This is a genomic window from Saccharibacillus sp. CPCC 101409, assembly GCF_030518235.1.
Classification (GTDB): domain Bacteria; phylum Bacillota; class Bacilli; order Paenibacillales; family Paenibacillaceae; genus Saccharibacillus.
Genome location: NZ_JAULSA010000001.1, coordinates 346,029 through 576,714 on the forward strand (window position 1 = coordinate 346,029; position 230,686 = coordinate 576,714).

195 protein-coding genes, 1 pseudogene and 2 riboswitches (2 of these 198 only partly in view) are annotated in these 230,686 nt (G+C 58.2%); of the genes and pseudogenes, 139 read left to right on the forward strand and 57 right to left on the reverse strand.

Going from position 1 to position 230,686, the window contains the following annotated elements; genetic code table 11:
* From QWJ34_RS01435 to QWJ34_RS01450, 4 genes are all read left to right on the forward strand, one after another.
* A protein-coding gene (locus tag QWJ34_RS01435; protein WP_302725268.1) for a cryptochrome/photolyase family protein crosses the window boundary here: on the forward strand, nucleotides 1-221 show its final stretch. The gene continues 1,138 nt to the left of window position 1, outside the view; 221 of the gene's 1,359 nt are visible here — the last part of the coding sequence; its start codon lies beyond the left edge, outside the window; the stop codon is at nucleotides 219-221.
* Nucleotides 221-1,177, forward strand: a complete 957-nt coding sequence (locus tag QWJ34_RS01440; RefSeq protein WP_302725818.1) for a dipeptidase — start codon at nucleotides 221-223, stop codon at nucleotides 1,175-1,177. Before QWJ34_RS01435 ends, QWJ34_RS01440 begins: the two co-directional genes overlap by 1 nt.
* A 150-nt stretch (nucleotides 1,178-1,327) precedes the next feature.
* A complete protein-coding gene (locus QWJ34_RS01445; protein ID WP_302725269.1) occupies nucleotides 1,328-2,680 on the forward strand; it encodes a stalk domain-containing protein in 1,353 nt (450 codons plus the stop codon).
* Between the two features lie 124 nt (nucleotides 2,681-2,804).
* Complete coding sequence (locus tag QWJ34_RS01450; RefSeq protein WP_302725270.1) at nucleotides 2,805-4,826, forward strand: DUF2357 domain-containing protein; 2,022 nt, start codon at nucleotides 2,805-2,807, stop codon at nucleotides 4,824-4,826.
* A gap of 162 nt (nucleotides 4,827-4,988) precedes the next feature.
* Here QWJ34_RS01450 and abnB read toward each other — a convergent pair whose 3' ends face one another.
* Entirely contained in the window at nucleotides 4,989-7,400 is a 2,412-nt protein-coding gene (abnB, locus tag QWJ34_RS01455) for an arabinan endo-1,5-alpha-L-arabinosidase AbnB (RefSeq protein ID WP_302725271.1), read from the reverse strand.
* 338 nt (nucleotides 7,401-7,738) lie between these two features.
* On the reverse strand, nucleotides 7,739-8,044 hold the full coding sequence (locus QWJ34_RS01460; protein ID WP_302725272.1) for a hypothetical protein: 306 nt from the start codon (nucleotides 8,042-8,044) through the stop codon (nucleotides 7,739-7,741).
* A 391-nt stretch (nucleotides 8,045-8,435) separates the two neighbouring features.
* Here QWJ34_RS01460 and QWJ34_RS01465 point away from each other — a divergent pair, with 391 nt between their 5' ends.
* The 4 genes and pseudogenes from QWJ34_RS01465 (at nucleotide 8,436) to thiD (ending at nucleotide 11,731) form a co-directional block, all read left to right on the forward strand.
* Nucleotides 8,436-8,735 carry a YesK family protein gene (locus tag QWJ34_RS01465; RefSeq protein ID WP_302725273.1) on the forward strand — a complete coding sequence of 100 codons (300 nt, stop codon included), beginning with the start codon at nucleotides 8,436-8,438 and terminating at the stop codon, nucleotides 8,733-8,735.
* A gap of 63 nt (nucleotides 8,736-8,798) precedes the next feature.
* Nucleotides 8,799-8,903: riboswitch (TPP riboswitch) on the forward strand.
* A gap of 134 nt (nucleotides 8,904-9,037) precedes the next feature.
* Nucleotides 9,038-9,703 (forward strand): thiaminase II, encoded by a 666-nt coding sequence (gene tenA, locus QWJ34_RS01470; RefSeq protein WP_302725274.1) that lies wholly within the window; start codon nucleotides 9,038-9,040, stop codon nucleotides 9,701-9,703.
* 82 nt (nucleotides 9,704-9,785) lie between these two features.
* Nucleotides 9,786-10,568: pseudogene (thiM, locus tag QWJ34_RS01475) on the forward strand (hydroxyethylthiazole kinase); the annotation flags it as partial.
* Between the two features lie 191 nt (nucleotides 10,569-10,759).
* A complete protein-coding gene (gene thiD / locus QWJ34_RS01480; protein ID WP_302725275.1) occupies nucleotides 10,760-11,731 on the forward strand; it encodes a bifunctional hydroxymethylpyrimidine kinase/phosphomethylpyrimidine kinase in 972 nt (323 codons plus the stop codon).
* Nucleotides 11,732-12,551: 820 nt separating this feature from the next.
* Here thiD and QWJ34_RS01485 read toward each other — a convergent pair.
* On the reverse strand, nucleotides 12,552-12,698 hold the full coding sequence (locus tag QWJ34_RS01485) for a hypothetical protein (protein WP_302725276.1): 147 nt from the start codon (nucleotides 12,696-12,698) through the stop codon (nucleotides 12,552-12,554).
* A gap of 155 nt (nucleotides 12,699-12,853) precedes the next feature.
* The gene (locus QWJ34_RS01490) at nucleotides 12,854-13,729 is read right to left on the reverse strand and encodes a sugar ABC transporter substrate-binding protein (RefSeq protein WP_302725277.1); all 876 of its coding nucleotides are present in this window, start codon (nucleotides 13,727-13,729) and stop codon (nucleotides 12,854-12,856) included.
* A 234-nt stretch (nucleotides 13,730-13,963) separates the two neighbouring features.
* Between QWJ34_RS01490 and QWJ34_RS01495 the strand changes: the two genes are divergently transcribed.
* The 7 genes from QWJ34_RS01495 (at nucleotide 13,964) to QWJ34_RS01525 (ending at nucleotide 22,840) form a co-directional block, all read left to right on the forward strand.
* Nucleotides 13,964-14,902 carry an ArsR/SmtB family transcription factor gene (locus tag QWJ34_RS01495; RefSeq protein ID WP_302725278.1) on the forward strand — a complete coding sequence of 313 codons (939 nt, stop codon included), beginning with the start codon at nucleotides 13,964-13,966 and terminating at the stop codon, nucleotides 14,900-14,902.
* 182 nt (nucleotides 14,903-15,084) lie between these two features.
* On the forward strand, nucleotides 15,085-16,383 hold the full coding sequence (locus QWJ34_RS01500) for an ABC transporter substrate-binding protein (protein WP_302725279.1): 1,299 nt from the start codon (nucleotides 15,085-15,087) through the stop codon (nucleotides 16,381-16,383).
* A gap of 87 nt (nucleotides 16,384-16,470) precedes the next feature.
* Nucleotides 16,471-17,361 (forward strand): carbohydrate ABC transporter permease, encoded by an 891-nt coding sequence (locus QWJ34_RS01505; RefSeq protein WP_302725280.1) that lies wholly within the window; start codon nucleotides 16,471-16,473, stop codon nucleotides 17,359-17,361.
* Nucleotides 17,361-18,167 carry a carbohydrate ABC transporter permease gene (locus QWJ34_RS01510; RefSeq protein WP_302725281.1) on the forward strand — a complete coding sequence of 269 codons (807 nt, stop codon included), beginning with the start codon at nucleotides 17,361-17,363 and terminating at the stop codon, nucleotides 18,165-18,167. The genes QWJ34_RS01505 and QWJ34_RS01510 overlap by 1 nt, the downstream gene beginning before the upstream one ends.
* Nucleotides 18,168-18,181: 14 nt before the next feature.
* On the forward strand, nucleotides 18,182-20,656 hold the full coding sequence (locus QWJ34_RS01515) for a family 43 glycosylhydrolase (RefSeq protein ID WP_302725282.1): 2,475 nt from the start codon (nucleotides 18,182-18,184) through the stop codon (nucleotides 20,654-20,656).
* Between the two features lie 65 nt (nucleotides 20,657-20,721).
* On the forward strand, nucleotides 20,722-22,479 hold the full coding sequence (locus QWJ34_RS01520) for a glycoside hydrolase family 2 protein (protein ID WP_302725283.1): 1,758 nt from the start codon (nucleotides 20,722-20,724) through the stop codon (nucleotides 22,477-22,479).
* A 97-nt stretch (nucleotides 22,480-22,576) separates the two neighbouring features.
* Nucleotides 22,577-22,840: a GntR family transcriptional regulator gene (locus tag QWJ34_RS01525; RefSeq protein ID WP_368046213.1), complete on the forward strand. Its 264-nt coding sequence runs from the start codon at nucleotides 22,577-22,579 to the stop codon at nucleotides 22,838-22,840.
* A gap of 101 nt (nucleotides 22,841-22,941) precedes the next feature.
* On the opposite strand, the gene QWJ34_RS01530 is transcribed toward QWJ34_RS01525, so the two are convergent.
* Nucleotides 22,942-25,431, reverse strand: a complete 2,490-nt coding sequence (locus tag QWJ34_RS01530; RefSeq protein ID WP_302725284.1) for a family 43 glycosylhydrolase — start codon at nucleotides 25,429-25,431, stop codon at nucleotides 22,942-22,944.
* Nucleotides 25,432-25,648: 217 nt separating this feature from the next.
* Between QWJ34_RS01530 and QWJ34_RS01535 the strand changes: the two genes are divergently transcribed.
* Nucleotides 25,649-26,383, forward strand: a complete 735-nt coding sequence (locus tag QWJ34_RS01535; protein WP_302725285.1) for a metallophosphoesterase — start codon at nucleotides 25,649-25,651, stop codon at nucleotides 26,381-26,383.
* Nucleotides 26,384-26,491: 108 nt separating this feature from the next.
* On the opposite strand, the gene QWJ34_RS01540 is transcribed toward QWJ34_RS01535, so the two are convergent.
* Nucleotides 26,492-27,241 carry a hypothetical protein gene (locus QWJ34_RS01540; RefSeq protein ID WP_302725286.1) on the reverse strand — a complete coding sequence of 250 codons (750 nt, stop codon included), beginning with the start codon at nucleotides 27,239-27,241 and terminating at the stop codon, nucleotides 26,492-26,494.
* A gap of 247 nt (nucleotides 27,242-27,488) precedes the next feature.
* Nucleotides 27,489-28,484 carry an ROK family protein gene (locus QWJ34_RS01545; protein ID WP_302725287.1) on the reverse strand — a complete coding sequence of 332 codons (996 nt, stop codon included), beginning with the start codon at nucleotides 28,482-28,484 and terminating at the stop codon, nucleotides 27,489-27,491.
* Between the two features lie 309 nt (nucleotides 28,485-28,793).
* Here QWJ34_RS01545 and QWJ34_RS01550 point away from each other — a divergent pair, with 309 nt between their 5' ends.
* From QWJ34_RS01550 to QWJ34_RS01570, 5 genes are all read left to right on the forward strand, one after another.
* On the forward strand, nucleotides 28,794-30,143 hold the full coding sequence (locus tag QWJ34_RS01550) for an FAD-dependent oxidoreductase (RefSeq protein WP_302725288.1): 1,350 nt from the start codon (nucleotides 28,794-28,796) through the stop codon (nucleotides 30,141-30,143).
* Between the two features lie 794 nt (nucleotides 30,144-30,937).
* Entirely contained in the window at nucleotides 30,938-32,233 is a 1,296-nt protein-coding gene (locus QWJ34_RS01555) for a citrate transporter (RefSeq protein WP_302725289.1), read from the forward strand.
* A gap of 45 nt (nucleotides 32,234-32,278) precedes the next feature.
* Complete coding sequence (locus QWJ34_RS01560) at nucleotides 32,279-34,432, forward strand: hydantoinase/oxoprolinase family protein (protein WP_302725290.1); 2,154 nt, start codon at nucleotides 32,279-32,281, stop codon at nucleotides 34,430-34,432.
* A 24-nt stretch (nucleotides 34,433-34,456) separates the two neighbouring features.
* Nucleotides 34,457-35,158 (forward strand): hypothetical protein, encoded by a 702-nt coding sequence (locus QWJ34_RS01565; RefSeq protein ID WP_302725291.1) that lies wholly within the window; start codon nucleotides 34,457-34,459, stop codon nucleotides 35,156-35,158.
* A 98-nt stretch (nucleotides 35,159-35,256) separates the two neighbouring features.
* Entirely contained in the window at nucleotides 35,257-36,114 is an 858-nt protein-coding gene (locus tag QWJ34_RS01570; protein ID WP_302725292.1) for a MurR/RpiR family transcriptional regulator, read from the forward strand.
* A 75-nt stretch (nucleotides 36,115-36,189) separates the two neighbouring features.
* On the opposite strand, the gene QWJ34_RS01575 is transcribed toward QWJ34_RS01570, so the two are convergent.
* The 4 genes from QWJ34_RS01575 to QWJ34_RS01590 form a co-directional block, all read right to left on the reverse strand.
* Nucleotides 36,190-37,383: an alpha/beta hydrolase gene (locus tag QWJ34_RS01575; RefSeq protein ID WP_302725293.1), complete on the reverse strand. Its 1,194-nt coding sequence runs from the start codon at nucleotides 37,381-37,383 to the stop codon at nucleotides 36,190-36,192.
* A 133-nt stretch (nucleotides 37,384-37,516) separates the two neighbouring features.
* Nucleotides 37,517-39,184, reverse strand: coding sequence for a methyl-accepting chemotaxis protein (locus tag QWJ34_RS01580; protein ID WP_302725294.1), 1,668 nt, complete (start codon nucleotides 39,182-39,184; stop codon nucleotides 37,517-37,519).
* A 288-nt stretch (nucleotides 39,185-39,472) separates the two neighbouring features.
* Nucleotides 39,473-39,760 (reverse strand): YkgJ family cysteine cluster protein, encoded by a 288-nt coding sequence (locus QWJ34_RS01585; protein ID WP_302725295.1) that lies wholly within the window; start codon nucleotides 39,758-39,760, stop codon nucleotides 39,473-39,475.
* A gap of 18 nt (nucleotides 39,761-39,778) precedes the next feature.
* The gene (locus QWJ34_RS01590) at nucleotides 39,779-40,471 is read right to left on the reverse strand and encodes a peptidylprolyl isomerase (RefSeq protein ID WP_302725296.1); all 693 of its coding nucleotides are present in this window, start codon (nucleotides 40,469-40,471) and stop codon (nucleotides 39,779-39,781) included.
* Nucleotides 40,472-40,594: 123 nt separating this feature from the next.
* Between QWJ34_RS01590 and QWJ34_RS01595 the strand changes: the two genes are divergently transcribed.
* The 5 genes from QWJ34_RS01595 (at nucleotide 40,595) to QWJ34_RS01615 (ending at nucleotide 55,170) form a co-directional block, all read left to right on the forward strand.
* The gene (locus tag QWJ34_RS01595; protein ID WP_302725297.1) at nucleotides 40,595-41,278 is read left to right on the forward strand and encodes a TIGR00266 family protein; all 684 of its coding nucleotides are present in this window, start codon (nucleotides 40,595-40,597) and stop codon (nucleotides 41,276-41,278) included.
* A gap of 699 nt (nucleotides 41,279-41,977) precedes the next feature.
* Nucleotides 41,978-44,272, forward strand: coding sequence for a YcdB/YcdC domain-containing protein (locus tag QWJ34_RS01600; protein ID WP_302725298.1), 2,295 nt, complete (start codon nucleotides 41,978-41,980; stop codon nucleotides 44,270-44,272).
* Nucleotides 44,273-44,900: 628 nt separating this feature from the next.
* Nucleotides 44,901-48,422, forward strand: a complete 3,522-nt coding sequence (locus QWJ34_RS01605) for a S8 family serine peptidase (protein WP_302725299.1) — start codon at nucleotides 44,901-44,903, stop codon at nucleotides 48,420-48,422.
* 361 nt (nucleotides 48,423-48,783) lie between these two features.
* The gene (locus QWJ34_RS01610; RefSeq protein WP_302725300.1) at nucleotides 48,784-53,892 is read left to right on the forward strand and encodes a S8 family serine peptidase; all 5,109 of its coding nucleotides are present in this window, start codon (nucleotides 48,784-48,786) and stop codon (nucleotides 53,890-53,892) included.
* Nucleotides 53,893-54,120: 228 nt separating this feature from the next.
* Nucleotides 54,121-55,170: a hypothetical protein gene (locus QWJ34_RS01615; RefSeq protein ID WP_302725301.1), complete on the forward strand. Its 1,050-nt coding sequence runs from the start codon at nucleotides 54,121-54,123 to the stop codon at nucleotides 55,168-55,170.
* A 416-nt stretch (nucleotides 55,171-55,586) separates the two neighbouring features.
* Here QWJ34_RS01615 and QWJ34_RS01620 read toward each other — a convergent pair whose 3' ends face one another.
* The 7 genes from QWJ34_RS01620 to QWJ34_RS01650 all read right to left on the reverse strand — a co-directional run bounded on the left by QWJ34_RS01620 (nucleotide 55,587) and on the right by QWJ34_RS01650 (nucleotide 63,859).
* Nucleotides 55,587-56,564, reverse strand: coding sequence for an NAD(P)-dependent alcohol dehydrogenase (locus tag QWJ34_RS01620; RefSeq protein WP_302725302.1), 978 nt, complete (start codon nucleotides 56,562-56,564; stop codon nucleotides 55,587-55,589).
* A gap of 206 nt (nucleotides 56,565-56,770) precedes the next feature.
* Nucleotides 56,771-57,760, reverse strand: a complete 990-nt coding sequence (gene nrdF, locus QWJ34_RS01625; protein WP_302725819.1) for a class 1b ribonucleoside-diphosphate reductase subunit beta — start codon at nucleotides 57,758-57,760, stop codon at nucleotides 56,771-56,773.
* 267 nt (nucleotides 57,761-58,027) lie between these two features.
* Nucleotides 58,028-60,112, reverse strand: a complete 2,085-nt coding sequence (nrdE, locus tag QWJ34_RS01630) for a class 1b ribonucleoside-diphosphate reductase subunit alpha (RefSeq protein ID WP_302725303.1) — start codon at nucleotides 60,110-60,112, stop codon at nucleotides 58,028-58,030.
* Complete coding sequence (gene nrdI / locus QWJ34_RS01635) at nucleotides 60,099-60,458, reverse strand: class Ib ribonucleoside-diphosphate reductase assembly flavoprotein NrdI (RefSeq protein ID WP_302725304.1); 360 nt, start codon at nucleotides 60,456-60,458, stop codon at nucleotides 60,099-60,101. The genes nrdE and nrdI overlap by 14 nt, the downstream gene beginning before the upstream one ends.
* 905 nt (nucleotides 60,459-61,363) lie before the next feature.
* Nucleotides 61,364-61,939 carry a GNAT family N-acetyltransferase gene (locus tag QWJ34_RS01640; protein WP_302725305.1) on the reverse strand — a complete coding sequence of 192 codons (576 nt, stop codon included), beginning with the start codon at nucleotides 61,937-61,939 and terminating at the stop codon, nucleotides 61,364-61,366.
* A gap of 310 nt (nucleotides 61,940-62,249) precedes the next feature.
* Nucleotides 62,250-62,999, reverse strand: a complete 750-nt coding sequence (gpmA, locus tag QWJ34_RS01645; protein WP_302725306.1) for a 2,3-diphosphoglycerate-dependent phosphoglycerate mutase — start codon at nucleotides 62,997-62,999, stop codon at nucleotides 62,250-62,252.
* Nucleotides 63,000-63,184: 185 nt separating this feature from the next.
* The gene (locus QWJ34_RS01650; RefSeq protein ID WP_302725307.1) at nucleotides 63,185-63,859 is read right to left on the reverse strand and encodes a hypothetical protein; all 675 of its coding nucleotides are present in this window, start codon (nucleotides 63,857-63,859) and stop codon (nucleotides 63,185-63,187) included.
* A 442-nt stretch (nucleotides 63,860-64,301) separates the two neighbouring features.
* Between QWJ34_RS01650 and QWJ34_RS01655 the strand changes: the two genes are divergently transcribed.
* The 3 genes from QWJ34_RS01655 to QWJ34_RS01665 all read left to right on the forward strand — a co-directional run bounded on the left by QWJ34_RS01655 (nucleotide 64,302) and on the right by QWJ34_RS01665 (nucleotide 66,483).
* A complete protein-coding gene (locus QWJ34_RS01655) occupies nucleotides 64,302-65,024 on the forward strand; it encodes a hypothetical protein (RefSeq protein ID WP_302725308.1) in 723 nt (240 codons plus the stop codon).
* A 21-nt stretch (nucleotides 65,025-65,045) separates the two neighbouring features.
* Entirely contained in the window at nucleotides 65,046-65,843 is a 798-nt protein-coding gene (locus QWJ34_RS01660; RefSeq protein WP_302725309.1) for a hypothetical protein, read from the forward strand.
* Between the two features lie 160 nt (nucleotides 65,844-66,003).
* Nucleotides 66,004-66,483: a hypothetical protein gene (locus QWJ34_RS01665; RefSeq protein ID WP_302725310.1), complete on the forward strand. Its 480-nt coding sequence runs from the start codon at nucleotides 66,004-66,006 to the stop codon at nucleotides 66,481-66,483.
* Between the two features lie 84 nt (nucleotides 66,484-66,567).
* Here QWJ34_RS01665 and QWJ34_RS01670 read toward each other — a convergent pair whose 3' ends face one another.
* Nucleotides 66,568-67,335, reverse strand: a complete 768-nt coding sequence (locus tag QWJ34_RS01670) for an MBL fold metallo-hydrolase (protein WP_302725311.1) — start codon at nucleotides 67,333-67,335, stop codon at nucleotides 66,568-66,570.
* 128 nt (nucleotides 67,336-67,463) lie between these two features.
* On the opposite strand from QWJ34_RS01670, the gene QWJ34_RS01675 reads away from it, so the two are divergent.
* On the forward strand, nucleotides 67,464-67,931 hold the full coding sequence (locus tag QWJ34_RS01675) for an Lrp/AsnC family transcriptional regulator (protein WP_302725312.1): 468 nt from the start codon (nucleotides 67,464-67,466) through the stop codon (nucleotides 67,929-67,931).
* A 115-nt stretch (nucleotides 67,932-68,046) separates the two neighbouring features.
* On the opposite strand, the gene QWJ34_RS01680 is transcribed toward QWJ34_RS01675, so the two are convergent.
* Nucleotides 68,047-69,873 (reverse strand): DUF4179 domain-containing protein, encoded by a 1,827-nt coding sequence (locus tag QWJ34_RS01680; protein ID WP_302725313.1) that lies wholly within the window; start codon nucleotides 69,871-69,873, stop codon nucleotides 68,047-68,049.
* Complete coding sequence (locus QWJ34_RS01685) at nucleotides 69,830-70,423, reverse strand: RNA polymerase sigma factor (RefSeq protein WP_302725314.1); 594 nt, start codon at nucleotides 70,421-70,423, stop codon at nucleotides 69,830-69,832. Before QWJ34_RS01685 ends, QWJ34_RS01680 begins: the two co-directional genes overlap by 44 nt.
* Before the next feature lie 195 nt (nucleotides 70,424-70,618).
* Here QWJ34_RS01685 and QWJ34_RS01690 point away from each other — a divergent pair, with 195 nt between their 5' ends.
* From QWJ34_RS01690 to QWJ34_RS01730, 9 genes are all read left to right on the forward strand, one after another.
* On the forward strand, nucleotides 70,619-72,745 hold the full coding sequence (locus QWJ34_RS01690; RefSeq protein ID WP_302725315.1) for a class I SAM-dependent methyltransferase: 2,127 nt from the start codon (nucleotides 70,619-70,621) through the stop codon (nucleotides 72,743-72,745).
* A gap of 82 nt (nucleotides 72,746-72,827) precedes the next feature.
* Entirely contained in the window at nucleotides 72,828-73,544 is a 717-nt protein-coding gene (locus tag QWJ34_RS01695; protein ID WP_302725316.1) for a M50 family metallopeptidase, read from the forward strand.
* 135 nt (nucleotides 73,545-73,679) lie between these two features.
* Nucleotides 73,680-74,258, forward strand: coding sequence for a YkvA family protein (locus QWJ34_RS01700; protein ID WP_483314228.1), 579 nt, complete (start codon nucleotides 73,680-73,682; stop codon nucleotides 74,256-74,258).
* A 370-nt stretch (nucleotides 74,259-74,628) separates the two neighbouring features.
* Nucleotides 74,629-75,561 carry a LysR family transcriptional regulator gene (locus tag QWJ34_RS01705; RefSeq protein WP_302725317.1) on the forward strand — a complete coding sequence of 311 codons (933 nt, stop codon included), beginning with the start codon at nucleotides 74,629-74,631 and terminating at the stop codon, nucleotides 75,559-75,561.
* A gap of 107 nt (nucleotides 75,562-75,668) precedes the next feature.
* On the forward strand, nucleotides 75,669-76,469 hold the full coding sequence (locus QWJ34_RS01710; RefSeq protein WP_302725318.1) for an ABC transporter ATP-binding protein: 801 nt from the start codon (nucleotides 75,669-75,671) through the stop codon (nucleotides 76,467-76,469).
* 38 nt (nucleotides 76,470-76,507) lie between these two features.
* A complete protein-coding gene (locus tag QWJ34_RS01715) occupies nucleotides 76,508-77,389 on the forward strand; it encodes an ABC transporter permease (protein ID WP_302725319.1) in 882 nt (293 codons plus the stop codon).
* Nucleotides 77,390-77,443: 54 nt separating this feature from the next.
* Entirely contained in the window at nucleotides 77,444-78,637 is a 1,194-nt protein-coding gene (locus QWJ34_RS01720; protein ID WP_302725320.1) for an ABC transporter substrate-binding protein, read from the forward strand.
* Between the two features lie 114 nt (nucleotides 78,638-78,751).
* Nucleotides 78,752-79,504: an isochorismatase family protein gene (locus QWJ34_RS01725; protein WP_302725321.1), complete on the forward strand. Its 753-nt coding sequence runs from the start codon at nucleotides 78,752-78,754 to the stop codon at nucleotides 79,502-79,504.
* A gap of 198 nt (nucleotides 79,505-79,702) precedes the next feature.
* Nucleotides 79,703-81,178: an MFS transporter gene (locus QWJ34_RS01730; protein WP_302725322.1), complete on the forward strand. Its 1,476-nt coding sequence runs from the start codon at nucleotides 79,703-79,705 to the stop codon at nucleotides 81,176-81,178.
* On the opposite strand, the gene QWJ34_RS01735 is transcribed toward QWJ34_RS01730, so the two are convergent.
* Complete coding sequence (locus QWJ34_RS01735) at nucleotides 81,094-81,969, reverse strand: ROK family protein (RefSeq protein WP_302725324.1); 876 nt, start codon at nucleotides 81,967-81,969, stop codon at nucleotides 81,094-81,096. The two genes, QWJ34_RS01730 and QWJ34_RS01735, sit on opposite strands and share 85 nt — an antisense overlap.
* A gap of 245 nt (nucleotides 81,970-82,214) precedes the next feature.
* Here QWJ34_RS01735 and QWJ34_RS01740 point away from each other — a divergent pair, with 245 nt between their 5' ends.
* Entirely contained in the window at nucleotides 82,215-85,145 is a 2,931-nt protein-coding gene (locus tag QWJ34_RS01740; RefSeq protein WP_483314238.1) for a beta-mannosidase, read from the forward strand.
* Nucleotides 85,146-85,422: 277 nt separating this feature from the next.
* Here the strand turns inward: QWJ34_RS01740 and QWJ34_RS01745 are convergent, their stop codons facing one another.
* Together QWJ34_RS01745 and QWJ34_RS01750 are read right to left on the reverse strand one after the other, a co-directional pair.
* Nucleotides 85,423-87,429 (reverse strand): endonuclease MutS2, encoded by a 2,007-nt coding sequence (locus QWJ34_RS01745; protein WP_302725821.1) that lies wholly within the window; start codon nucleotides 87,427-87,429, stop codon nucleotides 85,423-85,425.
* A gap of 995 nt (nucleotides 87,430-88,424) precedes the next feature.
* On the reverse strand, nucleotides 88,425-88,985 hold the full coding sequence (locus QWJ34_RS01750; RefSeq protein WP_302725326.1) for a hypothetical protein: 561 nt from the start codon (nucleotides 88,983-88,985) through the stop codon (nucleotides 88,425-88,427).
* A gap of 381 nt (nucleotides 88,986-89,366) precedes the next feature.
* Between QWJ34_RS01750 and QWJ34_RS01755 the strand changes: the two genes are divergently transcribed.
* Both QWJ34_RS01755 and pdxK read left to right on the forward strand, forming a co-directional pair.
* Complete coding sequence (locus QWJ34_RS01755; protein ID WP_302725327.1) at nucleotides 89,367-90,593, forward strand: MFS transporter; 1,227 nt, start codon at nucleotides 89,367-89,369, stop codon at nucleotides 90,591-90,593.
* Nucleotides 90,594-90,774: 181 nt separating this feature from the next.
* Nucleotides 90,775-91,584, forward strand: a complete 810-nt coding sequence (pdxK, locus tag QWJ34_RS01760; RefSeq protein ID WP_302725328.1) for a pyridoxine/pyridoxal/pyridoxamine kinase — start codon at nucleotides 90,775-90,777, stop codon at nucleotides 91,582-91,584.
* Nucleotides 91,585-91,695: 111 nt separating this feature from the next.
* Here the strand turns inward: pdxK and QWJ34_RS01765 are convergent, their stop codons facing one another.
* Nucleotides 91,696-91,857: a hypothetical protein gene (locus tag QWJ34_RS01765; RefSeq protein WP_302725329.1), complete on the reverse strand. Its 162-nt coding sequence runs from the start codon at nucleotides 91,855-91,857 to the stop codon at nucleotides 91,696-91,698.
* 252 nt (nucleotides 91,858-92,109) lie between these two features.
* Between QWJ34_RS01765 and QWJ34_RS01770 the strand changes: the two genes are divergently transcribed.
* Nucleotides 92,110-94,020 carry a sensor histidine kinase gene (locus tag QWJ34_RS01770; RefSeq protein ID WP_302725330.1) on the forward strand — a complete coding sequence of 637 codons (1,911 nt, stop codon included), beginning with the start codon at nucleotides 92,110-92,112 and terminating at the stop codon, nucleotides 94,018-94,020.
* A 77-nt stretch (nucleotides 94,021-94,097) separates the two neighbouring features.
* On the opposite strand, the gene QWJ34_RS01775 is transcribed toward QWJ34_RS01770, so the two are convergent.
* Both QWJ34_RS01775 and QWJ34_RS01780 read right to left on the reverse strand, forming a co-directional pair.
* Complete coding sequence (locus QWJ34_RS01775) at nucleotides 94,098-94,361, reverse strand: NHLP leader peptide family RiPP precursor (protein ID WP_302725331.1); 264 nt, start codon at nucleotides 94,359-94,361, stop codon at nucleotides 94,098-94,100.
* Nucleotides 94,362-94,505: 144 nt separating this feature from the next.
* Nucleotides 94,506-95,441: a hypothetical protein gene (locus tag QWJ34_RS01780; protein WP_302725332.1), complete on the reverse strand. Its 936-nt coding sequence runs from the start codon at nucleotides 95,439-95,441 to the stop codon at nucleotides 94,506-94,508.
* A gap of 215 nt (nucleotides 95,442-95,656) precedes the next feature.
* On the opposite strand from QWJ34_RS01780, the gene QWJ34_RS01785 reads away from it, so the two are divergent.
* Genes QWJ34_RS01785 through QWJ34_RS01795 form a run of 3 tightly spaced genes read left to right on the forward strand, consistent with a single transcriptional unit; the run spans nucleotide 95,657 to nucleotide 99,343 of the window.
* A complete protein-coding gene (locus tag QWJ34_RS01785; RefSeq protein WP_302725822.1) occupies nucleotides 95,657-96,118 on the forward strand; it encodes a cupin domain-containing protein in 462 nt (153 codons plus the stop codon).
* Nucleotides 96,115-96,426, forward strand: coding sequence for a hypothetical protein (locus QWJ34_RS01790; protein WP_302725333.1), 312 nt, complete (start codon nucleotides 96,115-96,117; stop codon nucleotides 96,424-96,426). The genes QWJ34_RS01785 and QWJ34_RS01790 overlap by 4 nt, the downstream gene beginning before the upstream one ends.
* A 25-nt stretch (nucleotides 96,427-96,451) precedes the next feature.
* The gene (locus QWJ34_RS01795; protein WP_302725334.1) at nucleotides 96,452-99,343 is read left to right on the forward strand and encodes a CHASE3 domain-containing protein; all 2,892 of its coding nucleotides are present in this window, start codon (nucleotides 96,452-96,454) and stop codon (nucleotides 99,341-99,343) included.
* 222 nt (nucleotides 99,344-99,565) lie between these two features.
* Here QWJ34_RS01795 and QWJ34_RS01800 read toward each other — a convergent pair whose 3' ends face one another.
* The 3 genes from QWJ34_RS01800 to QWJ34_RS01810 all read right to left on the reverse strand — a co-directional run bounded on the left by QWJ34_RS01800 (nucleotide 99,566) and on the right by QWJ34_RS01810 (nucleotide 104,779).
* Nucleotides 99,566-101,395 (reverse strand): ABC transporter ATP-binding protein, encoded by a 1,830-nt coding sequence (locus QWJ34_RS01800; RefSeq protein WP_483314229.1) that lies wholly within the window; start codon nucleotides 101,393-101,395, stop codon nucleotides 99,566-99,568.
* On the reverse strand, nucleotides 101,379-103,130 hold the full coding sequence (locus tag QWJ34_RS01805; protein WP_302725335.1) for an ABC transporter ATP-binding protein: 1,752 nt from the start codon (nucleotides 103,128-103,130) through the stop codon (nucleotides 101,379-101,381). Before QWJ34_RS01805 ends, QWJ34_RS01800 begins: the two co-directional genes overlap by 17 nt.
* A gap of 434 nt (nucleotides 103,131-103,564) precedes the next feature.
* Nucleotides 103,565-104,779: a GNAT family N-acetyltransferase gene (locus tag QWJ34_RS01810; RefSeq protein WP_302725336.1), complete on the reverse strand. Its 1,215-nt coding sequence runs from the start codon at nucleotides 104,777-104,779 to the stop codon at nucleotides 103,565-103,567.
* 869 nt (nucleotides 104,780-105,648) lie between these two features.
* Between QWJ34_RS01810 and QWJ34_RS01815 the strand changes: the two genes are divergently transcribed.
* The 6 genes from QWJ34_RS01815 to QWJ34_RS01840 all read left to right on the forward strand — a co-directional run bounded on the left by QWJ34_RS01815 (nucleotide 105,649) and on the right by QWJ34_RS01840 (nucleotide 110,720).
* A complete protein-coding gene (locus tag QWJ34_RS01815) occupies nucleotides 105,649-106,881 on the forward strand; it encodes an aminopeptidase (protein WP_302725337.1) in 1,233 nt (410 codons plus the stop codon).
* 83 nt (nucleotides 106,882-106,964) lie between these two features.
* Nucleotides 106,965-107,372, forward strand: a complete 408-nt coding sequence (locus QWJ34_RS01820) for a DivIVA domain-containing protein (protein ID WP_302725338.1) — start codon at nucleotides 106,965-106,967, stop codon at nucleotides 107,370-107,372.
* A gap of 82 nt (nucleotides 107,373-107,454) precedes the next feature.
* On the forward strand, nucleotides 107,455-107,775 hold the full coding sequence (locus QWJ34_RS01825) for a thioredoxin family protein (RefSeq protein WP_302725339.1): 321 nt from the start codon (nucleotides 107,455-107,457) through the stop codon (nucleotides 107,773-107,775).
* Nucleotides 107,776-107,953: 178 nt separating this feature from the next.
* Nucleotides 107,954-108,487: an RNA polymerase sigma factor gene (locus QWJ34_RS01830; protein ID WP_302725340.1), complete on the forward strand. Its 534-nt coding sequence runs from the start codon at nucleotides 107,954-107,956 to the stop codon at nucleotides 108,485-108,487.
* Nucleotides 108,471-110,294: a hypothetical protein gene (locus QWJ34_RS01835; RefSeq protein WP_302725341.1), complete on the forward strand. Its 1,824-nt coding sequence runs from the start codon at nucleotides 108,471-108,473 to the stop codon at nucleotides 110,292-110,294. The genes QWJ34_RS01830 and QWJ34_RS01835 overlap by 17 nt, the downstream gene beginning before the upstream one ends.
* Before the next feature lie 87 nt (nucleotides 110,295-110,381).
* A complete protein-coding gene (locus QWJ34_RS01840) occupies nucleotides 110,382-110,720 on the forward strand; it encodes a DUF4181 domain-containing protein (protein WP_302725342.1) in 339 nt (112 codons plus the stop codon).
* Nucleotides 110,721-110,944: 224 nt separating this feature from the next.
* Here the strand turns inward: QWJ34_RS01840 and QWJ34_RS01845 are convergent, their stop codons facing one another.
* The gene (locus QWJ34_RS01845; RefSeq protein WP_302725343.1) at nucleotides 110,945-112,231 is read right to left on the reverse strand and encodes an MFS transporter; all 1,287 of its coding nucleotides are present in this window, start codon (nucleotides 112,229-112,231) and stop codon (nucleotides 110,945-110,947) included.
* 319 nt (nucleotides 112,232-112,550) lie between these two features.
* Here QWJ34_RS01845 and licT point away from each other — a divergent pair, with 319 nt between their 5' ends.
* The 5 genes from licT (at nucleotide 112,551) to QWJ34_RS01870 (ending at nucleotide 118,868) form a co-directional block, all read left to right on the forward strand.
* Entirely contained in the window at nucleotides 112,551-113,390 is an 840-nt protein-coding gene (licT, locus tag QWJ34_RS01850) for a BglG family transcription antiterminator LicT (RefSeq protein WP_302725345.1), read from the forward strand.
* 156 nt (nucleotides 113,391-113,546) lie between these two features.
* Entirely contained in the window at nucleotides 113,547-115,493 is a 1,947-nt protein-coding gene (locus QWJ34_RS01855) for a beta-glucoside-specific PTS transporter subunit IIABC (protein ID WP_302725346.1), read from the forward strand.
* Between the two features lie 90 nt (nucleotides 115,494-115,583).
* Nucleotides 115,584-117,050, forward strand: coding sequence for a glycoside hydrolase family 1 protein (locus tag QWJ34_RS01860; RefSeq protein ID WP_302725824.1), 1,467 nt, complete (start codon nucleotides 115,584-115,586; stop codon nucleotides 117,048-117,050).
* Between the two features lie 143 nt (nucleotides 117,051-117,193).
* A complete protein-coding gene (locus tag QWJ34_RS01865) occupies nucleotides 117,194-118,468 on the forward strand; it encodes an AAA family ATPase (protein ID WP_302725348.1) in 1,275 nt (424 codons plus the stop codon).
* Nucleotides 118,458-118,868, forward strand: a complete 411-nt coding sequence (locus QWJ34_RS01870) for an RloB family protein (protein WP_302725349.1) — start codon at nucleotides 118,458-118,460, stop codon at nucleotides 118,866-118,868. Before QWJ34_RS01865 ends, QWJ34_RS01870 begins: the two co-directional genes overlap by 11 nt.
* A 177-nt stretch (nucleotides 118,869-119,045) precedes the next feature.
* Here QWJ34_RS01870 and QWJ34_RS01875 read toward each other — a convergent pair whose 3' ends face one another.
* The 5 genes from QWJ34_RS01875 to queC form a co-directional block, all read right to left on the reverse strand.
* Nucleotides 119,046-119,441 carry a rhodanese-like domain-containing protein gene (locus QWJ34_RS01875; RefSeq protein ID WP_302725350.1) on the reverse strand — a complete coding sequence of 132 codons (396 nt, stop codon included), beginning with the start codon at nucleotides 119,439-119,441 and terminating at the stop codon, nucleotides 119,046-119,048.
* Nucleotides 119,442-119,565: 124 nt separating this feature from the next.
* The gene (queF, locus tag QWJ34_RS01880; protein ID WP_302725351.1) at nucleotides 119,566-120,081 is read right to left on the reverse strand and encodes a preQ(1) synthase; all 516 of its coding nucleotides are present in this window, start codon (nucleotides 120,079-120,081) and stop codon (nucleotides 119,566-119,568) included.
* 56 nt (nucleotides 120,082-120,137) lie between these two features.
* On the reverse strand, nucleotides 120,138-120,884 hold the full coding sequence (gene queE, locus QWJ34_RS01885) for a 7-carboxy-7-deazaguanine synthase QueE (protein WP_302725352.1): 747 nt from the start codon (nucleotides 120,882-120,884) through the stop codon (nucleotides 120,138-120,140).
* Nucleotides 120,881-121,381 carry a 6-carboxytetrahydropterin synthase QueD gene (gene queD / locus QWJ34_RS01890; protein ID WP_302725353.1) on the reverse strand — a complete coding sequence of 167 codons (501 nt, stop codon included), beginning with the start codon at nucleotides 121,379-121,381 and terminating at the stop codon, nucleotides 120,881-120,883. The genes queE and queD overlap by 4 nt, the downstream gene beginning before the upstream one ends.
* Nucleotides 121,378-122,040 (reverse strand): 7-cyano-7-deazaguanine synthase QueC, encoded by a 663-nt coding sequence (gene queC / locus QWJ34_RS01895; RefSeq protein WP_302725354.1) that lies wholly within the window; start codon nucleotides 122,038-122,040, stop codon nucleotides 121,378-121,380. The genes queD and queC overlap by 4 nt, the downstream gene beginning before the upstream one ends.
* Nucleotides 122,041-122,351: 311 nt before the next feature.
* Nucleotides 122,352-122,389: riboswitch (PreQ1 riboswitch) on the reverse strand.
* A gap of 370 nt (nucleotides 122,390-122,759) precedes the next feature.
* On the opposite strand from queC, the gene QWJ34_RS01900 reads away from it, so the two are divergent.
* From QWJ34_RS01900 to QWJ34_RS01985, 18 genes are all read left to right on the forward strand, one after another.
* Nucleotides 122,760-123,506, forward strand: a complete 747-nt coding sequence (locus tag QWJ34_RS01900) for a metal-dependent hydrolase (protein WP_302725355.1) — start codon at nucleotides 122,760-122,762, stop codon at nucleotides 123,504-123,506.
* Nucleotides 123,507-123,558: 52 nt separating this feature from the next.
* The gene (locus QWJ34_RS01905) at nucleotides 123,559-124,818 is read left to right on the forward strand and encodes an MFS transporter (protein ID WP_302725356.1); all 1,260 of its coding nucleotides are present in this window, start codon (nucleotides 123,559-123,561) and stop codon (nucleotides 124,816-124,818) included.
* 67 nt (nucleotides 124,819-124,885) lie between these two features.
* Nucleotides 124,886-125,641, forward strand: coding sequence for a VWA domain-containing protein (locus QWJ34_RS01910; RefSeq protein WP_302725357.1), 756 nt, complete (start codon nucleotides 124,886-124,888; stop codon nucleotides 125,639-125,641).
* A 99-nt stretch (nucleotides 125,642-125,740) separates the two neighbouring features.
* Complete coding sequence (locus QWJ34_RS01915) at nucleotides 125,741-126,187, forward strand: tellurite resistance TerB family protein (RefSeq protein ID WP_302725358.1); 447 nt, start codon at nucleotides 125,741-125,743, stop codon at nucleotides 126,185-126,187.
* Between the two features lie 213 nt (nucleotides 126,188-126,400).
* Nucleotides 126,401-127,000 (forward strand): TerD family protein, encoded by a 600-nt coding sequence (locus QWJ34_RS01920; RefSeq protein ID WP_302725359.1) that lies wholly within the window; start codon nucleotides 126,401-126,403, stop codon nucleotides 126,998-127,000.
* Nucleotides 127,001-127,077: 77 nt separating this feature from the next.
* Nucleotides 127,078-127,662 carry a TerD family protein gene (locus QWJ34_RS01925; protein WP_302725825.1) on the forward strand — a complete coding sequence of 195 codons (585 nt, stop codon included), beginning with the start codon at nucleotides 127,078-127,080 and terminating at the stop codon, nucleotides 127,660-127,662.
* A 124-nt stretch (nucleotides 127,663-127,786) separates the two neighbouring features.
* The gene (locus QWJ34_RS01930; protein ID WP_302725360.1) at nucleotides 127,787-128,368 is read left to right on the forward strand and encodes a TerD family protein; all 582 of its coding nucleotides are present in this window, start codon (nucleotides 127,787-127,789) and stop codon (nucleotides 128,366-128,368) included.
* Between the two features lie 58 nt (nucleotides 128,369-128,426).
* Nucleotides 128,427-129,977: a TerD family protein gene (locus tag QWJ34_RS01935; protein ID WP_302725361.1), complete on the forward strand. Its 1,551-nt coding sequence runs from the start codon at nucleotides 128,427-128,429 to the stop codon at nucleotides 129,975-129,977.
* A gap of 162 nt (nucleotides 129,978-130,139) precedes the next feature.
* The gene (locus tag QWJ34_RS01940; RefSeq protein WP_302725362.1) at nucleotides 130,140-130,937 is read left to right on the forward strand and encodes a TerC family protein; all 798 of its coding nucleotides are present in this window, start codon (nucleotides 130,140-130,142) and stop codon (nucleotides 130,935-130,937) included.
* 281 nt (nucleotides 130,938-131,218) lie between these two features.
* On the forward strand, nucleotides 131,219-132,403 hold the full coding sequence (locus QWJ34_RS01945) for an HpcH/HpaI aldolase/citrate lyase family protein (RefSeq protein ID WP_302725363.1): 1,185 nt from the start codon (nucleotides 131,219-131,221) through the stop codon (nucleotides 132,401-132,403).
* Nucleotides 132,366-133,931, forward strand: coding sequence for a phosphoribosyltransferase domain-containing protein (locus QWJ34_RS01950; RefSeq protein ID WP_368046215.1), 1,566 nt, complete (start codon nucleotides 132,366-132,368; stop codon nucleotides 133,929-133,931). Before QWJ34_RS01945 ends, QWJ34_RS01950 begins: the two co-directional genes overlap by 38 nt.
* Nucleotides 133,918-135,063: a cysteine protease StiP family protein gene (locus tag QWJ34_RS01955; protein ID WP_302725364.1), complete on the forward strand. Its 1,146-nt coding sequence runs from the start codon at nucleotides 133,918-133,920 to the stop codon at nucleotides 135,061-135,063. Before QWJ34_RS01950 ends, QWJ34_RS01955 begins: the two co-directional genes overlap by 14 nt.
* Nucleotides 135,060-135,884: an HAD family hydrolase gene (locus QWJ34_RS01960; RefSeq protein ID WP_302725365.1), complete on the forward strand. Its 825-nt coding sequence runs from the start codon at nucleotides 135,060-135,062 to the stop codon at nucleotides 135,882-135,884. The genes QWJ34_RS01955 and QWJ34_RS01960 overlap by 4 nt, the downstream gene beginning before the upstream one ends.
* A gap of 104 nt (nucleotides 135,885-135,988) precedes the next feature.
* Nucleotides 135,989-137,038: an ATP-grasp domain-containing protein gene (locus tag QWJ34_RS01965; RefSeq protein ID WP_302725366.1), complete on the forward strand. Its 1,050-nt coding sequence runs from the start codon at nucleotides 135,989-135,991 to the stop codon at nucleotides 137,036-137,038.
* Nucleotides 137,039-137,094: 56 nt separating this feature from the next.
* Nucleotides 137,095-137,850 carry a hypothetical protein gene (locus QWJ34_RS01970; protein WP_302725367.1) on the forward strand — a complete coding sequence of 252 codons (756 nt, stop codon included), beginning with the start codon at nucleotides 137,095-137,097 and terminating at the stop codon, nucleotides 137,848-137,850.
* Between the two features lie 13 nt (nucleotides 137,851-137,863).
* On the forward strand, nucleotides 137,864-138,988 hold the full coding sequence (locus QWJ34_RS01975) for a toxic anion resistance protein (RefSeq protein ID WP_302725368.1): 1,125 nt from the start codon (nucleotides 137,864-137,866) through the stop codon (nucleotides 138,986-138,988).
* A 45-nt stretch (nucleotides 138,989-139,033) separates the two neighbouring features.
* Nucleotides 139,034-139,354 carry a hypothetical protein gene (locus tag QWJ34_RS01980; RefSeq protein WP_302725369.1) on the forward strand — a complete coding sequence of 107 codons (321 nt, stop codon included), beginning with the start codon at nucleotides 139,034-139,036 and terminating at the stop codon, nucleotides 139,352-139,354.
* 4 nt (nucleotides 139,355-139,358) lie between these two features.
* Entirely contained in the window at nucleotides 139,359-139,526 is a 168-nt protein-coding gene (locus QWJ34_RS01985; protein WP_302725370.1) for a hypothetical protein, read from the forward strand.
* A gap of 62 nt (nucleotides 139,527-139,588) precedes the next feature.
* Here QWJ34_RS01985 and QWJ34_RS01990 read toward each other — a convergent pair whose 3' ends face one another.
* Nucleotides 139,589-140,296 (reverse strand): AIM24 family protein, encoded by a 708-nt coding sequence (locus QWJ34_RS01990; protein WP_302725371.1) that lies wholly within the window; start codon nucleotides 140,294-140,296, stop codon nucleotides 139,589-139,591.
* Nucleotides 140,297-140,308: 12 nt separating this feature from the next.
* Nucleotides 140,309-140,779, reverse strand: a complete 471-nt coding sequence (locus QWJ34_RS01995) for a coiled-coil domain-containing protein (protein ID WP_302725372.1) — start codon at nucleotides 140,777-140,779, stop codon at nucleotides 140,309-140,311.
* A gap of 301 nt (nucleotides 140,780-141,080) precedes the next feature.
* On the opposite strand from QWJ34_RS01995, the gene QWJ34_RS02000 reads away from it, so the two are divergent.
* Nucleotides 141,081-141,236 (forward strand): hypothetical protein, encoded by a 156-nt coding sequence (locus tag QWJ34_RS02000; RefSeq protein WP_302725373.1) that lies wholly within the window; start codon nucleotides 141,081-141,083, stop codon nucleotides 141,234-141,236.
* A 142-nt stretch (nucleotides 141,237-141,378) separates the two neighbouring features.
* Here QWJ34_RS02000 and QWJ34_RS02005 read toward each other — a convergent pair whose 3' ends face one another.
* From QWJ34_RS02005 to QWJ34_RS02020, 4 genes are all read right to left on the reverse strand, one after another.
* Entirely contained in the window at nucleotides 141,379-143,064 is a 1,686-nt protein-coding gene (locus QWJ34_RS02005) for a methyl-accepting chemotaxis protein (protein WP_302725374.1), read from the reverse strand.
* Nucleotides 143,065-143,411: 347 nt separating this feature from the next.
* Nucleotides 143,412-145,637, reverse strand: coding sequence for an Ig-like domain-containing protein (locus QWJ34_RS02010; protein WP_302725375.1), 2,226 nt, complete (start codon nucleotides 145,635-145,637; stop codon nucleotides 143,412-143,414).
* Nucleotides 145,638-145,846: 209 nt separating this feature from the next.
* On the reverse strand, nucleotides 145,847-146,260 hold the full coding sequence (locus QWJ34_RS02015; protein WP_302725827.1) for an ImmA/IrrE family metallo-endopeptidase: 414 nt from the start codon (nucleotides 146,258-146,260) through the stop codon (nucleotides 145,847-145,849).
* 50 nt (nucleotides 146,261-146,310) lie between these two features.
* Complete coding sequence (locus tag QWJ34_RS02020) at nucleotides 146,311-146,715, reverse strand: helix-turn-helix domain-containing protein (RefSeq protein ID WP_302725376.1); 405 nt, start codon at nucleotides 146,713-146,715, stop codon at nucleotides 146,311-146,313.
* A gap of 302 nt (nucleotides 146,716-147,017) precedes the next feature.
* Here QWJ34_RS02020 and QWJ34_RS02025 point away from each other — a divergent pair, with 302 nt between their 5' ends.
* The 3 genes from QWJ34_RS02025 to QWJ34_RS02035 all read left to right on the forward strand — a co-directional run bounded on the left by QWJ34_RS02025 (nucleotide 147,018) and on the right by QWJ34_RS02035 (nucleotide 150,128).
* Entirely contained in the window at nucleotides 147,018-147,521 is a 504-nt protein-coding gene (locus QWJ34_RS02025; RefSeq protein WP_302725377.1) for an ArpU family phage packaging/lysis transcriptional regulator, read from the forward strand.
* 175 nt (nucleotides 147,522-147,696) lie between these two features.
* Entirely contained in the window at nucleotides 147,697-148,233 is a 537-nt protein-coding gene (locus QWJ34_RS02030) for an RNA polymerase sigma factor (protein WP_302725378.1), read from the forward strand.
* On the forward strand, nucleotides 148,230-150,128 hold the full coding sequence (locus QWJ34_RS02035; protein ID WP_302725379.1) for a WD40/YVTN/BNR-like repeat-containing protein: 1,899 nt from the start codon (nucleotides 148,230-148,232) through the stop codon (nucleotides 150,126-150,128). The genes QWJ34_RS02030 and QWJ34_RS02035 overlap by 4 nt, the downstream gene beginning before the upstream one ends.
* A gap of 187 nt (nucleotides 150,129-150,315) precedes the next feature.
* On the opposite strand, the gene QWJ34_RS02040 is transcribed toward QWJ34_RS02035, so the two are convergent.
* A complete protein-coding gene (locus QWJ34_RS02040) occupies nucleotides 150,316-150,558 on the reverse strand; it encodes a type B 50S ribosomal protein L31 (protein WP_302725380.1) in 243 nt (80 codons plus the stop codon).
* 301 nt (nucleotides 150,559-150,859) lie between these two features.
* Here QWJ34_RS02040 and QWJ34_RS02045 point away from each other — a divergent pair, with 301 nt between their 5' ends.
* The 23 genes from QWJ34_RS02045 to QWJ34_RS02155 all read left to right on the forward strand — a co-directional run bounded on the left by QWJ34_RS02045 (nucleotide 150,860) and on the right by QWJ34_RS02155 (nucleotide 170,573).
* Nucleotides 150,860-151,702 carry an RlpA-like double-psi beta-barrel domain-containing protein gene (locus QWJ34_RS02045; RefSeq protein ID WP_302725381.1) on the forward strand — a complete coding sequence of 281 codons (843 nt, stop codon included), beginning with the start codon at nucleotides 150,860-150,862 and terminating at the stop codon, nucleotides 151,700-151,702.
* Nucleotides 151,703-151,918: 216 nt separating this feature from the next.
* On the forward strand, nucleotides 151,919-152,656 hold the full coding sequence (locus QWJ34_RS02050; RefSeq protein ID WP_302725382.1) for a hypothetical protein: 738 nt from the start codon (nucleotides 151,919-151,921) through the stop codon (nucleotides 152,654-152,656).
* Between the two features lie 390 nt (nucleotides 152,657-153,046).
* Nucleotides 153,047-154,045 carry a hypothetical protein gene (locus QWJ34_RS02055; protein ID WP_302725383.1) on the forward strand — a complete coding sequence of 333 codons (999 nt, stop codon included), beginning with the start codon at nucleotides 153,047-153,049 and terminating at the stop codon, nucleotides 154,043-154,045.
* 51 nt (nucleotides 154,046-154,096) lie between these two features.
* The gene (locus QWJ34_RS02060) at nucleotides 154,097-154,285 is read left to right on the forward strand and encodes a YqzN/YkzM domain-containing protein (protein ID WP_302725384.1); all 189 of its coding nucleotides are present in this window, start codon (nucleotides 154,097-154,099) and stop codon (nucleotides 154,283-154,285) included.
* A 1-nt stretch (nucleotide 154,286) separates the two neighbouring features.
* Entirely contained in the window at nucleotides 154,287-155,744 is a 1,458-nt protein-coding gene (locus tag QWJ34_RS02065; RefSeq protein ID WP_302725385.1) for a phage tail sheath family protein, read from the forward strand.
* Between the two features lie 145 nt (nucleotides 155,745-155,889).
* Nucleotides 155,890-156,297, forward strand: a complete 408-nt coding sequence (locus tag QWJ34_RS02070; protein WP_302725386.1) for a phage tail tube protein — start codon at nucleotides 155,890-155,892, stop codon at nucleotides 156,295-156,297.
* Nucleotides 156,298-156,442: 145 nt separating this feature from the next.
* Nucleotides 156,443-156,877 carry a phage tail assembly chaperone gene (locus QWJ34_RS02075; RefSeq protein WP_302725387.1) on the forward strand — a complete coding sequence of 145 codons (435 nt, stop codon included), beginning with the start codon at nucleotides 156,443-156,445 and terminating at the stop codon, nucleotides 156,875-156,877.
* Between the two features lie 23 nt (nucleotides 156,878-156,900).
* On the forward strand, nucleotides 156,901-157,029 hold the full coding sequence (locus tag QWJ34_RS02080; RefSeq protein WP_302725388.1) for a hypothetical protein: 129 nt from the start codon (nucleotides 156,901-156,903) through the stop codon (nucleotides 157,027-157,029).
* Nucleotides 157,030-157,058: 29 nt separating this feature from the next.
* Entirely contained in the window at nucleotides 157,059-159,056 is a 1,998-nt protein-coding gene (locus QWJ34_RS02085; RefSeq protein WP_302725389.1) for a DUF456 domain-containing protein, read from the forward strand.
* A 51-nt stretch (nucleotides 159,057-159,107) separates the two neighbouring features.
* A complete protein-coding gene (locus tag QWJ34_RS02090) occupies nucleotides 159,108-159,740 on the forward strand; it encodes a LysM peptidoglycan-binding domain-containing protein (protein ID WP_302725390.1) in 633 nt (210 codons plus the stop codon).
* Nucleotides 159,737-160,723 (forward strand): XkdQ/YqbQ family protein, encoded by a 987-nt coding sequence (locus QWJ34_RS02095; RefSeq protein ID WP_302725391.1) that lies wholly within the window; start codon nucleotides 159,737-159,739, stop codon nucleotides 160,721-160,723. The genes QWJ34_RS02090 and QWJ34_RS02095 overlap by 4 nt, the downstream gene beginning before the upstream one ends.
* Entirely contained in the window at nucleotides 160,716-161,000 is a 285-nt protein-coding gene (locus tag QWJ34_RS02100; protein WP_483314230.1) for a hypothetical protein, read from the forward strand. Before QWJ34_RS02095 ends, QWJ34_RS02100 begins: the two co-directional genes overlap by 8 nt.
* Complete coding sequence (locus tag QWJ34_RS02105; RefSeq protein WP_302725392.1) at nucleotides 160,993-161,451, forward strand: DUF2634 domain-containing protein; 459 nt, start codon at nucleotides 160,993-160,995, stop codon at nucleotides 161,449-161,451. Before QWJ34_RS02100 ends, QWJ34_RS02105 begins: the two co-directional genes overlap by 8 nt.
* A gap of 1 nt (nucleotide 161,452) precedes the next feature.
* Complete coding sequence (locus QWJ34_RS02110) at nucleotides 161,453-162,592, forward strand: baseplate J/gp47 family protein (RefSeq protein WP_302725393.1); 1,140 nt, start codon at nucleotides 161,453-161,455, stop codon at nucleotides 162,590-162,592.
* Nucleotides 162,585-163,178: a putative phage tail protein gene (locus tag QWJ34_RS02115; RefSeq protein WP_302725394.1), complete on the forward strand. Its 594-nt coding sequence runs from the start codon at nucleotides 162,585-162,587 to the stop codon at nucleotides 163,176-163,178. Before QWJ34_RS02110 ends, QWJ34_RS02115 begins: the two co-directional genes overlap by 8 nt.
* Nucleotides 163,179-163,192: 14 nt before the next feature.
* Nucleotides 163,193-164,800, forward strand: a complete 1,608-nt coding sequence (locus QWJ34_RS02120) for a phage tail protein (RefSeq protein WP_302725395.1) — start codon at nucleotides 163,193-163,195, stop codon at nucleotides 164,798-164,800.
* Between the two features lie 122 nt (nucleotides 164,801-164,922).
* Complete coding sequence (locus QWJ34_RS02125) at nucleotides 164,923-165,156, forward strand: hypothetical protein (protein ID WP_302725396.1); 234 nt, start codon at nucleotides 164,923-164,925, stop codon at nucleotides 165,154-165,156.
* Nucleotides 165,157-165,229: 73 nt separating this feature from the next.
* On the forward strand, nucleotides 165,230-165,370 hold the full coding sequence (locus QWJ34_RS02130) for a hypothetical protein (protein ID WP_302725397.1): 141 nt from the start codon (nucleotides 165,230-165,232) through the stop codon (nucleotides 165,368-165,370).
* A gap of 83 nt (nucleotides 165,371-165,453) precedes the next feature.
* Nucleotides 165,454-165,966, forward strand: coding sequence for a phage holin family protein (locus QWJ34_RS02135; RefSeq protein ID WP_302725398.1), 513 nt, complete (start codon nucleotides 165,454-165,456; stop codon nucleotides 165,964-165,966).
* 24 nt (nucleotides 165,967-165,990) lie between these two features.
* Nucleotides 165,991-167,004: a peptidoglycan recognition protein family protein gene (locus tag QWJ34_RS02140; protein WP_302725399.1), complete on the forward strand. Its 1,014-nt coding sequence runs from the start codon at nucleotides 165,991-165,993 to the stop codon at nucleotides 167,002-167,004.
* A gap of 287 nt (nucleotides 167,005-167,291) precedes the next feature.
* Nucleotides 167,292-167,870, forward strand: a complete 579-nt coding sequence (locus QWJ34_RS02145; RefSeq protein WP_302725400.1) for a hypothetical protein — start codon at nucleotides 167,292-167,294, stop codon at nucleotides 167,868-167,870.
* Between the two features lie 246 nt (nucleotides 167,871-168,116).
* Nucleotides 168,117-169,523, forward strand: coding sequence for a deoxyguanosinetriphosphate triphosphohydrolase family protein (locus tag QWJ34_RS02150; protein ID WP_302725401.1), 1,407 nt, complete (start codon nucleotides 168,117-168,119; stop codon nucleotides 169,521-169,523).
* A 99-nt stretch (nucleotides 169,524-169,622) separates the two neighbouring features.
* A complete protein-coding gene (locus tag QWJ34_RS02155; protein WP_302725402.1) occupies nucleotides 169,623-170,573 on the forward strand; it encodes an LLM class flavin-dependent oxidoreductase in 951 nt (316 codons plus the stop codon).
* 170 nt (nucleotides 170,574-170,743) lie between these two features.
* Here the strand turns inward: QWJ34_RS02155 and QWJ34_RS02160 are convergent, their stop codons facing one another.
* Nucleotides 170,744-172,279 (reverse strand): aminotransferase-like domain-containing protein, encoded by a 1,536-nt coding sequence (locus QWJ34_RS02160; protein WP_302725403.1) that lies wholly within the window; start codon nucleotides 172,277-172,279, stop codon nucleotides 170,744-170,746.
* 143 nt (nucleotides 172,280-172,422) lie between these two features.
* Between QWJ34_RS02160 and QWJ34_RS02165 the strand changes: the two genes are divergently transcribed.
* Nucleotides 172,423-173,349, forward strand: coding sequence for a DMT family transporter (locus tag QWJ34_RS02165; RefSeq protein ID WP_302725404.1), 927 nt, complete (start codon nucleotides 172,423-172,425; stop codon nucleotides 173,347-173,349).
* 161 nt (nucleotides 173,350-173,510) lie between these two features.
* Here QWJ34_RS02165 and QWJ34_RS02170 read toward each other — a convergent pair whose 3' ends face one another.
* Nucleotides 173,511-174,461, reverse strand: coding sequence for a D-2-hydroxyacid dehydrogenase (locus QWJ34_RS02170; protein ID WP_302725405.1), 951 nt, complete (start codon nucleotides 174,459-174,461; stop codon nucleotides 173,511-173,513).
* Between the two features lie 205 nt (nucleotides 174,462-174,666).
* Between QWJ34_RS02170 and QWJ34_RS02175 the strand changes: the two genes are divergently transcribed.
* Nucleotides 174,667-175,515 carry a YihY/virulence factor BrkB family protein gene (locus tag QWJ34_RS02175; RefSeq protein WP_302725406.1) on the forward strand — a complete coding sequence of 283 codons (849 nt, stop codon included), beginning with the start codon at nucleotides 174,667-174,669 and terminating at the stop codon, nucleotides 175,513-175,515.
* Between the two features lie 54 nt (nucleotides 175,516-175,569).
* Nucleotides 175,570-176,505 (forward strand): RNA 2',3'-cyclic phosphodiesterase, encoded by a 936-nt coding sequence (gene thpR / locus QWJ34_RS02180; RefSeq protein ID WP_302725407.1) that lies wholly within the window; start codon nucleotides 175,570-175,572, stop codon nucleotides 176,503-176,505.
* A 196-nt stretch (nucleotides 176,506-176,701) separates the two neighbouring features.
* Here thpR and QWJ34_RS02185 read toward each other — a convergent pair whose 3' ends face one another.
* The 3 genes from QWJ34_RS02185 to QWJ34_RS02195 form a co-directional block, all read right to left on the reverse strand.
* On the reverse strand, nucleotides 176,702-177,157 hold the full coding sequence (locus QWJ34_RS02185) for an AraC family transcriptional regulator (protein WP_302725408.1): 456 nt from the start codon (nucleotides 177,155-177,157) through the stop codon (nucleotides 176,702-176,704).
* Between the two features lie 523 nt (nucleotides 177,158-177,680).
* Nucleotides 177,681-179,042, reverse strand: a complete 1,362-nt coding sequence (locus tag QWJ34_RS02190; protein ID WP_302725409.1) for an anti-sigma factor — start codon at nucleotides 179,040-179,042, stop codon at nucleotides 177,681-177,683.
* Complete coding sequence (locus tag QWJ34_RS02195) at nucleotides 179,039-179,617, reverse strand: RNA polymerase sigma factor (protein WP_302725410.1); 579 nt, start codon at nucleotides 179,615-179,617, stop codon at nucleotides 179,039-179,041. Before QWJ34_RS02195 ends, QWJ34_RS02190 begins: the two co-directional genes overlap by 4 nt.
* A gap of 305 nt (nucleotides 179,618-179,922) precedes the next feature.
* Here QWJ34_RS02195 and QWJ34_RS02200 point away from each other — a divergent pair, with 305 nt between their 5' ends.
* The 3 genes from QWJ34_RS02200 (at nucleotide 179,923) to QWJ34_RS02210 (ending at nucleotide 183,770) form a co-directional block, all read left to right on the forward strand.
* Nucleotides 179,923-181,524 (forward strand): copper amine oxidase N-terminal domain-containing protein, encoded by a 1,602-nt coding sequence (locus QWJ34_RS02200; RefSeq protein WP_302725411.1) that lies wholly within the window; start codon nucleotides 179,923-179,925, stop codon nucleotides 181,522-181,524.
* Between the two features lie 383 nt (nucleotides 181,525-181,907).
* Nucleotides 181,908-182,918, forward strand: coding sequence for a cell wall hydrolase (locus tag QWJ34_RS02205; RefSeq protein ID WP_302725412.1), 1,011 nt, complete (start codon nucleotides 181,908-181,910; stop codon nucleotides 182,916-182,918).
* A gap of 168 nt (nucleotides 182,919-183,086) precedes the next feature.
* Nucleotides 183,087-183,770, forward strand: coding sequence for a metal-dependent hydrolase (locus QWJ34_RS02210; protein WP_302725413.1), 684 nt, complete (start codon nucleotides 183,087-183,089; stop codon nucleotides 183,768-183,770).
* Here the strand turns inward: QWJ34_RS02210 and QWJ34_RS02215 are convergent.
* On the reverse strand, nucleotides 183,767-184,129 hold the full coding sequence (locus QWJ34_RS02215) for a hypothetical protein (protein ID WP_302725414.1): 363 nt from the start codon (nucleotides 184,127-184,129) through the stop codon (nucleotides 183,767-183,769). The two genes, QWJ34_RS02210 and QWJ34_RS02215, sit on opposite strands and share 4 nt — an antisense overlap.
* A gap of 277 nt (nucleotides 184,130-184,406) precedes the next feature.
* Here QWJ34_RS02215 and QWJ34_RS02220 point away from each other — a divergent pair, with 277 nt between their 5' ends.
* The 4 genes from QWJ34_RS02220 to QWJ34_RS02235 all read left to right on the forward strand — a co-directional run bounded on the left by QWJ34_RS02220 (nucleotide 184,407) and on the right by QWJ34_RS02235 (nucleotide 191,971).
* Nucleotides 184,407-184,988 carry a TetR/AcrR family transcriptional regulator gene (locus tag QWJ34_RS02220; RefSeq protein WP_302725415.1) on the forward strand — a complete coding sequence of 194 codons (582 nt, stop codon included), beginning with the start codon at nucleotides 184,407-184,409 and terminating at the stop codon, nucleotides 184,986-184,988.
* Between the two features lie 494 nt (nucleotides 184,989-185,482).
* A complete protein-coding gene (gltB, locus tag QWJ34_RS02225; RefSeq protein ID WP_302725416.1) occupies nucleotides 185,483-190,075 on the forward strand; it encodes a glutamate synthase large subunit in 4,593 nt (1,530 codons plus the stop codon).
* A 164-nt stretch (nucleotides 190,076-190,239) separates the two neighbouring features.
* A complete protein-coding gene (locus QWJ34_RS02230) occupies nucleotides 190,240-191,193 on the forward strand; it encodes an ABC transporter ATP-binding protein (RefSeq protein WP_302725417.1) in 954 nt (317 codons plus the stop codon).
* The gene (locus QWJ34_RS02235) at nucleotides 191,186-191,971 is read left to right on the forward strand and encodes an ABC transporter permease (protein ID WP_302725418.1); all 786 of its coding nucleotides are present in this window, start codon (nucleotides 191,186-191,188) and stop codon (nucleotides 191,969-191,971) included. Before QWJ34_RS02230 ends, QWJ34_RS02235 begins: the two co-directional genes overlap by 8 nt.
* Before the next feature lie 120 nt (nucleotides 191,972-192,091).
* Here the strand turns inward: QWJ34_RS02235 and QWJ34_RS02240 are convergent, their stop codons facing one another.
* A complete protein-coding gene (locus QWJ34_RS02240) occupies nucleotides 192,092-193,321 on the reverse strand; it encodes an MFS transporter (RefSeq protein WP_302725419.1) in 1,230 nt (409 codons plus the stop codon).
* A gap of 190 nt (nucleotides 193,322-193,511) precedes the next feature.
* On the opposite strand from QWJ34_RS02240, the gene tsaE reads away from it, so the two are divergent.
* From tsaE to tsaD, 4 genes are read left to right on the forward strand one after another with little or no spacing between them, the layout of a single operon-like run.
* Complete coding sequence (tsaE, locus tag QWJ34_RS02245; RefSeq protein WP_302725829.1) at nucleotides 193,512-193,967, forward strand: tRNA (adenosine(37)-N6)-threonylcarbamoyltransferase complex ATPase subunit type 1 TsaE; 456 nt, start codon at nucleotides 193,512-193,514, stop codon at nucleotides 193,965-193,967.
* 22 nt (nucleotides 193,968-193,989) lie between these two features.
* Nucleotides 193,990-194,784, forward strand: coding sequence for a tRNA (adenosine(37)-N6)-threonylcarbamoyltransferase complex dimerization subunit type 1 TsaB (tsaB, locus tag QWJ34_RS02250; protein WP_302725420.1), 795 nt, complete (start codon nucleotides 193,990-193,992; stop codon nucleotides 194,782-194,784).
* A gap of 36 nt (nucleotides 194,785-194,820) precedes the next feature.
* A complete protein-coding gene (rimI, locus tag QWJ34_RS02255; protein ID WP_302725421.1) occupies nucleotides 194,821-195,348 on the forward strand; it encodes a ribosomal protein S18-alanine N-acetyltransferase in 528 nt (175 codons plus the stop codon).
* Between the two features lie 5 nt (nucleotides 195,349-195,353).
* Nucleotides 195,354-196,433 carry a tRNA (adenosine(37)-N6)-threonylcarbamoyltransferase complex transferase subunit TsaD gene (gene tsaD / locus QWJ34_RS02260; RefSeq protein WP_302725422.1) on the forward strand — a complete coding sequence of 360 codons (1,080 nt, stop codon included), beginning with the start codon at nucleotides 195,354-195,356 and terminating at the stop codon, nucleotides 196,431-196,433.
* Nucleotides 196,434-197,127: 694 nt separating this feature from the next.
* Here the strand turns inward: tsaD and QWJ34_RS02265 are convergent.
* A complete protein-coding gene (locus QWJ34_RS02265; protein ID WP_302725423.1) occupies nucleotides 197,128-199,092 on the reverse strand; it encodes an ABC-F family ATP-binding cassette domain-containing protein in 1,965 nt (654 codons plus the stop codon).
* 168 nt (nucleotides 199,093-199,260) lie between these two features.
* On the opposite strand from QWJ34_RS02265, the gene QWJ34_RS02270 reads away from it, so the two are divergent.
* From QWJ34_RS02270 to QWJ34_RS02290, 5 genes are all read left to right on the forward strand, one after another.
* Entirely contained in the window at nucleotides 199,261-199,929 is a 669-nt protein-coding gene (locus QWJ34_RS02270; RefSeq protein WP_302725424.1) for a 5-formyltetrahydrofolate cyclo-ligase, read from the forward strand.
* Between the two features lie 170 nt (nucleotides 199,930-200,099).
* Nucleotides 200,100-200,585: a MogA/MoaB family molybdenum cofactor biosynthesis protein gene (locus QWJ34_RS02275; RefSeq protein ID WP_302725425.1), complete on the forward strand. Its 486-nt coding sequence runs from the start codon at nucleotides 200,100-200,102 to the stop codon at nucleotides 200,583-200,585.
* 277 nt (nucleotides 200,586-200,862) lie between these two features.
* Nucleotides 200,863-201,144, forward strand: coding sequence for a co-chaperone GroES (gene groES / locus QWJ34_RS02280; RefSeq protein WP_302725426.1), 282 nt, complete (start codon nucleotides 200,863-200,865; stop codon nucleotides 201,142-201,144).
* 74 nt (nucleotides 201,145-201,218) lie between these two features.
* Nucleotides 201,219-202,847, forward strand: coding sequence for a chaperonin GroEL (groL, locus tag QWJ34_RS02285; RefSeq protein WP_302725427.1), 1,629 nt, complete (start codon nucleotides 201,219-201,221; stop codon nucleotides 202,845-202,847).
* Nucleotides 202,848-203,349: 502 nt separating this feature from the next.
* Nucleotides 203,350-204,270, forward strand: coding sequence for a hypothetical protein (locus QWJ34_RS02290; RefSeq protein WP_302725428.1), 921 nt, complete (start codon nucleotides 203,350-203,352; stop codon nucleotides 204,268-204,270).
* Nucleotides 204,271-204,387: 117 nt separating this feature from the next.
* On the opposite strand, the gene QWJ34_RS02295 is transcribed toward QWJ34_RS02290, so the two are convergent.
* A complete protein-coding gene (locus tag QWJ34_RS02295; RefSeq protein WP_302725429.1) occupies nucleotides 204,388-205,080 on the reverse strand; it encodes an HAD family hydrolase in 693 nt (230 codons plus the stop codon).
* A 15-nt stretch (nucleotides 205,081-205,095) separates the two neighbouring features.
* A complete protein-coding gene (locus tag QWJ34_RS02300) occupies nucleotides 205,096-206,046 on the reverse strand; it encodes a LacI family DNA-binding transcriptional regulator (RefSeq protein WP_302725430.1) in 951 nt (316 codons plus the stop codon).
* A 165-nt stretch (nucleotides 206,047-206,211) separates the two neighbouring features.
* Between QWJ34_RS02300 and QWJ34_RS02305 the strand changes: the two genes are divergently transcribed.
* The 4 genes from QWJ34_RS02305 to QWJ34_RS02320 all read left to right on the forward strand — a co-directional run bounded on the left by QWJ34_RS02305 (nucleotide 206,212) and on the right by QWJ34_RS02320 (nucleotide 211,434).
* Nucleotides 206,212-207,156 (forward strand): AraC family transcriptional regulator, encoded by a 945-nt coding sequence (locus QWJ34_RS02305; RefSeq protein WP_302725431.1) that lies wholly within the window; start codon nucleotides 206,212-206,214, stop codon nucleotides 207,154-207,156.
* Nucleotides 207,157-207,416: 260 nt separating this feature from the next.
* The gene (locus QWJ34_RS02310; protein WP_302725432.1) at nucleotides 207,417-208,382 is read left to right on the forward strand and encodes an SDR family oxidoreductase; all 966 of its coding nucleotides are present in this window, start codon (nucleotides 207,417-207,419) and stop codon (nucleotides 208,380-208,382) included.
* A 187-nt stretch (nucleotides 208,383-208,569) separates the two neighbouring features.
* Nucleotides 208,570-210,657, forward strand: a complete 2,088-nt coding sequence (locus tag QWJ34_RS02315) for a beta-galactosidase (protein WP_302725433.1) — start codon at nucleotides 208,570-208,572, stop codon at nucleotides 210,655-210,657.
* Nucleotides 210,658-210,810: 153 nt separating this feature from the next.
* On the forward strand, nucleotides 210,811-211,434 hold the full coding sequence (locus tag QWJ34_RS02320) for a restriction endonuclease (protein WP_302725434.1): 624 nt from the start codon (nucleotides 210,811-210,813) through the stop codon (nucleotides 211,432-211,434).
* 103 nt (nucleotides 211,435-211,537) lie between these two features.
* On the opposite strand, the gene QWJ34_RS02325 is transcribed toward QWJ34_RS02320, so the two are convergent.
* Nucleotides 211,538-212,080: a CGNR zinc finger domain-containing protein gene (locus QWJ34_RS02325; protein WP_302725435.1), complete on the reverse strand. Its 543-nt coding sequence runs from the start codon at nucleotides 212,078-212,080 to the stop codon at nucleotides 211,538-211,540.
* Between the two features lie 170 nt (nucleotides 212,081-212,250).
* Here QWJ34_RS02325 and QWJ34_RS02330 point away from each other — a divergent pair, with 170 nt between their 5' ends.
* From QWJ34_RS02330 to QWJ34_RS02355, 6 genes are all read left to right on the forward strand, one after another.
* Complete coding sequence (locus QWJ34_RS02330; protein ID WP_302725436.1) at nucleotides 212,251-213,552, forward strand: MFS transporter; 1,302 nt, start codon at nucleotides 212,251-212,253, stop codon at nucleotides 213,550-213,552.
* Nucleotides 213,553-213,662: 110 nt separating this feature from the next.
* A complete protein-coding gene (locus QWJ34_RS02335; RefSeq protein ID WP_302725437.1) occupies nucleotides 213,663-214,730 on the forward strand; it encodes a Gfo/Idh/MocA family protein in 1,068 nt (355 codons plus the stop codon).
* A gap of 168 nt (nucleotides 214,731-214,898) precedes the next feature.
* A complete protein-coding gene (locus QWJ34_RS02340) occupies nucleotides 214,899-217,271 on the forward strand; it encodes a glycoside hydrolase family 31 protein (RefSeq protein ID WP_302725438.1) in 2,373 nt (790 codons plus the stop codon).
* 153 nt (nucleotides 217,272-217,424) lie between these two features.
* Complete coding sequence (locus tag QWJ34_RS02345; protein ID WP_302725439.1) at nucleotides 217,425-217,664, forward strand: YkuS family protein; 240 nt, start codon at nucleotides 217,425-217,427, stop codon at nucleotides 217,662-217,664.
* 175 nt (nucleotides 217,665-217,839) lie between these two features.
* Nucleotides 217,840-218,823 (forward strand): 3'-5' exoribonuclease YhaM family protein, encoded by a 984-nt coding sequence (locus QWJ34_RS02350; RefSeq protein ID WP_302725440.1) that lies wholly within the window; start codon nucleotides 217,840-217,842, stop codon nucleotides 218,821-218,823.
* A 203-nt stretch (nucleotides 218,824-219,026) separates the two neighbouring features.
* Nucleotides 219,027-219,668 carry an NAD(P)-dependent oxidoreductase gene (locus QWJ34_RS02355; RefSeq protein ID WP_302725441.1) on the forward strand — a complete coding sequence of 214 codons (642 nt, stop codon included), beginning with the start codon at nucleotides 219,027-219,029 and terminating at the stop codon, nucleotides 219,666-219,668.
* 543 nt (nucleotides 219,669-220,211) lie between these two features.
* Here the strand turns inward: QWJ34_RS02355 and QWJ34_RS02360 are convergent.
* Genes QWJ34_RS02360 through QWJ34_RS02370 form a run of 3 tightly spaced genes read right to left on the reverse strand, consistent with a single transcriptional unit; the run spans nucleotide 220,212 to nucleotide 223,190 of the window.
* Complete coding sequence (locus QWJ34_RS02360; RefSeq protein WP_302725442.1) at nucleotides 220,212-221,129, reverse strand: glycine betaine ABC transporter substrate-binding protein; 918 nt, start codon at nucleotides 221,127-221,129, stop codon at nucleotides 220,212-220,214.
* Nucleotides 221,129-221,995, reverse strand: a complete 867-nt coding sequence (locus tag QWJ34_RS02365; protein ID WP_302725443.1) for an ABC transporter permease — start codon at nucleotides 221,993-221,995, stop codon at nucleotides 221,129-221,131. The genes QWJ34_RS02360 and QWJ34_RS02365 overlap by 1 nt, the downstream gene beginning before the upstream one ends.
* A complete protein-coding gene (locus QWJ34_RS02370) occupies nucleotides 221,970-223,190 on the reverse strand; it encodes a quaternary amine ABC transporter ATP-binding protein (protein WP_302725444.1) in 1,221 nt (406 codons plus the stop codon). The genes QWJ34_RS02365 and QWJ34_RS02370 overlap by 26 nt, the downstream gene beginning before the upstream one ends.
* 337 nt (nucleotides 223,191-223,527) lie before the next feature.
* Between QWJ34_RS02370 and QWJ34_RS02375 the strand changes: the two genes are divergently transcribed.
* From QWJ34_RS02375 to QWJ34_RS02410, 8 genes are all read left to right on the forward strand, one after another.
* Entirely contained in the window at nucleotides 223,528-224,088 is a 561-nt protein-coding gene (locus QWJ34_RS02375; RefSeq protein WP_302725445.1) for a GbsR/MarR family transcriptional regulator, read from the forward strand.
* Between the two features lie 265 nt (nucleotides 224,089-224,353).
* Nucleotides 224,354-225,568, forward strand: coding sequence for an alanine racemase (gene alr / locus QWJ34_RS02380; RefSeq protein ID WP_302725446.1), 1,215 nt, complete (start codon nucleotides 224,354-224,356; stop codon nucleotides 225,566-225,568).
* Nucleotides 225,569-225,721: 153 nt separating this feature from the next.
* Complete coding sequence (locus QWJ34_RS02385) at nucleotides 225,722-226,003, forward strand: CopG family ribbon-helix-helix protein (protein WP_018975910.1); 282 nt, start codon at nucleotides 225,722-225,724, stop codon at nucleotides 226,001-226,003.
* 3 nt (nucleotides 226,004-226,006) lie between these two features.
* Complete coding sequence (locus QWJ34_RS02390; protein WP_018975909.1) at nucleotides 226,007-226,357, forward strand: type II toxin-antitoxin system PemK/MazF family toxin; 351 nt, start codon at nucleotides 226,007-226,009, stop codon at nucleotides 226,355-226,357.
* Between the two features lie 406 nt (nucleotides 226,358-226,763).
* Nucleotides 226,764-227,453: an L-serine ammonia-lyase, iron-sulfur-dependent subunit beta gene (sdaAB, locus tag QWJ34_RS02395; protein WP_302725447.1), complete on the forward strand. Its 690-nt coding sequence runs from the start codon at nucleotides 226,764-226,766 to the stop codon at nucleotides 227,451-227,453.
* The gene (gene sdaAA, locus QWJ34_RS02400; RefSeq protein ID WP_302725448.1) at nucleotides 227,450-228,385 is read left to right on the forward strand and encodes an L-serine ammonia-lyase, iron-sulfur-dependent, subunit alpha; all 936 of its coding nucleotides are present in this window, start codon (nucleotides 227,450-227,452) and stop codon (nucleotides 228,383-228,385) included. The genes sdaAB and sdaAA overlap by 4 nt, the downstream gene beginning before the upstream one ends.
* A gap of 211 nt (nucleotides 228,386-228,596) precedes the next feature.
* On the forward strand, nucleotides 228,597-229,526 hold the full coding sequence (locus tag QWJ34_RS02405; RefSeq protein WP_368046216.1) for a TRM11 family methyltransferase: 930 nt from the start codon (nucleotides 228,597-228,599) through the stop codon (nucleotides 229,524-229,526).
* Nucleotides 229,527-229,737: 211 nt separating this feature from the next.
* On the forward strand, nucleotides 229,738-230,686 hold the beginning of the coding sequence (locus tag QWJ34_RS02410) for a Tex family protein (protein ID WP_302725830.1). The gene runs 1,214 nt beyond the window's last position; the window shows 949 of its 2,163 coding nt (coding positions 1-949); its start codon is at nucleotides 229,738-229,740; its stop codon lies off the right edge, out of view.

Consider the following 230,686-nt stretch of genomic DNA (forward strand, 5'->3'; position numbering starts at 1 on the left):
CCGCCCCGTATTTCCGCGTTGTGAATCCCGTGACCCAATCCGAGAAATACGATCCGAACGGCGAGCATATCCGGCAATGGCTGCCGGAGCTGAAAGACGAGGATGTCAAAACGGTGCATAAGCCGCGCGAAAACGCCGTCGTCGATCTGAAAGTTTCGCGGGCGGATGCGATCGAAACGTACAAGAGTATCGTAAACGGCGGAAAAGGAGACGCGAAATGATGCGCATTATCGATCTGCACTGCGACGCGCTGGCGAAAATCGAGCAGTCCGGCGGCGCTTTTTCCTATACGGACGAGCCGGAACTGGCGAGCAGCCGCAATCGGCTGAGGGAAGGCGGAATCGCGATCCAGGGATTTGCCGTGTTCGTCGATCCGGCGCTGCCGGGAACGGCCCGCTTCCAGTCGTGCCTGAACCAGATCCATTACTTTTACACGGAAGTACTGGACAAGCACGACGACCTGATGCCTATCACCGAATGGTCGCAGATCGCGGAGCTGGAGGAAGGGAAGATCGGGGCGCTGCTGACGCTCGAAGGCGTGGACCCGATCGAGAACGACCTGAAAAAGCTGCACCTGCTGTACCGCCTCGGCGTGCGTTCGGTCGGCCTGACGTGGAATTATTCCAATCGCGCCGCCGACGGCGTGCTGGAACCGCGCGGCGCGGGACTGAGCGCATTCGGGCGGGAAATCGTCGCGCTGAACAACAAATACCGCATGCTCACCGACGTCAGCCATCTGAGCGAACGCGGCTTCTGGGACGTGATGGAGACAGCCGATTACCCGATCGCCAGCCACTCCAACGCCCGGGCGCTGTGCGACCATCCGCGCAATCTGACGGACGAGCAGGCTCGGGCGATGTTTGCGCGGGGCGCGCAGGTGCATATCGTGTACTGTCCGGAATTTACGCGCGGCGACTATGCGGAGCGCAAAGTCGAGGCCGGCGATCTGGTGCGGCATATCGACCATCTCTGCTCGCTCGGCGGCGAGCGGCATATAGGTCTCGGTTCCGACTTCGACGGCATTTCCCGCATGATCCGGGGACTGGAGCACGCGGGCCGGACGCAGAATCTGGTGAACGAGCTGCTGAAGCATTACAGCGAAGAGCAGGTGCGGGGATTCGCGTTCGATAATTTTGCGCGGAGCCTGCCGGGTTCAGAGGCCAAAGTCCCGGTTTGATGAAACGGAAATCCAAACACTTAGAAGGAATTTTGAATTTTTTAAGGGGAATTCTCTCTGTAAATTAAATTTATCGCGCTGTCGTGTTAAACTGTTTATAAGCTCAAACCTTTGCTTGATTAATCCCTTATCGAAGGAAGGAGAGATTAAATGAACGGAATGACGACACACGGCAGCGGGGTGGACAGGCGGCGCGCGCCATGGACGGGCGGGGACTTGCGCGGAGAAGCGGGGACCGTGCGGGGCGGCGGGAAACTGCTGCTTCGGATCGCGTTTCTGGCGGCGCTGATCGCGGCGCTTGCGGGCGGGGGCCTGCGGACCGAAGCGGCGGAAGCGCCGATCCGGGTCATGCTCAACGAAGAAAGCACGCCGCTGGCGTTCTCGGTAGACCCGGTCAGCCGGCAGGACACGACACTGGTGCAAATGCGGCCGCTGTTCGAGAAGCTGGGCATGGAACTGACCTGGAACCAGGCCTCGGGCACGGTAAAAGCGGTGAAGCCCGGCACGGAGCTGAGTCTCAAGCTCGGTTCCAAAACGGCGACCGTCAACGGCCGCCAGGTCGCGCTGGATTACCCGGCGACCAGCATCGGGGGCAATACGCTCGTGCCGCTGCGGTTCGTCGGCGAAGCGACCGGAGCCATTGTGCACTGGAACGGGCCGGGGCGTCAGATCATTGTCGTGACGACGGAATGGATGCAGTCCAAAGGCGTCACGGCCGCCCGGGTCAAAGCGGAACTCGCCAAGCAGCAGGCGGAAGCCGACGCCAAATACGCGGAAGCCAAAGCGGCGGAGAAAGCCGAAGCCGAGCGCAAGAAAGCGGAGCAGGACCGGGCGAGCGGAAATTCCGGCACGGCCAAAGTCGACCTGAACAAGCTGTCGGGCATGTACTACGGCGCGGAATACGACTACGCCGGATACGAATGCGGCGGAATCTGCTGGAAGTTCTATACGTTCCTGCCGGGCAGTAAAGTCGTGGTCGGCGAGCCGGCCGGCGGCGGACCGGAGAATGTCGACTGCAAGACCGACAAATGCCGGAACTATTCGATCAAGAACGGGAAGCTGGTTATCCAGGGCGGCGAAACGCTGCCGATCTCGGTCAGCGGCGAAGGCAACCTGGTCATTAACGATGTACACCTCGGTCGGTTGACGCCGGCGAAAGCCGGAACGAAGCTGAGCGGCGAATATATTTCGCAGGGGTATTACGGACTGGTCGGCATCACGCCGTTTACTACATCGTGGACGGACTTTATGACCTTCACCGCAGACGGAAAGTTCACGAGCGATACGCTGTCGATCGCGGCTCTGGATACCGGAGCGGCACGCACCGAGAGCAGTTCTTCCGCCAAAACGGTGACCGGAACGTATACGATCTCCAAAAATACGATCACGCTGAAATACACAGGCGGCAAAACGGAGCGCTACGTGTTCGACATCCAGCCTCCGGACAAAGACGGCGTGGTCTATGTTCAGATCGGCAGCCGCGACTTCCATATCGAAAATTGAACCGGTAAGGACCGGGGAATCCGAACGAAGACCGGCAAAACGGCACTAACCGCCGGGGATGATACAATGAGCTTGCGCTATCTATAAGATTCACCAATACGAACAATCAAAGGGCGGACTGTTTATGCCATTATCGCATACGGCTTCGAATTTCGATTCAAGCACCGAACTGCTGCGGATCGAGACGGATTTGTTCGAGCTGACGATCGCCGGGAAACCGTTTCATGCGACGGTCGAGCGGCTGTCGCTGCATCGCGGCGGAGAAGAAGCGGCCGGATCGGCCGGCGGTGCTTCCGACGAAGGGCGGATTCCGGCGGCGTTCTCGGCCGCTGCGCGTTCGCTGCGCTTGACGCTCCGCCGGGTCGAACTGTTCTCGCCGCAGACCGGCCGTCTGGAAGTCTGGGAGCAGGGAACTCCGGCTTATCCGTGCTTCTACGAGACCGGCGCGTATGAATTTACGCTGGTCAAGACCGATCCCGTATCGGAGCTTGCGTTCTATCACGAGAACGTCAATCTGCGCCGGCGGATCAAGCCGCGGGGCCGGTCGGTGCTGTCCGGCACGCTGGACTTCGGCAGCGAGATCGGCGAATCCGAGCTGGAAATCCGGCTTGACGGCCGGCCGCTGCTTGCGATCGGGATCGAAGTGTTCCCGGCGAAGCTGGATTACCGGCGCGATTATGCGCGGCTGATCGGGGAAGTGGACGACGAGGCGTACGACCTGTCGTTCGACTTCCTGCGCCGGACGTACCGGCCGGCGGAATCGGCCGAGCGTCCGCGCCAGAGCCTGGCGGAGTTCCAGGCGATTCTTCGCGCCGTCTTCGGGCGCATGGAAGACGCCGTGCGGCGGATCGGCGCGCATCCGCATTACCGGCTGGAAGCCGAGCGCCGGCTGCGCGAGAGCGTTCGCGCGAAGCGGACGGACCGGCGCAGCCTGGAAGATCTGCGCCGCCATCCGCAGCGGCTGCGGCGCGAGGAAGGCGGCTGGCTGGAGATCCGGCCGCGGTCCGGGGCGGAGCCGGAAGCGCCTGGCGCGCGGCGGGAAGCGGAGCCGCGGCGCGGGCGCGAAGCCGAAGCGGCGCGCTACACGCCGACGCATCTGCTGGAGGCGAGGCGGACGGTCTCGTACGATACGGACGAGAACCGCTTTCTGCGCTGGATGCTGGAGCGCACGGCCGGGCGGATCGACCGGCTGCAGCGGGAGCTGCGGGAAGGTTCGGCGCGGCGCGATCCGCTGCTGGACCGGGAGCTTGAGCGGATCAAGCGGCGGATCGGCCGGATGCTGGACGCCGATTACCTGCGCGCGGCCGGGCCGATGCGCGGCGGCGGAGCAAGCCTGGTGCTCCAGATGGCGCCCGGCTACCGGGAGATGTACAAGCTGCATCTGCTTCTGCTGCGCGGACTCGCGATCCGCGAAGGGCTGCTGCGCTTATCGGTCAAAGACATGGCGCAGCTGTACGAATACTGGTGCTTCCTCAAGCTGCACCGGCTGCTGGCCGACCGCTGCCGCGTCGTTCGCCGGGAAGGCTCCGGCATCCGCCGGGGCGGGCTGTTCCCGACGCTGATTCGCGGCCGCGGCTCGCGCATCGAATACGAACTGCCGCATTCCGGCGCGCGGCTGGCGCTGCTGTACAATCCGTCGCTGCTCGGCCGCAGCCGGCCGACGACGGAGCAGAAGCCCGATCTGCTGCTGACGCTGTACACGCCGGACGGCGGCGCAAGCGGCGAGCGGAGCGTTAACGGCGGCGAAACCGGCCGAACAACCGGCGCAGGCGGCCGGATTCCGGCGCGCGAAACGTCGTTCGTGCTGGACGCCAAGTACCGGCTGGACCCGGCCGAACCGGGTACGTCTTACGAACGGGCCTATGCGTCGCCCGGTCCGCTGGAAGAAGATATCAACGTGATGCACCGCTATCGCGACGCCATCGTCCGACGCGGCGCGGATACGGGCGAATACGAGCGCCGCGTGGAGCAGGCGTGCGTGCTGTTTCCGTACGGAAACGAATCCGAGTATGCGGAACATCATTTCTATCGCAGCATCGGCCGCGTCGGCGTGGGCGCGCTGCCTTTTCTGCCGGGCTCGACGGCTCTGGCCGAGCGCTGGCTGGACGGGGTGCTGGGACTTCCCGGCGCCGAGGCAAACGGGTAAAGGCCGGTATACAGGGAGAATCCCTCGTATACCGGCCTTTATTTCGCTTTTTCTTTTGCTGTATTTGTTTCTGTTTCTGTTCGAACGCTGCTTGTTCGACGGCGTTTTAACCGGCAATTTGACCGGTCCGGCCGCGTCGATATTCCGGCCGAGCGTCCTGTTTTACTTCGCCAGCTCCCCGATCTCCGCCGGGCTCAGCGCTTTGTCGTAGATGCGCACTTCGTCGAGGCTGCCTTTGAAATAAGCGTCCGCCGCGAAGCGGCTTTTGCCCAGCCAGGCTTCGCTTGTTTGCAGATCGCGCGGGTCGTAGGTCATCTGCTCGTTCCTGCCCGCTTCTTTGCCGTTCAGGTACAGCGTGCCGGTGCCGCCCGAGATCGTTACGGCGACATGCGTCCACTTGCCGGTCGGCAGCGGGGAAGACGTCAGGATGCTCTGGTCTTTGCCTTCGCGGTGAATCGTAAACTGCACGCCCGCGCCCTGCGACGGAGTCAGGAACATAAATCCGTTCATGCCGTTTCCGAAGTCCAGAATCCGCTGCCAGGGTGCGCCGCCTTCCCATTTGACCCAGCCGGCGAACGTGAAGTCCCGCGCGTCCGTTACGGCGCCCGGCAGCTTCACGTAGCCGTCTTTGCCGTCCAGCGCGACCGCTTTGCCGTTTTTGCCGGATTTGGTATAGGAAGCGCCGTTTTCGAGCGTGCCGTTGTATCGGTTCGGCGAAGCGTCGGTCAGCCGGTTTTTCGACGCGTCCCCGAAGCCGTAGGAGGCGATCAGCGGACCCTGCGCCTGCTGCGCCACGGTGACTTTGAACGATTTGGTTTTCTTGGCGGTTCCGTGCGAGATGGTCGCGGTCAGCGTGACTCCGGCGTCGCCTTTGCCGGCGGCGGGACGGGTCACTTTGCCGGTGCCTGCCACGACCGACGGATTGGACGACGTCCAGGCTATCGCCGCTCCCCGCGTGCCGGAGACCGGCAGGTTCAGGTCGTAGTACACGTCGCCGGACGAAGGCGCATCGAGCGCTTTGGCGACGGCGGATACGATGTCTTTATCGGGAAGCGCGGCGACTTTTACGCCCCATACGCCGACGCCCCGGCCGGACATCGCGGTCAGCGTAAGCGTGCGTTCGCCGGAGACCGGATGGGTTTCGTGCAGGAAAACGCCCGTATAAGTCCCGTCCGCCGTCGTCAGCACGACATCGTGCTCGCCCTGAAGCTTCCACGTGCCCGTAACCGCGCCGCCGAGCGTGCCGTCCGCTTTGAGCGTGACGGAAACGTCCGTATGAAGATCCGCGTCGATTTCTTTATCCTGCGCAATCCAGCTGTAGTCGCCCGGGATCTCCGCCGCGGTTACTTTCGACAGCGTATCGCTCTCGCCCGCATAACGGTACGGCGCCACGACCGGCCAGCCGTCCGCGTTCATGACCATCTCGTGCACCCGGATCTCGTGCTCTTCGCCGCGGCCCGGGAACCGGGAGTGGAAGATCAGGAAGTGCTTGCCCGTCTGCTCGTCGTAATACGCGGAGTTGTGTCCCGGCGATACGGCGCCGATGCCCGCGCCTTCGCCCGGATCGCCAAGCCTGCGTTCGAACAAATAATTGCCGATCAGCTTCACGCCGTAAGGCTCGATCGAGTCGTCGTCGAACAGCGGCTTGCCCGGATCGGCTTTGACGTTCGCCATATCGGTTCCCTGCGCGTCGAGGAACGGGCCGTCCGGACTTTTCGAGCGGGCGACCCGCACATTGTAGCCGCCGGCCGCGTCGAGTCCCCCGAAGGAAAGAAACAGATAATAGTAGTCCGTTTCCGGGCTGTACAGCATATACGGGCCTTCGATGCGGCTGTGGTTGCCTCCGGTGAGTTTCTTGCCGTAACCCTGGTCCGGGAGCGGTTTGCCGGTCTTGGGGTCCATCTCCAGGATAAAGATTCCGCCCGAGTACGAACCGTACACCATCCAAAGCTTGCCGTTTTTATCGAAAAAGACGTCCGGGTCCACCGCGTTCGGATGTTTCGTCGCGTCGTAGATCGTGCCGTCTTCGCTTGCCTGGTCCCACATGCCGGATTTCAAAATGATCCCGGTGTCCTTGTACGGACCTTCCGCTTTGTCGGCGACGGCGATGCCCAGCGCGGAACGCGGCGAATCGCCTTTGCACGCATTGTAGTACATATAGAATTTGCCGTCCGCAAGCTGGATAACGTCGGCGGCCCACAGCGTATCCGACTGCGCCCAATCGAGCGTTTCTTTCAGCTCCGTCTTCACGTTCGGGATCAGCGGATTGTCGTTCGTCACGCCGGAAGCGATCAGGTTCCAATTCATCAGGTCTTTCGATTTGGCGGCCGCGAGATGCGAACCGAACACGTAGAATGTGTCGCCGACCTTGATGACGGACGGATCGTGCACGGACGCTTCGCGGAACGTCGGGGCTTTGGCGTTGAACGTCGGCAGCTCGACCGATTTCTGCACGGCGGCCGGGGGGGCGGAAGCGGAAACGGCGGCGGACGAAACCGCGCCTGCGGAAAGAGGCAGCAGCAGTGCGGCCGTCACGGCGGTCAGTCCGGTTTTTTGCAAAAGTTTGTGTTTCATGGGATCTTCCTTTCGTGAAATAAATTTAGTGAACAATAAAGTTAATTTTATTGCGTTGCAATTAAGCGAAAATTAATAATGGTATCGCTTACAAATGGAATAATAACTGCATTTGTCCTGAAAACACAAGTTAAATTTACTTTATAGTGAATTTTATTCGGCTAAGTTAATGTTATGATTAATTGTATGGGAGTTGGTATAAAGATCGGCGAGAGAAAAAAGCTTGCGGGTTTTCCAAAAAAAGCCCCGCGCGGCCGGAATAACCGGCAGCCGGAGCTTGAGGGCTTGGAGGGGATAGAGACGTTTCCGCCGAATCGGACAGCGACGCTTTGAGGCGGTCAGCCGACAGCCGGAAAAGGATTGTGCTTCAAACAGACAAGCGTAACGTATCCGTCGTGTACGGAAACCACCGCGCGCGTTGTGCGAACGCCGTACAAAATATAGGAGCAGCCGTTGTCGCGGCGTCCGGCATATTTGTCGATACGTTTCGGGGCACGAAGAAACTCACCCAGCATCTCCTCGTCGAAATGGGCCTGCTCCATGTCCCGTTCGGCGCGTTCGGTCAGCAGCAGCCGATGGTGTTCGACCGCTTCTTTGAGCGTCGCCGCAATGCCTTCCGTTTCCACTTCGTTTGATTTGATCATCAGTAAGCCTCCTTCTGCTTTTTTGCTTTTTAGCGTTTTCGCTTTAATGAGTGAATGGATTTTGCTTAGCTTCTATTGTCCACAAAAAAGCTTGTTTCGTAAAGAACTATTAATAGACCGCTGTATAAATAATACTTCCACTATTAACCATGAAGATAGGATGAAGGTCATTGATCTTTTTGAAAGCGCTATATTTTAAGGGGTGAACAGCAGGAGCCGGAGGAGAAAAAAGATAGGCGGCCGGCGCCGAAAAAAATGCCTGTCCGCTTGTTGACGAAAGGGTCTTTTTTGGATTAAGATTTAAAACGTTGTGTATCCGGAAACTATGCTATATAAAACCCTAAAAATTAACATTTTCTTTACTTCTTCGGCGTACGATTGTGCTATCCTCATGGGCAGGGAGGTGTTCAAGCTGAGCGGCATCGTTGTTTTGTCATCCATAACGTTTATCATCCTGATGGGCGCTTCGTACTTGATCTATAAAAAATATCCTTATCGGCAGCAGCTGACGTATCTTCCGTCGGGAATGGTACTGCTTGCAAGCTTTCTGATGATTTTTGTAAGCTTCGATCTCAGCCGTTTCGACGGCATGAATGCAAGCGCCATGGCGGTTGCGGTAGGACTTGCCAGTCTGCTGGCGTTTATGTGTTCTCCGCTGATCGATTATTTTCTGCGTTACAAGCAGCATTGACAATCGCGGCGTCCCGGGCTAAAGTAAACACGTAAACCGCCCGCCGGGCGCCAATCGAATAGCGCAATCCACTGGGGGAGCCGCGGCGCGGCTGAGACAAGAACAGTTCTTGGACCCTTCGAACCTGATCCGGCTCGTACCGGCGTAGGGAAGTGGAGACGGTCCTTTCCTTCGCATATCCACGACTGCATATAACGGGAACCGCTCCATTTCGGAGCGGTTTTTTTGTTGTTCCGGGGGAGTGAATTGCGGCGATCGGGGCGAATCCGGGCGGGGAAAATATCTGGAGGTGACGGCGCAGCATGTCTTTTACCGAGGAACTCCGCCGCGGAGCGGACCCTATTTTCGAAGCGATCTTCAAGCATCCTTTCGTGCGCGGCATCGCAGGCGGCAGCCTGGATAACCAGCAATTGATCCACTATGTCAAACAAGATTTCGAGTATCTGAACGCTTATATGCGCATTTACGGGATCGCGATCTCGCGCTGCGCGCAGCGGGAACATATCCGGCTGTTCAACGAGCAGATCGCATTCATCCTGAACAGCGAGATCCATCCTCACCAAAATTTTTGCGACCGCGCGGGCGTGACGTACGAGGAACTACAGGGCTATCCGCTTGCGCCGTCGGCGCATCATTACACGCGGCATATGCTGAACGCGGCTTATGAAGGCACGCTGGAAGACATTCTGGCCGCGCTGCTGCCGTGTCCGTGGACGTATGCGGAGATCGGACAGCGGCTGCTGGAAGAAGTGAAGCCGGGGCCGGAGCATCCTTTTTACGAGTGGATGCACTTCTACGGCAGCCGGGAAGGCGGCGTGACGAACCGTATGCGCGTCCTGCTCGACGAATGGGCGGAAGTTCTGACGCCGGAGCGCAGAGCGCGGCTCAAAGAACAGTTCGACGCCAGCTGCCGCCTGGAGTATATGTTCTGGGACATGGCGTACAAGCTGGAAGAATGGCCGGTGTAACGGAAAGCAAGAGGCGCGCGGGGCGTAAAGGGAAAGAAGCGTTTCGCAAAAAGAAGCGGTAATCGAAGGAGGCGAAGCAGGGATGAACAAGGAATGGGGCGCGCTGCTGGACAGGGTGCGGGAGCGGCGGCCGCTGGTCCATAATATTACGAATACGGTCGTGACCAACTTCACGGCCAACGGGCTGCTGGCGCTGGGCGCGTCGCCGGTTATGGCGTACGCCCGCGAGGAAGTCGCGGACATGGCGCGCGTATCGGGCGCGCTGGTATTGAATATCGGGACGCTGACGGCGGAAGTCGTCGAAGCGTGCATCCTGGCCGGCCGGGCGGCCAACGAAGCCGGCGTGCCGGTGCTGCTCGATCCGGTCGGCGCGGGCGCGACGCCTTACCGGACGGAGTCCGCGCTGCGGATTCTGCGCGAGGTGCAGATCGCGATCGTGCGCGGCAACGCGGCGGAGATCGCGAATCTCGCGGGGGAAGACCGCGAGATCAAAGGCGTGGACGCCGAAGGCGCCGGCGGGGACGCGCAGGTGGAACTGGCGGCGCGCGCAGCCGCGAAGCTCGGCACGGTGGTGGCCGTGACGGGCCGCGAAGACGTGATTACGGACGGAGCGAAAGGGTACGTGGTCAGCGGCGGAGACGAGCTGCTGGCGCGGGTGACCGGCGCCGGCTGCCTGCTGACGTCGGTGCTGGGCGCTTTTGCGGCGGTGGAACCGGACCGGCTTCAGGCCGGCGCCGCGGCTCTGGCCCTGTACGGCGCCGCGGCCGAAGCGGCGGCTTCCGCGGCGGGCGGGCGCGGCCCGGGCAGCTTCCAGATCGCGTTTCTGGACGCGCTGGCCGCGCTGAACGCGGACAGCCTGGCGAAGCGGGCGGACAGCGCGGGAAAGGCAGAAAAAGAGGAGAGGGTGGCAGAGCGGCCCGAGCGGGCAGGTGCCCCGGGAAAAGCGGAGAACGCGGATGCCGAGAACGGGCAGAGCGTTGAAGCCGGCTTCCCAGCCGCAGCCGGCAAAGCGGCCGTCCGCTTCTTCCGCGTGTCTCCGGTCGAAGGAGGAGAGCGATGAGCATTCCCAGAGCGCTGACCATCGCCGGCTCGGACAGCGGCGGCGGAGCCGGCATCCAGGCCGACCTCAAAACGTTCCAGGAACTGGACGTGTTCGGCATGTCGGCAATCACCGCGGTCACGGTGCAGAACACGCTCGGCGTCGGCGGGGTGTACCCGCTGCCCGCCCGCGCGGTGGCGGAGCAGATCGACGCGGTCGGCTCGGATCTCGGCGCGGACGCGCTGAAGACCGGCATGCTGTTCGACGCGGACATTATCGAAGCGGCGGCGGCGCGTATCGCCGCGTTCGGCTGGACCAACGTCGTGGTCGACCCGGTCATGATCGCCAAAGGCGGCGCGGAGCTGCTGCGCGCGGAAGCGGTGGAAGCGATGAAGCGGCATCTGCTGCCGCTGGCGCGCGTGGCGACGCCGAATATCCCCGAAGCCGAAGTGTTGGCCGGTATGAGTATCCGCACGATGGCGGACCGCCGGGAAGCCGCCGTGCGCATCGCCGGATACGGAGCGAAGATCGTCGTGATCAAGGGCGGCCACGCCGCGGAGGACGAGCAAGCGGAAACGGCGGCCGGAAGCGGCGGGCACGGACGGGGAACGGCTTCCGGCGAAGCGTCCGGAAGGTTCGAAGCGGAACGCGCCGAACCGGCATCCGCTGCCGGCAAGCAAGAGCCGGCGGAAGCGGCGCGGGCGCTGCCGGCCGCGCCGGGAAGCGTGGTCGATCTGGTGTACGACGGCAGCTCGTTCACGGAGCTGAGGGGAACGCGCATTCCGACGCGGCACACGCACGGCACGGGCTGCACGTTCTCCGCCGCGATCGCGGCCCGGCTCGCCGCCGGAGCCGGCGCGCACGAAGCCGTGCGCACCGCGCGCGCCTTTATCCAGGCGGCGATCGAAGGCGCGCCGGCGCTCGGACTCGGCGGCGGCCACGGACCGACCGACCACTGGGCGTACCGCCGCGGTCTGACGAACCGCTGAACCTGCCGCCTCCGCTGCGCTCCGGCGAACAGCCGACCTGCCGCCTCCAAGGAGGTCCGGCAAATAGCAGCTGAACCTGCCGCCGCCGCTGTGCCCCGGCGAACCGCCGGCTTTGCCGCTCCTGCCGCCGCCAGGGCGGAACCCCGGCAGGCCCGCGCGGCTTTTGCGTCCGACTGCGGCAGCACAGCCGCTATCGCAAAACGCGCAAAGCCCGCCGGACCCGCCCAAGGATCAGGTCCCATCTTTGAATGCTGACTTTAGATCAGCATTTATCGGGAAAATTCGAAGCATGCGCCAAAATGTTGACTGGATGCGCGCATTTTCAGGCATCCTGCTTTAACTCATATTCCGAACTCACCCCGCGTCCCGTCATAAGCTGCAAAAATCCACTTCATTCCCGGAAAAAGCCGCTTGTTCGCTTTATGGGCTGCAAATATCCACTTTATTCTTCCGGAAGGAGACTGTCCCGGCCTAAATCCCGCTTTTAAGTGGATATTCGCACTTCATGGCCGAATACCGCGCGCCGCTTCGCCGATTAAGTGGATATTTGCATTTCATCGGCTGACCAGCCTCTGTGCATGTCCCGGCCCCCGAGCGCAGCGCAAAAACACAAAAACGCCCGCGCGCGGCGGCGCGGACGTCGGGCGTACGGCGCAGATTGCAGCCGGTGCGGCGGAACGGGAAAGCGGGGAAGGTTAAGCGGACACGAGGCGAAGAGCCTCGATAGAAAACCCGTATGTAGAAGCGGCGATTGGATATGCGGATAAAAGCGAGCGTGCCAAAAACGGGCAGTCCGGCTTAAGCGCCGATGCCGATTCGATTAATCGCGGAAAGTCAGGAACGACGAATGCGTGGGCGCTCCGGTAACGGCCAGCGAAGTGGCTTCGTGACTCCAAGTCCAGACGCTCGTCAGCAGCAGTCCGGCGGCCAGCGCGACCAGCCATTTATTCTTGTTGCGGTTCGGCATGGGAACCTCCTTGTCGATAAAATGGGCGATGCGAATATCTCTAATTTTTTCTATTCTAAAACAGGTTCGCGTTTAAAGCTATGATTTCCTTCTCTTTCAGCGATTGAAGAACGAAGTTTTTGCAGCAAAAAACAACCCGGCGGCGGTCCGTACACTCACACATAGTAAACCGCGTTTTCTTTCATCACCAGTTCCAGCCGGGTAATATTTTCGCGTATACCGGGCAGGCGCCGGGAAGACAGATAGTCGAACATCGATTTGACGATCAAATAACCCTGTCTGAACGGGTCCTGGCAGATCGTCGCCGTTACGACGTCGCGCTGCAGGAAATCGTAGACTTCCGCGTGCATATCGTGTCCGATCAGCGCGACCCGTCCGGCCAGTCCCGCGGCTTCGAGGTGGCGGGCGACGATATGCAGTTTGGCGCCGGCCGCGTACACGCCGTCCAGACCTTCGAAGTAACCGGCGAACGTCTCGGCCGGCGTGTCTTCTTCCCGCTGCACTTTCAGCGGGGCGCGCAGATCGACATCGTGATACCGGCCGACGACCTCGCGGAAGCCGGTTACTTTTTGCTGCATCTGTAGATTGGTGTACGACATGATCAGACCGACGCGTCCGCGGCGGCCGACCAGTCTGCACAGCGTATCGGCGGCCAGCCTGCCCGCGATGCGGTAATCGCAGCCGACGTAGAACAGGCGCGAGCTGAGCGGGGAATCGCTGTTGAACGTGCCCACGGGGATGCCTTTTTGCACGGCATAGTCGATCACGTCGGTCATTTCCTGCGGATCGTTCGGCGAGATGGCGATCGCGTCGTATTCGCCGGAATCGACCAGTTCGAGCATTGTATTCGTCTGCTCGGTCAGGTCGTAATCTTTGGCGCGAATCATGCGGACGCTCAGGCCGGAATCGCGGAATTCCCGCACGGCCGCATCGACGCCCAGTTCGACCCGGCTCCAGAAATGCTCCGGCAGCTGTGGAAAAGCCACGGCGAGCGAAATTTTGCGTCCCGTGGACGCTTCTTTGGTATTCATGGCATCCGGTCCTTTGCTTGGGATTTAACGCTCCGGCATGCTTCTTTTCTTTTTGGTAGCGCTTACTTGATTATGGCACCGATGATAGACTATTCGTCCGGGGGTGTCAACGGAAAAATAAACGGGCCGATCGGCGGGGCAGAAGCGGATTCAATACAAGGAAGTTGATTTATTTATACGTTATAAGTAAGATTGTTGTAATAATAATCGCTTTTTTTAGAGGAGTGCGAATTCGTGCTGGAGCTTAGTTTTAACGACCCCGAGAAACTGGTTAAAGTCGCGCATGCTTTGTCCACGCAGTCGCGAGTCGATATTCTGCAGCTGCTGATTTCCCGGAAGCTGAACGTGATCGAAATTGCGGCTCTGCTGGAGCTTCCCGTATCGACGGTCGCCAACAATATCAAAGTGCTGGAAGCGGCGAAGCTGATCAATACGGAGCTGGTTCCCGCTTCGCGCGGCGCGATGAAAGTATGCAGCCGGAATTACGACGATATCCATTTTGCTTTAAATATCGAGAAGGCCGTATACAAAGAAGATTTTCAGGTGTACGAAGTGGAAATGCCGATCGGTCATTACAGCGACTGCGAAGTTGCGCCGACCTGCGGAATGGCGAATGCCGAAGGCATGGTGATCCGCGAAGACCAACCGGCGAGCTTTTATCATCCCAAGCATGTCGGCGCGCAGCTCATCTGGTTCCGCAAAGGATATGTAGAGTATCTGCTGCCGCTGGAGATTCCCGCCGGGTCGCGGATCGATTCGTTCGAATTGTCGATGGAAATGTGTTCCGAAGCGCCGAATTACGATAACAATTGGCCGTCCGATATCTCGGTATGGGTCAACGGCATCGAGCTTGGCATGTGGACGAGTCCCGGAGATTTCGGAGATCGCAGAGGCAAGCTGAATCCGGCCTGGTGGTACGACTGGTCGACCCAGTACGGGCTGCTGAAGACCTGGCGGGTGGATCGCGAGAAAACGACGCTCGATATGGTCAAAGTATCGGACGTCAACCTGGAGCGCCTGAATCTGATGGAAGGTCAGAAAGTGCGGCTGCGCATCGGGATCGATCCGGAAGCCGTGCATCAGGGCGGCGTCAATTTGTTCGGCCGGCAGTTCGGGGATTACCAGCAGGATATCGTGATGAAAGTGAATTTTACGCCTATCGAAGAAAAATAAAGAGGTTCATTACAATCTTGATGTAATGAACCTCTTTATTTTATTAATATTACAATTATTTTGTTTGAAAACGTTGACAATAGACAGCCTCAATCCTATAATTCGGTTGAAAGATACATAATTTACGTAACAAAACGAAAATTATGTTTATATCTTTTAATTTATTTAAAGGGGAGAAGTATGTGAAAAAGAGAAGTGTCGGAATGACGGTCGCGGCGCTGCTGATGGCGTTCTCGCTGGCGTTGAGCGCGTGCGGAGGCGGGAGTGGAGGAGAAAGCTCGTCCGGAAGCGCGGACGGCGGCAAAGTCAGCCTGTCTTTCTGGACCTTGTTCGACGGCGGAGACGGAGCCAATATGCAGGCGCTGGTCGATGAATTCAACAAAACGCATCCCGATATCGAAGTGAAAAATACCAAGCTGGTCTGGGCGGAGTATTACACCAAACTGATTACCGCAGTCGGCAACGGCAACGGACCGGATATCGGCATTTCCCATACTTCGCGCCTGCCGGACCTGATCAATCAGGGCGTGGTCACGGACCTCGACGCGGTGGCGGAGACAGCGGGCGTGGACTGGAGCAGCTTCAACCAGAACCTGCTGGACGCCACGGTCGTGGACGGCAAGCATTATGCGGTGCCGATCGATACGCATCCTTTTATCATGTACTACAATGTCAAGCTGTTGAAAGAAGCCGGCCTGCTCGGCGAAGACGGCAAACCGGTCATGGAACAGTCTGCCGAAGGCTTCGTCGATTTCCTGCAAACGCTTAAAGAAAAACTGCCGGCCAAAGTCACGCCTTTTGCGCTGTCCAATACGAACGACGACCCTTATCGTCTCTGGTGGTCGCTGTACTCGCAGCTTGGAGGCAACGACCTGATCTCGGACGATTTGACCACCGCGCAGATCGATACGGACAAAGGCGTGGAAGCCGCGGACTATATCCAGAAACTGTTCAAGGCGGGCTATATCAAGAAAAACGATCCGGACTTCTATAAAAACTTCCAGAGCGGAACCGCGGCGATCATGATGACGGGCGTCTGGGCGACAGGCACCTGGGAATCGACCAAAGATCTGGAATTCGGAGCGATGCCGATCCCGAAAATCTTCGATCAGGAAGCGACCTGGGGCGATTCGCATACGATTATCCTGCCGACCACGCAAAAAGACGACGAAGCCAAACGCGAAGCGGCGATCACTTTTGCGAACTGGGTCGCCGACAACGGACAGGTGTGGGCCAAAGCGGGCCATATCCCGTCGAAGCCGTCGGTGCTGGAGAAACCGGAATTCAAAGAAATGCCTTACCGCAGCGATTACGCTTCCGTAGCGAGCACGGTCAAATTCAACAAACCGTCCGTCAAAACGGCGCAAATTCGCGACAACGTTTCTTTCAAGATTCTGAACGAGGTCTGGGCGGATAAGATGACCCCGGCCGCGGCGATGGAAAATATGCAAAAAGGCGTCCAAAAAACGCTGGATGAATAATTAACGAATAAAGTCTAAACACTCTGCGCGCAGGTCTGCGGTCGATCCGGAGGCTTGTGCGCGGCTTACGGAGAAGGTGGAATCCGAATGAAGATCAAGAAAATAAGAGCGGACGCGCAGGCGCTGCTGTTCCTGCTGCCTTTTTTGCTGGTGTACGGCTTGTTTACCGTCTGGCCGATGATCAAAGGCGTCGAGATGACTTTTTACAAATGGACGCTGATCAAAAAAATGGACTTTATCGGGCTGGATCATTACCGTCAGGTGCTGCGGGATCGGGAAGTATGGGAAGCTTTGTGGCACTCGGCTATTTTTGTCGTACTGACGACGCCGACCATGGTCGCGCTGTCTATCTCGCTGGCGCTGATCGCCAATCGCAAATCGCTGCTTCAGAAGTTCTATCGCAGCCTCTTTTTTATTCCCAGCGTTCTGTCCGTGGCGGTCGCTTCCTATCTGGGCCTGTTCGTGTTCCAGCCGTATACCGGTCTCGTGAATTCGATCCTGCATCTGGTCCGGCTTCTGCCCGAAGGCGCGGAAATCTTCTGGCTGACCGAGAAAAGTCTGGCATGGATCGTGATTACTCTCGTAACGCTGTGGTGGACGGTCGGTTTTAACTTTATTTTGCATCTGTCGGCGATCCAGGAGATCCCGGACGAGATTTACGAAGCGGCGCGCCTGGACGGCGCGAGCGACAACCAGATTTTCTGGAAAATCACGCTTCCGTACCTGGCCCCGATCACCCGGATCATCACCATGCTGCAAATTATCGCTTCGTTCAAGGTCTTTATGCAGATCTATATCATTACCGGCGGCGGGCCGCTGGATCAGACCCGGCCGATTATCCAGTTGATCTACGAGACGGGCTTCCGGAAAAACGATCTGGGTTATGCGGCGACGATGTCGTATCTGCTGTTCGTGATCCTGCTCGTCCTTTCGGCGCTGCAATATTGGATGAATAATCGGAAAGGAGCGGGAATGTGATGAAATGGCTGTATCGGATCGTTGCGTTGTTGATGTCTTTTCTGTTCGCGGCGCCGCTGGTCTGGATGCTGGTGGTCTCGGTCAAGGAAGAAGGGATGAAAGTCATTACCGTCCTGGACTGGTTCAAGCCTCCGTATTCGCTGGCCGTCTACAAAGAAGTGCTGACCGGAACGAAGCTGGTCGCCTGGATCGGCAACAGCCTGCTGGTGGCCGTGCTGGTTATGGTGCTGACCGTGGCGGTGGCGGCCCTGGCCGGCTTCGCGCTGTCGAAGATTCCGTTCCGGTATCGCACGCTTACTTTCTTCGTTGTGCTGTCCGGCCTGCTGATTCCCGGAGAAGCGACGATTATTCCGCTGTACCAGGTGGCGAAGGAAATGGGACTGCTGAACTCCTACCAGGGTTTGATTATTCCCGCGCTTGCGTCTCCTGTTGCGGTGATTGTGCTGAAAAGTTTTTTTGACGGAATCCCGAACGATCTGCTGGAAAGCGTCCAGATCGACGGCGGGGGAACGTGGCGGATTTTTAGCCGGATCATGCTGCCGCTTACGCGTCCGGCGATGGCTTCGATGGCGATCCTGACGTTTATCGGCTCGTGGAACAACTTTCTGTGGCCGTTTCTTTCGATCACGGACGACAATTTGTTTACGCTGCCGATGGGCATCCCCACGCTGATGAGCCAGTATTCGGAAGATTACGTCAAACCGATGGTGATCAACGCCGTGGCTTCGATCCCGGTTATTATTTTGTTTGTGGCGTTCGAACGGCAGATCGTCAAAGGGATCAGCATGTCGGGCATCAAAGGCTGAACGGGAGGACTGGAATGGGCGGAAAATGGCGAACGGGTATCCTGCTGTCTTTGTTGGCGCTCGGCGCGGCCGGATGCGGCCCCGGCATTCGGGAAACGCCCGAGCGCGAAGCGCAGATGTATACCAATCCTGTTACTCTGGAAGACGAATGGGGCGATTACGGGCTGGGCGACCCGTTTGTGTTTGCGTACAACGGACAATATTATCTGTATGTCAGCACAAGGGATACCGATGCGGGCGTAAAAGTATGGCGCTCGGACAATCTGACGGACTGGTCGTATGAAGGATTGTGTACGGAAGATCCCGCGACCCTGGGCGCTTATGCGCCTGAAGTCAGGTATTGGAACGGCAAATTCTATATGTACACTTCCCCGGCCGGTCAGGGCCATTACGTGCTGGAGAGCGACAGTCCGACAGGACCGTTCGAGGTGGCGACCGGCAACTTCGGACGCACGATCGACGGCACTACTTTCGTGGACGACGACGGCAGATGGTACTTTTATTACGCGGGAGACAAAGGGATTCAGGCGGCCGGGATGACCGATCCGCTGACCTTGAAGCAAGAAGAAGTTCAAACCGGGGCTTATATGGGCGGCTGGACCGAAGGGGCGACGGTATTCAAACGCGGGGACCGCTATTATATGACGTATACCGGCAATCATGTGTTCAGCGCCGGCTACCGGGTGGACGCGGCCGTAAGCGATTCGCCGCTCGGAACGTTTGGCGGGTTCGCGAACAATCCGCTGCTGCTGCGCACCGAAGGCGCCGAAGCGGGAGCCACTGTAGGCGTCGGCCACAATTCGGTCGTCCGCGGCCCCGATCTGGATACGCAGTATATGATTTATCACAATCTGGAAGGGCGCGGGATTGTCGGACCGCTGCGCCATATGAATATGGACCGGATCGTCTGGAACGGGGAGCGATTCAGCGTCTGGGGACCTTTATCGGCTCCACAACCCAAACCCGCTCTGCCGGACTTCGCCGAACGGTTCGCCGACAAGAAAGCTTTGAAGGAATGGGAGTCCGTCGGAAACGGGACCTGGTCCGCGAGTCCGGACAGCGGTCTGGCTGCGAAGGCGGGCAGCGGAAACTCGGCAGCCGTCCTGCTGCTGGCCAAACCGCAGACGGAAGCCGATTATACGGCCGAGTTCCATGTCCGGGTCGAAAACGGCGAATCGGCGGGCGCGGTGTTTGCTTACAAGGACCCGGACAATTACGCCGTCGCTTTGCTGGACCGGCAGGCGGGGGAAGTCCGGGTCGAGAATCATCGCGGCGGCGGGATCGAAACGGCGAAATCGGCGCCGCTGCCGGAAAACCTGGATATCGGACAGCTGCAAAATGTACGGCTTGAAGTCGAAGGAGCGGAAGTGGTCGTCTACGTGCAGGAGATGCGTCTTCTTCAATTGGAGCTTCCGTCGGCCGCGGGAGGCGGCCGAATCGGTTATGCCGCTGTAAACGCCGATGCCCGCTTCGGCTATGCGGCGTTCGGCAACGAAGTGCACGGCAGCGGCGTGCGGAAAGCTTACGCGCCGCTGCCCGGCGAGATCGATGCCGTTCATTATGCGCAGGCGGAGAATCGGCGCGGCGCTGCGGTCCCGGCGCTGAAACCGGACGGCGAAGGCGGTTATACGCTCGCGGATCTGGACACGGGCGCGGCGCTCGGCTATCGGGTCAACGTTGCGGAAGACGGCCGCTACAATCTGAGCCTGCGCCTTTCTCCGGGGAAGAACGGCGCCAAAAGCAGACTGCTGGACGGCCGCAAAGAAATCGCCGTTTTCGAAGCGAAAGCTTCCGGCGGCGAGAGCGGCGGCTGGCAGACCGTTTCGGTTCACGGAGTCGATCTCGAACGGGGGCTGCATCAATGGAAGCTGGAGATTACGGAAGGTTCGATGGAACTGGACTGGATCGAAGCGGGATTGCATACTTCGCCGGAACCGTCTTCGGACGACTTTGAAGACGGAAACGTGTTCGGCTGGACCCGTTACGAAGGCGACTGGTCGGTGAAGGACGGACAGCTCCGCGCTTCGTCGCTGCAGCCCGGCAAAATATTGTACGGGGACTACGGCTGGACGGATTATTCGGCGGAAGCCGACCTGAGCGTGCCGGAAGAAGGCGGCCAATCCGGCGTGCTGGTAAGGGCGACCGAACCGGCAAACGGACTGGAGCAGAACCAGAACCGGGACGATTTCCTGCGCGGCTATTCTGTGTTCCTTCGAGACGGGCGTATTCATCTGGTCAAGCATGATTACAATACGCAGCCGTTGGCGGACGTTCCTTACGAACTGCCGCCGGCGGGCGAATGGGTGCATATGCGGGTAGCGGTCGAAGGAACCGTGATCGCGGTCTATATGCAAAGCGAAGACGAGCCGGTGCTGACTTTCGACGACCGGAGCGAACAGCCGTGGCTGCAGGGGAAAGCGGGCTTCAAAACCGCGGGAACCGCCGCGCGATTCGACGACTTCGCGATCGAGCCGACGGCAGCGAACTGACGGCAAAGCCCGACGGAAGCAAATCGCGATGCAAAACCAGGATGAGAAAGGACAAGTGCATACTTATGGCAGTAGGGGCTTACAGAAAAAATTATCCGCGTCCGCAGTTCGTGCGGGAAGAATGGCTGGATCTGAACGGAGAATGGGATTTTTGTTTCGACGACGGACACCTGGGAGAACGGGAGCGTTGGCATTCGAATTTCCCGGCGGGATTGAAAATCGAAGTCCCGTTTACTTACGAAACCGCGGCGAGCGGAATCGGCATTCCGGAATTTCATTCCCGGGTATGGTACCGCAGAAAAGTGGCCGTTCCCCGGCAGCCCGCCGGAAAAAGAACGATTTTGCATTTTCAGGGCGTCGATTACAAAGCGAAATGCTGGGTGAACGGAACGTTCGTCGGCGAGCACGAAGGCGCTTATGCGGCGTTCTCGTTCGATATTACGCCGTACCTGGCGTACGGCGAAGAAAACGACCTGGTGCTGGAAGTCGAAGACAGCCAAAGTTGTACGCAGCCCCGGGGCAAACAGCGCTGGGTGGACGACAACTTCGAATGCTTTTACGTGCAAACCACCGGCATCTGGCAGAGCGTATGGCTGGAATACGTACATGAAGTCCGGATCGATTCGGTAAAAATGACCCCGGATATCGATCGTCATACGATCCGGTTCGACTTTCAGCTGACAGGCGCGGAACGGCGGGAAGGTCTGACGCTGGACACCCGGATTACGCTAAACGGACGGCAGGTGGCGCAGCTCAATTTGTCCGCCGACAGGGCGTGGGTCACGGTCGAAGTCAATGTGTTCCACGAAGCGGGCGGCCCGTGGAAACAGTCGCTGTGGTCGCCGCAGCATCCGAATTTGTTCGATGTGGAATTTGGGCTGCTGCAAAGCGGGGAAGAGCTGGACCGGGTGTATTCGTACTTCGGCATGCGCAAGATATCGATCGAAAACGGGCAGATTCTGCTCAATAACGCGCCGCTTTATCAAAAACTGATTCTGGATCAGGGCTATTGGCCCGACAGTCATCTGACCCCGCCGTCCGAAGAAGCGCTGATCGAAGATATCGACAGTGCATTCGCCCTCGGCTACAACGGCGTGCGCAAGCATATGAAGATCGAAGACGCGCGGTTTCTGTACTGGTGCGATGTGAAAGGCATGCTGGTCTGGTCGGAAATGGGAGCCGCGTTCGAGTTCAACGATCGGGCGGCGGCTTCTTTTACCCGGGAATGGCTGGAGATCCTGCCGCAGCAGTACAACCATCCCTGCATCGTGACCTGGGTTCCGTTCAACGAATCCTGGGGAATCTCCACGATCGCCCGCGACGTCAGACAGCAGCGCTTCACGGAATCGATCTATCATTTGACCAAGGCATTCGACCCTTACCGTCCGGTGATAACGAACGACGGCTGGGAGCATACGGTTTCGGATATTCTGACACTGCACGATTATGTGGAGAGCGGAGAAGAATTCCTCGAACGGTATCGGGACAAAGACGCGATCGTCAACAACGAGATTTCGTTCAATAATTCGAGATACGCTTTTGCGGAAGGCTACCGTTATACGGGGCAGCCGATTATCGTCAGCGAGTTCGGCGGTATCGCGTTCCGGAGCGCAAGCGGCTGGGGATACGGCAATCAGGTGGGTTCGGAGCAAGACTTCATCGAACGCTTCCGCGGCATCACCCGGGCGATCCGTTCGATTCCTTATCTGGCCGGATACTGCTATACCCAGCTTGCCGACGTGCAGCAGGAAGTAAACGGGCTGCTGACGGAAGACCGCCGGCCCAAGATCCCGGCCGAAGTCGTCCGCGAGATTAACGGGTAGCCAACGGACAGCCGCCGAGCGATTCAGGACCGGCAGCCGGCTGCCGTAAACCGCAGGCGTATCGCTTTATAATCCCATCGAAAACAGGTGATCGAGGATGAAGAAAAAGGGACTTCCGCTGTATCGCGAAATACAGAATCAAATCAGACGGCAGATCGAACTGGGAAACTTCAGACCCGGAGACCGGATTCCGTCGGAGAAAGAATTGGCCGAGCGGTTTTATGTCAGTTTGATTACCGTCAAGAACGCGCTGGCCGGCCTGGCCGACGAAGGAACGCTGGTCCGGGTGCAGGGAAAAGGGACTTTTGTCGCCGGCGAGCCGCTGATCCGTTTTTTGGCCGGCGGGGAAATGCGGAAGTAATCGTGAAAGTAAAAGCAGCCTTTTCCCGCTGACGGGTCAAGGCTGCTTTTCTTGATGGGCCGAGATGTTCGAACAGCGGGGCAAGGGGGCGTCAACGATTGTTACGGACGCACCTGGAACTGATCGAACTGGCTGTTGTTGTTCATCGCGCGCAGCCCGGCTTTGCCGTGGGTAAACGCGTTGGCGCTGTTATCGTTGTAATCGATCTTGGGAACGTTCATGTCGCCGACGTAAATCTTGATATTCGTTCCGTTTACGACAACTTTCATATGATGCGTCGTATTCGCCGGCAGCGATACCGGCGTATTGGCGAGCGCCGTGTAGCCGTAGTTCATTTTGCCGAGATAAACGCCGTCGGGCTTGATAAAAGCGTAATAACCCTGCACATAATCGGGATTGTTGACGCGGTCTTTGCCGTTCGACGGGTTGTTGACGCGTACCAGCACGCCCGAATCGCCGGTGGCCGTCAGCTGACGGATATCCGTCTCGACCGTGTAGTCCGCCCAGCGGTCGCTGCCGATCGTCGTCTTGGCGAAGGAATTGGCGGCGGTGGCGGTATACTGGCCTCCGGTCACCGACCAGTCGCCTTCAAACCGCGTCCAGCCGTTATCGTTGCCGTCGTCGAAGTTATCGGTCACGGCCGCGACCGGCTCGCTGCGGGTCAGGGTCATGCTGCTGAAATCGAACTCGCCTTCCGCAATTTCGAACCGCAGTTCGTGATTGCCGGCGGTCAGGTAAATGCCTTTCTTGCTTGTGGTCTGCCAGTTCTCCCAATCGCCGGTGTTCTTCACGCCGACCGCTCCGGTCAGGTCCTGCGTTCCGTCCCATACCCGGAACTTGGCGTTGGCGAACGTAGTTGCGGCCCGGACGTCCAGATCGTACGTGCCGGACTCCGCGACGTTGACTCTGTATTTCATCCATTCGCCGGTCTGGTTCCAGCCGACCACGTTCTTGCCTTCGGCCGCCGACAGCCGGATATCCACGTCGCCGGAGCGGTAAGCGCCGCCCGTGTTGCCGCTGCTGAGATCGTGATAGGCCGTTCCTTCGGCGCCGCTCACATAATGCACGGCTTCGATCGTTCCGGGCGCCGGTTTATACGCGTTCCAGGCGCTGCTGCCGCCGACTTTGCCGCTGTAAGCGACGTAGCCGAAGTCGGCATGGGCATCGGACGTCGTGTAGCCGACTTTGCCGCCGCCCAGTCCCTGGATATTCCGGGTCTGTTTGTTCATGCCGTCGACGTACACGGTGAACGCGGTCCCGGATTTCTCCACCCGGATCTGATGCCATTTCGTATAGTCGAATCCGCTCGGCAGCGAAGCATACTGCCAGCCCTGGCTTACTCCGCCGACCACATACTGCGTTTCCAGCCGGTTCAAGCTGCGGTTCAGCACGGCCACGCCGTAGTTGGACTCGTTCGTGTACGAAAAGACCGCGCCGTACAGCGGATTGGCGGTCGTGCCCTGCTTGATCTGCTTGGTGTTGAACTCCGCCGTATAATCCGCAGCCGTCGTACCCGAAGTAACCTGCCGGTACCAGGCGGCGCTGCCGATCGTATCCTGCCACATCAGCTCCTGGTTATAGATGCCCCAGGTTCCGCCGCCCACGTTGGTCCACGAGCTTCCGATGGACGTCCGGTTGAACCGGTCGGAGAAGTCGGGCAGTTCGGGATTGACCTGATTGGAGGTGGTCGGTCCCAGCACCGTCATCCGGTCGCCGTTCCAGACGATCCGGTCCAGATTGATCTTGCGGCCGGGATAGGTGATGTTTCCGTCGTGCGCGTGGCTGTGGTACACCATGAAATCCGAATCGAGATCGGGACCGCGCACGATGCTGTTGTGGCCGAGCCCGACGTTGGGACCTTCCGTATTGATCAGCACGGGATTCTGGCCGGAAGCGGGAACGTAATTGGCCGCGGGCGAACTGCTGACCGCGTAATCGACCCGGTAAGCCGAGTTCCAGACATGGTTGCCGGTGTAGGTCATGAAGTATTTGCCGTTGCGCTTAATCACCGTCGGCCCTTCCGTCCACCCGTTCATCGACAGTCCGCTTGCGGCCGCCGGTCCGAATTGGGTCGGGCTGCTCATCGGGCGAATCGCGATCTGGTCGGCGCCCGTCGAGTAGAAATACCACTGGCCGTTGTCGTCGACAAACACGGAACCGTCGATGCCCATGCCCACATTGCCCGTCGCCGGAACGAAAGGTCCCAGCGGGCTGGCGCTTTTCAATACGTAATGGCCTTTGCCCGCGGGCGAGGTATACATATAAAAGTTACCGTCCACGTGGTAGAAGACTTCCGGCGCGTACGCGCCTTTGGTGATGGGATCGGTGGTACAGAGCCCTTTGTACGTCCAGTTGACCAGATCGGTCGAAGACCAGACTTTGATGCCCTGCTGATCGTCGACGGTACTGACATACAGATAATATGTACCGTTGAATTTCAGGATATAGGGATCGCCTTCGCCGTAAAAATCGCCGTTCGCCCATTTCCACGAATCGGTTATGTTCAAAGGATTGCTGTAAGCAAACGTCTGGGCGGCAGGAAGCAGCATCAGCGTCGCAATCCCCGCAAGCAGCATTTTTCGCCATTTCAAACTCGATCATCTCCCATTATTCAAATAAAAACGGCAGTTCCTATACTTGCTGCGTTTCGCCTCCTTTCCCAAATTTGGATAACGCTTTCATTTATCAACATAACAAAGGAGATCGGCGGATTTCTATACTCAATACAGTATAAAACGGGCATTCGGCGCGAACCGGGCAGATCGGGTATAATGAAAAAAACGATTCCCGATGGATGTGAACCCGATCATGACCTCGACAACGAAAGGACGCAAGCTGTTTATTACCGATATCCACGGCGAATACCGCGGCCTGATCGCGCTGCTCGCGGAAATGGACTACGACCCGTTTACCGATCGCCTGACGGTCGGCGGCGACCTGATCGACCGCGGGCCGGACAGCGCGCTGGTCGTGCGTTATCTGCGCACGCTCCAGAGCATGCACCCCGAACGCGTCTCCGTATTGACCGGCAACCACGAAGAAATGCTGAGCTGGTACCGGTCGGACCGGTCGAAAATGTGGCTGATCCACGGCGGCGAAGAAGCGCGGCGGAGCTTTGAACGGACCTTCGAAGACGAAGCGGAAAGCCGGGAGAATCTGGACTGGCTGCGCAGTCTGCCGATGGTGATCGAAGACGACGAGTTTGTCTACACGCACGCGGGCTTTGTGCCGGATACGCCGCTGCACGCGCAGAGCCGGGATATTCTGTGGATGCCGGAAAGCGAGTTCTATGCGTATCCGGGCGAACGAATTCTCGAAGCGACCGGCGGCCGGCCGGTCGTGCACGGCCATACGCCGTGCGAATTTATTTGCTTCGACGGCGCGCGGCTGAACTGCGATCTCGGTTCGCATACGTACGCGATCGAAGAAAGCCGCTGCCTTGCGCTGGTCGACCTGACCGGCGGCGAGTACGCCGTCTACGGCTGCGCCGGCGGGCAGATCGCCCGGCGGAGGCTGAGCGGAGGGTTCGGGGGCGTAGAGTAAACGCGGCGCGAATAAAATCGGTGCATAAAAAAGCGGTTCTTCGCAGTCGTAAAGACAACGGAGAACCGCTTTTTTGCTGTTTCTTCACTATACGGGGGCCGGTACCGGTTATACGCGGTCCGACGGGAGTTTGGGCTCGGCCTGCTTTGCGGCGGCGGCTTTGCGGCGCTTTCTGCGCATGAGCAGGAAAACGATCAGCGCGATCACGACGACCAGTACGGCCGAAGCCGCGTAGACGATCCGGCGCACATTCGGCACGGCGAACGTCAGCTCGATGACGTTCTCGCTTGTGGCGGCGAGATGCCAGGTAAGCGTTTTGCCGTCGGACGAAACCTCGTCGGCGTTGTTTTCGCCCGGCTTGATCGGCAGCGTCAGCTTGAAATTGAAATCGAATTCCCGCTCGATCAGCCGGTTGACGATCCGCGAGCCGATATAGCCGGTCAGCGACGACGATTCCGGCAGGATCTGCGGCGGATTGGCGGTTACGACCAGATGATGCGTCGTGGTGAACAGCCCTTCTTCCTGCGTATTCTGCATCGTGATGCCGTCGGGCAGCTCGGGCATTCGTCCGCTTTGCAGATCGACTTTGCGCGAAGCGCTCAGCCCGCTCTGGCCGTCGGCGCTTACGGCCTGCGCGTCGAGACCCTGCTCCCGCAGGCTCGACGCGATCTTCTCGGGCAGATCGCCCTGCCCGATCGTGTTCAGCGCCGATTCGCTGATCGTCGCGTTCATATGGATATCGGCGGTGCCGTCCCGATTGACGACAACGCCCACTTCTCCCTGCGCGCAGGCGCCGAGCAGCAGGGACAGGGAGAGAAGCATGAGCAAAACGGCGGAGCGGTAACGTTTGGATTTCACGGGACTCAGACTTCCTTTCCTGGTCGGTTGGCTCTATGTATATAACATAACCGATTTTCCGGGTCCGGTCACATTCGGGATATCCTCGTTCGCTTATCCGCTATCCTTCCGCTGTTTCCGAATCTGCCCGCCTGCTGTTGGTCAGGCTCCATATTTCCTATCCGCAGTGTGGGGATTCGGGTTGTTTTTTTGATTTCGAGGGTTTTGGGGCAAGTTTGTTTGCTAACGGAACGAGGAGGGCTGAAGCCTATTGCGGCGCGCCCGGCGTTTCCAGCAAAGCGTAGGCCGCGCCGATCACGCCGGCCCGTTCGCCGAGCTCGGCCGCGTGCAGGCCGATGCCGCCGGCGCGGTACACCGGCATCAGCCGGCGGACCATCTCGCGCTCGACCCGGCCGAGCAGGAAATCGCCCTGGCGCGTGATCGCTCCTCCGAGCACGAAATCGCCGCAGTTCAGCGTATGGGCCAAGTTGACCAGGCCGATCGCGATCATCTGCGCGTAATGATCCACAATGCCGAGCGCGTCCCGGTCGCCTGCGCGCGCCGCTTCGAACAGCAGCCGCGGGTCGCGTTCCCAGGCTGCTGCTGCGGCCGCTTCCGCGCGCTCGCGGATCAGCCGCTTGAGCGCGCTGACCGACGCGTACATCTCCCAGCAGCCGCGCTGTCCGCAGCTGCATACGGGACCGCCCTGCGCGACGGTCATGTGGCCGAAGCCTCCGGCGTAGCCGCCGCGGCCGCCATAGATACGGCCGTCTTCGACGATGCAGCCGCCGATGCCGGTGCCGAGCGCGGCGCAGACGAAGCTGCGCAGTCCGCGCTTCGCGCCGGCTCCGCGCCACAGCTCGCCGAGCGCGATCGCATGCACGTCGTTGAGCACGGCCGTGTCCAGGCCGGTTCGCTCCGCGACTGCGCCGCGCAGATCGGTGCCCGTCCACCCGGGCAGGATCTCGGTCGCATAAGCGATGCGGCCCTGCGAATCGACGAATCCGGCCGTACCGATGCCGATTCCGAGCAGCTCGAAGCCTTCGGCCGCGGAAGCGGCGGCCGCTGCGTCGGCGATGCCGCAGATCTTGTCCAGCAGCGCTTCCCGGCCGCGCGCTCCTTCCGTCGGCAGCGTGCGAAACCGCGTGACTTCGCCGTCCGTATCGACGAATCCGGTTTTGATTCCCGTGCCGCCGATATCGATGCCCAGCACGAACCGGCGGTTCTCCGGCCCGCCCTGCGGGATTTTCAATCCTTTTTGCATAAAGGAATCACTCCTTGATCGGGATGTTTGCCGCGCAGCGAAATCCGCACCGGGGTCTCTGTCGCCGTTCGAACATTTTCTGCATGCTGCATTTTTCCTGCCTCCAGTATAGATGCCGCAAACTTAACGTGTAAAGAAAATTATTTTCTTAATAAACGGATTTTTTGAAAAAAATAAACCAAAACTATTTACAGCCGTTCGGCGCTCTGCTAATTTATAGGCATGGATTTGCAAAATCCTGGGACCCAAACGAGGCGGCGACAGTATCGAATCGAACCAAGCAAGGCACTCGAAGGAGGCGTTGAAACCATGGAAACGTTTGACGTAATCGTGATGGGAGGCGGAGTATCGGGGGCGATGGCGGCCTGCGCGGCGGCAAAAAGCGGCGCGAATACGCTGATCGTGGAATCGCAGGGGTATCTGGGAGGCACGCTGACCGCAAACGGAGTCGGTCCGATGATGACGTTCCACGCGGGCGACAAGCAGGCGGTGCAGGGACTGACGGACGAATTGATCGAGCGGCTGAAAAGAATCGGCAAATCGCCGGGGCATATTTTCGATACGGTGGGCTATACGTATTCCGTGACCCCGTTCGATGCCGAAGCGATGAAAGTCGAGCTGGAATCGATGGTGCTGGAAAACGGCGGACGCATTCTGTACCACACGGTGCTGGCCGAATCGCATACCACAAACGGGCGCATCGAAAGCGTAACGGTCTGCAACAAATCCGGACTGACGGAGCTGCGGGCCAAAGTATTTATCGACGCGACGGGCGACGGCGATCTGTCCGTGCGTTCGGGAGCGGAGTTTACCAAAGGCCGCGAATCCGACGGAGCCGCCCAGCCGATGACGCTCAAGATGAAGATGATCGGCGCGGATGTCGGGAAAGTCAAAGCTTACATACATGCGCATCCCGAAGACTTTCCGGCTTACAAAGGCGACACGTCCATCATCGAGAAAGCGCCGCGTTTGTCCACAGCCGGCTTCGTCGGACCGTTCAAAGCGGCCAAAGAACGGGGCGAAATCTCGATCCCGCGCGAAGATATCCTGTTTTTCGAAACGAACACGCCGGGCGAGATCATTTTCAACACAACCCGCATTCTCGGCAAAGACGGAACCAATGCCTGGGACCTCAGCCTGGCCGAGATCGAAGGACGCAAACAGTGCCGGGAGCTGGAGCTGTTCGTAAAAAAATACATCCCGGGATTTGAAAACGCTATCGTGACGTCCACCGGACCTTCGATCGGCGTGCGGGGCTCGCGTCAGATCAAAGGATTGTATACGCTGAACGCCGAAGACATTCTGGAGCAGACCAGGTTCGACGACGCCATCGCCCACTCCGGCTATCCGATCGATATCCACAGTCCCGACGGCGAAGGCACCAACAGCCGCAAGCTCGAATGGGGCGGCATGTACAGCATTCCGTACCGCAGCCTCGTCACCGCGGAGCTGTCCAACCTGATCGTCATCGGCCGATGTTTGTCCGCTACGTTCGAAGCCCAGGCCGCCGTGCGCACCACCCCGACGACCGGCGCGATCGGCCACGCCGGCGGAGTCGCCGCCGCGCTGGCCGCGTCCGGCGACGGCGATGTGCGCGAAGTCGACGTCCGCCGCGTGCAGACCGTGCTCAAGGAACAGGGCGCTTATCTGGAAGTGTAGCAGGCAGGGTAAGGCGGAAGACGAATGCCGAGCGAAAAGGGTCGGGAAACGGCGCAGAGCGAACTCGGAACGCCGCATAGATTCGCAGCGGATTCAGAGTTTAAAAAGAAGATTGCCCGACCCGCACCCGCTGCCGCCGCACGCTTGCGTTTATGCTGCCGCAAAGCCGCTCACGCTCCCAACTCAACATCCTACATTGCGCAAAAAGCAACGTAGAGCCCGCAAATCAGTCTTTTCCGATGCTACGTTGACAATAAGGCAGCGTAGACGCCCCAAAAACGCAAATTTGCCCGCTGACCATGCTCCAGGTTGCTTTTTCGTCAACGTAACCTGCCTAAAAGTATCAAAACACCTTCTACATTGACAAAAAAGCAACGAGAGTTCCGCAGCAGGCAAGCAGCAGAATCCTGTGCAGCCGCCCGAGTTTTTCACAGCCGCCCGAGCCTTTCACAGCCGCCCGAGCCTTTCAAAGCCAACCGAGTTTTTCAAGCCAAACGAATCTTTCAAAGCACCTTCAACCGAATCTTTCTTTTCCGGCAACCCGAATCTTCCCTGGTTTTCCCGCTTTCCCCGCGCCCCCGCCACCCCTGCGTACGCGCACGGACCGGCGGAGGGGCGGAAGGAGCCGGAGAAGCGGAGCGTTCGCCTTTAAAACTCTTCTTTTCACCCTTAGAAATTCAATCGAAAAAGAAGATTTTAACAGCGATCGAAGGCACTTCCGCCCCGCAGCGCCACCCGAGCGCACACGCATCTCCTTCTCCCCCATTCTATTCAAAAAAAGGAGTCCGATTTCGATGAGTTCAATCATGTGGGTACAAGCCATCGGCATTCTGCTCGTGTTTCTGATTTTTGTCGGATTGATGATGACGCGCAAGATGCCGACGCTGCTCGCGCTGCCGAGCATGGCGATTCTGTTCGCGCTGATCGCGGGCGTGCCGTGGTCGTCCGCCGATCCCGAGACGGCGACCATCAGCGGCACCGTGCTCGCGTCCGGCGCGATGCGGCTGTCCACCGCGATCGCCGGCCTGATCTTCGGCGCCTGGTTCGGCCAGATCCTGAACAAGGTCGGCATCACCAAGTCCATTATCCGCAAAGCGGCCGAGCTGGCGGGCGATAAACCGATCCTGATCGCGCTGCTGTTCTTCGTGACCGCTTCGATCATCTTCTCGGCCGCCAGCGGCCTCGGCATGGTCATCCTGGTCGGCACGATCATTATCCCGATTATGCTGACCGCCGGCATCGCGCCGTTCGTCGCTTCGATCGTGCTGCTGTCCGCGGTCGGGATCGGCGTGCTGTTCAACGTCTCGAACTGGGCGGTGTACGTGGATGTGATGGGACTGCCGGTATCGACCATCGCGGACTATACGCTGATCGCCGCCGCGCCGCTGTTCGTGATCTGCGTGGCGATGATTATTTTCTATATCCGGCGCAGCGGCCAGGGACGGCGCGCGTGGGCGATGCCCAGCGGTTCCGGTGCGGGCGAAGGCAAGAAAGTGCCGACGATTGCGCTCATCAGCCCGATCGTGCCGGTGCTGATGGTATTCATTTTCAAAATGGACATCGTGCCCGCCGTCATTATCGGAGCGCTCGCGACGCTGATTCTCACTCTGCCTAAGCGTCCGGTGCACGTGCTGTCCAGCGCGCTGGTCGAAGGCATCCAGGACGTCGCCGGGGCGCTCGGCCTGATGATCGGGATCGGCATGCTGCTGAACGCCGTTATGGCGCCGCAGGTGACCGCCGTGATCTCCCCGCTGATCGAAACGGTGCTGCCGGGCAGCCCGTGGACGTATATCCTGTTCTTCACCGTCCTGTCGCCGCTTGCGATCTACCGCGGTCCGCTGAACGTGTGGGGCCTGGGCAGCGGCATCGCGGCGCTGTTCGTCGGAGCCGGCATGACGCCGGTCGCCGCGATGCTCGCGCTGCGGGTCGTCAGCAACGTGCAGGCCGTATCCGACCCGACCAACTCGCATAACGTGTGGGTGGCGGACTTTACGAAAAGCGATATCAACGTCATCCTGCGCAAAACGCTGCCGTGGATGATGGTCTCCGTGCTGATCTCCATGCTGTGGGGCGCGTTCGTCGTGTTCTAACCCGATTCCCGGATTCCAAACGACAAAAAAAGGAGGCCGAATCCCATGTCCCGCAAGGTCAGAGTCGGCATCGACGTCGGCGGCACGTTTACGGACGCCGTTGTCCTGGACAACGAAACATTCGAAATATTGGAGAAAATGAAGATTCCCACCACCCACCACGACGAGGGCGGAGTGGCGGCGGGGATTGTGCGCATCCTGCAGCAGATCCTGAGCACGCACGGCATCTCGCCGGAAGACGTGACGTTTATCGCGCACGGCACCACCCAGGCCACCAACGCCCTGCTCGAAGGCGACGTCGCTTCGGTGGGAATCGTCGGCATGGGCTCGGGGATGGACGGGTTGAGCGCGCGGAGCGAATCCAATCCCGGCCGGATCGAGCTGGCGCCGGGCAAGGAGCTTGCCGTCAGCCATGTCTATCTCGATTCGAAAAAACTGGACGAAGCGCAGCTCGGCGGAGCGGTGGACGGACTGCTGGCGCAGGGCGCGGAAGTGATCGTCGCCTCCGAAGCCTACGGCGTCGACGATCCTTCGACCGAGCTGAAGGTGATCGAAGCGGCCAACCGGCGCGGCGCGTACGCGACCGGCGGGCACGAGATCTCGCAGCTCTACGGGCTGCGCACGCGGACCCGGACAGCCGTCGTCAACGCCAGCCTGATCCCGAAGATGATGGAGACCGCCAACATGACCGAGAAATCGGTCAAAGACGCCGAGATCTCCTCGCAGCTGATGATTATGCGCTGCGACGGCGGCGTCATGAGCATCGAGGAAGTGCGCAAACGGCCGATCCTGACCATGCTGTCGGGACTTGCCGCGGGCGTGGCCGGCGCGCTGATGTACGAGAAGATTTCGGACGGGATCTTTTTTGAAGTCGGGGGGACCAGCATCGATATTTCCGTCATCAAGAACGGCAAAGTCATGATCCAGAACGCCCAGGTGGGCGGGCACCGGACGTACTTGCAGTCGCTCGACGTGCGCACGCTCGGCATCGCCGGCGGCAGCATGGTCCGCGTCAAAGACGGGAAGATCGAAGACGTTGGTCCGCGCAGCGCGCATATCGCCGGACTGGCTTACGAGTGCTTTGCGGACACGGAGAAGCTGACCGGAGGACACGGAGCGCTGGGCGTTTCGTTCGTCTCCCCGCGTCCGGGCGACCCGCAGGAGTACGCGATCGTGGACACGGCGCAGGGCGAATCGTATTCGTTTACCCTGGCCGGGGCGGCGAATTTGCTCGGCTACGTACCCGAAGGCGATTACGCCTATGCCGGCCAGGACAGCGCCCGGGCGGCCTGGACGGCGCTGGGACAATATCTGGGACTGTCCGCGGAAGACGCGGCGCGCCAGACGCTCGATATCGCTATCCGCAAAACGATGAAAACGGTCAATGAAATGATCGCCGATTACGAGCTGGACCGCTCGTTTATCATGCTGGTCGGCGGAGGCGGCAGCGGCTCGGTGCTGGTGCCGGCGATGGCCGAGAAAGAAAATCTCAAATGGAAGATCGCCGAGAACGCGCCTTATATTTCGACGATCGGGGTCGCGCTGGCGATGGTCAAAGAGCAGATCGAGCGCACCGTCATGAATCCGACCGAAGACGATATCAAGCGCATCCGCGCGGATATTATGGAACGCATCGTCCGTTCCGGCGCGAGCGAGGAAACGGTCGAGATCACGGTCGAGATCGACGGGCAGAAAAATATCCTGCGCGCCATCGCCACCGGTTCGACCGAACTGCGTTCGAAAGACCTGGGCCAGGCGCAGCTGACCGAAGAAGAAATGCTGCATCTGGCCGCCGCTTCGATCGACGTGCCGGCCGGCAGTATGACGCTTGCCGCGCAGACCGGCAGATGGCATCTGTACGCGGGCGAAGAAGTGCGCAAATCGTTTTTCGGCCTGCTCAAGAAAAAGAAGCTGTCCGTAAGCGTGCTGGACCGCGAAGGCGTGGTGCGTTTCAAGCAGGGGAACGTGCATTACGGGCGGTTCAAGAAATCCGACAGCGGCGTGTTCAGCGAGTTCCTCGACGACAATACGATCTACTCGGACGCCAACGCCACGATTCCGAAAGTGTTCTTGTTCTATAGAGAGAAGATGCTGGACCTGACCGGCATGCAGACCAAAGAACAGCTGACGTCGATGATCGAGCTGGAAACGGAACTGCTGGACGGCGGCGAGGAATGGATCGCGGTCGCGTACCAGTAACGGGCAGCGAGAGGAGCGGAAGCGATGAAAACAGAAAAAGCGCCGCAGGGGATATTCGCATCGGCCGAACTTTCCGACGAAGCGCTGGGCGGACTGGCGCTGGAAGAAGATCCGCTGTTCGGCCGGATTCCGCCTTCCGCTTACGCGTACTATGTCGCGTGTTCGCTGGAATTCGGGCGGGAAGCGGCGCGGCCGCTGCGAGGCCGTTCGCCGCGGGAGCTGCTGGAAGAAGAAGGCATCGAGATCCGCTTCGAAGCGCAGTCCGGCCAGATGTTCGGCTCCGCGCTGCGCGCGCAGATCGATTGGACGGGGCGGACGCCTTTTGTCACGGTATACCGCGATTCGATGGACCGGCTGGCGGAAGCGGCGGCGGCGCTCGGCGCTTCGGCGCGCGGGCTGCGGACGCCGGACGATCTGGCGGCAGTCCATCTGGCGCACGAGTATTATCACTGGCTCGAATACCGGGCCGGCGACTTCACCGCGGACCGGCTGGAGAAGGTCGAAGCGCTGCGGCTGGGACCGATTCGCCGGCGGGCGGCGGTGCGGCAGAGCGGCGAGATCGCCGCGCACGCTTTTGCCAAAGAACTGCTCGGCCTTCCTTTTTTGCCGAACGTGCTCGACTATTTGTATCTGCTGCAAAGCGGTACGCTAAATAAAGAAGTTTTTACAGAAAAATTGGGAAAATGGACCGCGGCTTTATGCGGCCAGGACCGCCGTATGCTATAATGGGTGAATCGTTTACGGCAGAAAGGCAGTCCGCCCGCAGCCCGCTTGGGGCGGGTCCGGGTAAGGGCGCTTTTCGCGTTGTACAGGAGGACAAAACCATGGTTTCCCAAGTACCGGCGGTCATTGCCAAGATCATTTCGCAGCAGCAAAAGTATACGTACGGCGAAAATCAGATCGCCAATTTCGTCATCCACAACTCCGAATTCATTACCCGGCATACGATTACGGCGCTCGCTAATGAGATTGGCGTATCCGAGACGAGCATCAACCGTTTTTGCAAAAAAGTCGGTTTTAAAGGCTTCAACGATTTCAAGATCGCGGTCGCGCAAGACTCGTTCTACCGTGAAATGCAGACGCGCAAAAAAGAACGCCGCGATATCGATCCGATCGACGCGCTGGCGCTCGATTACAACGAACTGATCGTCAATACGGCGGCCATGGTATCCGAGCCGGAGCTTTCCAAGCTGGCCGGGCAGCTCAAAGCGGCGCGCCGCATTCATATTTTCGGCATTTTCGATTCGTTTCTCGCGGCGGCCGCGCTGAAGAACCGGCTGTCGCTGCTCGGCATCCAGGCCGAAGCGGTGGGCGACAGCCGCGCGATGAAGATCGCGGCGGTGCACTGCGGCGAAGACGATCTGGTGATCGCGTTCACCCGCTCCGGCTCGACGGGCGAGATCATCGAAGCGATGACGGCGGCGCACGCCAACCGCGCGATGACGGCCGCGATCACCTGCTACGAATCGTCGCCGGTGACGGAAACGGTGCAAACGAGCATTATCGTGCCCGACAAGATGTCGGTCAGCAGCAGCGCCATGATGGCGAATCATATGACGTTTCTGTTCGTTATCGACGCGATGATGAGCCTGCTGATCGCTTCGGACAAAGCGTATCTCAAGACCAAGCTCGACAGCGAAGGCCTGCTGACGGGGCGGCCGACGGTGCGCGATTATTATTAAGCGGCTTCCGTTCGTATTTGAGCAGCGAAGCAAGAAAAAGACGCCGACGGGAAATCGGCGTCTTTGATTTGTTTTCTAAATCCCGCTTCCGTATTTGTTGAACCAGCGCAGAGTAAGCTGGCTCAGCATTTCATAACCGACGCCGTTCGGATAGACCGTATTTGTGGCATGGTCGGCAAAAGGGAGTTTGATATATTCGGTATCGATGCCCGCTGCTTTCAGCTGCTTGTAATAATCTTCCACAATCGAAGGAGGAACAATATGATCGTGAGCCCCGCCCAAAATAAAAGTGGGAGGCGTTTTGGACGAGATCGTTTCAAACGAAGAAACGGAATTGAAAACTTCCGGATTGTTTATGCCGTCTTTGCCCAAATAACTTGTAACCAGGGTATATAAATTTTGCTTAAAAACAGGCAGCTTTGTCGTTTCGTAAAGAGCTTTAGGATTGACCGCGGGAACCGCAACGGAAACGGCTTTGACTGTAGGCACCTTTTCGTTGAGTTCTTTTTCGATCGTTCCGTCGTTGATTCGATTCGCCGTGTTGGTGACCAGCTGCCCTCCCGCCGATTCTCCGAACATATAAAAGCGATCCAAATCCATTTGATAATCAGCAGCATGAGTGTTGATCCAGCTTAACGCCTCGTTAATTTGCTTTGGCGCAATATCCCAGGTCGCTTTGGTCGCAGTGGCAAGCGAGTAGCTGATACTGATGGCGACATACCCCGCATTTGCAAATTCCTTTAAGAAAGAAGACGCATTGTGCCGATCTCCGGTTGTCCACCCGCCTCCATGTATATATAAAATAACGGGATGACCGGCTGCGCTTGTACTGTTCGGCGTATAAACGGTCAGTTCCTTCGGCCCGTCCACATTGCTGTACACGAAGTCGCCGGTTTGAATGTCGTCATACGTTAACGGCGGACTGATTCCGGTTAACTTCGTCAAACTGATGTTAACATCGTGCTTTCTGGCCGTCATATATTGGGATAAGTTAATACTGAAAAAACCGATCACCAGTACCAGGCCGAGCGCCGTGCATATTTTCAAGACCGTTCCGCCCAGCTTTTTGAAAGCGAATGCGCTTATAGCAAAAAGCAGGATGCTTACCCAGATAAAAGTAGTGGCTCGCAAAACAAGCTCGAAAAGCAAGTTTCCCACGCTTACATAAGGAACAAAAGGAAAAAGAGTCCCCGATAAGATAAATAAAAAACCTAAAATAAAGATAACCAGAACCGATTTCAAAAGAAATGCAAATACTTTATTGACCATGCTTCCCCCTTCGAGCTTTTGAATGGATAGACTGCGCTCCCTTTAATGTCGATCGTTAAGAATCAAATATTTGAATGATACATGAATTATGCCGGTTTTTCAAGATTTGTCGTCTTCTGACTCGCGCTTCGCTTCAGGCGGAGCGAACTTCCGCTTCGGGGGAAGGAAGGGAGTTCGCGGAGGAATTATCCGTGAGCGGCTCAGATAGAGCGGGCGAAGCGGGAGGGAAGAGAAGGGAGTCGGTGTTCTCCTCGCTGTCGCCGATACGGGTGATAACGGATTGCAGTTCGTCGACGGCGCCGCTAAGCAGCACGGCGACGCGGGAAGTCTGCATGCTGAATTCGAGCTGGGAGCCGGCGAGGGAAGAAGCTTCGCTGCAGCTGCCGGTGAATTCTTCGGCGATCCGCGCGATTTTGTGCACGGAATCGTGGGTATCTTTGGACGCGGTCAGCGCCTGGCTGCCGGAGTAGAGGATCAGGTCCAGGCTGATCTCGACCTGAGACGCGTAGTCCAGGATCATCTGGAACGAATTCTCGGTCTCGTTGGCGGCGCGGATGCCTTGGCCCAGTTCTTCGTTGACTTTTTTCATCGCGGACGCGGAAAGCTTGGTTTCTTCGTTCATCTGATCCAGGAAAGCGCCGATGGTGCCGGCGGAATCGTCGGACTGGGCGGCGAGCTTCTGGATCTCGGCCGCGACGACGCCGAAGCCTTTGCCCGATTCGCCCGCGCGCGCCGCTTCGATCGAAGCGTTCAGCGCCAGCAGATTGGTCTGGGAAGCCACTTCGCGAATATAGCCAGTAATGCGGCCGATGCCTTCCGAATGTCGGATCAGCGTATCGATATGTTCGGCCTGCTGGCGCACGGTGTTCTCGAGCGAAGCGAGCTTGCTCATCAGGTCGGTCATATTGTGATTGCCCTGCTCGGCGAAGCGGGACGTTTCGACCGAACGGTCCAGCACTTCTTTGGTCGCTTCGACGATATCGCTCAGGTCGCTGTCCACTTCGCCGATTGTATATCGGGCGATATCGGACTGCTGCTTCTGGGCCAGCGAGCCGCTGTAGATCGAATCGACCTGCGCGGTGATCGCGCTGCTGGATTCGGCGGACAGACGCGCCTGGGTATTCAATTCGCCGGTCTGCACGCCCAGTTCTCCCGAAGTGGCGCTCAGACGGTCGATAATCTCGGCGACCAACTGCTGTCGCTGGCCGTCTTTTTGCGCGTTGGCTTTGGCGAGCGAAACGCGGTTGAAGCGGATCTGGACGATGACCGCCAGCGAAGTGCAGATCAGGAAGAAAGCATGGATCGCGATCATGGCGACCGGATAGGACGAAGCGCCGAAGACGAGCTCGGTCAGGAAAAAGTAGCCCACGATATGCTGCGCGGCGAAGATCAGCGTCGATATCACCACCAGCGTAATATTTTCATAGAAGCACAAGATGGCAATCACCATAAAGATCGAGAAGTGGAATTCCGTGCTGCTGCCGCTTCCGGCCACCAGCGAGATACTGGAGAACGTCAGCGCGAGCGTGACGAGCAGCGGGATGGAGCGGTGGGCCCGGTCGCGCATAAACAAAGCGCCCGCGCCGAGCAGCGCAAGGATCGGAAGCGCGAGCAGAATATTCAGCCCCAGCAGAGTGCCGCCCGCAGCGCGGGAGACCGAGGCGTGTCCCGACATGTCCATGCCGGACATGGACATCGAGTCGAACAGCGCCAGTTTGCGTCCTGCGATATGAATCAATACGGATAACAGCACGGTGCCCAGCGAGAGCAGCAGCATCAATTTGTTTTTTTGTTGGATCAAAAATGAACCCTCCGTTTCCGGTCGTTGGAATTATTTTTATTTTACTTCCATACAATTCCATTGGGAATGACTAATCGGAGCGAAAGGCGTAGTAAAAACGAGCCATTTTTTTGGAAGTTCCCATACTGCAAGCAGCCGGAAAAAGAAGCGAAGACAGCGCCGGGCCGCGTAAAAACGCGGTGAATCAAACCGGAAAAGCCCGCTTCGCCGTAAAGCGGCAGCGGCCTGGAGGCCGCCGCGGCGCGCTTTAGCGGGATGCGGGCTTTTCATAATAGTTCTTGCGTCTTATTATACTCGGTATCCGGCTTCCGGCGCGGTTTCGCGCTCCAGCCATTCCAGGTAAGCGAAAGCTTCGGCGGCGGAACTGCCGCACATTTCGGGCGACGGAGGCAGACCGCCGCAGACGGCGGGACGATCCGGGCTGCCGAACAGCCTGCAGCGTTTGCGCTCGTCGAGCTGCACGCAGGGCACGCCCGCGGGCTTGCCGCCGGGCATGCCGGGAATCGCCGAAGCGATCGAGACGGCCGTGCAGCAGGCGCCGCAGTCCGGCCGGCATTCGAATTCGGTGTGGGTCATCGTTTGGGTCTCCTTGCGCTACTGGACTTTCTCCGGTTCCGGGTACGTTTCGCCGAATGTGTCGACCGTCACCTTTGTCATCGTGACGCCTTCGTTTGAAGCCGGCTTGCCTTTGTCGTTGGTCGGCAGCGCCGCGATGGCTTCCACGACGTCCATGCCTTCGGTCAGCTTGCCGAACGCGGCGTATTCGTTGTCCAGACTCGGCTGGTCGGCCAGCATGATAAAGAACTGGGAACCGGCCGTATCCGGCTCCGGCGTCCGCGCCATCGAAAGCACGCCTTCCGTATGTTTCAGCGTGTTGTCGAAGCCGTTGGAAGAAAACTCGCCTTTGATCTCATAACCCGGACCGCCTCCGCCCGTGCCTTCCGGATCGCCGCCCTGGATTACGAAGCCGGGAACGATGCGGTGGAAGGTCAGGCCGTCATAGAAACCTTTGTTAATCAACGAAATAAAGTTATCGACCGTATTCGGCGCGACCTCCGGATACAGCTCCAGCTTGATGATGCCGCCGTTGTCCATTTCGATCGTCACGATCGGATTCTGCTCGCCGTTCGTCGTCGTTTCGCCCGGCGTCGTTTGTTCTTCGTTCGCCGGCGGATTCTCCGCTTCGCTTTGCGGCTTTGCGGAACCGCATGCGGCCAGCAGGATCAGCGTCAGTGTCAGGAGCATGGCCAGCGCCGCTTTACGCCCGGCTCGCCCGTTTCTGTACATGGTGTTGCCCCCTCGGTTGTATATGTTGGAGATGCTGCATCTGATTATAGCACAGCGGGCGCGGAACTCCATTGCGCGGACCGGAAAATCTATTTAAGATGGAGGGGAGAGGGGGCAATCGAAATGGAATATCAAATTTTGCACCAGGGCGCGTTCCCGCTGCTTCAGGTGCAGCTTGGCCCGAACGAAAGCATCAAAGCGGAATCGGGAGCAATGGTGTCCATGTCGCCGAATATCGAACTCAAAGGCACGATGGAAGGCGGTATTATGCGCGGCCTCGGACGCATGCTCAGCGGCGAGTCCTTCTTCTTCCAGGAGCTGCTGTCGGTCGGACGCTACGGCGAAGCGACGCTTGCGCCGGCCGGTCCGGGCGGAATCGAAGCGGTGGAACTGGACGGATCGTACCGCCTGATGGTCCAAAAAGACGGCTTCCTGGCCGCGACGGCGGGCATCGACGTGAACACGCGCATGCAGAACCTGTCCAAAGGCCTGATGTCCGGCGAAGGTTTCTTTATCGTGGAAATCAGCGGCAAAGGAACCGTGTTCCTGTCGTCGTACGGCGCGATTCACGCGATCAACCTGGAAGCCGGGCAGGAAGTGGTCGTCGATAACGGACACCTCGTCGCCTGGCCCGACTACATGAATTACAGCATCGAGAAAGCCTCCAAAGGCTGGGTATCGAGCTTTACCAGCGGCGAAGGCCTGGTCTGCCGCTTCCGCGGCGAAGGCGTCGTGCTGATCCAGACCCGCAACCCGCGTTCGTTCGCGGAGTGGCTCAAGCCTTACCTGCCGGTCAGCCGGGGCTGATCCCCGCGCCCGCCCGCTCCCGCAGGGCGTTTCGATAAAAAGGCAGTCCGCCATACGGCGGACTGAGGCTGTCGAGAAACGATTCGATGTGAAAATAATAGGCAGGTTCGATTCGAACGAAAAGTCAGAGAAGAGACTGGAAAATAAAGCAGGCTGCGGGACGAATCTAAAATAGAGGCCTATAACACCTTATTTAGGCTTCGTTTTTCGTTTTCGGACAAATAACTGCACTCATACATCTATCTCGAACTTTTTCGCTTCGATTCAGACTTTCGCGTCCAAATAGTTGCACCTGTGTCGCTATTTGAAGAAATTGAAGACTTTTGGCTGAAATAAGTGTACCTGTGCACCTATTTTGGTTTTGAGACCAGAGCCCGCATTCTCGACACTCCGAGTCCGCCACCCGGCGGACTTTTTTTTATTGAAACGGCGCAAATCAAACAACGATTTGGAAGATCCAGCCTTTTTATGAATATAGCAGCGGTCATTGTCACTTTTTCGTTGCCTGAACGTAACTTCTCGCCGCAAACGCGATGATAAGATAAAATCGCGGCCGGGAAGCGTTCCGGACGCAGCGTGCCGGGATGATCGGTCGATAGGAAGAAGCGCTGCAACAAAGAGCAAAGACAACAGTCGACAAGGCGGGAATTCGCGGAAAGTCGTGCATACACAATCGGTAAATGCGAGAGGAGAATCGGGATGAAAAATATCAAATGGGAGCTGCCGGCTCCGCGCAAAGCGGCGACGGCGGTTCTGGCGGCCGCCATACTGTGCGCGCCGGTGCTGCCGCAGGGAGCGTCCGCCGCGGAAACCGGCGAATCGGCCAATTTCTCGGCGTCCGCGCTGACAGGCTCGATCCCGGAAGGAGCGAAAGTGTCGTCGGCAAGCGCGGCGGCTTCGGTGCAGAAGCTGTTCGCCAACCTGACGCCGTCGCTTGTAACCAATGTGGATTACAGCGCTTATTACGAAGCGGAGAGCAGCTCGAACAAAACATGGAGACTTACATATACGCTCTCGGCCCGCGAAGAACAAACGGTGTCCGTATCGGTCGACGCCGTAAGCGGCGAAGTCGTTGATGCTTATCTGCCTGATTCCAAGCCGGCAAACGGAGCCGCGGAACTGTCGCGCGAGCAGGCTTCGGAGCAGGCTGAGCGTTTCCTGCTGCGCGCGATGCCGGACAAGAAAAGCGGCGACTTCGCTGCGATGGATCTTCCGTACGAGTACGGAAGCAGTAAACTGACGCCGCTGTTCGGCAGAGCCGGCTACAGCTTTTCGTACGGCCTCAAAGTGAACGGCGTGGTGTCGCGCAGCGAAACGGCCTATGTCTCGATCGGATCGGGCGGCGAAGTCGTCGGCTATTCGCGTTCGCTCAACCGGCTGCCTTATCCGTCGGCGTCGCCGAAAGTATCGGCCGATGCCGCGCTTAAGAAGTACACCGAAGACTTCGGCCTGAAGCTGGCTTACGTGCCCGTCAATCCCGGCGTTGCGCAGCCGACAAGCTACGAGCTCGGCTATATCGCGGAAGACCGCTCGGCGATGCCGCTCGACGCCGCGACCGGCGAAATCCTGGACGCGTCGAGCGGGCTGCCTTACGTGTCGGCCGCGGACGGCAAAGACGCGCTGGAAGCCGGCGGCGCCGAATCGCTGCTTGCCCCGCTCAAAACGGAAGACGCGGCGCAGCGCCAGCTTGAGAAGCTGGGTCTGGTTCCGTCGGGGTATAAACTGGGCGGGCAGCAGACGTATACCCAGGATTATCCGAAGAAGAATTCCAAGGTCTGGGTACTGGACTTCAACCGGACAACCAAAGGTTCTTCGGGAAATATCAATGCGCAGCTCAGCGCCGACAACGGACAGCTCTACAATTACTCCATATACAGCGATAAGAGCGGGACGGGGAGTGTGCAGCCGACGGAACAAAGTCGTTCCGCCGCGCTGAATTGGGCCGGCAAACTGCTGCCGAACGCGCGGCAGTGGCGGCTGGTTTCGGCGCCCAAAGCCGGAGACTGGTCGCTGGCTTACGGATTTCAGCGGTTCGAGTCCGGCATCCCGGTCGTCGGCGATACCGCCAGCGTGACGGTCGATGCAAGCGGCGCGCTGACCGAGTTCTATTACAACGAACCTTCGTCGTCGCAAAGTGTGACGCTTCCCGCGCCTTCCTCCGCCAAGCTGACGCCGGAACAAGCCCGTAAAGCGTTTCTGGATAACCTGAAACTGGACTTGTATTATACGCGCTTCGATCGTCCGGCCGCGGCCGCTTCGTCGCAGTCCGTCTCGGAAATCAAGCTGACCTACGTGCCGATGCTGAAAACGGGCGGCTTCCTTGAAGCCGGTACGGTGCTGGACGCGAATACCGGCAAGTGGAAAACGCTCTACGGCGGCGATATCCAGGCATCGCCCTCGGCTTCCGCAGCGGATATCGAAGACCATGCGCAGGAAGCCGCTTTGCGCGAACTGCTCGATCACGGCGTGCTCGTGCCGGACGAGGCGGGCAAAGTAAATCCCGATACGCCGCTGACGCGCGGCGAATGGACCGTTATGCTGGCGCGTTCCCTGCAGCCGGGCTTCGATTCGTATTACGGCTATGCGACGGGCGCCAAGCTGTTCCGCGATGTGGACACGAACAGCCCGTACCAGGACGCGATCGCTTTTCTGTCCGCGCAGGGCTGGTTGAAGCCGGATCAGGCGGCCGACTTCAATCCCGAGTCCGCTTTGACCCGGGACAGCCTGGCTCCGCTGCTGATGCAGATGCTGAAATACGACAAGCTTGCGTCTTATTACAATTCGAACGTCGATCTGCCGGGTATCGGCGACGCGGACAAGATCGTCCACAAAGGCGACGCCGCGCTGGCGATCAAGCTGGGCCTGCTGCCCGCGGAGAACGGAAAGTTCCTGCCGGATCGGACGATCAGCCGGGCCGACGCCGCCCTGGTGCTGACCCGACTGGCCGGTCTGCAGGGCAAAACGGATTCGTTTATGAACTGGAACTCCTGGTAAGCTTCCGATCCTTCCGTCGAAGCGCCGTCTCTTATATAGAGGCGGCGCTTTTTTGCATATAGGCGAAAGCAAGAACGCTAAACGGACAATGTTCGGGAATTCCGTCTAAAGCCAAGCGTTCGACTAGGATATAAGAGCGAAAATACGCAAAAACGAACAGCGTGTTCGGATTAATTATAGGAATTGTAAAGAAATTCAATTCCACGGCATAATTAAAGTTTATAAGATGTCGAAAACTTGAAACTTTATGCTCAAAAGCAAGCATGCTTACCGTGTCTTTAGTCGTGGATGTGAAAAAGGAACCGGGTGGAAAACAAATGTAAAATAAGACTTTTGCTTACTTTAAAAGAATGTAAACTTAGGTACAGCGAATGAAAAAGAATTTGATTCGACAAAATTCGCGGTTTTGTATTTTTGAAACAGTTTGCGCAAAAAATTTACAGGTGGTCAACTATTGAGACAGATGCTAACATAGGGGCCAAGCTTTTTGACAACAAAACAAAAGGAGGGAAGGCTTGACGGCTGTTTCCGGGCTTGTTCAGGTATTCAATGTGAGTATACCTGACGAGGTGTGCAATGATCTTCACGCTCGACTATATTCCGACAACGAGAAAGAGGGGAAGTTTCTTTGAAAAAAGAGCATCAATTTTTCCGTAAAGTTTCCGGCGCGTCGCTCAGTCTGGCTTTGGTGCTGGGAGCCGCGATTCCGGTCGCCTCGGCATCGGCCCAATCGCAGAAAGAACTGGTCCCTTACAAGCTGTCCAAGCCTTCGCTAAGCGAAACGGCGAATACAGGCGTTATGCGTTCGCTGGCGGTCCAGACCGTCGATCCCGCGTCGATTATCTCGCCCAAACTGGATACCAAGTCTCTACATAAAGTGCGCGCCATCGTCCAGCTCAGCGGAGAACCCGTAGCGGCGGCGGAATCGTCCGCCGAAGAATCGGGTCTGCGCAGCTTCTCCTCCGCTTCGGCCGAACAGCTGGTCGATACGCAGCAGTCTTCCTTCGTCAGCCGGGCCGCCGCGCTCGGCGTCGATCTGCAGGTCAACTACCAGTACAATACGGTGCTGAACGGACTGGAAGTCACCGTGTCCGCGAAAGACCTGACGACGCTGGCGACAATTCCGGGCGTTGTCTCGATCGACGAGAACCAGACGTATTACGAGATTCCGATCGAACAGAACGCGGCCGCGCCGGGCGACAACTTCGAAGGCAGCCCGCTCGAACAGATGGGCGTCGACGAAGCATGGGCCGAAGGCTATACGGGCAAAGGCTTGAAAGTCGGCGTGATCGATACCGGCGTCGATTACCTGCACCCGGATCTCAAAGACGCTTATAAAGGCGGCTACGATTCGTTCGAGCAGGACAACGATCCGTACGAAGAACCGCCGATCGAGATCAACGGCACGTCTTACGCGGGCACGAGCCACGGCACCCACGTGTCGGGCACGATCGTCGGCCGCGGCACCAACCCCACTTCGGATCTGGTGCAAAAAGGCGTCGCTTACGAAGCCGATCTGTATGTATACAAAGTGCTCGGCCGCAATATCGAAACCGGCCGCGCTTCGGGTTCCTCCGCGCAGGTGATCGACGGCATCGAGCATGCGGTCAAAGACGGCATGGACGTCATCAACCTGTCGCTGGGCTCGGATACCAACAAAGACCCGAATTCTCCGGACGCCGTAGCGATCAACAACGCGGTGCTGTCCGGCGTAACGGCGGTTATCGCGAACGGCAATGCGGCCGACGAAGGCCCGTATTACTACTCGCTGGGTTCGCCGGCATCGTCGCAGCTGGCGATCTCGGTCGGAGCGGTCACAAGCGAAAGCAACCATTATAAAGGAACGTTTGCGGTTTCCGTAGGTGAGGATGCGCCTGACGAAGAAGCTCCGGCGAAGGAAACGCCGAAAGAAGAAGCGGCTCCTGCGCCGGAAGAAGAAACGGCGGCGCCGGAATCCGGCCAAGAAACGCCGTCCTCCGATACGGACGGCGCTCAAACGCCGGAAGAAGCGGCGGCTGAGGCCGGAATCGAAAGCGGCTCGCCGGCGGAATCCGCGGAGCAGTCGGCGGCAGAAGAAGCGGCGGCCGAGCAGCCTGCGGCCGAACAACCGGCCGCATCGGAGCAGCCGAAGGCCGAGGCCATCACGCCGGCGGCAAGCGAAGAATTCGGTCCGTACACGACCGATCTGCTGGCCTGGAAAACCGGACAAGACAACTTCGCTTCTTTGCTGGGAACGGAGCCGAACGAAGCGGTTTACGCCAACCTCGGCACCGATGCGGATTACGACGCGCTCGAAGCGGCCGGCATCGACGTAACGGGCAAAGTGGTCGTCGTTTCCCGCGGCAGCCTGACATTCGACGCGAAGGTTCGCGGCGCTTCGGCGCACGGCGCCAAAGCGATCGTGATCTTCAACGGCAACGTTAAAGCAAGCAATCCGAACGAAGCGGATCTGTCCGAATCGATTGCGGGCCGCAACGATCCGGTCGGCTCGCTGGCGTTCCTGGGCGACAGCTTCGATTATGTGCCGTACTTCGATATGAGCGGCACCGAAGGCCGCGCGCTGGCAAGAACGGCGCTGGAACAGGATACGCCGGAATTCGAAATCACATTCGGCAGCGATTATCCGAAAGAAGTTGTCGAAGGCGACAAGATGGCGTCGTTCAGCTCCCGCGGTCCGAACGGCGACGACACGCTGAGCATCAAGCCGGATCTGGTGGCGCCGGGCGTCAACCTGCTGTCGAGCTATCCGGAATACGGCAAGTTTATCGACGGCGTAAGCTACGACGAAGCGTACGCGCGTTCCAGCGGCACCAGCATGGCGACGCCGCACGTGGCGGGACTCGCTCTGCTGGTTAAGCAGAAGCACAAAGATTGGACGCCGTTCGACGTACGCGCCGCGCTGGCGAACACGGCGGATGTTATCGCCGACGAAGAAGGCACGCCGTACGATGTGTACTCGCAGGGCGCGGGCCGCGCTTATGTAGCGGATGCGCTGCACACGCCGGCGCTGCTCCAGGCGGTGGAAGAAATCAAGATCCTCAATACGGATCTGATCGAAGTGCCGGTGACGAACTACGCGTCGTCGACATCCTTCGGCGTGGTCAACGCGGACAGCGGCGCGCTGACGCACAAGCTTCAATTGAAAAATACGTCCGGTGCGCCGGTGCAGTATGCGGCAAGCGTGAAGTGGCATACGGACGTGACGTCCGATCCGAACGGACCTACTCCGACACCGGATACAAGCAAGATCGCGGTACAATTGACGGGCCTCGGCGCAGGCGGCGCAGTCAGCGCTTCCGCCGGTCAATCGACGCAATTCGGGCTGGAGATCGATCCGGCGTCCGATGCGGCGAAAGGCGTGTACGAAGGCGAAGTGGTGCTGCAAGCTTCCGGCCAGCCGGAACTGCATCTTCCGTTCGCGGTGCATATCGGCGACGAGAAGCCGGCAACCGGCTTCGGCATCCAGGATATCGAGCTGACGAACCGGATCATTACGCCGGACGGCGACGGCAACCGTGATACGACGGACGTTTCCTTCACTCTGTCGGCGACTAACGTGAACTATGTGCAGATTGCCGTTTACGGCATCGACGACCAGTATATCGGCCTGCTCGGCCAGATCTACGACGAAGACGCGTCCGGCAAGCTGCAAATTCTGGACCCGGGCCGTTATACGTTCGAAGATCTGGACAACGTATATCTCGACGAAGACACCGGCAAGATCGGACGTCTGCCGGAAGGGTCGTACCAACTGGAACTGATGGCCGTTCAATTGACGCCTAACGGAACCATTGCAAAGGATCAGTACGGCAATCCGATCCAGTATAAGGCTTACTCCAGCTACCGGATCGCGGAACGCCGCATCCTGCTGGTCGAAGAAGCGATTGCGGCTTTCGATAAGCAGGCGGCGATCGTCAATACGACCCGTATCGGCCCGAACGTACTGAAGCTGACTTCGACCGAAGAAGTCAAGTTCCAGGTTACGGGAAGCGACCATCCGAATCTGATCAACAGCAAAGGCGCTCTGCGCGCCCTGCCGAAAGAACCGACGGTCGTGAATCTGGAAGTTACCGCTTATTATAAGAAGAATTCCAGAATCAGCGAGTCGTTTACCGTGCCGGTTACCCTGTATCCGGGCAGCGGAAAATAAACGGCGAGCGGGTGGACGCGCTTTGCGCGAAAGCCTTAGATCTCCTCAAGCAGCCGCCTTTTCGACTTAACCAAGTCGAAAAGGCGGCTTTTTTGCGCGATAACTAGGAGACGGGCAAAAAAGACCTGGATTTTTATAGCCGAATCGTACTGAAAAGAAGAAAAAATATTTTTCGTAGCGCGCAATTGAATAGGTAGTCTATTGGATGCGCGAGCTTGAAAAGCGGGGTAGGATAAATGTATTGTCAGTCACTCTCTCGAAATTTACGCAAACGAATCGGGTTTCGCGCATGCCTGACCCGGACGTTTTTTACTCCATAACCAGTCAGAAAAGAGGGAAGTTGTTGAAGAAGAATAAACGAATGGCCCGAAAAGTATCCAATCTCTCGCTTGCGATGGCAATCACGGTCGGAACCGCTGTTCCGTACGCGGTGTTCGCCGAGCCCGCCGTCACGCCGCTGCCCTCTTCCGGAACGTCTTCCGCTCTGGAGCAGGCCCGCTCCGAAGCGCTGCTGAACGCCGCGGAAGCGCCGGAAAAAGAAGTCGTTTCGCCGGATGTGGATACAACCTCCCCGCACAAACAGCGGGTAATCGTGCAGCTCAGCCGCGATCCGCTTGCGGTCACGCAGTACGAAGCGGAGCAGAGCGACAGCACGTTCTCGCCGCAGTCGGCCGAACGCAGCATCGACGCGCAGCAGTCGTCGTTTGTCGGCGCGGCGGCCAAACTGGGCATCGCGTTGCAGGTCAATTACACGTACGACACTGTACTCAACGGCATGGAGATCACCGTGTCTTCGCGCGATATTCCGAGATTGGCCGAAATTCCGGGCGTGATCTCGATCGACGCGAACGAAACCTATCAGGAAGTTCCGGTCGAAGACGCGCCGCTTGCGCAGACCGATACCGAAGGCTACGATATCAATCCGCTGAAGCAGATCGGCGCAGACCGGGTCTGGTCGGAAGGGCTGAGCGGAGCCGGAATCAAAGTAGGCGTCATCGATACAGGCGTCGATTATCTGCATCCGGATCTCAAGGACGCTTACAAAGGCGGTTACGATTCGTTCAATAAAGACAACGATCCGTATGAAGACAAGCCAAGCGGAAGCTTCAGCGGCACGAATCACGGCACGCACGTCGCCGGCACGATTGTGGGCCGCAACGCCAATACCGGCGGCAGAGCCGCTCAGAAAGGCGTCGCTTACGGAGCCGATCTGTACGCTTATAAAGTGCTCGGTTACAACGCCGCCTCCAATTCGGTCGGCGGCACGACGGCACAGGTCATCGACGGGATCGAACACGCCGTCAAAGACGGAATGGACGTCATCAACCTGTCGCTCGGTTCGGACGGGCAGAAAAGCACGACCAGCCCGGAATCGGTCGCGATCGACAATGCGGTGCTGAAAGGCATTACCGCCGTTGTCGCCAACGGCAATTCCGCGTCTTCGAGCGGCGGCAATTATTATTATACGATGGGTTCCCCAGCTTCCTCGCAGTTGGCGATTTCGGTCGGCGCGGTGGACAGCCCGTCGATCGCTTACTCCGCGAGCGCTACCGCAAGCGTAGTCGTATCGGACTCTTCTTCGACGGCCAAAACGAACAGCTCGGCCGCGCCTTCTTCCGTTGACGCGCCGAAGACCGCCGAAGCGTCGTCCGATCGGGTTTCCGGCCCGTCGGCTGCGGAAGGATCGACTTCCGCCGCGCCGTCGGCCGACAGCGGAACTTCGGGCGAGAAGACTTTTGCGCCGCTTCAAGCGGGTAATGCGGAAGCCGTTTCTTCTGCGGCGGCTTTGGCCGATCCCGCTCAATTCGCTCCGGCGGACGAATCGGCCGTATCCGGCGGTGCGCCGTCGGATACGGTCGCGGAAGCTCCGGCTGCCGAAGCCGGAGACACGCCGTCGGCGGCCGAAGTTTCGGACGCCGTCGATCCGGCCGAAGCACAGCCGGCAGGCGCGGAAGCCGGCGAACTGGAGCCGGCGGCGGAGAAAGCGCCGCAGTCCGGCGCCTATGCGCTCAAGCTCATGGCCTGGCAGACCGGCCGCACGGACTTCGCCGCGCAGCTCGGCACGAACGCGAATTCCGCGGTCTATGCCAATCTGGGCACGGCGGACGATTACGCCGCGCTGCTGAATAACGGCCAGGACCCGGCCGGTAAAGTTGTACTCGTGTCGCGCGGAGGCACTTCGCTGGAAGACAAGGTCGTGGCGGCCAAACAAGCCGGCGCCAAAGCGCTTGTGATCTTTAACGGCAATGTGTCCGCTTCGAACGCCGGTCAGGCGGATTTGTCGACGAGCATAAGCGGGCGCGACGGATTGATTGGAGCGGGAGGCTTCCTCGGCGAAGGCGCGAATTATATTCCGGTCTTCGATATGCAGGGTTCGCAGGGCCGGGCGCTGGCCCGCACGCTGACCGATCCGGCCAACGCGGGAGCGGCTTTCACGCTGAGCTTCGGCTCGTCTTATCCGTCCGCTTCGCAGGCGGGCGATCATGTGGCGCCGTTCAGTTCCCGCGGCCCGAACAGCGACGACGGTCTCAGCATCAAGCCGGACGTCGTCGCGCCGGGCGTGCAGATTACGTCCGCTTATCCGGCGTACGGCGGCAGTTACAATTCGGCTTACGCGCAGATGAGCGGCACCAGCATGGCTTCCCCGCATGTAGCGGGCGCGGCGGCGCTGCTGAAGCAAAGCCACCCGGCCTGGTCGCCGGCGGATGTTCGCGCGGCGCTGGCGAACACGTCGGTTACCGTCTCCAACGCCGGCGGAACGCGCTACGACGTGTACTCGCAGGGCGCAGGCCGAATCGATGTTTTTAACGCCAATTCGACCCCGGCTCTGCTTCAAGTGATCGAGCCGATGACGCTGCTGGACAAGAATCTCAATGCGTCGCAGATCGACAACTATGCGTCTTCCGCCGCTTTCGGCATGATGGCCGCGGGATCGTCGCAGTCCAAAACGCTTCAATTGAAAAACGTGTCGGGGAATTACGCAGGCTATTCGGCCAGCGTTCAGCTGAATCCGAGCGTCACAAGCGATCCGGGCAAGCCGGTCGCGACGCCGGATATCAACAAGATCCAGGCCAGCCTGTCCGGATTGAATCCGAACGGTGTCGTTTCGGCGGCAGCCGGCACAGCGTCCCAGTTCCAACTGAATATCAAAGTGGCATCCGATGCGCCGAGCGGCGTGTACGAAGGCCAGGTCGTACTGACCGCCACCGATCCGTTAAGTCCGACACTGCACCTGCCGTTCGTGCTGCATGTCGGCAGCGAACAGCCGGTCAACGGCTTCGGCGTCCAGCAGATCGCTTCGACGCGCACGATTGTCACGCCGGACGGCGACGGTCTGGACGATTCGACCAATGTTTCGTTTCGTCTGACGGCTTCGGACACGAACTTCCTTCAATTGAATGTGATCGATGAAAAAGGCATCGGACTCGGCTATGTCGGTCAGGTGTATCAAAACAACGCTTCCGGCGGCCTGCAAACACTGAGCCCGAAGGTATACACATTTAACAATGTGTCGGACAGCTATACGACAAGCAGCGGCGTCAAGAAAAAACTGCCGAACGGTATTTATCGGCTCCAGGTCGCTGCGGTTCAGTGGGACGCCAACAGCAAGGTAGTCAAAAGAAGCGATAATACCGCTATCGAATACACCATCGACGTCGGCTACAAGATTGCCGACGGCGAAGTCGCGAAAGTCAATGCGGCCAAGTCCGCGTTCAATGCGGCGGCCGCTGTAACCAATACGACCAAGATTGGCAGCCCGGCGCTTACGCTTCCGGTTGGTTCCGGTCTGGTTTACCAGGTAACTGGTAGCAACGCTTCTTCCCTGATCGGGACGGACGGCACGCTCAAGGCTCTTCCGGCTTCGGGCAGCCAGAGCGTAACGCTGACCGTCGCAATCTCGTCGGCCCAGCCCGGCAGCAGCGCGAAAACGACCGTCAGCGTGCCGGTTACACTGACCGCGGCGTCCAGCTCCGGCGGAGGAGCTTCCACAGGAGGCGGAGCATCGTCCGGCGGAGGAGCATCCGCAGGAGGCGGAGCATCGTCCGGCGGAGGAGCTTCCGCAGGAGGCGGAGCATCGTCCGGCGGTGGAGCCGCTGCAGGAGGCGGAGCATCGTCCGGCGGTGGAGCTGCTGCAGGAGGCGGAGCGTCGTCCGGCGGTGGAGCCGCTGCAGGAGGCGGAGCGGTATCCGGCGGCGGAACAAGCGCCGGAGGCGGTACGACCGGAGGAACAACCGGCGCGGTTACGCCGCCGGCGGCTCCGGCATCCGGCAGCGCTCTGGCGGGCGCGGTATCGCCGGGAGGATCGAGCACGGCATTGACGCCGATCGTCGGTTCGTCGGCAGGCGGCGCAGCCAAAGCTTCGCTGGACGAAGCGGCGCTGCGTCAGGCGCTCGATTCCGGCAGCCGTACGCTTGTCGTCGAAGTTCCGACGACTGCGGCGCAGAGCGCGGAAGTCTCGCTCGATGCTTCGCAGGTCGGCGCCCTCAAGCAGGCGAACGGAGCGACACTGGTCGTATCCAGCGCTTCCGGCGCGGTCGCTCTGCCGTCCGAGCTGATCGGCGGCGTGTCCGCTGGTTCGTCGCTGCTGGTGCGAATCGCTCCGGCCGCATCGAAAAGCGCGGCTTTCGAAAGCTTCAAGAACGGCGCCGGCGTAATCGGCGCTCCGGTATCGTTCGAAGTGAGCACGACGAACGCAGCCGGCAAGTCGGTCTCGCTGACCTCGACCGGCAGCACGTTCGTCACCCGCTCGTTCACTGTTCCGGCCGCTGTTTCTTCCGGCCAGGCGGGCGTTGTCTACGAAGAAAACGGTACGCTTCGTCCGATCGCGTCCAAGCTGGAGCGTCAGTCCGACGGCAGCACGCTCGTGACGGTCAGCCGTCCGGGCTTCTCGACCTACGCGGTCGTATCGGCTCCGTCGGTATTCAAGGATATCTCGAATTCGTGGGCGAAAGACTCGATCCGGAATCTGTCGAGCAAGCTGCTGATCAACGGCACGTCGGCTTCGACGTTTACGCCGAAACGCAGCGTCACCCGCGCCGAGTTCGCTTCGATGCTCGTCCGTTCGCTGGGACTGGAAAGTCAAAATGCGGCTCCGTTCAGCGATGTCAAAGCGAAAGACTGGTTCGCGGGCGACGTGGCTGCGGCCTATGAAGCGGGGCTGATCGGCGGTACGGGCGGAGGCAAATTCGATCCGAACGCCACGATCACCCGCGAACAGCTCGCGGTGCTGCTGACGAACACGGCGAAGCTACTCGACTTGAACGCTTCGTCCGGTAGCGTTTCCTATGCCGATGCTGCAAGCTTCGCGCCTTACGCGAAGTCCGGCATCGCGGCCGCTTCTTCCTTCGGCCTGATACAGGGCGAAGATCGCGGGGGCAAAACGTTCTTCAATCCGAAATCGCCGGCTACCCGCGAAGCGGCGGCGACGGTGCTTGAGAACCTGCTGGAGCGCGCCGGTTTGATCGAATAAGTTCGGCGGACGGCATTAGTTTCAAGAGTCTCCACGCAAAGCGCCGTGCAGACAGGGACATTTAAAAGTATGATATTACATCCTCCGGGAAGAGGTCTCTTTTTCCCGGAGGATATTTTGTTTTGCCGATCTTTTGATTTTCTTTTACAATGAACCTTGATAAGGATAAACCTGGAAAAAGCGACATGCGAGTAGGCTCGATACTTACAGGTAAAGGAGCGGATTGAATTGTACAATTGGCTGAAAAATTACAGTGAATTGGAATACAGTAGCGAACGCAAACAGGAAAGATGGCGTCCGAATACGAAATTTCCGCGCATACAGAAGATCGATCCGCCGCATCTGCCCGAAGCAATGAGCTTACTGGGTCAATATTATGCTGCGGTTGGCGCATGGTTGGGCGATTCGATTCACATTCAAATCCCATTTCGCGACGAGACCGAGCAGGATTTGATTATGCGGGAGATCGCTCCGTATTTTACGAAACTTTTGCATGTCCGCGACAGCGAGGAACAGGGTGAGAACGCGCGGCAAAGCCTGTCTCTGCAAAATTTTCGGCCGGAAGCGCATCCGCTGTTCGAACAGACGGATACGGCAGTGCTTCCGCTGATGCGCGATCTGTACAAACACCGTAAGCTTGAAGAAACACACTGGGAGAATGAAAAAAGCCGGATTCGGTTTCAGATCCTGACGAGCTCGCTGGAGCCGCTTCCCGCAGCGCAGCATCGAGAACTGGAGCCGCTGCGCGAATTTCTGCTTCGCACGCATTTCAACCTGGAGACGCCGCCTGAATACGGGCTTTTTCCGCTTGGCTGGAAGCTGGAAGACGAGCTTAAACACTCGCTTATACTGCGCTTTTTCGCCGGCTTCGTTCCGCATCTTGAACTATATGTCGACGCGGATACAAGAGAAGTTCTGCTGCTGCTGATGTCGATGAGCCCGATCAAGCATGAATTGACGCTGGAACGCTCCGTACCTGCCGCGCCTCGTGTGAATAGAGGCTATTTGTACTTTGAGATCGGCGGAGAAACGGTGCTGGTCGTGAATTTGCATGCGCTGGAGTGCAAAGAAACGCTTCGTTCCTGGAGAGAACTGGAGGATGCCCGAAGCTATCTGCGCGACGAAGGCGTGAACTTCGAAGAGTTCGACCATGAGCAGAACGGTGAACTGCTGGAAGGAACGTTTTTTCTGTTCGAACAAAAAGACTCGGATAAGATGATGGAAGCGATCAATCGGGCGGTGGAAGAACGAAGAGGACGGAATGAGCTGCGCTCATAACGCTTATAAAAAGGAACGGACATTGAATCAGCGCTTCGATTGCCCGCTCCTGATCGAGTCTGGAATGTGGTGTAAAAAAATACTTCGCTTACAAAGAAAACAACGATTGAGAATCCGTTTGATTCTCGCTTTGTATAAATTTTTTTAATCGTTCTGAAAATTTGCGCTTTTGGTCAATATTTCTTTCAAAAAAAAGAAATCGGCAGTAAAATGTTGACTTTTCGATCACATTTTATAAAGAAATCGATATTTTTAGCGATTTCCTTCTTTAAATGTGTGCATTTAGTCAGCATTTGAGTCCTACCTTCTAAATTTTTCCGAAAAATGCTGATCTGCCATCCATATTTTTTACATACAGATATGGGACTTGTCCCATTCCTTGTTATACGCACATTTTTCAGCCTGCTATCATTCAGTTATTCAGCCTTCCCTACACTTCCGCTCGTCTCTCCCGTCCGAATCACCACTTTCCCGCGCGTTCGCCCGGATTCGGCGCGCTCGAACGCCTGCCGCGTTTCCTCCAATGGGAAAACGGCATCGATCAGCGGCTTCAGCCGTCCTTCGTCGCACCACTGCCGCATCAGGCTCAGGTCGCGGTCGTTGGAATTGGCGGCGACGAAGCGGGCTTTGCGGCCCGAAGCGGACGCGGTCAGCACCCGCCGCAGCATGATCGAAGGACCGGGGATCGTGGTCACATACGTACCCTGCGCGGTCAGCAGAGCGCGGCAGGCGCCGAACCCGTACTTGCCCGCCGCGTCGAAGATCAGGTCGAACGTCTGCCCGCTGCGGCGGAAGTCGGTCCGGTCGTAGGCGATCACATCGATGCAGCCCAGCTCGCGCGCCGCGCTTTCGCCGGAAGAGCGGCAGACGCCGGTCACATGCGCGCCGGAGATCCGGGCGATCTGTACGGCAAAATGCCCCACGCCGCCGGTCGCGCCGACCACCAGCACCCGCATGCCCGCCGTCAATCCGCCTTCTTTGGTCAGCGCCCGATAGGCGGTGGAAGCGGCCAGCGGAAGAGCGGCGGCCTGCTCGAAGTCGAGCGATGTCGGCTTTGCCGAAGCGACGGAAGCTTTGCAGCACAGCGATTCGGCCAGCGCGCCTTTGCCGCCCGCAGCTGCCGTGAATCCGTATACCTCGTCGCCCGGCTTGAAGTTCCGCACGCCTGCGCCGCACGCTTCGACCACGCCCGCGAAGTCCGCGCCCAGAATCTTGGGGAACCGGAAGCCCGATACGACAAACAAATAACCTTTGCGCGCTTTGAAATCGATCGGGTTGATCGACGTAGCCACGTTGCGGACTTTGATCTCCCCAGCTTTGGGGCCGCGTTCCGGAACTTCTTCGATGCGGAACGTATCCGGGCCTCCGTATTTGCGTATTACTGCCGCTTTCATCCGATGAATCGCCTCGTTTCGTTATATTCTGCGCACTGCCTGTTTATCTCTTATCATAAACCGCTTCGGCAGGAAATAGAGCGGGAAAGAGTCGCATCGATCAAAAAAAGAAGCTTCGCCCGCAAACGGAATCCCAACGAGTGGATTTCCGCATGCGTGCGAAGCTTCTTGATTTTAGAAGAAAAAGTCGCTTTCCTCTTTGACGCTTACAGCCCGCTCGTGACCGGCGCATCCGCCGTATCGAACAGGAAATCTTCGTCGCGCAGCGGCTCCACGTGCACCGTACGCACATAGCCGTTGCCTTTTTTGGAGAAGAAGTCGTGCTGTTTGGTCTGCGTTTTGAGTCCGTTCAGGACGATCGGGTTGATGCTTTCATCGTCTTCTTCGAACTGCGGCTCCAGGCCGAGGTTCATCATCGCTTTGTTCGCGTTGTAGCGCACGAACTTGTCGACTTCTTCTTTGAGCCCGATCTTCGTGTACAGCTGGGCCGTATACTCTTCTTCGTTTGCCTGAAGCGTATGCAGCAGCTCGTACAGCTCTTTGGTCGCCGCTTCGGCTTCCGAAGCCGGCAGGTCGCGCAGAATCTCCTGGGCCAGCACGCCGACGTACAGGCCGTGGATGCTTTCGTCGCGCAGGATGAGGTCGATGATCTCGCCGCTGCTCGTCATTTTGCCCTGTCCGGCCAGGTACAGTGGGTAGAAAAAGCCGCTGTAGAACAGGTAGCTTTCGAGCATGACCGACGCGCCCATCGCCAGGTACAGGTCTTTCGGCGACTGGATATTCTGGTAGTACCGGGAGATGATTTCCGCTTTCTTCTGGAGCAGCGGATTCTCTTCGACCCAGCGGAACACTTTGTCGATCTCTTCCGTCGAAGCGAGCGTGGTGAAGATGCTGCTGTACGACTTGGCGTGGATCTGTTCCATCATGCCCATAAAGGCGAGCACGGCTTTGCGCTGGAGGTTCTCGACGTGCTCCATGATCTGGGGCATGCCGACGCCGCCCTGCACCGTATCGAGCAGCGTCAGGCCGCCCAGTACCTGCATATAAGCTTCCTGTTCGTCTTCGCTGAGCGTAATCCAGGACATTTTGTCGTCGGACAGCGGAATTTCTTCGTCGGTCCAGAACTGCATAATATTCTGGTTCCAGAACATTTGGGTAAAGTCGTCGGCGGGACGGTTCCAGTTCACGGCTTTGATCATCGTTCAATCATCCCTTTCGTCGGTGGATAAGATTATGGGCGGAGCATCTATGAAATAAAAAGGAAAATGTGGATATAGTTGGGTTGCGCGGACCGCAGTAATGCCCGTGCAGGACGGGCGGCACAGACTGTTTATTATGGAGCATGCTCGGTCAAAAGTAAAGCGGGGCGTTTTATGCTCGGGCCGGAAAACCGGATCTTGCAGAGAGCGCCCCGCGGGTTCATCGTTGTGCGGCTGTAAAGTCGAATCGGGCAAAGTCCGGGCTTAGATCGCGCAGCTGATGCACTCTTCCACGCTCAGGTGGTTGGTCCGCGTGTAGTAGAGAGCTTTCAGGCCTTTGCGCGCGGCGTACAGATAGTAGCGGGCCAGGTCGCGCGTCGTCACGTTGCTGTTGACGTGCAGGATCGCGGAAATACCCTGGTCGATATGCTCCTGAATCGCCGAGATCAGGTCGATGACTTTGAACTGGTTCATCTGGTACGCCGATTTGTAGTAGAAGAAGTTCTCCTGCGACAGGTACGGCATCGGGTAGTACGTGGTCGAGTTCGCGTAAGTGCGGGTCTCGATCGCGTCGACGATCGGCATTACGCTCGATGTCGAGTTCTGGATATAGGAAATACTTTGCGTCGGCGCGATCGCCAGACGGTACGCGTGATACAGGCCGTTCGCTTGAACGAGCGTGCGCAGGTGGCTCCAGTCGGCCGTCGTCGGGATGTGCATGCCGCCGAACAGCGCTTTGACTTTATCGGTGCGCGGGCTGTAATCGGTCTGTACGTACTTGTCGAAGTATGTACCTTTCGCATATTCGGACTGCTCGAAGCCGGCAAAAGTAGCGCTGCGGTCGCGGGCGATCTCCATGCTTTTTTCGATCGAGTAGTAGTTCATCATCATGAAGAACGTGCGCGCAAAGTCGATCGCTTCGTCGCTTTCGTAGGCAATCTTGTTTTTCGCCAGGAAGCCGTGCAGGTTCATCGCGCCAAGGCCCACGGAGTGCATCTCGCGGTTCGCTTTGGCTACGCCCGGAGCATTCTGCACGTCGGTCATATCGCTGACGGCGGTGAGGCCGAGCATCGCTTCGTGCACCGACTCGCGGATCTTGCCCAGATCCATGACGTTGGCGATATTCAGCGAAGCCAGGTTGCAGCTGATATCGCGGCGGATATCGTTGTCCTGTCCGTAATCGCCGATCGTCGACGTTTCCTGGAGCTGGTAGATTTCCGTGCACAGATTGGACATTTTGACCATGCCCAGATCTTTGAGCGCGTGATCTTTGTTGGCGTTGGTCTTGTTCATGATATACGGATAACCGGATTCGAGCTGGATCATGGCGATCTTCACCAGCATGTCGCGGGCGCTCATCACGGTTTTTTTCTTGATCTTGTCGTTGGCGAGCAGTTCGTCGTACATCGCGTCCAGATCGATGTCGTCGAGATGCTTGCCGTACTCTTTGTACACGGAGTAAGGACCGAACACGACCAGCGGCTGATTTTCTTCCGCCAGCTTGTAGAAGCGGTTCGGAACGATCAGGCCGATCGACAGCGTTTTGAGGCGCGATTTCTCGTCGGCGTTGATCTTTTTGCTGTCCAGGAATTCAAGTACGTCCCAGCCGAAAATGTTGTAGTACGCCGCGCCCGAACCTTTGCGCTGTCCCATCTGGTCGGCGTAGGAGAATGCGTCTTCCATCAGCTTCAGCACCGGCATGATGCCTTTGGCCGCGCCTTCGACGCCTTTGATCGGCTCGCCGCGTCCGCGCAGCTTCGACAGGTTGACGGCTACGCCGCCGCCGATCTTCGACAGCTGCATGCAGGTCGAGAGCACGTAGTTGATCGAGTTGAGCGCGTCGTCCATCTCCAGCAGGAAGCACGATACCAGCTCGCCGCGGCGGCTTTTGCCCGCGTTGAGGAACGTCGGGGTCGCCGGCTGTACGCGCTGCTCCATGATGGCCGTCACGAGCGCTTTGGCCGTATCGGCATTGCCGCCGCCCAGATGCAGAGCGACGATCGCGGCGCGGTCGGCGTATTGTTCGAGATACAGCGATTTGTCGTTGCTTCTCATCGCGTAATCGGTATAGAACTTGGAAGCGGCCATATACGATGCGAATTCGAACGGAACGTTGTGCGACGTCTCGAATACCGAAACGACTTCCTCACGGGTGTACTTTTCGTACACGTTCTCGTAGTAGTCGTTTTCGATCATGTAGTCGACCTGCTCGCCGTAGCTGCCGAAAGTCAGGCTGCGCTGCGCGACTTCCTCCATAAATGCCGAAACGGCCTCTTTATCTTTCTCAAGCCGGAAAAATCCGTCCGCGTTTCTCAGCATCAGCTGGTTGTTCAGTTCAATATGCCGCAAGGGTGTTCAACTCCTCTTTAAAATGAATGATATCTTTTTTCGTTCCGGATAATTCGAATTTGCACAGGACCGGCACGCCGTAGGTCTGGGAAATGGTGTCCGCGCTCTTGGCGAAGCACTGCCCCCAGTTGCGGTTGCCGCTGGCGGATACGCCGCGAAGCTGCTGTCCGTTCTGCTGCAGGAAAAGCTTCACGCGGTCAGGTACCTGGCCGAAGCCCGTGGTGTACGTGACAAGGATGAAAGGCTCGTCCAGCTTCATTGCCTCGTCGATCTGCACTGCCGGCAGTTCCAGTTTTTCGATAAATCTCCGTACGTTTCCGGTCTTGGAATCGTAAGCGATCACCATGTTCACCGACATCCTTTCGTACTCACTTATAACTAGATATAGGTTTAAGTGAGTCAATGTTAATCATTCTATAACCATATATGGGGATTGTCAAAGCACAAATTCGAGAAAAATAAATCGTTGGAAATTGGCTGCGGACGCGAAAAAGCGAGCAATCGCAGGAAAAAGGGCGCTTTCCTCGCACGGCACCGGCTAAACGGGAATTGACGCCAAAAAGAGCAGAGGATTTTTACGCGAATGGCGCAGTGGCGCGGAAGCTGGCTCAAGCGAAAGACAAAGAACGAAGCCGGCAGGTAAAAAAGTGCAAAAAATTTTGTGTTTTAACGGTGAAAAAAAGTTAGGTATGCGGGAAAAGGATGGGGATAAGCAGTGGAAAAGGTGTGTGCGGACGAGGGGTGAACTGTGGACAGCGGTGGATAACGGCGGGGCTGTATATTGTGGATGACGGGGATAGTGGGGATAGATCGGGGGCGGCGGAGAAAGGAAAACTAGATATAGAGGAAGGATGCGGATCGGAGCGGACGAGGCGGAGCGGAGCGAATTGTGCGAATAAGCAGCAATTTTGGCGGATTAGCCGGAAAATGAGACGATTGCTGCGGATCGGCATCAATATTGGAAGAGGGAAGGACGAGTTTGGCGAAAAGGCGGTAATCGCTCTGAAATTGATGCGCATAAGCAGCAATCGCGGCCGAAACGGCGAAATCAGCACAAATTGCTGCTTAGTTGCATGAATGGGTGAACAGCGGAGGCCGACTGCGGGGCCCCGACCGGAACGTTACCGAAAAGTCGGCATCGAGACGAAAAACCTGATTGAAAACCCGGCGCCGGACGAAGTGCGGGCCGGAAGCTGCAGCCGCAGATGCGGCTCCGGCGGGCTCGGCCATCCGGTCTGGGCCCGTTAAGATTCAACCGACCGGCTTCGCCATCCGGTCGTATGCGTGCCCGCTCAGCTCCACGGAGCCGTCTTCGCGGTAGCCCAGGCGCTCGTACAGCGCCCGGGCTTTGACGTTCGCGCGGTCGACGAGGAGCATCGCCCTCGCCTCGCCGAGCTCCGCCGCCCGGCGCTCGAACGCTTCGATCAGCCGGGTCCCGAGTCCGGACCCGCGGTAAGCCTCGTCCACCGACAGCGAATCCAGGTAGTATTCGCCGGGACGAGCCTCCGGCACCAGGCCGCTTGTCGGCAGGCCGCGGCTCCGCAAGCGCCTGAGCAGCGGCTCGTCCAGCGCCGCGGCCTCGGCGCCGGGGTAGCTCAGCGCGAAGCCGGCGATGCCGCCGCCTTCCGCTTCGCAGACGAGCACGCTGCGGAAGCTCAGCCGGCAGTTCGGCAGCCGGAACAGTTCTTCGAGCGCCGACAGGGTGTCCGGCAGATCCTCCGTGCCGGAGATGGTGTAGGCGATATCGCCGATCGCCTCGAGCATTAAGAGCGAGACGGCGGAGGCGTCGCCGGGAGCGGCGGGGCGGATACGGAAAGAGGGAGTCATGGATGTGCCTCCTTTGGGCTTTAAGTATGTAGGGATTGAAAGATTAGAGGATTGAAAGATTAAATTCAGGGATCGAAGACAAAAGATCGAAGTCAAAAGATTAAGACAAAAGATTAAGACAAAAGATTAAGTCAAAAGATTAAAGTCAAAAGATTTCTTTGAACTTTCCGGAAATTTCCGGTCGTTCAAAGATGGGGCACCATGGATCAGAATGCAGATTCTTATTGGAATCTGCATTCCGAGTCTGAGGGGAAAGGCCCCGTTCGGTTTTCCTCCGGAAAACTAGGGTGAGCAGAACCCGGATTCTTGCTTAATCCGGATTCTGCTCGGGATCAGCAGCTTCCCTTTTCTTCTCTTCCACTTTCGTCGGATGCCCCAAATAAAACCTCCGAATCGGTTTAATCTCGTCATCCAGCTCGTAAACGAGCGGAACGCCGGTGGGGATATTCAAATCCAGCAGTTCATGTTCTTCGAGGTCCTCCATAAATTTAATCAGCGCCCGGATGGTGTTGCCGTGGGCGGCGATGATAATCCGTTCTTTCTGGCGGATCAGGGGAACGATGCGGTCGTCCCAGTATTCGCCGACTCGGTCGATCGTATCCTGGAGACTTTCTCCGGCGGGCAGGAAGCCCGGATCGAGTTTGGAGTAGCGCGCGTCTTCCTGGGGACGGCGTTTGTCGCCGGCTTCGAGCAGGGGAGGGCGGGAGTTCAGGCTGCGCCGCCAGATATGCACCTGTTCTTCGCCGTATTTCTCGGCGGTTTCCGATTTGCTCAAACCTTGAAGAGCGCCGTAATGCCGTTCGTTCAACTTCCACGATTTCTCTACGGGAATCCAGAGCAGGCCCAATTCGTCGAGGACGTGATACAGCGTCTTGATCGAGCGCTGGAGGACCGACGCAAAAGCGGCGTCGAAGATATACCCCGTTTCGCGCAGAATCTGTCCGGCTTCCCTGGCCTCGTCCAGTCCCCGCTCGGTCAGGTCCACGTCGGTCCAGCCCGTAAACAAATTCTGTTGGTTCCATTCGCTTTGTCCGTGTCTTACCATCACTACGCGGTACATAACTGCATCTCCTTTTGGCAAATTCTCTTTTTCGATTTACTGTGCTGCCCATAAGCCGTCTTCTACTATTTAAAGCAGGCGAGGCATTTTGAAAGGGAGTTCGAAAAATGAATACGGAAAGAAAGCAAAAATCCCTCCTGCCTGCGGCGCGGGGCCGCAGGCAGGAGGGATGAAGCGAAAAAGCATTACTGTCCGCCGTCGAGCGTCGTAATCTCCGTGATAGTCAGCACCGTCGTCTGGTCGTCGATCTTGTCTTCGGTGTAGGTGTACTTGACCATCGCCTGCGACGGGATCGTCGAGATCTGGTCCTGCGCTGCTTCGGACAGCTGGTACGAGACCGCTTTGCCGTCCACTTCGATCTCGACGGTATGGCTGTCGGCCAGGCCGCTGTATTCGCCCTGTCCGTTCAGCGCTCCGTCTTTCGGCGTTTCGGCCGGAGCCGTATCGGTCTTGCCGGTGTCTTTGGAATCCGTGCCGGATGTACCGCCGGTGCTTGCGGCGGGCGTTTCCGTCTTGCCGCTGTCGGCCGGTGCGGTGTCGGTCTTGCCGCTTTCCTTCGTATCGGACGAGGAAGAATCGGTCGTGCCGGAAGTTCCGCTGTTGTCCGCAGGCGTGCTGTCCGCGGCCGGGCTGTCTTCCGCTGCTTCGGTATCTTCCGCGGCGGCATCCGGTTCTTCGGCCGGTTCCGCGGTGTCGTCCGCGATCGTTTCCTCTTCGTTGTTGGTGACTTCGCCGTCGGATTGCGAGCTCTGCTCGGCATCCGGTACCGGAGAAGCGGCTTCGTTGCTGCCGCAGGCGCTCAGTACGCCGGTCAGCATAAGCGTCAGGGCCAGATAAGATAAAGATTTCATTTTATTCATTCGGTCAAACACCTCCAAATGGTTATACGCCGGACTTTCTGAAAAGTTACACGGCTGCTCCCCGCTATCGACCCGGACGGATCGTCGAGGTTTTTTCTCATTATACCTTCTTTGAACCCGGGAAGGCTTACATCATTGTTACCCGAAAGGGGGTGAGAATGCAAATTGGCAAGGAGATTACGCTTGGACAAGATGCAGTCCTATCTATTATAAAAAACGGATTAGGTCTATAGGGTGGGGTGTCGATTGCCGTGATATGGATCTTAAGTCTCGGAATAATGATTGTTCAAGAAAATATCGGTACCCGGAACCCAAGAAATACAGTATGATTTTATTAGTCGCTAAAGGGAATTGAAGGCAAGATTCCATATAGAAGGCATAAGGGCTTAAATGATCTGCCGTTCCAAGCGGTCGGCCGATACGACGGGAGTCTAAATCGTATATGAAAAAACAATCCGAAGATGCGATCAAAGCCAGTTCGGCAGCCTTTGCGCTTCTTGCGCTGGCGATCTTATCGCTGCCGCTGCTGCCCTTCATTATTCTTGGTATAGGGCAGGCGATTCAATCCATACCGGATCCTTCCGTCTACAAGAAAACGCAGAGCTTTTTGGAAGAGAAGTATGGAGGCGAATTTGAAGTCAAGCGGATGAAACAAGGCTGGCACGATGAATATTCGGGAATCGCTTATACCGGGAAGGACCGTTATTCCTTTCATGTAGCGGCTTTCAAAGCACCGCATAATTATTACGTTCAAGACGATTATCCGCTCCAGCAGACGATTCGGCCGATAATCGGACAAATTTTTGGAGATGAATCGAAGCTGGTTTACGAAGTGGAATATAGTTGGCCGCAGCTGTACACGAATAATAGCGGCGATTGGAAAGACCCGTTGACACAGCGTGCGGAGAGGGAAGTGAGTATCAATATTCATTTGTACAGTTCGGATCCGGACCTGACCGCGCATTCGGCCGCATTCGAGCGGCTCGCAAACGAGATTGCAGCTGAACAACTGCAGTTGGACAATCTGTCGGTTGTTCAAGTCAAAGCCGGGGCAGTCGATTCGGAGTTTCTCGACAAGCCTTATGACAAAAAAGAAAAATCGATAATCGAGACTTACTTTTGGAATGAAAAGCAAAGAAAATTCCGGTCTCGAAGCGATGAATAAGAAAACCGGGGGAATCTTATCATGAAACTCAAAATCCGGACCTTCACGCTCCTGCTCGCGGCGGGGGCCGTGCTTGCGATCGGGGCGAAGCCGGCGGTGCAGCGGGCGCTGGGCGAAAGCCAGGGCGTCAGCCTGAATGCCAAAGGCACGCTGGAGAGCATGACGGAGCGGCAGCTCGAAGACAAATACGGCCGCTCTTTTACGCTGCAAATGCTTGACGAAACACAGGTGGGCGCGCGGTACGAAAGTATTCTTTCGCAGACCGATGCGCCGCAAAGCGGCACGGGAACGCGCTCCGGCGACGCGGGCGACCACCTGCGCCAGACTCTTTTTTTCCACGCGGCGGGCTTCAAGGTCGGCCAGTACTTCCGCATCCAGGACGATTACGAGCTGCAGCGGCTGGTCCGGCCGATCGTCGAGGAGGAAATGGGCGCCGCTTCCGATATGCTGTACGATCTTACATACGCTTCGCCGGATTTGTTTACCCATATCGACGAGATCAATACGGACTGGAACGAACTGCTGAAGAACCGGGCCAGGTCCGACCTTAAGATCAACCTGGTCTTTTACGCAAAAGTAGTGCCCAAATACGAACTCGCCGAGAAGCTGAACCGGGTGCAGCGGCGTTTGGAAAATGAACATCTGGGCATCGGCAAACTGCGCGTGTATCGGGTGGACGAACCGGACTTCGACGAAAAGCTGCTGACGACGCCTTCCGGCAAACTCGCTAAGATCATCCGGGAAACGTGCAAACCGGCCGCTGCGGGCGAAGGCAACCGGTGGGGATTGGAGTGCGGACCGTTCGCGGGTTTCGATTGATTCTCTTTTTCGCACCGCTTGGCCGCCGCTCGCAATGACCGCTTCGATCGGGTAAACTGGTAGACGTGGATTGATCAGCGCGCCGTATCGGCACCGTCCCTTAGCGAGCAGCCGGGAGGTGTCGATCGCAGAGAGCGCGGACGAGAGGAGAGTTTCAATCATGACTCAAGAACAAGAACGGCAGGAACAGCAAGTTCGCGGCGCCGCCGACTTGGCCGCGCATTTCGATGTAACGGTCGAGCAGGCGCGGGAACTGCCTTTTGCCGAAGGACAGACGCTGATCTGGAAGGAAGCGTTCAATCTGGACAGCTGGCTTATTCTGATGCAGCCGTCGGACAACCCGCAGCAGCCGGAGCCTTTCTTCGGCAATATCGACGGACAGGGCTGGGCATTCCTGTTCACCGATCCGATGCACGCCCAGGTGTTCGCGCGCAACAATCAGCTGGTGACGCCGGGCGGCAACGTGATGATCGCCAAGATGCAGGTGCAGCCGATGATCAACTGGCTGGAAGAGATCGGCGAATCGGGACTGTACGGCGTGCGTTTTAACGAAGGGGAGCAGGGCTGGTTCTCGCCGATAGCGAATCTGCGCGATATGCAGGCGTACGTGGAAGAGCGCACAGGCGGCGGATTGGAGTAAAGTTTTTAATCGCATAATCGGAAAAGGTCAAACAGCGCACGCACGGAACTGTCCGTGAAAGTGCGCTTTTTTGTGCGTCGGCACTTAAAAATCCAACGTTTCCCCGTCCGCCGGAATTAACACACGCGCTTCCAATCCCTGCTTCCGCAAACCGTCCGCCAGATCGGCGCGCGTGGTCAGGCAGTGATTGATCGCTTCCAGATGCACCGCGACGACCTGGGTGTCCGGCGCGTATCGGCATACGGCGGCCGCGTCTTCCGGCGTCATGGTGATGGGATCGCCTTCGTTGAAACGCGCGCCGCCGGAGTTGATGACCGTAACGTCCGGACGGTAGCGGTCCAGCGCGTCTTCGACTTCGTCGCACCAGATGGTGTCGCCCGCGATATACAGGGTCGGTTCGCCGGGAGCGCGCAGCACGAAACCGGATACCCGGCCCATCGCGCGTCCGATCTCGCCCGTTCCGTGCCGGCCGGAAGTTCGGGAGATCGTTACGCCGGCGTGCGTCAGTTCGGACTCGACCGGATAGATGCGGGTAAAGCCTTTTTCGCCGATGCGTTCTTCGTCTCCGGGTTGGCAAAACAGCGGGACTTCGCCGCCGAGCCGACCGGTCAGCAGATTCTGCGCGCCCGCGTCGTCCCAGTGGTCGAGATGCAGATGCGTAAGCAGCACGGCGTCCGGGGAAGACAGACTCTCGGTGTCTACCGGCAGCGGCGCCAGCGGGTTGCGGCGGTCGTTCGGGGTGTTGCGTACCGGCGGATTGTGCCCCTGCGGACTGAGCGCGGGATCGACGATCCAGGTCAAGCCGCCGTACCGCAGCCGCAGCGTGGCGTTGCGAATCAATTGAAGTTGCATGTTTGTCAGCCTCCTCGGCACAAGGTATACTGCCCATTATAGAAGAAGCGCGGTCCGCGGCCTACAACCGGATGAAAGGAAATCGGCGGCCGGACTTTCACGGTGAAAAAAGAAGGAGAAGAGAGCAGATGGATACGGAAACGAAACGCGGAACTTCGAGCGCTCCGGCATCGTCGACATTCGACGCAACGGACCGGGCGATCCTGGACCTGCTGCTGGGAGACTCCATGCGCACCAACAAAGAGATCGGCGAGATCGTGCACTTGACCGGACAGGCTGTCGGGGCGAGAGTACGGCGGATGCGGGAAAACGGCGTGATCGAAGGCTATACGCTGCGCTGGAATCCGGCGAAGATCGGGCTGGGTACGGAAGCGTTTGTGACCGTGTTTCTGAATTCGGGGACCATTCATGCCGCCTTTCTGGCGTTCGCGCAGCACGATGAACGGGTGACGCAGATCGACCGGACGGGCGGCGAAGGCTGCTATCTGCTGCGGCTCCGCACGGCTTCGCCGGAGGAACTGAACGACTTTTTGCAGGAGATGTTGAAGTACGGGAATTATCGGGTGAATCTGTCGATGGGGCGGTTGAAAGGGTGATGCGGCTAAAGGGAAATCAACCGGAGGCTTCGAAAAATAAAAAACGGATGCGAGGCTCCGGCGGGGAGCGGAACGCATCCGTTTTTTTGATGGTTTAAGCCGTGCCCGACTGCGATTATTCCGGCAGGACGCCCGGCGTTCCCGTCTGCGGCAGCAGGAACGACCATTCGCCGTCGCGGTACATGTGGCGGACGACAGTACGTTTCAAAGTCAGTTTGGCCGGCATTTTCTCCAGTCCTTTTATAAGGAATGTTTGATCGCCGTTAAGCTTTGAACCATGTAAGTCGACGGCTCCCTGAAATTCGATGGAATATTCGCGGCCCTTCTCGTCCTGGGCGATCCAGGTATCTTGCGGGAAATTCGGATTGCCGTACGTGCCGCCGAATTGGAGAATACCCACCGTAAGAGGGGGATTCGGTCCGCCGACCATGTTCGGGTTAGGACCGATCGTCAGGCTGTTGAACCGGAACTCGTCTCCCGAATCTTTGAACACCGCCGGATTTTTGGCGGACAGCGAAGCCGGATCGAAGGTAACCGAAGCATCGCTTTTTTCCCGGATCACGTACCCTTCCAGTACAAAACGCAAAGATTCGCGATCGTAAGGGAAGTTGTTGAACGCATAGAACCAGTTCGTTATACCGTTCCAACGATTGAATGCGGAAGAAGCATCGTAGGCGAAGCTGAGATTGTCGGTCAGCGGTTCGCCGTCGGCTTTTTCGATTCGGTATACGACTTCATGCTCGGCTCCCGCGCCGCCTGCCGCCCGCCGCTGCGCTTCCTCGGTCAACGAAGTCTCGAATTCAAGCGAACCGCCGCTCGGCGTTTTCGTGGCGCCCAGCATTTGTATGCGTATGCCGCTGGGCGTCTCATAGGATTCGTCGATCGGAGTAACCAGCGAAGCTTCCGCGGCTTTGGTCAGATCGGTTTCGATAGAGAAGCCCCAGAGACCGTCGACTTTCTCCGATGTGCCGTTCGCCGATATCTTGTTCGGGTTCGGCTCGATCTGATAAATATTGATGTTCAGAAACAGCTTGTCGCCTACAGCGGGACGATTGAAAATAAACTCGTGCCGGTCGATACTCGGGTCACCGGCGATGCCATTGGAAAAAGCCAGACTCCCTAGCTCATCGGAAATTCGGTACTCTGTCCCAAAACCTAACCGTCCCGGAACGGTTTTGCCGTGCTTATCGTAAAAAGTGAACCCGACGATCATTCGAGTCGAATCGGCGATCACCTCCTGCGCCTTGATCGTATACCCGCTGCTGGAGGATTCGGCTTCGGACTCGTCCAGGAACCCCTTTTCCTTGGCTTCGCGCATTCCCGGATCGGCATAACCGTCCGCCGCGAACAATGAACGGACCCGATCCGCAATCGTCGGCTGCGTATAGATCAGCGCGCCTCCGGCAAGCAGCAGAACGAGAGCCGATACAAGCCAGATTCGGCCGTGCCTTTGCCTGATGGTTCGTTTACGCCGCCGAGCGCGCTTGGATTTCTCGGCGGTCGAAGAAGCATGAATATCCGCCGTCGGCGTTTGCCGGATACCGTCGCTCGCCGCTGCGGCCGAATCGTCCGACTGCGGCCGGACCGCCTGATCTGCGCCGGAGACTCTGTCCGCTTCCGGAACTTCTTCCTCTTCCGCCGGCTCTACCTCCACCCCTTCCAGCCCCGCCATAAACCGCTCTGTAAAGTCGTCCGGCAGGCGCTCGTCGAACAGCAGCTCTTCCCACTGCGCATCTTCGGGCGTTTGCGCGTCGGGAGGGAACGGCGCTTCGTTACGCGGCGCGCTTTCTGCGCGGATTCCGCTGTCGCTGCGTTTGCTCCCGCCGCTGTGTTCGCCGGGCGCCGCTTCTGCGTCCGAAACTCTGCCGCCCGGCCCGTTTCCGCCGGAATCCTCCCTGCTATACGCGGCTTTTCCCGCTCCGCTGCACGGCCGTAAATTCATAGCGCGTTCCCTCCTTTGCCGTTATTTTTTTGCGCAGGCTTTGCTTGGCCCGGTGCAGAGCGTTGTTCACCTGCTGGACCGACATGCCGGTCAGTCCGGCAATCTCTTCGTGGCTGAGCTGATTGGTATAGCGCAGCACCAGCGCCAGCCGGTAATGCTCCGGCAGCGTATCCAGCAGCCGGTCCAGCTCGGCGCGCAGTTCGCGCCGCAGCGCGCTCGCTTCCGGCGCTTCGCCGGCCGGGGCCGCGCAGCCGTCTCCCGCGTCCGCCACCGGCGGCGCTTCTTTCCGCCGCAGGCGATCGCGATACAGATTGACCGCGATCGTGTACAGCCATCCGGCGAAGCTTTGCTCCGGCCGCTGCGAAGCCAGTTTGCGGTACGCTTTGAACAGCGTATCCTGCGTCAGATCCTGGGCGTCCGCTTCCGGCAGGCCCATTTTGCGGAATAGGCCGTACAGTTTATTTTTATACCGGTCGACGATGCCCGCGTAAGCCTGTTTATTGCCTGCGAGCACCGCATCGACCAGGTTCCGGTCATCCGGCAGTTCCACGGGCTTCCCTCCTTTGTCTGCGGATTTTTTCTTTTTCACTGCTAAGACTCCGGTAACCGGCTTGTTCTCTCACCGCGATTGCAATTTTTTTGCCGGCCGTTTTGGTATATATTATAGAGGAAATAAGCGGCGAAGACGCGGCAAGAAGAACGAAGAGGACAAGGCGGAAACGCCAAACGGAGGAGGCGAAGAGCGATGAGCGGCGCACTGGAAGCGATACGGGACTACAAGGCGGAAGAAAGAGCGGCGGACGGGAGCGAAGCGGTCAAAAAGGCGGCGCTGCCGGAATGGCTGCGGATTCTGGATTCGGCGGAAGAGTATGTCGTCAACTATGAACGGATCGGCTCGCTCGGCGAGTTGAAACGAAGCAATCCGGTGCTGGGCTACGTCGAGCGCAGTCTGGAGATTCTGGAAGGATTGAAACTGTCGTTCTGGATGCGGGAACTGCTGGAGACCGTGCTGGTCTGGAGCGAGACGGCCAAAGGCGGTACCCGTTTGGAACGGCTGGGCTGGCAGCGAAGAGGGATCAACGTATTCGTACATAACGAAGGCTCGGCGGATTTGTATCTGGAATATGCGCAGAATCCGGGCGGGGACCGGGAACGGGAACGATTGACGGCGCTGCTGATCCGCACGCACGGTCTGCTCGGGCAGTATCTGCGCGGGGAAGTGCCGTTTGCCGCCAATCTGCCGCTGCGGGATTCGGTGGAAGAAGGACTGCTGACCGGCACCGAGCTGGCCCGGCTGCTGACGGCGCTCAACCGCTGCGTGATCGGGGCGGTGTCGGAATCGCTCTGGGCATCGGTCGAGCGGGAGCTGGAAGCGGACGTGCTGCATATTTCGCTGGGCAGCGAGCCGGAAGACACGGGGCTTGAGGGCAGACTGCGCAGGCTGCGGGGCGACGCGATCGAGCGCGGCGAGAATTTTGAAGAAGAGCTGGAAGCCGTCTCGGACGCAATCCGCATGGACACGGGAACCGGTCTGCCGGAAGCGCTGGCGCCGCTGGATCGCAAAACGCTGTGGTATGTGGAAGCGGCGCTGGGCGAATTCTCGCTCGAAGAGTTTATCAAGATGACGCTGCTGGCGCTGCGCGGGGCGGAAAACGGTCCCGACGCGCGGCATATCAGCTTCGAACGATTGATGCACGCGCTCTACTACGACTACAAAGGCGTCAAGAAGATCAATCTGTACAAAAAGCGGATCGTCGAAAAATACCTGCGCGAGCTGGGCTGGACGGCGATTCTGCGCGGCGACCGGCACACGGACAGCCCGCATCTGCATCACCGGATCGTCCGGGAGAAGGACAATGCGGATACGTGCTTTTTCGGCTTCGTGTTCTCTCCCGCGGCCGAGAAGCTGATCGAGTTCTGCGTGGAAGCCGAGAAGTCGCCGCTGTACGAACGGGCCGTGCTGATGCTGATGGATTTGTTCGGGCTGCGGCGCGACGCGTACGACCGTTTTCACAACGAAGACGAGTATCTGGAAACGATGAACAGCTCCGCGGACGACAAAAAGATTCTGCTGCAATTTATCTCCGGCTCGCGCGTGCTCGATATCGGGCCGGGCGGCGGCGTGCTGCTCGACCTGATCGAAAGCGAGCTGCCGGACAAGGAAGCGATCGGCGTCGATATCAGCGAAAACGTCATCGAAGCGCTGAACCGCCGCAAACGGCTGGAAGGCCGCGGCTGGCGGGTGCTCAAAGGCGACGCGCTCAACTTGTCCGAGACGATTCCGCCGGGCAGTATCGATACGGTCGTGTTTTCGTCCATTTTGCATGAGCTGTATTCGTATATTCCGTTTAACGGCGGCAAGTTCAATCCGGGTACGGTGCGGGCGGCGCTGCAAAGCGCGTTCGACCTGGTCCCGGCCGGCGGCCGGATCCTGATCCGCGACGGCATTATGACCGAGCCCGCAGAGCAGACGCGCCGGCTTATATTCCGGGATGAAGAGGCCGTTTCGAAGCTGGAGCGCTACGCCGCGGATTTCGAAGGGCGGAAGATCGCATTCGAGCGGCTCGGGCCAAGCGAAGTGCGGATGCCGGTCAACGACGCGATGGAGTTCCTGTACACCTACACCTGGGGCGAAGAAGCTTACGTGCACGAAGTGCAGGAACAGTTCGGATATTTTACGCCAAGCGAGTACGAAGCCTGCATCAACGAGCTGTTCGGCGAGCGCGCGAAGATCGTGTTCAGCCGGTACTTTTTGCAGGAAGGCTATACGCTCGCTTTGCGGGATAAAGTGCGGGTGACGGACGAAGCGGGCGAAGACCTGCCGCTGCCGGACAGCACCTGCATCATCGCGATCGAGAAAACGCAAGATTGAACGCCGGCGATATTTTTCGGGAACCGGACGGATTTGCGGGCGTATAAGCTTGAGAAGAAACAAGAACAAGGGGGAGTGCAACATGCCGAAATGGCTGAATACGGCGATCCTGCTCGCGGTGGCGGCGATATTGACCCGGCTGATCCCGTTCTCGTCGCTGTTCCGTAACCTGAACACAATGATTCACGAATTCGGTCATGCTATCGTGGCGCTGGCTACGTCCGGTACGGTCAGCCAGATCCAGCTCAACGCGAACCACAGCGGCGTCACCTACGGCGTGACCTATTCGAACTGGGCGTCGATCCTCGTATCGCTGTCCGGTTACATGCTCGCTTCTCTGTTCGCGGTGCTGCTGTTCTACGGCTATGTCAAACGCCAGCAGAAGCAGGGATTGATCCTGGTCTCGGCGATCGCGCTGGTCATGCTGGTATTTTACGTGCATCACGGATTCGGCGTTGTATGGCTGATCGGTTTTATCGCGGTCAACGTGCTGATGATGTTCGCCTGGGAAAAGCTGCGGAATTTCTACTATCTGCTGCTGTGCTTCCTGACGCTGGAGGAGTCGATCACAAGCCCGCTGTATCTGGCGTGGCTGTCGATCGTGTCACCGAGCCAGGCCGGAGACGCCGCCAACCTGGCGCGCTCCACATTCGTCCCGGCGATCGGCTGGTCGATCCTGTTCTCGGCGTTCGCTCTGCTGTGCGCGGGCTGGGCGATCCGGCTGTTCGCGGCGGGCGCGTACGAGCCGTGGCGCAGCAAGCGCTCCAAGCCGGCGAAGACCGCCAGAGCCGGACGCTGAGAGCGGCGGTGCGGACGGCGTTGTAAAAAGGCGCAGGGCGGGTAAATAAGTTCACCGGGCAGCAGCAAACGGACGCGCGAAACACGAAAAGCGCAGCCGGCCCGGACCAAGGATAACGACGGGAGGAAAAAAGAAATGGCGGACAAACGCAGCCTGCGCGACCGGCTGACCGATTACGGCAAAAAGCGGCTCGGCGCGAATTGGAACGCATCGCCCGATACAAGCAGGATCTCCGACGAACGCAATACAGGCCTGATCCGCGAAGTCGGCCCGGAAGGAAGCAGCCATCCCGACGACCCGCGGCTGAACGAGACGATCCAGGGCTACGGCAAAGAATATTCCGAAGAATCGTTCTGGGACAAGATCAAGAAATTCGGCAAAAAAGCGGGCGTTAAAGTCGTCTATGCCGCTCTGCTGCTGTTCTATACCCTCAAGGACCGCGACGTGCCGCCGTGGGCCAAGTCGGTCATTATCGGCGCGCTGGCGTATTTTATCGCCCCGATCGACCTGATTCCCGACTTTATCCCGGTCGCCGGATATACCGACGACCTCGGCACCCTGCTCGCCGCGCTGGGCGTCGTCTCCAGCCAGATCGACGACGAGATCCGCGGCAAAGCCCGCGCCCGCCTCGTCGCCTGGTTCGGCGAAAGCGCGACCCTCGACCTCGGCGAAGTCGAAGCGCGCCTCGATTCCTCCACCCCTCCCGGCAAATAAGCCCGGCGGGGGAAGCAAGAAAGTTTTGAAGCGGACCACTCGGGTCCGCTTTTTTGTGTCGGGAAAGTCCAGCCTGAAAAAAGGCAATAAGGGCAGAGGGGGAATATCGTGTAGAAACGGCAGTGGTCGCCTTTGAAACCGGGAAGATTCCATGGAAATCTAATCAAACTTCCTGGTTTCAACACGCGATCGGAACGAAATTCCCCCGGAGCTCCCGCGACCTTTTTGTTTACCCTGGACTTTCCCGACACCTTAACGGACTCATCAAAAGTCCGCTTTTTCTTGCTTTCCCTCTACCCTCCGAGCTAATTTGCGGTAAACTTCATTAAACGGGAAAACAACCGAACAGAATCAGGGGGCGAAACACCGTATGGATATGCTGGACCTGAAAGTCTTTATCGCGATCGCCGAAAGCGGCAGCATGAGCAAAGCCGCCCGCGGCGTTTCGCTGTCGCAGCCCGCCGTCAGCTTCCGCGTCGCCAATATGGAAGCCGAGCTGGGCGCGCCGCTGTTCAACCGGACGCGGGCGGGCGCGTTCCTGACCGAAGCCGGCCGGCGCTTTTATTACTACGCGAACTATGCGCTCAGCGCTTTCGAAGTGGGGCGGCAGGCCGTGCAGGATACCGTGCGCGAAACCGAAAGCGGCGGGCCGCTGCGCATCGGCATGGTCGAATCGCGGATTCCGCTGCTGCTGCCGCCGCTGTCGGAAACGCTGGAAGAAGCCGGCGAGAACAATTGGACGCTGCGGACCGGCGAATCTGTCGACCTGGCCGTGAGAACGGCATCGGGCGAACTCGATCTGGCGTTTATTCATCATATTTCGTTTCCGATGTCGCAGCTTGAATTCCGCAAGCTGTTCGAAGAGCCGATCGTGCTGATCGGGCCGAGGCGCGGCGGTTCGCCCCTGTACCAGAGCCTGTCGTCGTATGTGGGCTCCGAAGCGTTCGTGCTGCTCAAGCGCGGCATGCCGCTGCGCGAGCTGCTGGAAGACCGGCTGTTCGGACCGCTGCGGTTGAAGCCGAGCCGGCTGATCGAAGTCGACACGTCCAACCTGATCCGCAGACTGGTCGCCCAGGGCAGCGGCTATTCGTTTCTGCCCGTGTCCTCGCTTTGGGGCGAAGAGAACCTGCCCAAGATCCGTATGCTGCCGCTGCGGGAAGTGGGCGTGACGCAGAGTCTGCACGCGGTCTATCCCGCCGAGCTGCAGGGCGACCGGCGCGAACTGATCGCGGCCGCATGTGACCATATTTCGCGCAGAATCGAAGAAATGCGGGCGGCTCATGCCGGAATAGAGCAGCCCTGAATTTTTTTGCTTATTTAATGTTAACTATAGTTACATAAAAGATTCTTATGACCCTCACTATGTAAATTAGTCTACGATACATCTAACAAAAGAAAGGGGATGAACAAATGGACGCGTACAAACTGGAACTGGAAAGCGTGGGCAAGACGTACACGGCGGCGGACGGCAAGACGGTTCCGGCGCTGGGGCCGGTCGAGATGAAGATTCCGGATCACCGCTTTATCAGCATCGTCGGCCCGAGCGGCTGCGGCAAATCGACGCTGTTCAACATCATCTCCGGACTGCTCGATTCGAGCGAAGGCGCCATCTATGTGGACGGAAGACGCGTGGACGGGTTGACCGGAATCACCGGCTATATGCTGCAAAAAGACCTGCTTCTGCCGTGGCGCACGATTCTGGACAATGTGATCCTCGGGCTGGAAATCCAGGGCGTGCCGCGCAGGCAGGCGAAAGAACGCGCGCTGCCGCTGCTCGCCAAGTACGGGCTGGGCGGGTTCGAGCATCAGTATCCGGCGCAGCTTTCCGGCGGGATGAAGCAGCGGGCGGCGCTGCTGAGAACCATCCTGTACGACCGGGAGATCATTCTGCTGGACGAACCGTTCGGGGCGCTGGACGCGCAGACGCGCACGATGATGCAGGAATGGCTGCTCGATCTGTGGGACGACTTTCAGAAAACGATCCTGTTCGTGACCCACGATATGGACGAAGCGATCTATCTGTCGGACGAAGTGTATATCATGACCGCGCGTCCGGGCACGATCAAGCGTCATCTGACGATCGACCTGCCGAGACCGCGCAAGCCGCAGATCGTGACCAGCGAGCCTTTTATGAAGCTGAAGGAAGAAGCGCTCAAGACGCTGTCGGAAGAAACGATGAAGGCGTACGCGCAGGAAACGACGGCGGGCTGACGGATCGAGCTCCGCGTTGAAAAAAGGAGGGCATGCCAGTGGAAAGTCAATGGAAAGCGGCGGGAACGGCGGCCGAAGAACCGGCGGTCGTCAAGCGCGAAACGCGGGGGCCCGCGCCCAAGCGCAAAAGCAGCGGGTTGAAGTACGAAATGTCGACGCCGAAACCCTGGGCGGTCGCGCTGGGGCAGGTGGGATTGTTCGCGCTGATCGTCGTGCTGTGGGAATTGTTCGCCAGAGTCGGCATCATCAATCCTTTTTTCTGGAGCCAGCCGGTCGAGATTATCAAAACGTGGTGGATCAGCGTGCAGTCGGGCGCGGTCTGGATCGATACGATGTACACGTTCCGCTCCACGGTGCTCGGCTTCCTGCTCGGGACGGCGGGAGGTACGCTGATCGGGCTGTCGTTCTGGTGGTCGAAGTATTACGCCCGGGTGTTCGAGCCGTTTATCATCATGTTCGAAGCGATGCCCAAGCTTGCGCTGGCTCCGATCGTGGTGCTGGTGTTCGGGATCGGCATCTCGTCGAAAGTGGCGATGGGCTTCGCGATCACGGTCGTCATTACGACGCTGACCACGTATAACGGCGTCAAAAGCGTGGACAAAGACCTGGTGCGCATGGTGTATTCGCTCGGCGCGTCGAGATGGCAGGTATTCCGCAAAGTGATTATGCCTTCGGCGATGCCGGCCATGATCTCCGCGCTGCGCATCAATATCGGGCTGGCGCTGACCGGCGCAATCGTCGGCGAGTATATCGGCTCCGAGCAGGGGCTCGGCCGCATGATCTTCTATGCCGGGCAGACGTACGAGATCAGCCTGATCTGGGCGAATATCTTCAACTTGTCGGTGCTGTCCATGCTGCTGTACCTGCTGGTCGGCCGGCTGGAGACGTGGCTGCTGAAAGGCTTTACGCATCAAAAATAACATAAACAAAACGGTGTATACGTTCTGAAATCGGGTTGGGAGAGGAGAACGGCCATGACGAGAAACCATACTGCGGCAAACCGGATCGATACAGAGAAAGCCGGGACGGCAAGGGGGGAGGAAGTTCGCGGGAAAGATCGGAGAGCTGTCCGCGGAAAAAGAGAATCGAAAAAGCTGCGTCGGCGTGCGTCGGCGCAAGCAAGTTCCGGGCAGGCCGGCGGCTTCAAACGCGGACGCGCTCTGCGGGCGGCGCTGCTGCTCTCGCTGCTTGCGCTGCTCCTGTCCGCCTGCTCGGGCGGGGGAGCGGCTGAAAAGTCGGCGTCCGCGCAGGCGGCGGGAAGCGGAGGAGACAAAGGCAAAGAACTGACGATCGCGGAGCCGCTGCACAGCACGGGCTATTTGCCGCTGTACGTGGCGATCAAAAAAGGATTTTTCGGCGACCTGAACGTCAAAGCGGTGACGCTGACCGGCGGCAGCGCGCATACGAACGCGGTGCTGACGGGACAGGCGTTCGGCTTTATCGGCGGGCCGGAGCACAACGCGTTTGCCAAAGCGAAAGGCGCGGAACTGCGCGCCGTGGTCAACGTCGTCAATAAAGGCAACGTGTACCTGGTGGCGCGCAAAGGCGTCGATCCGGGCGGCGATATCGCTTCTTTTATGAAAGGCAAAACGATCGCGGTTTCCCAGTACGGCGGCACGCCCAACTCGATTATCCGCTACCTGGTATCGGAATGGGGCTACGACGTCGACAAAGACGTCACGCTCAAAGAAGTCGAAAGCGGCGCGATCCCGGCGATCGTGCAGCAGGGGCAGGCCGACGTGGCCGTCGTGACCGAACCGGTGCTGACGCAGGGCGTGCAGGAAGGCATCTGGCAGGAGCCGTTTTACAATGTGCCGCAGGAACTGGGACCGTATGCGTATTCGACGATCAACATCAAACAGGATTCGATCGAACAGGACCCGGAAACGGTCAAGCAGTTCGTGGACGGCATGAAGAAAGGGCTGGAGTTCCTGCGCGACAACAAGGAAGAAAGCCTGGCGATCGCCCGGGAAGAGTTTCCGACCATGTCCGAAGATCTGCTGGAAGCGACGCTGAACCGTTCGTACGAAGACGATCTGTGGGAATTCAGCGGGGATATTACGGAAGAATCCGTCAAAACGGGATTGTCGGTCGTGCGCGCCGCCGGTCTGCTGACGGACGATTCGATCGGCTACGCGGAGATTGTGGATACGCAGTTTGCAAAGTAGGAAGGCGAATATCCGGGGAGAATGCGGGAAGAGCGCGTTAAGCGGGGGAACGTATATGGCGGGCTCCGGGCGGTCGGCCGGGAGTCTGCAAGACAATAAGGGAGGCGAAGGGAAATGCGAGTATGGGACAAGTTTTTGACGGAACGCGACAAACGGGTGTTCGGCAGCGCGGGGTACGATAAGGTGGCGGGCTTCGGCAGCCGTCCGGCGGTCGTCGTAGTGGATGTCAGCTATGCGTTCTGCGGCCACGTCAGCGAGCCGGTGCTGGAATCGGTCAAGCACTGGCGCAACAGCTGCGGCGAAGAAGCGTGGGAAGCCATTCCGCATATTCAGCGCCTGCTGGACGAAGCCCGGGCGAGCCGGGTGCCGATCTTCTATACGACGGGCAAGGATTACCGGCCCGACGGCTTCGACGCGGGCGGCTGGCACCGCAAGAATACCCGCTCCGCGGAAGCGAAGCAGGGCGTGCCCGGCTACGGAGGCAACGAGATCGTGCGCGAGATCGCGCCGACGGCCAGCGATATCGTGATCGAGAAGCTGAAGCCGTCCGGCTTCCACGGCACGGCGCTGGCTAGCTACCTGACCGACCTTGGCGTCGATACGCTGATCGTCTGCGGCACGACGACAAGCGGCTGCGTGCGGGCGACTGTGGTCGACGGCTTCTCCTACAACTTCAAAATGTCGGTCGTCGAAGAGTGTTCGTTCGACCGGGGCGAAGCTTCGCACGCCATGGCGCTGTTCGATATGAACGCCAAATACGCCGATGTCGTCGGCATCGATACGACCTGCGCTTACCTGCGCGAAACGCCGGCCGGATTGTACGACCACCGGATCGATTTCTCGCTCGGCCAGCCGGAAATGGCCTGAGGCGGGCGAGGGATCGATCCGGACATCGAGCGGCGAGCGCGGCAAAACCGATAAGCTTCACACACGGCGGAGCCTTGATCGAATAAGGCTCCGTTTGTGCTGCCCGGAAAGCGGAAGAAGTATGGAGAGCGAAGAAATCGACCCAATACACACTGCCGAAACGAAGCCGCGAATCGACCGGGGAAAGGGTGAATCGAGATGAAAAAAGGAAAGCTGCGAATCGCGCCGGAAGCGATCAACGGCTGGTGGATTTCGCTGACATGCGGTCTGTACTGGTTCTCGTTCGCGATGATGCGTCCGATCGTGGCCGTGTATGCCGCTTCGCTCGGAATCAAAGGCGCGGCGCTCGGGCTGCTGCTCGCGCTGTACGCGGTACTGCCGCTGCTCGCGGCCGTACCGGGCGGCCTGATCGCCGACCGGATCGGGCGCGTCGTGGTGCTGCGCGCGGGAGCGCTGGCGATGCTGGCCAGCGGTGCGCTGTTCCTGGCGGCCGACGGGCTCTGGCTGCTCGGCGCGGCGCAGCTGCTGGCCGGGCTCGGCCAGATGGCTGTCTGGCTGGCGGTGCAGGTGCTGATTACCGGCCCGCCGGGACCGCGCAGCGAGCGCCGCTACGCGACGTTCTCGCTGTATATGGCGCTCGGCCAGATCGCCGCGCCGCTGATTGCGGGCGTGATTGCCGATGCGTTCGGCTACCGCATGGTGTTCGCGGGCTATATGGCCGCTTCGCTGCTGCTGACGGTTTCGGCCTGGATGTGCCGCGACGAGGACGCGGCCCTCGCTTCCGGGACTGCGCGCGCCGCTCGCGGAGCTCTGCGGGCGCGGCGGGAACCCGGCGCTTCGAAGCGGCGCGAACAGGCCGCCTCCGGCGAACAGGCGGCGACGGCCGGGCGAGCGGCCTCGCAGTCCGGCGCGGCGGCCCGGACCGGAGGTTTCCGGACGGCGCTCGGCCGCGCCGCCGATGTGGCGCGGCGCTGCGCGGAGCTGGCCCGCCGGCCGGAATTCTCGGTGATGCTGCTGGCGACGTTCACCGCCCTGTTTATTACCGATGTGCGCACGGCGTATCTGCCGCTGTACCTGGAATCGCTCGGCATGTCCGCCTCGCGGCTGGGGCTGCTCATCTCGCTCGGCTCGCTGTCTGTGCTGTTCGTGCGGCCGCTCTATCCGCGGCTCGCGCGCCGAATGCGCCCGCCGCAGCTTCTGCTGCTGACGAGCGCGGTTTCGCTGCTGCTGCTGTTCGTCACGCCGCTGCTGCAGGGCACCTATTCGCTCGGCCTGCTGATCTTCGCGACGGGGCTTGCGCTCGGCGTCAACCAGCCGATGACGCTCGGCATGATCTCCGGCTCGACGCAGCCGGACGAGCGCGGCCTCGGCGTCGGCCTGCGCCTGATGGCGAATCGCGCCGCGCAGCTGTTCAGCCCGCTGCTGCTGGGCGCATTCACCGCCCTGGCCGGGCTGCAGGCGGCCTTCGTCCTGGCCGGCGTCGTCATGCTGCCGCTGTGCCTGGCGTCGGTACTGCTCGCCCGCCGCGGCGAGCGCCGCGCGACGCGGGAGCCCGGCGAAGAAGAGCGCGGCGCGGACGAGGCGCCGCTTCAGTCTCCGCCGGCCGCTTCGATGCCCAGCGCAAGCGATCCGGCCAGCCCGGCGTTGTCGCCGAGAACCGGCGGCACGATGTAGCTGTCCAGATCGTCCAGAGCGGCGGAAGCCACGTAGCCGTTCAGGTTCCGGGCGACGGACCGGCGGATCAGCGGAAACAGCTGTTCCTGGTGCATTACGCCGCCGCCCAGGATAATCTTCTTGGGCGACAGCAGCAGAATGGCGCCGGTCACGGCTTCGGCCAGGTAATGGGCTTCCATCTCCCAGGCCGGATGGTCTTCCGGCAGGCTGCCGCCGTCCGCGTTCCAGCGCGCGGCGATCGCGGGTCCCGCGGCCATGCCTTCCAGGCAGTCTTTGTGATACGGGCAGGTTCCTTCGAACCGGTCTTCCGGGTGCCGGCGCACCGGCACATGGCCGCCTTCGGGATGCACCAGGCCGTGCACCAGCCGGCCTTCGGCATACACGCCGGCTCCGATGCCGGTGCCCACGGTGTAGTACACGCAGCTGCCGAGTCCCTGCGCCGCGCCCCACTTGGCTTCGCCGAACGCGGCCGCGTTGACGTCCGTATCGAAGCCGGCCGGCACGTTAAGCGCGGAGGTCAGTCCGCCGAGCAAATCGTAGTTCTGCCAGCCCGGCTTGGGCGTTGTGGTCACATGGCCGTAGTTCGGGCTATCCGGGTCGAGATCGAGCGGACCGAACGAGCCGACGCCCAGCGCTTCGATCTGTTTACTCTGGAAATACCCGATCGCCTGCGCGATCGTCGGCTCCGGCTTCTCCGTCGGAAAACTGATCCGGTCCAGAATTTCTCCGTGTTCATTGCCGATTCCGCAGACGAATTTCGTTCCGCCCGCTTCGAGTGCTCCGATAATCATAAGAAATATCCCTCCGGTCGAGCGTTTTTTGGACTGCTGCATACATTGGATATAACGCTTTCACTTTTCAATTATAGGCATACGGCGCGCAAAAGAAAATCTGCTTTCTCCTGCACGCGTTCTCCGCCCGCCTGTACCCTCCGGCCTTGTTGTGCTATTTTAAACAGGACAGATTGAAAACGCTATCTTGCAAAATAGGGGCGAAGGTTCGAAAGGGGACGATGGAAATGGACGCTGCAAGCACGCTGGAACTGGACGGAGCATGGCGAATCAAAGACTTCGCGCCGGGAGCAGTAGCTGCGCGGGAGAACGCGGCGCCGGGACTGGACGACCGCTACTGGATGACGGGCCGCGTGCCGGGGGACGTGCACAGCGCGCTGACCGAGCGGCGGGTGATCGATCCGCCGTATTTCGGGCATAACGATCTCAAAAGCCGCTGGATCGAAGAGCGAGAATGGTGGTACCGGCACGGCTTCGAATACGGAGGCGAACTGACGCGGCAGCCCGGCGAGCGCTTCGAGCTGACGTTCGACGGACTCGACACGTTCGCGTCGGTATTCGTCAACGGACACGAAGTGGGTTCCGCGCGCAATATGCTGATGCCGCATACGTTCGATGTAACGAGAGCGATCCGCCGCGGCTGGAACGTCGTCGCCGTCCGCTTCGATCCGCTGCATCCGCATCATTGGGGCAAAGAGCGCTTCGACTGGTCGTCGTATACGAAGGAGCGCCCGTGGCTGCGCAAAGCGGCGATGAACTTCGGCTGGGACTGGGGCCCGCGCCTGGTTACGGTCGGGATATGGGGCGGCGTACGACTGCGGCGGCATGCCGGGGCGAAGATCGAAAGCGTATTCGCCGAAACGGTTTCGATCCAAGAAGGCGAAGCGAATCTCGATATTGCGGCCGATATCACGACCTACCGCGGGATGCCCGACGTGCCGCTGCGCCTCAAGCTGAAGCTGGAAGACGCGGCCGGCCGGACGGCTTACGAAGCGGTGATCGCGGAAGAAGACGGATCGGGAGTACGCGGCGGCGAATTGCGTTTGCGCAGCGCGGCGCGCCGACGGGCGACGCTGCGCGCGTCTATTGTTCTGCGCGATGCGAAGCTGTGGTGGACGCACGATCTGGGCGAGCCGCATCTGTACACGCTGACGGCGGAATTGTACGCGGGAGACGAGCGGCTTGATTCGTATACCGGAGCGGTCGGCGTGCGCACGATCGAACTGCGGACCGAGGACGAAGAGGGCCGCGCGGCGTTCCGCTTTTTCCTCAACGGAAAGTCGGTCTACGCCCGGGGCGCCAACTGGATTCCCGCGGACAATATGATCGGGGCAATCCCGGACTCCCGCTACGGCGAGCTGATCGCGCTGTCGGCCGGGTCGGGCATGAACATGCTGAGAGTGTGGGCGGGCGGCATTTACGAAAAAGACGTCTTCTACGACGAATGCGACCGGCGCGGCGTATTGGTCTGGCAGGATTTCGCGTTTGCGAACGCGCTGTTCCCGGACTTCAACCGCGACTTTATGGACAATGTGCGCGCGGAGGTCGAAGCCAATGTGAAGAGGCTGCGCGGACGGGCGTCGCTTGCGCTCTGGTGCGGCAACAACGAGATCGACTGGCTGTACGACATGAAGACGGCGGGCGGCGATATCACCAGCGATTTTTACGGCGAACTCATCTACCACGAGCTGATCCCCGAGGTGCTGGAACGGCTCGATCCGCGTCGTCCGTACTGGCCATCTTCGCCTTACGGCAGCGACGGCGTCCATGACGCGAACGATCCGGAAGCCGGCGACCGGCACAACTGGCAGGTATGGCACGGTTCCGTGTATCCGCGTTCTTTCGGCGAAGCGCCGGTGCTGGATTACAGCGTTGAAGGCGTGAGTTTTAAAAACTACAAAAAAGACATGGCGCTGTTCAGCAGCGAATTCGGCATGCACGCTTCGGCCAACCGCTACACACTGGAGAAAAATATGCCGGCGGGCGGGCTGATCTGGGGCGGCGAAGAGATGGCCTACCGCAACAAAGACACCAACCACCGCAAAGGCGTTCTGCTGATGGAGGGGTACACCGGCATTCCGCGCGATATCGAGGAGTATATGAATTTCTCCATGCTGACGCAGGCGGAAGGGCTGAGGTACGGCGTCGAGCATTACCGGCGGAACCCCCGCAGCGGCGGCAGCCTGATCTGGCAGCTCAACGACAGTTGGCCGGGCACGAGCTGGTCGATGATCGACTACGAGCTGCTGCCGAAGGCGTCGTACTATTATGCGAAAAAGTTCTACGCCCCGCTGCTGCTGTCGCTCGAACACGAACCGGGGCAGCCGCTGCGCGTGTGGGCGGTGAACGACGGGCCGGAGGCTGTCGAAGTCGAAGCGGTGCTGGAAGTGCTGCGTTTTGACGGAGAAAAGGTCGGGGAATATCGCTTCTCTTCGGACGGCGCGTTTCGCGGTCCCGTGCTGCTCGGCGAGGCGGGCGAAGCGGACGCGCTCGGCGGCGGGGACGCGGCAGAGACGGCGGTAAGGCTGCGCTTGGCGGGCGGCGGAGCCGATTCCGGTGCGGAGCAAACAGCGAGAGACAAAGCTCCGGCGGTGGCAAAAACAAAAGCTGCGGCGGAATTCGAGCAGATTTACATGCTGCGCGACCAGCGGGAGCTGAAACTGGGCGCGGCCGAGCTTGCGTGGAGCGTCGAAGCCGGGGGAGCGGAAGCGAGCGCGGATGTGCCGGGCGGGATCGGATCGAACGCGCCGGACGGACTGGAAACGCAAGCGAGCGCGCCGGGCGGGATGGAATCAAACGCGGCGGAAGCGGGCTCCGAATCGGAGGAGGCGCCGACCGCGCCGGAATTCGGCGAACCGGCGTCGATTCCGGCGCGCGGAACCGGCGGCGAAGATGCGGCAAACGAATCCTTCGAATCCCGGGCAGCGGCGGACTCGCCCGGTTCGGCGGTTCGGGTGACGGTAAAAGCGAGCGGTTCGCTAGCCCGGATGGTGAAGCTGGAGCTGCCGCTCGGGCGGGTGCGGTTCAGCGATAATTTCTTCGACCTGCCGCCGGGCGAAAACAAAACGGTGGAGATTTCGCTGCCGGGTTCGGACGCTCCGGCGCTCGAAGCGGCATTCGTCCGCGAACATCTGCGGGTAAGCGCGATGAATGCGAGGAACGCGGCCGCGAAGTGAACCCATGAACAACGGGAATACCGAAAAAGCGCTTCTGCCGATGAAGGCGGGAGCGCTTTTTGAGTTTTATTCATTGATGCAGGCTCGCTATGCACGTCCGGGATTCTAACGGAACGAGGAGACGCTAACGATTGCGAAAAGGCGGATTTCTGGCCGTTTTACGGCGAGTCTGCACAATTAAGCACGCTGGGTTCCGTTAGAATTTCAAATCGGCCGAAAAGCGGCTTTTAACGGCGCTCAGTTCCGTTAGGGCTGGCCGGACACCGATCTGGCGCGATTATCGCTTGGGGCGAGCGTCTTCGTCCGGCGGCAGCTCGATCGTGACGCCTTCGACGTGCTTACGCTCCATTTGGCGGCGCTTTTTGCGGTTTTCTTTGGAGTCGAACACGATGCTGAGATCGTAATCTTCCGGGTACAGCGATTCGCGCGCGATATGCGGCTTCAAGCGCTTGCGGGCGAGGCGGATCTTCTTGCCCTGGATCTGCACGCCGATCGTGCCCATGCCGTCTTCTTCGGAATAGACGATGCCCGTTTGGCCCAGGTACGGTACGGCGACGCTGTCGCCGATCCGGTAAACGGCCGGCGGTGTTGCGGCTTCTTCGCTGCCCGCTTCTTGCTGCGGCGGACGTGCCTCCGCGTTGGGCTCCTTCGCCTTGCACAGCGAGGCTTCGGGCAGGAGCGAAGCGTCTTCGGCTTGATCCGCCGGCGCATTTGCGGTGCCGAACGCCGAAGCCGGTGGGTCTTCGGCTGCGTTCCGCTCCGGCCGCCGGGTCAATTCCTCGGCCCGCCGGGTGACGTAATCCGGCAGGCCCAGTTTCTTCGCGATGGCGAACGCATAGCTGCGGCCGGCTTCACCGATCGTCAGCCGGTACAGCGGCCGCAGCGTTTCGGCGTCGAATTCCATGCGCGCGTTCTCGCAGTCCGGCGTGGCGGAAGCGAAATTCTTGATCTCGGTAAAATGGGTCGTGACGACGACGCAGGCGCCGCGCCGCCGGAGTTCTTCCAGGATGGCGATCGAGAGTCCGACGCCTTCGCCGGGATCGGTGCCCGACGCCATCTCGTCGATCAGAATCAGCGAGCGCCGGTCGGCCGTTTCCAGAATATCTTTGACGCGGCGGATATGCGCCGAGAACGTGCTGAGCGCCTGTTCAATACTTTGCCCGTCGCCGATATCGGCCTGGATCTGCCCGAATACGGACAGCTCGCTGCCTTCTTCGGCCGGAATCAGCAGGCCGGACTGCGCCATCAGGGTCAGCAGGCCGACCGTTTTGAGCGACAGCGTTTTGCCGCCCGTATTGGGGCCGGTCACGATCAGCATGCGGTAGCGTCCGCCCAGCTCGAAGTCCAGCGGGACCATCTTCGGGCCCAGCAGCGGATGGCGCGCGCCGCGAAGCGAGATCAGGCCGCGTTCGTTCAGCTTCACGTTCACGGCGTCGAGCGCCAGCGCATAGCGCGCTTTAGCAAACAGGAAATCGTATTCGCCGACCAGCTCGGCGTTGACGTTCAGCTCCTGCCCGAACTGCTCGGCGAGCCCGGTCAGCTCGCTGAGAATCTTCATTTCTTCGCGCCCTTCTTCGGCGCGCAGCCGCTCCAGTTCGTCGTGGAACTGCCGGATTTCTTCCGGCTCGATATAGACCGTCTGGCCGCTGGACGATTCGTCCAGCACCGCGCCCTTCACCAGCTTCCGGTGCTCTTTGCGCACCGGAAGAGCCGATCGCCCGCCGCGCTGCACGGCCAGGCTCTCCTGCAGGATCGGGCGGTGCTTGGCCATCAGCTCGGCCATGCGGCGGGAGCTGCGCTCCTCGATCGTCGCCATGCGCCGGCGGACTTTGCTCAGCTCGCGGCTGGCCGAGTCCGGCACACGGCCGTGACGTACGCAGCGCTCGATTTCTTCGCGCAGCCGTTCGAGCCGGTGCATGCCCGACGCATAGGCGGCCGCGTGCGGCGCCCACTCGGCTTTCGCGCGCATATAGTCGATCAGCTGGTTGCAGCTGCGCAGGAATTGGTGCAGGTGCATAAAGTCCTGCTCCGTGAATACGTAGCCCGAGCCGAGCAGGGAGAAGAACGTGTCCATGCCGGCCAGGGAAGGCAGGGGGATGCTCGCGCCGCGGCGCAGCACGCCGGCCGCTTCGTCCGTTTCGTCAAGCTTGCGCCGCAGGATGCGGGCGTCGGAGAGAGGCGCAAGCTCTTCGATATGCCGGCGGCCAAGATAAGAGACCGCATAAGCGGACAGTTCCCGTTTGATGCGTCCGTATTCGAGGCGTTCCAATGCGTTGTCGTTCATAGTCATGCCGATCGCTCCTTTTTCTTTCGCGTTGTTTATGCCGGAAAACAAAAAAAGGACGAAAGATAAGCTTCAGCTTATCTTTCGTCCTGCGGCGCGATTCGAAATCCGGCTCGCCTGCGCCCGCGTTCGATCCGCGTCGGTCCGCAAGCCATGCGGACCGCCGAATCGGCGGGCGGAAAACGATAAATTTCAAATCCGCCTTGCCGGGCGGCTTCCGGCGCGTGCGCGCCCGTCCTTTTCCCGCGCGTATATTGCGGGGAAGCCGCGTCTTCGGCCCCAAAGGGCGCGAGACGCGGCTGTTCCTTTCGAATTGTTCGTTCGCTGTAGAAGCCGGCCGCGCGGTCTGCCGTGTACGCGCGGCAGACGCCAAAAAGAGCCGCGCGTAAACAACAGCGCGGCCCGAAAACTCAAAAGGTATGGACATGCCAACCTCAAGCTTTATGGAGAAAATAGTCGCTGTTCTTAACTGAATTCCGGACAGCTTCAAACAGGCGACGCAAAATAAAACCGCCCAAAGCGATTTTTTCGCGCATTCCCGAACAAAAATTGTCCATTATGGAATTGGATTAGTTAAGAACATACCCCGACATTAAACATTTCCCCTTTGCACTCAAAGTTAACTCCACTATAAAACCGGCTCCCTCCAGGGTCAAGCAAAATTTGACCCGTTCTCTCCGCCTGCAAATCTATTCCGCCCACCAAAAAAAGGCCGGAATTTCCGGCCTTGGTTATCAAGAAAGTCTAATTTACTGAAAAGCCAATTAGCGAAGGAGAAAATTCAGTGCAGGTACAAACTTTCGAAGAAAGTTACTTCGGAAGCATATGCTGATAGCGTTCGCCTTTGAAACCGGGAAGATTCCATCATAATCCAATCAGTCTTCCTGGTTTCAACACGCGACCGAAACGAATTTTCTTCGCAGCCTTTATGGCTTCTTCTACGAATAGGACTTTCTCTACAACCGAAAGCCGGAATTTCCGGCCTCCCTCAAAACTTACTCGTCTTCGTCCGTATACACTTCGCCTTCCTGCGAGTCGATCAGGTTCCGCTGCACCTCGTCGGGCAGGGAAGCGGGAAACGAACCTTCGCGGAACAGTCCGCTTTCCGGATCGATATCGCGTTCGGTCACGAGATCGTCCGCGTCTTCGGTCTCGCGGTCGCCGTCCGTAATCAAGGGACGCGCCGGATCTTCCGATTCCGCCGCCAGCTCGCGGCGGCCTTCTTCGCCGCCCGCGCCGTTCAGCAGGTCGGTGCCGTGCGGCTCGTCCTGGGCGGGAGCGGCCGGATCGACCGGGCTGTCCGGGAACAGGTCGTCGGCGTCGGGCACGTCTTCCAGGCGCGGTTCGCCCAGATTCGGATCTTCTTCGGTGACGTTCGGATACTCGCCCGGATCGGTCGCCGGCAAGGTATCCGGCTGCGAGGTTTCCTGTACGGTTCCTACATATTCGAGCTCTTCGGCGGGAATATCCCGTTCGCCGGAGTTTGTCCCGGAGAGCTGATAGCGCTCGTAAGCGCGGTCGGATTCGTTTCGCGGATCTTGCGGTTCGAAAGCCATAATTGTCCACTCCTTTGTAATCGGTCTTGGATCGTTCTTATCCATAGCTTTACCCGAAAGCCCCGTTTTGGAACCGCTTTGCCGGAGGTTGGCCGCTTCGGCCGTCGCCGCGGCGAATCGTGCGCGCGCAGGCGCGGCGGCCTGCATGCTTCCGGATGTTTTTTTCAAAAACCGCCCGTTCCGATTGGAACTTTGCTTCAAAGCGGAGTAAACTAAAGAAGCTGACAGAAACAAATAAGCTTCAAACGCGCAAGCGGGCCGGCGAGGGTATTGCGCGTGCAGCGACAAAATCGATTCGAATTTGCGGAAGGGGCGGAGGGACGGAAGCAGGGTTCCGTCTTCGATTTCGTGTGTTCGGCTTGTGAAAGGATGTGCGGAATAATGGAATTTGCATGGAAAAAGAATCTGTTCGTGCTCTGGGCCGGCGTGTTTTTTTGCAGTATGGCGTACTCGATCTCGATCCCGTTTCTGCCGATCTTTATGCACAACGAGCTGGGCGTGGGGGAAAAGAACCTGTCGATCTGGGCGGGGGTGGCGTTCGGCATCACGTTCCTGTCCAGCGCGCTGATCTCGCCTTACTGGGGATCGCTGGCCGACAAATACGGGCGCAAGCCGATGCTGATCCGCTCGGGATACAGCCTTGCGGCTCTTTACTTCATTAACTTCTTCGTGCAGGACCCATATCAGCTTGTGGCGCTGCGTTTGTTCCAGGGGCTGCTGGCGGGCTTCATTCCGGCGGCGATCGCGCTGGTGGGAACGAATACGCCGGAGGACAAAAGCGGCTATGCGCTCGGCATCATGTCGACGGCGACCGCTTCCGGGAATATTATCGGTCCGCTGATCGGCGGGGTAGTCAGCTATACGATCGGCAACCGGAACGCGTTTTTGTTCTCGAGCGCCATCGTGCTGATTGCCGCGCTGATTGCGACGTTTATGGTGCACGAGAAAGAATTCGCCCGTCCGAAAGTCCGCTCCAAGGTCAAGGACGATCTGAAGCAGGCGGCGGGCATCCCGATCTTCTTCGCCCTGTTGGGGCTGGTGGCGATGAGCAACTTCTCGGTCATGATCCTGGAGCCGCTCATTACGATCTATGTCCAGGGCATGGGGATCTCGTCCGACCGGACGTCGCTCGTATCCGGCATCGTGTTCTCGGCGGTCGGCGTGGCTACGGTCATTATGGCGCCGCGCTGGGGACGGATCGGGGGCAGGATCGGATACGGCAAAGTGCTGCTGATCGGTCTGCTCGGCGGCGCGGTCGGCAACCTGCTGCAATTTTTCGTGACGGGTTATGTCGGCTTCGGTATTCTGCGCTTCGTGTACGGACTGTTCTTCGCCGGCGTATTCCCGTCGGTCAACGCGATGATCGTCCAGGTGACGAAGCCGGAATTCCGCGGACGGGCGTTCAGCCTCAACCAGTCGGCCACCCAGATCGGCACGATGGCCGGACCGCTGATCGGCGGCGTGCTCGGCGCGCTGATGCCCATTCACTGGATCTTCGTCGTCAACGGGATTGCGCTGCTGATCTGCGCGTTCGTCGCCCATTATCTGAAGATCGACCAGGCCGGGCCGTTCCGCCGGAAGGCCGCGGTCGAGAGCGATTCGCGCTGACCGATTACACTTTTGCATCCACGGTTGACAAAAGAAATGCTTCGTCTTACCATTACCGTTGACTCGGCGCGCTCCGTTAATCGGATAAAGCGACGGGCAAGCGGGAACGCCGCGGTTTTTTTAAAACAGTCGACGGGCATGGCAGCATGCTTAAAATAAAGACTCGGGAGGCGCTAAGGAAATGACGATACCCAAAGTTTTGACGATTGCCGGTTCCGATACCAGCGGAGGAGCGGGGATTCAGGCCGACCTGAAAACGTTTCAGGAATTGAATGTATACGGCATGACGGCGCTGACCTGCATCGTGACGATGGACCCGGAACTGTGGAGCCACAGCGTAACTCCAATTTCGGCCGAACTGCTGGGCAACCAGCTGGATACGGTGCTGAACGGCATCGGCGTTTCGTCGGCCAAAACGGGCATGCTCAGCACGGTCGAAATCATCGACGTGGTCGCCCGCAAGATCGAGGAGCGCCCGCTGGAGCACTTCGTGGTCGATCCGGTCATGGTCTGCAAAGGAGAGAACGAAGTGCTGAACCCGGATACCGCGGAAGCGATTCTGGAAAAGCTCGTGCCGAAAGCGACGGTGGTCACGCCGAACCTGTTCGAAGCGTCGCAGCTCGCCAAGACGGCGCCGCTGCGCACGGTGGAAGACATGAAGGAAGCGGCGGCCCGGATTCACGCGCTCGGCGCGAAGCACGTCGTCATCAAAGGCGGCGGCAAGCTGCTGCACGAGAAAGCGGTCGACCTGATCTACGACGGACAGGAATTCGAACTGCTGGAATCCGAACGGATCGAAACGAATTATATCCACGGCGCGGGCTGCACGTTCTCGGCGGCGATCACGGCGGAGCTGGCCAAAGGCGCGGACGTGCGCACGGCCGTCGCCAACGCCAAAACGTTCGTCACCAAAGCGATCCGTCACGGCTTCCCGATCAATTCGTTCGTAGGACCGACGCTGCACGCGGCGCATCGCCTGCACGCTGACTGAACGGTTTTCGAAACCGGGAAACGCAGCAAAAAACCGCTCCCGAACGGAGCGGTTTTTTTTGACGTGCGCCGATACGGAAACCGCGGCGGCGTATTTAAGCGAGACCAACGATCAGAACATCGGGAAAACGTAACGGACGAGAAAATACAGAATGCCGAACGTGATAATGATATAAGCGGCATACTTGATAAAAGTGGAAGCGACCAGGCTGGAGTCGGAGCGCTTCTCTACCCGGCGTTCTTCGACATCGACGTCTCTGCGCGAGCTTGCCATGTTGAATCCTCCTTGTTATATGCGTGTAATGGATGCCTGCAACTACGCGGAGCGGCCTGCGTTTACGTGTTGGGCGATTGTCGTGTGCTTGTTTAGATGCTTATTTTTACACGGGTCCGCAGATCTTGAAACAAGGGCTTTTTACCCGGAAAATTTATACAAAAAAAGAGAGTCGGCAGGGATTGGAAGGACGGGCGGCGAATTGATGAACAGGGCGAAGTTCGAACGCCGGCTGAAAGGAAGGGGCTGCCGATGAAACGCGCAATGAGAGTGCTGGCAATATGGATCGCCTTGCTGGCTGTCGTTTTTTTATGTATCGACGCCTATCCGAAACACGCAAAGCACGTCTCGGTCGTTCAGGTCGGCAGCTGGCAGTTTCGCTGGGACAACGACCGGACGGGAGAAGGAAGAGACGCTCTGCCCGAAGGCCTTGCGAACCGCGGCGGCTGGACGGAGATGAACGCGGATATGGATCCGCCGACAAGACCCGAAGGGGCCGGGGTGGCCTGGGTGCGCATCAACGTGCCGACGCTGGCCTGGCCGGTTCCGGCTCTGCTGATCGAGAAAGCGTACGGCCGCAGCGTTTCGGTCTTTACGGAAGACCGCAAGCTGTTCGATTCGAACCGGTCGTACAGCTACGAAGCCAACCACCTGCTGCTTCCGCTGAGGGTGGAAGACTCCGGCGGAACCATTTACGTACGCATGCAGAGCGAGGACCGTGTCCCCGGCGGCGTGCAGCATATCGCGTTCGGCGATTTTTACGGACTGCTAAGCATGTATTTGACGCGGGACGTGCTCGATATCATGCTCGGCGGTTCTTTTGTCCTGACCGGATTCGTCATGATGATCTGCTCCGCTTTTCTCGACCGCCGGTATTTGAGATCCTGGCTGTCGCTCAGCGGCATCATTTTGTCGATCGGGATGCTCGTCGTATCGTATTCGCCGTTTTTGTTCACGCTGTATCCGCAGTACGGAGGTCTGCTCCAGCGTTTGTTCGACGTGGCGCTGTTCGCGCTGCTGCCGTCGTTCCTGTATTTCTTCGAAGCGCTGTTCGGGCGCGGATACAAAAATTCGCTGCTGATCTTGTGCCGCTTCCAGCTGGGCTATTCGTTTTTCTGTCTGCTGGCGATGCTCGCGAACGCGCTGACCGGCGAACGGTATTTTTCGGTCTATTTCTTCCTGACGACAACCATTCTCGGCGTTCTGATGATCGTGGAGCTGCTGACCGTGCTGACGTACGCGATCATTTACGGCATAAAAGGAAATCGCGAAGTGCTGATCTTCAATACGGGACTGGTGCTGTTCGCCGGGACCGGGATCTTCGAGCTGGTGCGTTATTACGCGACGAACGGCGATTACAATCTCTACTGGTGGAAATGGGGAATGGCCGCGTTCGTCGTGTCCATGATCGTGGTGTTCGGGCGCCGCTTCGCCGATACCCACAATCAGGTGCTGAAGTATTCGAAAGAGCTGGAAATGTTCAACAACGAGCTGCAGCGGGCGGAGAAAATGGAGATTATCAGCGAGCTGGCCGCTTCGGTCGCGCACGAAGTGCGCAATCCGCTTCAGGTCACGCGGGGCTTCCTGCAGCTGCTGGGCGAGCGCTCGGCCGCTTCGGAGAAAGTGTACATCGACATGGCGCTGGAAGAACTGGACCGCGCTTCGGGCATTATCACGGACTTCCTGACGTTTGCCAAGCCGGGGCTGGAAAATGTGAAAACGCTGGCCGTATCCGAAGAATTCCGTCACATCGAAGGGGTGCTGACGCCGCTGGCGAGCATCAACGGCAGCCGGATCGAACTTGCGATCGAACCGGAGCTTTATGTGAAAGGCAATTCCTCCAAGTTCAAGCAGGCGTTTATCAACATGATCAAGAACAGCATCGAAGCGCTTCAGGAACAGGAGCAGGGGCTGATTCGGATTCGCGCGGCGGCGGAGAACGGCGAAGTCGTGATCCGGATTCGGGACAACGGGGTAGGTATGACGAAGCAGGAACTGGAGCGCCTGGGCGAGCCGTATTATTCCAACAAGATCAAAGGAACCGGTTTGGGACTTATGGTGACTTTCCGGATTATCGAAGCGATGCAGGGCAGTTTGACGTTCGAAAGCGAAAAAGGAGCGGGGACCCAAGCAACCGTCCGTTTTCCGGCGGCCTCTCCATAGAGGCCCGCCGGGACGGAAGGAAGCGGTCCCCGCTTTTTTGGCATGCTTTTATTCGAAAGTAAGAAAGCCGTTTGCGGTCAGGCGGGCGAATTCCACATCGCCGCCGGTTCGATCGTAATACGCTCGGCCTGCGGAATAACGGCGGACGGATGAGGCGGAATAACCAGATAGAAGTCCTGCGGCGATTCTTCCACCGCGGTCAGCTTGATATGTCCGGGCAGTTCCACGCCGAACGCTTCGCGGAGCGCGGCTTTCGGATCGGACATCAGCCGGAGTCTGAACTTTTCGTCTTCCCATGCTTTTTGAATCACCTGTGCCTTGAGCGAAATCTCCGTGATCATACGGATCATCCTTTCCCTTTACGAATTCTTGCTGCGAATTCCTGCTTGCATCGGGAACCTACGACAGAGCGGTATTTGTCAAAATGCATTTTTCTGGAAGATTATAACATGGGTACAAAGAAGGATCAAGAAAGATGTCAACTTTCAAAACAATTTCTTTTGGCCCAGCAGCCAATAGTCCAGTCCTCCCATGGAAAGATGCTGTTTCTCCGCTTCGATACCGGCTGCGATTCGCTCCAGATCGCCGGCCAGCGCCGCATGAAATTCGACCAGTCCCGCAAAATCGCTTCGGTACGGTTCAAGCCCGGCCTGGCGCCCGGCTGCCAGTTCGGCGTAGCGGCCGAGCAGCCCGCCCGCGTAGACGGCGCGGGAAACGGATGCTTCGTCCACCGGCGCGTCCCGACCGCTTCCGAGCTCCCTGCGGTGCAGCGAAACCAGGCAGTTGTACCCGCCTTCGCGCAGATCTTCGGCATAGTCGGCCCAATCGTCGGCCATCTGAAGCGTGACGAGCGTTTCGCGCACGGCGCGCAGCGCCGCTGCCAGCTGTTCGGGACGGGTCTCGAACAAAACGGCCGGGCAGAGCAGCAGCGGAGCCGACCTTGCCGAGACCCGGTGCGGATCGTCGAAGAAAGGATCGCCCGAACGTTCCGAAGCAAGACCTTCCGCCCACTCGGCGGTATAGCGGCGCAGGCTGTCTTGAAACCGCGCGGGCGAACGGAACAGCGCCGAGTAGCGCAGCGTCATCTCGGCGCTTAGAAGCTGGGACAGCGCGATATGAGTCCGGTCCAGTCCTTCCCGGCGGTCCATGCGTTTGTCCTGGAGGTGGAAGTGCAGCATGCCGAATATATTCGCTTCGGCGATCCGCCGGCAGTCTTCGATCTTCGCCCCGGCCGCCTCCCGCAGCCAGTACGGCAGCAGGTAGCAGATGTAGTTGTTCGAACCGTCCGAACGCGACGGATCGAACGCGTCGAGATAGCGGACGCCGGATTCCGCGAACGGCGGCGGAAACCCTCCGATCGTTTCCCTGCATGCGCCGAATACCCGCTCCATTTCCTTCCTCGTTTCGACCGACAGCTCCATGCCGTTCGCCTCCTTCGGACGTTTTGTTTTCCTGCCTTGATTATAACCGACCGGGCTGGAAAAAATCGCAAAAATCGATTGGTTCGCCGGCCGATTTATAGTATGCTGGAGGTCACGGGAACGCGGGCGCATACAGAGGCATTAATGAAGAAGCGATTCACCGACCGAAGATTAACGACCAAAGACGAGAGGAAGATATCCCCATGAACAACGATCTGTCGAAATCCCATTCCCCGCTTGTGGAACTGCTCGGACTCGAGCGCCACGTCGAAGGCGGCTGGCATAAAGAATTATGGAAGTCTTCGTTCAAGATTCCGCAGAGCGTTCTGCCGGAAGAATATACGGGAGACCGTTTCGCGGCAAGCTCGATCTACTTCCTGCTGCATCCGGGCGAATTCTCCGAATGGCATGTGGTGCATTCCGACGAACTGTGGCTGTGGCATACCGGAGGTCCGCTGGCGCTGACGCTGGGCGGAAACGGCGATGAGCCGGTCGAAGGCGGCGAGGAAATCGTGCTGGGGCCGGACACGGCCGCCGGACAATCGTTCCAGGGACTCGTGCCGGGCAAAGTCTGGCAGAAAGCGCGTCCGCTCGGCGACGAGCCGGTGCTCGTGTCCTGCATCGTCGCGCCGGGATTCCATTACGACGATTTCAAGCTGATCGAACGCAAAGCGTGAACGTGCACACGTTCGGGCAGATGCTGCACCTGATACAGCTCGGACAGATCGCGCAGACGGCGGACGGGCAGCGGTCCGCCCGGCTGCTGCCGGAAGGGCTGGTCTGGATCGACGGTCTTTTTGCCGGCAGGAAGGTTCAGGTGGAAGCCTATTTGCTCAGCGATCTTTGGACGATCGTCGAGGACGGGGAAACGGCGGCGATGAGCGAAGCCCGGACGCAGTGGGAGCGCAGGCGTCTGGAAATGCTGGAGAACCAGTGGTTCGATCGGAGTGCGCGGCGGAAAGTCTCGTTAGGCAACGAAGAGTAAACTGAACGAAGCGGAGGGCATGGAAGTGCCAAAAACAAAACGTTTCAATATTCGCACAAAAATTTTGGCCGGCTATTTGTTTATCCTCGTTTGCCTGGGTCTGTCGCTGGTCGCGGTATCTTCCCAGGTGGGAGATCTGCAGGAATCGAACGAATTTATCAGCACCCACGATATCAAAGTGCACGACGAAGTCAGCGCGCTGCAGAAAAACCTGCTCGATATGGAAACGGGACAAAGAGGGTACCTCTTGACCGGCGACCGCAATTACCTCGAACCGTATAACGACGGCCGCACCCGGTGGGAAACGAATTACGGCAGCCTGTACCAGCTGGTGGAAGACAATCCGTCGCAGCAGACGAATCTGCGGGCGATCCGCTCCAATATCGAGAAGTGGATTGCCGAAATGGGCGACAAAACGATCCAACTGAAGGAACAGGGCAAAGACGCCGAAGTACTGGCTTTTTATACCGGCGACGCCGGCAAGCGGGAAATGGACCAGATGAGGGTACAGTTCGACGCTTTCCGCCAGACCGAACAGACTCTGACCGACGCGCGCGTCGCCGAGCTTAAAGCCGACAGCACGCGCATGGTCTACGCCATGCTGGCGCTGTGGGTGCTGGTCGGTATCGTATCCATCGTGGCGGCCATGACGATCGCGGGCAGCATTTCCAAAACGATCAACCGCGTGACGAACGCGATCCGCTCCATTACCGCCGGCGGCGATCTGAAAGGACGAATCGACGTTCGCAGCAGCGACGAGGTCGGCGATCTGGCCGATTCCACGAATACGCTGCTGTCCAAGCTCCAAACGGAAGATCTGCACAAGGAACGCCTGATCCGGCTTGCGGAACTGCTGCAGGAGAAGTCGACTTCGACGACGGCGCAGCTGGCGGAAGCGTTCCTGGCCAGCGTATCCGATTCGATGAGCATTCCGGTCGGCGCTTTCTATCTGGTGGACGAAGAACGCGATATGCTGCTCAAAGCGGCGGCGATCGCCGAAGACCCGGAGCATGCCAGACGCACCGCGGGCGTGTCGATCGCGTTCGGCGAAGGGCTGGTCGGCCGCTGCGCGCGCGAAGGGCGAATGATTCACCTGAGCGAGGTGCCGGCGGATTATATCAAAGTCTCCTCGGCGCTCGGAACTTCGCCTTCTGCGGAAGTACTGCTGATGCCGGTGATGCACGGAGGCCGCGTCAAAGCCGTGATCGAGTGGGCGTCGCCGTCGGCGTTCTCGGCGGATCAAATCGAGCAAATCCAGCGCAAGACCGAGCTGCTCGGCAGCACGCTGCAGGCGGTCGAAGCGCGGCAGGAGATCGAGCGCCTGTACCGCGAATCGCAAACGCTGAACGAAGAACTTCAAGTGCAATCGGAAGAACTTCAAGTCCAGTCCGAAGAAATGCAAACCCAGGCCCAGGAACTGATGACGCAGCGCGACGAACTGGAGAGCATCAACGAGCTGCTCGGCGCGCAGAAGCACGAAGCGGAAGTATCGGCGCACGAGATCGAGAAGTACGCGGAGCAGCTTCAGGTCAGCTCCAAATACAAATCCGAATTCCTGGCCAATATGTCGCACGAGCTGCGCACGCCGCTCAACAGCATGCTGATCCTGTCGCAGATCCTGTCCGAGAACTCGGGCCGTACCCTGACGCACAAAGAAGAAGAGTACGCGTCCAGCATCAATGCGTCGGGCAAAGACCTGCTCAGTCTGATCAACGATATTCTCGATCTGTCCAAAGTCGAAGCCGGCAAGATGCATATCGAGCTGGCATCGGTCGATCTCGGCGCGGTAGCGGCCGATATGAACCGCCATTTCAGCGAGACGGCGAACCGCAAGCGGCTCGACTTCCGGATCGAGATCGAAGAGAATGTGCCGGGCGTGATCTTTACCGACGAGATGAGGCTGCAGCAGATCCTGCGCAATCTGCTGTCCAACTCGTTCAAGTTTACCGAGCGGGGCGAGGTGGTACTTCGCATCGCCCGCACGCCGGGCAAACGCATGAATTCGGAATGGGCGTCCTACGACCAACTGATGTTCAGCGTCAGCGATACGGGAATCGGCATCACCGAGGAGAATCAGCGATTGATCTTCGAAGCGTTCCAGCAGGCCGACGGCACGATCGCCCGCCGCTACGGCGGAACGGGACTCGGCCTGTCGATCTCGACCCAGCTCTCCGGACTGCTGGGCGGGGAGATTACGCTGGACAGCCGTTACGGCTCGGGCAGCACGTTCTGTCTGTATCTGCCGTGCGTCAAAGACGACGGCGAGATCGCGGATCTGTTCCTGCCGCTGGACGGACGCAGATCGTGGCCGGACAGCGAGCTTCCGCTGCTGCGGGAAGCGGTCCTGCGCGACGATCCGCAAACGGGGCGCATGCCGGTCGAATACCTGTCGGCGGAGCGTTTCGAGCTTGAACCCGCCGCGGGACAGATCGTGATCGTGCCGGAGACGATCGCGGACCCGTCCGACGGCTCGGGCCCGCAGGGAATTTCGCTGACTCTGGCGGAGCCGCAGCGCAGCCTTTCGTTCACAGGCATGCGAATGATGATCGTCGACGACGATATCCGCAACGTGTACGCGCTGACCAGCATGCTGGAGAATCAGGGCGTGGAGATCACGGTCGCCCAGACCGGTCTGGACGCCCTGGACAAGCTGAACAGCGACGGAAGCTTCGATATGATCTTTATGGATATCATGATGCCGGAGCTGGACGGTCTCGAAACGATGCGCCGGATTCGCAGCGCGCCGGGATTCTCGGATATTCCGATTCTGGCGCTGACCGCCAAAGCGATGAAAGAAGACCGGGAGAAATGCCTGAACGCCGGCGCTTCCGATTATCTGACCAAACCGCTCGATATGGAGCTGGTGCTGGAACGGATGCGGATGCTGCTGGAAGAATCGGCAGAACTCACCGGCTGATTGCCGGCCGCCGGTCTGCCCGGCCGAATGGAACCGGCGATCGAATCAAGGATCGAACCGGGAGAAAATCGGGACATGCCAAAAGAACCTTCAACACCGCGACGGAAGCGGTGAATGAAGGTTCTTTTTTGTGGGAATCGAAAGCCGGGCACACCGGAGAAGTTCGGTAAAGACTCTCTGCTCCGGCGTGCTGCCCACAGTGCCGATATCGCACCGATCCGCTCAGCTCGGCAGCTGTTCCCGGCCGGACTGCCGGGCGTGCCGGTACAGCTCGGCGTAATGCCCGCCTCTGGCGACCAGCTGGGCATGCGTGCCCTGCTCGGTCAGCTCGCCGTCTTTCATAACGAGAATGCGGTCGGCGTGCATGATCGTCGAGAGACGGTGGGCGATGACGATCGTCGTCCGTCCCTGCGATACGGAAGTCAGCGCTTCCTGGACCAGCTTTTCCGTTTCCGAATCGAGATTGGCCGTCGCTTCGTCGAGAATCAGGATCTTCGGCCGGAACACGACGATGCGGGCAAAGGAGATCAGCTGCCGCTCGCCGGCCGACAATCCGCTGCCGCGTTCCGACAAGTGCGTATCGTACTGCTGCGGCAGCCGCATAATCATCGGATGGGCGCCGACGAAGCGGCACGCTTCCACGACCTGTTCGCGCGTGATGTCTTCGCGGAACAACCGGACGTTGTCCACGATCGAACCGGAGAACAGGTACGGGTCCTGCTGGATCAAACCGACGGCCGCATGCAGGTCTTCCTCACCGATGCGCCGGATATCCGCGCCGTCGATCTCGACCGAGCCTTCGTTGACGTCGTAGAAGCGGTTGAGCAGGCTGATGAGGGTGCTTTTGCCGGCTCCGGTCGTGCCGACGACGCCGATCATTTCGCCCGCCGGGATATGCAGGTTCAGCTGCTTGAGCACCGGGCGGTCGGGGCGGTAGCCGAATGTCACATTCCGGAAATCGACTGTTCCTTCGATCCGCTGCGGATCGAACGGCGCGCGTTCCTCGGCTTTGGGTTCGCGCACGTCGGGCTTCGTTTCCAGCACGCGCTGGATGCGCTCGACCGCGACCGTGGTGGATTGGAAGGTGTTCCACTGCATCGTGATCTGGTTGATCGGCTGGAAAAATTGGCGGATATAGCTGACGAACGCATACAGCACGCCGACTTCCATGCTTTGTCCGAGCACGGCGCGGCCGCCCAGCCAGACCATCAGCACAAGCGCGGCGTTGCCGAGAATATCGAAGGTGCGGTTGAACAGGACGTTCGAGCGGATCTGGCGCAGGTTGGCGGTCCAGTAATTGCGGTTCTGCTCCGTGAAGCGGCCGAACTGTTCTTCTTCCTGGCGGAACGATTGGATCAGGCCCATGCCCGACAGATTCTCCGCCGTAAACGCGATCAGACGCGACAGCCGGCTGCGCGCCTGCTGATACGTGCTGCGCAGATACGAACGAAACAGCGCGGCGACGATGAAGATGACCGGCAGGATCAGCAGCGAATAAGCGGCAAGCTGCACGTCGAGGCTGAACATGAGCCCGATAATCAGGACCAGCATCATGCCGTCGCGCACGAGACTGAGCAGTACCTGCGTGAAGAATTGGCTGATCGTTTCCGTATCGTTCGACACGTTGGTCACCAGGCTGCCGCTGTGCGTTCGGTCGAAGAACGACATGGACATTTTCGAGATATGTCCGAACAGGTCTTTACGGATGCGGGCGATGATGCTCTGCCCGGCATACTGCAGGAGGTTATTCTGCAAATACGTAAAAATGAAGCTGACGACGGCGATGCCCAGGTACAGCAGGCCGAGCCGCATCAGCGCGCCGCCGCCTTCGCCTTTGGCCAGATGGTCGTCGATCGCGACCTGGACGAGCAGCGGCTGGAGCAGTTCGGCCGAGATGCCGAGCAGCGCGCAGAACGCGACGCCCGCAAAAGCGAGGCGGTGCGGCTTGGCATAGCCCATCAGCAGCTTGAGCGTCGAAGAGGTGGACGGCTTTTCTTCGGTGCCCGAAGCGCCGGCCGGTTCTTTAACGGCCGTTTTATTCAAGTTCGCCATGCTGTAACCCCTCCTCCTGCAGTCTGTGCAGCATCGCGTATGCGCCTTCGCGGCGCAGCAGCTGTTCATGCGTGCCGCGCTGCACGATCCGCCCTTCGCTGAGTACGACGATTTCGTCGGCGTGCTTGACCGCGCTGATACGGTGCGAGATGATGATCGTCGTCTTGCTGCGGCGCTCCCGGACCAGATTGTCCAGGATGCCCGTTTCGGTGACGGCGTCCACGGCGCTCATACTGTCGTCGAGGATCAGCACCCGGGCTTTCTTGGTCAGGCCGCGCGCCAGGCTGGTGCGCTGGCGCTGTCCGCCAGACAGCGTTACGCCGCGTTCGCCGAGCCGGGTATCGAAACCTTCGGGAAAACGGACGATATTGTCGTAAATGAGCGCTCTTTTGGCGCCTTTCTCGACTTTCTCCATCGGCGCTTCGCGATCGCTGAACGCGATATTGTCGCGGATCGTCGTGCTGAACAGGAAGCCGTCCTGCGGCACGTAGGCGAGGCGTCCGCGCAGGCTTTCCAGCGACAGGTCGCGAATATCCGTTCCTCCGAAAAACAGCGAGCCGCGCTCCGGTTCGTAAATGCGCAGCAGCAGCTTGACCAGCGTGGTCTTGCCGCTGCCGGTCCGGCCGACGATACCCAGCGTCTGGCCCGGACGGATCGTCAGGTCGATATGCTTGAGCGCCGGTTCGCGGGCGCCGGGATACGTGAACGACAGATCGTCGAAGCGGATCTCGCAGTTCTGCTCCAGCGTCTGGGCGTCTTCTTCGTCCTGGACGTCGGGTACCTCGCTCATCAGGCGGTTGACCCGCTCCAGCGAAGCGCCGGAGCGCTGCATCATATTGATGACGTTGCCGATCTGCTGGAGCGGACCGACGATGATGCGCATGTACAGCGTCAGCGAAACAAAGCTGCCGAGCGTGATGGTGCCGTTCAGCGTCTGCGCGCCGCCCACGAGCAGCGCGAGCACGAGCGACAAAGCGCCGAGAAAAGGAATCGCGGCTTGAAACAGCGAGGAGAGCCGGACGAGGAACAGCTGCGCCGAGCGGATCAGGTCGACTTTTTCGCCGAAGCGGGCGCTTGCGATTTGTTCCGTCCCGAACGTCTTGCTGACCCGGATGCCGCCGAATTGTTCTTCCGCCGATTCGGTCATTCCCGCCAGCGATTCCTGCACGCTCATCGAACGTTTGCGGACCTGCGGCCCGATGCGCACGACGATCAGCGGAATAAACACCAGCGGGCTGATGCAGATCAGGATCAAAGGCAGCGGAATCGAACCGGCCAGCATCATAAAAATACAGGACAGCAGCAGCACGACCGCGTTGGTCGTCTGGGTTACGCCGTTCGAGATCGATTCGCGCACCGATTGCACGTCGTTGGTCACGTAGCTGAGCAGTTTGCCGGTTCCCTGCTTGGAGAAAAAGTGCTCGCTCAGCACGGAGAACTTGCCGAACAGCTTCTGGCGCACTTCGAATTCGAAGCGCCGTCCCAGGCGCATGACCTGATACTGGCCGAGGCCGAACAGCACGCCGTACGAGATCCCGATCGCCAGCAGAAGCAGCGCGAAGCGCACGACGGAGTCATGGTTGAGCAAACCGGACTGCAGATCGTCGGTAAAGTGCCCGAGCACCAGCGGAAGCGCCGACTGGATCACGTTGGCGACGATAATCAGCAGCACGGCCATCAGATAGCCCGGAATGTGTTCGAACACATAATCTTTAAGCAGCTCTTTTCCTTTCAATTCTTCTTCAACTCTCTTTCGGACCGTCCGAGGCGGCCGGCGGCGCTTGAAACGGAGCTGCGCCGCGGGAGCCGTCCGGACGGAGGATCGGCTTTTTTTGTTAATAAGTTAACCAGGAGCCTGCGAACGCGGAGACCGCTTTCAAAACGGCGTTTCCCGGACGGAATACGGCTAAGGGGCGGAGGCTGCACAGGACACGGAAGAGGCAGGGAGGAAGAACGCCGCGCGTCCGTACCGCCCTACCTCTTCTTCGAAACCGTAAACCGTTCGGGGCGCCGACGAGCGGGCTCCGAAGGCGGTCTGCGCACCTGTCTTATTTCATCATATACATATTACCCTTTGAGATGGAAGGAAAACGGATGCCGAATAAATGAAAGGAGAAAACACAAAGCGGAAAAGCCGCGGCATGAACCGCCGCGGCTTGAAGGATCGTGCTAAACATAATGCAGCCCGTATGCGTACGGCAGCGGAATCGGGGTGAACCAGTCCGGCACTTCCGCGCGCAAAGGCGATTCCGGGTCCAGCAGCAGACCCTGCGCTTCGCCGGGATCGAGTCTGCGCCCGTCCGATTTCAAGAAGACGGAACCGTGCGCGTCGGCATCGAGGACTTCGCTCCAGGGACGGCTCCAGATCGGGGCGGCCTGATCCAGCAGCAGCCGAATCCGGCCGGCGCTGAGCGTGCCGGCATTCGGCGCCGGAGTCGTTTCGGCTCCGGCTTCGCGAAGCAGGCCGAGCAGTCCGGTCTCCTGCCACGGCACGGAGACGTGCAGTTCGTCCAGGCCGAGGCGCTGCGGCAGGACGGCCAGCAGGGCGGCGGCGTGCAGCGGCGAGCCGCCGTATTCGATCACGGTCGGCGGGGCGGACGCCGACTCCGCGGGTGCGGGCGGGACGGGCTCCGCGCCGTCCGGGCGGTCGTTCCGCAGATGATGCGGAACCGCAAGAACCGCGTAAGCGACCGGCGCATCCCCGACGCCGGCGAGGATCACGCGCTGGGACAATCCCAGCACGTTGGCGAAAGCGGCTGCGCCGAGCAGCTCGCCGAGACCCGCGGCGCTTTCTTCGAACCGCGCAGCGGCGTGGCCGGCTTCGCGCAGCGCGTGCAAGCGCTGCAGGTCTTCCGGCTTGGCGTCGCGAAGCCGGAGCGCGGGCAATGCTTCCGGCGCGTGCGAAGCGCGCCGGGGAGCGGGGCGGCCCGCGCCGGGGCCGCCGCTTGGGCCGTCCGGCCGCAGCACCGCGGCGGCGGTGCGGCCGAACGGCAGGCAGCCCGCTCGCGTATACAGCGAGCGGTCGCCCGAGACGAAGAGCAGCGGCGCTTCGGCCTGCGCGGCGTGAACGAAGCAGCGTTCGAGCAGCCGGCCCGCCAGGCCGGCGCCTCTGTGCTCGGGCGCGGTGCAGACCGAGCCGATCGAGAAGGCGCGGATGCGCGTCTGCGCCGCGCCGTCGACGCGCAGCGTGGAGGGGGCGAGCCCCATGAAGGCGGCGAGCGAGCCGTCTGCGGCGAACGCGCCGTAGGAGTGGACGAGGCCCGGCGCGAACAGGCGCGGGAACATGGCGCCCATCGACACCTCGGCTCCTCCCCGGAAAACGGAGTCCGACAGCCTGACGGCTTCGGCAAGTTCCTGCGGTTCGAGCAGGCGGATAGTGGTCATAAGCGATTGCTCCTTTTCGGTAGTACCTTGTCAACAGTAAAGGTAGGAATACGCTCTCCTGAGATTCGTACCTGAAGCGTGTACGAAGTCTCCGACGGAATCGCACCTAAAGCGTGTGCGTTTCAGGAAAACGTAAACCTGTGATTAAGAGTTGAAAGGGTAATAGGCTGTTGGCTTGGGGCGAATATAACAGAAAGCGCTTCGATTTGCAAAAAGCCGCGGATTTATTCAGTTCAGTGAAGCGAGTTAAGGTGAAGCGAAGCTAAATCTGAGGCGCTGTATGGAGTGGCACGCAGTGCGGGACTATCGGCGCGGGAGTACCGGAAAGCAAGTGCGAAAATCCACTTCGCCTGCTTGTTTTCTGGCAGAAATCGGGAAACAAGTGCAGATATCCACTTTAATTTTCGTTTTTGGCCGGATTGGAGCGATTGCGAGGGGATAGAGTGGATATTTGCACGTTATCGCTGAAACTTGCAGGGATCATCGGGAATGGAGTGGATATTTTCATTAGATTAGGAGAGACGGAGGCAGGAAAGAGGAAGGAAATAGATTTTTAGCTTCGAAGCCGGAGATTTTGCAAAAGTCGATTGGAATCGCTCGCAGGAAACCTTTCGATTGCGGGTGAAGCGTTCCGCAATCGAAAGCTCAGATTAAACTCGCTGTGGGGATTTTGCAAAATCTTCAACGCAATCAAAAGCTCTGATGAAATTCGCTTTCTGGATTTTTGCAAAATCTTTGACTATGATAGGAGTAGGCGTTTTGCAATAGGCGGGCAGCAGGAAGAAATCGTACGCCCGGGCAGCAAGCTCGCGGCAGGCGGTTCTTCTCATACATATATAAATAGAGAAATCAAAAGGGGAGCTGGGGCAGTGGACTCGTTTGCGCAAAAACTGGAGCAGTACGCGGAGCTGGTTGTGAAGGTAGGCGTCAATATTCAAAAAGGACAGGTGCTGCATCTGCAAGCGCCGATCGAAGCGGCGGAGTTTGCGCGGCTTGTGGTCAAGAAAGCTTACGAAGCGGGCGCGAAGTACGTCGAGATCGAGTGGGAAGACGAAGCGTCGACGCGGCTGCGCTACGAATACGCGTCGGAAGACACATTCGACTATTACCCGGCATTCAAAGCGGAAGCGCTGGAGAAGCTGGCCATCGATGGCGGCGCGGTCATGCACATCAAAGTGCCGGACCCCGAGCTGTACCGAGGAATCGAGTCGTCGCGCGTGGCGCGGGCGACCAAAGCGATGTCGGCGGCGCGCAAAGGCTACCAGCATTACGTCCGCACGAACAAGCTGAGCTGGTGCCTGATCAAAGCGCCAACGCGGGCCTGGGCGAACAAAGTGTTTGCCGATCTGCCGGAAGAGCGGCGCGTGGACGCGATGTGGGACACCATTTTCCAAATGAACCGGGTCGGCGAAGGCGATGCGGTCGAGAACTGGCGCCGCCATATCGAAACGCTCAAAGACATGCAGGGCAGGCTGAACGACAAAAATTACAAAAGCCTGCATTACCGCGCGCCCGGCACCGATCTCAAAGTCGAGCTGGCGCAGAATCATCTATGGCTGGGCGGCGGCGATACGAATCAGTCGGGCGTGTATTTCGTGGCCAACATGCCGACCGAGGAAGTGTATACGATGCCCAACCGCCTGGGCGTAACCGGCAAAGTGACCGCTACCCTGCCACTCAATTTGAACGGACGCCTGGTCGAAGGATTGTGGCTGGCGTTTGAAAACGGCCGGGTCGTCGATTACGGCGCGGAGTCGGGACGGGAGCATCTGGAGTCGCTGCTGGATACGGACGAAGGCGCGAAGTACCTCGGCGAAGTGGCGCTCGTGCCGTACAGCTCGCCGATCTCGCGGCTGAACCGCATTTTCTACAACACGGGCATCGACGAGAATGCTTCCTGCCATTTTGCGCTGGGCAGCGCCTATCCGGTTAATATGAAGGAAGGCACGTCGCTGTCGCAGGAAGAACTGGTCGAGCACGGCGGCAACGTCAGCTTGACCCACGTGGACTTCATGGTCGGTTCGGACAAGCTGGATATCGACGGAGAGCGGCAGGATGGAACGATCGAGCCGGTGTTCCGCGCCGGACAATGGAGTATTTAAATTTTAATTTTGCAAAATCTTTTAAATGAAAATTTATCTATTCGTCTGACAAATATGGTACATTAAACGAAGGAGGGATGGGCATGGATGAGCAGTTCCAGCGGCAGCTCGAAGATCAGAAACGGCTGTTTAAGCAGCTCGGCCTGAAGCTCGACGCGTTGCAAATTCATGAGAAGGACTTTCCCGTCAAAATGCGCGGGTATACCAAAGAGGACGTCGACGCGTTCCTGGACGATATCATTACGGACTACGAGCGTTTCCACCAGGTGATCTCGGATCTGCTGGATAAATACAACGCGCTTCAGCGCCGCCACGGTTACGACCTGGAGAAGAAAGACAGCGAGATTGCGCGCCTGGCCGAGAAAGCCAAAGTGCAGGATTATCTCGTCGACCGCCGGATCGTGGAAGAAGCCGTGCAGGATATGGAGCGCACGCTCCAGGCGGCCAAACGCCGGATTCGTCCAAGCGATTCGTACAGCGATCCTTATTGAGCTTTTTCGAGCCGACAATAAAGCGTATCCCGCTATCTTGAAACGCGGTCCCAACCCCCACATCTGAGAGGAGAATCCGGTCATGGATAGAATCGAAAGCAAAGAGCAGTATAACGAACAGATCGGCGGCGAAGGCCTGACCGTCATCAAATTCGATACGAACTGGTGCCCGGATTGCAAAAATCTGGACCGGTTTATCGGCGGAATCATCGAGAACAACCAGGACAAGCAGTTCTTCGCAATGGACGCGGAGAAATTCCAGGATATCGCGGAGTCCAACGAAGTGCGCGGCATCCCGAGCCTGCTCGTGTTCAAGAACGGCGAGAAGATCGCCCATCTGCACAGCAAATTCGCCAAGACGCCTGCGCAGGTATCCGAGTATCTGGAGTCGGTGGGCAAGTAAGCCGCCGCTCGGCCGGGATGTCGTTTTAAGCGAAGGTTGCATAAAAGGGAAAAGGGCGGCGAAAGCCGTCCTTTTTGTCGTGCGCGGAATTTTTTGGCCCGAAAAAGGAACCGATTCCCGCGCTTGCGAGTTCTTATAGACGAGCACATCATACAGAGGGGCGAGGAAGTGAGAATCGTTGGACGATAAAGAGCTGTTCGAAACCTATAAAGAAGCGGTGTTCCATTACTGCCTGTACATGCTGCGCAGCCGGGCGGACGCCGAAGATATCTGCCAGGAAGTATTCGTCAAAGCGCTGGTGGCCGACCGGAGCCGGGTGGAGCATATCAAAGCGTGGCTGATGCGCATTGCGGCCAACGAATGCCATTCGATGCTGCGGCGCAAAACGAACGGCCAAATGAAAGAAAAGCGGGCGTTCCGGCTGAATCTGCCGCTGCGTCCGCCGCAGTCGGTGGAAAAAACCTACGAAGCGAGCGAAACGTCGGACGAGTTCGAGCAACTGCTGGGCCGGCTCAAGCCGAAGCTGCGCGAAGCGCTGCTGCTGTATTACATCGCGGACCTCTCGACGGCCGAGACGGCCGAAGCGCTGAACGTCCCGGTCGGAACCGTGAAATCGAGAATCAGCCGGGGATTGAACATGTTAAAAAAGTTTACGGAAAATCAGCCGGCGCTGCCGGAGAAGGAGGGTGACGTTCATGCTTCGAACTGCTGACAGCGAGACGGAGAAAAGACTGCGCGGGCTTCGAAAAGAACGGCCGAATTACGACGCGATGTGGAACCGGATTCGCCTGGAAGCGGACAAGCGGAATTCGGGCTGGCAGGAACATGTCGCAGAGCCGGAACCCCGCCGTCCCCGTCGAAGATGGGTCGTCCCGGCGGCCTGCGCTTCGCTGGCGCTGGTTATCGCTTTGACGGCGGCGGTTTCGCGGGATTACTGGGAAAACTGGTCTTCGCAGGCTGTAGCCGCGCCGCTCGGACAATCGATCGGAGCGCAGGCGGAAGCGGAAGGCATTATTTTGAAGCTGGATCAAGCCGTGCAGGGAACCAACCGGATCAATGTGGAGGAAGCGGAAGAAAAGATGAACCTGAATTTCTCGCTCAGCGGATTCGGCTCGGAGGATATACGTCAGGCGGCGTTCGACAAGCAGTCGATTACCGATCTCGATACGGGCAAAAAGCTTTCGCTGACGATGGGAGAGTTCGATACGAACTATGTTCAAAATCTGGATTGGGAGACCGGCCGGACTTTAAGAACCTCTTCGCAGGTAAGGGGGGAATTCAGCGAGCTTGAAGGATTGCACCGTTATCGGCTGGAGCTTGCGGATTTGTATATGATTCGCCGTACCTCGATTCCGATCGAAGGGAAGCTGGAAGAAGGCGCCGAGTATACCGTAATGGAGGATCGGGATTTCAAGATCAAGGTTACGGATCTGGAGTGGGATAAGAAGCAGGGATTTTTGAAGATTAAATTCAATTCCAACGGTAACGATCCGACTCTCGATACGGAAGACGAGACAACTCTGGCAATGGATCGAGGCAGCTCGATTATATTGAAGCTGGGGGATCAAGAGATTCCGGTTGGAACTTCGGCATCTACTAACGGGCAAGCCGATATAGAAGCGATGTACAATGTCAGTAAGCTAAGCCCGGATCAATTGGACGACATGACTCTGATCTATAACTATGCCGAGCCTGTCAGAAAAGTTGGAGGACCGTGGATTATCGACTTCTCTCTCGATTCGTCCCAGGCCGTTATTCAAACCGAGACAGTGCCCATTCTGGACGATTCGGAGCTGACCGAACAGACGGGGTGGACGATGAACGAGGCGCAGTTGGATGCTTACGGAGTCCGGATTCCGATCGACCGGAACGCGGACGGTCCGGTCAAGCGTCTGGAAGACGGCGATATCGTGGCATACGGCAACATCGTACTGACGGACGGCAAAATGCACGTATCCGGCTGGCAGACTTATCCGGTTCCGGGGCTGGTAACTTCCAGAGGAAGAGAAAACGAAGAAGACAGCCTGGAATTCAACGTAAACAGCCTGGCGGAATGGAACGAAGAATATACCCCCAGGGAAAGCTACGACTTCCGCAATCGGCCTTTGAAAGTTCAGCTTACGCACGCGAGGGTTGCGCATCGGGACGACGATCATTGGATCGATGTCGGGATTCCCGGAACGCAGGAACAGGAATTTTCGGACACGCTGCCGGACGGTACGGTAATCACATACACCGTTCAACGCAAAGGCCCAGATGTACGGGTCGAAATCGATATCCCGGAAGAAGCTTCGATTTCGCTGTACGAAGGAACGCGCCTGCGCGTGGACGACAAAGATTACGCTTTTGATCCTTATCCGATGGGAGAAGACGAAGGCGGCGTTCGAGACGAAGAAGGGAACTACAATCGCCTCGACGTTTACCGCGACGTGCCCGAAGGCCGCAAATTCGAACTCAACCTGGGCGCTTACGGCACGATCGATTTGTCGAAGAACGCCGAAGTCATAATCAGCAAATAACATTCTCCGCCGAGAACGACCGGATTGCGAAACCCGGGCGTTCTTTTTTACGTAAAGTGGGGTATCCAAAAAAAAGCGGGTGATCCCATGATCGTGATTCCTCCAATCGCAGCCGGTCTGGTTGCGCTTCAATGGCTGCTCGACCTTATCGTGCTGAAAAACAAAGAGAAAATCTGGCTGACGGACGGGTTTGGGCCGTATGTCAAGTTCATTGTCGTCACGGCGGTCGCGTTAATCGCCTGTATGATCTTTTTCAAAGAGCCGTACGGCTATGTCTGGGTCGGAGCGCTGACGACGGCAGTGTTCGGTATCCGGTCCGCGCTCGAACGGAAATATATTCCGGACGCGCATCGGCATGTCGTGTCGCTGTCGCTGATGGGAGTATGTTTGGCGGTCACTTTGCTGCTCGCTGTCGCTATTTATTAACGGAAAACGAATCGCATAACAACCGGCTGCCGGGAATCCCGGCGGCCTTTTTTTTGTTTTTTGCGCAAACGGGACCCTCTTCGCGGCTTCGCTCGTTTACTATAAGAATTAAGTTCATGGTTAAGTACAATTTTCACATTGAAAAAAAGAAACGCCTTCGGGAAATCCCATCGTATCCTGCGATACGTACTGTCTCCCGAAGGCGTTTTTTGGCTGTGTGTCGATCAGTGTTCCGATCCGTTCTCCTCCGCCCAGGCGTTCAGCTTCCGGTCGCTCGGCAGCAGGAAAGTCAGTACGCCAAGAAGGGGCAGGAAGCTGCAGAATCGCATGACTTCCGCTACGCCGACCGCGTCCATCCAATTGCCGAGTACCAGTCCTCCGAGACCGCCCATGCCGAAAGCAAGTCCCGTTACCAGACCGGATACCGCGCCGATCCGGCCGGGAATCAGCATCTGCGCGTAGACGACCGAGACCGAGAAGCTCGACAGCAGCACGAATCCGGTCACGGCCAGCAGGATGCCCGTCCACATCAGATTGGCGTAAGGCAGCGCCAGCGTAAGCGGAGCGGCCAGCAGCATGGAGGCGAACAGGATATTGCGTTTGCCGAACCGGTCGGCAAGCGGACCGCCGAAGAACGTTCCGGCCGCGCCGGCCGCAAGGAACAGGAACACGTAAATCTGCGCGTCGGCGATGCTGATCGCGAAGACGTCGCGCAGATAGAACGCGTAATAGCTGCCGATCGACGTCACGTACCAGGCGCGCACGAATACGAGCAGAAGCAGCAGCGCCATGGCGGAAGCGATGCGTTTGCGAGCTTCGGGACTCATAACTTTTTTGACGGCCGTTTTCTTGACCAGAGCGGCCGTTTGCAGCGTGCGCCCGTACCAGCGGGCGATAAAGATCTGGACAATGATGCCCAGCACGGCGACGCCCGTGAACCAGATCGCGCCGAACTGGCCGAGCGGGATAAAGATCAGGCGCGTGAGCATCGGAGCGAGCGCCTGGCCGGCATTGCCGCCGACCTGGAAGATCGACTGCGCAAGACCCCGGCGCGAGCCGGCGGCCATATGCGAGACGCGCGAGCCTTCCGGGTGGAACGCCGCGGAACCCAGGCCGACGAAGACGACCGCGAGAATAACGGCCGCGTAATCCGAGGCGTAAGCGAGCAGCAGCATGCCGGTCAGCGTGGACGCCATGCCGATCGGCAGCAGCGCGGGCGTAGGCCGCTTGTCGGCGAACAATCCGATCACCGGCTGCATAATCGACGCGGTAAAGTTGATCGCGAACAGAATCCAGCCGAGCTGGCCGTAGCTGAGGTTCATCGATTCCTGCAGCACCGGCATGATCGCCGGGATTACGGACTGCATCGAATCGTTGAACAAATGCACGAGGCCGATCGCGAACAGGATACCGTAAACGGTATTTTGCGGGCGTCCCGCGGACTTGGACGGCTTCGGCGGCTGCGCGCCTTCGGCCGGAATAGCGGTTTTGGTGCCGGGTTTGACGAGCATAATCGGAATCCTCCATGACTGCGGCGGTCGCTGCCGCCGGAATGTGTACCATTTTAGGGGAACGATCGCGATCCGGCAAGGTTTTTTGGACGCATCTGTAAGGGAGCCGGTTCGGAACGAACAAAAAGAAAGCCGGGCGGTTGACGCCGCTTTCATCCGGTGTTATGCTTGGCGTGAGGCTTGTTACCGGTAATGCGGGCAATACCACGATGAGATCAAGAAACGTACGGGATCGGAATCTCTTCCTTTCCGCGGTTAGTTGTACGCTTCTTTCATTGCTGGTATTGCCTTTTTCTATCCTCAAAAACGGGTGGTCCATGTGATAATCAAACAAATCTTCAACAACAATATCGTCAGCACCGTGGACGACAAGAATCAGGAACTGCTGATCCTCGGCCGGGGTATCGGGTTCAATTCGCGGGTAGGCGATGCGGTGGACGAAAGCCGCGTCGAGAAGATTTTTCGGCTGCAGGACGAAGTCCTGTACGAGAAGTTCAAAGCGACGGTGATGGAAGTCCCGATCGATATTCTCCAGGCGACCGACGATATCGTCAGCCTGGCGCGCACGCAGCTCAACAAGACGATCAGCGACGGCATCTACGTCTCGCTGTCCGATCATATTCACTTTGCCATGCAGCGGATCAAAGACGGCATGCTGGTGCGCAACCCGCTGTCGTGGGAGATCCAGCATTTCTACAAAGCGGAATACGATGTGGCGAAGGAAGCGCTGAACGTGCTCCAAGCGCGGCTCGGCGTAGCGTTTCCCAAAGAAGAAATCTGCAATATCGCGCTGCATTTCGTCAACGCCGAAGTGAACGACTCGATGAACGACGTGACCCATCTGATGCAGCTGCTTCAGGAGATCATGAATATTATCAAGTACCATTACGGCGTCGAATTCGACGAAGACAGCGTGAACTATTTCCGCTTTATCACGCATCTCAAATACTTCTGCCAGCGCGTCGTGACGCATTCGAGCCACGAAGACGTGGAAGAATATCTGTACGAGATCGTGCGCAAGAATTACCCGGACGCGTTCGCGTGCATCGGCAAGATCGAGCGGTTTATCCGCAAAAATTACCGGTACGACATGACGCACTCCGAGCAGCTGTATCTGTCCCTGCACCTGGAGCGGCTGATGAAGACCAAAAAGGCTTGAACCAATTGCATAAGCCAGCGGGCTTGTTACTGTTCAATCAGGCAATACCCGAATGAAAGGCGAGGCTTCGGCATCCGTCTGTTCATTCGGGTATTTTTTATGGCCTGAATCAGGTTCAACCCCGCGCCAACATTCGAACAGACAGGAGCAATCCGTATGAACCCTCAGGAAACGGCCAAACAGATCGTCGAGTCCGTCGGCGGCATCGGCAATATCAACTCGGTGTACCACTGCATCACCCGCCTGCGCTTCGATCTCAAAGACCAGGGCAAAGCCGATCAGGCCGCGCTCAAGCAGCTCGACAAAGTGATGGGCACCAATATCGCGGGCGACCAATTTCAAGTCATTGTCGGCAGCGACGTGTCCAAAGTCTACGACGCCATGACGAAAGAATATCCGGCGCTCAAAGCCGACGCGGCTCCGCCGGCGGCCGGCACGGCCGAAGACAAGAAGAAAGGCAATCCGGTCTCGCGGCTGTTCGACTTTATCGCGGGCGTGTTTGCGCCGATCCTGCCGGCGATCGCCGGCGCGGGTCTGATGAAAGGACTGGTCGCCCTGTTCGTGTCGTGGGGCTGGATGACGGCGGGCACGGACACGTACCTCATCATCTCGGCGATCGGCGACGGCGTGTTCTACTTCCTGCCGGTGCTGATCGCGATCAGCGCCTCGCGCAAATTCGGCGCCAATCCTTACGTCGGCGTCGCCGTCGTCTCGGCGCTGCTGTATCCGGACCTGATCGCGCTGCTCGGTTCGGGCGAGCCGGTCTCGTTCGTCGGCATCCCGGTCACGGCCGTCTCGTACGCTTCGTCCGTCATCCCGATCCTGCTGGCGGTGTGGCTGATGTCCTATGTCGAGCGCGGCGTGAACAAGATCATCCCGGCTTCGCTCAAGCTGCTGCTCGTCCCGCTGATTACGCTGCTGCTGGTCGTTCCGGTCACGCTTATCGTCATCGGACCGCTGGGCACGTTTATCGGCGGCGGATTATCCGGCGGCATTAACTGGCTGCTGGCGGAAGGCGGATTGTTCGCGGGCCTGATCCTGGGCGGCGCGATGGCGCTGATCGTCATGACCGGCATGCATTACGCGCTCGTCCCGGTGATCCTCAGCAACCTGGCGACGCTCGGCGTCGACAAATTCCTGCCGCTGACGTATATCTCCAATATGGGCCAGGCGGGCGCGACTTTCGGCGTGTTCCTGCGGGCCAAAGACAAGAAGCTCAAATCCGTCGCGCTGTCCACCAGCGTTACGGCGCTGATGGGCGTAACGGAACCCGCGATGTACGGCGTGAATATGACGTATAAAAAGCCTTTCCTGGCCGGCATGATCGGCAGCGCCGCCGGCGGCGCGTTCGCGATGGCGTTCGGCGTCAACGCTTACGTGCTTGCGGGCAACGGCGGTATTCCGGGCCTGCCGGCCCTGATCGGCCCGACCTTTGTCTATGCGCTCGAAGGCCTGGGGATCGCTTTTGTCGTCGCCGCGGTCGTATCGTTTATCCTGGGCATCAAAGAAGAGATTCCGGTTCCGGAAGTATCCCCCGACGGCAAAAAGATCGTGGCCGCGCCCGCTTCGGGAGCCGTTTCGACCGAAAGCGAGCGGCTGCCCGCGGCAAGCGCCGCGCCGGCCGTCGAGGAGCCGGTGAAGATCCCGGCCCGCGACGAAACGATCTATGCGCCGATGACCGGACGCGCGATTCCGCTGACGGACGTGAACGACCCGACGTTCGGCGACGAACTGATGGGCAAAGGCATCGCTTTTGTGCCGTCGGAAGGTATTCTGGCTTCGCCGGTCGACGGCACCGTCATGAACGTATTCAAAACCAAGCACGCGATCGTGGTGCACAGCGTGTCCGGCGCGGAGCTGCTGATCCATGTCGGCATCAACACGGTCAAGCTGCGCGGCCAATATTTCGAAGCGCAGGTGCAGGCCGGCGACGTCGTCAAAGCGGGCGATCCGCTGCTGACGTTCGACCTGGCGCGCATCGCCGAGGAATACGATACGACGACCGCGATGGTCGTAACCAATACCGGCGACTACGCTTCGGTCGAAGCGCTGGAGACCGGCGGCGTGTCGATCTTGAAGCCGGTGCTGAAAGTCACAATCTGAAGCCAAAGGAGCTGTCCGAGTATGAGCAACCCAATCTATCCAACCCAACCAACCAACCCGCCCAATAACGCGAACCGTCCCGTGAACGCATTGTCGAAAAACGAAACGCCGTTTCCCGCAGATTTTCTGTGGGGCGGCGCGATTGCCGCCAGCCAGGCGGAAGGCGGATTCGACGAAGGCGGCCGCGGGCTGTCCACGTCCGATATGGTGCCTTACGCGAAGCAGACGGATTATGTCGATCTGGCCGCGCATATGAGCCGCTCCGAAGCGTCGATCCGCGAAGCGATCGGGCACCCGGGTTCGGAAGGCTATCCGAAGCGCTACGGCATCGACTTCTACCACCGCTATGCGGAAGATATCGAATTGTTCGCCGAACTGGGATTCAAAACGTTTCGCATGTCCATCTCGTGGAGCCGCATTTTTCCGAACGGAGACGATGCGCAGCCGAACGAAGAAGGGCTGGCGTTCTACGACTCCGTATTCGACGAGCTGAATAAGAAAGGCATCGAGCCGCTGGTCACGATGTCGCATTACGATATGCCGATTAAGCTGTCGCTGGAATACGGAGGCTGGAAAAGCCGCAAAGTAATCGACCTGTTCGTCCGCTATGCGGAAACGATCCTGAACCGCTACCGGGGCAAAGTCAAATACTGGCTGACGTTCAACGAGATCAACACCACGATTATCGAACCGTACACCGGCGGCGGCCTGATCGCGGAGCGCGAAAACAATCTGCTCGAAGCGTCGTACCAGGCGGTGCATCATCAGTTTATCGCGAGCGCCCTGGCGACCAGGGCGGCGCGCAGCATCGATCCCGCATCCAAGATCGGCTGCATGCTGGCCCGCATGATCCATTATCCGGCGACCAGCGATCCCGACGACGTGCTGGCGGCGCAGCTGGAGAACCAGCTCAATCTGCTGCATACGGACGTCCAGGTGCGCGGCGCGTACCCGGCGATCGCCAAGCGGTATTTTGCGGACCATCATATCAAGTTGAAAATGGAAGCGGGGGACGAGGAGATTCTGCGCGAGAACACCGTCGACTTTATCTCGTTCAGCTACTATACCTCGCTTGTGGCGGCGGCCGATCCCGGCAAATACGGCGTGACCGGCGGCAATCTGTACAGCACGATCAAGAATCCGAACCTGCCGGTAACCGAATGGGGCTGGCATCTCGATCCGGTCGGCCTGCGCGTCGTGCTCAAAGAATTCTACGACCGCTACGAAGTGCCGCTGTTTATCGTCGAGAACGGCCTCGGCGCGGTCGATACGATGCAAGCCGACGGCACCGTCGAAGACGATTACCGGATCGACTACATGCGCCGGCATATCGAACAAATCGGCGAAGCGATCCGCGACGGCGTGGACGTGATGGGCTATACGCTCTGGGGCGCGATCGATATCGTCAGCGCTTCGACCTCGCAGATGTCCAAACGCTACGGCGTCATCTACGTCGACCAAGGCGACGATGGCCGCGGCACGCTCGACCGAAGCCGGAAAAAAAGCTTCGGCTGGTACAAGAACGTCATCGCGACGAACGGGGCGGAGTTGGAGTAGATTGTAGGTTTAGGTATTTAGGAAGCGGCTTTCCTCAAGGGATTGAGGAGAGTCGTTTTTTGCTAAGTGCGAAAAATGAGAAAAAATCTCAAAAAATTGATTGAGGATGAAGCCGGTGATATGATACCCATGAGGTGAGCGAGATGCTGCTGCAGTTTACATTTAAAAATTATAAGTCGTTCAAAGATGAGACGACGCTTGATATGATCGCTTCTTCGATCAAAGAGCACGAGTCCGATGTGGCGGTGGATGCCTTCGATGAGCGAGTGTTGAAGGTGGTGGCGATATTTGGAGCGAATGCGAGCGGGAAGAGCAATGTTTTTAAGGCGTTTGAGTTTATGGTGGAGTATGTGAAAAAATCTCTAGATAAAAGTGAATCTCGTGCTTTAAATGCAGAGCCCTTTGCTTTCAGTGCTCAAAAAGAAAGCGAACCTTCGTCATTTGAAGTAATATTTAGCGCAGGAACGGATATTTTTCAATATGGATTTACTTTAAGAAGCCGTAAAATACATGAAGAATACTTATACAAGCGTGACAAAAATACAAAAAAAGAAAATTATTTAATTTTGTTTTATAGAACGGAAAATGGGATTGAAGAGCTATCGCAAGAGCTTAGTTCTGCAAAAGAGCTTTTGGAGCTTTTAAACGAAGAAGTGCTCACTTTAACCATGCTTTCTAATTTTAAATTCGAAATAACCAAAACGGTGTACCAATGGTTTAAACAAATTTCGATCATGGATTATGGAGAAATTCTAAGTGATAGGGAACGAATTCCTTTTAGATCCAGTTCGGAAAATCCGTTGGTGCAAATCTTACTGGATGTTGAAAAGAAAAAGACATTGGAACAATTCATTCAGGCAATCGACACAGGCATAGAAGGTTTAGATGCGGTAGTCTTTGAAGGGAAAGACGCAGACAATAATCAGTATTATGCTATAGTGGCTTCTCATAAAAATATTGACGATGATAAGCTGACCTTTTCTTTTATTAACGACGAATCCAGCGGCACCCGCAAACTGATCTCCCTTTACGTCTATCTCGAACAAGTTCTCGAAACCGGGGGAGTCCTGTTCGCCGACGAACTCGACGCCAAGCTCCACCCGCTGCTGCTGCGCTACTTGATCAATATGTTCCACGATCCGGCGACCAATCCCAACAACGCCCAGCTCATTTTCACGACTCACGATGTGTTCACGCTGGACAAAGACAATTTCCGCCGCGATGAAATCTGGTTTGTGGATAAAGACGAGCGAGGCGTATCCGACCTGTACTCGCTCGCCGAATACAAGCAGGAGAACGGCATGAAGACGCGCAACGACGCCAGCTACGGCAAAGACTACATCCTGGGCAAATACAACGCTATTCCGAACTTGAAAAAGCTGACGGACGACGGCGAGGCTGTACGTCATGGCGAATAGAAGGCAGCCGGGCAAAAAGCCGCGTAAAGAAGGGAAGCGCACCGCCAAGCCGTCCGGTCATCTGATCGTAACGGAAGGGATCAAAACGGCCTGGTCCAACGAGTGCATCGAACTGTGGTTCCTGCTGCATTTTGCTTACCTGGATACTTCGATTCCGAGAGACGCCTACTATGCAAAGTTGAGTGCGGAGTTGAGAAAGAGAGGCGGGCCGGATAAATACGAAAAAGCCGATTCAGGCTTATACGAGTTTCTCAAACCGTATCAGCGTAAAGCGATCGCGAATGCCCAAAGACTTAAAAACAGCTTTGCGCCGAGTGCCGCTTTTTCCAAACGCAATCCCTGCACCACGGTCGATGAATTGGTTATGGAGCTTATCGCTATCCTGGAGCGGGAAGACTGAATGAGTTCCGTTAGCTGAAACCGATCCCGATCCCGAATCGGCGCGCGAAATCGAACCGAAGATCGATAACCCAATGCGGTCCGCTGCGAAAAGCAGCCCAAACGCAAACAGACACCGACGATAATCGCCGGTGTCTGTTTTTGCGCCAGGCAGCTTTTTTACGCTGCGCAGCCTTTGTTACGCTTCTTCAACCTCGAACCCGGCCTGTTTCCACGCCGCTGTTCCGCCGTCGATGAATGCTACGTCGGTGAAGCCCATCAGCTTCAGCGCGTATGCGCCCAGAGCGGCCTGGCCGCCGGCGCCGCAGGTGACAAGGATCGGGCGATCGCGGTCGCTCAGGCGCTCGTCGCGCAGCTCGGCCGGCACGCCGAGGTCGGCGCGGATCGGCAGCATGCCGAGCGAGATGTTAACGCTGCTCGGAATCAGGCCGCACGCTCCGGCGTCTTTGGCGTCCTGCACGTCGATGATGAACGTATCGGGATTGGCGTTGATCTTCTCGCGCGCTTCCTGGGAAGTGACGCTCGGTACGTTGTTTCTTGCCTGGGTGACCATGTCGGTGAATGTCAAAGCCATTGTTGTTCAGCCTCCTGAATGGGTTTTGAGTATCGCTTCGGCGTCCGGCTCCGTTCAAGCGGAAGAAGACGGATCGGCCGTTTCGTTTATCATTACCCCAAGTCCGCCGAATGGCAACTCCTCTTTAACGGTTGTCGACTTTTTCCGGATACAGATCGTGCCGGCTCAGGCGGTCAAACGCCATTTCCTCGTACTTGGTGCCCGGCTTGCCGTAGTTGGTGTACGGATCGATCGAGATGCCCCCGCGCGGCGTGAATTTGCCCCAGACCTCGATGTAGCGCGGGTCCATCAGCTCGATCAGGTCGTTCATGATGATGTTCATGCAGTCCTCGTGGAAATCGCCGTGGTTGCGGAAGCTGAACAGGTACAATTTGAGCGATTTGCTTTCGACCATTTTGACGTCCGGAATGTAGCTGATATAGATCGTCGCAAAGTCCGGCTGGCCCGTGATCGGACACAAACTGGTGAACTCCGGGCAGTTGAATTTAACAAAGTAATCGCGGTACGCGTGTTTGTTGTCGAACGATTCCAGGATGCCCGGGTCGTATTCGAACGTATATTTCGTGCCCTGGTTGCCCAGCAGCGTCAGGTCTTCCATTTCGTCTTTTTGTCTTCCGCTGTCTTTTTGTCTTCCGCTCATGAATGTAACGCTCCTTTTTGTTGGAAAAATGCGATCCGACTTTCCGTTCAAAACGTCTATACGCCGCGTTTGTTGCCCCAGACGAGGGTGTGCAGCTGCGGCAGGGCGCGGGCGTCTTTGAGGTCGGGCAGTTCGGACAGGCGTCCGATCAGCCACTCGTAACGGCTTAGCAGCGAAGACACATGATCCCGCACCTCGCCGGAAACTTCCGGATTGCCCGTTTGCAAAATGAACGGGACGTCCGGGTAGCGGGCATGAACGCCGCGCGCGTAAGTCAGGTCGTCCTCGTCGAAAATAACGATCTTGATGCACATCTCGCGCCGTCCCGGCGCTTCGCGCAGACGCTCGACGATCGAATCCAACACGTCGAAGTCCGTTTCCATGCCCGAGCTCGGCGGCTTCGGCGACAGCGTGACCTCGTCGATGCGCACGATCCAGTCCTGCCAGCGCGAACCCTGCGTTTCCACGGCGGTGCGGATACCGCGCTGCCGCAGCAGCTGCACCAGATCCCCGAGCTGCGGGAGCAGCAGCGGATTGCCGCCGGAGATCGTCACATGGTCGAACGTATCGCCGCCGAGCGCGAGCAGTTCGTCCAGAATTTCGGCGGGCGCGAGCATGCGGATCTGGTCTTTGGCGCTGCCGTCCCAGGTGAACTTGGAATCGCACCACGAGCAGCGGTAGTCGCAGCCTGCGGTGCGGACGAACATCGTTTTGCGGCCGATCGACATGCCTTCGCCTTGAATGGTCGGGCCGAAGATCTCCAGGACGGGGATGGGGCGGACAGCCGGGGAAGTCTGGTTCATTCTTCCATCCACTCCCGTCTGGCTTCCGCATACGAAGTCGGCGTTTCGAACAGACGGACGAATTCCGTACGCGCGCCGAGCGCCCGGTAAGGATCCGACGACAGCGCATTTTCCATCTGCTCATAGATCCACACGACCATATTTTCGGCGGTGGTGTTCATAAGCGGCAGCGTTTCGTTCAGATAACGGTGGTCCAGATACGTCTCGATCCGCTCTTTCCAGATCTGCTTGATCTCGCCGAAATCGACCGCGATTCCGTTGGAAGCCGGAACGGCCGAGATGCCGAACACGACCTCGTACGTATGTCCGTGCAGATTCTTGCATTTGCCTTCGTAGTCGTGCAGATGGTGGGCGGCGTCGAACGTGAACGATTTGCTCACCAGCACCCGTTTGCGGTGGTAGCGAAGCTGTTCTCCCGTGATGTCTTCGCCGAATACCTGAAGCTGTTGGACGATATGAAAAGGACCGGGCTGACGCCGGAAATCGGACTCGCTCATACCGTCGTCTTCCGATCTTCGAGGTATTTGTCGAGTCCGGCGCGGCGCAGCTTGCAGGCCGGGCATTCGCCGCAGCCGTCGCCGACCACGCCGTTGTAGCAGGTCAGCGTGCGCTCGCGCACGAAATCGAACGCATTCAGCTCGTCCGAGAGCGCCCACGTTTCGGCTTTGTCGAGCCACATAAGCGGCGTATGGATGACAAAAGGATAATCCATCGCTAGATTCAGCGTGACATCCAGCGACTTGATAAACGTGTCCCGGCAGTCCGGGTAGCCGCTGAAGTCCGTTTCGCACACTCCGGTCACGATATGGCGCGCGCCGGAAGTCTTGGCAAGAATAGCGGCGAAGCTCAGGAACAGCAGGTTGCGTCCTTCGACAAACGTGCTGGGCAGCTCTCCTTCTTCGTGGGTGATCTCGATATCGTCGCGGGTCAAAGCGTTCGGCGCGAGCTGGTTCAGCAGGCTCATATCGAGCACCGTATGCTTAACGCCGAGCTCCTGCGCGATACCGCGCGCGACTTCGATCTCCAATTTGTGGCGCTGGCCGTAGTCGAACGTAACCGCCTGGACTTCGGCGAACGTTTTTTTGGCCCAGAACAGACACGTGGTACTGTCCTGGCCGCCGCTGAATACAACTACGGCTTTTTCGTTTTTAAGCATGCTAAAAACCTCTTTCTTCTTCTAAAATAGGAAGGAAAGAGGTCCAGGAACCGGTCGTAAAAAACACTTCGAGCGATCGGCGGACGCGCAGGATGCGCAAATCGAAGTCCGCGATAAAAATGCTGCTCGGGATCGCCTGCAAAGATTCCGCTAAAAAAAGCGGATGAAATCCGGGTAAAAGGGATTTCCGCCGGGCTGCTTCAGGCGGCGCGCCGAAAAGTCGCGTCGTCGATGCAGGCCCAAAGATATCCGGTTGTCGGCACGGCTCCGGGGAGCACGCCGAAGAAGCCTCGGAATCGGCGGGGCGGCGATTAGTTTTTTATAGAGGGAGTTCTCGAACCTCTCCCGCGCCAAAGCGGACGCGGAATCTCTTCAACAATCTATGCGATTGGACAAACAAACCCTGCGATACAAGCTGCCAACTGCGGCTGGGCGCAATTTCAGCGTTTTTCATTATAACATGAAACTTGCTCGGCCGATACGCCCGCACATTTGTTCGCAAAATTTGTCTGTTCGTATTGAGACGTTGGAGCCGGCATGGTATGATTAGGAAGAAATTTCACAACTGCATTTTGCCAAAAGGTTAAGCCTTCTATATGCGTAAAATCCAGGCGCGTTTTGAGTACCCCAACCGAGTTCGACGCGGCGTTTTCCTTTATGGGGACAAAGCGGTTTCCGCGATTCGAACCGGCGACAAGACGAAAGGAAAAATCTACATCATGATGGGAAAAGCTCATTTTATTATCGGAACCGGCGTTTCGCTGTCCCTGCTGGCGCTGTCGGGACAGCCGGTTACGGCGGGCGCCGTCGCGATCGCGGGCGTCAGTTCGCTGCTGCCGGATATCGATCATCCGAATTCGATACTCGTAACCCGGGCGCTGCCCGACCGGCTGCTGCGCATCCTGCAGTCGGCGATGCTGCTTGTGGCCGCCGCGGTGCTGTTCTACGCGCCGCTCGAACAGCCGTGGAACAGCGTGCTGGCCGCGATCGCGGTAATCGCGATGTTCCTGCCCGAACAGGCCTTGCGCAAAGGCGCGTTCGTGCTGATCGGACTCGCGGTTATCATATTCGGCGAGCGGTACGCGCCCTGGAACCGGATGGGCGGCATCCTGCTGATCGTATTCTCGCTGGCGCCGCACCGCGGCATCACGCATACGGTCTACGCCACCGCGGCCTGGACGCTGCTGCTGTACGGGCTGACCGGGAGTCACGGTTCTTCGATCTGGATCGCGGGCGGCCTTGCGTACGCGCTCCATCTGATCTGCGATTCCCTCACCAAGAACGGCATCCGGCCGCTGCCTCCGCTCAAGTGGAAGCTTCGCTTCGCGCTGATGACGACCGGCAAGAAGTCGGGCAAACGCGTCGAACGGATCGGGATCGGCCTGACCGCGGTGCTGTTCGCCGCCGTATTCGGCATTCGGCTGATCGAATACGCGGCCCGCGTCTATTTGCAGCTGTCGTCGTAAACGAATAGGCGGAATCCGGCCGAGCCGGAATCCGACAAGGAGAACGCCACCCATGAACAAACGTTCTTTCTACTGGTTGTGGTCGTCGCAGACGATGTCGAACGCGGCCGACATTCTATATGTAACGGCTCTGACCGTGCTTGTGCTCGAAGGAACGGAATCGATCGTCTCGACGATTCTTGTTCCGTTTTTTCGTATTTTCTCGCAGATTATCAGCGGGTTTCTCGCGCCGCTCATGCTGCGCAAATTCCGCCTGCCCCGGCTGATGCTGCTGTCGCAGGGCGGGCAGTTCGCGCTGTTTGCCGCGCTGGTTCTGTATGTGCAGTCGGCCGAGACGAACGTGCCGCTCGCGCCCGTATTCGCCGTCGTATTCGCCATGTCGTTTCTGGACGGCTGGACGACGCCGGTGCGTAACGCGCTTGTGCCGAGACTGGTCGGGCCGGACTGGCTGATGCGCGCGAACGGTCTGATCTCGGTCAGCGACCAGACCGTGCAGTTCGCGGGCTGGGGACTGAGCGGCATGCTGGTCGCTTTTGCGGGCGCGCCGAGAACGATGCTGCTGGCCTGCGCGCTGTACGGGGCGGCCCTGCTCTTCACCGCGCTGATCCGCGAACCGGCGGGCCGGCGGAGCGCGGATGAAACCGAATCGGACGAACCGCGTATTCAGGGAGAAGCCTCTTCGCGCCGGGAAGCGCTGCTCGAAGGCTGGAGCCTGATCTTCCGCAGCGTCCGTCTGCGCACGCTGACGCTGATCGATTCGATCGATATGCTCGGCGGATCGGTCTGGGTCGGCGCGTTCACGCTGCTGTTCGTGCAGCAGGCGCTGGGCCGGGGCGAAGAGTGGTGGGGATTTATCAACGCTTCGTATTTTGCCGGGGCGGTGCTGGGCGGCCTGCTCGTCGTGGCGCTGGTGGGACGGCTGCAAAAAAAGCTGTTTCTCTCGATGCTGGCCGGCATACTGGGCTATTCGGCGCTGACGATCGTATATGCGACGACGGGGATTCCGCTGCTTGCGCTGGCGATCGTGCTGATTATGGGACCGTTTGCGGAGCTGTCGATGGTGGCGCGCCGCACGCTGATTCAGCAGAGCGCGAGCGAAGAAGATCTGCCGAAGGTGCTGTCCGCGCAGGCTACGCTGCTGAATCTAGTATTCTGCGCGTCGCTGCTCGGCATGGCCCGGTTGGCGGAAGTCATCGGGATCGTGAATTTGTATCTGTACGCGGGCGTTATGTCGCTGCTGGCGTTCGGGATCGGCTTCGCGATGCGCGGCAGGTTTGCCGCGGAGATCGCTCCGAACCGACAGGAAGATTAATCTTCTTTTTCAAAAGCTTCCCCGGTGTTAAAGTGTAGAAAAGAACGTTAGGGAAAGGAGACGGATTATGAGTATCGATTTGCGCAAGAAGGCCGAGGAGAACCTGATCAGCCTCTCCAAAACCGCGACCATCTCGCTGAGCAAAAAAGGATTGGGGAACCAGAAAGCGCGCGTTGCGCTGGCGCTGGACATTTCGGGCTCGATGACCGGGCTGTTCTCGAACGGCATCGTGCAGGCGGTGTGCGAACGAACGCTGGGGCTCGGCATGAACTTCGACGACAACGGAGCGGCCGACGTGTTCCTGTTCGGCATGCAGGATTATTCCGTCGGCGAGATTCAAAAAGAAAACTTTTACGAATTCGTCAGCCGGGAGATCCGTTCGAAGTACAGGCTGGAGAACGGGACCCACTACGCCGGCGTGATGCGGCGCATCGCGGAGCACTATTACCCGGGTTCGCTCAGCGTGAAGAAAGGGCTGTTCGGGCTCGGCCGGGATAAAGTCAGCGTCAGCGCGGCGGAGCCGGACGAACCGGTCTATGTGATCTTCGTGACCGACGGCAACTGCTTCGACGGGGACAAGACGGCCGAGCTGGTGCGGCAGACGTCCAAGCTCGGCATCTTCTGGCAGTTTGTCGGGGTGGGGCGGGAAACGTTCCAATTCCTGAAGCAGCTCGACGATCTCGACGGCCGCCTGATCGACAACGCGAACTTTTTCCAGGTCAACGATCTCAAGAAGATCTCGGACGAAGAGCTGTACGACCGCCTGCTCGGCGAATTTCCGGACTGGCTCAAACTGGCGAAGGAGCATTCGCTCATTAAATGAGTTATACTGTAAGCGCAGACTTTTCAAATCAAACGACAGCTCAGACTTCGACTTCAAGGGTTTCGACCGAAATTCCACACAAAACGGAGGCGTATCGACATGAGTTCGTTTCAAAGCTGGCTGAACAAGACCAAGACCGGACTGCAGGACCAGGTGGGCCGTTTCAAAAACAAGGATCTGATGGAGGCCATCGTCGCGGGCTGCGCCGTCGTATCCGTGGCGGACGGCACGATCGATTCGACGGAAAAGCAAAAAATGGCCGGCTACATCGGCCGCAACGAGCAGCTTAAAGTGTTCAATATGAGCGAAGTGATCGAACGCTTCAACCACTATGCGGGCAATATGGAATTCGACGTCATGGTCGGCAAACAGGAATCGCTGCGCGTGATCGCGAAGTTCAAGTCCAAGCCCGAAGTGGGACGCGTAATCGTCGGCGTATGCTGCGCGATCGGCGCGGCGGACGGCGATTTCGATGAGCAGGAGAAAGCGGCCGTGCGCGATATCTGCAACGTGCTCAACCTGAGCCCGGGCGAATTCGGCCTGTAAGATTCGCAGCTTCGTCAATTCGTTAAGTATGAGATGAAACCGCATCCGGGTTCGGCCGTATACATAAGCACGCCGAACGGATAAGACTATTCGGACAAGGCGGCGGAGAGGCCCGGGGCTCTCTCCAAAGTTGTCTTGCTCCCGGACGAGCGGGTATAATTCAAGATAGCTGCATCAACCATACCATTCCAATTGGGAGGGCTATAGACAGCAATGACAATTTCTCTGGTGAAAGGTCAGAAGATCGATCTGACGAAAGGGAATGCCGGTCTGTCGAAGATTACGGTCGGACTGGGCTGGGACCCGGCGGATTCCGGAGGCAAAGGGCTGTTCGGATTCAAAAAGAAAGCGGCGAATATCGACTGCGACGCTTCGGTTCTGCTGCTGAACGAACAGGGTAAGCTCAAAGGCGGCCGCAACGTCGTCTGCTTCCACAATTTGCAGAACGACAACGGATCGGTCGTGCACGGCGGGGACAACCTGACCGGCGCGGGCGACGGAGACGACGAACAGATCCATGTCGATCTGTCCGCGGTTCCACCCGACATCCACCGTATTCTCGCCGTAGTGAACATCTACGACTGCGAAGCGCGCAAGCAGCATTTCGGCATGATCCAGTCGGCGTTTATCCGCATTTTCGAATCCGGCAGCGGCCGCGAACTGGCCCGCTTCAACCTGACGGACGATTATTCGGGAATGACCGCGCTGCTGGCCGGCGAGATCTACCGCCAGGGCGGCGAATGGAAATTCAGCGCGATCGGCGAAGGAGCGCAGGCGCCGCATATCGACCTGCTCGCCCGCCGCTACGCCTGATCGGGACTTAAACACAAGCGTGACTTTAACTTCAATATTGCGCAGCACCCCAAAACCATAACGAAAGAAGGAATTCAATCATGGCAATCAGCTTGCAAAAAGGTCAAAAAGTCGATCTGACGAAAACGAACCCGGGTCTCAAAAAAGTGCTGATCGGTCTCGGCTGGGACACGAACAAGTACGACGGCGGCGCGGACTTCGACCTTGACGCTTCGGCGTTCCTGCTCGGCGGCAACGGCAAAGTAACGTCCGATACGGACTTCGTGTTCTACAACAATCCGAAGAACGCCAACGGAGCGGTTACGCATACGGGCGACAACCGGACCGGCGAAGGCGAAGGCGACGACGAGCAGCTGACGGTGGAACTGTCGAGCGTGCCGGCCGAAGTCGAAAAAGTATCCTTCTGCATCACGATCCACGACGGAGCTTCCCGTTCGCAGAACTTCGGTCAGGTCTCCAACGCGTTCGTGCGCATCGTCAACGAAGAAACGAACGAAGAACTGATCCGCTACGATCTGGGCGAAGACTTCTCGGTCGAAACGGCGATCGTCGTAGCCGAACTGTACCGCAACGCCGGCGAATGGAAATTCAGCGCCGTGGGCAGCGGCTACCAGAACGGACTGGAAGGTCTGGTACGCGATTTCGGTCTGGCCGTATCTTAATAATCGCATAACCCCTATACGCAGCTCCGATCTACTCCCGAAGGCCGTCTTCCTTATAGACGGCCTTTGGCTATAAAACGAGCGGCATTTCGAATGTTAAAAATGGAAACGGAGGAATTTTACCATGACTATCAGCCTCTCCAAAGGACAGCGCATCGACCTGACGAAAACAAATCCGGGACTCAAAAAAGTCGTGATCGGCCTCGGCTGGGATACGAACAAATACAGCAGCGGAATGGACTACGATCTGGACGCTTCGGTATTCCTGCTGCATGAGGACGGACGAGCCAAGGGAATCGAAGACTTCGTGTTCTACAACAATCCGAAAACGCCGAACGGCGCCGTCGTGCATACGGGCGACAACCGGACCGGCGAAGGCGAAGGCGACGACGAGCAGATCCTGGTCGATTTCTCGCTGGTGCCGCAAAACATTACGCGGCTGGGTATCACGGTCACGATTCACGACGCCGAAGCACGCTCGCAGAACTTCGGCCAGGTGTCGAACGCGTTCGTGCGCGTCGTGGACGACAGCGACAACCGCGAAGTGCTGCGCTACGATCTCGGCGAAGAATTTTCCGTGGAAACGGCCGTCGTCATCTGCGAACTGTACCGCCAGGGCGAAGACTGGAAATTCCAGGCGATCGGTTCCGGCTTTGCGGGCGGCCTGGCAGCGCTGTGCAAAAACTACGGACTGGATGCTCAATAATCGGCGCGAAGCCGCTTGAACCGAACCGTGCAAATTCATGTGAAAGGCGGAATTGCGAGTGACGAGCACCATCATTAGAGGCCAAAAGGCCGATCTGACCAAAACCAGCCCGGGGCTCGACCGGATCGTCGTCGGGATGGGCTGGCAGTCGGCGGCCGGGTTCGATATCGACTTCTCGGCTTTTCTGCTCGGCGCGAACTCCAAAGCGACGGCGGACGAAGATCTGATCTTCTACGGCAATCCGGCGGGCGCCGGCGGGGCGATGCAGCTTCAGACGGGCGCCCGCGCCGCTTACGCCGGGGCGACGGACAACGAGCAGGTATCGATCTCGCTGAGCCGCGTTCCGGCGGCCTACGAGCGGATCGCGTTTACGCTGACGCTGTACGACGGCGAGCAGCGGAAGCAGAACTTTACGGGCGTGAACGGCGTGTACCTGCGCATCATCGACGAGCGCAGCGGCTCGGAACTGGTCCGCTTCACGCTGGACCGCACGTCCGGCGTCGAGACGGCGATCGTGGTCGGCGAACTGTACCGCTACAACGGCGAATGGAAATTCAGCGCCGTCGGCAGCGGTTATACGGGCGGACTCGAAGCGCTCTGCCGCAGCTTCGGCATCGACGTGCAGGCCGAAGCGGACCCTCAGCCGCCCCCGCCCGCGGCACAGCCGCCGGCTCCGGCGCCCGCTCCGCAGGCCCAGCCGGCCAAGCCCGCTGCGCCGGCGCCGTCGGCTTCGCCCGCGCAGCCGTTCAACCCGGCGTCTCCGGCTCCGCAGCCGCAGCCGGAGGGCAACCCCGCGCCGCGCAATCTGGGCCGCCCGTCGCAGCAAAGCGGCGGAACGCCGCCCGTACCGCCCGCTTCGCAGGGCGGAGGCGGCTCCGCTTCGCCGCGGGTGATCCCGCCCGCGCCCGGCAGTTCCGCGCCGGCTCCGCAGGCCGGCGCCAATTCCGGTGGCGGCGCGTCTTCGTCGCCCGCGTCTTCTGCGGGAGCGCAGCCTCCCGCCGCGCCGAACCTGCAAAAGATCGAGCTGACCAAGCGCGGCGACAAGATCAGCCTGGAGAAGAAAGCGGGTTCCGATTCCATCGGCGAGATTCTGATCAATCTCAACTGGAATCAGCGCGCAGGCGGCGGCTTCTTCGGCCGCACGACGGGCGTCGATCTCGACCTCGGCTGTTTGTTCGAGCTCAAGGACGGCTACAAAGGCACGGTCCAGGCGCTCGGACGCTCGTTCGGTTCGTTGAACGACGAGCCGTATATTCTGCTCGACGGCGACGACCGGACCGGCACCCGGGCCGGCGGCGAGAATATGCGCATCAACGGCGCGCATCTGCGCGATATCAAGCGCATCGTCGTGTACGCCTTCATCTACGAAGGCGCGGCGAACTGGGCCCAGGCCGACGGCGTGGTCACGATCAAGCAGGGCGCAGGCCCCGATATCGTCGTTCGGCTGGACGAGCACGGCAGCCGCAAAGGCATGTGCGCCATCGCCATGATTACCAATGTGGATGACCAAACGTTCAGCATCGAACGGCTGGTCGAATATTTCTCCGGACACCGCGAGGTCGACCAGGCTTACCGCTGGGGACTCCGCTGGACGACCGGCAGCAAATAATTTTACGCAAAGCAAACTGAACCGAATTCAACCAGAGCAGCCACCTACACTTTACGCACGACGGTTCGTTCCGCCCTTTGCCGAATGTCTGCCCGCATATGTGGAATGCCCGCAGGATCCGCAACAGGCCGCCTCTGGACCGCCTTGAAGGAGAGAAACAGCATGGCGGACTTTTTTCAGAGTTTCTTCGGCAATTTTGCCAACTACTTTCAATGGGAGCACGTAGGCGCTATTCTGAGCGAACCTGCGACCTGGGGTGTGATCGGCACGCTGATTATCCTCGAAGGCCTGCTGTCCGCGGACAATGCGCTGGTGCTGGCCGTCATGGTGCGCCACCTGCCGCCCGCTCAGCGCAAAAAGGCGCTGTTCTACGGGATTCTCGGCGCTTACGCTTTTCGGTTCGTGGCGATCGGGGTCGGGACTTTCCTGGTCAAGATCACCTGGGTCAAAGTGCTCGGCGGTTTGTATCTGCTGTGGATCGCGATGAGCAATCTGTTCGATCTCGAACTCCAGTGGAAACGGATCGGACGCGTGCCGCTGATTCCGAAGATCGGGCGCAAGCTCGCCGAGAACGAAGCCGAGGAAGTGGAAGAGAAGAATTACGGGTTCTGGAGAACGGTGCTCGCCGTCGAACTGATGGATATCGCGTTCAGTATCGACAGCGTGCTGGCCGCTTTCGGCATCAGCCAGGAAGTCTGGGTTCTGCTGCTCGGCGGCATGATCGGCGTCCTGATGATGCGGGGCGTCGCCCAGCTGTTCCTGAAGCTGCTGGAGAAATTCCCGGAGCTCGAACGCGCGGCGTTTATCCTGATTACGATTATCGGATTGAAAATGCTGGTAGCGGCGCTGTTCGATTATGAGCTTCCGCAGGGAATCTTCTACGCGCTGCTGCTGATCGTATTCGGCGGCACGATTCTGCTCAGCTTTCTTCGTCAGCGCCGGCAGGTTCGTTCCGAATAAAAATTTCCGTTCCAAAAGCGGTCCCGGCGCTTTCGAAGCGCCGGCATCCGCTGGTCTCGCAGGCCGATTCCCGACCCGGCTTTCGTTACGAAAAGCCGCGGCCGCGGAATTTTGCCGATCCCTCCGTATACGAACAACTTTCCCGCTGTTTTGAGCGTTCAAGTGAAGCGGGCGGGTTTTTCGTATGCAAGGAGGGCTTTTTTTGGATACATGTACGGGCCTGCGGATATTGGCGGCTTGAAAGACAGGCGTATCGGATTTATATTTTGGGAGGAAGAACCATGCGTTATTTCGATTACTTGTCCACGGAAGAAACTGAAAAGTTGTTTTATCTGGCTCCCGAACCGTTCTGCAACCGCTCGGATAAAAGTCTGCTCGCGCATGCGGTCGGAGCGGCGCTATACATGCCGGCGACGCGCCCGACGATCGCGCGCGATCTCAGCACCGGCAAATACGAAGGATTGACCTCCACGGTGATCGATCTGGAAGACGCGGTCGGGGACCTCAAGCTGGAGGAAGCGGAAGAGTCGCTCGTTTCGCAGATCCGGCAGCTGCACGACTCCGCGTCCGACGGCCGGCTCGACGCCGAATTGCTGCCGCTGATCTTTGTCCGGATTCGTACGCCCGAGCAGGCGGAGCGCGTCCTGGACCGGCTGGGCCGAGCGGCTTCGCTGCTGACCGGGCTGGTGTTCCCCAAATTCGAAGCCCGCACGGGCGAGCTCTATCTGGAGCTGCTGCGCCGCTACAACGAGTCGCGTCCGGAAGGCCGCCCCGTTTTGTACGGAATGCCGATTCTGGAAAGCGCCGAGGTGATCTACGCGGAGACGCGCCAGAACACACTGCTGGGCATCAAAGAACTGCTCGACCGCTACCGCGACTACGTACTGAATGTGCGCATCGGAGCGACCGATTTCTCCAGTTTGTTCGGACTGCGCCGCAAACCGGACATGACCATCTACGATATCGGCGTAATCCGCGACTGCGTGGCAAGCATCGTCAATCTGTTCGGGCGCGCAGGCGACGGGTATGTGATTTCCGGACCGGTCTGGGAGTATTTCAAAAGCGACCGGGTCATGAAGCCGCAGCTGCGGGAAACGCCTTTTCAGGAAACGGCGGGGCGTGAAGGACTCAAGGTGCGGATGCAGTATATCAACAAGTACGTGGACGGGCTGATCCGCGAAGTGGAACTGGACAAAGAAAACGGGATCGTCGGCAAAACGATTATCCATCCGACCCATATCTGCCCGGTTCAGGCGCTGTACACGGTGACGCACGAGGAATACGTCGACGCCGCCCATATTCTGGGCAGCAGCGGAGGACAGATCGGGGTCGTCAAAAGCGGTTACGACAATAAAATGAACGAGATCAAACCCCATCTCAACTGGGCTCGGCGCATCATGATCCGTTCGGAAATATACGGGGTGCTCAATGAAAACCAGAACTACACCGCATTACTCGTCAGATAACGCGTCCTCGGCGGCCGGGAACGCGGCGAGCGAAGGAGACGCTTATACATACGACATGCCGGAAGGACTGACGGTCCGCGTCAGGCTGACTTCCAATCCGTTCGGGCTGCACCCGGACGATCTGTTTCGTATGGCGGCGCGCATCAACAAAAAGCGCAGCTTCCTGTTCGTGAGCCGGATTCTCGGCAAACATATTCCGGTGAATCCGCACAAGTCGCTGCTGGGCGGAGCGGCGCTCGCGCTGCTGTGGCAGCGGCGCCGGGCCGAAGAAGCCGGCGCGTCTTTCGTCTCCGGCGCCGAAACGGGAGCCGGGGCTGCCGCGGTCGAAGGAGCTTCGGCCTACGCGGCCTCGACGGCGGCGCGGGAAGCGGCCGCTTACAGCCTCGAAGACGTCTGCGAGGCGCTGCGGGGCGAAGCTTCGGCTTCGCGCGAACTGCATCGTCGGATGAAAGAGCATCCGCTGCATCTGGAAGAGCCGGCGCTGTTTATCGCTTTTGCGGAAACGGCGACCGCGCTCGGCCACGCGATGTACGACTGCTTCGCGGGCGAGACCCGCTTCCTGCATACGACGCGCGAGGAGCTTGTCGGCGTAGAACCCGTACTGAGCTTCGAAGAAGAGCATTCCCATGCGACGGCGCACCGCTGCTACGCGCGCGAAGCGTCGTTCTTCAGCGGCGGAGACACCGTCGTGCTGGTGGACGACGAAGTGACCACCGGCAACACGGCGCTGAATATTATCCGCGATTTGCAGAGCAAGCACCCGCGGCGGCATTACGTCGTCGCCAGCCTGCTCGACTGGCGCGGAGCCGCCGACCGGGCGCGCTTCGCCGCGCTGGAAGCGGAGCTGGACATCGCGATCGAGACGCTGGCGCTGATCGAAGGCGAGATCCAAGTGGAAGGCGGGCCGGTCGAGCATCTGCCGCAGTCTTCGGCCGATCGCCGCGCGGACGGCGCGGGCGAAGTGCTGCGGCACGATCTGTCGCCGGTCTTCACGCATATTGCCGCGCCATCGGTCGATACGGCCGGAACAGTCTCGAACTGTCCGTATCTGGAACTGACGGGACGCTTCGGCATGTACGAGGGCGACAACGGCACGCTGGACGCGCAGGTTCGCGCGGCGGGAGCGCAGTTGGAAGCGCAGCGCCGCGGCGGCCGAACGCTCTGCATGGGCACGGGCGAATTTATGTATGTGCCGATGCGGATTGCGGCCGAAATGGGCGAGGGAGTGCTGTACCAATCCAGCACGCGCAGCCCGATTCATGTGCTGGACGAGGACGGCTACGCGGTGCGCAGCAAGTTCCCGCACGTCTCGGCCGATGATCCGGACGTGGCGAACTTCTTCTATAACATTCCGGCAGGGGCCTACGACGAGATTTTCGTCTTTTTGGAACGGATGCCGGCCGAAGACCATCTGCGGCCGCTGCTCGGCGCTCTGGAGAGCACCGGCGTTCCGGTGATTCATCTGGTCTTCGCCGGTACGGCCGGAGATGCGCTTATACAGGAGGATAACTCATATGTTGAACGATAAAATCATGGCTAAACCGCTGCCGACGCCGGAGCGGCTCGGCAGCTACAATCCCGAAGACGTGGTTTTCCTGCTCAAAGACCTGAGCGAAGCGAAGCTTGAGCGCGGGACGGAAGACCGCGAGGAAGCGATTCAGGGAGGCACGCATTATTCCGAGATGCTGCCGGTGGAATATCGGCCGACGCCGGAATATCTGGCGCTGTTCCACGAGACGCTGGAAACGACGGCGCGCAAAGTCGCGCTGGCGGCCGGGATCGTCTCGGAGCGTCTGGCGGCCCGCCACGGCACCGACTTCGTGCTGGCTTCGCTGGCCCGGGCGGGCACGCCGATCGGCATCCTGATCAAGCGTTATATCAAGGAAGCCTACGGCGGCGACCTGCCGCACTACAGCATCTCGATTATCCGCGGCCGGGGCATCGACGAGAACGCCGTGCTGTATATGCTGCGCGAGCATCCGGGGCGGCGGATTCAATTCGTCGACGGCTGGACCGGCAAAGGCGCGATCCGCAAAGTGCTGGCGGAAGCCAAAGAGACCCTGTTCTCCAAATACGGCATCGGGCTCGACGACGATCTGGCCGTGCTGGCCGATCCCGGGCACTGCTCGGAAACGTTCGGCACGCGCGAAGACTTCCTGATTCCGAGCGCCTGCCTGAACTCGACGGTCTCCGGTTTGATGAGCCGGACCGTGCTGCGAAGCGACCTCATCGGACCGGACGACTTCCACGGAGCCAAGTATTACCGCGAATGGCTGCCCGAAGACGTATCGAATCTGTTCGTCGACCGCGTGGCCTCCTGCTTCGGCGAGATTCAAGAATATGCGCGGCGCGAGGCGGCGGAACTTGAACGGCTGCCGGAAGCGAACGAATCCACCTGGCAGGGGATGAAGGACATCGCCCGCATCCAGCAGGATTACGGGATCGAAGACGTCAATCTGGTGAAGCCGGGCGTGGGCGAAACGACGCGGGTGCTGCTGCGGCGGGTGCCGTGGAAGATTCTCGTCGACCGGCTGGACAATCCGAATCTGCGGCATATTCTGCTGCTGGCCGAAGACCGCGGCGTGCCGGTGGAGGTATATCCCGAATTGACTTATTCCTGCTGCGGGATCATCAAGCCGCTGAAGGGGGCCGCCGAATGATCTTCGCGAGCGATCTCGACCGGACGCTGATTTATTCCAAACGCGCGATGGGCGGCAGTCACGACGAAGCTTCGGTCATTCCGGTGGAACTGTATCAGGGGCAGCATATCTCGTTTATCTCGCCGGAGACGGCTCGGCTGCTGTCCGAGCTTGCGAAAACGGCGCTGTTCGTGCCCGTTACGACGCGGACGATCGAGCAGTACGAACGCATTTTCTATATCCGGGAAACGCTGAATCCGCAGTACGCGGTGACGAGCAACGGCGGCAATGTGCTGGTGGACGGCAAACCCGACCCCGACTGGCAGCGTCATGTGGCCGAAGCGCTGGCCCGCAGCGAAGACGCGGAGAAAGTGATCGAAGCGTTCGATCGCATCTCTTCGCCTCATTGGGTCAAGTCTTACCGCCACTCCGACAATTTGTTCTACTCCGTTATTCTGGACCGCGAAAAGATGCCGCTGGACGTTGTCGAGCAGTTTCGGCAGGAATTGGCCGCGATGAAGTGGAATCTGTCCGTACAGGGACGCAAAATGTACCTGGTGCCGGACGGCGTCAGCAAGGGAGCGGCGCTGCTGCATGTCAAAGAGCGCACGGGTGCGTCGCGAATCGCCGCTTCCGGCGACTCGCTGCTGGACGAAAGCCTGCTGAAAGCGGCGGACTTCGCCATCGTTCCGCGCCACGGCGAGATTTATGCGGCTTATATGGAATCGGGCGTTTATACGTTTACCGAACGGGACGGCATGGGCGCCGCGGAAGACCTGATCGTCAAAGTGTCCGAATGGTTCGCGCGCCCGCCCGAAGAAGTCGGTCTGCCGCGTCCTTGAGCCGATAAACGAAACCATCCGCCCCGCAGCGCCGTAATACACGGTAATTCCCGCTCTTTGAACGTTATGTTCGCCAATAATTTCTGGATAGAGGAAGATGAACGATGAAAAAGATATGGCTGAACCGCTGGTTCTCCGTCGCCTACCATTACGTCAATTTGATTCGCGGCAACGAGGACGGCAAGCAGTTCGTTTTTTACGGCACGCATCCCAATATCGACCACGTTTCGCTGAGCGCCTGCGATTTCAAAGAAACGGAACCCGAAGTCGAAGGCGAAGAGTATATCCGTTTCTGCCTGGACTTCTGCAAGCGCAACGGGATCGATCTGTTTATTCCGCGTCTGCATATGGAATTGATCGCGCATCATCTGGACCGCTTCGAAGAGATCGGCACGCGCGTAATGGTCTGCGGCAATATCGAACTGCTGGAGAGCATGATGAACAAAGAGAAATTCTATCTGTCGCTCGAAGGCAAAGGCGTCGTGGATATTCCGGAATACCGGGTGGTCAATACGGCGGAAGGCTTTGCCGACGCTTACCGCGAGCTGTCGCAAAGCGGAAGCCGGGTCTGCTTCAAGCCGACCGAGTCGGAAGGCGGAATGGGCTTTCGCATCATCAAGGAAGGCAGCGGCGATCCGCTGAAAGAATTGTACGGCTGGGTCACGCTGGAGACGACGTTCGACGAAGCGTACCGGACACTGTCGTCGGTCGAGCGCTTCGACGATCTGATGGTCATGGAAATGCTCGAAGACGAAGAATACAGCATCGACTGCCTGGCGGACGCCGAAGGCCGTCTGCTGACGGCGATTCCGCGCCGCAAGTCGGAAGGCCGCGTGTATCATCTGGAACAATCCGGAGAACTGCTGGCCCTGTCGAACCGGATTGCGGAAAATTGCCGCATTCCCTATGCTTTTAATATTCAGGTGAAGTACAATAAAGGTGTGCCCAAATTGCTCGAAATCAACCCGCGCATGTCCGGCGGTTTGTATATTACCTGTTTGTCCGGCGTGAATATCCCGTATCTGGCCGTTCAGGCCGCGTTCGGGGAAGAATGCCGGCCGCCCGAGCCGGAATTCGGCATCAAGGCGAGCTATGTCGAGCAGGCGGTGCGGCTGGACCGCTTTTCCCCGGAATCGGGGACGCCGCAGCTTTAGAATTCAACGGTCCGGCATGCGCAGCCAACCCGCTATCAAGCTGGAGGTGTTAAAGCATGATCGATTATATCAAACGCTACGGCCTGGCGATTACGGCTTTTATTGCCGGTTATGCGGCCACGTTTATGGTCCGCGACTATCTGCCGGTGGAAATTTCCATGCTGATTCCCGGCGGCGCCGTTCTGCTGGGCATCGGCGCATTCAAGCGGCGCAAGCCCAAGCCGACGTCGATCGACGTCTCCGCCCAGCCGGAAGTTCTGCCTCCGAGCGGAAGACAAACCGGGATACCGGCGGTCGATGAAGCGGTCACGCGCCGTCTGCGCGAAGAAGAAGCCGCCCGCAAGCGCAATCCCCAGCCGGCTCCCGCCGCCGCGCAGCCCGCGCCGACGCCCGCCAAACCGGCGCAGGAGCCGGACGAGCTGTGGGACCCGGTGCACGAGTACATCTCGGTGATCGAAGAACTGATCATTTCCGAAGGACAGAAGAACTCGCTGGACGACGAGATCGTCGAGAAAACGACTTCGCTGCTGGCCCGCTTGTCCCGCCTGATTCCGCAGCTCAAAGAACTGAACGACAGCAAGGTCAACCACAATATCCAGCGCCTGGTCTTCAAAGACCTGAACGGCGTCATCAACCCGTTTCTGAAGCTGAGCGGCGAAGCGAAGCGCAAGAACCGCAGACTGCTGCTGGACGGAATCAAAGACATCAACTCCCGGCTGTCGCTGTACGTCGAAACGATCGAGCATCGCGATCTGCTGGAACTGCAAAGCCGGATCGACCTGATCCAGCAGCGCTACCGGACTTCGGATTAAAGGAGGAGAACACATGTCCACGAATCTTGCGGTTGAACTGAAAAAGAACGATCTGGATAAAGTCGAACAGGAAGCGAAACAGGTGATCCAGAAAGTCGCGAACACCGACAATTTGCAGCTCGACGAGCTGATGGATCAGATCGGCCGGATGGGCCAGCGCACGATGGAGAAAGCCGGGCAGTCGCTGGAGATGCTCCAGCGCCCGGTCGGCGATATGGTATCGGGCAAGCGTTCGGACGTCAGCAACAACATCCTGCGCCTGCGCAGCGAGATCGATTCGCTCAGCAAGAGCAAGCAGCTCGGTTTGTTCGACAAAATCATGCGCAAAACACCGCTGAAGAACTACATATACAAATATCAGTCGGTGAAAACGAATGTCGACGCCATCGTTCTTTCGCTGCGCAACGGCAAAGATACGCTCGAAGAAAACATGGTCTATATGCGCAACCTCAAACGGACGGCGATCGAGGAAGTCTACAATCTGCAAATGCGGATCGCGATGGGCAACCAGCTCAAGACGCTGTTTGAAGAAGAGATCGGGAAGCCGGAGAACGCGGGCCGCAAAACGACGCTGGAGCGCGGTCTGCGCAAAGTCGTGACCCGCATCCAGTCGTTTACCGAGATGATTATGCTGTACCAGCAGGCGATTGCCGGCGCGGATATCATCAACGACAACAACGACAAGCTGATCGATTCCGTCGACGCGACGATCGACAAGACGCAGCACCTGATTACCGTTTCCGCCATGATCGCGCTGGCCCTGCAGGACCAGATGGAAACGATCGAAGCGGTCAATACGGCCAACCAGACGCTGCAAAACATGTTCGAGGAGAACTCGCGCATGCTCAAAGAAACGACCCAGAAGACCAACGAACTGCTCGGCAAGCCCGCGATGCAGCTCGAGGCGGTCGAGCGCGCGATGGGCGACCTGTTCTCGGCGATGGATCTGTACGAACAGTCCAACCGCAGTATCATCAAATCGGCTACCGAGCAGACGGGCCGCATGACCGAGATCAACAAACAGATGAACGATCGGCTCGGCCTGATGCAAAGCGGAGGCGCGGACGCTCAGCCGACCCGCATCGAAGCGCAGAAAGAATCGCAGCAGCTGCAATCGATCTCGAATCTGCTGGAGTGAAACCGCCGCAGCGTGCGAACAATGAAAAGGGAGGACTGCAACAGAATGGACATCAAGATCCTGGAGGCTCGCATGGAGCGCCGCGACGATAAAAGTTATATGGGCAAAGTGGAGTTCGAAGTCGAAAACCACAAAGAGCCTTACGAAATTACGATCTACAGCAAAAGCGGGAATGCCTGGGAGTACAGCCTGCATTTCCTGAAAGACCCCGGACCGGAAACGGAAATTCTCGCGTTCGAAGAGTTTATCGAGAACGACGACGAAGCGTTCGACCGGCTGGTGGACGCGGCCTGGGATTCGATGGGGGACGAAGAAAAGGACGGGGCTTCGGAAGAAGATGAAGGGTCCGATCGTTCGGAAGAGTAGATCGGTGAATGGCATGGAATGGGGAAAAGAAAGTCGCCGCTTCGCGATTACAGCGAAGAAGGGCGGCTTTTTTGGTGTTTTGTGCGGGGGGCTGAAAGATTTAAAAGATTTAGATTTGCCGGGTTTGGTGACTTTAAAAATTCGATTGGAATCGCTCCGTGGAAAGCTTTGAACGCGGTTGACCCATCCGCGTTCAAAGCTCTGAATCAAGGCGCTGATTAGGAATTTTCAAAACTATTTAATCAAAATATTCCCGAAGGGAATGGCTTCTCTCAAGATCCGTTTCACCAATCCGTCGTCTTCCATATGCTGCTGAAGTTCCTGGCTGCGGGAGCCGCCGGCCTGGACCAGGACATGGCCTGTGCCGGTCATTTTCCAATGATAGCTCATATGCTGGCTGGCGAGGTGGTTGCCGTAGACGGCCAGGTCCAACCGGGCGTTCTCGGGGTAAGCGAGGATGCTGCCGGCGTTGACGTAGACCGGCTCGGTTTCGTGCAGTTCGAGCTGGAATACGGTACCTTTGGTCATGACGCCGATCTGTCCTTTGCCGGAAAACTTCATTTTGATCGCGTCCTGGGTAATCAGCATATTTTTCAGCTTCAAGATCCGGCTTTTCATCTCCACGCCGTCGGTGTAGAAAAAAAGCTGGCGGAAATCGTACAGCATATCGCCGCCTCCGCCGAGGTCGAGCGTTTGCAGGCCGATTCCCGGCGGGAGCGAGGCGGTAAACGTGCATCGGCCGGTAAAGTCGGCCCGGATCAGCTTGCGTTTGCGCATCATGCGGCTGACTTCCAGCAGACGGTCGCTGCGGTTGCCGGGGTCGCCCCGGTAGGCGATCACCTGCTGGGGATGCAGCACGTGGGCGGTATCGCCTTTGTTCAGGGAGAACGTGAATGCCTGGGAGCCCGACGAGCCGTTGCTTTGTTCGCGTGTAATCTCCATTTCAGGCCTCCCTCAGCGCCGGCCGCGCAGGCCGAAGCGAAGTACGCGGGTAAACAGGAAGAAGCCGACAAACAGCGCGACAAGCACGAAAATAACGATCTTCATCGTGCGGGAGCTTTTCTCGCGTTCTTCCCGCAGCGCGTCGAGCGCGGCGACGGTTGCCTGGAGCTGTTTATTTTGTTCGTTCAGCTGCGCATTTTGTTCCCGGTACGTATCCAGGTCGTCGCGGTACGCTTCGAGATCGGAGCGGGCGCTGCTTAGTTCCGCTTTGGTGCTTTCCAGTTCGGACATGGTCTGCTCGTAGCCTTCGCGCAGCTTGTTCACTTCGCCCGGAAGCTGGCCGAACGTCTCGATTCCGTTGACGACGTCGTCGAACGGATTCCAGGCCGCCTCGGCGCGCGGGGCGTTCGGCAGCAGAAACAGACCGGCCGCCAGCAGGGCGGGAAGGCTTGTCCGCAGTCCGCGGGCAAATTTGGTATGCATGAATGTCACCTCGGTGTAGGAGTTCGGGACGGGAGCGGCGAAACCGCCGATTGCCGCACAAAATAGAAGGCGTTTGATAATCGGAAGAAACGGGTATACATAGGGATGCGCCGCAACGGCGCTTGGGAATTGACCGGCATCGGCGCCGCGCCGTCCGGCCTTCGCGCATCAAGCTTTATACGTAAATCAGTGTACCGAAGTTCCTTCCCAAACGCCAGTTTCGCTCTTTTTCAATCCATTCATCCCCGTACTCGCTTATAAACGGAAATTCAAATCGCTAAACCGACAGGAGAGACCTTTCATGCATACGCCAAATACGAATATGAAAAAAATTATGATTACGGTAAACGGAGAACCGGTGGGCAGCGGCCTGCTGCTGGACAGCGTGACTTTTCGCCCGCTGAACGATTGCGCGGAGCTGACGGATCCGGCGCAGGAGACGGCGAACGAACAGTAAGCGGCGCTTATCCCGCCCGGTATTGAATGAAAAACGCTTATCCCGACGAATCCGGCAGCAACCGGAATTCGCAGGAAAAGCGTTTTTTTGTGCCGCTGTATCTCGATCCCATGTAACAAGCATTCCTGTCCAACCGTATTCCTCAGATCTTGAAACGGTCGATCAGCGTAAACAGGTCTTCGGACAGATGCGACAGCATATTGGACGAAGCCTGGAGCTCCTGCATCGACGCGTATTGTTCGCTGGCGGAATCGGCCAGCAGGCGAGAGCGTTCGTGCGTGCCGTCGGCGATCGAAGCGCTGAGCTTGATCCGCTCGGCAATCGCGCCCGCGTCCTCGCTCAATCTCTTCACATCCTCCATCGCCGCGTCCGCGTTGCTGCGCGAAACGGCCCAGGCGCTGCGGATCGCGCCGAACGAACCGGAGGCGGAAGAGAAAGTATGCATGCCGCGGTCGGCGGCCGAAGAAACGGTATTCATCACGCCGGAAGCCGCTTCGATCTGGCCGAGCGTCGAATCGATAATGCCGTGGATCTGCCGCACGGCCGTGCCGGAGCGGTCGGACAGCTTGCGGATACTGTCGGAGACGATCGCGAAGCCCCGGCCGTGCTCGCCGGCGCGCGCGGCTTCGATCGCCGCGTTCAGCGCCAGCAGATGCGTTTCCTCGGAGATCTCGGTAATCACGCCGAGAATCTGGTGAATCTCCCGGGAATGGGTGCGCATGTCCTCGATCGCCGTTTTCATTTCGCGGATCGCGCTGGAGGTCAGCTCCATCTGCCGGGACGCCTGTTCGAGTTCGCTGCCGGCGGCGCTGGAATGCTGCTCCGATTCCGACGATTGACGAGCCAGTTCTTCCATGCGGATCAGCACCTGAGCGGCGAAAGTCGTAATCTTCTCCAGCAGCTCCGAGCTTTCCGCCAGCGAGCCGCGCTGCCGCAGCGCTTCCTGTTCGAGATGCATCGTCACGTCGTGGATGCGTTCGCCGGTCGTGCCGGTCTGAACGGCGCTGGCCGTCAGCTGCTCCGAAGCGGCCGCCACTTGATGGGAGCTGTCGCGCACTTCCGACAGCAGGCCGCGGAAGCTGCCCGACATGGCGTTGAAGTCGGAAGCGAGTCTTGCGGTCTCGTCTTTGCCGCGCACCGGCAAAGCGTCGAGGCTGAGATCGCCTTCCGCCAGCAGGCGGGTGCGTTCGGACAGCCGCACGACCGGGGCGATCATTCTGCGGATAATAAAGTAAGTCGCCAGCAGCGCCGCGGCCAGCAGCAGAGCGCCGATCAGCAGCGGCAGCTCGAAGACGGACAGCGTGCGCTCCTGGATAATGGACGAGTCGAAGTTGATTGCCATCAGCGCGATTACTTTGCCGTCGGTGGAGTAGATCGGGCCGTAACCGGTCTTCAGCCCGACGCCGTCGTAAGTATACACGTCGGAATATGTACCGTGCGTCATGGTCGCGGCCATTTCGCGATCCTTGTCGGCAAAGCGGAAAGAATCGCCGGCTTTATAGCCGCGCGAGCTCAGCCGCGAGTCGGCGGCCAGAATCTTCCCATCGAGCGAAAGGATAAAAGCTTCTTTAAAAATCGGTTTGTGCTGAGTGATCCAATCGATCTTGCCCTGAATTTCCGTAAGCTTTGAAGTGTCCCCCGCCGCCAGCGCCTCGACGTCTTCCGGCGCCACCAGTCCCGTTGTAATATTCGCGCAGCCCACCAGCTCGATGCCGGCCGCTTCGTCGACCTGCCCGTAAGCGGCCCGGTAAGCAAGCGCTCCTACGGTTAACCCGACAACAAGAAACAAAGCGATCATGGCGGTGGTTATTTTTCCGGCCAGCTTCATATCGTACAACTCCCCTATAGTCACAGTCGCACAAGCTCATCCATGCCGCCGCCCATTCCAGGCTGCAAAGATCTCGCCTGGTAACGGGCCTGCGCACGATGAAGTTCTACGTTCTTATCCTGCAAGATAGCGACATAACGCGGCTGTGAGAAATGTCATAAAAACGAGCGATAGAGCAAATTTTAACGAACAGTTTAACCTGTAACTGGAAAGGGAGGCGAAACGTAATCGTCAAGCCCGGAAAACGCAAAAAAGCGGATGTTCTTTTCTCCGAAAGGAGAAGCGAACATCCGCTTTGAACGCGCGGTTCGGCCGGTATAAAGCCGGCTGCGCACCGCCGTATCGTATTATTGATTTTTGACCGTCACGGAGATTGTGAAGGTCTTGCTGCCGAATTTGCCTTTGATCGTGGTCTTGCCTTCGGTCAGCGCCGAAATCTGGCCGGAAGCCGAGATGGTCGCTACCGCCGGCTTGGAACTGGTCCACGTGGTGGCGCCCGCTGCGTTTTCTTCCGCGCCGGTATCGTAAGTCGCGGTTACGATCGCGGTCGCTTTCGCGCCCGGAGCCAGCTTCAGCGTTTTCTCGTTGACGGTCAGCTTGGTCAGCTTGGGCACGACGCTGACTTTCGCGGAGAGCGAGTAGCCCTGATAGGAGCCGCTCAGCGTCGCCGTTCCCACGGCTACGCCTTTGACGCTTGCACCGGTCACGGTCGCCACGTCCGGATCGGACGATTCCCAGCCGACTTTGCTGCCCAGCGAGACTTTGGAACCGTTGGCGTAGTAGCCGGTGACTTTAATCGCTTTGCTTTTCTTGATATTGAGTTCGACCGCGGTCGGTTCGACGACGATCTTCACGATTTTTTGTTCCACTTTGACCGGCACGCTGATCGTTTTGTTCAGGTATGTGCCTTTGAGCGTAGCGGAGCCTTTGGTCAGGCCTTTGATCGTCTGGCCGTCTTCGGTCGTTTTGAGTACGACGTTGGTGCCGCTGACGGTCCATTTGACCAGCGAGGACACGTCTTTCTCCGCGCCGTTCTCCCACACCGCGTCCACTTCCGGCAGGGAAGAAGACTCGCCCACGACGAGGCTCAGCGTTTCGTCGGGACCGAGCAGCACGAGGACTTTCTCGTTGACGGTCACTTTGATCTCGATCTTCTCGCCGCGAACCGATACGTTGGACGACGGCGTTTGGACGGAATCGGCTTCCGGCAGAGCGGCGCTCAGCGTAACCGTTCCTTCGGACTTGGCATGGAATTTACCGCTCTCGATCGAGACGATCTCGTCGTCGCTCGACGTCCACTTGAGGTCGCCGCTGAGATCGAGCTTGGTCTTGTCGAGCTTGACGCCGCTGATTTTCGGCAGAGCCTGCGATTCGTCCCTGAACAATTCGAATTCGCTTTTCTCGGTCTGGAGATCGGTCAGGGTCGGGTATACCGTTACTTTCAGTTCTTTGGAAATGCCGCCGTAATCGGCTTTGATCGTCGAGGTGCCGAGCGCTTTGGCCGTGATGCGGCCGCCCGAGACGGTAGCCGCCAGCGGATTGCTGGACGTCCATTTGGCCTGGTCCGACACATCGAGCGAAGAGTTGGCGCGGTCGCGCACTTCGGCTTTGGCCGGCAGCGTTTCGTCCATAAACAGGATTACGCTGTCGGACGGTTCCAGCAGCAGCGCTTCGTAAGGAGCGCGTACATACACGTCCACGCTTGCGGTCACGCCCAGGTACTGCGCCGTGATCGTCGCTTTGCCGGCGGACGCTACGGTCAGGACGCCGCCTTCGACCGAAACGACGCCGGAAGCGGAAGAGCTCCAGTTGGCGTCGGCCGTGATATCGTGCTCGCCGCTGCCTCCGGCGGCCGGAGCGACGGATTTGAGGCTGACTTCGTCGCCGACGAGCAGTTCCAGCTGCGAAACGGCTTTACCGCTCTGGCGAAGCTCCAGCGAGGAGTAAGGCAGCTCGACGGTCGCTTTGTAGGTGGCGGTCAGTCCTTGATACTTCGCGGTAATCGTTGCCGTGCCTTTGCCGACGAGCGTGATCTGGCCGGCATCCACGGTCAGCACGGACGAGCTGGAGCTCGACCAGACGGCCAGGGAGGTGACGTCGGTAACGGCGTCTTTTTCTTCGCCGCCGGTTGCTTTCGCCGCGATCTTCAGATCGCCTGCGGAATCGCCCAGCTTATATGTACCACTCTTGGCGGCTTCGAGGGCGAGCTTCGTATACGGATAAGAAGCGGAGACTTCGACGGTCGCTACGGCGCCTTCATAGACGGCCGTGATGATGGCATCCCCGCTCGACTTCGGCGTCACCAGTCCTTTGACGACCTGCGCGACGTCTTCGTCGGAAGAGCTCCAGGCTGCGGATGCGGTAATGTCTTTCTTGGTCGAAGATCCTTCGACGACTGCGTATACTTTGAGCTGCTTGGCGGATTGGCCGATGACCAGTTCCTTTTTGGCCGAGTCGTCGAACGAGATCGACGTGACGTCGCCCGCGGCGGCAAACGCTTGAGCCGGGAAAACGAGGGCGGCGATCATCAGCAGGGCGGCCAGGGTACGGATCACACTTTTTTGTCGAATCATGATCTACTCCTTTGAAAATAAAATTGAAATAAGGGAATCGAAATACGTTTGGCCGGCATCCCGTCCGGTCCGTCTTTATTTATATCGTAAAAAAATCCCCAGACATTACCTTTTGCAGTTAAAAACATGAAATTGGTTAATTAGGCCTAAGAAATTCGCCGCGGAACAGGAAGATTTTCGTCTATATTCGTTTTGGAACGTATGTTCGATCAATGCGCAAAAAAATAAACGCACTCCGAAGGAATCCCGCTGCGCATCAGGAAGCGCTCGAACGATTCGCCCGGCAGCGGCTCCGTATCGCTCGTCAGCAGCAGCATGGCGAAATGGTTGGCCTGCCGCTCCAACTTGCCCGCGCTGAAAAAAGAATGTTCTTCGATAAAAAAGCGGTTTACGCCTTTGTGCAGCCGGTCGTGGCCCAGTTCGTGCGCGCAGACGAAATTCCGCCATTCCTCGGGCAGCTGCTCGTTGATGACGATAAAACGGCGGCGCAGCTTGCGGTAATACAGCCCTTTGGTCGATTTGCCGAGGTCCATATAGCGGATATGAATGCCGAGCGCCCGGGCGATGGCAAACGGATCGGCCGTGCGGGTCGTGGCAATCAGGCGTTTGACGAGTTTGTCGATAGGGTCCACCGTCCGTTTCCTCCTTTGCCGGGTAGTCGGTCCTTCGACCGCTATCTGCGTTTGTTCATCTGCTTCGCTTCCCAGAACAGCCCCGTCAGCACGTCCTTGATCCGCTGTTTGTCTTCTTTGTCCAGAGGAATGCCGTCGAACATCAGCTCTCCGTCTTCTTCCAGCATTTTTTTGAAATCGCGCTTGTCGCGGGAAGTCGCCCAGCTCGGGGCCGAGCCTTCCTGGACTTCCGGCAGATAGCCGGCTTCGTTCATCATTTCCTCGTAAGGAACGCCCAGCGCCTGCGCGATCTTGGCGATGGTCTGAGGCTTGGGGACGCCCCGAAGGCCGTGCTCGATGCGGGAGATCTGCGACGTGCTGACGCCCGCCGACCCGGCCAGACGGTTGATGCTCCAGCCTTTGCGTTCGCGAACCTGTCTCAAGTAACTGCCGAACCGGTTTTCCATGTGCGCACCCTTCCTCGCTTCGTCAATTTAGCCGGCCCGCCTCGTGCGGCGCTTCGTCTCTTACTAATATACCCAATATCCGGAGCCGGGTAAATGCACATCGTAAAAATATTGCCAAAAGGCGGAAAGCGCGCTGTATAAGGGTTTGAGTCGGAGTGTGGAAAGAAGCCCTAAAAATTGTCTTTACGCGGTTGGAAATCTTATGGTAAGGTTACAATATAAATGCGAACAAAATGCGAACAAGACCTTTAAAAGGAATTGATTTGCTTAAAATTTTGCCAAAAGACAAAGGAGCGATCACGATGAACGATGCCCTGAACCTGCCCAAGCTGGACCGCCGCAAGACGCAGGCCGCGATCGAAGCCGCCATGGAGAAGTACCGGATCTACAAAACGATTACGTTCGAGGAAAAAGAATCCCGGCTTACGGCGTCGTACAGCGACGTTCCGTCCGGCTACACCGGCGTAACTTCGGACCCGACCGCAAGAACGGCCGTCTACAATGTGGATATGCCGGCGGCCCGCGCCGCTTACTGCGAACGGATCGAACGGATCGTCGAGCGGCTGAACGAGCGGGAACGGCTGCTGGTGCGCGAGCGTTATATGAAGCAGGACGACGTTTTCGACTATAAAGTGTACAACCAGGTGTTCGATCCGCCGGTCAGCAAAGACACGTACGTGAAGGTGCGCAGCGGCGCGTTCTACAAAATGGCGCTGTCGCTGTCGGCGATGGGGATGCTGCCGCTGGACGACCTGCTGGCCAAAAGCAAAGAAGGCGGCGGACGCCGGACGGACAAGCGGGCTTGAGAAAACGCGCGTTCTCCGGAGAGTTCCGGCGGATTCGCGTACAAGAAAAGTCGACCCGGACGGAAACCGTTTCGGGTTTTTCTGTGCGCGCCGAACTTTTTTTGAATTTTTTTTCGTCAAAAAGGGAACGATAAAGCAGGTGCCTTGTCTATTAGGATATAGAGGGGTGAGCAGGATGGACAAAACCTGGGAGCGAACAGACGAGCGGATGGAAGGCATCGACCCGGATACGGTGGTGCGCGAGCACTGGGGAGACGTATGGAAATACCTCTTCTTCATGACGCGCAGCCGCACCGCCGCCGACGATCTGACGCAGGAGACGTTTATGCGGGCGCTGCGCGCGCTGGACCGTTTCAGGCGCGAGGCGTCGGTCAAAACGTGGCTGATGCGCATCGCGCGAAACACGTTCGTGAATCATAGAAGATCGGCGTTTTTTCGCAGGGTGACGACGGTCGAGCAAGTGGAACCCGGCGGAACGGGACTGTCGGCGGAAAACGCATATCTGGCCGAAGCCGGGGAACGCCGGATCTGGGAGCTGGTATTCCGCCTTCCGGACAAGCTGCGCGAAGCGCTGCTGCTGGAGGCGCACTACGAGATGACCTCGCGCGAAGCGGCGGGACTGCTCGGGATTCCGGAAGGCACGTACAAGTCGCGGCTGTCCCGGGCGCGAAACAAAATGAGCGCAATGATCGCAGAGGAGGAACGGGCATGAACCGATGGACGGAACCGGAGAAACGAACGCAGGGCGAAGAGTCCGGACGGCCGGACTGGTACGAGCCGCTGCGGAGCGAACCGCCGGGCATGAGCAAAGAGCCGACGCTGTCGCAAATGCGCAGGATCAAGGAGGAATCGCAAATGCGAAACAAACGAACGGGAACAGGAAAAATCTTGCTTGGAACGGGACTTGCGGCCGCCGCCATATTCGGAGGCGTGTGGGGCGCGCAGGCGTCGGGCTGGCTGGATCAAGAGCGGCCGGCGCGGGTTGCGCAGGTCGACGAGCCGCAGGCGAAGCCGGGCATGGAGCAGCCGGAAGGAGGCGCGATCAACGGCGGGGAGCCGGAAGAAGGCGCGGACGCGCAGTCCGGCGAAGTGTCGCCGGTGCAGCCGGCGGTGGACGTCGATCTCGAACGCATGCTGCCGGTGCTCAAAGACGGCGAGACGCTGATTGGCGGACAGTACGTCGACCGGGAGCGCGGCTGGTTCGCTGTTCGTACGGATACAGAAGCGGAGGGCGTTTCGCCGGCCGCCGCTAAGGGCGTGCAGGTTATGCGAATCGCGAACGGCGCCGGAGCGGGCGGCGGGGAATTGAGCGCGACTTTGGAAGGCAGCGAGAATTTGAGCCGGGTTTCGTTCGATCTGCACGACGACGGGCCGAGCTGGATGCTGGGCGTATCGGGGCCTTCGGCCGGCATGATGGAGAAAAAGCTGTACCGCTCCGACGACGGCCGGAAGTGGACGCTGGTAGGCGATGTGGAGATGAAGGAGTATCCGAACGGGTTCCGTTTTAAGGATGAAAAAGAAGGCTGGGTCACGGCCGGATACCGCTACGATACGAAGCATCTGCCGCTGTATCATACGACGGACGGAGGCTTGACGTGGCAAACGCAGGAGATCGACGTGCCGCAGGACTACGCCTCGGGCACGGCTTTCCCGCCGGTGTTCGAAGCCGAAGATCCGCAGCGCGGCATTCTGGGCGTATCTTTCAAAGTAGACGATACCGGCGAGTTGTTCTCCAATCGGCTGTACGCGACGGAGGACGGAGGACAGACCTGGGCGCCGCAGAGCGGTTACGAATCCGAAGCGAAAGAAACCCCGACCGATTGGATGCTCAGCTTGCGCAGCAAAGCGATGGCTTCCACGGGCTATTTCTCCTACGGCGAAAAAGACGGCATGTACGAGCTCGGCAATATGTCGGCGTCGGAAAAAGGATTCCAGCTGGCGGTTGTGGACGAGAACCTGGTTGGCATGGTCGCGGGCGGAACCGTCGCTTATACGTATAACCGGGGCGGCACCTGGTACGCCGGAGCGGACGAAGCGCGAATCGCGATGAGCCGCGACGCGGAAGGGTCGGCGAGTGCTGCGGACCGCCCTGCGGGTGAATCGGAGGAAGAAGACGGAGCGTCCGCGGATACGCAGGATGACGCGCAGCGCATGCAGGCGTATATGGAAGCCTGGTCCGCCGCGGACGAGTTCAAACGGGCGGAGCTGACGGCATCGGCATCCGCGGCGTACAGCGAGCTGGACCCCGAATGGATCTCGCAGCGTCATGCGCTGCTGGCTTCCCATGCGACCGAGAAATACGTCGCTTATATGGAAGCCAACCGCCTGACGGCGCTGGCGCCGGCCGCCGCGGCCGAGACGGGAGCGGAGCTTTCGCTGACGGAACTGACATTTACGGAAAAAGAAATCGATCCGGACAAACAGAAGGTCGTACTCGATTATACCGGGACGCTGGAGTTTTCCAAAAATCACGATCCCGTCCAACTGAAAGGCTACCTGACGATGCAAAAAGAAGACGGCGTGTGGAAAGCGGCGGGCGACAAGTACAATCCGTCGACGTTCCAGACGCTGTATACGATCGGGCATCCGGATACGCCGGCGAAGTAAGCGGGGCGGGGCGAAACCGAGCGAGAAAATGGAAAGAGCAAAAATCGAAAAAGAAGGACTTCGCGTTTCCGCAGGGAAACCGCCGAAGTCCTTCTTTTTTGCGTTCGAACCGGTAGAAAAAGCAAAAAAAACAGGCGTCGGAAAATTCCGCTGCCTGGTCGTAGAAGTTCGCGAGGCGAACTTGATCTTACAGATTGTATTTCTTTTTGAAGCGTTCCACTTGGCCGCCGGCGTCCAGGATCTTTTGTTTGCCGGTGAAGAACGGGTGCGAATCGGAAGTGATTTCCACTTTGATCAGCGGGTACGTGTTGCCGTCTTCCCATTCAACGGATTCGTTGGATTTACGAGTGGAGGCGCTCAGGAACTGGTGACCCGTGCTCGTATCCATGAATACCACTGGCTGGTAATCCGGATGGATTCCTTGTTTCATCTATTTTCAACTCCTTCACGTAATAATCAATAATCACATACACTATATAGTAGCACAGGGCAAGCGTGTTGACAATATTGAAATCGGAAGAGGGCTGAAATATCAATTTTGGAGTTTTAAAGCTCGTCTTTTTTTAGCTGAATTACATCCATAAATTCGCCTTTTTTTCGTCTTCGCTTACTCATGAAAATAGTATCCTTATATTAACAGAAAAGAAAGATGAATTCTGTGGGAGGTGCAAATTACCGTACTAACATACAAGTTTATTTTGTTAATAAAACTTATTTAGGAGGAATCAAAAATGCCAAACACAGCAACAGTTTCTTACAACGGGAACACTTACAATTTGTTGGTCAACAGTTCTTTTATCTACAGTGGTACTCTTTCGCAAATGAATGCTATCCGTGATCGTCTTAATTACATTTTTTCGGATACGAATCGTGATCTTGATTTCATTACTCCTTCTTATGCAAATGGTTCGTATGTTGTATCTTGTCCAAGAGTTAGAAAGAATACAGGGCAGGTTACTTATCTGTATTCTGGATCCTCTTACCCAGAAAAACTCTATGAGCCAAGTAATTGGGAGAACACTGGAGGAGTGGGACAAACGGCTATCCTTACTATTACAGACTCTAGTACTCCTTGGGTGTCGGCTTTGCTTATCGCAAATAGACTGCGAAATGCGGTAATCCCTAATTTTTCTGGAGCTGATGGTAGCAATCCATTGAAAGCATTGATAGTACCCAGTAACAAATTAGCTTCATCTTCGATTATTTCTAGTAATGCTAGTTGCGAATTCTATGGGCATCCTTGTCAAGGAACGAATCCTGGGACAACATCGAGTGATTGTGGGTATGGTGATCTAACTTCTTATCAAAACATTCTAAATGTAACAGTTGGAAATGGTGAAGTTCTTCATCCAGGCGATTTGACTTGTGCAATGACTTCGAGTAATAGTTGGAGCTCACTGTATAGGAATAAGTTTATAAAAGTAATTAATAAAGCGAGTAATCAGTCTATTGTGGTAAGGGTTACGGATACGGCTCCGGCTAATCGAGGTGTAGAATTAACATATCGCGCATGGGTTTCTATCGGAAAACCAATGGGAAGTAATACAGTTCAAATTGAATTGATGGGAAGTTGAATCCGAAAATCCAAAATAAAAAGAGTGATCTGAATAGAATAATTTTCTATTCATGACGCTCTTTTTATTTTGAATTATAAATTCTAAATATTGCTTTAAAGGTAGAAGTGAAAATCCAAGTATTACATTTTGTATATGAAATGTATTCGAAGTGTAACTTCTATTCGGTGCAGCTATTGTATATTGTTTTTAAAAAGTTTTAGAGGTGATCATAAAATGAAAAAGATCTTATTTGCGAGTACAGTTACCTTGGGTTTAATGATAGGTGGTTGTAATGAAGCAAAGCAGGAAGCCGGGCTACAGAATCAGCAACAGAATGTAATGAAAATTGAGAGTAATAAGAAAACCGCTAAAAGTATAAGTCTTAGCTTTAAAAATGTGAATGAGGAGCAACAATTACAACCAATAAGTGGAGAAGAACTGCAGAATGTAAAGATAATCAAGAAGATGAGTTTAAAAGAAGGTGTTCTTTATATTTATCAAAAGAAAGAAGACTCTTCGGTCATGGCTTTGATTCAGCATAAGACTAATTTTTACTCATTGGGTCAAATCGGGTCTAATCAAGAATATGAGTATGATGCAAAAGAAATCGAAGTTTTTGGAGAAAGACTGCTTAAGATTACAGGCTCGCTGGGCGCTAATGCTCCAGTAAGTGTGTATATTGATTTGAAAGCGAGTACTCCAAAGTCAATTTTACGTGTAGAAGCAAATACTTTGGAAATAGATCTTGATCAAGATAATCGTTCTGAAATTATAGCTTCTGTAGGAACTGCCACAGAGACTTCGATTTATACCTTTAAAAATAATGAAATCAAGAATACAGATCTTAATCAGGAGCTTAATGCAACTATAGTGAACTATGAAGCGACTTCAAATAAATTCGAGATTTCGTTTAATAATAAAACAAAAAGAACTTATCAATACGTCTCGAATGAGACATTGAAAGAATTGTGATCGAAGGCTCAGACTTTATACGACCTAAAATCGCTTTTTTTCATTCTTTTATCGGACGGAAATCGGACGCTTCTCCGTCTCCGCTTGGAGAAAAACGCGGTAAGATTGTATCATCGGGAAGTTGAGCGAGAGGCCGGGCGCCGAAAGCTCGAAGAAGCTAAAATTAGCATAATCGACGGTTGCTGTCCTGTTGGACGAAGCAGCCGTTTTTGTATGCCTGCGCGGCGTAAACCGGATCTGTGCGAGACTCCCGAAGAAAGAACCGAAAGTTAAAAAGGTACAACGGCCGAGGCCGCTGCCGGAGTCATGGCGGCGGCCTCGCGTCCGGCTTGCGTAAAGAAAGGAGGACTCGTCATTCGCGAGATTATTAAGCGAGCTCTGGAAGAACGGGTGCCGGAACTGGCCGGACGCGTCGGGAATCTGCCGCCGGCCGGGCAGCCTTATGCCGGATACGGAGCGGTCGTGACCTTCGGCGAAGAAATTCGCAAGAACGACTGGGCCGGTTATCGGCGCATCGTCAAGGTCTGGCCGTATGCCGACGAGGAAGCGGGCGGCTTCGACAAAGTGGAAGAGCTGGCGGCCGGGATCGAAGCCGCGCTGCATGAAGCGGTGCTGGGCATGGAATCGCCGCGGATTGCCGATTCGAAGCCAAGCGGCGCATCGACTGCGGCGCGGGAGCGGAAGGACGATAGCGGCGCATCGGCCGCCGGAACAGCCGGATCGGCGCAGGCGCCGCAAAGCGGCGCGGAAGCGGGCGGGGAGGTAAGCGGCGGTCGGACAGCCGCCGCGCAGGACGCAGGAGAAGCTTTCACCTGCGTCTATCTCGGTTCCGCCGACGGCGACCGCGCGGATGCGGCGCTCGGAGGCATGACGCGCGGGCTGCGCTTCGCGGCGTACCGCCGTCCGGCCGGCGAAGCGGCCGGGCCGGGCGAAGCCGGCGCGGAACTCACCGCGCTGGCGGAGCTGACGTCCGCGCTGCTCGGCGCGGACTGGAAGATCGCGGCGGACCGCTGGCCGGCCGCGTTTGCACGCCCGTGCGTGCTCTGGCGGCTTGCGGGCAGCCGCAAAGTGACGGCGAAGCCGTCCGCTTTCGATGTGCGGCGGACCTACGCCGCGCATGTGCTCGGCCGCGGATCGGCCGAGGAGCGCGAAGCGCTCTCGCGGCTGGCCGAGCGGCTCAGCGCGGCGCAGCGGCTTGCGCCGTCCGCGTCGGGGCGGCGCGGGGCGACGATCGCGGACGTAGCCGCGGATCTGGAAGCCGACGGCTTCCTGAAAGGGCAGCTCCGGCTCGATGTGCTGGAGCGCGCCGCGGCGCCCGGCGGCGACCGGCCGGGCGAGACCGCACCGCCCGTTCTGATCGGGCGGGTGGAACTGAAACAGGCGGACTGACGCCTGCCGCCAAGATTGTCGACGGCTATTCGAACCAAAGGCGGGATGGATATGACGCAGAAGAATCGCAGCTCGGCCGCCGGCTATACGCCGGCCGAATTGATGCTGCACGCCGGCGAACTGTTCGGCGTGCGCGAAGAAGTCGTAAGCGGCGCGCTCTACTCGGAAACGGCGGAGCGCTTCACTGTGGAACAGGCGGCACACAAGATCAAACAATTTATGAAAGCGAAGGTGAAGTAATATGGCAGGCGGAATTTGGAGCACAACGGAAAAATCGGTCCTTCCCGGACTTTATATGAATTTTCAGGCGGCAGCGGCTTCGGCCGTTCAGCCGGGCAGTCGCGGTACGGTCGCGGTGCTGGTCAAAGGCAACTGGGGACCGGAACGGCAGTTTGTCGAAATCGGCAGCACGGCTGCGATCGGCCTCATTTACTCGAACGACGGCGAAGGCGGCGCCACGGCGTACAACTCGCTGCACCTTGCCCTGCTGGGCGGACCGAAGAAGCTGCTCGCTTACCGCGTAGCCGACAGTGCGGCTTCCAAAGCGGAGCTGACGCTCAAATCCGGCTCGGCCGACGCGCTGCGTCTGACCGCCGCTTACACGGGCAGTCGGGGCAACGCTTTTCGCGTCGCGGTTCAGCCCGGCGTGACCGATGCCGCTACGCTTGAACTGCGTCTGTACGAAGGCGCCAAGCTGCTGCGCACATTCGTTTCCGCGGACGGCAGCGCCGCGGCACTGGCCGAGGCCGTTAACGCCGATCCGGACAATCTGTGGATCACGGCCGAAGCGCTTGCTGCCGAATCGAAGCCTTCGCCGGTATCGGGCGAAGCGTTCGAAGGCGGCGCGAGCGGCAGCGGCGAACTGACCAATGAAGAATACATCGCGGCGCAGACCGCGCTCGAAGGCACCGACTTCGACGTGCTTGCGCTCGACTTCGCGGCCGATTCGGCGCTGCTGCAAAGCTTTGCCGGCTTTATCAAGCGTCTGCGCAGCGAAGGGCGCGGCGTGACTCTCGTCGTCGGCGGTACAAAGGCGGACGATACTTCGTCCAAAGCGGCCGAGATCGCGGCGGCTCGTTCGGCGGCGCTGAACCATGAAGGCATCGTCAACGTGGGCACCGGTGTCAAACTCAGCGAGATTTCGTACAGTTCGGCCCAGACGAGCGCTTACGTCGCCGGCCTGATCGCCGGCCAGCGGCTGAACGAATCGACGACGTACCATGCGGCTCCTTTCGACGATGTCACCCGCCGTTGGACCCGCTCCGAGCAGGAATCGGCCGTGAAGAACGGCGTATTCATCCTGTTCCACGACGGACGCCAGGTGAAGACGCTGCGCGGCATCAACACGCTGGTTACGCCGGGCGCCGGCCAGAACAGCGCCTGGAAAAAGATCCGTTCGGTACGCGTCATGGACGCGATCAGCAGCGATCTTCAGCGCACGGCGGAAGATTCGTACATCGGCAAAGTCAACAACACCGAAGAAGGCCGTCTGGCCCTGATCGGCGCGATGAAAGAGTACCTGACCCTGCTCGCCCAGAGCGGCGTGATCGAAGCGGACGGCTTCAATGTCGTGCTCGATCCGGCTTATTACGGCAGCGCCCCGATCCTGAAACCGGAAGCGGACCAGGTGTTCCTGCAGTGGAACGTCAAGCTGGCCGATGTGATGGAGCAGCTGTTCGGCACGTTTTACGTACAGTAAGATCGGCGGCAGCGGCCGGCAGTAGAATATTCCGGCCGGCAGCCGCAGTCTTTCGAGCCTTTTCGTAAACAGTAGAACCATTAAAAATCCGGCGCAAGCCGTTATCGCAATACAAAGACAACCCATTTTGAGGAGGAATTATTTTATGTTGGATGCTTCGAAAGTCATTCTCGGCACCTACGGCCAACTGCATATCGACGGGGTATGGCAAACGCATATCAATAAGCTGGAAGCGAGCGTGGAGATCGAGAAGCGCGAACTGAACCTGGTCGGCACGGACTGGAAAGTACACAAGAACGGCGCCAAAAAAGGCACCGGCACCATGACGGGCTATAAAGTGACGTCCGATATGATCCGCCGCGGCTTCCAGAAGTTCGATATCATCTCCAAACTGGACGATCCGGAATCGTACGGTCACGAGCGCGTGCGCCTGATCCGCTGCATGCCGGACAAGATCCAGCTCGCGAACTGGACGGCCGGCGAAGAAGTCGCGGAAGAAACGACGTTTACGTTCGAAGGCTACGAACTGCTCGATCCGATTACGGCGGGCTGATTGTAGGCGGCAAAAGTCTCAACGCACCGCAAGCGGCGCACGGGAGGTCGCGGAGCCGAAAATCCGGCGCGCGGCCGTTTTCCCATGCCGTTTGTCGCCTGAACGATCCACCCATTCCATTCAACCATCCGAGGAGGAACTGTAAATGAGCATCAACGAAAACCTGTCCGAAGAACAAATCCTGGACGTCCTGTTCGAAGCGGCCGACAAACTGCCCGAAGAAACGGTGGCGATCCGCCGCCTCGATCTGCGCATGACGCTGCGGGGCCTGACGTCCAGCAAAGTGGACGGCATCCGCGAGCGCTGCATGGTGCGCAAAACGGTCAAAGGCCGCACCGAAGAAAAAGTGGACAGCGAAACCTTCAACGCGCTGCTGATCTCCGAAGCGACGGCGAAGCTCGAAGTCAAAGGGCTGGAATTGAACGGCTGGGGCGATCCGCGCATCACAAGCCGGCTGAAGCTGTCGGGCGGCGAACAGGCCGTGCGCCGCATGCTGCTGGCGGGCGAACTCGACGCCGTCGGCGACAAAGTCCTGGAGCTGTCCGGCTTCGGCGTGGAGCTCGCTGACGTAAAAAACTGATCCACTCCGGCGGGGTGACGACGATGATGTACCACATGTGGGTACGCCATCATCTCCGTCCCGGAGAATTCTGGAAGCTGCCGCGCGGGGAGAGATTGCTGCTGCTGGCTTTTTCGGAAGAAGAGCTGGCAGCGCTGAGCGATCATAAATGAAAATTCATATGAAATAAGGAGGTGATCCTATGGCAAATCCAGCAGATTTTGCAGCTAGTTCTGGTGAACTTAAAGCTACTATACGCTACTTTGAACAGATCCAACGTGCTTCTGATCGGTTTGGACAAACAAGATATCAAAATTTGACAAAACTGAATAGCGAGTTAAAGTTTACTTCTCGTTATTTCGATCAAGTCTACAAAGCAGCTCGCAGGCTGCAAAGTGTTAATTACGATGTAGGCATCCAAAATTTAAAGCGGCAAGTGATTGCTACTTCCAAAGAGTTTTCTTCCCTTTACCTTGTAACTTCAAGATTAAGCCGATTGCAGATTGGTATTCAAATCGGACTGACTGACAATCTTACAAGCAAATTGGATAGCATTACAGAAAAAATCAAACAATTCAATAATCTTACTTTAAGCGCAGCGGGAACTGTGAAAGTGCAAATGGGAGAAAAACAGGTATCCGATTCAGAAGAAAATCCTGGTTTGAACAAGAATTTGTCAGCACTGGCCACTGTTGTTGAAGCAAATACACAAGCTATCCGAAGCAATACCGCTCAAATTTTGATGTCTCAACCATCATCTGCTGCTGAATCAACTGCTGAAAGTGAAGAGCCGAAAAGTATAGGAAGTAAGATCATGGGAGTTTTGGGCGGTCTGTATACCATTTTAGCTCTGGTAGACTTTTCTTATCGTGGATCTGCGAAAATGCGTCAAATGAACCAGCAGAAAAAGTTCTACCCTGATGCAAATGCAGGTGGAGGAAAAAAAGGTGGAGGAACTTCAAACAAGACGTCAAGCAATGGCGGATTAAACAGACCGAATCGCGGAAGGTCCGGTTCTGTCAAACTTCAAACTCCCGAAAAGGTTTCGCCTAAAGCACCGCCTGCTCCTAAACCTTTTTCTGACAAGCTTAAAACTTATAATGATCGTCACGGACCGATTAAAACAGGTGACCCTAAAGTGCCTTCTGCTCCTAAACCTTTTTCCAACAAACTCGAATCTTACAACGCTCGTTATGGACCGATCAAAACAGGAGAACCAAAGACAAGCGGAAATGTTCCTTTGAAAGCGGACAAGAAAATTGGCTCTAAAGCCATGAATAACCCGTTCAAAACGGTTACGAATGCTGAAAAAAGCATTACCGATAACCTTCCTAAAAAGTCTTTCATGAGTTCCATAGGAGAAAAGTTCAAAGCATTTAAAAATACCGAAAAAAACTTTGTTGAAAAAATACCTGGACAAAAACTCCTGAAAACAGGAGGTAAATTTTTGGGTAAGGCGTTCGTTCCACTTGCTGTTGCATCTGGAGTGGCTTCCATATTTCAAGCGCCAAAAGAAGAACGAGGCAAAGCTATCGGATCTGTTGTCGGAACTGCAGCCGGAGCTTTTTTCGGCGGCCCAGCCGGAGCTATGGTAGGAAGTTATTTGGGTGGGAAAGCAGGGGAATTAATACAACAAACAAAAGTATTCGAAAAAGGCGGAAAAGCTATTAGTGATGGAGTAAATTGGGTCGGAAAAAGATTCAAAAGCTTTTTTGGAAAAAAATCCGTAGAAGAATCTACAGCACCTTCTACTGTTGCAATGGCTCCGTCGCTATCCAGCACTACAAGCCCTGCAATAACTCAACCTAAATATCCGCAAATGCAGGCGGCAACAGTTGGTGCGGCTATGGCTTCGAGCGGTTTGAATACGTCTGCTGTGTATCAAGCGAATTTGGCTTCGAAAATTGCCGTTCCCGGCAACAACGGCACCAAAGCAGGAACGGAAGCTGTCCAACTCAGCGAGACCCAACTCGGCGCCATCTCCGGCATGCTCAAAGACTTCAAAACCGAGGTCACCAATCAGGTCTCCATCACCATCCCGCAGGGAGCGGTGCAGCTCGATATCCACGAAGAGATCGACTATGCCGAGATCGAAGGCAAGATTGGGGCCGCGATTGTCGCGAAGGTGCGGCAGGCGTTCAATAACTACAAGCCGAGCGGCGGAGGTTCCGGCGGGCCGGCACAGGCGATGGCTACGTAAACGGCATCAGGTGCTCGCTTCCAAGGCCGCAGGCCGGAAAGGAGGAAAGCCGTGGACATTTATCTGTTCTACGGAAAGAAAAAAAGTTTTCGTTTTCCCGTCAACCCGGAAGAAATTCATTTTTCGCGTTCCAAGGGCTACGAGACGGTCAATATGCTTCAGCACGGAGAGTTCGATTTTGCGCAGGGAGACAAGATCAAGGAGATCACGTTTTCTTCCTTTTTCCCGAAAGAATACGATCCTTCTTACTGCCGGTTCCGCAAAATTCCCGATCCGATGGCGGCGGTGAATGTGCTGAACCGGTTTCTCGTATCCGCCGAACCGATCCGGCTCGTCATCTCGCATACCGGCATCAACGTTCCGGTGTACCTGATCACGTACAACAGCTCGTTTCGCGGAGGAGAGCCGGGCGATATCTACTTCGAACTGACGTTCCGTACCTGGCGGGACGCGAAGCTGCAAGCGAAAAGCAGCGCGGGCGGCAAAGCAGGCAAAACGAGGACCGATCTGAAAACGACGAGCAAAACGTATGTGGTAAAAAGCGGTGATTCCCTGTCGAAGATTGCCAAGTTGGAACTGGGTTCCAGCGCCAAATGGAACGATATCTACTCGCTCAACAAAAGCGTAATCGGCGGCAATCCGAACTCGATCAAACCGGGACAAAAGCTGGTGATGCCGTCATGAGTTACAAAGTGATCGTGCAGGGCGGCACCGATATTACGCCGATGGTCGAAACGATCAGTATGCGCGATGCGCTGGATCAAATTGCTTATCAGGCGAGCATCCGTCTGGCGGTTTCTTCGACGCAGTCCGTGCCTGTACTGACGCCCGGGACAGATATTCGCGTGAGTGGTTTGCCTTTTGGCAAGAACGAGTGGGTCCCACTCTTGAATCCCGGCGTGATCTGGGAAGCGGAAAGTACCAACAGCGGTACCAAACGCATCTCGCTCACCGTTTACGACCGAATGATTTATTTGGAAAAATCCGAAGACGAATATCTGTTTCCCAAAGACCAGACGGCGACCCAGCGTTTGCAAAAGTACGCCAAAGACTGGGGGATTCGCCTCGCGGACGATCCGACGGATACGAAAACGAAGCTGGGCAAAGCCGTGTACCGTTCGCAGACGATTTTCTCGATGCTGTTTGCGGATTTGAAAGAAACGTCAAAGTCGGGCGGCGAGATGTATCATCCGCGCATGACCAATCGCGGTCTGGAACTGTTCAAGCTCGGCAGCAATACGAAGGTGCACGAGCTGGACCGGCTGATCGACGTCGCGCAGATGCGTACGCTGGAAGGAGCCGTCACGAAAGTCAAAGTGCTGGCCGACGCCGAATCTTCCAGCGGAAAAGAGGTCCCGTCCAAGATCCTGACCGTCGAGGAAAAAGGAACGAAAGAACTCGGCACGCTGCAAAAAGTCGTTTCCGACGATCAGGTCAAAAGTGCGAAAGCCGCAAAAAAGCTGGCGGAAAGTTACCTGACCGGCATTCAGGAGACGTTTACGGTGACGGCGCCCGACATCAATACGATTCGGGCCGGCGACGCGGTGCGTCTTGGCGGGATGAAGCTGCTGGTCACATCGGCCAGTCACGATCTCGGCAATCCCGGCACAATGACGCTGGAGCTGGCGACCGAAGAGTCGGTCAAAAGGAGGTTTTATCTTGACTAAAGATCCGTATGGACAATTTGCCGATATGATGAGCTCCGCAATGAAGGGGCATACCCGGCAGATGGCGAGCGGCCTGGGCGGCGTGCTGGGCACGGTAACGGCTTCGGGCGTCAAACTGGACGACTTCAAGCATGAGATTCAGGATTATCTGCTCGCCGAGCTGCCGGGAATGCCGGAAAGCGGCGGGTTCAAGCCCGGCGACCGAGTACTGGCGATCCGGGTCAACGGCGGCAGCGATATCGTCGTATTGTGCAAGGTGGTGGGCGCGGATGGCTAATTTGTTTCCCGAAACCGCGGACTTTTACTGGGGCGAAGAGAATGCTCCGGCAGAAAACGAATCGACGGCGCCCTCGTTCGGCCGAAGCTGGAAATTCGATTACAGCAAAGGCGAGTTTGTGACGACGCCCAGCGGCCGGATCGCGGCTGCGGATGCGCGAGAAGCCTGGGTGCAGTGGTGCGAAAAAGCGATCCGTACGCCGCGCTACCGGCATGTGATCTATTCGCGCGATTACGGCAGTGAGTTGGAAGAGCTGATCGGCAGCGGTTACGACCACGCGATCGTCGAAAGCGAGATCGAGCGCATGGCCTCGGAAGCGCTGCTGGCCGACGAGCGTACGGGGAGCGTCGATCAGTTTTCTTTTGCCTGGGACGGCGACGGATGCACGTTCACCTGCCGCGTAACGAGCGTTCAGGAAGACGTTGAATTTTTGGAAAGCGAGGTGAGCTGAATTGGCTGAATTTCCTTATTATCTGCAAGAACAAACGGAAGAAGCGATTATGCAGCGGATGCTGAACCGACTGCCTGCCGATCTGGACAAGTCGGAAGGATCGTTTCTGTGGGACGCGCAGGCGCCGGCCGCATTTATGCTGTCGGAAGCGGCGCTGTGGGCACAGGAACTGCTGCGCCGCGGATTTGCGAGTACGGTTGCCAGCACCGATGCAAACTTCCGCTCGGAAGAACTGGATCTGCGCGCGGCGGAGCACGGCGTAACGCGGCGCGCTGCGACTCCGGCCGAAGGGACGGTGGCGTTTACGGGCGAACCGGGGCGAACGGTTCCGGTCGGCACGACCGTCGCTTCGCCTTCGGACGAAAGTTCCGGCGAAGCGTCGAAAGAGTATGAAACGACCGCCGCCGTTACGTTGGACGAAAGCGGTAGAGCTTCCGCGCCGATTCGCGCAATCGCCGCCGGTAGCGCGGGCAATGTTCCGCCGGGTTCGATTGCGCTGCTGTCCGATCCGGTTACCGGAGTGACGGGCGTCATCAACGCGGCGTCGGTGGTCGGCGGCTCCGACATCGAATCCGACGCCTCGCTGCTCGAACGCTTCTACGCCAAAGTTCGCAATCAGGGGACGAGCGGCAACAAAGCGCAGTATATGCAGTGGGCCGGCGAGATTCCGGGCGTGGGCGCAAGCCGGGTGATTCCGCTCTGGACAGGGCCGGGCACCGTCGGGATCTATCTGCTGGACAACGACAAACGCGCCGCAAGCGGTTCGATCGTGACGGCGGTTCAAACGTATATCGACCCGACGCAGGACGGACAGGGCGAAGGCGCGGCTCCGGCCGGTCCGGTCGTCACCGTGATGCCGGCGGAAGAAGTGCCGATCGATATCGAAGTGACGCCGACGCTTGCCAGCGGCGCGTCCGCAGCAGACGTCAAAGCGCAGATCGAAGAGGGCGTAACCGCGTATCTCAAGCAGCTTGCTTTTCAAGATCCGCTTGTCCGGTATACGCGTATCGCGGCGATCCTGCTCGATATCCCGCCGCTGATCGACTACACGGATCTCACCGTGAACGGAACCGGCGACCGGAATCTGGAGATGGAAGAGCATCAGGTGGCGGTGTTGGGGACGGTGACGGTGCATGAATGAGAAATTGGGCCAGGGCCCAGTGGAAGCGCAGGATCTGCCGGTATCTCCGAAAGGGAACGAATTATTCTCTTACCTGCCCGGCTACTACGAGAATTCGCGCATTATGCGTTCGGACGCGGAAACCAAAGGTCGGGAGATGGATCTGCTCTATGCGGCGCTGAATGAAACGCTGGGCCAGTTCTTTGTGCGTACGGCGACCTGGGGACTGGAAGTGTGGGAACGCGAGCTCGGCATTACGGTCGATCCGGCGAAGCCGGTCGAGCAGCGGCGCTCCGTCGTGGAGTCGAAGCTGCGTGGGGGCGGGAAGTTCTCGGGGAGTCTCGTCAGAAATGTGGCGGTAGCTTATGAACGCGGAGCGGTAGAAGTGACGTTTCAACCAGAGGAATACGGATTTACGATCACATTTATCGATACAATTGGCCTACCGCCGAATCTTGATGATCTGAAAGCGGCGATCGAAGCGGTTAAACCAGCGCATTTGGACGTACATTACCAGTTAAGGTATTTGAGAATTAGTGAGATTCATAATGTCCTGACCATCACGCAAATGAATCAAATCCCTTTGACGAAAATTTCCTTTAACTGATAGGAGGATAATCCATGAGTAGCGAAACAAAGAATTTGAAGCTTTTTAAAACTGATTCTGAAGTGGACAAAGATAAGATGTTCAATATTGACACGATGTTAAATGAGAACTGGGATAAGGTTGACGGGGCGATCGGCCAAATTCGAACTGATCTGGAAAACATCGATCCTACACTGCCAGATGCGAGCACGACACAAAAAGGTATTGTACAGCTTGACGATACAACTAATGGAACGAGTAAAAGTAAAGCGGCGACAGCAGACGCGGTACGGCAGGTTCGTGAATTGGCCGATACAAAGATGGATGCGGCGCGTCCATCAAATCTGCTTCCAAATAGCTCGGGGCTGCTTGGGCTGGCAGGTTGGAGAACTTCTGATATAGGTTGGAGTGGTTCAAAATCTGCTGGCGACGGAACTGCAGAGTTCGCCTATTCGGCAGCAGCAGGCGGTATATATCGAATTTTAGAGTCCAATCCAATAGTTGTTTTTTCAAATACAGTCTATAATGCGTCCGTTGCATTTTACCTGGAACAAGCTCAACCCAATGATGCTTCTTATATCGAGGTTATTCGTGTTGATACAGGGGCTATTTTGGGTTCTGTAGGAGCACGCTCAGGAGACAATTGGACGCGGCGAGGATTTGATTTCACTGTGCCGGCTAGTGTAACTTCAATCCGCTTCCGACTCGTTATTGCTGTAAATGCTACGGCTTCTTACAAAGGATTCCGTCAAGCGCAGCTCACTATTTATGGAGGAATGAAAGTTTGGAACGACGATTCTGATATTTACGCACACGTTACAGATTCTGCAGCTCACATCCATTGGGGTGGAAATTCGACTGGAGACGGAACAAATAATACGGGCGCATCCTATATTGTCAGTGCGCCGCTTGCTCCGGTATCAGGCGATTTGCCAGAGGGTTTCACAATATCGTTTATTCCCAATGTTGTAAACGGCGGAGGTGATCCGCTGTTGCGGGTCAATAACTGCACAACTTACGCATTACGAAGAAATGCGACTACGCAATTCGCATTTCAAGCCTTAAAATCTGGAACGGTTTATACATTCGTCAAGGTGGGCAACTATTTTTTAGCACGTAGCGCCCCGCCGGTAGGTAATGCGACGGCGGCGCAGGTATTGCAAGGCGTGAAATTTAGTTCGGAGGCTGTTCCAGACGGCGGAACGGGCGGTCTTACCCTCGTTAAAGGTGCTCTAACCCATTCTTCTGTGCGAAAAGAGAGCGGTGCGTATCTTCCATTTTCTGTTCTGCCGGCCGGATTGAGTCGTTTTATTATTTTCACCGCTAATAATACAATCAATTTTTATGCTACAGCAAGCTCAACTCGCTATAATGCGATTTATATAAAAAATGGTAATAGTTACTTTGATATTGGACTTGATCTTAGCGGATACATCCAAGTCAGCTTTTTCGAAATAGACTTGATGTCCTTGAGCGCAAAATTAGGTTATACCATTTCTCCCAGCGCCTCCGCAATTGCGAACTATGATCTGCGAAATTTGGATTTAAGTAAAACTTTGGAATTTGGATTTCATAATTTTTTTGGAAGTAATGGCGACATTGGAGACACACGGAATTTCAATGCGAAAATGGTATACAGTTAAAGGGGGAACAAAATGAGCCGAAAACTTGTTTCTTGGTATGAGAGGAACGGGACTGCGGCCAGAATTGGGCAAATTATAAATCCCTGGCTGATATCGAAATCTACAGTCCAGATGGTCTTTACTTGGATGATTCCGAAATGCCGGAACCCGAAGAACGAGAAGGCTACTACTGGATTCGTATGATTCTGCTTGAAGGAGAAGCTGCGTCGAAAATTTATTACACATACGAACCAATCCAGCCACAGCCGCCGTCCGAAATCGATCTGCTGCGCGAGAAAGTCGAAACCCTCGAAGCCGCGGATCTCGACAACAAGGAAATGATTTACGGCCTTGCTGCGTTACTGATGGGCGAATAACATGAGCGCCCGAATCCAAGCCGCCGTATTCCGATTCGGAATTTGGCTTGCTATGCAGGTAGGTGAAACGCTCATGACTGAAAAACTGAAACGCCAACTCGCTGTCAGTGCAGTGCTGCTGATCGCCACCGGCCGCCTGCAACTGGAAGACGTACTGCCGTCGATCCGGTCGATCGTCGATGAAATCCTGGCCGAAACGCCGGCCGCACAGTAAACCGCATCCATCTGGATCGCGGTTATTTTTATGCCCTCGGGACTCCCGGGGGCTCTTATTTTTAAGGACGGGAGATAGAGAGGATGGGGGAACAACTAATCAAAGGAGCCGTCGCAGCCTTCGGGGCTGTGGTCGGCTACCTATTTGGAGGGTGGAATATGCTGATCAATTTGTTGGTGATCCTGGTTGTTCTTGATTGGCTGACCGGGTGGGCGGCGGCTTGGGTGCGCGGGGAGCTGCGAAGTCGCATTGGGTTTGAAGGAATCGTTAGAAAAGTCGCGATCTTCGTGGTCATGGCGATTGCGCATTTGGTGGATAACGTACTTGGCGATCTGCATCTCTTCCGGGATGCGGTCGTCTTTTTTTATCTCGCGAACGAACTGCTCTCCGTTATCGAAAACCTTGGTAAGATCGGCGTGCCGATGCCGCCGGTGATCCGGGACGCGGTTCGTATTTTTGAATCGAAGTCCAGACCGGCCGAGAATCCGCAGCTTATCCCCGAAGCGCAGCCGGAGCTGGTCAAAGAAGAAAAGGCCGCCGAAGTCGAGACAACGGCGGGCGAAGATCCAACGACGGAAGGAAACAAAACTGCATAGATAACTTAGAGAGGATGAAAGCAAGTGAACCTCACCCAATACCCCATCGAGCGCCGCTACATCGCCAAGCGCTCGAACACAAGGCCCGGCCTCCGGTTGACTACCGGAGCGCCGGCTTTTTTTGTCGCGCACGATACGGGGAATCCGGGAGCGGGGGCGGATAGTCATTTCAAATATTTCAACGCCCTGACCGACCGCTCCGCTTCGGCGCATACGTTTATCGACGACAAGAAGATTCTGGAGATCGTTCCGGCCGGAACGGGTTCCGATCCGGCGGAGAAAGCGTGGCACGTCATTTACAATGTTACGACCGACAACGAGCGTTTCGGGTACAACGCCAACGACGCGGCTCTTGGCGTGGAGCTGTGCTACGGTGGAGGCATCGACTTCGAGCAGGCGTACAAGCGGTTCGTCTGGTACCTGGCCTACTGCTGCGGCAAATGGAACAAAGACCCGCGCCTGTTTATCCCGTCGCACAAACAGCTCGATCCGGCGCGGAAAATCGACTGCGACAATGCGCTCAAAGCGGGCGGCCGGACGCTGAAAGACCTGATCGCCGACGTCGCGTCGGAGTTGAACGCCGCTGCGACTGTCCCGAATGCGGAAGCAAAACTGCCCGCCTCCGGCTCCGCTCCCGCTTCGGGCGGCAGAAACGCGGCGGGGACCGTCGGAGCCGGCGCGCCTTCCGCTCCGGCGCAGACCGACTTCACCCCGCTGCCCGCGGACATGGCGCTGGCGCTGGTGTCCGAATACGTGCGGCCGGCCTGGGCGCAGGCGCGCGCCGCGGGCAAACAGCCGGAAGCGGAACATTTTCACCGGCTGGCCGTCAATCTGCGTTCGGCGGCGGGCATCGACGATGCCGGGCAGAAGCTCCCGGCGGCTGTCAAGCTGCACAAGTCCAACGTACAGGAACTGGTTTTCCGCTGGCTGTCCCCGGCGTGGTACAAAGCGAAAGCGGACGGGGACTCGTCTGCGGCTGCCTCCGCGCACGAGCGGGCCAACCGGCTTCGCCTCGCGGCGGGACTTCCGCAGGAATAGCTCGTACTCGCACTTAAAAACTCGCATTCAACATTCGAACGCAGGCTCCCTGCTCCCGCTCCAGCTCCTTTCCCCGGCTCCCGGCACGTCTTCCGCAAAAGGGAAGCGTGCCGGGAGCTTTTTTTGTGCGCGGATTTTTACACAAACCGCCTCTGTGATTCTTGTCCGCGCGCCGGGTCCGCCGAATCCGTTACGCTGAACTGGGACAGACGCGGCTTGAATTTTTTCTGTAGGCGTCCCGACAGTCTTGCAATTCCGCCCCCAAAAATTTCGAGAGGTGAGCAAACATGCCGAAACCGAATCTCAAAGTTGTGCACGGCAAAGCCGGTTCCGCAGCCAAATTCAAAAAGCGCCAGGCGGCGCAAACGAAAACCCGGCAGGCCGCCGACAAACGAAATCCGATTCCGCAAACGACGCCGATCGCCGTACTCCTGCTGATCTCCCTGCACCTGTTCCTCGCTCTCGGCGCCGTCGGCGGCGGAGCCGCGCTGATCGCCGATCCGAGCGGAGAATCGATGGGTATGCCGGTATCGCTGCTGGAACGTTCCTTTTTCCCGAACTTCTTCATCCCCGGCATTCTGCTTCTGCTGCTGTTCGGCGCAGGTCCGCTGGTTGTCGCTTACGGGCTGTGGCGTCTGCCGCGCTGGCCGGCGGCCGAAGCGGTGAATCCGTATCGCCGGGAGCTGCATCCCGTTTACGCGCTGTCGCTGTACGTCGGATTCGGACAGATCGTTTGGATCGCGGTGCAAACGTACATGATGAATTCGGTGTCGCCGGTGCAGCTTTTGTATACAAGTATGGGACTTTTGATCGCAATCGCAACACTGCTGCCTTCCGTGCGTATATATTGTTTGAAAAAGGCTTGACGCCGGACAAACTTGCCTGCGGAAGCGAGTTCGATCGTGCATATTGAAAAGCCGCATTCGAAGATGTGGTGCGTATTCGTGCATCTCCGTCCTTTTTTGTTTCGAATTCGCAATTTTATCCAGCCCGCAGCCTCCGCTCTGGTATAATGAAACAAGGTCGCCAGTCCCCTTTTCAAAAGGGCGCAAAAACAGGTATAATCGACACCGACTGGTTGGATTAGATCAAGAGGGCGGGGCTGGATAGAGATGAGTTTGACGCAGCACAGGGAACACCGGCAGTATGCCGAAGACAAACACGAAGCCTCGCGGTCCGCGTTCGAGCGGGATTACTCGAGGCTGATTCATTCTCCGACGTTCCGCCGGCTGCAGGGCAAGTCGCAGGTATTCGGCGCGGGCACGGGAGACTATTACCGCACGCGGCTGACGCATTCGCTCGAAGTGGCGCAGATCGCGCGTCAGGCGGCGAAAAACCTCGTTTTTCAATATCCGGAGATCACGCTTGCGCGCGCCGACAGCCCCGGGCTGGTGCTCGATCCGGAAGTGGTGGAATGCGCGTCGATCGCGCACGACTTCGGCCATCCTCCGTTCGGGCATAAAGGCGAGGAAGTCCTGGCGGACATTCTGGAACAGCTGATCGAGGAACGGACCCGCAAAGCGCTGAGGGGCAAGAAGGAATCGGCCGAGCAGAAGCGGGAGAAACGAAACGAAATGCGCTACCGCTACGAGCATTTCGAAGGCAACGCCCATAACTTTCGGTTAATGATGTTTCTGGAGAAACGGGAAAATCTCGACGGGCTCAACCTGTCGGACGCGGTGCTGCTCGGCATCAACAAATATCCGTTCTCCGGGCTTGACAATAAAAAAGGCATGTATCGGCACGAATGGGACTACATCTCGGCGATTCGCGAAGAGTGGAAGATTCCGACGCGCAAAACGACGCTGGAAGCGCAGCTGATGGACTTATGCGACGATATCGCGTATTCCGCGCACGATCTGGAGGACGGCGTAAAAGCGGGCAAGATCGAAGTTCACGAGCATTTTATGCACGACGAAAGCATCCACCGGCTGATTATCGGGAAGATTCAGACGCTGGAGGACCGGGTATGGCAGGGGATGAGCCGCGAAGCGATCGGCATGAAGGTCGGCGAGGTGCTGGACGATTATTTGCAGGTCTGGAATATGAAATGGCCGGTCTGCGACCGCGACTTTTCCCGGACCCGCCGCGAGGTGAAGGCTTACTGGGTCAATCATTTTGTGAGCAATCTGGGCGTGATCGACGACGGAGACTGGAAAAAGGTTACGTTTGTCAAAGAAGGCGCGGAAAACGACGATCTGCTGCGGACGGTGAGCGTGCTGAAAAGCTTCGCCTGGGTCACGATGATTCGCGACCTGCGCGTGCAGCGCCTGCAAAAACGCAGCGAATGGATTATCCGGCGGCTGTGGGACGCGTTCGTCGATCCGAAAACGGCGATCTCGATCATTCCGAGCGATTGGATTCACCGCTTCGAACGCGATCAGAGACAGCCGGTGCCGGTGTGGACCTGGGAGCGCATGGTGATCGATTACATCGCCGGCATGACGGACATGTTTGCGGAAAAGATCTACAACGAACTGTACGGACTCAAAGTCGGTTCCATTTACGATATCGATTAGGCGCCAGACCGCATTATCCTTCCGGTAAAGACAATCGGCTTCAAGGATTATGCAGCGGGTCGGGGAAAGATCCGGCCGTCAGGGAAGGGGAAGTACACGATGACGAACATGGCATTGGGAATCCTGGATATGTCGCCGCAGCTCGGGGGGGCGACGGCGGAGGAAGCGCTGCGGCAGTCGGCGCTGCTGGCCAGAAGCGCGGAGGAGTGGGGCTACACCCGCTACTGGCTGTCCGAGCATCACGGCATGGACTCGCTGGCCTGCACGGCGCCGGAAGTCATGCTGGCGCATATCGGCGCGCAGACGCAGCGGATACGCATCGGCGCGGGCGCCGTGCTGCTGCCGCATTACAGCCCGCTCAAAGTCGCGGAATGCTTTAATCTGCTGTCCGCCCTTTATCCGGGGCGGATCGATCTCGGCGTCGGACGCGCGCCGGGCGGGGACGCGCATACGACGATGGCGCTCAGCGGCAACTTTCTCGCCCATGTCGGCGAGATGCCGGGCAAAGTGCGGGAGCTGTGCCAGCTCATGGACGGCAGCTACCGTTACGACGGGGAACCGGTGCGCGCAAGACCGCAGCCGGCGGAGCCGCCCGAGCTGTGGATGCTCGGCACGAACACCAAAAGCGCGGATATGGCCGCTTCCTGCGGCGCGTATTACGCGTTCGGGCAGTTTATGAGTTCGAGCGACGGCCCGGAGATCGTGCAGACGTATCGCGATGCGTTTCAGCCTTCGGAGCAGCGCGAGCGGCCGCACGTGATGGTCGCGGTGCACGCGATCTGCGCGGAGACCGACAGCGAAGCGCTGACGCTGGCCGAGAAATTCCGCGCCCAGTTCCCGGATTCGCCGGTCGGCCGTCCGGATCTCAAAGGCACGGACGACCGCCTGACGCTGATCGTCGGCAATGTGCAGCGGGTCCGCGAGAGGCTGCACGAGATCCGCGACGCTTACGAAGCCGACGAGATCATGATCGTGTGTCCGGCGATCGGCTACGCGGAACGCCTGGAGTCGTTCCGCCTGACCGCAGTTGCGGCGGGCATCGCGGAGTAAGCGCGGCCAACAAACCAACAAACCGTTCAAATTAAGGATTCCCCGGCGGAGACGGCCGGAGCCTTTTCGGGAAAAGCGCATGCGCGGCTTTCCCGGAAGGCTCGCGGCCGCTCCGTTTTTTTGCTGCCGAACAGGCCGGATTCTTACTATCCGGCCTGTTCGGTACGGCCTCAGGACCGCCGCGCTTTATCCGCGCAGCGCAGCAGCAGTGCGACGCCTTCGGCGATCAGGCGCTCGCTGAGCAGCGAGTAGCTGAGCCGAATCCGGTTGTCGCTGCGGCCCGACGGATCGAAGAACGAGCCGGGCACGAACGATACCGTTTCCGGCTTGGCATCCGGCGCGCCGGCCGGAGACGGGCCGCCCGCCAGCGAGTCGGCCAGCAGCCGCCGCGGGGAAAGTCCCGGCGGAAGCTCGATCCACAGATTCAGCCCGCCTTTGGGCGTTTCCCAGCGCCAGCCGGAACCGCGGAGCGCTCGCTCCATCGCTTCCTTGCGCAGCAGCAGCGCCGTGCGCAGCTTGTGCAGATGCTGCCGCGAACGTTCCGAGCGGAAGTGATGCACGAACACTTTCTGGTTCAGCAGCGGCGTGCCGCCTCCGCTGCGGGCTTTGGCTTCCAGCAGTTTGCGCATCAGATGCGCGGGAGCGGCCGCGCAGCCGACGCGCAGGCCGGGAAATATATATTTGCTGAAGCTGCGCAGATAGATCGTATGGCCGGACGTATCGTAGGCGTAGATCGGCAGAGGAGGAGGCGGGCCGAAATAAATATCCCGGAACGGATCGTCTTCGAGCAGGATGCAGTCGTACCGCTCCGCCAGATCGGCGAGCCGTTTGCGCTGTTCGGGCGGCAAGCAGTAGCCCGTCGGGTTGTGATAAGTGGGATTCAGGTAGAACAGGACCGGCCGGTACTGCCTCATCAGCTGTTCCAGCTCGTCCAGGCGATAACCGTCCGGATAGATATCCACCGGCACGATCCGCGCGCTGCGGTGCTCGAAGATCTCGATCGCCGCGCTGTAGCTCGGGCGTTCGATCAGCACGGCGTCGCCGGGACGCACCAGCGCTTCCGCGGCCAGATGAATGCCCTGCTGGGCGCCGCCGATGACCAGCAGCTCTTCGGGTTCCGGCGCGAAGCCGCAGTCCTCCTCCAGGTAACGGCCGATCGCTCCGATCAGCTCGTCGTCGCCGCGCAGCGGCGCGTAGGTGCCGAGCACGCGCGGATAAAGATCGAACACGTGCTTGGCCTGCTCCGCCAGATAGGAATTGGGCAGCAGCAGGGGATCGATCTGCGCCTGGGACAGCTGGTATCGGCAGTCCCGGCTGTGCAGTTCGCCGAGCAGAGAGGGCAGCTCCGGTTCGCCCGGGGCCGCGCCATATCCGGTGACGCCGGTGCCGGTCTCCGCGGCGCGTCCGCCTGCCGCAAAGCCGCCTCCCCGCGAGCGGCCGTCGGCGCTGGCAAAAGCGGCCGCGTCATAATACCCCGATTTCTCCCGCGCTTCGATCAAGCCTTCGTTTTTGAGCCGGGTGTAGGCTTTGAGCACGGTCAGGCGGTGCAAACCGGTTTCTTCGGACATGCGCCGGATCGAAGGCAGCTTCTCCCCGCCGGACCATTCGCCGCGCGCGAGTCTTGAGCGCAGCTCGCCGGCCAGGTCGAGCGAAGAAGCGGGGCGCGTTCGCATTCCGGATACGGAGCCGGATTCGGGTTCGGTCATGGGGACAACTCTCCTTTCTGCTGCCGCTTATTGTACGCTTAAATCGTTCTTCGCGCAGCCCGATTGCTATCGTCTGTTCTGCGGCGGCGCATCTGTTCTGCGGTCTTCCTTCTACAATAAGGCAAACGAAGGAGGAGTAACAGATGATTCTACTCGGGTATTTGACGATGTGCCTGATCTTCGGCACGACTTTTCTGGCGATCAAGATCGGCGTGGAAGCCGGTCTGCCGCCGTTTCTCGGCGCGGGGCTGCGCTTCTTCGCGGCCGGTTTGCTGGTGATGGTCTGGATGTATGCCCGCCGCAGAATCAGCTTCTCGCTGCTGCTGCGGCGAGAAACGGTGTGGACCGGCTTCGGCCTGACGTTCTGCACGTTCGCGGCGCTGTACTGGGCGGAGCAGTATATCTCGTCCGGCCTGGCTTCGGTGCTGTCGGCGACGGGGCCGGCTTTTATCCTGCTGCTGCAGGCGGGCGTATCCCGCGTCCGGATTCCGAAGCTTGCGCTGACCGGCACGCTGATCGGCACGGCGGGCGTGGCGCTGCTGCTTCTGCCGGGCGCGCAGGCCGAACACGGCCGGATGTGGCTGATCGCCGGACTGGTCGTGGTCGCGGGCGAGATCGGCTATGCGAGCGGCGCGCTGCTGGCAAAGCATACGACCGCCAGGCTGCCGGACGCTTCGCCGATCGCGCTGAACGCGGCGCAGATGATGCACGGCGGCTGGATGCTGCTTCTGCTGTCGCTGCTGGCGGAACGCGGGCAGGCCGGCATCGGCGATGCGGCGTCGGCGCTGTTTTCGCTGCTGTACCTGACCCTGATCGGTTCGATGGCGGGACATTCGCTGTTCTACTGGCTCGTATCGCGCACGCATCCGGTGTTTCCGACCACATGGCTGTACGTCTCGCCGTTTATCGCGCTGGCGCTCGGCGCCAAAATATACGGCGAACCGCTGCACTGGAACGCCGCCGCGGGTTCGGTCGTCGTGCTCGCGGGCGTGCTGCTGACCAACTGGGGTTCGCTGCGTTCGCTGATCCGTGCCCGCAAAGCGGCGGCCCAGGCCAGGAACACGGCGTGAAGAACGGTTTGGAAACCGGCTCATTCCACGAGAAAGCAAGTTTGTTTGCATTCCTATTAAAAAAGCACGGCGTCCTAACCTCGAAAAGGTTGGATGTCCGTGCTTTTTTTAATACTTTTACGCCTGATTCTTATTCCGCTTCCGGGCCGTAAAGCATCCGCTCAATACCGTTTGTCCAGATCGACCAGGTTGCGCGGCAGTTCTTTGCCTTTGACGAACGCTTCCAGGTTGGCGATAAAAATCTCGGCGGCGCGCTCGTCGTAATGGTCGGTGTTGCCCGCGACGTGCGGCGTAATCACCACGTCATCGCGCTTCCACAGCGGATGGTCTTCCGGCAGCGGTTCTTGTTCGAACACGTCTAGCGCCGCGCCGGACAAACGTCCGGAGTCGAGCGCTTCGATCAGCGCATCGGTATCGACGCTCTGGCCGCGGCCCACGTTGATAAACAGCGCGCCTTTTTTGACGTAAGCCAGACTGTCTTTATTGAAGAAACGGCGCGTCTCGTCGGTCAGCGGCAGGATATTGACGATCACGTCGGCTTTGCCGAACGCTTCTTCGATCCCGTCCGTTTTGTACATCTCGTCGATATGTTCTTCCGGACGGCCGGAATGGCGCACGCCGATCGTGCGCATGCCGAACGCTTTGGCGATCTTCGCCGTCTGGCGTCCGATATGGCCGGTGCCGACGATCGCCATCGTGCGCCCGGCAATCTCGCCGTAATTTCCGTCTTTTTGCCATACGCCCTGCGCCTGACTGCGGATATTGGCGTGCAGACTGCGGGTCATGCTCAGCAAAACGGCGAAAATATGCTCGGAGATCGGGATGGCGTGCACGCCTCCGGCGGTGGTCAACCGGACGTTTTTTTCTTTCAGGCGATCCATCGGAAAATAATCGACGCCCGCGGACCACGCCTGAATCCATTTCAGGTTGTCGCTTTCCAGCGCCGCGTCTTCCATTTTACGATTCCAGCCCAGCAAAATATCCGCTTCCTTGATCTGTTCGGGGGTCACTTCCTTGATCGGCACGGTCTTGAATTCGTAGTCCGGCGCGATCTCTTGAATCTTCCGCGTTTGGTCCTCTGGCAGTTCGTACAGCGAAACGATAGTCGGCATTCGGGGCTGTTCCTCCTTTGGGTCTGTGAAGATTACTCTTTTTTATTCTAGCAAAGTTCGGCGTATAAATCTTCCCGCGGCGGCTTGGACGCTAGGCACGGGGCAAAAAGCGGGTATATATCAGTAGGCAAGGGAGCGCGGAGCGCAAAAACCGACCGTCCGGCCGAATAACCTTGAAGGAGCTGCCATGATCGGAAAATATGCAATGTATACCTTCGATTTCGGGTACCGGCTGTTTGTACGCATTCGGGACGACGAAGTAACGGGAATCGGGGCCCAGCTGGCTTACTATTTGCTGCTGTCGTTTTTCCCGTTTCTTATTTTTCTGGTGACGCTGGTCGGTTATGTGGACCTGTCGATTACCGAGATGCTGCGGCTGGCGAGGCAGGTGGTGCCGGGCGCGGCGATGGATATGGTGGAAGGCATCCTGAGCGAAGTGACCAAAGGAAGCAGCGCGCTGCTGTCGATCGGGATGATCGCGACGCTGTGGACCGCTTCGAGAGGCATCAACGCCGTCATCAAAGGATTGAACAAAGCGTACGACGTCGAGGAAAACCGCAAATTCTGGCAGATCCGCCTGGTGTCGCTGCTGTCTACGCTCGTACTCGGCATCGTGCTGCTGGTCAGCGTGATTCTGCTCGTGTTCGGGACGTGGATCGGCGATCAGATCGATCGTTTGCTTCATTACCCGCCGGGCTTCCAGAGTGTATGGGGGCCGCTTCAGTACAGTATTCCGCTCGTGGTGCTGATCGCGGTGTTCACCGCCCTGTACTGGATCGCGCCGAACCGGCAGGTCCGTATCCGCGAAGCGCTTCCCGGCGCGATCTTCGCGACGGTCGGCTGGCTGGTGACTTCGCTGCTGTTCTCGTTCTACGTCAACAACTTCGGGAATTTCACCAAAACGTACGGCAGTCTGGGCGGGGTGATTATCCTGCTGACCTGGCTGTATCTCAGTTCGATCATTATCATCGTCGGCGGCGAGGTCAACGCAACGCTGAAAGCCGGCAAGTCGCATGTGCGTCCGGGGCGGAAAACGACCGAGCGGGGCGTGTGAAAAAGGGTTCGCGTTCTATGGAGCGCCGGCACGGAGCGTAAGGAGGCGAGTGTATTGAGCGAAAATGAAATCGCGCGGCCGGGAGCGGGGCGATATGAGGCTGCCGGCGGAGCGGAGCGAGTGACGAAAACGGACCGGTATGAGTTCGCCGGCGGAGCGGATCTAAAGGAGGAAACGGACCGGCGCGAGCCTGCCGGGGGAGACGACGAAGCGGAAAAGGCGAATCGGCGCAAGCCTGCCGGGGGAGACGACGAAGCGAAGAAGGCGAACCGGCGCAAGCCTGCCGGGGGAGACGACAAAGCGGAGAAGGCGAACCGGCGCAAGCCTGCCGGAGGAGACGACGAAGCGGATGAAGGAGGCCGGCAGGAATCGGCCGGCGGAGAGCTGCGGGGGCAGGGCGAAGAAGCGCAGCGGATCTTCGCCGCCGTGCCGGTGGAAGGCCCGGCGGCGCTGCTATTTGCCGCCTGGGCGCGCGAAGCGGCGGGCGAGGAAGCTTTTCGGCGCTGGACGGATGCGCGCGATTATCACTTGACGTTGAAGTTCCTGGGCGATGTGGAGCCCGAACGCATTCCGGCGATCGCGCAGGCGCTGCGCGAAGCCCTGGCTCCGCAGGAGCCGTTCGCGCTGTCGCTGGACGGCGCGGGCACATTCGGGCTGCCGGACGCGCCGCGCGTGCTGTACGCGGAGCCGGCCGAAGGCATGGAGCCGCTCGCGCGCCTGGCCGCGGCGGCCGAAGCGGCGCTTGCGCCGCTGGGCTTTGCGCCGGAGAAGCGCAGCTTCCGCGCGCATATGACGCTGGCCCGCAAATATGCGGGCCGGAGGCCGTTCGCGCCGGACGTGCTGGCCGGCGCGCCGAAGAGCCCGGTCGGAATGATCGACCGGGCGGTACTGTACCGGACGCATATGCACCGGCGTCCGATGTACGAGCGCATTGCGGAATTTCCGCTGCGGGGCGGCAAAGCCGCGGGCGAATCGGCAGGCCGGACCTGACGGCCGGCCGTACGGCATGAGCCGTCCGGTTCGACGGCGGCCGGGCAAAGCGGGCTGCGGCGGCTGTCAGCGCTGCCGGGCGGCCATGCGGCCGGCGTAAACGCCCGATTGATTCAAACCGGAGCGCACACTTATCCTTCCGCCCGAAGCTTTGCGATTTGGACTCCCGGCTGCAAACCCGTCGGGAGTTCAACGCTTACTGCGGCAGAACCGGCACGCAGATTTCGCATTCATGGCGGAGCAGCAGTTCGCCGCTGTAGCGTTCCAAAGCCGGCTTATCGTCTATGCGATAGCCGGCTTTTTGCAAAGCGGGAACGATTTCTTCCCAGGCTTTTTGCACCGCTTCGGCAGTGTGCGGGATACGGCGGATCGCGTACAAACCGCCGTCAAAACGTCCGTCGAGCATCGGCGGATCGATCGGGAAGGCTTCATCTACGCCGATGCAGGCGTCGTACCGGCAGTGCTCGGGCGGAACTTTTCGCGGGTCGTCCTGCGAAATCCCGAGCAGCACCGCGGCACGGGTAAGCAGCCCGTTTTCCCGCGCCCATTCTTTGATCCGTTCCATCGTTTCCAGATTGCCCGGTCCGTAAGGTCCCGTCCGGTGTGCATAAGCGATACGCAGTTCCGGCAAATATTGAATAAATTCATCCATTTGTTTTCTCCCTTTCCGCAGCCCGACCGCGCCGCTGATTTGAATGTAATCGACTATAAAATAATATTCACTAAATACTTTTAAAATATTGGGATTCTTTTTCGCTTATTAATAGGAAGAGAATGGATGAATAGCGCGCATAATCGAGGTTCGAACAGACAGGACGCAGCTGAAATGCGAAATTCCATCTTATCGGCTCGAAAACTTCTCGCAATCGCGAATAGGATGCAGGAATCCACTTTAAAAGCCCGGTTTTGAGTGTTGAAGTGTGTTTTGAAGAAATAAGATGTAGATTTGCACTTCAATCGGAAAAGGAAAGCAATCGGAAAGAATAAAGTGGATTTCTGCATCCGAATCCGACTATGAGAGACGCGAAAAAGTTCTTGTCAATCGATAGGGGCTTGCCGAATCCGAATAGGAAAAAGCCCTCGAATCCGGACATTCGCCGGAAGCTTCGAGGGCTTCTTGTTTGTTATATGGAAGTTGCAGACGATGACTCGATCAACTTTGCAGCGGCGAATCGTCAGCCGTTCACCGCTCCGGTAAGCACCATCCGTCCGCGGGGCTGGTCGCCCTGGGCGTCCGGTTCCAGCGTGATGGCGATCATGTCGTAGTCGTCCGGCTGGATCGCATACGACAGGCCGCCGCTGCGGCTGCCGGAAACGAAAGTGCCGGCGTTGTAAGGCTGGCCGTCTTTGATCAGCCAGATCTGGTAAGCTTCGTCGCCGCTGAGCGCCGGCAGATCCTGAGCCTGCACGACCAGATGCATGCCGGTGCCGTCTTTTACCATCGACGCCATGCCGCTGGCATTCGGATCGTTTTCGCCGCCGGACAGCGGCACCGATTGTTCCACCTGCGCGCCGATAGCCGGCTGCGCGTTCAACGCAAGCTGCTGCTCCATATCCGCAGCCCGCTCCTGCATCGCGGTCAGATCGGCGTGCATCCCGTCGATCTCGCCGCGCAGCTGGGCGGAGTACACGCCCAGCACCACGGCCGCCGCGGCCAGTACCGCCGCGGCTCCGGCCCACAGGCCGCGCCCGCGTCCGCCACGCGCGCCGTTTCGGGCTGCGCCCGTCCGCGCGCCGCCGTCCGCGCCGCGTCCCGCCGCTTCGCTCCGCGCGTCAATACCCGCGCTTTCGCTCCGCACCGCATCCGCGCTGCCGCTTCGCGTGCCCGCGCTTTCGCTCCGCACCGCATCCACGCTGTCGCTTCGCGTGCCCGCGTTCCGCATCGCATCCGCGCCGCCGTTGTCCGCGCCGCGCGCTTCCTCCGCGTCCGCGACACCCGTGCGTACCGGCTGCGCCAGGTCCGCTTCCGGCTTCGCCGCAAGCAGCGCCGCGTCTCCGGCGTGGACCGCGTCTGTGCCGCGCCGCTGAGCCGCGCGCCGGGCTTCGTCCGCTTCGGCAGCCAGCTTCGCCTGCTCGAGCAGCAGTTCGGCCTCGCCGTCGGCCGGCAGGCCGCTTTCCACACCCGGTCTTCCGTCCGCATCGTCGATGCGGCTTTCGGTCCGCGGCTCGCTGTCCGCGTCCGGCGTTTCATACGCATCGTTGATGCGGTTTCCCTTCAACGATCCGCCATCCAACCCCTGAAGCCCGGCCGAACCGCTTGTCCGTCCGTCCGCGCGCGCAGGTTTTTCCGCGCTCTGCGTCCCGGCTGCGCCGCCGAGTATGCCCGCCAGCACTCTCGTTTTCATTCCGGCAGGGGGAAGCACCGGGTCCGCCGCCAGAGGCAGCATGCCGACAACGTCGCGCAGTTCCGCTACGCGCCGCCGCTCGTCCGCGCTTTGCTGCAGATAGGCTTCGTATTCTAGTGCTTCCGCTTCGTCCAATCCGCCGAGTACGTACAGCTCGGCCCAGTCCATAAATTCTTCTTTGCGTTCGTTCATGCTCGCGATTCCCCCCTTTCCGCTCCCGACAGCCGCCTTTGCAGCTGCTTTAAAGCCAGCCTCACCCGGCTTTTGACCGTGCCGAGCGGGATTTCGCAGCGGGTGGAGACCTCCTGCTGCGTCAAACCTTGATAATAGATCAGGTCGATAACCTGCTGCTGCTCGTCGTTCAATTCGTTCAGGGCCGCCCGGATGTTTTCTCCTTCGAGCGTGCGTTCCACGGCGAGTTCCGTATCCGAAGCTTCGTCCACGACGGCGTTCAGATGCTCGTCTTCGACAGGCACGGCCGCTGCGCGGGCGCTTCGCCGCCGGATCAGATCGATCGAAATATTGCGGGTGAGCGCGAACATCCAGGTCGACAATTTACCGTGGGAGGAGTCGTAGCGCTCCGCATTGTTCCAGATTCGCAGAAACAGCTCCTGCACCGCTTCTTCCGCGGTCATGGCGTCGTTCAGCAATCGGTAGGCAAAAGCGTACACGGACCTTTCGTAAGCGTCGTACAGCTGTTCCAGCGCTCCCGCGTCCCGGTCGGCAATCCGCCGGATCAATCGCAGGTCTTCCGCTTGTTCGTTCATCCAGGAGCTCCTCTCAGTATTCTCCCTCCTATTATACCGTTCGCAAATTCTTTTGCTATGGATTGCTTTGTTTGCCCGGAAAATTTCTTTTTTTATCTGTAAAGTGGAATTTAAGATTATAAATGGTTATATATAGAATGTTGGCTGAATCATTTTGTTGGATAAGGGATAAAATGGAGAAAGAAGGCGGAGAGGAGGTAAAGATGCATTAGCGGCCGTGCTTCATTTCACTCGATCGGAACAGAGGATTCGGCACATTCAATGAACACCGAGGCAATCATACCAATCAGAGGAGTGTGAACTGAATGAAAAAAAGTTTGGTCAAAGTAGCGGCGGTTCTGATGGCGATTCTGCTGCTTGTTCCGACGCTCGCTTCCGCCGCGCCGACGACGCAGGGCAAAGCGGAGGATCTGCGCAGCGCGCTGGGCGGCATTCTCGGCGAACACGCGCTGCTTGCCGTAATTGCGATGCAGAAGGGCTATGACGGAAAAGGCGATTTTGCCCAATCGGCGGCGGCTCTCGGCACCAATACCGACGAGTTGACGGCGGCAATCGCTTCGGTCTACGGCAGCGACGCGGGAGCGGCGTTCAAGCCGATCTGGGCTTCGCATATCGGGTTTTTTGTCGATTATGTGACGGCTGTCAAGACAGGCGACGCGGCCGGCAAGCAGAAAGCGCTCGACAACCTGGACGCTTACCGCGTCAAGCAGGCCAAATTTTTTGCCGACGCCAATCCGAATCTGAGCCAAAGCGCAATCGAAGCCGGGCTTAAGGTGCATATCGACCACCTGCTGTCCGCTTTCGACAGCTATGTCGCCAAGAACTATACGCAGGCATATTCGCAGGCTGACATGGCGTTCAAACATATGTTTATGACGGGCGACGCAATCTCGGGCGCTATCGTCAAACAGTTCCCGTCCAAATTCACCGGCAATCTGGCGAGCCCGGCGTCCAACCTGCGCTCGGCGCTCGACAGCGTGCTCGGCGAGCATGCGATCCTGGCCGTTTGGACGATGCAAAAAGGAATCGACGGCGCACCGGATTTCCAAAACGCGGCTGCGCTGCTGAGCAAGAATACCGATGAACTGACGGCTGCGGTGGCTTCCGTATACGGCAAAGACGCGGGAGCGGCGTTCAAGCCGATCTGGGCTTCGCATATCGGGTTCCTGGTGGACTATGTGACGGCAACGTCGAAGAAAGACACGGCGGGCCAGCAAAAAGCCAAAGACAATCTGAGCGATTATATCGTGAAGCAGGCGGCTTTCTTTGCGGGCGCCAATCCGAATCTGCCGCAGGCGGCGCTGGAATCGGGACTGCGCATGCATATCGACCAGCTGCTTAAAGCATTCGACGGTTACGCGGCCGGCAGTTATGCCGCGGTATATCCGACGGCGCACGAAGCTTACCAGCATATGTTCATGTTCGCGGGAACGCTGGGCGAAGCGATCGTGAAGCAGTTCCCGGCCAAATTCGAGACGGCGACGACGACTCCTCCGACAACGTCGATGCCGAATATGCCGGGCATGGAAACGCAAACGATCAAGCTCAAAGTCGGCAGCCGCACCGTAACGGTCGACGGCAAGTCGATGACCATGGACGTCGCCCCGCTTGTCCGCAACAATACGACTTACATTCCGCTGCGCTATCTGGCGGAAAGCATCGGCGCGGATCTGAAATATACGGCGTCGAGCAAAACGGTCGAACTGATGCAGGGCGGAAGCACCGTCAAATTCCAGATCGGCAAAGACGCTTTCTGGGTGGACGGAACGAAACGCAGTCTGGGCGCGATGGCGATCGTGGATCACGGACGCACGCAAATTCCGGTCCGCGCGGTTACGCAGGCGCTGGGCTGGACGGTCGGCTGGAAAGCCGCTACGGGCGACATTACGCTGACCAAAGCGCAGTAAATTTTTTGACGGACAACGGGATAGAAAAAACGCAGGACGGCCCGCATTCTCGGGCCGTCCTTTTTTTGGTGTGCGAACCGCGCGGCTTCGCAGATCGGCTGTTTGTTTCGCTTCGCCGCCGACAGTCTGTTAAGGAAGGAAGACAGCTCGAAAAAGCCCCGGGTTCAAGCCGCTGAAAAACCCCCGAAATACGCGGACAAAATGAAAAAAGATGAAAAAAGCGCACATGTGAGGTATAATAAGCTTTGTGCATTTTTTTTCGCCTCCTTTTCTTTCGTAAAATCCGTTCCAAAAAAGCGAACATGCTTTCGGTAAAAACCGGATTCAAACGCCTTAGGAACGGTTACATAGAAGGGGAGTATGCCGAGAGTCAGGAGGATATTATGGAACAACTCAAAAATAATCGCTGGGTCGTGCTGATCGTCGGCGTGATCTTGATTTTCATTTGTGCAGGAACGGTGTGGGCGTCGAGCGACGGTCATGCAACCGCCAAACAATCGGAAATCGCCGGCATGGGGGCCTGCGAATTGACCGACGTCGTATTCGACGAAGTTTTTCATCCCGCGCTTTCATCGAGGACCGCCGCTTGGACGCAGGACGACGAGAAAGCAGCCGATTCTTCCGCGGACAAGCAGCTGGACAGCAAGCAATCCGCAGCCAAAGACCAATCCGTAACCGAGGATAAAGCCAAGACTTCTTCGAAGAAGACCCAGACCAAGGATTCTTCGAATGTCTCCGACAAACAGAAGAGCGCTCAGAAACAAGCCCAATCCGCGGCCGTTTCCGCTCAGAAGTCCGCAGCCGCAACCGCCGCCAAAGCAGAGGCCAAAGCCAAAGCCGAAACTGCTGCAAAAGCAGCCGCCAAAGCCGAAGCCAAGACCGCTGCAAAAGCCGAGAAAGCGGCCAAAACCGAAGCATCTTCCGATGCCGGCGCGGCGACCGTAAACACTTCCCCCAAAAAATTGTTCTTCACCCGGACCGAGCTGCTCAGCCAGGATCAAGCTTCCGAAGCGACCTGGACCTACGCCCTATCCGATGAAGACCTGCTTCTGCTGGAACGAATCGTCATGGCCGAAGCGGAAGGCGAACCGTACGCAGGCAAAGTGGCTGTCGCCAACGTTGTCCTGAACCGACTCCGGTCCGCCGACTATCCCAACACAATCCGAGACGTTATTTACCAGAGATATCAGTTCTCGCCTGTTCAAAACGGCCGTTTCGATCGCGTAGTCCCGTCCGAAGACTGTGTCAAAGCCGTGAAAGACGCTTTGAACGGTGTCAAGGAAGTGCCGGACAATACGTATTATTTCGTGTCGATTTCTTTGGCGACCGATATGACGATCCCGAATACGCGCACGCCGGTCAAAAAGATCGGACATCATACCTTTTTCAAATAAACGAATCTTTCATCCAAACGAAATCCGGAGCCCTTTCCCAGCGAACGCGGCATGAATTTGGTATACATACTTTCACGCGTTATAATGAAGCGAAAGCCGTATACACAAGTTAATTCGGTACATGACAGATACCACTTTGTCCATGAATGCGAAGGGAGCTGTTCGTTTATGAAAATTACGTATCTGGGCCATTCCGCGCTGCTGGTGGAGGGCGGAGGCAAATCCGTTATCATCGACCCGTTTCTGACCGGCAATCCGAATTCCGGCGTCAAGCCGTCGGACATCAAAGTCGACGCGGTGCTGCTGACGCATGCCCACGGCGACCATTTCGGCGACTGTATCGGCATTGCGAAGAACAACGATTGTCCGATCATCGCGCCGGTCGAGCTGGCGAACTACTGCCTGGAGCACGACGTGACGGCGCACGGAATGAATATCGGCGGCTCGCACGAGTTCGACGGATTCAAGGTCAAGTACACCCTGGCGTTCCACAGCTCTTCGCTGACTGTGGGCGACCGGGTCATCTACGGCGGCGAGCCCGCGGGCATCCTGCTGACGATGGGCGGCAAAACGCTGTATCATGCCGGCGACACCGCGCTGTTCGGCGATATGAAGATCATCGGCGAACTGAACAAGATCGATATCGCGGCGCTGCCGATCGGCGATTTCTTCACCATGGGCCCGGACGACGCGGCCATCGCCGCCAAGTGGATCGGAGCCCCCAAAGTGCTGCCGCTGCACTACAACACGTTCCCGGCGATCGAACAGGACGCTGACGCTTTTTGCGCCAAATTGAAAGAAGACGGCATCGAAGGCATCGCGCTCAAGAACCGCGAAAGCCTCGAAGTCTAAACAAACCAAGCGTTACCTATTGGAACCCCGACCGCGCCAGCCGCCGAAGCGAAAGCCCAGGCCGCCCGGCGCGGTTTTTTGTGGAACCCGAAACCGCTCCAGCCTGCGGACAGACGTTCAGGGCAGAGCGAGGAAAGAGTGCGTGGAAAAGACCCGGCGTAAAGACCTTTGAAGAAAGTCGCTTCGGAAGCATAAGCTACAGACTTTCGAAGAAAGTCATCGCGCACTAAAGAAGTCAGATTTACATCGAAGCGAATAAGCGGAGGAGAAAATTCAGTGAAGTAAAGATTTTCGAAGAAAGTCACTTCGGAAGCATATGCTGTTAGCGTTCGCCTTTGAAATCGGGAAGATTCCACCATAATCTAATCAGTTCTTCCCGATTTCAACAAGCGACCTAAAGACTTTCGGAGAAAGTCACCTCGAAAGCCTACGCTAACGAATTTTCTCCGCAGCCTCTATAGCTCCTGCGAACAGGACTTTAAAAAAGCTGAATCGCGCTTTCCCGTTTGCTTGCAGGCTGACATCGGTTAGAATAGTCTTATAGAACCGTTAAGCTTAAAACAACTTGTGATCTATTGAACAAGAACGAGTAATCGTTTTCTACTTTTGGTCATAGAAGAATTGGAGGGGGAAAATATGGCTGTTGTCGACCGCCGGGAACAAGTGCTGCAAGCGGCCGCCCAGTCTTTCGCGCTGTTCGGGTACAAAGCCACCACGATGGACCAGGTTGCCAAGATCGCCAATGTAGGCAAAGGAACCATCTACACCTTTTTCGAAAACAAAGAAGAACTGTTCGACGAGATTCTGCTCGAAGCGATCCGCGAACTGCGCAGACGCGCCGAAGCGGAGATCCGTCCGGAGCGCCCTTTTTTCGAAAACGTGTATCACGCGCTGGACGCGATCCTGGAATTCCGCGAGGAGCACGAGCTGTTCCTGAAGCTGTCCCAGGAGCTGCGCGATATCGGCACGCCGCAGGCCAAAGCCGCGCTGTTCAAAGTCGAGAGCGTCGTGCTGGCGTTTCTGGAAAAACTGATCGGCGACTCGATGAGCAAAGGCTCGATCCGCGAAGGCAATACGGAGGTGATCGCGTTCGGCATGCTCAAGCTGTTTATCGCGCTGACCGGGGAATGGGAGATGCACCATCCGCCGATGAACAAAGAAGAACTGAAGCGGCATATGTTTACGTTCCTGACCCAGGGGTTCGCCGCGGCGCCTTAAACATACCGATGAACGACGAGCCTGCCGGGAAGCGGGCTCTTTTTGCACATTTTGCATCATTGCTTGGATAAATCGGCTGACCCGTAGGCAAGGCGGTTTTTTTATCGTATAATGACTCAAACTCATGCCCCCGGTGTCGAAACGGACGAGGAAGCAAAGTTCCGGGCCGACGCATCAATGCGCTAATGCTTTGCCGCAAAAAGAACTCTTATCGGGCAGATAAAAGATTTAAATTGCACGCCGTGTCAGGTGAATGTTAAAATGGGGAAACTAAAATCCAACTGCGAACCCGCATTCGAAGCGTTAGAGCCGCCAAGCCGCAGCCCTGCGCCGATACGGGATGTGGAAGACTGCTTCTCGGTTCCCGCGAACGTCCCGCGGGGCACGAAAAGGAGTCTGTTCTCTTATATTCGACGCTTTTCGCCTGCCGCAGCACGCGCCTGTTGTTTCCAGCCGGGACGAACGATTTCATTATAGAAAGGTTGTTTGGTGAAATGACTGGATTGCCTCCGAAACAGGGTCTATACGATCCGCAGTTCGAAAAAGACGCCTGCGGGATGGGCTTTATCGCCAATATCAAAGGAACGCCCGCGCACGATATCGTCAGCCGCGGCCTCACCATGCTCGAGAATATGGAACACCGGGGCGGACAGGGCAGCGAGCCCAACTCCGGCGACGGAGCTGGCATCATGCTGCAGCTTCCGCACGATTTCTTCGCGTCGCAGGATCTGGGCTTCAAGCTGCCGGCCGAAGGGGATTACGGCGTAGGGATGTTGTTCCTGTCCACCGACGACAAGATCCGTTCCCGCCACGAGTACCTGCTGGGCGAGATCGTCGAAGCCGAAGGCCAGAAACTGCTGGGCTTCCGCACCGTTCCGACCGACGACAGCACGCTGGGCCACTCCGCCAAAGCGGCCAAACCGTGCGTGCGCCAGGTGTTTATCGGCCGCGGCAAAGTAAACGGCAGCGACGATCTGGCTTTTGAACGCAAATTGTACGTCATTCGCCGCCTGGCCGAAATGTCGATCCGCTACGCGGAAGGCGAAGGCGCGGAATCGTTCTACATCCCGAGCTTGTCGAGCCGCAAGATCGTCTACAAAGGCATGCTGACCACCGCCCAGGTCGGGCAGTTCTACCCGGACCTGCGCGACGAGCGGCTGGCTTCGGCGATCGCGCTGATCCACTCGCGTTTCAGCACGAACACGTTCCCGAGCTGGGATCGCGCCCACCCGTACCGCTTTATGATCCACAACGGCGAGATCAACACGATGCGCGGCAACGTGAACTGGATGCACGCCCGCCAGGCGCTGTTCGAGAGCGAAGTGTTCGGCGAAGATCTGGACAAAGTGAAGCCGGTGATCAACCCCGACGGTTCGGATACCGCGATGTTCGACAACACATTCGAATTCCTGTACCTGAGCGGACGTTCGCTGCCGCATGTGGCGATGATGATGGTGCCGGAGCCGTGGAGCAACCACGAAACGATGGACGATACGAAAAAAGCTTTCTATGAATATCACAGCTGTCTGATGGAACCGTGGGACGGTCCGGCCGCAATGGCGTTCAGCGACGGCGTGCAGATCGGCGCGATTCTCGACCGCAACGGACTGCGTCCGGCGCGCTATTACGTCACGAAGGACGATACGATTATCCTGTCCTCCGAAGTAGGCGTGCTCGACGTGGCGCCGGAAGACATCCTGTATAAAGACCGCCTGCGTCCGGGCCGGATGCTGCTGATCGACACCAAGCAGGGCCGCATCATCTCCGACGAGGAAGTCAAAGGCCAGATCGCGGCGGAGCATCCGTACCGCAGCTGGCTTGACGAGCATATGATCAATCTGAGCGAGCTGCCGGACGCGCAGGAACCGCCGGCGCCGAAGCACGAGAACGTCACCCAGCTCCAGTTGGCTTTCGGTTATACGTTCGAGGAACTGCGCAAAGTGATCGAGCCGATCGCCTCCACCGGGATCGAAGCTACGGGCTCGATGGGCTACGACGCGCCGCTGGCGGTCCTGTCGGACAAGCCGCAGCGTTTGTACAACTACTTCAAGCAGATGTTCGCGCAGGTGACCAATCCGCCGATCGACGCGCTGCGCGAAGAGATCGTCACTTCGGCTTCGACCGCGATCGGCGCGGAACGCAATCTGCTGCTGCCGGAACCGGAAAGCTGCCGCATGATCGGCCTGGACACGCCGGTGCTGTCCAACGAAGATTTTGCCAAGATTCGCCATGTGCACCGCCATCGTCCGGGCTTCCGCGCGATGACGATCCCGATCTTCTTCGAAGCGGCGAGCGGCGCGGAAGGACTGCGCACGGCGCTGGACGAGATGTGCAAAGCGGCGGACCGGGTTATCGACAAAGGGCATAATATCCTGATCCTGTCCGACAAAGGCGTGGACCGCGAGAACGCGGCGATTCCGGCGCTGCTGGCCGTGTCGACCATGCACCACCATTTGATCCGCCAGGGCACCCGGACCAAAGTCACGCTGCTGCTCGAATCGGGCGAACCGCGAGACGTGCACCATTTCGCGCTGCTAATCGGTTACGGCATCAGCGCCGTCAACCCGTATCTGGCGTTCGAGACGCTCAAAGACATGATCGCGCAGGGCATGCTGAGAGGCATCTCGCACGAGAAAGCGGTCAAGAACTTTATCAAAGGCGCAACCAAAGGCGTCGTGAAGATTCTGTCCAAAATGGGCATCTCCACGATCCAGTCGTACCGCGGCGCGCAGATCTTCGAAGCGGTCGGTCTCAAAAGCGAGTTCGTGGACCGCTACTTCACCTGGACGCCTTCGCGGATCGGCGGCATCGGTCTCGAAGAAATCGCGTTCGATACGCTGCTTCAGCACAACCGGGCGTTCTCGGACAAAGAAGGCATCGACAAAGTGCTGGATTCCGGGGGCGAATACCAGTGGCGCAGCGACGGCGAAGAACATTTGTTTAACCCGCAAACGATCCACCTGCTTCAGCAGGCGGTGCGCACGGGCGATTATGCGACGTACAAGAAATACGCCCGTCTTGTCGAGGGCGAGAACAAGCAGCATATGACGCTGCGTTCCATGCTGCACCTCAAGCCGGCGGGCGAACCGGTGCCGCTGGCCGAAGTCGAACCGGCCGAAAGCATCATGAAGCGGTTCAAGACCGGCGCGATGTCGTTCGGCTCGATCAGCAAGGAAGCGCACGAAGCGCTGGCGATCGGCATGAACCGGATCGGCGGCAAGAGCAATACCGGCGAAGGCGGCGAAGATCCGGCGCGCTTTATTCCGGACGCGAACGGCGATTCCCGCCGCAGCGCGATCAAGCAGGTAGCGTCGGGACGCTTCGGCGTCACGTCGAACTATCTGATCAACGCCGACGAGATCCAGATCAAGATGGCCCAGGGCGCGAAGCCGGGCGAAGGCGGACAGCTGCCGGGCCGCAAAGTGTATCCGTGGGTTGCGGAAGTGCGCGGCTCGACGCCTGGCGTGGGCCTGATCTCGCCTCCGCCGCACCACGATATCTATTCGATCGAGGATCTGGCGGAGCTGATCTACGATCTGAAGAACGCCAACCCGCGCGCGGATATCAACGTGAAACTGGTATCCGAAGTGGGCGTCGGCACAATCGCGGCGGGCGTCGCCAAGGGACGCGCCGACATCATCCTCGTCAGCGGTTACGACGGCGGCACCGGCGCTTCGCCGCAGGGCTCGATCCGTCACGCGGGCATGCCGTGGGAACTCGGCCTGGCCGAAACGCACCAGACGCTGATCCTCAACAATCTGCGCGACCGCGTCGTGCTGGAAACCGACGGCAAGATGCTGTCCGGCCGCGACCTGGCCGTCGCCGCGCTGCTCGGAGCCGAGGAGTACGGCTTCTCGACCGCGCCTTTGATCGCCGTGGGCTGTATCATGATGAGAGTCTGTCAAATGGATACCTGTCCGGTCGGCGTCGCGACGCAGAATCCGGAGCTGCGCAAGAACTTTATGGGCGACCCGGACCATGTGGTCAACTTCATGAAGTTCGTCGCCGAAGATCTGCGCGAGCTGATGGCGGAACTCGGCTTCCGCACCGTGCAGGAGATGGTCGGACGCACCGACTGCCTGGACGCGATCGACGCTTCGCATCACTGGAAGAAGCAGGGCCTCGATCTGACGCCGCTGCTGCATACGCCCGAGCTTCCGCACGGCAGCACGCCGTTCCGTTCGCAGACCCAGAACCACGGTCTGGAACACACGCTCGATATGCGCGAACTGCTGACCGCGGCCGCTCCGGCGCTGGAACGCGGCGAACGCGTCGAAGCGCAGTTCAAGATCACGAACGTGGACCGCGCGGCCGGCACGATTCTCGGCAGCGAAGTCACCCGCAAATACGGGGCTGCCGGCCTGCCGGAAGACACGATCAAGCTGGGCTTCTCCGGCTCCGCCGGCCAGAGTCTGGGCGCGTTCGTGCCGAAGGGCATCACGATCGAAGTCACGGGCGATTCCAACGACTATGTCGGCAAAGGCCTTTCCGGCGGCAGGATCATCGTGAAGCCGGACCCGAAAGCGACGTTCAAGTCCGAGGAAAACATCATTATCGGCAATACGGCGTTCTACGGAGCGACCGGCGGCGAAGCGTATGTGAGCGGCATCGCCGGCGAGCGCTTCGCGGTCCGCAACTCCGGCGCCAAAGTCGTCGTCGAAGGCACGGGCGACCACGGCTGCGAATACATGACCGGCGGACGCGTCGTCGTGCTGGGCACGACGGGCCGCAACTTCGCGGCGGGCATGTCCGGCGGCGTCGCTTACGTCTACGACGGAGCGGGCGATTTCGTCAGCCGCTGCAACCTGGAAATGGTGCTGCTGGAGCCGCTGGAAAGCGGAGTGGAGAAAGAAGAAGTCCGCGATATGATCCAGCGCCACGCCGATTACACCGGCAGCGGCGTCGCGAAGCTGATTCTCGACGGCTGGGAGCAGACGTCCGCGCGATTTGTCCGCGTCATTCCGAAAGATTACAAGCGGATGCTGGAACAGATCGAAAAAGCGGAATCGACCGGCCTGACCGGCGAAGACGCGCTGCTTGCGGCATTCGAAGCCAATATGCGCGAACTGGCGCGCACCGGGGGCTAAAGCGTCCGGAAATCAAATAAGAAACAGGAGGCAGAGCCGGGAAAGTAGCGGCTTCTGCCTCTTTTTGCTAAGCGCGATTTGGCTATTCCCGCAAACTCCGCTACAATGATTGGGTAAACGTAAGCACATAAAGGGAAAAATGACATGAATTTGGAGGGGAACTCATGGATACGATAAGCGACCGGCTGGACAAGTCTGTCGGAGCGGAGACGTCCGGAGCACCTGTCGTCCGCTTCGAGAACGTCACCAAGCGAATCGGCGGGAAAACGATTATCGACGGGCTGACGCTGGATATTGCGCCGGGGCAGGTATTCGGCTTCCTTGGACCGAACGGCTCGGGCAAAACGACGACGATCCGCATGATGGTCGGCCTGATGGCGATCAGCGAAGGCGATATCCGAATCTGCGGCAGCAGCATTTCGCGCGATTTCGAACGGGCCGTCGCCCCGGTGGGCGCGATCGTCGAGAATCCGGAGATGTACGGGTATATGAGCGGTTACGCCAACCTGATGCAGTACGCCCGCATGCGCCCGGATATTTCCAAAGCGCGGATCGACGAAGTGGTGGACTTTATCGGACTCAAAGGACGCATCCGGGACAAAGTGCGCACCTACTCGCTCGGCATGCGCCAGCGGCTCGGCGTCGCGCAGGCGATTCTGCACCGGCCCAAGCTGCTGATTCTCGACGAGCCGACCAACGGACTCGATCCGCAGGGCATTCGCGAGCTTCGCGACTATCTGCGGGAATTGACGCGGCGCGAAGGGACGACGGTATTCGTATCCAGCCACCTGCTGTCCGAAATGGAGCTGATGTGCGATACGGTGGCGATTATCCAGGGCGGCAAACTGATCGACGTGCGGAAACTGAACGGCGCGGAAGCCGCGGCGTCGGTGCACGAGGTGGCGTTCGATGTGGGCGATCCCGCGCTCGCGGCGGAGAAGCTGGGCGTCGGCGCCGTGCGCGACGGGCTGCTGATCGTCCAAGCGGATCGCGAACAATCGGCGGCGATCAACGCGCGGCTGGTGGAAGCGGGCATCCCGGTCTATGGCATACGGACGATCAAGCGCTCGCTGGAAGACCAATTCCTCGAAATGACGGGAGGCGGAACGATTGTCTGACTATCTGAAGCTGATACATAACGAAAATATCAAAATTTATATCCGGGCGCGGACCTGGATCATGTTTGCGATTCTGCTGATTGCGGCGTTCGGGGTGCCGATGCTGGCGCGGCTGGGCGGCGCGGACAAGATCGGCATGTGGGCCGGCATGGGCGTGCTTACGCTGCTCAGCTTCCTGCTGACCGTATTCGCGGCGTCGATCGCGGCCGATTCGGTCGCCGGCGAATTCTCGCGCGGCACGGTGAAAATGCTGCTGATCCGGCCGTGGAGCCGGACCAAGATCCTGTTTGCCAAGTATGCGGCGGTGCTGCTGTTCCTGCTTGCGGTGTACGCGTTTTTTTTCGGGCTGGGCACGCTTTCTTCGTTTCTGCTGCTGGGCGGCGGAGGCGAAGCGGACGGGATTGCGCTGACCGCGTCGTCCGCCGATATTCAGGAAATCTGGACGAATATTTTGTACCGGCTGATCGCAAGCGTGGTTTACGTGACGTTGGCCTTTATGCTGTCGGCCGCGTTCCGCAGCAATATGCTGGCGCTGGCTTTGACGGTTGTGTTCATGTTTATGGGCGGTATCGTGACCCAATTGGTCGATCCGTCCAAATACGCGATCGGCCGGTATCTGCTGTTCGCGAATACCGACCTGAATCAATATGCGGGCAATCCGCAGGGCGACTACGGCGTGACTTCGCTCGGATTCTCGCTGGGCGTGCTCGCGGTTTATTTCGTCGTTTTCCTGATCGTCGGGGTGTATGTGTTCCGCAAACGCGACGTCGCCGCCTGAATAACCGTGTAAAAATGCAAACGTAAAAGACAAACAGCCCGTTCGCTTGCCCTCGTACAGAAGGGAAAAGCGAACGGGCTGCTGCATTTTGCGGCGCGGCATTCGTCGGGAGCTGCTGCGTTAAACGGCGGAGCCGGTACCGTCGGCGCGGCGGCCGCGGTCCCAGACATAGCCGGCAATCGTCAGCGCAAGGCCGATCGCCGTTACGGCCGCGCCGACCAGCGGAAGAGGACCCAGACCCAGATGGTCGATCACCCAGCCGCCGAGAAAAGCGCCTCCGGCGTTGCCCAGGTTGAGCGCCGAGTGATTCGAGGTGGCCGCAAGCATCGGCGCTTCGTGCGCCAGGTTGATGACCCGCACCTGGATGCCGGGCAGGATGCCGAACGCGGCGATGCCCCAGACAAAAACGGCGGCGACCGCGGTCACTTTGCCCGGCAGCGCGATCGTCAGCAGCGCCAGCACGGCGGTCAGCACCGCGAAGTTCACGATCAGCGAAGGCATCAGCTTCCAGTCGGCCAGCCGGCCGCCGATCACGTTGCCGAGCGTCACCCCGATACCGAACAGCACCAGAATCCAGGTGACGGAGCTTTCGGCAAAGCCCGATACGCCGGTAAGCAGCGGCGTGATATACGTGAAGACGGTGAACAAACTGCCGCAGCCCAGCGCTCCGGCGGCCAGCGTCAGCAGCACGCGGGGATTGAGCACGCCGCGCACTTCGTGGGCGAGCCCCGCCGATTTGCCGCCGGACAAGACCGGGATCAGGATCGCGATGCCGATCAGCGAGAGCAGGCCGATCGCCGCGATCGCTCCGAACGAGGCGCGCCAGCCGAGCTGCTGCCCGACGAACGTGCCGAACGGGACGCCGACGATATTGGCGACGGTCAATCCCATCAGCACGAGCGAGACGGCGCCCGCCCTTTTCTCGGGCCGCACCAGCCGGGTCGCGATAATCGAACCCGAGCCGAGAAACGTGCCGTGCGCCAGCGCGGTCAGCAGCCGGGAAGCCATCAATACGCCGTAGGTCGGCGCAAAGACGCCGGCCAGGTTGCCGAGGATAAAGATCAGCATCAGCAGAAGCAGCAGCTTTTTCTGCGGCAGGCGATGCGTCAGGATCGTCAGCAGCGGCGCGCCGACGGCCACGCCGAGCGCGTAGCCGGTAATCAGCTGGCCGGCCCGGGGAATCGAAACGTTCAGGTCTCGGGCGACATTGGGCAGCAGGCCCATAATGACGAACTCGGTCATGCCGATCGCGAACGCGCCGAGTGTAAGCGATAGCAGCGCAAGCGGAAAGCGTTCTTTCGCTTCCGGCCCGCCGCCGGGAAGAGAAAGGGAAGACGGTGCTGGATTCATGGAATTCTCCTTGTCTTATTCGGTCTGTAGACCAGTATATCGCATCTGTCAAGCGCGGAGCGAAACGCGTGGTTTTGAAGCCGGACAAATTGAGCTATAATGAACGAATAGATCGGAAGCGACGATATTCGATCGCAACAAATCCATGGGAACGAAGGTGAAAGCAGGCGTGCAGCAACGGACCGCAGAGATGGAATGGGTATCGCGCAGCGAAAGCGACACGGAACGTCTGGCGCGGCATTTTGCCGGTTTGGCGCAGCCGGGAACGGTTATCGCGCTGGACGGCGATCTTGGCGCTGGCAAAACGAAATTCTCGCAGGGCTTCGCCGCGGCGCTGGGCGTGCCGGGCGTCGTCAACAGCCCTACATTTACGCTGATTAAAGAATACGAAGGCCGGATTCCTTTTTATCATATGGATGTCTACCGGATCACGCAAGGCGAAGCGGACGAGCTGGGACTGGACGAGTATTTCGAAGGAGAAGGGGTCTGTATCGTGGAATGGGCTTCGATCATCGCCGATCTGCTGCCCGGGAGTCGTCTCGGCCTTTATATCGAGAGCCTGGACGCCGACAGCCGGAAGTTCCGCTGCGAAGGGATCGGGGAACCGTATGCCGGCTGGATCGAACAATGGAAATACAGCAAGTGAAAAGGAATGGAGAGCAGGCGGAATGATGAACAAACCTCAACAAGAAACGTCCGGCCGGCTGCTGGCGCTCGATACGTCGAGCGCGGCGCAGGCCGTGGCGGTGCTGGAACAGAACCGGGTGCTGTACGAATCGAACAACCCGGCGGAGCGCAATCATTCGGTCAATCTGCTGCCGGAGATCCGGCGGGCGCTGGAAGAGTCCGGCACGGACAGAAGAAAGCTGGCCGGAATCGCCGTCGGCATCGGGCCCGGATCGTATACGGGCGTACGCATCGCCGTTACCACGGCGAAAACGCTGGCCTGGTCGCTGAACGTGCCGGTCGCGGCGGTATCGAGCCTGGAAGCGCAGGCGCTGACGGGCCTGGAAGCGGAAGCGCCCGCAGGCCGCGGCTGGGTCGTGCCGCTCGTCGACGCGCGGCGCGGACAGGCGTATACGGCGCTGTTCGCGGCCGATGCTTCGGCCGGCGGCGATGCCGCGCCGGAGCGTCTGGCGGAAGACGCCATTCTGCTTGTGGATCAATGGACGGCCCGGATCGCGGAGCGTATCCGCGAACTGCCGCCCGCCGACCGGCCGGCGTTCGTGCTGTTCACGGGCGAGACCGCCAAGCACGAAGAAGCGCTGCGCGGGCTGGCCGAAGCGGCCGGGCTGCCGCCGGAGCGGGTACTGCTGCGCGACTGCGAAGCGGAAGGGCGCTGGATCGGGCGTCTCGGCGGCCGGCTTCTGGCCGAAGGGAAAGCGGCAGACGCGCACGGACTGCTGCCGAACTACACGCAGGTGACCGAAGCGGAAGCCAATCTGCTTCGCGGCCGCAGCTGATTTCAGGGCATTTACACCAAAAGGGGGCCGCAACACATGCAGCATAGAGAAACAGGGCCGCAGCAGCCCGCGGACATGCCGTCCGTCCGTTTTCGTCCCATGCGGCTCGAAGACGTGCCGGACGTAATGGTCATCGAGCACGAATCGTTCTCGCTGCCGTGGACCGAGCAGGCGTTCCGCAGCGAGATGACGCTGAATCATTTCGCCCGCTATCTGATTATGGAAGTGGACGGAGCGCCGGCCGGTTACGCCGGCATGTGGACGGTGGTCGAAGAAGCGCATATTACGAATATCGCCGTTCGCACGGCTTATCGGGGACGCAAACTCGGCGAGCGGCTGCTGTCCGAACTGCTGGATACGGCGGCCGCGCTGGGACTTGAACGCGCGACGCTCGAAGTGCGGGTCAGCAACGCCGTTGCCCGCAGCCTGTACGACAAGATGGGATTCCGCGAGGTGGGCATCCGCAAAGGCTATTATTCCGACAACAACGAAGACGCCGTGATTATGTGGATCGATCTTGAACATCGTCCGCTCGCGGCCGAAGATACGGAAGGAAGCGTGTAACAAGCATGAACAAGGCAATGCAGAGCAAGAACGAAGCCGGCGCGGAGCTCGCGCCGGCTTATATCCTGGCCGTGGAAACGAGCTGCGACGAAACGTCGGTCGCCATCGTCAAGGACGGACAAGAAGTTCTGGTCAATCTGGTCGCCAGCCAGATTGAAACGCATAAAGCGTTTGGCGGAGTCGTTCCCGAAGTGGCTTCGCGCCAGCATGTGGAGTGCATCACGCTGCTGATGCAGCAGGCGATCGAAGAATCGGGGCTTGCGCCGGATCGGCTTTCGGCGATCGCGGTCACGGAAGGGCCGGGGCTGGTCGGCGCGCTGCTGGTCGGCATTATGGCGGCCAAAGCGCTGGCGTTCGCGCTGGACAAGCCGCTGATCGGCACGCATCATATCGCGGGTCATATTTACGCCAACCGCCTGATCGCGGAGATCGAATATCCCGCGATCGCGCTGGTCGTCTCCGGCGGACATACGGAGATCGTGCGGATGGAAAGCGAAGGCCGGTTCGAAGTGGTCGGCCGGACGCGCGACGACGCGGTCGGCGAAGCGTACGACAAAGTGGCGCGCGCGCTCGGGTTTCCGTATCCGGGCGGTCCGCATGTGGACCGGGCGGCGCAGGCGTCGGAAACGGTTGTGCCGCTGCCGCGGGTCTGGCTGGAAGAAGGTTCGTACGATTTCAGCCTCAGCGGACTCAAGTCGGCGGTGCTGAATCTGGTCAACCAGAGCCGGATGAAAGGCGAGGAAGTCGATACGGGCGGCATCGCGCGCGGCTTCCAGGAATCCGTCGTCGAGGTGCTGGTCGGCAAAGCGGTACGCGCGATGCGCCAGTACGGCGCGAAGCAGCTGCTGCTGTGCGGCGGCGTCGCCGCAAACGGCGGACTGCGCGCGGAACTTACGGCGCGCTGCGAAGCCGAAGACATCGAACTGCTGATTCCGCCGATGAAGTACTGCACCGACAACGCCGCGATGATCGGCGCCGCCGCCTATGTCAAATGGAAACGCGGCGAACTGAGCGATCTGTCCATCAAAGGCGAACCGGGGCTGTCGCTGGAAGGCTGGTCGGTCCGGGAACAAGCGCCGCTGTGATCGGGGCTCAAGAAAAATAAAAACCGGCCATACAGGCCGGTCAATGTGTCGAGACAGTCTAACGTGACTGGAAGTGAGACGGCGGAGAGAGAAATTCAGTGGAGGTACAAACTTTCGAAGAAAGTTACTTCGGAAGCATATGCTGATAGCGGTCGCCTTTGAAATTGAGAAAATTCCGCTAGAATTCAATTCCATTTCTCAATTTCAACACGCGACTGGAACGAATTTCTCTCGGAGTCGACTCGCTTCTCCCGTCTGCGTGACTTTCTCGACATTCTAACCGGCCATACAGGCCGGTTTTTTGCGTTACAAAGATTGTAAACCGTCCATCATCCGCAAGTAAAATCAACAAACGAAAGCGAAAAGAGATTTAACGCAGCGTTGACTCCCGTTTGTCAATCCCTGAATAAACTTATCCACATATCCCCTTCGGATTGTGGGTAAACACTCCAAACCCGCGCGGAACGCCGTCTTTCTTTTCCCTGCAAAAGGGGATAGCTCTTTCAAAATCCTAAGTCGAAATCTGTGGATAATGTGGATAATAAGGTGGATAATATTGGTTTAAATTGTGAAAAGGCGGTTTGCGCCGAAAAAAACCGGCCCTTAAGGCCGGCGAGAGAGCGGTTGAAGCTGTAGATTTGTGGATAAGTCAGTGGATAACAAGGATATGTGAAAAACGATCTTGACAAAAAAATTATTCCGCCGCGAGCGATTCCCATTCGTCGTAAGCGGCCGCGAGCTGCGTCTTGTTCTCGTCAATTTGCGTCTGCCGCTCCTGGATCGCCATATAATCCTCGTAAATTTCCGGTAAAGTCAACTCCAGCTCAAGCGCGGCCACCGCGCTTTCAAGCTCCGCGATCAGCGTCTCGAGCTGTTCCATACGGCGCTGGCGGCTGCGCTCTTCGCGCTTGGCCTGTTTGCTTTCCTCGAACGAGTTCTGCGCGCCGCGCGATTCTTCGACGGAATCCGCTTTGGCCGCATCCCGGGCTTTGCCGCTCGCGCCGCCGCCGAAAGCCGCCGCTTCCAGCGCCATTTCTTCAAGCTCCTGCTTTTTCTCTACATAGTCGTCGTAATTGCCCAGGAAATTGCCGATGCCGTCCGCGCTCAATTCGACGACGCGTTCGGCCATCTTGTTCAGGAAATAGCGGTCGTGCGAAATAAACAGCAGCGTGCCGTCGAAATCGATCAGCGCCGCTTCCAGCACTTCTTTGCTGTACAGATCCAGGTGGTTGGTCGGTTCGTCGAGAATAAGCGTGTTGGCTTCGAGCAGCATCAGCTTGGCGAGCGAGACGCGCGCTTTTTCGCCGCCGCTGAGTGCCGCGATTTTCTTGAGCACGTCCTCGCCGCTGAACAGGAAGCTGCCCAGTACGCTGCGAATGCGCGCTTCTTCCATATGCGGATAAGCGCTCCACAGCTCTTCGAGAACCGTATTTTGCGGATTCAGATTGCCCTGCTCCTGGTCGTAGTAGCCGATCTGGACTTTGGCGCCCCAGTTCAAACGGCCTTCGTCCGGTTTGTGCTGGCCGATCAGCGTCTTGAGCAGGGTGGACTTGCCGACGCCGTTCGGGCCGATCAGCGCGACGGTCTCCCCCCGGTTCAGCGCGAACGAAACGTTGCGGAACAGCGGGTCGTTTCCATCATAGGAAGCGGCGAGGCGATCGATGTGCAGCACGTCTTTGCCCGACGTATACGCCGCTTGAAACGAGAAATTCGCGCGCTTCAAATCGCCGGCCGGCCGGTCGAGCCTGTCCATTTTCTCCAGCGCTTTGCGCCGGCTCTGGGCTCGTTTGGTTGTGGAGGCGCGGACGATATTTTGCTGGATAAACGCCTCCATTTTCGCGATCTCGCCCTGCTGCTTCTCGTACTGCTTCAAATTCGCTTCGTACTCCGCGGCTTTGAGCTCGGTGTAACGGCTGTAGTTGCCGGTGTAGCGGCGCGCCCGGTGGCGTTCGATCTCCACAATGGCGGTGACCGTTTTGTCCAGGAAGTACCGGTCGTGGGACACGATCAGCAGACCGCCTTCGTAGCCGCGCAGATAATCTTCCAGCCAGGTCAGCGTTTCGATATCCAGATGGTTGGTCGGTTCGTCGAGCATCAGCAGATCGGGCGCCCGGAGCAGCATCTTTGCAAGAGCCAGACGCGTCCGCTGTCCGCCGCTGAGCGTGGAGACGACCGTTTCGGGCGCAAAATCGCCGAAGCCCATCCCGTGCAGGATGCTGCGGATCTTCGTGCCGATCTCGTAGCCGCCGCGGTCGCGGAACCAGTCCGAACGCGTGGCGTAGCGGTTAAGCAGGTCCTGGTACTCCTTGTCGTTCTCCGAATGCGCCGAACCGGTGGTGATCCGGGCTTCCATTTCGCGGATTTCTTTCTCGGTTTCCAGCAGGTCGGCGAACACGTCCAGCATTTCTTCCTGGATGGTCCGGTCCGACTGCAGCCCGCTGTTTTGCGCCAGGTAGCCGATCGTCGTTTCTTTGTTTTTAAAAATCTGACCGTCGTCGTGCGACATTTCGCCGGCCAGAATCTTGAGCAGCGTCGATTTGCCCGCGCCGTTGACGCCGACGAGACCGATCCGCTCGCGTTCCAGGATTTGAAACGTAATGCCTTCCAGAATACTCTGGACGCCGTATCTTTTTGCGATTCCCGTTGCTTGCAGCAGCATAGTATTCGAATCCTCCGTGCTTTTTATAGGGTCTGATGTGTTTTTATTCTACATTAGTAGAGAGGAAAAGCCAAAAGGCCGGAGGCGTTTTTTGCGTAAAAAAGTCTTTCGGCCCTTTGGGCTCCCCGTTCCGGTGGTTATTTGCGCAAAACAATGATAAACTTGAGCATGTGGGAACAAGAAGGAGAACAGACGAGCAAGCGGGAGGCGAACGCCATCGAATCTCTACAAGACAAAGCGCGGCTGCGGCGCGCGATGGAGCAGGTTCGAGACGGTCTCCCGGAGCGTCTGCGGATACGGGCTTCCGCCGACGTCTGCGCTCTGGCCGCCTCCCGGCTGGCCGCGCTGCGGGAGAAGAAAGGCTCGCCGCTCGCGCTGTTCAGCTACCTGCCGTATCGCGGCGAGCTGGACGTGCGTCCCCTGCTGGACGACTGCCGGAGCTGCGGGGATATCGTGCTGGCTCCGCGCATCGACAAGGTCCGCCGCCGCATGCGGCTGCTGCGGCTCGACCGGTCCGCGGACGAAGCGCCGGGAAGCTGGGGCGTGCCGGAGCCGAAGGAAGGACTGCCCGAATGGCCGGAAGAACGGCTCGGCGAACTCGACGTCGTGCTGGTGCCCGGCCTGGCGTTCGACCGCCGGGGCGGCCGAATCGGCTACGGAGGCGGATTCTACGACCGCTTTACGGAGCGGCTTCAGGCGGCCGGCGGAAGACCGGAGCTGTGGGCGCTCGCTTTCGACGAGCAAATCGTGGACGAGGTGCCGCTCGAAAGCCATGATTTTCGGCTGGATCTTCTGATCGCGCCATCGGGAACGGCGGAGACGCCGGATGGTGTATAACCCGTACTGCGGCATCTCGCAAAAGGAAGGCTTGAGAGGACGGCAGCGAAGAACGGCAAACGAACGATAACGGCGGGGCGGCGACACGCGGCCGGACAGTATCCGGCAGGGCGCGGCGCGCCGAAGCCGAGCAGGAATAAGAAGAGCGATGGATGAGAAGAGGTGACCTCATGCTGTGGAAAGTGGCAATCCTGACGGCCAGCGACAAGGGGGCCCGGGGCGAGCGCGAAGATACGAGCGCGCAGGTGATTCGGGAGCTGGTGGAAGAAGAATTGGGCGGGGAGATTATCGAATACCGGATCGTGCCGGACGAATCGGACGATATCGTGGCCGCCCTGATCGAGATGACGGATTATTTCCAGGCCGATCTGGTGCTGACGACCGGCGGCACGGAGCTGGCGAACCGCGACGTTACGCCGGAGGCGACCAAACGCGTGGTCGAGCGCGAGGTTCCGGGCCTGGCCGAAGCGATGCGAATGACCGTCGTGCAGAAGAACCGGGCGGCGATGCTGTTCCGCGGCATCTGCGGGATTCGCGGCCGGTCGCTGATTGTCAACCTGCCGGGCACGCCCAAGGGCGTGCACGAGAATCTGGCGGCAATTATGGATCAGCTGCCGGAAGCGCTGCTGATGGTGACGGGGCAGTACCGGCAGTAACGAGCAGCGGGGGACCGTAAAGCCGCGCCGCGCGGCGAAGGATCGAACCGCGAATGCGCGGGATACCGGGCGGTTTCGCCCGGCCGGCGCGGGGGTAAAAGGCAGAGGGAGAGACGCTTCCCCGAATTCGGGGGTGTCTTTTTTTATGGAAAGGGACTTGAATTTTTGCGCTCGTCCTAGTAATATAAGACTTGGCTGTTAGCACTAGACGTCGTCGAGTGCTAACGATGAATACTTAACGCTCGACTTCATTTATTTTACAAGGAGGCTATTTTTCATGATCAAACCGTTGGGTGAACGCGTACTGGTAGAACCGATCCAGCAGGAGGAAACGACTTCGTTCGGTATCGTGCTTCCGGATGCTTCCAAAGAGAAGCCGCAGGAAGGCAAAGTTGTGGCCGTAGGCAGCGGAATTCTGAAAGACGGCGTCCGCACTCCTCTGGAAGTTCAGGAAGGCGACCGCATCCTGTTCTCCAAGTATGCCGGAACCGAAGTGAAATACGAAGGCAAAGAGTACCTGATTATGAAAGAAAGCGACATTCACGCCATTCTGGCCTAAGTGTTGTCCTTACACATAACCGTTTTGTGAACGAATAAGCATATGCACAACTATCCCAGGGAGGTTATTCGATAATGGCTAAAGATATTCTGTTCAGCGAAGAAGCTCGCCGCTCGATGCTTCGCGGCGTCGACGCACTGGCAAACGCGGTAAAAGTAACGCTCGGACCCAAAGGTCGCAACGTGGTGCTGGAGAAAAAATTCGGCAGCCCGCTGATCACGAACGACGGCGTCACGATCGCGAAAGAAATCGAATTGGAAGACGCTTTTGAAAACATGGGCGCCCAGCTCGTCAAAGAAGTCGCAACGAAAACGAACGACGTAGCCGGCGACGGCACGACGACCGCTACCGTTCTGGCTCAAGCGATGATCCGCGAAGGCCTGAAGAACGTAACGGCCGGCGCCAACCCGATGGTCATCCGCAAAGGCATCGACAAAGCGGTTAAGACTGCGGTTCTCGAACTGCAAAACATCGCCAAGCCGATCGAAGGCAAACAGTCCATCGCCCAGGTTGCGGCAATCTCCGCGGCCGACGAAGAAGTCGGCGAACTGATCGCCGAAGCGATGGAAAAAGTGGGCAAAGACGGCGTCATCACCGTTGAAGAATCCCGCGGATTCGCAACCGAAATGGAAGTCGTGGAAGGCATGCAGTTCGACCGCGGCTACATCTCCCCTTACATGATTACCGACACGGACAAGATGGAAGCGGTTCTGGAGAACCCGTACATCCTGATTACCGACAAGAAAATCAGCAGCACCCAGGACATCCTGCCGCTGCTGGAGAAGATCGTTCAGCAGGGTAAAGCCCTCGTGATCGTTGCCGAAGATATCGAAGGCGAAGCGCTGGCGATGTTGGTCGTCAACAAACTGCGCGGTACGTTCAACGCCGTTGCCGTGAAAGCCCCCGGCTTCGGCGACCGCCGCGAAGCGATGCTGCAGGATATCGCCGCTCTGACCGGCGGACAGGTCATTACCGACAAGCTCGGTCTGGACCTGAAAACGACGACGCTGGAACAGCTGGGTTCGGCTCGTCAAGTACGCGTAACGAAAGAAAACACGACGATCGTCGACGGCGCGGGCGAAAAGTCCGATATCGATGCTCGCGTAGGTCAAATCCGTTCGCAGCTGGAAGAAACGACTTCCGAGTTCGACAAAGAAAAACTGCAGGAACGTCTGGCTAAACTGGCCGGCGGCGTAGCGGTTGTCAAAGTCGGCGCTGCGACGGAAACGGAACTGAAAGAACGCAAACTGCGCATCGAAGACGCGCTGAACGCGACTCGCGCGGCCGTTGAAGAAGGCATCGTATCCGGCGGCGGCACGGCTCTGGTCAACGTCTACAACGCGGTAGCGGCCGTAGAAGTAAACGGCGACGAGAAAACCGGCGTGAACATCGTGCTGCGCGCTCTGGAAGAGCCGATCCGCACCATCGCGGCCAACGCCGGCGAAGAAGGTTCCGTCATCGTGGACCGCCTGAAAAAAGAACAAGTCGGCATCGGCTACAACGCCGCAACCGGCGAATGGGTCAATATGTTCGAAGCGGGCATCGTCGACCCTGCGAAAGTTACGCGTTCCGCTCTGCAAAACGCGGCTTCCGTAGCGGCTATGTTCCTGACAACCGAAGCGGTTATCGCCGACAAGCCTGAACCGGCCGGCGCTCCTGCCCCGGATATGGGCGGCATGGGCGGTATGGGCGGCATGATGTAAGCAAGGGGCTCAAACCCTTGCCAGACAAGGAGTCGAGCTGTTCGACTCGCGAATGATTTAACGAATATTTAACGCAGGCCGTTCATGAGATCTCTGAATCTTTGGGCGGCTTCTTTTTTGAGTTTTTTTGTGGCATGGAGGTAAACTAATTTATTGATTGCATCATCGCGATGGCCGAGCCGTTCCATAATAACCCTAACAAGACTCCGGCCTCAGCGAGAAAAGGAATGTGTGTGCCGTAACGAGTGGGGTGTGATTTTCGTTAAGTTCAATCAACTTTAGGATGCGCTTCATTCTAATTTCGAGAATTTCGTGAAATCCCACTTCCGGGCGAAGAAGAGGACGAGCATAACTCTAACGTCAATTTCACTGATTATATTTTTAGTACTTACAGAACTAAAAAGCCGCCAAATGGTGGCTTTTTTAATTTCCTTTTACACTAGAAACAAAATCAATTAAAATATCTTAGGGTAATATTTTCTCTTTGATGGAGGGGCTTGGAATGAAGGCGATCAAAGCTAAAACTACAGATGAAATAAATGGAAATCCAAGGTGGTCTAGAGTATGCCGGTTAACAGATGCTATTTCAAAATCAATTTGGACTTATATTGCTTTATCTGTGATTTTAATAGCTTTAGTAATTCTAATGATTCTTGTGATTCGAATAATAGTACTAGTTAATGGAATAACTTCCTCGGCTGTATTTCAAGCGTGCGTATCTTTAGTTAGTGTAACGATTGCTGCTACTGTTTCATTTCTTGTGCTGCGAAGACAAATCAAAACTCAGAAAGAAGTTCTTCAAAGACAAATCGAGGCTCAGCAGGAGAGAGAAAGAGAAAAAGAAATAGTGGCCGATCAAAGAGCAATCATAAGAACTGTTGACGATGCTTATAGTATAGTTCATCGATTAAATTATAATTTAAACCATATAGTACTGGCCGCGGAGCTTTCTGATTTGGTCTTGCCTAATAACGACGATATTAAGAAGGATTTTTACCGGACTTTCGATCATATCACTATGGAATTCAAAAATTTAAAAAGTGATTTGGATTCGATTGATACAGGTTCACTTCCTCCTGGAAGATTTTTTACTAGTTTTCTTAAAATGAAAATGCTGCTAAGCGCTTTTTTAACTGTGATAGAGCAAGGAGAACTCCAAAGAAAAGGATGGGACTCTGAGAAAGAAAATATTGCAGGTATAGTGAAATTCGCAAAACTCACACAAGAAGAACTTAAAAAATCCATGAAAGATTTAATCGAGCAGGCGAGACCTTCCCAACTCAAATTAAAGGCTAAGTACAAAGATATTGATGATGATATAGCGGATTCAGTAGCATTGAGTAAAGATCCTGATGATATATATGAAGATTCATTTAAAGAAGAAGCGGATAAGATTTTGAAGGAAAAATTAGAAAAGTATTAAGAGCCGATTTTGCTCTTAAGAGTGTCGAGAAACACAGCGTTCCAGGTAGAGGCTGGGTTTCTCGACACTCTGATGGACCCTTTCGGGGTCCGTTTTTTTGCTTATGCCGCATAAAAATTAATTAAACGATCTGGACTTAACAAAAGCGAGAACATCCTGCGGATGCTCAAACGTATACTTGGCCGGAATAAGATGCGGCTGCTTGCAGCTCCACAGAGCCAAACCGAAGTCGATTCCCGCGTTTCTTGCGCATTCGTAGTCGCAGCGGGTGTCGCCGATGTAGATAGAAGATTCCGCCCGGGCGCCCGAAATTTGCAGGAATTTTAACAGGGGCTCGGGATTGGGTTTATGCAGCTTTGTATCGTCCGCGCATACGATATGCGGTAAATTCGGATTGAGACCGAACGAGCCGAAGCCGGTTCGGAATTTTTGATAAGATTTTGAAGTGACGACTCCGCTTGTAAGAGAACGTTCTTGCAGAGTGCTCAGCAGTTTCTGAATGCCGTCGAATACATGAATCGCCCGGCGATAATCCTGCATGTAAGTGCTGCACGGTCCGTTTTCCGGCTCAAGTTCCATAATCCCGAGCCCGGGCAATGCCACGACTCCCGGAATTCCCAGCACAAACGCGAGTTCATCCAGGGGAATATTTTGATTGAACCGGACCTTCATCATTTTCTGCAAAGATCTCAACGCGGCTGCTTCGGTGTCTGTCAATGTGCCGTCTATATCGAAAATATACGTTTCATACATGCGCCTTGCCCCCTTCGTTACGGCTTGTCCAGGGATAGGGTAATGTATGAAATCCATTTCAAGTCAATATGTCTATGTGGATTTTCTTACGATCAATCGATAAGGAATCTCTATCTTATCCGCCGACTTCCGGATGGCCAGGTTGAAAGCTTGTTCCCCGACTTGAACTAAACGGTGATCGACCGTGGTCAGGTCCAAAGCGATGCCGACAGGCTGATTTTCTTGTCCGATTACGGCAAAGTCTTCGGGGACGAGCATGTGCAAACTTTTGACGTACTGAACGATCCCGGCCGCCACTTCGTCTCCGTTGGCGTATACCGCGGTCGGCCGCCGGGGCGCGTCCAGCAGCAGCCGCGCCGCGCGAATCCCGTCGTCCATGTTATAGCAGTTGCTTAGATGGTACTCGGGCGGAAGCTCGCCAAAAACACGCCGGTAAGCTTGAATCGTCAGCTGCGTGCTGCTGCTTTGCTCGCGCCTTGCCGTTGTAAAAGCCACTCGGGTATGCCCTTTTTCTTTTAACAAAGCAAAGGCTTCGACGAAAGAAGCGTAACGATCGAGGTAAGCACAGCCTATTTCGGGATGTTCGACGTACTCGCAGGCAACGATCGTCCCGTACTTAGCGAAAGGGGCGAGTTTCTCCCAGGGATTCGAGCGCGAGGTGATGACGATCCCGTCCAGCCGTTTGCTTTTGAGCATGTGCATATAGCCGAGTTCTTGCTTCGCATCGTACTTTGTAGGCAGCACCGTGACGGTGTAGCCGAGTTCAACCGACCGATTCAAGATCCCGTGCAGAATTTGGTCAAAAGCTTGATTGTTGGTATAAGGAAGGATGACGCCGATACTTTTCGTTTCCCGGCGAATCAGATCGACGGCCAGCCGGTTGGGCGTATAATCCAGTTCGTCGATCACGCGCTGCACGGCCAGCCTTTTGGATTCGGACACATACGGATTGCGATTCAGTACTCGGGATACCGTAGATACGGAAACGCCTGCAAGCTTTGCGATATCGCTTATATTGGCCATGCCGCACTCTCCTATATCTGTAGTCTTGCTATTAAAGGGAGATAACTCACTATCCTTTAGTTTTACATAATTTCGGCGCGCGAACTACCCCTATCTGCGGCGAATCCTCTTTGGATTATGCTAAAATAAGCTCAAACTGAAGCCACGGGAGCTGCTGACACCACCATGAATAAACGAGAATCGGATTCTATCGACAAGAAGAAAAAAGCCGCCGAGCGCGAAACGGTCCGCCTTGCTGCGCTGATCGACGCGAATACCGGAACGGACGGCACTTTTGCCTCGCGGATTCCGGGACTTTACCTGAACCGCTTTTCGCGCATGGAGCTTTCGGATTATGTATATACCATGCACTGGCCGACGGTCGGAATTGCCGCGCAGGGAACCAAAACGATTACCGTCGGGCAGGAAACGTTCGAATACAGCGGTTCGCGGCTTTCCGTTATTCCGGTCGCGCTGCCGGTGCGGATGCAGACGACTCTGGCCAGTCCCGCCGAGCCTTTTCTTGGCGTGGGTGTCTATCTGGAGCCGCGCAGAATCGCGGAGCTGGTGCCGAAAGTTTACCCGGACGGTTTGCCGTCGGCGGGCAAACGCAGCGCGAGCTACATGCTCGACGCCGAGCCGGAGCTGATTGGTGCCGTATCGAGACTGGTCGGCTGCCTGGACGGTTCGGATGACGACGGGCTGCTGGCTTCGCTGGCCATAGACGAAATTTTTATCCGTCTGCTGCGCAGTCCGATTGGCGTTTATGTCGCAGAGACCGTGCTGGCCGGATCGGATGCGCAGCGCGTGTCCAAAGCGATCGCCTGGCTGCAGGACAACTTCGCGCAATCTTTGAAAATAGCGGAGCTGGCCGAACTCGTTCACCTCAGCGAGTCGTCGTTCCGCGAGTATTTCAAATCTGTCACGTCCATGAGTCCGCTGCAGTATCAGAAAGCGCTGCGTCTTCAGGAAGCCCGGCGGCTGATGCTGTCCGGCGAGCACGATGCGACAAGCGCCTGCCGTCTGGTGGGTTACATCAGCGATTCGCAGTTCAGCCGCGATTACAGCCGTTTCTTCGGCAGTCCGCCGAGCCGGGATATTGCCAGATGGAAGCAGGCTAACAGCTTTTAAAAGCAGAACCGATAAAAGAAGCGGCAGCGATCCCGGCCGAATACTCGATTGCGCGACCCGCGGCCTTATGGCTTCGCGGGTTTTTGTGCGGCGCCAATCCTGGTTTTTGTTTCGTATCCGCCGTCGAATCGGGCAAGAAGCGGCGCGAAACGGTCAATGATCCGGTGAAGACAAAGCCTATACTGAAAACAGGTACACACGTTAAGCCGATTGGGAATCTTCCGTCATCGGGTTTTCATTTATAAAAGGAGGCTGCGCATATGCGGGTATTCGTTACGGGAGCGAGCGGCTTTATCGGATCGGCGGTCGTTCGCGAACTGCTTCAACATGGACACGAGGTCGTTGGGCTGGTGCGCTCGGAGGAAGGAATAAAGCGGCTTGAAGCCTGGGGAGCGGCAGCGCTGCGGGGATCGATCGAAGAGCTGAAGATCCTGCATCGCGGCGCGTCCGAAGCGGATGCGGTTGTGCATACGGCTTTTTTTCACAAATTCTCGCATGCCGGACCGGCTGCGCGCTTGCGGATCACGCTGGGAGGAAGTCTGCGCAAAGCGCCGGCGAGATTTATGGCTGCGGCTGTAGAAACGGATAAACGCGCGATTGCGGCGTTCGGTTCGGCGCTTGAGCAGGGAGGACGGACGCTTGTGATTGCGATACCGACAATGACGCTCGCCCCCGGAACGATAGCGACCGAAAACGATGCGGGCGATCCCGCGTCTGTCGGCGGCGGCCGCGTCGCATCGGAGCAGGCACTGCTTGCGCTTGCAGATCGCGGAATTCGCGCTTCGCTGGTGCGCCTGCCGCCGATTGTCTACGGAGAAGGCGATACGGCCGGTTTGCTGCCCTCGCTGATTCGCATCACTCGCGCCAAAGGCGCGGCGGCTTATATCGGCGAAGGCGGCAATCGCTGGCCGGCCGTGCATCGGCTCGATGCCGCGCGGCTGTTCAGACTGGCTGCGGAGCACGGGGCGACAGGCGCGAAATTTCATGCAGTGAGCAGCGAAGGAACAGCGTTTCGGGAAATCGCCGCTATGATAGGACAACAGATCAACCTGCCTGTAAAAAGTGTCGGAAGAGAACAAGCGGGCGCGCATTTCGGCTGGCTCGGCGAATTTGCAGCGGCCGATAATCCGGTATCCAGTTCGCTCACCCGGCAACGTCTGGGCTGGCAGCCGGTTGAAGCGAGTCTGGAAGCGGAATTGGCGCGGAACTATTATTTTCGTTCATAAAGTCTGCGTCTTATCCTCCGGCTCGCCAGAAACGATTTCTTTATCAAAAAAGTGACACATGGACAAGAAGCCGTTATAGCCGATTCCTCCGAATCCGCTTACAATAATCGTATCGGCCGCTGCGCCTTGCAGCGTCAAACCGGTCTGCGGCGGCCTTTATACAAACGGAAAACGGAGGAATCGGCATATGGCCAAATCGATCGGACTCGACGAGCTGCGGCTCGGCGTTTGTTACTATCCCGAACACTGGGAAGAAGCGCTGTGGGAAGACGACTTCAAACGCATGACGGAAATGAATATTTCGACGATCCGGATCGGCGAATTCGCGTGGGCGATCTTCGAACCGGAGGAAGGCGTGTACGACTTCGGCTTGTTCGACCGGGCGCTGGATGCCGCGCAACGGCACGGCCTTCAGGTCATTATGGGCACCCCGACCGCCACGCCGCCGGCCTGGCTGACGCACAAGTACCCGGAGGTGCTGAACGCGTCGATCGACGGCACGCTCTATCGCCACGGCATGCGCCGCCACTACAATTACAGCAGTCCCAAATACCGCGAATTATGCGCAATCATTACCCGGGAAATGGCGGAGCATTTCAAAGACCATCCGGCGATCGTCGCCTGGCAGCTCGACAACGAGTTCAACTGCGAAACGAATACATTTTATGCGGAAGACGATCATGCCGCGTTCCGGGAGTGGCTGCGGGAGAAATACGGAACGCTGCAAGCGCTGAACGAAGCCTGGGGCACGGTTGTGTGGAGCCAGACGTACACCGATTGGGAGCAGGTGCATCTGCCGCGGCCGACCGTCGCCGATTCGCCCAATCCGCATCTTGCGCTGGACGAGAAACGGTTTATTTCCGACAATACGATCGCGTTTGCGCGTATCCAGGCGGAGATTCTGCGCGAAGTGTCGCCGCAGCACCGGATTACGACCAACGGTTTGTTCGGTCATCTGGACAGCCACGCGCTGACGGACGGTCTGCTGGATTATTTTTCGTACGATTCGTATCCGCAGTTCTCGACGATCTTCTCCGGAAACGACGACAAGCCGCTGCTGGACCGCAAATGGAGCCTGAACCTGAGCACGGTCCGCGATATTTCGCCCAACTTCTGCGTGATGGAGCAGCAGGCCGGGCCGGGCGGATGGGTGAACCGGATCGACATGCCGTCGCCGCGCCCCGGGCAGATGCGGCTGTGGACGTATCAATCCGTGCTGCACGGCGCGGATCTGGTCATGTATTTCCGCTGGCGCACCGCGACGGTCGGCACGGAAATTTACTGGCACGGCTTGAACGACTACCACAACCGGCCGAACCGCAGAGTGAAGGAAGCGGCGCGCGTCGGCAAAGAGTTTGCGGAGATCGGCAGCCGGATAGCAGGTACGATGTATACGGCGAACGTGGCGATCCTGCGCGATTACGACAACGAATGGGACGGAGAACTCGACGTCTGGCACGGTCCGCTGACCGCGCAGAGCGTCAATGCCTGGTACAAGCAGCTGCAGTACCGGCATATTCCGGCGGACGTGGTGAATGTGCGCGGCGGCGAACCGGATGCGAAGCTGCTGGGCCGTTACCGTGTGCTGATTTATCCGCATGCCGCGATCATGACCGGACAAACGGCGGAGCTGCTGGCGCGGTATGTCGAAAATGGCGGCAAAGTGATCTTCGGCGCGCGCACCGGCTACAAAGACGAGCGCGGACACTGCCGGATGCAGCCTTTTCCGGGACCGGTGGCGGAGCTGTGCGGAATTACGGTGGAGGACTTCACGCTGATCAAAGGCACGGTGAAAGCGCCGAAGCTGCGCTGGACGTCGGAATCTGCGGCGGAGCAGAATGTCGAAAACAAGTCTGTGCAGGCGTTTGCCGAAAGCTTCAATGACATTCTTCAAATCGAAGATTCGGCTGTGGAAGTCGTCGCCGAGTATGCGGAGTCGTATTACGCGGGCAGCCCGGCGCTGACGCGGCGCAAGCAAGGCGCGGGGGAAGCCTGGTATTACGGAGCGGCGTTCAGCGAAGTGGTCGTGGACGAACTGATCGGGCGGCTGGGCCTGGAATCGCCGGTACGGTCGTGGCTTCAAGCGCCGGAGCAGGTGGAAATCGGCATTCGGGAAGGCCGGAAAGGACGGTATGTCTTTTTGCTGAATTACGGGGAGGAAGCGGCGAAGATTGAAGTGAGCGAGGCGCGCATCGACCTGTTGACCGGCGAAAAGATCGAAGGCGAAACGGAGATTCCGGCTTACGGGGTGCGGATCTTGGAGTGGACGACTTAATACATTGAACAGGAAACCGGAAATCCCCGCGAACTTGCGTTGGTTTTCGGTTTTTTACGTAAAAGAAAATAAAGGAATTCATCCTCTTTATAGTGTATAATTTGGAATATGACAGCAAGCGAGCATGATACATAACGATACGGGGGATGTACAGTGGCGAGAAGGAAAAGCAAAGCCAAACAGCAGGAAGAGTTTTTGCAGGGAGTCATGGGGCTGGCGGCCGTTGTGCCCGGAGGAGCGGCGTGGTATCTGACCAATTCGCTCAAAGTCGCGGCGATCGTGGCGGGGATCGGCATCGCTGTCGCCATTCTTATTCTGATCCAGGTTGCCATGGCGAAAGCGGAACGGTTGAGACGCTCGGGAATAGCCCAGATCGACCAAATGGACGGCGTGAAGTTCGAGCAGTACCTGGGGCATTTGTTCCGTTCGCAGGGATACAAAGCGGAAGTGACGCAGGCGTCGGGCGACTACGGGGCGGATCTGATCCTGACGAAAGACGGCCGCCGAATCGCGGTGCAGGCCAAGCGCTACAAGAAAAACGTCGGCCTCAAAGCCGTGCAGGAGATTAAGGCCGCCAAAGCGCATTATCGCGCGGCGGAAGCCTGGGTCGTTACGAACAGCCGTTATACGGAACAGGCGAAAAAGCTGGCGGAATCGAACGGCGTACGCCTGATCGCGCGCGAAGAGCTGGTGGAGATGCTGCTGGCGATGCGGCAAAAAACATCGGGAACCGACAGATCGGGAAAACAAAGCGCAGCCGGCAAAACGAGTGCTTGAAGCGGCCGCTTGTTGAATATGTAAAGCATACAAAGAACCTTCAAAACCGCATAAGCGGCATGAAGGTTCTTTTTTTTAATTCGATGCGGCAGCCATACGGGCCTTACTGCTTATCCCGATGCCGCCGCACCCGCGCCAGATTGCCGCAGATCTCGCTGTTGCACCACTGGCGTTTGCCATTCTTCGTATCGTCGTAGAACACCCATTTGCAGTCGGGGTTGCCGCAGAGCTTGATCCGCCTGATGCGTCCTTCGGCCAGCGCAGCCGCGAACGACAGCGCCGATTCCGCCAGAAAAGCATCCCAGCTCTTCTCCGCCGGCGCATCAGCCAGCACGTATTCGCCGCCGCGGCGAACCAGGCCGGGACGGCGCGGCACGCGGCCCAGATAACCGTTGAGCTGCTCAAGCTGCGCCTCCGCCAGTTCTTCGCCGGCCGAGGCAAGGCGCAGAATATCCCGCAGCAGCGTCCGCAGTTCTTTGAGCTGCTTGAGCTGACGGGCATTCGGGCGCGCGGCGGGCGCGACGTTCCAACGATCCAAAAAGGCTTCCAGCCAGTCCTTCCGGTCCAGTCGATCTTCCGATCTTGTGCCCAGATGGTCGTACCACATCGAATTCATGACCTCGATCGCCAGGTTCCGCTCGCTCATTGCCGATTCCCTCCAAAAGATAATCCTTGCTTTTCGATATTGTAGCATGTAATGTATAAAAATAAAATAGAACGTTACTTCGGCCGTCGACGGCATCCATGCAAGAGTTTCTTTTTTTGCTCCTTTGTAATGCTTAAAAATCATTTAGAATGTTACAGGAGGGATAAGCGATGAACGAAAAGCAAACACTTGACGAAGCGGCCGGGCGAAACCGTCCAAGAAGCCGCCTGCTGCGCGATCGGGATTTCATGACGTTCTGGTTCGGGGAAACGCTGGCCATGTTCGGCGCGCGCATTACCGCTCTGGCGCTTCCGCTCGTCGCGGCGATTACGCTGAATGCGACGCCGCTGCAAATGGGGATTCTGAACGCGGTGGAGGTTGCGCCTTATTTGCTGGTGACGCTGTTTGCGGGCGTATGGATCGACCGGCTGCGCAAGCGTCCGCTGCTGCTGGGCGCCAACATCGCAAGAGCGCTGCTGCTGGCCGTGATTCCGTGCGCTTACGCGCTGGGGCGTCTCGATATGGGACTGCTGTATGCCTGCGGTTTTCTGGTCGGGGTCTGCACGCTGATCTTCGATCTGTCTTACCAATCGTATCTGCCGAGCCTGGTCGGCCGGGAAGACCTGGTCGAAGGCAACAGCAAACTGGAGATCAGCCGTTCGGCGGCCGAGGTCGGCGGACCGAGTGTCGCGGGCGCGCTGATCGGCATCATGGCGGCTCCGTTTACGATCCTGATCCACAGCGTGCTGCTGCTGATATCCGCCGTGTCGATCTCGCTGGTGCGCAAGCGCGAAGAAATTCCGCCCCGGCCGGCCGGGAAGCGGACTCCCATGCTGGCCGAGATCCGCGAAGGGATATCGTTCGTATTCCGCAACCCGTATCTCAAAGCGATCGCCGGCGAAGCGACGACCTATAACTTTTTCAGCCAGGTGATCTGGGCCGTTATGATCCTGTACGTCGTCCGCAGCCTGGGGATCGGGGCGGAACTGCTCGGGTTTATTATGGGCGCGGCCAGCGTCGGTTCGATTCTCGGTTCGCTGTCCGCCGGATATCTGGCCCGCCGCTTCGGAGTGGGGCCGACCCTTTGCGGCGCGACGGCGCTCGGCTGCGCCGCTCCGCTGCTGCTGCTGATCGCGGGCGGCTCGATCGCCGTTTCGGCGCCGATCCTGTTTCTGTTCTTTTTCCTCAGCGGTCTCGGCGTTGTCATCTCGAATATCCACATTGTCAGCCTGCGGCAGACCGTCACGCCCGACCGGCTGCTGGGACGCATGAACGCCAGCTACCGCTTCGTCGTGACGGGCGCCGTGCCGCTCGGTTCGCTGCTGGGCGGGTGGCTGGGCAGCCAGTTCGGACTGCGGCCGACGCTTGCGCTTGGCTCGATCGGGATGCTGTTTGCGCTGCTGTGGATCGTTTCGTCGCCGATTCCGAAGCTGAGAACGCTGCAGGATATTGCGAACGAACGCGCGAGTTGAACGGTTTCACGAAAAGTTTAAAAAAAGCTAACGCTTTCTTGGCCGCTTCCTTTATATTAGAGTTTGGGACATGGTCTTAAATCTGGCTGGTTGAGGGGAAAGGAAGAAAAATGGCAATGGAAAGCAAGCAAACGTACAATCTTGTAATCGTCGGTTTCGGGGGAATGGGCAGTTATCACGGACAGCTTATCGAACAAGCGGAGCGTGTGACCGTCTTCGGTACATACGATCCGATCGAATACCGGATGGAACTGGCGCGCAGCCGGGGCTTCCGGACGTATGAAAGTTTTGAAGCGGTACTGGGCGACGAAGAAGTCGATATCGTCCTGGTCGCAACGCCGAACGACGTGCACAAAGAGCTGTCGATCGCGGCGCTGCGCGCGGGCAAGCATGTCATCTGCGAAAAACCGGTGACGATGAACGCGGCGGATCTGCTGGAGATCGTGCAGGCGGCCGAAGAAGCGCAGCGCATATTCACCGTGCACCAGAACCGCCGCTGGGACGAAGATTTCCTGATCGTCAAAGATTTGTTCGAGCACCGCAAAGTCGGCGACGTGTTCCATCTGGAATCGCGCGTGCAGGGAGCGAACGGCATTCCGGGCGACTGGCGCCAGCTCAAAGCCTACGGCGGCGGCATGCTGCTCGACTGGGGCGTGCATCTGCTCGACCAGCTGCTGCTGCTCACCGACAGCAAGATCCACAGCGTGTCGGCCGACCTCAGCTATATCCTGGGCACGGAAGTGGACGACGGCTTTATCGCGACCATCAAGTTCAAAGACGGGCTGAACGCGGTGATCGAAGTCGGCACGACCAACTATATCAAGCTGCCCCGCTGGTACGTCAAAGGAACGGAAGGCACCGCGGTCATTCACGACTGGGATCTGAGCGGCGAGATCGTCACGCGCAACCTCGAAGTGGAACATGTGGAGCCGAAGCCGATCCAGGCCGGTAAAGGATTGACCAAAACGATGGCACCGCCGTCCGAGGAATCGACCATCCGCCGCGCAATCGAACCGGTCGAAGACCTGTCGGACAGCTTCTACGCCAATCTGGTGTCCACGCTCGAAGGCGCATCGACACAAGCCGTGCCGAACGCGGAAGTGCACCGCGTGCTGACGCTGATCGAAACGATCTTCGAAGCGGCGGACAGCCAGTGCGTGATTGTGCGGGAGATTTGATCGATTTTTGATCGGTGATCGAAACGATTTTCACGATTCCCAAGACAGGTTTTCTTCTTCCCGAAGAAGACCTGTCTTTTTTCCGCATAGAGATTTGACAACGCTTCCCCAATCCGGCATGGTATAAGTTGTAGGGCAAACGATTGCACTCTCGGGAGGGAAATGCGCATGTTTGGACAAAGAACGGGTTACGAGAAAGAAAGTCAGCGTGTACATATCGGCTTTGAAAGCGGCAAAGCAACCATCGAGGTGATCGGTCCGCAGATCGTCAACGTGTTTGCGCCGCTGCATACGGAAGGTCACGAATCGCGGGCCGTCGAGCAGCCGAACGCCGCGTTCGAAGTGTGCGATGTTCAGGTGGAGGAACGGGCGGATCATCTGGAAATCTCCACGAGCGAGCTGACAGTCAAAGTATACGATCATTTCTATGTGGATTTTTACGATAAAGCCGGCGCGCCGCTGTGTCTGGATTACCGGGGAAGCCGCGATCCGTTTCTGCGCCGGGGCAACGTGAGCATCGCGGAAGGAGAAGGCCACGAAGCCATGCGCACCAGCGGCCGTCACAAGATCGAAATCCTCAAAAAGATGGACGGCGGCGAGAAGTTCTACGGGCTCGGCGACAAAACGGGACCGCTCAACAAACGGGGCTACGAGTACGAAATGTGGAACACGGACGATCCGTCGCCGCATGTGGAGAGCCATAAAGCGCTGTACAAAAGCATCCCTTTTTTCATCACGCTGCAAGAAGCTTCGGCGTTCGGGATCTTTTTCGACAATCCGTTCAAAACGTTCTTCGATCTCGGCAAAGAAAATTCGGACTATTATTACTTCGGCGCCGACGACGGCAACCTGGACTACTACTTTATTTACGGGCCGGATATGAAAAGTGTCGTCTCGCGCTACACCGGGCTGACCGGACGCACGCCGCTGCCGCAGCTGTGGACGCTCGGGATGCACCAGTCGAGATGGTCGTACGCGCCGGAAGCCAGAGTGCTGGAAGTCGCGAAGCTGTTCCGGGAGCACGATGTGCCGCTGGACGCGATCCATCTGGATATCGACTATATGGACGGCTACCGCGTGTTTACGTGGGACGGCGAGCGTTTTCCCGATCCGAAAGCCATGACCGACAAGCTCGCCGAACAGGGAATCAAGATCGTGACTATTATCGACCCCGGCGTGAAAAAAGACAAAGGCTACGGCATCTTCGACGAAGGATTGGAAAAAGGATATTACGCGACCGACCGCGACGGCGTGACGTATGTAAATACCGTCTGGCCGGGCGATTCGGTCTATCCGGACTTCTCGGACGAGCCGGTGCGCAGGTGGTGGGCGGGCAACCAGAAGATCATGACGGACGACGGCGTGGCGGGCATCTGGAACGATATGAACGAGCCTGCGAGCTTCACCGGACCGCTGCCGGACGATGTGCGCTTCAAGAACGACGGGCGGGAAACGGACCACCGCGAGATCCACAACGTATACGGCCATCTGATGTCGCGGGCCACGTTCGACGGGATCAAGGAAGCGACCGGCAAGCGGCCGTTTGTCATTACCCGCGCGGCGTATGCCGGCACGCAGAAATATTCGACCGTCTGGACCGGCGACAATCAAAGTTTCTGGGAGCATCTGCGTTTGTCGATCCCGATGCTGCTGAATCTGGGGCTGAGCGGGTTTGCGTTCGCGGGCTGCGACGTGGGCGGATTCTCGCACGACTGCACGCCCGAGCTGCTGGTGCGCTGGGTGCAGGCCGGAGCGTTCAGTCCCCTGTTTCGCAACCATACGGCGATCGGGACGCGCGACCAGGAGCCGTGGGCGTTCGACGAGACGACGCTGGATGCGTACCGCAAAGCGGTCAAGCTGCGCTACAAACTGCTGCCGTATCTGTACGATCTGATGCGCGAAGCGGAGCAAACCGGACTTGCGCCGCTGCGGCCACTCGTGCTGGAGTTCCCGGACGATCCGGCGGCGCGCGAGGTAAACGACCAGTTCCTGCTGGGCAGCCGCATCCTCGTCGCGCCCGTGGTGGAACAGGGCAAAACGCACCGCGCCGTGTATCTTCCGCAGGGGACGTGGATCGATTATAACAGCGGCGAGTCTGTGGAAGGGGGACGCACCGTGCTGGCGGAAGCGCCGCTCGACGTCTGCCCGATCTATGTACGCGCGGGCTCGATCCTGCCGGGCTACCCGGACCAGAAGTACGTGGGCGAACGCAGGATCGACGAGCTGCTGCTGGAGGTTTATCCGGGAGAAGGCGGGTATACGCATACGCAGGACGACGGCGAGAGCTACGGCTACCGGGACGGCGCGTATAACGAGTACCGTTTTGTACAGACGGGCGGTCGGGAAAGCGTGCTGGAACTTCGTTTGGAAAAAGGGCATGCCGGTTACGGCGAAGCTTATCGTTCCTTCCGTGTAACGGTGCGCGGCTTTGCGGCCGCTTCGGCGAAGATCGGCGGGGAAGCGGTGGAATTCGAGACGGAAAACGGGAATACGGTACTGCGCGTACCCGCGGAAGCGGGCATGCTGAAGCTGGAGGCCTGAGCGGCCTCGGGCGTCGGTTATCCGGCCTGAAGAAGCGGAAGTTGACCGGTTATGGCAGGTCTCTCGGTTTCACGCTGCGGCAAAACGGGGAAAATATGACGGACGGCGAAGAAAGTTTTCGCTCAAAATTTATTTTCCGGAGGTGCGCGGGATATGGCTAAGATTGCAGTGGAACAACCGTTTGCGGACGTCAAAGAAGCGCTGGAGGAAAAAGGGTACGAGGCGCAGCTGTTCGAAAGCGACGAGCAGGTAAGCGGCTTCGATCTCGGCGTCGTGCGCACTCTGAACGACGGCAATACGGATCAATTCGATTTCCCGGTGGTCAGCATCGAAGGACTGTCCATCGACGAAGTCGTGGCCCGCGTGGAAGAAAGCCTGAACAAAAGCAAGTAAAAGCAAGCAAGTCCCGCCAGCCGACGCTTTCAGCGCCGGCTGGCGGGGCGCTGTACATAGAGATGGCCGAGCCCGGTTTCCGGGTATCGGCCGTTCGCATTTTGTTCCGGGAAAAGAAACCTATATAATAGAAGAAAGGGACTCTTTTCCCGGACTCGAATGATGGAGGAACGCAATGAAAACGATCAAAGAATTTATCGAAGGCGACGATATTACGGGATTCTACCTGCTTAAATCGGCGGATCTGAAGCAAACGAACGCCACGCCGCCCAAAGACTATTTCGACCTGGTGCTGGCCGACGCGAGCGGAGAAATTCCGGCCAAGTTCTGGGACGTCAGCATCGCGGACAAAGAAACGTTTTTCGCGCCGATGCTGGTGAAGGTTCGCGGCATCGTGCAGAAATATAGAGAAAAGCCGCAGTTCAAAGTGGTCAAGCTGCGCGCGGCCGATCCGGCGGACGGCTATACGCTGACCGACTTTATCCGCTCCGCGCCGGTGCCGCCGAACGATCTTGTTTACACGATCAAGACGACGGCCGCGGGCATTGCCGATCCGGAGCTGCGCCGCGTGGTCGATTACTGTATCGAGAAAGTCGGCGACAAGCTGATGCACTATCCGGCGGCCAAAGGAATGCATCATGCGTTCTACGCGGGACTGGCTTACCATACGGTACGGATGCTGGAGCTGGCGGAGTTTCTCTGCAAGCAGCGTCCGTTCCTGAACCGCGACCTGCTGCTGGCCGGTATCATCTTGCACGATATTGCCAAAACGGAAGAGATGACCGCGGAGCTGGGCGTCGTGTCGGAATACAGCTTTACCGGCCGGCTGATGGGACATCTGGCGCTCGCCTCGACGTGGATCACCGAAGCGGCGATCAAACTGGACATGGACCCGACGGCAGAGAAAATCATTCTGATGCAGCATTTGATTCTGGCGCACCACAACAAAGGCGAGTGGGGCAGCCCGGTGCAGCCGCAGACCGCCGAAGCGGTTGCGCTGCATTATATCGACCAGCTCGACGCCAAGCTTCAGGCGGCGGAAGACGCGCTCGATATGATGCCGGACAACGAACAGTGGACCGTGCCGCTGCGGGTGCTCGAAGGCAAGCCGTTGTACCGGGGACCGAAAAGCGGCAGCGGTTCGGATGCTCCCGAATAACCGGAAGACTGCGATTGCGTGAAAACAGCGATGACGTAAAAATAGACGGCCTGCCGTATTCAATTTCGATTTCGATTTTGAATGCGGCGGGTCGTCTTTTTAATAAACGTATGAAAAGGGAGTTGACATTCGAATCGTAATGTAACTATAATAGTTACAAATGAATCGCTATTATCATTTCGATATCAATGGAGGTTATGATTATGAAAATTGCAGTTATCGGCGCAGCCGGCAAAGCGGGCAGCCTGATCGTCAAAGAAGCAAAGGAACGCGGCCATCAGGTCACGGCGCTGGTGCGCGATCCGTCCAAATTCGGGGAAGAAGGCGTGCAAGCGGTACAGAAAGACGTATTCGAACTGACGGGCGAAGATGTAAAAGGCTACGATGCGGTGGTCAATGCGATCAGCATGCCTCCGGGCCGGGAAGACGGCCATATCGAAGCGGGGCGCAAGCTGATCGAAGCGTTCCAAAGCGCGCCGGATACCCGTTTGATCGTGGTCGGCGGAGCGGGCAGCCTGTTTGTGGACGAAGCCCAAACGACGCGCCTGATCGAAACGCCGGATTTCCCGGATCTGTACAAGCCGACGGCTTCCAGCCAGGGACAGAACCTGAAAGATCTCGAAGCGTCGAGCGGAATCAAATGGACGTTCCTCAGCCCCGCGGCATTCTTCGATGCGGAAGGCAAACGCACCGGCGCTTACCGCGCAGCCGGCGATGTGCTGACGGTGAACGCGGCGGGCGACAGCTATATCAGCTATGAAGATTATGCGATCGCGATTGTGGATGAGATCGAGAAAAGCGAGCATGTGAACGAGCGGTTTAGCGTGGTGGGCGAGAAGGAGTAAGGAAGAGAGCGATCTCTAAACGGAATCACTCAGGTTTTGAGAAGATCCTGTTCGTAGAATAAGCTCAAACGCTGCGGAAGAAATTCGTTGCGGTCGCTTGTTGAAATCGGGAAGAAGGATTAGATTTCAAGTAGAATCTTCCCGATTTCAAAGGCGAACACTGTCAAGCATATTCTTCCGAAGTGACTTTCTACGAAAGTCTTGACTTCACTGAATTTCTTCCTCCGCTAATAGACTTTTGGTTAGACCAGAATTTCTCAACACATTGAGCGATCCCTCCCCGGGATCGCTCTTTTTTAGTTGGGGTTGGTATAGCGGTTCAGCACGCTTTGGTGGAGGCGGGCGTACTGCTCGGTGGTTGGGGGAGAGGAAAGGCTGGAGGCCGGGGCGATTCCGGAGGGATCGACTTCGATATTGCCGTTTTTCCGAATACAGGGCAGGGAAGGTAGCGCCGGATGAATAGAAGCAAACGAGGGGTGAGAGGCGGCGAAATCAAAAAAACCGCCGGCAGTCTGCCGGCGGTTCGAATTTACTTTTCGTGCTTTACTTCGTCAGGTCTTCAATCGACGTCGCTTCGACGTACGACGGTACGACCAGACCCGTCTTCACGCCGGTCATGTTGGCGCCGAGGTCTTCGACTTTGTCCTGGTACTTCGCCCAGTAGTCGGCGTGGGTCAGCGGCAGCCACGCGGCGAGCGAAGCGTCGGCGTCGCTTTGCGCTACGCCCAGCCACATCGGGCCGGCTTCCACCTGCATGCCGTTGACTTTAAAGCCGAGCTTCTCCTGCATGACGTTCTGCACCAGGCTGAAGCTGGCGATCTCGGAATCCCAAGCTACATAAGCCAGCGTGATCGTGTCGCCGCTGACCGGCTTAATGCCGTCGGTCCATTCGGCCACGCGTTCCGGATGGGCTTCCGCGAAGTCGGCCGCGGCTTGTTCGGGCGCGGTGCCGTCTTGAATCGCGATCATGATTTCGCCCATTTCGTCTTCCGTCCATTGGAAATTGCTGAGGAATTGGTAAGCTTCCGGGTGATCTTCTTTCAATCCCTGACGGGCAATCGTGTGAATTTCTTCGGCTTCGCCGTAAGATTTCTTCGGATCTTCCAGGTATTTCAGATCGTATTTGCTGAACATCCAGTGCGGCGTCCAGCCGGTCACGATAATCGGATCTTCTTTCTTGATCGCTTTGTCGAGCGCGGCGTTCATTGCGGCGCTCGATCCTTCGACCAGCGTCCAATCGTCGAGGCCGTAATCGTCGATCGCTTTCTGCGTCGCGGTCATGATGCCGGCGCCGGGATCGATGCCGATAATCTTGTGTTTGACCTGATCGCCGAGCGAAGCGTCGGAGCCTGCGGCGCCGCTGGTCGCGCCGCCGCCCGAGGAACAGGCGCCCAGTGCGAGTACGGCGGCGAGTCCGGTCATGCCCAGCCATTTTTTCGGTCCGAAGTTAAACTTTTTCATTATGCATTTCTCCTTTTTTGAGACGGTTTAAAAATATTTTGCGACAGTCTGTCCAGAACGATGGCGAGTACGACGACGGCGAGTCCGGCTTCGAAGCCCTGACCGATATGCAGCTGCGTAACGGCGCGGTATACTTCGACGCCGATACCCTGCGCGCCGATCATCGAAGCGATAACGACCATCGACAGCGACAGCATGATGGTCTGGTTGATCCCGGCGAGAATCGTCGGCATCGCCAGCGGCAGCTGGACTTTGAACAATTTCTGGGCTCCGGTCGAGCCGAAAGCGTCGGCCGCTTCGACCAGTTCGCCGGAAACTTGTTTGATGCCCAGATTGGTGAGGCGAATCGTCGGCGGAATCGCGAAGATGATCGAAGCGATCACGCCCGGCACAACGCCGAGGCTGAAGAACGTAACGGCCGGCAGCAGGTACACGAACGCCGGCATCGTCTGCATAAAGTCCAGCAGTGGCGTGATAACGTTCGACGCGCCGCGGCTTTTCGCGCACAGAATCCCGATCGGAATCCCGATCAGAATCGAGATCAAGCCGGAGGTCAGAACGAGAGCGAGCGTGCTCATCGTCGCTTCCCAATAGCCCAGATCCCAGATCAGCAGGAAGCCGAGCACCGTGAACAGGGACAGTTTCCATTTGCCGGCCAGATAAGCGATCACGGCCAGGATCACGATGAACAGAATCGGATGGGGAGCCGTGAACACGGCGGTGAATCCGTCGACGACTTTTTCGATCGCGATCGCGATGCCGTTGAACAGCCCTTCCAGATTGGTGCTCATCCAGTCGACCGCCGTATCCACCCAGTCCGCAATCGGAAGCTTGGGCAGATCAGCCGATATGAAGTTCGTTTGCATTTGTGTGTCCTCCTCCGTTTTCCACTTCGCCGGCCATGGCGCCGAGCAGACTTCCTCTGACCACAACGCCCAGCAGGCGGTTGGTTTCGTCGACCACCGAGATCGGGAGAGGCGAGGTGCTGCTCTGCTCGAACATGTCTCCGATCAGCCGGTCGGGCGGACAGGTCGGACATTCGGGAATCAAGATACTTTCAATGGAAAGTTTTTCTTTGGCTGCGCGCGAAGCGTCTTCGGCGGTGATGGCGCCGAGCAGTCGTTTGCCGCGGTCGATGACGAACAGATTGGATACGCCGCGTTCGCGCATCAGCTCCAGCGCGACGCGTGGGCCGCGGTCCGACGTGATCGTTTCCGGACGGCGCATGACGTGCGAAGCGGTCAGTACTTTCGACAGATCGACGTCTTCGACGAAGCGCTGTACGTAACCATTGGCCGGCTGGATCAGGATTTCTTCCGGCGTGCCGATCTGAACGACTTCGCCGTCGCGCATCAGCGCAATACGGTCTCCGATACGGAGCGCTTCGTCCAGATCGTGCGTAATAAAGATGATAGTTTTTTTCATTTTCTCCTGCAGATCGAGCAGTTCGTCCTGCATATCCCGGCGGATAAGCGGATCGAGCGCGCTGAACGCTTCGTCCATCAGCAGTACTTCCGGATCGTTGGCGAGCGCCCGGGCGAGTCCTACGCGCTGCTGCATGCCGCCGCTGAGTTCGTCCGGCATTTTGTTTTCCCAGCCTTTGAGTCCGACCAGTTCGAGCGACTGCTTGGCTTTCTCGCGGCGCTTCGACTTGTCGACCTTTTGCACTTCAAGCCCGTATTCAACGTTGTCCATCACGGTGCGGTGCGGGAACAGCGCGAATTTCTGGAACACCATGCTGATCGTTTTACGGCGCACTTCGCGCAGCTGTTCGGCGTTCATTTTCATCAAATCTTTATCGTGTACGAGAATTTGTCCCGCTGTCGGTTCGATCAACCGGTTGAACATGCGGACGAGCGTGGATTTGCCGCTGCCGGACAATCCCATGATGACGAAGATTTCGCCCTGCTCGATGTCCATATTCACCTGGTTGACACCGACGGTGATTTGTTTCTCCTTGGCGAGCTTTTCCTTGTTATAGCCCTGGCTCAGTAATTTGACGCCCTGAGAAGCGTTAGGTCCGAACAATTTGCTTACGTTGCGAATGCTGAGTATCGGCATTTCGTTCACCCCTTCTGTGTATTTAAAAAGAAAAAAAGAAATCTTAGTTCCCGTAACCAACCAAGCTTTGTGAACCCAACGTCCTAAATTGTAACAAACTGAAATTTTCTTTTCAACCTTCAAAACCGTATGTAAAGTACGTACAGAAAAAACTGTACAGAGTAAAAGTCGAAAAAGCTCGAATATTCTCCGTAATGCTCCCGATTTGAAAACTTTACAATTGATAAGGGTTCTCCTAGAATAAAAAATGACAAATCCCGCACATTGTACGAAGCGAACGGTATACGGCAATTGAATCGCTGTGCGCGGACGGTATAGATAGAAGGAGGTTTCAGGCATGGGCTTGGACCAGAACCAGTGGAGTGAAGAGGAGCACGACGTCGTACAGCGCATACGCAAACGCGTGATCGAAGTGGTAGGGCGCAATATGGAGCTTTACGGAGTGACGCTGTCGACCGGCCATCTGTACGGGCTGCTTTTTTTTGCCGATAAGCCGATGACGCTCGACGACATGGGCCGCGAGATGCAGATGAGCAAGACCAGCATGAGCACCGGCGTACGCACTCTGCTCGATTTGAAAATGGTCAATAAAGTTTGGGAAAAAGGCTCCCGCAAAGATCTGTACGAAGTCGAATACGACTGGTACCAGACGTTTACGGATTATTTCGCCACCCAGTGGAGACGGGCCGTGGAAAGCAATCTGCAGGCGCTGCGGCGCGCAATGAAGGAAATCGACCGCCTGGCGGAACAGCCGGATACGGGCGGGTTTGTTGCGGGCGTGCTCCGGGCGGACCGCGAGAAGATCCGCCAGGCGGAAAGTTATTATAAATGGTTGGATCGTTTGATCGACGCGATGGAAGACGGGGAGATCTTCGATCTGGTGCCCCGGGAACCTTAGGGAGCGCCGAAGAACGTGCCGGAATCGGCTGCCGTGCATGCGCGGTTTTCGGTTTTGCATGAATATTTGTGAAAATACGTTTCAAAGGGCCGCTTCTAAAAAACCGGGGGCGGGTAATGGTTGGTTGTAGGCGGATTTTCGCCTCTGGCATGCTTTTTGTATGCAATTCTTCGGCTTCGTGGACCGGTCTGCATCGTTGACAGCCCCGCTTCCCGAGTTTACGCTGAATGTATCAAATTTACGTTTAGAGGTGGCTGTTTTGCCTATGCAGTATCGTCCTACCCAAGCCGTCGTGGACCTGGATGCGATTCGCGCCAACTACGAGGCTTTTCGTTTGCATCTCGATCCTTCGACCCTTCTGCTCGCCTGCGTCAAAGCGAACGCTTACGGACACGGAGCGGTGGAAGTCAGCCGGGAAATGGAGCGCCTGGGCGCCGATTATCTGAGCGTCGCTTTTTTGGATGAAGCGCTGGAACTTCGCGACGCGGGGATCTCGCTGCCGATTCTGGTGCTTGGCTATACGCCGCCGGAAGGGCTGAGCGTCGCGCGCGACCGCGGCGTAACCGTTGCGCTGTTCAGCGATGAAGTGCTGGAAGCGGCGAAACGCCTGGAACGCGGTCCGTCGATTCCCCGCCTCAAAGTCCATATCAAGGCGGACAGCGGCATGGGGCGGCTCGGACAGATGGCCGGCGCGGATGCGACCGCATTTACGGAGAAGGCGCTCGAGGTGGAAACGATCGAAGTCGAAGGGCTGTTTACGCACTTTGCCAGAGCGGATGAAGCCGACAAAACTTATACACTGGAACAGTACGAAGCGTTTCGCAGCACGCAGGACGCGCTTGCGCAAAAAGGAATCGACATCCCGTTGATACATACCGGCAACAGTGCCGCCGCGATCGACACGCCGGGACTTTCCTGCAACATGGTACGAATCGGGATTGCGCTTTACGGTCTTTATCCTTCCTGCGAGGTGAATCGCAGCGCGGTTGCGCTTCGGCCGGCGCTGACGCTCAAAACGCAAACCGTTTTCGTCAAAACGCTGAAAAGCCCGATGGGCATCAGCTACGGTTCGCTGTATACGGCGGAAGCGGGCGAACGGATCGCAACGCTGCCGATCGGCTATGCCGACGGCTACTCGCGCATGCTCGGAGGCAAAGCGGAGGTCTTGATCCGCGGCCGGCGCGCCCCTGTGACCGGAACGATCTGCATGGACCAGTGTATGGTAACGCTCAAATCTTTCGCTGATGCGGAAGATATCCAAGAAGGCGAAGAGGTTGTCCTGCTCGGCAGCCAGTCCGGCGTCGTCATCACGGCGGACGAAATTGCCGCCAAGCTCGGTACGATTCACTACGAAGTGGTGTGTATGCTCGCCCATCGCGTTCCGCGCATCTATGTGCGCAATCATGCGGTAATCGCGGAAATAAACCCCCTTTTGCATGAAAACTCGTCTGCTTTTCCTATACTTTCTGAGGAACTGTAAAGAATTGGACTGTACGGATTAGGAATTGTGGGCTATAATGAGTCACATCATAGTGATATACGCAGCGTATATCACTTTATCGGTAGTCCCCGAATTCAAGCTGTTTCTAAACGGACTGCTGAACGGGTACAAGCTCATGGGGGTGGACGAACGGTGGCGAACTTGCAAAGCACCAAGAGAGTGATGATCAGCTTGCCCGATCATCTTCTGCAAGAAGTGGACGGTATCGCAGCTTTGGAAAATTCCAATCGCAGTGAATTGATCAGGCTGGCTATGAGACAGTATCTGGTCGACCGGAAGAAGCGGTATATCCGCGAGTCGATGCAGCAGGGTTACATGGAAATGGCCCACATCAATTTGTCGATGGCGTGCGAAGCTTTTCACGCGGAGGAAGACGCAGACATCACTCTGGTTCGCTTAGTAAGCGGGGTGTAACTATTGCTTGTAAAACGCGGTGACGTATTTTTCGCGGACCTATCGCCTGTAGTGGGGTCCGAGCAGGGCGGAGTGCGGCCGGTTCTGGTGATCCAGAACGATATCGGTAATCGCTTCAGCCCTACGGTCATCGTCGCGGCGATTACCGCCCAAATTCAGAAAGCAAAGCTGCCGACCCATGTGGAGATCGATGCGAAGACGCACGGGTTCGACCGGGACTCCGTTGTTCTGCTCGAACAGATTCGCACGATCGACAAGCAGCGCTTGACGGATCGGATTACAAGACTCGGCGAGGAAACGATGAAGAGGGTCGACGAATCCCTTCAGATCAGCCTCAGCCTGGTCGATTTCTGATTACCATGAATTCTGTGCCCGTTTGTTTTTCCGGAGCGCCGGAATGAGCAGGGCAAGGCGGGATTCCGCGTTTGAAACGGCACAGGTAAAAAGGAGCAGGTTACGCGAACGTGTTTCGGCGTGAAACCTGCTCCTTTTTCGATTGTCCGTTTTGCCTGCCTGCCGGCTATAATCTAACGCGAATCTGACGCAAGCGAAAGAGCCGCCGCTTGGCGGACGCGAAGTTCGCGATAAAGAAAGCAAAGTGAAAAAGTGAAAGATCCGACAGTCGACGAAAGCCGGTTTGAGGTGTAAAATAAAAGCCGGGTATTGAACAAACCCTTTGATAATGCCGGATCGGCAAGCGAAAAACAAAAAAACCGCGGCTGCCGACGATGATTATAAATGAAGCGAGGAGAGCGTACAGATGCGTTTTAAGAATGTGTTTTCCATTATAGGGCCTTCCATGGTAGGTCCTTCTAGCTCACATACGGCGGGAGCTGTGCGGATCGGATTGATTGCGCGCCAGCTGCTGGCCGAAGAGCCGGTGCGGGTCAAAATCGCGCTGTACGGTTCGTTTGCGGAAACGTACTGGGGACACGGAACGGATCTGGCGCTGGCCGGAGGGCTGCTCGGCTACGCGACCGACGATGCGAGAGTCGCCGACGCGCTGGAGGAAGCGCAGCGCCGCGGAATCGAGATCGCTTTCGTCAAGGGAGTGGGCCTTGCGCCGCATCCCAATACCGCGAAGCTCGAATTGACGGCGGAAGGCGGCCGTACGGCCCAGGTGCTGGGCGCGTCGATCGGCGGCGGCAACGTGATGATACACGAGATGAACGGATTCGACGTCAGATGCAGCGGCGAATATCCGACGATCGTGGTGCTGCACGACGATCGCCCCGGCGTGTTGGCCTCGCTGACGGGAGTGCTGGGCAACAGCCGCACCAATATCGGATATATGGGCGTCGACCGCAAAGGCCGCAGCGGCGAAGCGATGACGGTCATGGAGCTGGACTCCGTGCCGGACATTGAGCTGCTGGAGCGGCTGCGGAAGGTCGACGACGTCAAGGAAGTCACCGTGATTAATCTGAACGGCGGGGAGGAGAAGCAGCAATGAGATTCCGGACATTGAAAGAGCTGGCGGCGATCAGCATGAACGAAGGCAAGCCGCTCGCGGAAGTCATGATCGAAGATCAGGCGGCGGAAACCGGCGTTTCGCGCGAAGAGATCGTGGCGCAGATGACCGATTATTACGGCAAAATGAAAGAAGCGGTGCGCCGCGGGTTGTCCGAGCAGAATGTTTCGCGCAGCGGTCTCAGCGGCGGAGACGCGGTCAAGGTGATGGATCTGGTCGAAAACGGCACGCCTTCTTCCGGCGATCCTTCGTCGCGCGCGATGGCATACGCGCTGGCCGTCTCCGAAGTGAACGCTTCGATGGGGCGGATTATCGCGACGCCGACGGCGGGCTCGTGCGGCATTATTCCGGGCGTGTTCGTCAGCTCGCAGGAGCGGTTCGGCTGGAGCGACGAGCATATGGTGAACGGGCTCTTTGCGGCCGGAGCGATCGGCTATGTGATCGCGAACAATTCGTTTATTTCCGGCGCCGAAGGCGGCTGCCAGGCGGAAGTGGGGTCGGCGATCGGCATGGCGGCGGGCGCGATGGTCGAGCTGCGCGGCGGCAATGCCGAGCAGGCGATGAACGCGGTGGGCCTTGCGCTCAAGAATACGCTGGGTCTGATCTGCGACCCGGTAGCGGGCCTGGTCGAGATTCCGTGCATCGTGCGCAACGGACTCGGCGCGGTGAATGCGCTGGCGGCGGCCGATATGGGCCTGGCCGGCGTGTGCAGCGCGATTCCGTCCGACGAAGTGGTCGGCGTCATGCTGGAAGTCGGCGCGGCGATGCCGAGCGGACACCGGGAGACCGGCTTGGGCGGTCTCGCGCAGACGCCGACCGGGCGCAAGCTGACCGAGAACCTCATGCGCGGCCGCAAGCCGCTGGAGCCGGAAGAAGCGGAACTGCCCGCGGAGCCGGCCGGTACAACCGAATAACGGAAGCGGAAGCGGGTCTTTCGCGGCAGCTGCGCCCGACAAGCGAAACCGGCGGAGCCGGCCGACGTTTGTCGGGCGAAGCGGCATGGATAGGCGGACAACGAGGCGAATCGAAGACAGGACGAACACGGCGAAGCGGATATCGGCTTGGGAACGGCCGGACGCTTGGCTTTTTTTGCTGTGCGCGGCCCGGACAAGGAGAGAGATGGAGATGGAAGAAAATCCGGCTTACTTATACGCTTTCGCCTGCCACGAAGACGAACGGCCGCTGTGCGAAATGGAGCTTCGCGCGCTGCTCGGCGGCACGCCGGGGACCCGGTATGCGCTCAGCGGCCGGGAGATCGACGTTTCGCGCAGTCCGTTCGTGCGCGAGCGGTTGAAGATCGAGGCGAGCTCCGCAAGCCTGGAAGAGATTGCCGAAGCGGCTTCGCGCTTCGAACTGGGGGAAGCGACGTTCAAGGTCCGCTATATCGAAGCGGACGGCGAAGTCGACTACGCCCGGCGGCGCGAGATCGAGCGCGCGGTGGGCGGACGGTTTCGCGGCCGGGCGGAGATGAAGCGGCCGGACCGGCGGTACGGCGTCGCGTTCGCGGGCGGCGCGTGGGTGCTCGGCGAGTACGCGGAGAGCGAACCGGTCTGGCTGCGGCACAACGAGAAGCCGCGGCAGTATTCGACGGCGCTGGGCACACGCACGGCCAGGGCGGTGGCGAATATCGCCGTGCCCCGGCCGGAGGGCGTGCGGGCCGTCGATCCGTGCTGCGGCATCGGCACGGTGCTGATCGAAGCTCTGTCGATGGGAATCGATATGGAAGGGTTCGATCTTAATCCGCTGGCGGCGATCGGAGCGCGGGAAAATCTGGCGCATTTCGGCCTGCCCGGCAGCGTGCGGGTCGCGGATATGCGGAAGCTGGAAGGGCGCTACGACGCGCTGGTGCTCGATCTGCCGTACAATCTGTGTTCGGTGCTGAGCGCTGAGGAGCGGCTGGACATGCTGCGCTCGGCGCGGCGTCTGGCGGATCGCTGCGTGATCGTGGCGACGCAAGAGATTCGGGCTGAGATCGAGGCGGCGGGCTTTGCGGTGCAGGATTCCTGCATCGCGCGCAAAGGCGCCTTTGCCCGGCATATTCTGCTCTGCGTGTGATTCGCGCCGTTTGGCTCCGGACCGAAACCGATCGCGGAGCGGTTCGCGGCATCCGTCTTTTATTTGCGTTTGCGGAAGTCCCGGATTGTCTGTCATAATAAAAACACCGTTTTCCGCAGGAGCGCGGAACGCAGGAAACACAAGCAGCAGAGGAAAGAGGGAGATTTTTGTGTCGGATGTGGAATTGACGGCCGGAACCGGCTCGTCCGAAATGACGCCGGCCGAGCGCGACGCGATGCTTCGCCGCGCGGCGGAAACGCTGAGCCTGACGGCCAAGCAGGTGAAAGCGGCGGTATCGCTGCTCGACGAAGGCAACACGGTGCCGTTTATCGCGCGCTATCGCAAAGAAATGACGGGAGAGCTGGACGAGAACCAGCTTCGAGATATCGAAGAAAAGGTGCAGTATGCGCGCGGACTGCATGTGCGCAAGCAGGAAGTGCTGCGCATTATCGACGAACAAGGCAAGCTGACCCGAGAATTGAAAGCTTCCATTTTGGAGTCTTCCAAGCTTCAGCAGGTGGAAGATTTGTATCGTCCATACCGCCAGAAGCGCAAAACGCGCGCCAGCGCCGCCAAGGAGAAAGGGCTGGAACCGCTCGCCGAGTGGCTGCTGGGCCAACCGGGCCGCGCCGATATCGACAAGGAAGCGGCTCGCTACGTTTCGGAAGAAAAAGGCGTGGCGTCCGCGGACGAAGCGATCCAGGGCGCGCTCGATATCGCATCCGAACAGTTCGCCGACGACGCGAAGATTCGCGCCTGGGTGCGGACGTACACGCTGGACCATGCGCTGCTCGTTACCGAGGCCAAAGACGCGTCGGCCGAGTCGGTATACGAAATGTACTATAAGTACAGCGAATTGGCGAAGAAAATGCCGCCGCACCGGATTCTCGCGATCAATCGCGGAGAGCGGGAAAATATCTTGAAAGTATCGCTCGAAATCGATTCGACGCCGATTCTGCGTTATATTTCGCGGCGCATCATTAAAGGCTCGTCGCCGGTGCATCCCCTGTTGGAACGTTCGATCGAAGACGCATACAAGCGCCTGATCGCGCCGTCGATCGAGCGCGAGGTGCGAAGCGAACTGACGGAAAAAGGCGATGCGCAGGCCATCTCCATCTTCGCCGGCAATCTGCGCAGCCTGCTGCTCCAGCCGCCGGTGC

Excerpts from the sequence above, each read along its gene's own strand:
- QWJ34_RS01440 (WP_302725818.1), top strand. The coding sequence starts at position 221 with ATGCGCATTATCGATCTGCACTGCGACGCGCTGGCGAAAATCGAGCAG.
- QWJ34_RS01445 (WP_302725269.1), top strand. The coding sequence starts at position 1,328 with ATGAACGGAATGACGACACACGGCAGCGGGGTGGACAGGCGGCGCGCG.
- QWJ34_RS01450 (WP_302725270.1), top strand. The coding sequence starts at position 2,805 with ATGCCATTATCGCATACGGCTTCGAATTTCGATTCAAGCACCGAACTG.
- abnB (WP_302725271.1), bottom strand. The coding sequence starts at position 7,400 with ATGAAACACAAACTTTTGCAAAAAACCGGACTGACCGCCGTGACGGCC.
- QWJ34_RS01460 (WP_302725272.1), bottom strand. The coding sequence starts at position 8,044 with ATGATCAAATCAAACGAAGTGGAAACGGAAGGCATTGCGGCGACGCTC.
- QWJ34_RS01465 (WP_302725273.1), top strand. The coding sequence starts at position 8,436 with ATGGGCAGGGAGGTGTTCAAGCTGAGCGGCATCGTTGTTTTGTCATCC.
- tenA (WP_302725274.1), top strand. The coding sequence starts at position 9,038 with ATGTCTTTTACCGAGGAACTCCGCCGCGGAGCGGACCCTATTTTCGAA.
- thiD (WP_302725275.1), top strand. The coding sequence starts at position 10,760 with ATGAGCATTCCCAGAGCGCTGACCATCGCCGGCTCGGACAGCGGCGGC.
- QWJ34_RS01485 (WP_302725276.1), bottom strand. The coding sequence starts at position 12,698 with ATGCCGAACCGCAACAAGAATAAATGGCTGGTCGCGCTGGCCGCCGGA.
- QWJ34_RS01490 (WP_302725277.1), bottom strand. The coding sequence starts at position 13,729 with ATGAATACCAAAGAAGCGTCCACGGGACGCAAAATTTCGCTCGCCGTG.
- QWJ34_RS01505 (WP_302725280.1), top strand. The coding sequence starts at position 16,471 with ATGAAGATCAAGAAAATAAGAGCGGACGCGCAGGCGCTGCTGTTCCTG.
- QWJ34_RS01510 (WP_302725281.1), top strand. The coding sequence starts at position 17,361 with ATGAAATGGCTGTATCGGATCGTTGCGTTGTTGATGTCTTTTCTGTTC.
- QWJ34_RS01515 (WP_302725282.1), top strand. The coding sequence starts at position 18,182 with ATGGGCGGAAAATGGCGAACGGGTATCCTGCTGTCTTTGTTGGCGCTC.
- QWJ34_RS01520 (WP_302725283.1), top strand. The coding sequence starts at position 20,722 with ATGGCAGTAGGGGCTTACAGAAAAAATTATCCGCGTCCGCAGTTCGTG.
- QWJ34_RS01525 (WP_368046213.1), top strand. The coding sequence starts at position 22,577 with ATGAAGAAAAAGGGACTTCCGCTGTATCGCGAAATACAGAATCAAATC.
- QWJ34_RS01535 (WP_302725285.1), top strand. The coding sequence starts at position 25,649 with ATGACCTCGACAACGAAAGGACGCAAGCTGTTTATTACCGATATCCAC.
- QWJ34_RS01545 (WP_302725287.1), bottom strand. The coding sequence starts at position 28,484 with ATGCAAAAAGGATTGAAAATCCCGCAGGGCGGGCCGGAGAACCGCCGG.
- QWJ34_RS01550 (WP_302725288.1), top strand. The coding sequence starts at position 28,794 with ATGGAAACGTTTGACGTAATCGTGATGGGAGGCGGAGTATCGGGGGCG.
- QWJ34_RS01555 (WP_302725289.1), top strand. The coding sequence starts at position 30,938 with ATGAGTTCAATCATGTGGGTACAAGCCATCGGCATTCTGCTCGTGTTT.
- QWJ34_RS01560 (WP_302725290.1), top strand. The coding sequence starts at position 32,279 with ATGTCCCGCAAGGTCAGAGTCGGCATCGACGTCGGCGGCACGTTTACG.
- QWJ34_RS01565 (WP_302725291.1), top strand. The coding sequence starts at position 34,457 with ATGAAAACAGAAAAAGCGCCGCAGGGGATATTCGCATCGGCCGAACTT.
- QWJ34_RS01570 (WP_302725292.1), top strand. The coding sequence starts at position 35,257 with ATGGTTTCCCAAGTACCGGCGGTCATTGCCAAGATCATTTCGCAGCAG.
- QWJ34_RS01575 (WP_302725293.1), bottom strand. The coding sequence starts at position 37,383 with ATGGTCAATAAAGTATTTGCATTTCTTTTGAAATCGGTTCTGGTTATC.
- QWJ34_RS01585 (WP_302725295.1), bottom strand. The coding sequence starts at position 39,760 with ATGACCCACACCGAATTCGAATGCCGGCCGGACTGCGGCGCCTGCTGC.
- QWJ34_RS01590 (WP_302725296.1), bottom strand. The coding sequence starts at position 40,471 with ATGTACAGAAACGGGCGAGCCGGGCGTAAAGCGGCGCTGGCCATGCTC.
- QWJ34_RS01595 (WP_302725297.1), top strand. The coding sequence starts at position 40,595 with ATGGAATATCAAATTTTGCACCAGGGCGCGTTCCCGCTGCTTCAGGTG.
- QWJ34_RS01600 (WP_302725298.1), top strand. The coding sequence starts at position 41,978 with ATGAAAAATATCAAATGGGAGCTGCCGGCTCCGCGCAAAGCGGCGACG.
- QWJ34_RS01610 (WP_302725300.1), top strand. The coding sequence starts at position 48,784 with ATGGCCCGAAAAGTATCCAATCTCTCGCTTGCGATGGCAATCACGGTC.
- QWJ34_RS01620 (WP_302725302.1), bottom strand. The coding sequence starts at position 56,564 with ATGAAAGCGGCAGTAATACGCAAATACGGAGGCCCGGATACGTTCCGC.
- nrdI (WP_302725304.1), bottom strand. The coding sequence starts at position 60,458 with ATGGTGATCGCTTACGATTCCAAGACCGGAAACGTACGGAGATTTATC.
- QWJ34_RS01640 (WP_302725305.1), bottom strand. The coding sequence starts at position 61,939 with ATGACTCCCTCTTTCCGTATCCGCCCCGCCGCTCCCGGCGACGCCTCC.
- gpmA (WP_302725306.1), bottom strand. The coding sequence starts at position 62,999 with ATGTACCGCGTAGTGATGGTAAGACACGGACAAAGCGAATGGAACCAA.
- QWJ34_RS01650 (WP_302725307.1), bottom strand. The coding sequence starts at position 63,859 with ATGAATAAAATGAAATCTTTATCTTATCTGGCCCTGACGCTTATGCTG.
- QWJ34_RS01655 (WP_302725308.1), top strand. The coding sequence starts at position 64,302 with ATGAAAAAACAATCCGAAGATGCGATCAAAGCCAGTTCGGCAGCCTTT.
- QWJ34_RS01660 (WP_302725309.1), top strand. The coding sequence starts at position 65,046 with ATGAAACTCAAAATCCGGACCTTCACGCTCCTGCTCGCGGCGGGGGCC.
- QWJ34_RS01665 (WP_302725310.1), top strand. The coding sequence starts at position 66,004 with ATGACTCAAGAACAAGAACGGCAGGAACAGCAAGTTCGCGGCGCCGCC.
- QWJ34_RS01670 (WP_302725311.1), bottom strand. The coding sequence starts at position 67,335 with ATGCAACTTCAATTGATTCGCAACGCCACGCTGCGGCTGCGGTACGGC.
- QWJ34_RS01675 (WP_302725312.1), top strand. The coding sequence starts at position 67,464 with ATGGATACGGAAACGAAACGCGGAACTTCGAGCGCTCCGGCATCGTCG.
- QWJ34_RS01680 (WP_302725313.1), bottom strand. The coding sequence starts at position 69,873 with ATGAATTTACGGCCGTGCAGCGGAGCGGGAAAAGCCGCGTATAGCAGG.
- QWJ34_RS01690 (WP_302725315.1), top strand. The coding sequence starts at position 70,619 with ATGAGCGGCGCACTGGAAGCGATACGGGACTACAAGGCGGAAGAAAGA.
- QWJ34_RS01695 (WP_302725316.1), top strand. The coding sequence starts at position 72,828 with ATGCCGAAATGGCTGAATACGGCGATCCTGCTCGCGGTGGCGGCGATA.
- QWJ34_RS01700 (WP_483314228.1), top strand. The coding sequence starts at position 73,680 with ATGGCGGACAAACGCAGCCTGCGCGACCGGCTGACCGATTACGGCAAA.
- QWJ34_RS01705 (WP_302725317.1), top strand. The coding sequence starts at position 74,629 with ATGGATATGCTGGACCTGAAAGTCTTTATCGCGATCGCCGAAAGCGGC.
- QWJ34_RS01710 (WP_302725318.1), top strand. The coding sequence starts at position 75,669 with ATGGACGCGTACAAACTGGAACTGGAAAGCGTGGGCAAGACGTACACG.
- QWJ34_RS01720 (WP_302725320.1), top strand. The coding sequence starts at position 77,444 with ATGACGAGAAACCATACTGCGGCAAACCGGATCGATACAGAGAAAGCC.
- QWJ34_RS01725 (WP_302725321.1), top strand. The coding sequence starts at position 78,752 with ATGCGAGTATGGGACAAGTTTTTGACGGAACGCGACAAACGGGTGTTC.
- QWJ34_RS01730 (WP_302725322.1), top strand. The coding sequence starts at position 79,703 with ATGAAAAAAGGAAAGCTGCGAATCGCGCCGGAAGCGATCAACGGCTGG.
- QWJ34_RS01735 (WP_302725324.1), bottom strand. The coding sequence starts at position 81,969 with ATGATTATCGGAGCACTCGAAGCGGGCGGAACGAAATTCGTCTGCGGA.
- QWJ34_RS01745 (WP_302725821.1), bottom strand. The coding sequence starts at position 87,429 with ATGAACGACAACGCATTGGAACGCCTCGAATACGGACGCATCAAACGG.
- QWJ34_RS01750 (WP_302725326.1), bottom strand. The coding sequence starts at position 88,985 with ATGGCTTTCGAACCGCAAGATCCGCGAAACGAATCCGACCGCGCTTAC.
- QWJ34_RS01755 (WP_302725327.1), top strand. The coding sequence starts at position 89,367 with ATGGAATTTGCATGGAAAAAGAATCTGTTCGTGCTCTGGGCCGGCGTG.
- pdxK (WP_302725328.1), top strand. The coding sequence starts at position 90,775 with ATGACGATACCCAAAGTTTTGACGATTGCCGGTTCCGATACCAGCGGA.
- QWJ34_RS01765 (WP_302725329.1), bottom strand. The coding sequence starts at position 91,857 with ATGGCAAGCTCGCGCAGAGACGTCGATGTCGAAGAACGCCGGGTAGAG.
- QWJ34_RS01770 (WP_302725330.1), top strand. The coding sequence starts at position 92,110 with ATGAAACGCGCAATGAGAGTGCTGGCAATATGGATCGCCTTGCTGGCT.
- QWJ34_RS01775 (WP_302725331.1), bottom strand. The coding sequence starts at position 94,361 with ATGATCACGGAGATTTCGCTCAAGGCACAGGTGATTCAAAAAGCATGG.
- QWJ34_RS01780 (WP_302725332.1), bottom strand. The coding sequence starts at position 95,441 with ATGGAGCTGTCGGTCGAAACGAGGAAGGAAATGGAGCGGGTATTCGGC.
- QWJ34_RS01800 (WP_483314229.1), bottom strand. The coding sequence starts at position 101,395 with ATGGCGAACTTGAATAAAACGGCCGTTAAAGAACCGGCCGGCGCTTCG.
- QWJ34_RS01810 (WP_302725336.1), bottom strand. The coding sequence starts at position 104,779 with ATGACCACTATCCGCCTGCTCGAACCGCAGGAACTTGCCGAAGCCGTC.
- QWJ34_RS01820 (WP_302725338.1), top strand. The coding sequence starts at position 106,965 with ATGGATGAGCAGTTCCAGCGGCAGCTCGAAGATCAGAAACGGCTGTTT.
- QWJ34_RS01825 (WP_302725339.1), top strand. The coding sequence starts at position 107,455 with ATGGATAGAATCGAAAGCAAAGAGCAGTATAACGAACAGATCGGCGGC.
- QWJ34_RS01835 (WP_302725341.1), top strand. The coding sequence starts at position 108,471 with ATGCTTCGAACTGCTGACAGCGAGACGGAGAAAAGACTGCGCGGGCTT.
- QWJ34_RS01840 (WP_302725342.1), top strand. The coding sequence starts at position 110,382 with ATGATCGTGATTCCTCCAATCGCAGCCGGTCTGGTTGCGCTTCAATGG.
- QWJ34_RS01845 (WP_302725343.1), bottom strand. The coding sequence starts at position 112,231 with ATGCTCGTCAAACCCGGCACCAAAACCGCTATTCCGGCCGAAGGCGCG.
- QWJ34_RS01855 (WP_302725346.1), top strand. The coding sequence starts at position 113,547 with ATGAACCCTCAGGAAACGGCCAAACAGATCGTCGAGTCCGTCGGCGGC.
- QWJ34_RS01865 (WP_302725348.1), top strand. The coding sequence starts at position 117,194 with ATGCTGCTGCAGTTTACATTTAAAAATTATAAGTCGTTCAAAGATGAG.
- QWJ34_RS01870 (WP_302725349.1), top strand. The coding sequence starts at position 118,458 with ATGGCGAATAGAAGGCAGCCGGGCAAAAAGCCGCGTAAAGAAGGGAAG.
- QWJ34_RS01875 (WP_302725350.1), bottom strand. The coding sequence starts at position 119,441 with ATGGCTTTGACATTCACCGACATGGTCACCCAGGCAAGAAACAACGTA.
- queF (WP_302725351.1), bottom strand. The coding sequence starts at position 120,081 with ATGAGCGGAAGACAAAAAGACAGCGGAAGACAAAAAGACGAAATGGAA.
- queE (WP_302725352.1), bottom strand. The coding sequence starts at position 120,884 with ATGAACCAGACTTCCCCGGCTGTCCGCCCCATCCCCGTCCTGGAGATC.
- queD (WP_302725353.1), bottom strand. The coding sequence starts at position 121,381 with ATGAGCGAGTCCGATTTCCGGCGTCAGCCCGGTCCTTTTCATATCGTC.
- queC (WP_302725354.1), bottom strand. The coding sequence starts at position 122,040 with ATGCTTAAAAACGAAAAAGCCGTAGTTGTATTCAGCGGCGGCCAGGAC.
- QWJ34_RS01900 (WP_302725355.1), top strand. The coding sequence starts at position 122,760 with ATGATGGGAAAAGCTCATTTTATTATCGGAACCGGCGTTTCGCTGTCC.
- QWJ34_RS01905 (WP_302725356.1), top strand. The coding sequence starts at position 123,559 with ATGAACAAACGTTCTTTCTACTGGTTGTGGTCGTCGCAGACGATGTCG.
- QWJ34_RS01910 (WP_302725357.1), top strand. The coding sequence starts at position 124,886 with ATGAGTATCGATTTGCGCAAGAAGGCCGAGGAGAACCTGATCAGCCTC.
- QWJ34_RS01915 (WP_302725358.1), top strand. The coding sequence starts at position 125,741 with ATGAGTTCGTTTCAAAGCTGGCTGAACAAGACCAAGACCGGACTGCAG.
- QWJ34_RS01920 (WP_302725359.1), top strand. The coding sequence starts at position 126,401 with ATGACAATTTCTCTGGTGAAAGGTCAGAAGATCGATCTGACGAAAGGG.
- QWJ34_RS01930 (WP_302725360.1), top strand. The coding sequence starts at position 127,787 with ATGACTATCAGCCTCTCCAAAGGACAGCGCATCGACCTGACGAAAACA.
- QWJ34_RS01940 (WP_302725362.1), top strand. The coding sequence starts at position 130,140 with ATGGCGGACTTTTTTCAGAGTTTCTTCGGCAATTTTGCCAACTACTTT.
- QWJ34_RS01945 (WP_302725363.1), top strand. The coding sequence starts at position 131,219 with ATGCGTTATTTCGATTACTTGTCCACGGAAGAAACTGAAAAGTTGTTT.
- QWJ34_RS01950 (WP_368046215.1), top strand. The coding sequence starts at position 132,366 with ATGAAAACCAGAACTACACCGCATTACTCGTCAGATAACGCGTCCTCG.
- QWJ34_RS01955 (WP_302725364.1), top strand. The coding sequence starts at position 133,918 with ATGTTGAACGATAAAATCATGGCTAAACCGCTGCCGACGCCGGAGCGG.
- QWJ34_RS01960 (WP_302725365.1), top strand. The coding sequence starts at position 135,060 with ATGATCTTCGCGAGCGATCTCGACCGGACGCTGATTTATTCCAAACGC.
- QWJ34_RS01965 (WP_302725366.1), top strand. The coding sequence starts at position 135,989 with ATGAAAAAGATATGGCTGAACCGCTGGTTCTCCGTCGCCTACCATTAC.
- QWJ34_RS01970 (WP_302725367.1), top strand. The coding sequence starts at position 137,095 with ATGATCGATTATATCAAACGCTACGGCCTGGCGATTACGGCTTTTATT.
- QWJ34_RS01975 (WP_302725368.1), top strand. The coding sequence starts at position 137,864 with ATGTCCACGAATCTTGCGGTTGAACTGAAAAAGAACGATCTGGATAAA.
- QWJ34_RS01980 (WP_302725369.1), top strand. The coding sequence starts at position 139,034 with ATGGACATCAAGATCCTGGAGGCTCGCATGGAGCGCCGCGACGATAAA.
- QWJ34_RS01990 (WP_302725371.1), bottom strand. The coding sequence starts at position 140,296 with ATGGAGATTACACGCGAACAAAGCAACGGCTCGTCGGGCTCCCAGGCA.
- QWJ34_RS01995 (WP_302725372.1), bottom strand. The coding sequence starts at position 140,779 with ATGCATACCAAATTTGCCCGCGGACTGCGGACAAGCCTTCCCGCCCTG.
- QWJ34_RS02000 (WP_302725373.1), top strand. The coding sequence starts at position 141,081 with ATGCATACGCCAAATACGAATATGAAAAAAATTATGATTACGGTAAAC.
- QWJ34_RS02005 (WP_302725374.1), bottom strand. The coding sequence starts at position 143,064 with ATGAAGCTGGCCGGAAAAATAACCACCGCCATGATCGCTTTGTTTCTT.
- QWJ34_RS02010 (WP_302725375.1), bottom strand. The coding sequence starts at position 145,637 with ATGATTCGACAAAAAAGTGTGATCCGTACCCTGGCCGCCCTGCTGATG.
- QWJ34_RS02020 (WP_302725376.1), bottom strand. The coding sequence starts at position 146,715 with ATGGAAAACCGGTTCGGCAGTTACTTGAGACAGGTTCGCGAACGCAAA.
- QWJ34_RS02025 (WP_302725377.1), top strand. The coding sequence starts at position 147,018 with ATGAACGATGCCCTGAACCTGCCCAAGCTGGACCGCCGCAAGACGCAG.
- QWJ34_RS02030 (WP_302725378.1), top strand. The coding sequence starts at position 147,697 with ATGGACAAAACCTGGGAGCGAACAGACGAGCGGATGGAAGGCATCGAC.
- QWJ34_RS02035 (WP_302725379.1), top strand. The coding sequence starts at position 148,230 with ATGAACCGATGGACGGAACCGGAGAAACGAACGCAGGGCGAAGAGTCC.
- QWJ34_RS02040 (WP_302725380.1), bottom strand. The coding sequence starts at position 150,558 with ATGAAACAAGGAATCCATCCGGATTACCAGCCAGTGGTATTCATGGAT.
- QWJ34_RS02045 (WP_302725381.1), top strand. The coding sequence starts at position 150,860 with ATGCCAAACACAGCAACAGTTTCTTACAACGGGAACACTTACAATTTG.
- QWJ34_RS02050 (WP_302725382.1), top strand. The coding sequence starts at position 151,919 with ATGAAAAAGATCTTATTTGCGAGTACAGTTACCTTGGGTTTAATGATA.
- QWJ34_RS02060 (WP_302725384.1), top strand. The coding sequence starts at position 154,097 with ATGACGCAGAAGAATCGCAGCTCGGCCGCCGGCTATACGCCGGCCGAA.
- QWJ34_RS02065 (WP_302725385.1), top strand. The coding sequence starts at position 154,287 with ATGGCAGGCGGAATTTGGAGCACAACGGAAAAATCGGTCCTTCCCGGA.
- QWJ34_RS02070 (WP_302725386.1), top strand. The coding sequence starts at position 155,890 with ATGTTGGATGCTTCGAAAGTCATTCTCGGCACCTACGGCCAACTGCAT.
- QWJ34_RS02075 (WP_302725387.1), top strand. The coding sequence starts at position 156,443 with ATGAGCATCAACGAAAACCTGTCCGAAGAACAAATCCTGGACGTCCTG.
- QWJ34_RS02080 (WP_302725388.1), top strand. The coding sequence starts at position 156,901 with ATGATGTACCACATGTGGGTACGCCATCATCTCCGTCCCGGAGAATTC.
- QWJ34_RS02085 (WP_302725389.1), top strand. The coding sequence starts at position 157,059 with ATGGCAAATCCAGCAGATTTTGCAGCTAGTTCTGGTGAACTTAAAGCT.
- QWJ34_RS02095 (WP_302725391.1), top strand. The coding sequence starts at position 159,737 with ATGAGTTACAAAGTGATCGTGCAGGGCGGCACCGATATTACGCCGATG.
- QWJ34_RS02105 (WP_302725392.1), top strand. The coding sequence starts at position 160,993 with ATGGCTAATTTGTTTCCCGAAACCGCGGACTTTTACTGGGGCGAAGAG.
- QWJ34_RS02115 (WP_302725394.1), top strand. The coding sequence starts at position 162,585 with ATGAATGAGAAATTGGGCCAGGGCCCAGTGGAAGCGCAGGATCTGCCG.
- QWJ34_RS02120 (WP_302725395.1), top strand. The coding sequence starts at position 163,193 with ATGAGTAGCGAAACAAAGAATTTGAAGCTTTTTAAAACTGATTCTGAA.
- QWJ34_RS02130 (WP_302725397.1), top strand. The coding sequence starts at position 165,230 with ATGACTGAAAAACTGAAACGCCAACTCGCTGTCAGTGCAGTGCTGCTG.
- QWJ34_RS02135 (WP_302725398.1), top strand. The coding sequence starts at position 165,454 with ATGGGGGAACAACTAATCAAAGGAGCCGTCGCAGCCTTCGGGGCTGTG.
- QWJ34_RS02145 (WP_302725400.1), top strand. The coding sequence starts at position 167,292 with ATGCCGAAACCGAATCTCAAAGTTGTGCACGGCAAAGCCGGTTCCGCA.
- QWJ34_RS02150 (WP_302725401.1), top strand. The coding sequence starts at position 168,117 with ATGAGTTTGACGCAGCACAGGGAACACCGGCAGTATGCCGAAGACAAA.
- QWJ34_RS02155 (WP_302725402.1), top strand. The coding sequence starts at position 169,623 with ATGACGAACATGGCATTGGGAATCCTGGATATGTCGCCGCAGCTCGGG.
- QWJ34_RS02160 (WP_302725403.1), bottom strand. The coding sequence starts at position 172,279 with ATGACCGAACCCGAATCCGGCTCCGTATCCGGAATGCGAACGCGCCCC.
- QWJ34_RS02165 (WP_302725404.1), top strand. The coding sequence starts at position 172,423 with ATGATTCTACTCGGGTATTTGACGATGTGCCTGATCTTCGGCACGACT.
- QWJ34_RS02170 (WP_302725405.1), bottom strand. The coding sequence starts at position 174,461 with ATGCCGACTATCGTTTCGCTGTACGAACTGCCAGAGGACCAAACGCGG.
- QWJ34_RS02175 (WP_302725406.1), top strand. The coding sequence starts at position 174,667 with ATGTATACCTTCGATTTCGGGTACCGGCTGTTTGTACGCATTCGGGAC.
- QWJ34_RS02185 (WP_302725408.1), bottom strand. The coding sequence starts at position 177,157 with ATGGATGAATTTATTCAATATTTGCCGGAACTGCGTATCGCTTATGCA.
- QWJ34_RS02190 (WP_302725409.1), bottom strand. The coding sequence starts at position 179,042 with ATGAACGAACGCAAAGAAGAATTTATGGACTGGGCCGAGCTGTACGTA.
- QWJ34_RS02195 (WP_302725410.1), bottom strand. The coding sequence starts at position 179,617 with ATGAACGAACAAGCGGAAGACCTGCGATTGATCCGGCGGATTGCCGAC.
- QWJ34_RS02200 (WP_302725411.1), top strand. The coding sequence starts at position 179,923 with ATGAAAAAAAGTTTGGTCAAAGTAGCGGCGGTTCTGATGGCGATTCTG.
- QWJ34_RS02205 (WP_302725412.1), top strand. The coding sequence starts at position 181,908 with ATGGAACAACTCAAAAATAATCGCTGGGTCGTGCTGATCGTCGGCGTG.
- QWJ34_RS02210 (WP_302725413.1), top strand. The coding sequence starts at position 183,087 with ATGAAAATTACGTATCTGGGCCATTCCGCGCTGCTGGTGGAGGGCGGA.
- QWJ34_RS02215 (WP_302725414.1), bottom strand. The coding sequence starts at position 184,129 with ATGGTGGAATCTTCCCGATTTCAAAGGCGAACGCTAACAGCATATGCT.
- QWJ34_RS02220 (WP_302725415.1), top strand. The coding sequence starts at position 184,407 with ATGGCTGTTGTCGACCGCCGGGAACAAGTGCTGCAAGCGGCCGCCCAG.
- gltB (WP_302725416.1), top strand. The coding sequence starts at position 185,483 with ATGACTGGATTGCCTCCGAAACAGGGTCTATACGATCCGCAGTTCGAA.
- QWJ34_RS02230 (WP_302725417.1), top strand. The coding sequence starts at position 190,240 with ATGGATACGATAAGCGACCGGCTGGACAAGTCTGTCGGAGCGGAGACG.
- QWJ34_RS02240 (WP_302725419.1), bottom strand. The coding sequence starts at position 193,321 with ATGAATCCAGCACCGTCTTCCCTTTCTCTTCCCGGCGGCGGGCCGGAA.
- tsaE (WP_302725829.1), top strand. The coding sequence starts at position 193,512 with ATGGAATGGGTATCGCGCAGCGAAAGCGACACGGAACGTCTGGCGCGG.
- tsaB (WP_302725420.1), top strand. The coding sequence starts at position 193,990 with ATGATGAACAAACCTCAACAAGAAACGTCCGGCCGGCTGCTGGCGCTC.
- rimI (WP_302725421.1), top strand. The coding sequence starts at position 194,821 with ATGCAGCATAGAGAAACAGGGCCGCAGCAGCCCGCGGACATGCCGTCC.
- tsaD (WP_302725422.1), top strand. The coding sequence starts at position 195,354 with ATGAACAAGGCAATGCAGAGCAAGAACGAAGCCGGCGCGGAGCTCGCG.
- QWJ34_RS02265 (WP_302725423.1), bottom strand. The coding sequence starts at position 199,092 with ATGCTGCTGCAAGCAACGGGAATCGCAAAAAGATACGGCGTCCAGAGT.
- QWJ34_RS02270 (WP_302725424.1), top strand. The coding sequence starts at position 199,261 with ATGTGGGAACAAGAAGGAGAACAGACGAGCAAGCGGGAGGCGAACGCC.
- QWJ34_RS02275 (WP_302725425.1), top strand. The coding sequence starts at position 200,100 with ATGCTGTGGAAAGTGGCAATCCTGACGGCCAGCGACAAGGGGGCCCGG.
- groES (WP_302725426.1), top strand. The coding sequence starts at position 200,863 with ATGATCAAACCGTTGGGTGAACGCGTACTGGTAGAACCGATCCAGCAG.
- groL (WP_302725427.1), top strand. The coding sequence starts at position 201,219 with ATGGCTAAAGATATTCTGTTCAGCGAAGAAGCTCGCCGCTCGATGCTT.
- QWJ34_RS02290 (WP_302725428.1), top strand. The coding sequence starts at position 203,350 with ATGAAGGCGATCAAAGCTAAAACTACAGATGAAATAAATGGAAATCCA.
- QWJ34_RS02295 (WP_302725429.1), bottom strand. The coding sequence starts at position 205,080 with ATGGATTTCATACATTACCCTATCCCTGGACAAGCCGTAACGAAGGGG.
- QWJ34_RS02300 (WP_302725430.1), bottom strand. The coding sequence starts at position 206,046 with ATGGCCAATATAAGCGATATCGCAAAGCTTGCAGGCGTTTCCGTATCT.
- QWJ34_RS02305 (WP_302725431.1), top strand. The coding sequence starts at position 206,212 with ATGAATAAACGAGAATCGGATTCTATCGACAAGAAGAAAAAAGCCGCC.
- QWJ34_RS02310 (WP_302725432.1), top strand. The coding sequence starts at position 207,417 with ATGCGGGTATTCGTTACGGGAGCGAGCGGCTTTATCGGATCGGCGGTC.
- QWJ34_RS02315 (WP_302725433.1), top strand. The coding sequence starts at position 208,570 with ATGGCCAAATCGATCGGACTCGACGAGCTGCGGCTCGGCGTTTGTTAC.
- QWJ34_RS02325 (WP_302725435.1), bottom strand. The coding sequence starts at position 212,080 with ATGAGCGAGCGGAACCTGGCGATCGAGGTCATGAATTCGATGTGGTAC.
- QWJ34_RS02330 (WP_302725436.1), top strand. The coding sequence starts at position 212,251 with ATGAACGAAAAGCAAACACTTGACGAAGCGGCCGGGCGAAACCGTCCA.
- QWJ34_RS02335 (WP_302725437.1), top strand. The coding sequence starts at position 213,663 with ATGGCAATGGAAAGCAAGCAAACGTACAATCTTGTAATCGTCGGTTTC.
- QWJ34_RS02340 (WP_302725438.1), top strand. The coding sequence starts at position 214,899 with ATGTTTGGACAAAGAACGGGTTACGAGAAAGAAAGTCAGCGTGTACAT.
- QWJ34_RS02345 (WP_302725439.1), top strand. The coding sequence starts at position 217,425 with ATGGCTAAGATTGCAGTGGAACAACCGTTTGCGGACGTCAAAGAAGCG.
- QWJ34_RS02350 (WP_302725440.1), top strand. The coding sequence starts at position 217,840 with ATGAAAACGATCAAAGAATTTATCGAAGGCGACGATATTACGGGATTC.
- QWJ34_RS02355 (WP_302725441.1), top strand. The coding sequence starts at position 219,027 with ATGAAAATTGCAGTTATCGGCGCAGCCGGCAAAGCGGGCAGCCTGATC.
- QWJ34_RS02360 (WP_302725442.1), bottom strand. The coding sequence starts at position 221,129 with ATGAAAAAGTTTAACTTCGGACCGAAAAAATGGCTGGGCATGACCGGA.
- QWJ34_RS02365 (WP_302725443.1), bottom strand. The coding sequence starts at position 221,995 with ATGCAAACGAACTTCATATCGGCTGATCTGCCCAAGCTTCCGATTGCG.
- QWJ34_RS02370 (WP_302725444.1), bottom strand. The coding sequence starts at position 223,190 with ATGCCGATACTCAGCATTCGCAACGTAAGCAAATTGTTCGGACCTAAC.
- QWJ34_RS02375 (WP_302725445.1), top strand. The coding sequence starts at position 223,528 with ATGGGCTTGGACCAGAACCAGTGGAGTGAAGAGGAGCACGACGTCGTA.
- alr (WP_302725446.1), top strand. The coding sequence starts at position 224,354 with ATGCAGTATCGTCCTACCCAAGCCGTCGTGGACCTGGATGCGATTCGC.
- sdaAB (WP_302725447.1), top strand. The coding sequence starts at position 226,764 with ATGCGTTTTAAGAATGTGTTTTCCATTATAGGGCCTTCCATGGTAGGT.
- sdaAA (WP_302725448.1), top strand. The coding sequence starts at position 227,450 with ATGAGATTCCGGACATTGAAAGAGCTGGCGGCGATCAGCATGAACGAA.
- QWJ34_RS02405 (WP_368046216.1), top strand. The coding sequence starts at position 228,597 with ATGGAAGAAAATCCGGCTTACTTATACGCTTTCGCCTGCCACGAAGAC.